Raw genomic sequence first — 230,686 nt, 5'->3', positions numbered from 1 at the left:
TTTTGCACAGTTTGATTGCTGCTTCAACTGCATCAGAGCCACTTGGGCTACAAAATTGAACTTTTGTTTTGCCATGATAAGACTGGGGTAGAGTATTTAGCAGCTCTTCCATAAAGCTATGTTTTTCTTCTGTAAGCAAGTCTAATGTATGTATTGGGACTCCTTTATCCAGAGTTTGTGATATCGCATTTGTAATTTCAGGATCATTGTGTCCAAGAGCAATAGTTCCAGCTCCTGCTAGGCAGTCTATGTAGTTCTTATTTTCAATATCTGTTAGATAAATACCTTGTGCTTTTTTTATGACTAAAGGATTTTTTCTTGGATAGCTTCTTGCGTTTGATTCCCAGATTGTTTGATTTTTTAACATGGTTTGTTGAGGTTGTAAATTCATATTTTAATCTTTGCTGTTTAATATTGATAATGATTATCATTTACATTATATTAAAAAGCAACATTAATTAGCAAAAAAATATATGAAAAATCAAATCGGTGTGGCTAAGTTTGGTGGAACTAGTGTAGGAACGGTCGCATCAATATATAAATGTGTTAATATAGTCAAAAATAATCAAGATATAAAAGTTGTTGTTGTCAGTGCTCAAGCAGGAGTTACTAACTTATTGGAAAAGCTTATAAAAAGTGATGCTTATACTTACAAAAAAATATTTGCAGACTTGTATTGTATTGTAGACCCTATTGTTCAAAGTATTATACAAACAAGAAATGAGAAGATAGCATCATTGTTTAGAGAGCTTGAAAAACTTTGTCAGGAATTATACCTTGATAATAAATCAAAGTTTCGGTTACAATCACAAATTTTGTCTTTTGGTGAGAGGATTTCCGCTTATATTTTCGATCATGCTCTAAAACAACAGGGTATAAGCTCAGCACACATCGATGCTAGAGAAATTATAAAAGCAGATGGCAGTTATATTAAGGCCAGACCTTTGTTAAAAGATATAAAGTCTCAGGCAAAGAAATATTTTTCTGATTCACGAAAGCTATACGTTATGGGTGGCTTTATAGGTTCAAATTTAGATGGTGAAACCGTAGTGCTAGGTCGTGGAGGAAGTGATTATTCTGCTGCATTGGTTGCTGAGGCGGTCAGTGCAGATATGCTTTACATTTGGACTGATGTGGCGGGTATACATCAAGCTGATCCAAGATTGATACCTAAATCACAAGTAATAAAGCAGATAAATTTTGAAGAGGCTATAGAGCTTATAGGTTTTGGAGCAAAAGTTTTGCATCCTGATACACTTTGGCCAGTTATGAGAAGTGGTACTAAAGTATTTGTAGGATCGACATTTGATCCAGCTAGTGGTGGTACTTATATTACAAACGATAATGAAGGTATTGTAACAAGGGGGGTAAGAGCTATTGCTGAGAGGCGAGGGCAGAGTCTAATCAAAGTTAATTTGGTGAGTTTAGATTTATCAGATATAGTTTATAAAGTTCTGGCTGTTTTAAGAAAGTATGACATCACACCTGATGTTATTAATCTCACAGATGTTGAATTAATTCTTGTAATTGATGACACTAATAATATTACATACCAGTCTATAAATAATGAGTTAATAGATTTGTGTGAAGATGAGTTTGAATTCGAGAAAAATCTTTCTTTGACTGCTTTGGTTGGCGATAAGTTGGACACGATACCACAATTCTTTAATGAACTATTAAATGGACTTGGTGATTTGGATGTTAAATACTCAGGATATAGCTCTAGGGGTAAAAGTTGGTGCTTGATAACAGCTGACTATGCATTTGAAAAAGTCTATAAGGCTTTGTTTTAAGATTGTGATGGTTTGTTTTTATTTTTACAGTTTTTATAGCATTTGATATAGATGTTTAAACTGTGATCCACCATTTCTGCACCCATTGATTTTACGACTTCCTTTTGTAGCTTTTCTATTTTTTCATTATAAAATTCTTGTATCTCATTGCACTCAATACATATGATATGATCGTGGTGATCTCCTTGATTTAGTTCGTACATAACTTGATCAGAGTCGAGTTTAAGTTTGTTTATTATTCCTGCTGATTCAAACTGATTTAGTACTCTGTAAACTGTAGCTATTCCCGTACTACTTCCTTGAGATTTGAGCTTAGAAAAAACATCATCAGGACTAAGGTGTCTATCTTTATTTTCTTCAAAAAGCTTAAGTATTTCAACACGTGGTTGAGTAACTTTAAAACCAAACTCTTTCAGGTTGTAACTATTTCCCGACATTTTGTTCATAATTAATTTCCTACTTTACTTAGATTTTGACATAAGTATGGCTGTTATTGCAATTTATATATTGTCTATATCAATAAAACACTATCTTTTGTGTAAATGATATATCAAGAGTTAAGGTGTTTATAAGTGTATTAATAGACAAAGTTTTAGAAAAATCTTTATCATCAGTCTATCTTGAGTCAACGTTATTTTTTAATGTGAAGATACATCTTCAGGAATTGATTTCTAATAATATTTATAATTATGATAATAGAGATAGGTTTGAAGATTCTTATTTTTGTGACTTTCATCCTTGTCTACTATGTATGTTTTAGGTTTTTGTAATTGATATGTAATTGTGATATCATTGTCAGACTGGTGATTTTAAATCAATCTTTCTTATGAATACTAATATTTACGCACAATTTGCGCCTATACTTATATTCCTCATAATAGCTTTTGGTTTGGGTGTGGCATTTGCAATGATTGGTAAGATTTTGTCAATGATTGTTGGTGCTAACAACCCAAGTGCAACAAAAGGAGAAACATTTGAGTGTGGTTTTCCTACTTTTGGTGACGCTAGGGAAAAGCTAGATGTTCGTTTTTATCTAATTGCGGTACTATTTTTAGTGTTTGATTTAGAGTTAGCGTTCATTATTCCTTGGGGTATAAATTTGAGAGCTAGCGCTGGAATGCCAGCTATTTCAGATCACGCTTTCTTTGCGATGATTATATTTTTAGTGGTACTATTTTTAGGTTTAATATATGCCTGGAAGAGAGGAGCTCTGGAGTGGGAATAGGTAACGAAAATAAAGGTTTTATAACTGCAAGTGCTGACGCGCTTATAAATTGGGTGCGTACGGGCTCGTTGTGGCCTGTAACTACAGGGTTGGCTTGCTGTGCGGTTGAGATGATGCATGCTGGTGCTGCTAGGTATGATTTGGATAGGTTTGGTATTGTTTTTAGGCCTTCTCCTAGGCAGTCGGATGTCCTTATCGTTGCTGGTACACTTTGTAATAAGATGGCTCCGGCACTACGTCAAGTGTATGATCAGATGCCGGATCCTAAGTGGGTAATCTCTATGGGTTCGTGTGCAAATGGTGGAGGGTACTATCACTATTCCTACTCTGTGGTGAGAGGGTGTGACAGGATTGTTCCTGTAGATATATATGTTCCTGGTTGTCCTCCAACTGCAGAAGCCTTAGTTTACGGGATTATACAGTTGCAGAATAAAATTATTAGAAAAGACACTATAGCGAGGAAGTGATCGTGAATGCTAAGTTACAAGATCATTTTAATAATGTAGAAAAGATATTAAACGGCTTTGGTGTTGAGTGTCGTATTTCTTATGGAGAGATTAATGTCTCTATAAAGGATCAGCGTGATATACATCTTGTCCTAAAAAAACTTAAGAAAGAGTATCATTTTAAGCAACTTACTGACATTACGGTAGTTGATTATTTAACTTATGGTCAGTCAGACTGGCAGGTAGGTAAGGTTGTCTCTCAAACAGGTTTTTCGAGAGGGCGCCAGCAAGGTTTTAAGACCGCTGATGTTAATAACAGATTCGAGATTGTTTATCAGTTGCTAAGTATGGCTAATAATGTTCGAGTTCGTGTGAAATGTAAGCTGAGAGATGCTCAAATTATTATAGTTGATTCGGTTGAGGATCTGTGGCCTTCAGCTAATTGGGCTGAGAGAGAGGTTTATGATATGTTTGGGATTTATTTTAATAATCATCCAGACTTACGTAGGGTCCTTACTGATTATGGATTTGTAGGCCACCCTCTGAGAAAAGATTTTCCTCAAACAGGTTATGTGGAGATGCGTTATGATGAAAATCTTGGTAAGGTTGTCTATGAACCTGTAGAGATCGATGATAGGGTCAATGCACCAAGAGTGATTCGCAATCAATAAAATTATGGGTTTGTAACAATGGCAGAGTATAAAAACTATACACTAAATTTTGGTCCAGTCCATCCTGCTGCGCATGGTGTTCTAAGACTTATTTTAGAGCTAGATGGAGAGACAGTCGTTAGAGCTGATCCGCATGTTGGCTTACTTCATAGAGGGACAGAGAAGCTTGCTGAGTTTAAGCCATATAATCAGAGTATTGGTTATATGGATAGGTTAGACTATGTTTCGATGATGTGTAATGAGCATGCTTACGTAATGGCGATCGAGAAGCTTTTAGAACTTGAAGTTCCTGAAAGAGCTCAGTATATCCGTGTAATGTTCGCCGAGATGACAAGAATTCTTAACCATTTGCTTTGGGTTGCTGCGTGTGGTATCGACTTGGGTGCTATGACAGTATTTCTATATGCCTTTAGGGTTAGAGAAGACTTGTTTGACTGTTATGAAGCTGTTTCTGGTGCTCGTATGCATGCTGCGTATTTTAGACCAGGAGGTGTTGCTAGAGATTTACCAACACAAATGCCACAATATAAGCAAACTAGATTTACAAGCAAAAGAAAAACCAAAAAAATCAATGCTAACAGACAAGGTAGTATGTTGGACTTTCTAGATTCTTTTGTTGTTGATTTTGATAAATCTCTAGATGAGATAGACACGCTTTTAACAGATAACAGGCTTTGGAAACAAAGAACTGTTGATATTGGTGTTGTTACAGCAGAAAGAGCGGTTGAGCTTGGTTTCACTGGACCTATGTTGAGGGGGAGTGGTGTTGTTTGGGATCTTAGAAAATCTCAGCCTTATGAAGTATATGACAAGCTTGATTTTGATATTCCTGTTGGCGCTAATGGTGATTGTTATGATAGATATCTTGTTAGAATGGCAGAGATGCGTGAATCTAATAAGTTAATCAAACAATGTGTTGATTGGTTGCGAGCTAATCCAGGATCAGTTCTTTCAGATAACCACAAAGTTGCGCCTCCGAAAAGAAATGCAATGAAAAATAATATGGAAGAGCTTATTCATCATTTTAAGCTTTTTTCTGAAGGTTATTGCACTCCCGAGGGAGAGGTTTATGTTGGTACTGAGCATCCTAAAGGCGAGTTCGGTGTGTATATTAAGTCTGATGGAGCGAATAAGCCTTATAGGCTTAAGATGAAAGCGCCAGGATTTACTCACATAAGTGCTATGGATGAATTGTTGTCAGGGCATATGTTGGCAGATACTCCAGCGATTATCTCTACAATAGATGTTGTGTTTGGTGATGTAGATAGATAGAGGAAAAAGATGTCTTTAGTAGATTTGATATCGCCACAAGCGAAAGAAGATATAGATAGAGTTTTGAGTAAGTTCCCGGCAGATCAGCGTAGATCTGCAATTTTAGAAGGGTTGCATATTTTACAAGACCAAAATGGTGGCTATTTAACTGATGACTTGCAAACTGCTCTTGCTGAATACTTGCAAGTTAGTAAAGTTGATGTTTATGAAGTCGCTACATTTTACTGTATGTATGAACTAAAGCCTGTGGGTAGACATAAATTGAATTTATGTACGAATGTTTCGTGCATGTTAAATGGTGCGTATGATATTTTAACGCATATTGAGAAAAAGCTTGGAATTAAGCCTGGAGAGACTACCAAAGATGGTCGTATAACTCTGAAAGAAGTAGAGTGTCAAGGAGCATGTTGTGGCTCACCTATGCTTGAGGTTGATAAAGTTTTTTATGAAAATCTAACTATAGAAAAAGTGAATCAAATAATTGATTCGTTGGAGTAGTTATATATGGCAAATGAAGTTTGTTTTCGTACCCTGCATCTAGATAAGCCGTACAGCTTAGAGTCTTACTTATCGGTGGGTGGGTATTCTTATTGGAATAAGATTTTGACAGAAAAGATCCCACCTGAGCAAATTATTGAAGAGCTCAAGATATCAGGTCTTAGAGGTCGTGGTGGTGCCGGTTTTCCTACTGGTCTTAAGTGGAGCTTTATGCCACGCAATACACCGGGGCAGAAATATGTTGTATGTAATTCTGATGAAGGTGAGCCTGGGACTTGTAAGGATAGGGAAATAATGCGTAATAATCCACATCAGTTAATAGAGGGTATGGCAATTGCTGGATATGTAGTTGGCGCTACTGCAGGTTATAACTATACGCGAGGAGAATTTTACGAGCCTATTGCAAGGTTTGAGGATGCCTTGATAGAGGCTTATCAAGCAGGATTGCTAGGTTCAAATATTAAGTCTTCTGGCATTTCATTTGATTTATACTCAGCAGTTGGTGCTGGAGCTTATATATGTGGCGAAGAGACGGCGTTGCTTAATTCTTTGGAGGGCAAAAAAGGCCGTCCAAGATTTAAGCCACCATTTCCTGCATTCAAAGGTCTTTATGGCAGACCTACAAATATAAACAACACAGAGACTTATGCGTCTGCACCAGCAATTTTACAGCATGGTGGAGAATGGTTCAAAAGTCTTGGGACTGAAAAAAGTGGTGGTACTAAACTTTTTTGTATTTCTGGTCATGTTAAGCATCAAAAAGTCATGGAAATAGGTCTAGGCACTCCATTCAAAGATGTCTTAGAGATGTGCGGTGGTGTTCGTAATGGACATAAGCTAAAGGCTGTGATACCGGGCGGAAGCTCTTCTAAAATTCTTACAGGTGAAGAGATGCTTAATGTTACTATGGATTATGAATCCATTGCTGAGGCTGGTTCGATGCTTGGATCCGGTGCAGTTGTTGTTTTGGATGAAACGACCTGTATGGTCAAGACATTGGCTAGGCTAGCAGATTTTTATTATGAAGAGTCATGTGGTCAGTGTACACCGTGTAGAGAAGGTACTGGCTGGTTGGCTCGTACGCTACACAGGATTGTTGCTGGTGAAGGAAAGCCTGAAGATATTGATACTTTAGTGAGAGTAGCAACAAACATAGAAGGTAACACTATTTGTGGTCTTGGAGATGCTGCAGCATGGCCAGTCCAAAGTTATATACATAAGTTTAGAGATGAGTTTGTGTATATGATTGAGAATGGTGGTAAGAGTATAGTGGATCAATAGTTGATTGAGGTATTTCAGTGTCAGACAATAAAGAATCCAAAAAAATAAATGTAGAGATTGATGGTAAAAACTACGAAGCTTTGCCAAATCAGTCAATAATAGAAGTAGCAGATGCTAATGGTATCTATATTCCTAGGTTTTGCTATCATAAAAAGCTATCTGTAGCTGCTAACTGTAGAATGTGTTTGGTCGATGTAGAGGGTGCTAGACGTGCCTCCCCTGCATGTGCTACTCCAATTATGGATGGGATGAAGGTCAAGACTCGCTCTGAGAAAGCTTTGCAGATGCAAAAAGATGTGATGGAATTTCTACTGATAAACCATCCATTAGATTGCCCAATCTGCGATCAGGGTGGGGAGTGTGAACTTCAAGATATTGCTATGGGATACGGCAATACGACTTCTGAATATTTAGAATCAAAAAGAGCTGTTGAGGATCCTGAGTTGGGTCCTTTGGTCGCTACGGATATGACTAGATGTATTTTATGTACGCGCTGTGTTCGTTTTGGTGAAGAAGTAGCTGGAGTTAAAGAATTGGGTGTGATGGGTAGAGGAGATCACTCTGCCATTAGCACATATATTTCAGGAGATATGGTCGATTCAGAAGTCTCTGGAAACGTGATTGATCTTTGTCCTGTTGGTGCGTTGACGTCTAAGCCATTTAGGTTTAAAGCTAGAGCATGGGAGCTAAAACAGCTCCCTACAGTATCTTCAGGAGATGCTTTAGTCACAGAGATTAACGCACATATCTATCAAAATCGAATTGTCAGAACTGTTCCTAGAGAGAATGAGATAACTGGAACGTGGATAGCAGATAGAGATAGATTTGAATATACAGGATTATATAGTCCAGAAAGAATTGAAAAACCAATGATCAAGAAATCTGGTGGTTGGGTTGAAGTGTCTTGGGAAGAGGCGCTAGACTTTGTTAAAGTAGCTATTGAAAAAACTAAAGAAAAAGATGGTGTCGATGCAATATCGGCAATCGTGTCTGAGTCTGCTACTTCTGAAGAAATGTATCTGATGAAAAAGCTATTGGCAAGTGTTGGATCTACTAACATTGATGGTAGAGTAAGGCAGTATGCCGATATACCAGGGATTAGTGCTGGTAAAGGCTTTAATTGTTCGTTAGAAGATATTCGTGAAAGTGATTTTATCTTGGTTTTTGGGTCAAACATTAGAAAAGAGTATCCACTAGTTAATATTGCGGTTAAAGATGCTGTAGAAAAAAACAATGCCAAGGTAGTTGCTTGGAATGTTTGTGATTATGATTTTAACTATGATGTTAAACAGGTTAGGTTGGCAGCTGATAATATTCAATATATTGCACTATCACTATTAAAAGCTATTTTTGTAAGGGCAAATCTACCATACGGCGACTTGGATGTGATTCTAAGAAAGGTTGATCCAGCAGCGGAGGTTAGAGAGACCGCCGATAGAATTGTTGCAGCGGAAAATCCGAAAATTATAGTTGGCCAAGATATCGTTAATAGTAGTGGCTTTGAAACAGTATTTAGTATTTTAGAAATATTAGAAAAAGTTATTGGGGTGAAAGGCGGTGTTTTAGCTAGTGATGTTAACTCGGTAGCTGCAGAGAGAATATTTAGTTCTTCTAAATCTAAATTCAGTACGTATAAGTGTCTAAATGGACAAACAAACACCAAGCTTTTATTTACTGCTCATACTGAGCTATCGAAGGATAGCTTGTATGGTGAGCAAAAATTGAGAGAAGCATTTGAAGGTATTGATATAACTGTTAGTTTCTCAGCGTTTGCCGATAAGTTTACAAAAGATATTTCAGATATTATTTTGCCTGTGGCGACTCACTATGAAACAAGCGGAAGTTTTGTTGATTTATTTGGCAATACTAAAGAGTTCAAGCAAGTAGTAAAACCATATGCTGATAATAAAGAGCTATGGCGTGTCTTGAGAGTTATTGGTAATTTACTTGAGTTAGATGGTTTTGAATATGATTCTATATCAGAAGTGACTACTGACGCTTATGCTCATAGAGCTAGAGTTGGTGTTAATCATGTGGCTCAGATTCTTAATGCAAATTTAGATTATCAGAAAGAAATTGCACTTGTAGCATCAAATTCTATGTATGGTACGAGTAGCTTACTTAGAAGAGCAGAACCTTTACAAAAAACCTATGATGCCAAGCGTTTCGCTGGTGTTAGAATATCACAGGAACTAGCAGATGAAATAGGTTTGAATGCTGAGTCTGGTGTTGTAAAAGTTTATGATATTGACAATGAGATAACTCCAGAGGTTACGGTTGACTCTAGTTTACAAGCTAAGAATATCATGATACCAAGATCATTGTATAAGCCATTTTTATCAGGTGATAATGTAAGTATTAAGCTTGTGAAGGAGGGAAAGTAGTATGCTAGCATATATATTATGGACAGTACTTTATGTATTGCTAATAGTTATTCCTCTTATACTTGTGGTTGCTTACTATACTTATGCTGAGCGTAAAGTTATAGGATATATGCAAGATAGATTGGGCCCAAATAGAGTAGGGTCATTTGGATTATTGCAACCGATATTTGATGCTTTGAAACTTTTTCTTAAAGAGATTGTTGTTCCGACTAATTCAAATAGATATTTGTTTTTTGTAGCACCAATTTTAGCATTTGCACCTGCTTATGCGGCATGGGCAGTTATTCCTTTTTCTAAAGGTGTAGTGTTGTCCGATATGAATCTTGGATTGTTATATATATTGGCAATGACATCTTTCTCAGTATATGGGATTGTAATAGCAGGATGGGCATCCAATAGTAAATACTCTTTGTTTGGTGCCCTCAGAGCAGGTGCTCAAGTTGTGTCTTATGAATTAGCTATGGGATTTGCAATAGTTGGTGTTGTAATTGCGGCTGGCTCTATGGGCATAACAGGCATTATTGAGTCTCAAGCCGGAGGTCTGTGGCATTGGTACTTTATACCTTTGTTCCCATTATTCGTAGTGTACTTTATCGCAGGTATTGCTGAGACTAATAGGGCACCTTTCGATGTGGTTGAGGGTGAGTCGGAAATTATTGCTGGTCATCATATTGAGTATACAGGATCTAGATTTGCACTATTCTTTTTAGCAGAGTATGCAAATATGATTTTGATTAGTATTTTAACTTCAATCATGTTTCTGGGAGGTTGGTGTTCACCATTTGAGGCTACTCCTTTAGAAGCTATATTTAACTTTGTGCCAGGAGTTGTATGGTTGTTTGCTAAGACGGGTATATTTATGTTTATGTTCTTGTGGGTGCGTGCGACATTCCCTAGATATAGATACGACCAAATTATGCGCTTAGGCTGGAAGATATTTATACCTTTAACATTTGTTTGGGTTGTAGTAGTGGCTTGTATGGTTAGGTTTGGTGTAGGACCTTGGTGGTAAAAAGGATAATATTATGAGAAATATAACAAGTTTTTTTAAAACCTTTCTACTTTGGGAACTTCTAAAAGGGATGAAGGTCACAGGTAAGCACTTTTTTACACGTAAGGTTACTGTGCAATATCCTGATGAGAAAACTCCTATCTCTAATAGGTTTAGAGGGTTGCATGCTTTAAGACGTTATGAGAACGGTGAAGAAAGATGTATTGCTTGTAAGTTGTGTGAGGTTGTATGTCCAGCATTAGCAATTACAATCAACTCTACTGAGAGAGAGGATGGATCACGTAGAACATCTAGTTATGAAATAGATTTATTTAAGTGTATTTTTTGTGGTTATTGTGAAGAATCATGCCCTGTGGATTCTATTGTTGAGACTAATATTCTTGAGTATCACTTTGAAGAACGTGGTGAAAATATTATGACAAAGGCTAAGCTTTTAGCTATTGGTGATAAATATGAAGCGCAGATAGCAGCTGATAGATTACAAGATAAGGATTTTAGGTAGAGAAATGGTAGTAACAGATATTTTATTTTACATATTTGCATCACTGGCTATTATTTCTGCTTTAGTGCTGGTTTTGGCAAATAATCCAGTAAACTCTGTAATAGCAATGATTTTTACATTCATCTTTACAGCAGCTGTATGGATAATTTTTCAGCAAGTATACTTGGCATTATTGTTGATAGTCGTATACGTAGGTGCGGTTCTAGTAATGTTTTTGTTCGTGGTATTCATGTTGGATCTACACGTAGAGAAACAAGGTAGAGTAGGGAGATTCTTCTATGCTTTTGCAGCTATTATAGTTTGTGCAGTATTTGCTACAGTTATTAGCTATGCCGCTACTAAAGTATTCGCGGGAGACTCTATGCAAGGTGGTGTTGGTGGACTTAAGGTTATAGGATTAACTATGTTTGATAATAGCAATCTATATGTATTTGAGTTGGTTGATTTTATTTTATTAGCAGCAATGACAGCAGCAATTACACTAACATTGAGATCTAAGCGTAAAGGTAACAAGTCTGTAAATCCTGCACAGCAGGTCAAAGTTAGAGCAAAAGATCGTCTAACTATGGTTAAGATACCAAGTAATAGAGAGGGCGCTAGAGATGAATAGTATTTCAGTTTCGGTTACGAATGGTTTGATTTTTAGTACATTGCTATTCGTAATAAGTGTTGCGGGCATAATTATTAACAGAAGAAATATTCTTATACTTTTAATGTCTATAGAATTAATGCTTCTAGCAGTTAATACTAATTTTCTGATATTTGCTAATATGCACCATCAAGCGATGGGTGGCGTTTTTGTTTTCTTTATAATGGCTGTGGCAGCAGCTGAGACAGCAATTGGTTTGGCAATTGTTGTGGCAATATTTAGGAAACGTAAAACTATTGATTTAAGTAAACTCAATACACTAAGAGGTTAAGAGCAAGCTATGATAATAAATACTCAAGTAGCAGCTGTACTAATAGCAGTCATAGTGTTATCACCATTGCTTGGTGCTCTGATTGCTGGATTTGGTGGCAAGTCTGTAAAGAATGCAGGTGTTAACTTTTTTACAATTTCTTTATGTGGTCTTTCTTTTGTCCTTAGTGTAATTTTAGCCTATGGTGTTTTTGCTGGATCAGAAGTTTATTCTGTAAGTTATTATCAGTGGGCTCCGATTTCAGATAAGTTTACATTTGATGTTGGTTTTACTGTAAATAAAATAACTGTATACATGATGTTGATAGTAACTTTTGTATCAACATTAGTACATGTTTACTCTATTGGTTACATGAAAGGTGAAGAAGGCTATGCAAGATTTTTTGCATATATTTCAGGATTTACCTTTGCAATGCTCTGCCTAGTTATGGGCAATAACTTCTTATTGCTATTTTTTGGATGGGAAGGTGTTGGTTTATTTTCATACCTATTAATTGGCTTTTATTTTAATAGAGATAAGGCTAACGTTGCTAGCTTGAGAGCGTTCATCGTAAATAGGATTGGTGACTTAGGATTTTTGCTAGGTATTGGGGCGGTTATTTTATATACTGGATCTGTTGACTATACAACGGTATTTGCAGCTTTATCAAATATTGATAATACTCAAACTATTCACTTCTTAGGTTTGAGCTTCAGCCCTGTTACATTGATGTGCTCGCTTCTTTTTATTGGTGCTATGGGTAAATCTGCTCAATTTCCGCTACATTCATGGTTAGAGGGTTCAATGGAAGGTCCGACACCAATTTCAGCACTAATCCATGCTGCTACAATGGTTACAGCTGGTGTATTTATGGTTGCTAGACTTTCTCCAATGTTTGTACTATCACCTGCTGCACTAAGTTTTGTGCTTATTATTGGTGCGATTACATGTTTGTTTATGGGCTTAATTGCGATAGTACAGACAGATATAAAAAGAGTAATTGCATATTGTACACTTTCTCAGCTTGGATATATGATGGTAGCTCAGGGCGCAGGAGCATTTTCTATTGGGATGTTCCATCTGATGACGCATGCTATGTTTAAAGCATTATTATTCTTGGCGGCTGGTTCTGTAATAGTTGCGATGCATCACGAGCAAGATATTCGTAGAATGGGTGGCTTAAGAAAGTATATGCCTGTTACATATTTATGTATGCTTATAGGTGCTTGGGCACTTGCAGCATTACCGCCATTCTCAGGTTTCTTTTCAAAGGATTTAATTATTGAAGCGGCGCAGTCTACGACTGTATACGGTCACCAGTTTGCGTACTACATGGTATTAGCATGTGCATTTGTGACATCTTTCTATATTTTTAGAATGTTTTTCTTGGTATTCCATGGTAAAGAGAGAATGTCAGAAGAAGAGAAGTCTCATATCAAAGAGTCGCCGTTTAGTATACTAATTCCATTGGTATTATTGGCTATACCTTCAGTATTCGTTGGCGAGTATTTCTTCACAAGTGTTTTATCGCAAAATCATGGTTTATTTGGTGATACTATAACTTCATATATTCAGGCAGGACTAGGTGGAGAGTCTGTTACAGCTCATCTTGCTAGTGAACCTGCTACAGCTAGTTCTATAGCATTTATAAAACATTCAATATCAACGGTACCATTCTGGTTAGCTTTTAGTGCTTTGGCTTTGGCTTATATTTTGTATATATGGTTGCCAGTTATACCAAGAGTGCTTGCAAACGCTAAGTCTGGGTTTGGTATTGTTTATCATATTTTAGTTAAGAAATACTTTATTGATACTCTTTATGATGTTGTATTTGTTAATATCTTCTTGGCTATTAGTACTTTCCTATGGAAAGCAGTAGATATCTTTATCATAGATAAAACAATTGTACATGGCACATCTAGTCTAATCTATCATACTGGTGATAGTTTTAGAAAAATTCAGCGTGGGTATCTGTTTGACTATGCTTTTGTAATGATGGTCGGTGTGTTGTTATTTATGATTTTGCTAATATCAGTATAGGTAGAGGGTAAACTAGTATTATGAATTTAGGTAATTACTTATTAAGTTTAATAATTTGGCTTCCAATAGTTGGTGGCTTTGTTGTATTAGCGACAAGAACAAAAGAGTTGCATGGTGATGCTGCACGTTGGGTAGCTTTGGTATTTAGCTGTTTAACTCTGGCTTTATGCATACCTTTGGTAGCATCTTTTGATTATAGTAGTTCTGCAATGCAGTTCCAAGAATCAGCAAAATGGTTCAAAGTATTTGGCATGCATGATATTTATTATGGTCTAGGTGTTGATGGGTTTTCAGTTTTATTTATTGTTTTAACAAGTTTTGCTACTTTAGTTATTGTTCTAGCAGCTTGGACTTCTATCAAAACAAAAGTTAGACAATACATGGCGATATTTTTGATTACTTGTGGTCTGACAAATGGTGTTTTCTGTGCAACAGACTCTATACTTTACTATGTTTTTTGGGAAGCGTTATTGATTCCAACTTGTTTAGGTATAGGTATTTGGGGTGGTAAGAACAAAGCATATGCAGCTGTTAAATATTTTATGTATACTTTCTTTGGTTCGGTATTTTTACTAGCTGCGATTTTATATATTCAAACAAGAGTAGCGGCATCTCCAGCTGACTTATTGGTAAGTGCAGACACCTATTCAATCCAAAACTTTATTGCATGGGCTGCTCAGTCAAATGGGTTGGCAGACTCTGTTAAGTTTACACTTACTGCTCAATGGTTAATATTTGGTGCTTTCTTCTTAGCCTTTGCTGTTAAAATTCCGATGTGGCCGTTCCATTCATGGTTACCAGATGCTCACTCAGAGGCTCCAGCTGGAGGTTCTGTCATACTTGCAGCACTTATGCTTAAGCTAGGTGCTTATGGTTTCTTAAGATTCGCAATACCAATGCTACCTGAAGTTACAGCATCATTAGAGTACGTACTGATAATTATGTCTTTGATAGCTATTGTCTATGTTGGTGTGGTTGCAGTTGCTCAGACTGATGTCAAAAGACTGATAGCATATTCATCAATTTCGCATATGGGTCTTGTTACATTAGGTTTGTTCTCTATTTTCATACTTAAGAGTGCCGATCCTGTACTTGGTACAACTAATGCGCAATTAGCACTACAGGGTGCTGTATTTCAGATGATTGCTCATGCGTTTTCTTCTGGTGGCATGTTTATTGGTATTGGTTATCTATACTTAAGAATGCATACAAGAGAAATATCAGACTTCTCAGGTGTAGCTAAGACTATGCCAATATTCGCAATGTTTTTCTTACTTTTCTGTATGGCTAATGTAGGTTTACCAGGCACTAGTGGCTTTGTCGGCGAGTTTATGATTTTGTTGGCTGTATTCCAGTACTCTCCATTAATAGCATTAATTGCTGGTTTAACTTTGGTTATAGCGCCAATTTATACTCTATGGATGTATAAGAGGGTGTTTTTTGGAGAAGTGGTATCTACGCAAGTAGCGAACCTGACTGATTTGAATAAGATGGAGCTATTTGTATTTATATTGTTAGCGGTACCAACTTTATTGTTTGGTTTTTATCCAGAGCCGATACTGCATCTTTCAGAAGCTGCTTCGGCTAATATTGTTGGTTTATCTCTATAGGGTGGTGTTTTGATTATGAGTTTATCAATTCTTTATATATTGCCAGAAATACTATTAGCACTAGGTGTGATAGTTGTAATGTTTTCTGGGCTTTTTTTACACGGTAAAATTAGGAATATTAACTACATATTCTTTCAAGTATTTACGCTACTTGCTCTTGTTGCTACTTTTGCTAAAGAATACTTAATCCAAAATAGTAGCTCTGTTTTTGAGGGGCAAGTTGTATTCAGTGGTTTTGCTTATACGTTACAGTTAGTGATACTTGTATTGGCAGTATTCGTGGCGCTATATTCAAGAGAGTATGTGAAAGATAGAAAAATATCAGATGGTGATTTTTATACACTTTTGATGCTGTGTGTCTTAGGTGCGATGGTTCTTACAGCTGCACATAGTTTGGTTACAATCTATATTGGTTTAGAGTTATTGTCATTACCAATGTATGCACTAATAGCAATTTATAGAGATTCTAGTACAGGCCTTGAAGCTGCTATTAAATATTTCGTATTAGGGGCTATTGCTTCAGCTTTATTGTTATTTGGTATGTCATTTGTATATGGTATGACAGGTCAACTTGATATTACTGATATTGCAACTGCACTTTCACAAGGAAATTTCACAGGCTTAGAGCAGCAGTTCTTACTTGTATGTTTAGTTATGATGATAGCAACTTTCTTATTCAAGTTAGGAGCTTTCCCATTTCATATGTGGTTGCCGGATGTTTATCAGGGGGCGCCAAATGCCGTTGCCAATATTGTTGCGACTATTCCAAAAGTAGCAGCATTTGCTATGCTTGTTAATATTTTATTTGTAGGCTTTCCATCGCTTAAAGATTCTTGGATATACTTATTCAGAGTTATAGGTATATTGTCGATATTCTTTGGTAGTTTAGTGGCTTTATCGCAAACAAACGTTAAAAGACTTTTGGGTTATTCTACAGTATCACAAATAGGTTTTGTTTTATTAGCTACTACGCTTAATCCGCAAGGTTATGCCTTAACAGCAGCTAGTTTCTATGTAATAGTTTATGTTTTTACTACTCTAGCCGCGTTTGGGGTATTAACTACAATCTCTGTTGGCGGTTATGAAGTTCAAGATCTTAAAGATCTAAAAGGTTTCAATACAAAAGACTCTTGGTTAGCATTTATACTGCTGATAGTTTTGTTCTCTATGGCGGGGATTCCTCCATTCGGTGGTTTCATAGCAAAATTATTTGTTATTATGGGCTTAATTAATGATGGCAGTTATGTATTGGCATGTTTTGTGCTATTTATGGCTGTTGTGGCATCATTCTATTATGTAAGAGTTATTAGGACTATGTATTTTGATGAGCCAGAGAATAATGAGACAGTTAAGCCTCCAATGACATCTCTTATAGCACTAAGTATCAATGGTTTAGTTCTTTTATTCTTAGGTATTATGCCAATGCTTCTTCTTGGTGTTCTTACTCAAGTTACTAACGTTATTTAAGTTTCAATAGTTTATTGCCTATTCTTGTCATAACTTTTATACTTTTATGTAAAGATAATTTAATGCTGTTTTTCTATGAAAGAAATTTTAGGTCCAATCAATGATGTAATCAAAAACTCGAAAGATAATATTATTAATAAAAGTTTAAAAAAACTTGATGTGGTGAGTAGAGAAGAGTTTGAAATACAGAAAAAAATTCTTTTGAAAACACGTCAAAAATTAGAGCAGATCGAAGCTAAGCTGGATAAATTAATAGCTGAGAAAGAGTGAGATGTCTTTAGCAATTCTAAAAAGTCGAGCTCAATTGGGTATTGAAGCACCGCTTGTCTCGATAGAAGTTCATTTGTCAAATGGTCTGCCTGGCTTATCAATAGTAGGCTTACCAGAAGCAGCTGTCAAAGAGAGCAAAGATCGTGTTAGAAGTGCTATCATAAACTCGGGATTTAATTTTCCAAATAAACGTATCACAATTAATCTTGCCCCTGCAGACTTACCTAAGAGTAGTGGAAGATTTGATTTGCCTATAGCATTAGGTATTTTATATGCATCAGGCCAAATAAATATTGTTAGAAATGTTGAAGATTTCGAGTTTGCTGGAGAGTTGTCTCTAGGTGGTGAGCTTAGGAAAATTTCTAGTGCGATACCGATGGCTATTAAGTGTGTTGCGAATAACAAAAAACTTGTGATACCTATTCATAATGAAAAAGAGATTGCTTTAGTTGAAGATGTTTGTGCTTACTCTTTTGAGACTCTAAAAGAAATCGTAGGTTTTTTGTCTGGTGAAGATAAAGCTTTGGTAGAACAATTACAAGAAATTGACTTTGAGAGACTGTATTCTGATTTAGAAGATGTCAAAGGACAATATCAGGCTAGACGCGCTTTGGAAATTGCAGCAGCAGGTGGTCATAATATTCTTTTAGTTGGTCCACCGGGAACTGGTAAGACTATGCTTGCTAGTAGGCTTAATTCTATTTTGCCACCATTAGACAAGAAAGAAGCCCTTTCATCAGCGATGATTGCTTCAATTAAAGGTGAATCAGGGATAGCAGAAAGTTTTTATAAAAGACCATTTCGTCATCCTCATCATACTTCTTCAGGTGTTTCTTTGGTTGGAGGTGGTAGCAACCCTATGCCTGGTGAAATATCTTTAGCTCATAATGGCGTGTTATTCCTTGATGAGTTGCCAGAGTTTGACCGTAAGGTTCTAGAGGTTTTAAGAGAACCTCTAGAGACGGGAGTTGTAAATATTTCTAGAGCAAAGTGTCAGGTAGAGTATCCAGCGAATTTCCAATTGATAGCTGCTATGAATCCTTGTCCGTGTGGGTATTTAGGATCGCAGTATAAAGAGTGCTCAGATTCAATTCAATCAATTAGAAGATATCAAAGTAAGCTTTCGGGACCTCTTTTGGATAGAATTGATTTGCAGGTTGAGGTTCTTGAGCTAGCAAAAGAGGATCTAACAAATCAAGAGTTAAGAGGCGAAAAAAGTAGTATAATTAGGGAGCGAGTTAAAAAGGCGAGAGATATCCAGATCACTAGGCAAGGTAAAATAAATTCAATGCTAACAAGTAAAGAGTTAGACGAGATTTGTGACCTTGATGAAGAAAGTAAAAAAATGCTAACGCTAGCTATAGAAAAGCTTGGACTATCTGCCAGAGGGTACTATAAAATACTCAAAGTTGCTCGAACAATAGCAGATTTAAGCGGATGCAAGAAAATTGAAAAACTAGCAATCCAAGAAGCTATAGGTTACAGAAAAATGGACAAGTTTTTTAAATAGTCCTTCACAATAAATTTAAAGGTATATTTTAAATATGAGAAAGTTGTTTTTGGATGCTTTTAAGCATGAGAAATTAGAAAAACCACCGATATGGATAATGCGTCAAGCTGGTAGATATTTACCAGAATATCGTGCAGTAAGATCAAAGTTTGAGAACTTTATGGATATGTGTCGCAATGCAGATGCTTGTTGTGAGGTGGCACTACACCCGCTAGAAAGATATGATCTTGATGCTGCAATTGTATTTTCAGATATTTTAACTATTCCTGAAGCAATGGGTATGGATCTGAAATTTATCAAGGGAGTTGGTCCTGTATTTTCTGATCCTATTGAGTCAGAAAAGGATTTAAATAGGTTAAAGTCAGCAGAAGATAGTGTTGGTGATTTGGAATATGTTTACAATGCTGTTAGAACTACGAAGGCTGCTATAAATGTACCTCTTATAGGTTTTACTGGAAGTCCATGGACACTTGCTGCATATATGATTGAGGGCTCTGGCTCAAAACAGTTTAATAAACTAAGAAAAATGATGTATGCAAATCCTCAATTGATGCACGCACTTCTTCAAAGGTTAGCGGATATAACAGTGATTTACCTGCTTGAGCAAGTCAAAGCCGGTGCTAGTTCTTTAATGATTTTTGACACTTGGGGAGGGATTCTACCTTTAGAACAATATAAAGAATTTTCATTAAAGTATATGGAGTATATTGCTAAAAATGTGAAGCAGAAATCTAATGTTCCTGTAGTTTTCTTCACAAAAGGAGGGGCAAACTTTTTTGAGGAGTTTAAAGATAAGTCATGTGATGGGGTTGGTGTTGATTGGAGTGTAACTCTAGATCAAGCACGCCATAGGATAGGTGTAGGTAAGGTTCTGCAAGGCAATTTTGATCCGGCATTCTTGTATGGCACACCTGATAGTATCAGAAGTACGGTTAAGAAAAGTATGGAGTTTATCCAGTTAGATAAGCTGAATAATTATATTGTAAATTTAGGTCATGGGATATATCCTGATATTGACCCTGACAATGTAAAAGTTATGATAGATGCTATAAGAGAGTTTAGTATTTAAAAAAAGAGATTATTATAAGGCTTGACATCCACTGAAATGTTGTTATTATATATTCTCATAGACGCGGGGTGGAGCAGCTTGGTAGCTCGTCGGGCTCATAACCCGAAGGTCGTAGGTTCAAATCCTGCCCCCGCTACCAAAAGTTTTTATTTTATAAAGGCCCTTCAAGGGCCTTTTTGCTATCTAGAGGGTATGCAAAATCTAAGGGGTGAAAATGTTACTAGATGATTTGTATGAAATAGTAGAACCCATCACAGCTGATTTAGGCTATATTTTATGGGGAATAGAGGTTGTAGGTACTGGTAAGCTTACAATACGTATCTTTATTGATCATGAGAATGGTGTTTCAGTTGATGACTGTCAGGTTGTAAGTAAAGAGGTGAGTGCAATTTTTGATGTGGAAGATCCTATCTCAGATAAGTATGTTCTAGAAGTATCTTCTCCGGGTATGAATCGCCAAATTTTTAATATTATTCAAGCACAAGCTTTGATAGGATTTAATGTTAAGGCAGTTACTTTAACACCAGTTGAGTCTCAAACAAAATTTAAAGGTGTGCTTGAGAGAGTTGAAGGCAATGATGTTACTCTAAAGCTTGATGATGGTAAAGAAGTCAGTTTTGATTTTGATGAGCTTAAGAAGTTTAGAGTTTCGCCAGATTTTAGTTAGATAGAGGGATTAGGTATGAGCAAAGAATTATTGTTAGTATTAGAGACTGTAGCAAATGAAAAAGATATTTCAAAAGATCTTTTGTTCGAGGCTATGGAAGAAGCATTGGCTATTATAACTAAAAAAGAGCTTGATGAGCACATGAATATCGAAGTTAAAATCGATAGAGTTACAGGAGATTTTAAGGCAGATCGAGTTTGGCATATCGTCTCTGAAGATGAGGATTTGATTGATTATTCAAAAGAGCTTTATGAAGACGTGGCACAAGAAAAGGGCTATGATGTTAAAGCTGGTGACGTAATACGTGAGTCTGTCGAGGTCAAAGAATATGGGCGTATTGCTGCTACTATGGCAAAACAGATTTTAATGAAAAAAATCAAAAATTTTGAAAGAGAGAAAACAGCTAAATTTTATCAAAGTAAAATTGGTGATATTGTTTACGGAGAGGTTAAAAGAGCAACCTATGAGATCCTTGTTATCGATCTTGGTAATAACGCAGAAGGTATCCTACCTAAAAAAGACTTGATTTCGAGAGAAAGATTCCGTGTTGGTGATAAAATTAGAGCATGTGTTGAGAATGTCGAGGTTGATGAGTTTGGCAAACCAAGCACAGTCATGCTTAGTCGTGCTAGCAATATGATGCTTAAGGCATTGTTTAAGCTTGAGGTTCCTGAAGTAGAAGAAGAGCTGATAAACGTAGTAAATGTTGTTCGTGAACCAGGTTTTAGATCAAAGGTAACAGTTAAAAGTAATGATCAGAGAATAGATCCATGTGGTGCTTGTGTTGGTGTTAGAGGATCTAGAATACACTCTATTATGAGTGAGCTAAATGGTGAAAAGGTAGATGTTATTCTATGGGATGAGGATATGGTTCAATATGCAATCAACTCTTTGTCACCAGTTGACTCTGAAGATATCTTGGAAGTAAATGTTGATGAAGAAACTAGCTCAATGGATATCGTAGTTAAGCAAGAAAGCCTATCAAAAGCTATTGGTAAGAATGGGGTTAATGTTAGATTGGCGAGTGCTCTTATTGGTTGGAAGATAAATGTTTTATCTGATACTGAGCAAGAAGAGAAACAAATGACGATAGTTGAAAAGTTTGTGGATGCATTGGATATTGATCATGACTTTGCACTAGTGTTAATCGAAGAAGGTATCGAAACATTGGAAGATTTAGCGTATCTTGATAGAGATGAGTTGCTAGAGATTGAAGGTTTTGATGAAGAGATAGTAGATGAACTTCAAGAGAGAGCAAAAGCTGTAATATTATCTCAGGCGTTGGGTGGTAAGAAGCCTGCTGAAGACTTGCTTAATATGCAAGGTATGGATTCGGAGCTGGCTAATAAGTTAGCTCAAAATAATGTAGTAACAATGGAAAATCTAGCAGAGCTATCTGTAGATGAGTTGCTTGATATTGTTGCTATTGATGAAAAACAAGCAACAGATTTGATAATGCAAGCAAGAGCCCCTTGGTTTGAATAGGAAGTACGAATCAAAATAGTACAAAGGAGAGGGAAATGGCAGAAATTACAGTTGGGCAGTTGGCACAACAAACAAATAAAGATGTAAGCACTTTGCTGAATCAGCTTAAATCTTTTGGTATTGAAAAGAATAGTGAAAAAGATACTTTAAGTCCAGAAGAGATGAAGACTCTTTTAGAGAAGATTAATAGTACAAAGAATTCAGTTGCTAGGAAGAAAGTGACTTCACTTAAGCTTGATGGTAAACATAAGATAAATGTATCAGTTAAGAAAAAGAGACGAGTTGCAAAGAAGGTAGAAGAACAACCTAATATAAAAGTAGAGAAGTCTAATACTGAAGAGTCTAAGCCAATAGTTGATAGTAAAGAAAATCAAGTAGCTGATAGTGTGAATGCTCAAGAGCAACATGTTAATGCTGAACAGCAAAAGCAGGAAAAACCTGTCTCAAAACCTGTTGTCAAAGATAGTGGCTTTAAAATCACATCAATGCCTGAAGTTAAGGTACAAGAAGCTAAGTCTCAAGACGATGAAAAGTCTGCCGCTGCTAAACAAGCTAAGAAAAAAGCTACAAAGAAAGTTTTCTCTGAACCTGCTAATAGTAATACTAAGTACAAGAGGGAAGAGGAAGAGAGAAAATCAAAGGCTAAAAAAGCTGGTGGTAAAGGCTTCAAAAAGGCTAATCCAAGACAACTGTCGCAGCTTGCAGGTGATATGGATTCATTTGATGAGTTCGGCAGTAAAAAAGGTAAACTAAAAGCTCCTAAAGTTAAAAAACAAGAGTTTACAAAACCTGTTGAAAATACAGTGAAGACAGTTGAAATACATGAAGGTATTACAGTTAGTGATTTAGCTAATAAAATGGCTGTAAAAGGTGCTGAAATTGTTAAAGTATTGTTTAATATGGGTGTGATGGCTACGATTAATCAGTCATTAGATCAGGAGACAGCTGTTCTGATTGTTGAAGAAATGGGTCATAAGTATACATTACATAATGAAAATGCTCTTGAAGAAGCCGTTACTACAGTTGATAGAAGTTTGCATAAAAAGATTTCTCGTGCACCAGTTGTGACTATTATGGGTCATGTGGATCACGGTAAGACCTCATTGTTGGACTATATACGTAAAGCAAGGGTTGTAGCAGGAGAAGCAGGTGGTATAACACAGCATATTGGTGCATACTCTGTTGAAACGAGTAAAGGATCGATTACATTCTTAGATACTCCGGGACATGAGGCATTTACATCAATGCGTGCTCGTGGTGCTAAAAGTACAGATATTGTGATTCTAGTTGTTGCCGCAGATGATGGGGTTATGCCTCAAACTGAAGAGGCTATTCAGCATGCTAAAGCAGCAGGTGTTCCAATTGTTGTAGCTGTAAATAAGATTGATAAACCAGAAGCTGATCCAGATAGGGTTATTGGTGAGTTAGCTCAGCGTAATGTGATTCCAGAATCTTGGGGAGGAGATGTTATGTTTGCTAATGTTTCCGCTAAAACTGGTGAGGGTGTTGCTGAACTATTAGATGCTGTATTATTACAATCAGAAGTTCTGGAATTAGAGGCGTTTGCTGAGGGCTTGGCTGAAGGTGTTGTTATTGAATCTCGCTTAGAGAAAGGGCGTGGTCCAGTCGCGACTGTACTGGTTCAAAATGGTAGTCTTAAGCAAGGCGATAATATCTTGTGTGGTACTGAGTACGGTAGAGTCAGAGCTATGCATGATGATCTAGGTAAGAAGATTAAAACAGCAGGTCCAGCTACTCCTGTAGAAATACTTGGTCTGTCTGGTGTTCCAGCAGCTGGTGATGATGTAGTCGTTATTGATAATGAGAAGAAGGCTAAAGAGCTTGCAGCACAAAGATCTCAAAGACAGAAAGAAGCTAAAATAGCTCAAGAGCAAGCACTTAAGTTGTCCAATATGTTTAGCAATATGGGCAAAGAAGGTGAACAACAAGTTCTTAAAATTATTCTTAAAGGTGATGTGCAGGGTTCAGTTGAAGCAATTAGAGAGTCTTTACTTAAACTTTCGACAGATGAGGTTAAGGTTGATATTATCGCAAGTGGAATTGGAGCTATTACTTCTTCTGATGTGACACTAGCAGTTGCGTCTATGGCTGTGATTGTTGGTTTCAATGTGCGTGCTGATGGTGCTGCGAAAAAGCTTGCTGAAACAGATGGTGTAGAGCTTCGTTATTATAATATTATCTATGATTTGATAGATGATGTTAAAAAAGCAATGACTGGTCTTCTATCTCCAGAAATGAAAGAGCAAATTATTGGTATTGCGGAAGTTAGGGAAGTCTATAGATCTTCTAAATTTGGCTCAATTGCTGGTTGTATGGTAGTTGAAGGTACTGTTAAACGTACAAATCCTATTCGTGTCTTGAGAGATAACGTGGTTATTTATGAAGGTAGTCTTGAGTCACTTAAGAGATTTAAGGATGATGCTAATGAAGTTAAAAAAGGTATGGAGTGCGGTATCGGTGTCAAGAACTATAATGACGTCCGTGAAGGTGACCAGATAGAAGTATTTGAAGTTATTGAGGTTGCTAAGGAGTTATAGTTATGGCTGCAGAAGGTAGAGTGCAACGAGTGGCGAGTGAGTTACAAAAAGTAATATCTTTACTATTGCGTACAAAAATTAAAGATCCCAAGCTTGCTACTGCAACTATTACAGAGATAGAGCTTTCTAAGGATTTATCTTATGCAAAGGTATACTATACCTGCTTAGACACTCAGGAAGCTCAATATATATCTAAAGCTTTTGATAAGTCAAAGGGCTTTTTTAGATCATCTATAGCTAAATCACTAAATCTTAGAATAGTTCCAAATCTTAAATTTATTTATGATAAATCTCTTGATTACGGAATGGAGATGGAAGGAAAAATCCAACAAGCATTAGATGCTGATTCAAAGATAATTAAACAAGATGATAAGTCATTACAAGAAAACTATAAAGATAGTGTTACAGAAACTAAAGTTGAAAAATTAAGGTAGGTAGCTTATGAGCAAACTTACTATTATCCGTGGCTTTAATGATATTCTTCCTTCTGATAGCTTTAAGTGGCAATTTCTAGAGTCAAAAATAAAATCAATTCTTGGTAGATATAATTATGATGAAGTTAGGCTACCTGTCTTAGAGAAAAGTGAGCTATTTCATAGAAGTGTCGGAGAAACTTCAGATATAGTTTCAAAAGAAACATATGACTTTTTAGATAGAAGTGGAGAAAGTCTAACGCTCAGACCTGAAGGTACGGCCGGTTGTGTGCGTATGGTAATTGAGAATAGTTTGGCTAATAGGGGGCAAACACAAAAGCTTTGGTATTCTGGGCCTATGTTTCGCTATGAGAGACCTCAAAAAGGTCGGTATAGACAATTTTATCAACTTGGTGTTGAAGCTTATGGTTATGATAATATTGCGATAGATTTGGAAATTCTTACTATTGGCTGGAACTTATTTAGAGAGCTGGGTATTTCTGGATGTGTAAAGTTGGAGTTAAATAGTCTGGGATCTAGTTCTGATAGACAAGAATATACTAAAGCACTGTTAGAGTATCTAAAACCATATCATGCTCAACTGGATGAAGATTCTATCAAGAGGTTGGATAAGAATCCTCTGAGAATACTCGACTCTAAGAATGAGCAAACTCAACAGATATTGCTGAATGCTCCTAAGCTTATTGATTTTATTGACAAAGACTCGTTGCTTAAGCTTAAACAAACATGTGAGTACCTTGATAATCTAGGGGTTGGATATAAAGTTAATCAGAAGCTAGTCAGAGGTCTAGATTATTATAGCGGATTGGTTTTTGAATGGACTACAGATCAGTTGGGTGCTCAAGCAGCAGTATGCGCTGGTGGTCGTTATGATAATTTAGTAGAAAACTTAGGTGGTCAAAAAACTGGTGCTATCGGCTTTGCTATTGGTCTAGAGCGATTAATACTTTTACTTGAAAGTGAAGGTAAGCTTCCTCTAGATAATGATGCTTGTGATGTTTTTTTCGTGCTAGATAGTAGTCAGTTGCATAGATCGTTGCTGACGGTTGAGAGTATACGCCAAGAGTTACCTATGCTAAAGGTAGGTATGGATTTGAAATTCGGTAGCTTTAAGTCGCAGTTTAAGAAGGCAGATAAGTCTGGTGCTAAAATTGCTGTGATAATTGGTCAGGATGAACTGTTGCAACAAGCTGTTGGTGTGAAATATTTACAACAAGATAAGCCGCAAGAGCAAATTCATTTGAATGAATTAATAAATTTTCTAGAAAAAATAGTTATATGAAGTTACATAATATAAAAGGTTATGCTTGGATAGTTGTGGGTCTGAGCTCATTTTTACTGATTGATAAATACATAATGAATGTATCTCCTAGTCTTATAGCAAATGAGCTGATGACTAGTTTTTCGATAAATGCTACAGAAATGAGTGCTATGGTATCGCTATTTTTGTGGTCAGTAGTATTTTGTCAGTTTTTTGTAGCCGGCCCAATTATAGACAAGTTAGGGTTTAGAAAAGTCAGTTTTTTTTCACTGATTCTTTCTGCAATTGGACTAATATTATTTGTTCTTTCGGCAGATATTCATAGTTTTGCGCTTGGCTGTGTTTCTCGATTAATGATTGGAATAGGAGCATCTTTTGCTACTGTTGGTTATATTAAAGCAGCAGCAGTTTGGTTCGATCCACGTAAATTCGCCTTTGTTTGTAGTTTTTTGATGACTGCTGCAATGCTGGGAGCTTTGCTAGGACAAGTTCCGCTTGTTTATCTTATTGAAATTACAGGGTCATGGCATAGGGCCTTAATTGGTTATGCATGCTTTAGTATAGTTATGGCTTTGCTATATCTTGCCTTGGTAAGAGACTATAACCCTGAAGCATCATTTGCTAATGATACTAGAGGGAATACAGGAACTCTCGCTGGTATAAAAAAGGTACTTATGAACAAGAATAATTGGTACCTTACACTATATACGGGATTAACATTTACAACGATAGATGTTTTTGGTGGTATTTGGGGTAATAACTACTTCAGGGAGTTATATGGAATTCCTGCTAAAGAAGCTTCATTTATTGTATCTATGATGTTTCTTGGACTTGCTATAGGCTCTCCTGTTATTGGTAAGCTTTCTGAGAAATTTGATAGTAGAGTTAAGATTATGGTCATTTTCCATATAATTGCAACAATTTGTTTGGCTTTGGTTTTACAATTTAAGCTCACTCCCGGAATTTCAGGAGCATTATTGTTTGTATTTGGATTTTGCCTGGGGGTATATATGCTAGCTTTTGCTATAGGTAATCGCATAAACCCAATAGTTGTGGCCGCTACTGTAGCTGCTTTAATTAATACAGGTGAGCCATTACTAGGTGCGTTATTCGATCCTCTTATAGGGCATCTACTTGATCTGACATGGACTGGTCAATATATAGATATTCATAATCAAATTACAAATGTTGCTACGGAAGGCGCTCATAGGTATTTTCATATAAGTGCTTATCATAATGCTTTTTTGATTTTGGTTTTTAGCATGTTTGTGTCTTTTTTTCTATTAGTTTTAGTTAAAGATAAAGAAGTCAAATAATGAAATTAGAGAACGCTTATCTCCAAAAAGTTCGAGAACTTAATCTAAAAGTGGATTCTTTGCAGCTTGAGGCTATAAAGAATTTGCAGGAAATAATGAATCAGATATCAGTAGATAAGAAAAAGAAGTTCGGTTTTCTCAAGAGGTCATTATATTCTCATATCAAAGGACTTTATATGTGGGGAGGTGTAGGTAGAGGTAAAACCTTCATCATGGATATTTTTTTTGATAATTTACCTATTAAGCAAAAAAGAAGACAGCACTTCTCTCATTTTATGAAGGAGATTCATTCAGAATTAAGGAAATATCAAGGTTATAAGAACCCCATATCGAAGGTTGCATATGATATGGCTAAGGATATGCGAATTATTTGTTTTGATGAGTTCTTTGTAGAAGATATTGCTGATGCTATGATTTTGGGAAGTGTTTTTACAGAACTATTTAAGCTTGGTGTGATACTTGTAGCTACCTCGAATATCGAGCCTGAAAATTTATATAAGAGAGGTTTGCAAAGAGAGCTATTTTTACCAGCTATAGATATTCTTATTAAAAACGTTAATGTTTTGAATTTAGATTCAGGTGTTGATTATAGGTTTCGTTTGCCTACGGAATACTTAAATTACCTCTACCCATATAACGAGCAAAATCGTAAAAACTTTTTTGATAAGTTTTTCCTTAGAAATGAGCACTTTGATAAAGATCTAAGTATAGATGTTTTGGGTAGGAGAGTTGCTGCGCTACTTATAAGCCATAAGGATATCTGTTTTGACTTTAAGGTTATTTGTGGTGATGGTAGAAGCTCTTATGATTATATTGATATTTGTAGTAAGTATGAACAAGTTTTTATTTATAAGCTGACTGGTTTTGATCAGTATAATGAGGATATGGCGCGACGTTTTATTGCCCTTATTGATGAGTTTTATGATCAAAACAAAAAAGTTGTTATATTGGCGAATAGTGATTTTACTCAGCTTTATAAAGGTGAGCGTTTAAGATTCGAGTTTCAAAGAACGATAAGTAGACTGAATGATATGCAGAATAATAATTTTGGTATCTCAAATGAATAAGGTTCAGCTTATTAAAGTTGCTGAAGATATTGTAGAGCAAAGGATTGATAATTTTTTAATAGGTAGATATTCTCGCTTGCCAAAACCGCTTATTTATCGATGGATTCGCAAGGGTGAATTACGTGTAAATAAAAAAAGAGTTAAGCAAACAACTCGTGTAAATGCGGGGGATATCGTTAGGATACCGCCATTCAATTTAGATCAAAAAGTAGAAAATATAAAGGTTCCTAGGTCACATTTAGATTTTTTAGAACAACGAATTTTATATGAGACAGATGATTATATTATTGTAAATAAACCATCTGGTATGGCTGTTCATGGTGGGTCCGGTGTCAATTCTGGCTTAGTGGAAAGGTTGAGACAGTTGCGCCCCAAAGCAAGACGTTTAGATTTGGTGCATAGACTCGATAAAGAAACTTCTGGTTGTGTACTGTTGGCTAAAAAACATAGCTCACTAGTATATTTCTTTGATATCTTCAAAGAACGTAAAGTGAAAAAAATTTATTATGCTTTAGTTCATGGCTACTGGGATAAAAAGATTTTAATGATTGACCTACCTTTGAGTCGTAGAGAGACAAAAGATGGTCAAAGAATAGTCAAAGTTGATAAACGAGAAGGTAAAAAAGCCCTTACAAGAATATTATCGGTGCAAAAAGTTGGCGATTATAGTCTTTTAGAGATTAAGTTGGAAACCGGCCGTACTCATCAGATCAGGGTTCATACTAAAGCTATGGGACATCCTATTGTGGCTGACAAAAAATATGGCTACATAGATAAAGATAAAAAACTACTAGCAAGGGGTGTGGATAAATTGTTACTTCATGCTGGAAAGCTAGAGTTTTATGATGAGAAACAACAGAAGCTTGTAACAGTCGAGGCTAAATTAGATTCAAGATTTGACATGTTGCTTAAGTAAGATACCTTTTAGTCTTTACTATCTTTTATTAATAATAGGACTATCAAGGATGCTGCCATACTTATCACAAGAGTTGTAAAAGCAAAATGGTATGAACTTAAATCAAAATATTTAATATCATCTGGACTTGTGTGTTGTGAAATAACCTCTCCTGCTTTGTTTAGGTATTTTCCAGTCCACGACCAGTCTAGGAAATAGCCAATTAAAGGGTCAAAGATAGCTCCTAATATTGGTTCCCCTGTATTGATGAATGCCGCTACTGTGGCTGTGATAACGATAGGGTTTATACGATTTCCTATTGCAAACGACAGCATGTATATGCCTAGGCATAAGCCAAATACGAAAAGTAGTACTGCTGATAGCGTTGCACTAGTTTTGGTTAGTAGTACAAAGCTTAAGGCGATAGATCCTATAATGTGAAAGAAAATCATGACCCCTTTTCGGCTATCAAGAATTTCAGATAGCTTTCCTATGATTGGAGACCCTATTGCCATACCTATGAATATCATTGATATGATACTAGCAGCTTCTTCACGAGATATGTGGTAGGCTTCTCTAAAATAAGCATTGCCCCAAAATCCAGCAAATGCATCAACAGCTGTAAAGCTTAATCCTACATAAAAAGTTAAAAGCCAGTTATTTTTATTTTTGACAACCTCTTTTAGTGCATCTAATGTTTTTAATTGATTACTTGGTGAGCTAGCTTCAGGCTGTTTTGGGTTAAAGTCACGTACAACTATATAGTAAAGAACACCGATAAATAAACTAGCAACAGCGAATAGAAGCATAGCCATTTTCCAGTCGCCACATAGTGTTATTAGGTATGCTAGAGGTGCTTGTGCGCAGAGTGCGCCAATCATTGCTGCAGTTGCTAAAAAACTAGCAGCGAATGCGAATTTACGGGGCTCAAACCAAACGGAAACAGCTTTTAAGTAAGATATGGTGGCAAATGAAACTCCTAGCCCTGTAATAATTCTAGCAATATATGCCATGCTTAAGCTACCTAGATTTGAGGCTACAACAAAAAGTATGACCCCTATTGCAGAGATGGTTATTGATATTGGGCTTATTAGTCTAAATCCAAATTTGTCTATGATTGGGCCAGCAAGAAATAGCTGACAGATAATTATCGACCAAAAAAAAGCTGAGCCTAACGCCCCTGTTTGAGTGGCGTTGGTATGAAAGCTGGACATCATATCATCAGTAATTAGGCTTGGAAATACTTGCATAATATATTTGTCAAAGAGCAAGAAAGAACTAAGTGCAATTATTATCCATGCATATCCGCGAATGTTGTGAATTTTTTGTTCCATACCGTGTCTATTTTAGGTAGTTTAAGGATATAATTTTAAGTTCCAGTAATATATAAATCAAGCCTAAAGCTTTTCTTTGTTAAATATATGCTTTTTTGATATCATAGCTTTAATATTTTTTATTAACAGTGATAGTTGAGTTGTGTTGTCAAATATTAGGATAAATGAGAAAAGATTTATTTTAATTCAATTTTGTTTGGGTATTGTTGGATATCTTGTTATTTTGTCAATATATGGCTATGTATACGCTAATTCTTTTGCTTTTGGTGCTGCAACAATGTTTTTAGCCAATTTTGTTTTTTTCTTCAGATTGTTTGTTGAAAAGCAGTTCAGTCCAGGAGTTGAGATAGTCATTTTTTATATGAGCGAGCTTCTAAAATTGGGCATTGTAGCATTGATTACAATACTGTTGGCAGTTTATGTCAAACCCAAATTATTTTCTTACATTTTTGGATTACTTTTGTTACAATTGGTCGTATGTTTTGTGCCTATCTTGTTTAGAAGGGTAAGATAAGCACGTTTTAGGGTTGTTAAATACAAAAAATATTTAAAAATTATTGGTGGATATGTAATGGCAAATACAGAGGCAGGTTCTCAAGTAGCTACTGAGTACGTTCAGCATCACTTACATCATTGGCAAATAAGCCTTGGCGAAGGTTCTTTCTGGCAATTAAATGTCGACTCTTTGCTAGTTAGTGGGGTTTTGGGAGTTGTATTCATCTTAGCTATGTTTATGGCGGCAAGAAAGGCTAATGCGGGAGTTCCCGGAAAGTTTCAAAATATGATTGAAGCAGTATGGGAATGGATGGATGGTATGGTTGCTGAAAACTATCACCACAAAAGAGATTTTGTTACGCCATTAGCCTTAACAATCTTTGTCTGGGTTGTTCTTATGAATTTGATGGATTTACTCCCTGTTGATCTTTTTGGTTGGATTATTAGCTTTTTCACAAGTAGTCATGATGTGTATTTTAGGGTGGTGCCTACGGCAGATCCTAACGTTACTTTTGCGATGTCTATCGCGGTATTTTTCTTGGTGGTTTTTTATAATCTTAAAGCTAAAGGATTTGGTTTACTGAAAGAGATTTTAAGTTCTCCTTTCGGGATATGGTTATTCCCTTTAAACATATTCTTTAGGCTTGTAGATGAGATAGTTAAGCCAGTTTCGCTGTCGCTACGTTTATTTGGTAATATTTTTGCAGGAGAGTTAATATTTATCTTGATTGCGCTGTTACCGTGGTGGTTCCAGTGGACGCTTGGCGGAATATGGGCTATTTTCCACATATTGATAGTTTTAATACAAGCATTTGTATTTATGATGCTAACTGTGGTTTATCTAAATATGGCGCAGGAAGCTCACTAAGTTTAAATCAACCTAAATAAAATTAAATAAAAACAGGAGAAATAAGAAATGGATATGTCTTTACAGGTTTTAGGTAACTTAAATGGTTTGACTGCTATAGCGGTTGCTTTACTAATCTCTTTACCAGCATTAGGTACTGCGATAGGTTTTGGTGTGTTGGGTGGTAAGTATCTAGAGGGTGTGGCACGTCAGCCAGAGCTAGGTGGTATGCTACTTGGCCGTATGTTTATTGTTGCTGCTTTCGTAGATGCATTCGCTGCTATCTCAATCGCTATTGGTTTCTTAGTGTTGTATGCTAACCCATTAGCTATCCCTGGCTTAGCAGAAGCTGCTCAAAAAGTTGTTGGTGCATAGTAAAAAGAATATAAAATCATAAATTTGTTATCTAAAGGATAAGTAGATGGATATTAATATAACTCTAATTGGGCAGATGATAACATTTGCAATCTTCGTTGGCTTTACAATGAAGTTTGTATGGCCTCCACTGCGCAAGGCTTTAGATGAGCGTAGAGAAAAGATTGCTGAAGGTTTGGCATCTGCTGATAGAGCATCTAGAGAGTTAGAAGTTGCCAAAAGACAGTCTGCTGAAGTATTGCGTGAAGCTAAAGCAAAGGCTACTGAAATAGTTGAGAATGCTTATGTTAGAGCTCATAAAGTAGATGAGCAAGCTAAAGAAGAGGCTATTGCAGCAGCTGATAAAATCAAAAGCATGGCTATGGCTGAAATCGAGCAAGAAAAAATCAAAGCTAAAGAAGAACTTAAACATGAAGTTGTTAGCTTGGCTATGGCGGCTGCTAGTAAGATTATATCAGCAAATGTTGATGAGCAATCTAGTAAAAAGATTCTGAAAGACTTCGTAGAGAAAGTATAACTTTTGGGTATAAAAGGTAGGTACATGACAAATCTAAGTGTAATTGCTAAACCATATGCAAAGGCTGCGTTTGAGTTTGCAAATGAGTATAATCTTCTGCAAGAATGGTCAAAGCATCTTCAGTCTTTTTCTGAATTAGTACAAGATGATTCTGTCGCAGCTATTATTGCTAATCCTGAAATTTCTCAGGATGAGGTTGTAAGCGCTGTAAAAGGCCAGTTAGATGTGAAGTTTTATAACTTTGTTGCACTAATAGCAGAAAATAAAAAGTTATCTATACTGCCTGAAATAGCATTCCAGTTTGAAACTATCAAAAACACACATAATAATATAAAAGTAGCAGATGTTACCTTGGCTTATAAAGCTGATAAGAGCACGCTTACTAAGCTAAAAGCTAAACTTGAAGAGAAGTTTAACTGCACTATTGAAATGAATGTGAGTGTTGACCCTGTTATAGTGGGTGGAACAGTAATTAAGGTTGGTGATACAGTAATAGATGATTCTGTATCAGGTCGTATAGAGACATTAAAAAGTATTTTGTTATCATAAATTATAGGAAGTGAGCTTATGCAATTAAGTCCATCAGAAATAAGTGGTTTAATAAAGAAAAGAATTGAAAAGTTTGACAATTCAGTTGAACTTAAATCAGAAGGTACTATTGTCAGTGTTGCTGATGGTATTGTTACTATTTATGGTTTGGATGATGTAACTGCTGGTGAGATGATTAAGCTACCAGGAGACGTATATGGTTTAGCGCTAAACCTAAATACTGACTCAGTTGGGGCTGTTGTCTTAGGTGAGTATGAACATATTAGAGAAGGCGATAAAGCATATTGTACAGGTAGAATATTAGAGGTGCCTGTTGGAGAAGCTCTTTTAGGTAGAGTGGTTGACGCTTTGGGCAACCCTATCGATGGTAAGGGTGAGATTGAAACTGATCACTCTTCACCAATTGAAAAAATTGCACCTGGTGTGATTTGGAGAAAATCAGTAGATCAGGCATTACAGACTGGCGTTAAGTCAATTGACTCGATGGTTCCAATCGGTAGAGGCCAAAGAGAGTTAATTATCGGTGATAGACAGATTGGTAAAACTGCCATTGCTATCGACGCGATTATCAACCAAAAAGGTACTGGTGTAAAATGTATTTATGTGGCGATTGGCCAAAAAGCATCATCGATTGCAAATATTGTTAGACAGCTTGAGGAGCATGGGGCTATGGAGCATACAATTATTGTAGCTGCTACAGCTTCTGATTCTGCTGCATTGCAATATATTGCACCTTATGCTGGGTGTTCTATGGGTGAATACTTTAGAGATCGTGGTGAAGACGCTTTGGTTGTGTACGATGATTTGACTAAGCAGGCATGGGCCTATAGACAGATTTCTTTGCTTCTAAGAAGACCACCTGGACGTGAGGCGTATCCTGGTGATGTGTTCTATCTTCACTCAAGGCTTCTAGAAAGAGCAGCTAGGGTAAATGAAGAGTATGTGGAAAAATTCACAAACGGCGAAGTAAAAGGTAAAACTGGTTCTTTAACTGCATTACCTATTATTGAAACACAAGCTGGTGATATTTCTGCATTTGTACCTACGAACGTAATTTCAATTACAGACGGTCAGATATTTTTAGAGACAGACTTATTTAACTCTGGATTAAGACCAGCAATCAACCCAGGTAACTCGGTATCTCGTGTTGGTGGTGCTGCGCAAACAAAGATTATTAAAAAGCTTGGTGGCGGTATCCGTTTAGCACTAGCTCAGTTTAGAGAATTAGAAGCATTCTCACAGTTTGCATCAGATCTTGATGAAGCAACTAGAGCACAGCTTAACAGAGGTCAAAGAGTAACTGAATTACTTAAACAGAAGCAATTTTCAACATTATCAATTGCATTGATGGCGCTATCTTTGTATGCGGCTGATAATGGTTATCTAGATAGTCTAGAAGTTTCTGAAGTGATTCCATTTGAATCTGCGCTACATGCTCTTGCAGAAAGTAATTATGCAGAAGTGGTTGCAGAAATTAATGAGACAGGCAAATATGATGCTGAGATAGCTGACAAGTTAAAAACAATTGTTGAAGATTGTAAAGCAAATCAAGCTTGGTAATAGGAGTATAGACTATGTCTAACGCTAGAGAAATAAAATCCAAGGTATCGAGTGTTAAAAATACACAAAAGATCACTGGTGCTATGGAATTAGTTGCGGCTAGTAAGATGAGAGGAGCTATTGTTAAGATGAACAATGTTCGCCCTTATGTTGAAAGTGCAAATACTATTATCAAAAATGTTACATCTGCAAGTATAGATTATCCGAACCCTTATCTATTCGATAGAGAAGTTAAGAGGGTTGGCTATATAGTTACATCTACTGATAGAGGCCTATGTGGTGGGCTTAATATTAACTTGTTTAAGCATGTTCTTAAAAATATCAAAAAGAATGTTGAAGATAGAGTTGAGATTGATGTCTGCGTAATTGGTTCAAAAGCAGCAAGCTTTTTTGCAAAGCTAAAAGATGTAAATGTAGTGGCTACAGCTCATTATAACGATAAAGATAAAGAAGGCAGTATTAGGGCTATTAGCGGAGCTGTTAAAGTGATGTTAGACAAGTTTACTGCTGGTGAGATAGATAGACTATATATGAGTAGTAACGAGTTTGTTAGTACAATTAAGCAAAAGCCAAGATTGCAAACGCTATTACCTATACAAGATATCTTCACAGAAGAAGAGCTAAAAGAAAACAAAAAAAATGCTTCTAAAGGTCATTGGGACTATATCTATGAGAGGGATATAGAAGAAGTATTAAATGCTCTGTGTATTAGGTATATCGAAGCTCAAGTTAGAGGCGCAATATTGGAAAATGCAGCATGTGAGCAAGCAGCTCGTATGATGGCTATGAAAAATGCAACTGATAATGCTAGTGATATTATTGATCAGTTAAAATTAGATTACAACAAGGTAAGACAAGCTATGATTACCCAAGAGCTTGCGGAAATTTGTTCAGGTGCGGCAGCAGTTTAGGAGAGGTAAATGAGTACAGGTAAAATTATTCAAGTAATTGGTGCTGTTATTGATGTAGAGTTTTCTCGAGATAACACTCCAAAAGTATATGATGCTTTAAATGTAAATGAAACAGGTTTAGTGCTAGAAGTACAACAACAGATTGGTGATGGCGTAGTACGTACTATCGCTATGGGTTCTAGTGATGGTTTAAGACGCGGAATGGTTGTGGAAAACACAAATGCTCCAATCTCTGTGCCAGTAGGTCAAGGTACTTTAGGTCGTATTATGAACGTATTAGGTGAGCCTATCGATGAGGCTGGACCTGTTCAATACACAGAGACAAGATCTATACACCAAGCTCCTCCTGCTTATGATGAGCTTGCACTAAGTACTGAAATATTAGAAACAGGTATCAAAGTAGTTGATCTTATTTGTCCATTTGCAAAAGGTGGTAAAGTAGGCCTCTTCGGTGGTGCTGGTGTTGGTAAGACAGTTACAATGATGGAGCTTATCAACAACATTGCTAAAGAGCATAGTGGATATTCTGTATTTGCTGGTGTTGGTGAAAGAACTCGTGAAGGTAACGACTTCTACTATGAAATGAAAGACTCTAATGTATTAGATAAAGTTGCCTTGGTATATGGTCAGATGAATGAGCCACCAGGAAACAGATTAAGAGTGGCTCTTAGTGGTCTAACAATTGCTGAAGGTTTCCGTGACGAGAAGCGCGATGTCTTGATGTTTATTGATAACATTTATAGATATACTCTTGCCGGCACAGAAGTATCAGCACTACTAGGACGTATGCCATCAGCAGTTGGTTACCAGCCAACACTTGCTGCTGAGATGGGTGCTTTACAAGAGCGTATTACATCTACTAAGACAGGTTCTATTACATCAGTTCAGGCTGTATATGTACCAGCAGATGACTTAACGGATCCATCACCAGCTACAACATTCTCACACTTAGATGCGACTATTGTATTATCGCGTCAAATTGCAGAGTTAGGTATTTATCCAGCTGTAGATCCACTAGACTCAACTTCTAGACAGTTAGATCCACTAGTAGTTGGACAGGAGCATTATGAAACTGCTCGTGCTGTACAGAAAGTACTTCAAAGGTATAAAGAGCTGAAAGATATCATTGCTATTCTTGGTATGGATGAATTATCTGACGAAGATAAGAAAACAGTTGATAGAGCTCGTAAGATTCAAAGATTCTTATCCCAGCCATTCCATGTTGCTGAAGTATTTACTGGTAACCCTGGTAAGTTTGTGTCACTTAAAGATACTGTAGCGAGTTTTAAAGCTATAGTTAATGGTGAGTATGATCACTTACCTGAGCAAGCTTTCTATATGGTTGGTTCAATTCAAGAAGCAATTGAGAAGGCAAAAACTCTATAATAGGGTGTAGATATGACAAAAAAATACCTAAAAGTTGATGTTGTTAGTCCTCAAGGTTCAGTATTTAAAGGTGAGGCTGATATTGTAAGTCTTCGCGGATCTGCTGGAGAGATGGGTATAGCGTATGGACATACTGAACTTTTATCTACTCTCCCTGCGGGTGTTGTAAATATAAGAAAAGATGAACATACTGATGTGCTATATGTTTCAGGTGGCATTGTTGAAGTTACTCCTACTCGCGTTACAATTATGGTTGACGATATGGAAAGGGCTGAAAATTTAAATCAAGCAGAAGCAGAGAAAGCTAGGAAGCGAGCACAAGAAGCTCTTAAGAAGCCAGATGCTTCTAAGCTTGATATTGAAGCTGCGACAAAAAGGCTTCAAGAGGCTGATGCTCGTCTTAAGGCGCTTAATTCTTCTAAAGGATTATATTACTCAAAAGACGACTAAAAAGTTCTACTAGTTATCTAATTTTCTTCTACATCTTGTTCCATTTTAGTCAAAGTATTAAATCAGTTATTTGATTTATATGATAATAGTGTAATTAAAAAATGACTATTGTTAACATATTTATATAGAATTATTTATAATTATGTAATTAGTATTTATATTTATATAGTAATGAAAAGATTTTTTACTCTGGTTGTATTTTGCTTTTTGACTATACCTTTTTATGTAGCTGCAGAGTCTATTGCAGGAACACAAAAAAATATTTCTAAAACGAATCTGCTTCCAGATAGAATCATAGCAGGATTTTTGGATGTTAGAACACCTGGCTCTACCTCTAGAGTCGATATTCAGAAGGCAAAGAGTGATGGGTATAATGTTGTTGTTATTGCTTATGGTGAGGTATATGGTACTGACATAGGTCTTTATACTTCTAGTCCTACATCGATACAGACTATCATAGATAAAGTTAGACAAGCTAAAAAATCTGGAATGAAAGTGTTACTAGCAGTGGGAGGTGTTCCAAATACATTTCATCCTGGCGTAAGTAAAACAGATATTGAGCCAAAAGTTTTTGGTAAAAAAATGACAGAAGCTCAAATTAACACTTTAGCAAATAATATTGTTAATTTTTTACATAAAAATAATATTGATGGAATTGTTTATAGTTTTAGAAAGTTTACTTCAGCAGATTTTATTAATCAGCTTTCTCTTGACATCAAGAAACTGGATTCAAAAATTGTAATTGTTGCAGAGCCTCAAGTAAATGACTATAAGCTAGTGACAACGGGTAAGAGTAATGACTATGATAAAGTCATCCAGAATGGATATATAGATTATTTATTTATTCAAGAGTATGATACATATCCTGAATATGAACCTGGCTTTATAGCTGATAGCTATTCAAGAATTGTCAATAGCCTGCATATCCCAATTCATACTAAAATTTTGATAGGTGAGCCAACAAATGCAGTTTCAGGAGGAACAAATACAGTATATCATCCTGAAGGAAATGCTACTTTGTCATTAACAACTGAGCAGGCTGTTAAACTCATGTTGCCCCAGTTTGAGAAGCTTAAGTTTAAACCAAGGTTCGCAGGGGTAACAGGCTGGTCTCTAAATACTGACTATGCCGCTGATTTATATGGAGATTCTGAGCATAGTTCAGGAGCATTTGCTAAGAGTCTTAGAGAGTGTATTTATAATAATGCTTGTGCACAAGTCGATAAAACAATAAAAGGTCCAGTTATCGCAGGAATTTTACCCTTATGGGCTAAAAGTAGCTCTTATGATACTGTTGGTAAGCAGATTAATACAACCCCTGTAGATATAGCTATGCCAAAAACTAAAGAGTATTGTGAGCAAAACCCCGAAGTATGTGAGTATAATGTGATAATAGCAGCATATGCAACATATATACACGGGAAAGGGTTTGAGCTTTCATTTGGTGAAAAAAATAGGGGCTCAGATAGATTGTATAGCCCAGAAGAGCTTAAAGAGTTTATTGGCTATATGGAGTCAAAAGGAAAGCATGTTATTGTTTCGATTGGCGGAGAATCTTCTCATATTGATTGGCAAGCTGTGAATTTTGATAATTTAGCTAGTGTTGTTAAAGAATATGGTTTTGATGGTGTAAACTTCAATTTACCACATTCAGCTATTCCAAAGAATGACAAAACAGTTGAAATTGCAGCTATGAAAATAAGTAGCTTAATATCAAGTCTTAGGAAAAATAATAAGCAGTTTTGGTTAACTTTCTCACCTGAGTGGGAATATATTGTTGCGCCATTAGCAAAAAATGGTGAAGATAACTTGTATAGAGAGAGTGGTTATGTTGAGTTATTAGATGCTATTGGTATGGATAAAATAAATTACCTGTTTGTAAGTACTTTCTCAGGGAAGCCATCTGAGGGAATTATAGGGTTTGATAAAAATGTTAATAATGATTATGGTAAGATTTCACCAATTGATGGTTATGATAAGTTTATAGCTTCGCTTGCTTGGGCACTGACGACTCAAGATGGTTTCAAAGTAAATAAGCCTAAATATAGTAAAATAGATAAACCTATTGTTATATCTCCCGAAAAGCTTGTTTTTGTTATTCCTGCTACACAGGGTGCTGTTCATGGAGGAAAGATATATGTGTTATCAGAATCTAAAATAAATCGAGCAGTCACATTGATGAAAGAAAATAAGGCATCATTTGCAGGATTCGCTATTTGGAGTATGGACTTTGATGCAAGTAATATTAAATTAGAAGATTTGAGTGATGATTATAAACATAAGCCTTGGAGTACTACTAATATAATAGCTAGTATTAAATTGCCAGCAGTACTTTCGAATATTTATATGGATAGTCAGGATGATAGTGTAAATAAACGCTCTATACAGCCACAAAAGTATATTGGAGATACACATATTATTAGGTATCCATATAACATCGGAACTTATGATGCTGATACTATAGTAAGTTTTGCGGGTAAGATGTATAAATGTAAGTCTATGCTAGAAATTAAGCTTTGTAATGATGATGCTTATATTCCTAATGGTTTATATGGCGATCTTGCATGGCAAGAGCTTAAGTCGAATAATACTAAAAAGTCTTCAAAAAACAAGAAATATAAATTAAAAGCAGGTGAGGTAGCTAATTATCCAAAGGGAATGGGAAGTTATAAGGTTGGGCAAATAGTGCTAGCTGAAGGAAGAGAGTTTGAATGTCAGAAAGAAAGGTACTGTAATGACTTATCCTATAGTCCCATGAATAAGAAAGGATTTTTGGCATGGAGTAATATTACAAATGATATCACTCATGTTGCAGCAGATAGACAGGAGATTAAACCTAGCGGTGCTGAGTATATTTATCCATATAGTATTGAAGACTATAAGGGAGGCACCGTAGTCGCTGTAGGTAATGATTTATACAGATGTAATATCGGTCCTGAGTCAAGCTTGTGTACCATGAGTGCATATAAGCCAACAGGTAAATATGGCACAGATGCTTGGACAAAGATAAGTGATAGATGATTAGATTGATTCTATAAGCTCTTTTAATTCGCCAGATTCATTCATTTCCATGATTATGTCGCATCCACCCACTAATTCACCTTTTACCCATAGTTGAGGAAAGGTTGGCCAGTCTGCATATTTTGGTAGAATAGCTCTGATGTCAGGGTTTTCTAAGATATTGACAAAAGCGAATGGTTTTCCGCATGATCTAACAGCTGTGGCAGCATGAGCAGAGAAGCCGCATTGAGGAAGGTTTGGAGAGCCTTTCATGTATAGTATAATGTCATTTTCTTTAAGTTGTTTTTCTATTCTATCAACAACTTTTTGCTCTTCAGGTGTATACATATTTATTTCCTTTTTATTTGATTAAACAACTAAGCTTAGAAATTTTATCTAAAAAATGATAGCATATTATACTAAACGGGTATAGTACTAAGATGCTATAATAATTAACTTCAATTAGTTCGAGGAGAATGATTAAATGAAATTTGAATTACCAAAACTACCTTATGCATTAGATGCACTAGAGCCTACTATTTCAAAAGAAACGATTGAGTATCACTACGGTAAGCATCATCAAACGTACGTGACAAACCTAAACAATTTGGTTGAAGGTACAGAACATACTGGTAAAAATTTGGAAGAAATAGTAAAAACTTCTTCCGGTGGTATATTTAATAATGCTGCTCAAGTATATAATCACACATTTTACTGGAACTGTCTAACACCTAATAAGACTGAGGCATCTAGTCAATTGAAAGCAGCTATAATTGAGACTTTTGGGTCAATAGATGGTTTTAAAGAGCAGTTTTCAAAAGCTGCAGTGACTACATTTGGATCTGGTTGGGCATGGCTAGTTAAAAATACTGATGGTAAACTTGAAATTGTGACTACTAGTAATGCAGGTTGTCCTCTAACAGAGAGTAAAAAGCCATTACTAACATTTGATGTTTGGGAGCATGCATACTATATCGATTACCGCAATGCTAGACCTAAGTATGTTGAGTCTCTGTGGGATATTGTAAATTGGGAGTTTGTTTCTGAGCAGTTTGCAAAATAGGCTGTTATAAATGATTAAGAATAATCTACCACTTTTCTCTTTTATAGCAGGTGTGCTTTCTATAGTTCTTGTTTTGGTGGTAATTATATTATTCCCAAGTCTTCAGATAACTGCTATTACAAAAAATGTTGTGTTAGCGATTCTTTTGCTACCATGGATAGTTTTTATTATTTCTTTATTGTTTTTCAGAAAAGATAAGTGAGTTAACCTATTCAATATTTGCCATTAATTTGATTCTGTTTCTGAAGATATAAATGATTGTAGATATTAGTATGCCGATTATGAAACTAGCAATGAAGAGTCCTTCCCAGTTATAGTGGCTTTGAACATATCCGGCAAATGGTCCTACAAGAACTCTTCCTAGTGAGTCAATCGAACTAAGTACGGCAAATTGGGTTGCTGAAAACTTTATATTTACAAGGCTCATTATCATTGCAACAAGTATTGCTGTGCCCATTGCTCCACAAAAGTATTCGACAGCAACAGAGCTTACCATTAAGTAGTAGTTCTTACCAACGATTGCGAGTAGTACGTACATTAGATTTGCTGACGCCATAATAATGCTAAAGAAAAGAAAACTTTTAAAAATTCCTATCTTGTTAGCGATTAATCCACCAGTAATAAGTCCTATTAGTGTGGCTGCTAATGAGAAGGCTTTGTATGAAACAGCTATCGTGGTTTTATCAAAGCCTAAGTCGGCGAAAAAGACCGTATTGAGTGAGAACGCAATCGCATCTGCAAGCTTATAACCAATTATTATTAACAGTATTATGATTGCTGTTTTAATTCCTTGTCGTTTAAAGAATTCGATAAAGGGTTCTGTAAAGGCTTCTTTAAAATTTTTTGGAGCAATAGTTGATGCGGATTCTCTTAAGAATATGCAATATAGTGGGCAAATTATAAAAAATGCAAGTATTGTTACTAAAGCTAAGCTCCAGCCATTGGATATAAGGTTCTGAGTTGAAACTATATCAATATTGGTAAATAAGGTACTTGCACCGTAGTATTCGGTAAGTTTTGGGGCGCATATTTTTATAGGCTCGGCACCTCCACTATAGTAGTCAGCAAATATTAACACTAATGAGCCTGTAACAAGCATGGCGATGCGGTAACCCATCACTGCTATAGCGTTACCTAAAGCCTTCTCTCTTTCGTTTAGGACTTCTGTTTGGTATGCGTTGATAGCAATATCTTGTGTCGCAGATGTAAAGCATATCATAAAGCCAATGAATGCAATCAAAAGAGGTTGATTTGCAGGGGATAATTGACTCATGAGCGCGATCAGTATTATTAGAGTTACTTGTGTTGTAAGTATCCATCCTTTGCGCCTACCTATGTTTAAGATATTGATTTTATCAAGAAATGGGGCCCATAAATATTTGAAAGTATATGGTATAGCTATTAGTGTTAGAAAGCTTATATTTTGAATGTTGATGCCGCTATCTCGATACCAAAGTAGTAATGATGATGCTGTAAGCATCAAAGGTAATCCTGATGCATAGCCAAGGATTAGCATTGTAAGCATTTTAGGCTGTTTAAATGGTGCGACTAACTTTTCACCAAATGTTGGAGAGCTATTCATTATACATAAGGTAGAAATTTACTGATAAAGGAATCGTAGTTTAATTGGATAGAAAAGTAAATAAAATAAGAATGTAGTTTTGATTAAATTAAAGATCTCTACTAGTTGCACCAGTGTATAACTGTCTTGGACGCCCAATTTTTTGTGCAGGATCATTAACCATTTCGATCCATTGAGATATCCAGCCAGAAGTTCTTGCAAGAGCAAATATCGCTGTAAACATGCTTTCTGGGATACCCATAGCTTTTAAGATAATTCCTGAGTAGAAATCTACATTCGGGAAAAGTTTTCTATCGATAAAATAGCTATCTTGTAGGGCAATTTCTTCTAATTTTTTAGCTATGGCAAGAAGCGGGTTGTCACTGTTACCTAGCTTAGCTAGAATTTCTTCGCAGTTAGCTTTCATAGCTGTGGCTCTCGGATCAGTGTTTTTGTATACTCTATGCCCGAAGCCCATTAGTCTAAATGGATCATTTTTATCTTTCGCTTTCTCGATGAATTTGTCGATATTATCAACGCTACCAATTTTTGATAGCATCTTTAATACAGCTTCATTAGCACCGCCATGAGCAGGACCCCATAGAGCAGTAATACCAGCAATGATAGCAGCATAAGGAGAGTTACCAGTGGAACCAGAAAGTCTAACGGTTGATGTTGAAGCGTTTTGTTCATGATCAGCATGAAGCATGAAGATAGTATCCATAGCCTTAACATGTAGCTCGTCAGGTTTAAAGTTTTCATCTTCACCAAACATCATATAGATAAAGTTTTCTGCGTAGCCATACTCTTTCTTAGGTTCTAAGAACTTTTTGCCTTGGTTATGTCTGTAAGCCATTGCTGCAATAGTAGCAATTTTAGCAACAATATTTTTAGCAACATCATCTTGAGCTTCTATTTGACCATTGTGTATATGCTCAGCAGCTAATACATTAACACCAGCAATTAACCCAGACATTGGGTGTGTATGCTGTGGCATAGACGATATAGCAGCTTTGACATGCTCACATACTGGCATTTTTGAAATGATTTCGCTTCTAAAATCGTTGATTTGAGTATCATTGCCAAGCTCTCCATATATTAAAGCATAGCAAAGACTTCTGTAGTTTGATTTTTGTGTCCATTCTTCTATTGGATAGCCCCTGTGAAGAAGAACACCTTTGCCACCGTCGATATATGTGATTGTAGACTCACACGCAGCAGTTGACATAAATCCAGGATCGTAAGTAAAGACACCATGCTTTACCAGAGATGATACATCGATGCAGTCATTACCAAGGCTAGGAGTGTAGACTGGTAATTCTATTTCAATATTTTTTTCTGCATACTTAAGAGTTGCATATTTACTCATTAATAGGCCTCCAAGTGAGTTGATCAAAAAATACAATGCAAGTGGTTTGCAATAAAAAGATACCTTTTAAAAATATGCTTATTAGGTATCGTTACAGGGGAATAATAAGCTAAAGATTTCTCTTTTGCAAATAAAAAAAATATAAGCCTAAAGTGTTCTCGCTATATGTGATAATGTTTTGTAGCTTGTGTTGTTGTAATTTAAACTAAATAAGGATTAAAAAACTGTTTAAGTATTTGAATTTGTTTTAGTAAAAATATATTATTTAAGGGTTGTGGTATGACATTGGTTTACATCCAATTTACTGATATACATATAAAAATTGCTTCGGAGGAATGTCGAGCATGAAAAGAATTACAAATGTTGATTTAATGTCAATTAAATCTTATAAGTTTCCTATCACCGCCATTAGTTCTATACTACACCGTATCTCTGGTGTGGTGTTGATTTTTGCAATCCCTTTGGCAGTGGTTGGTATGAACTATACTCTAGCGGGTCCTGATGGCTACCAGCAAACAGTTGCTATATTAACCAAAGGTTGGTGTAGCGTGTTTTTTTGGCTTTTTTTGTCATCTATTACATATCATGTTTACGCAGGTGTTAGACACATGATCATGGATTTGGGCTTTGGTGAAAGTATGAAGGTTGCTAAATTTACTTCGCTATTAGTTATTGTATTAGGTGTTTTATCGGCTATTTTATGGGGGTGCTACTTATGGCTGTAATTTCATTAACTTCATCGGGTATTAAAGACTTTTTTGTACAAAGAGTTACTGCAGTAATTATTGCGGCTTATTTTGGTTATCTTATCGTTGAGGCTTTATGTTTGTCCTACTCAGGAACTCTTAATTACGATAGCTGGAGAGGTTTGTTTACTGATGGTATGTTCTTCAGAGTTGCTACATTGATGGCTTATTTGGCAATGTTTTTTCATGCTTGGGTAGGTATTTGGATTATCTGTGGTGACTATATTAAGTGTGCTTGGGCATCAGCTCTTGTTATGCTGAGTTTTGTTTTAGTTTATGTATTCTGCTTTTTTTGGTTGTTTGCAGTTTTATTTTTTTACTAAGAGGTTATTTTTATGAGTATAGCTACGCAAGAATTTGACGCTATTGTAATAGGAGCAGGTGGTGCTGGTATGAGAGCATCTTTCCAGCTTTCGCAGTCAGGTTTTAAAACAGCTGTTGTTTCTAAAGTTTTCCCTACTAGATCGCACACGGTTGCGGCTCAGGGTGGTATCGCAGCAGCTTTGGGGAATATAGATTTTGATGATGATCTTCCTTCAGATGATTGGAAGTGGCACATGTATGATACTGTTAAGGGTTCTGATTATATTGGTGATCAGGACGCTATAGAGTATATGTGTGAGCATGCTCCACAATCAATTATTGAGCTAGAGCATATGGGTATGCCTTTCTCAAGACTCAAAAATGGTAAGATATATCAGCGAGCGTTTGGTGGTATGTCAAGAAACTATGACCCAGCTAATCAAGCTGAGAGAACCTGCGCGGCAGCCGATAGAACAGGTCATGCTCTTTTACATACTTTATACCAAGGTAATTTGGCTCATAAAACAGATTTTTATACAGAGTGGTTTGCTGTTGATTTAGTTAAAGCTGATGATGGAAGTGTCGCAGGTGTCATAGCTTTAAGTATCGAAACAGGAGAAACTGTTTTCTTAAAGGCTAAGATCACAATTTTGGCTACTGGTGGAGCTGGGCGCATATATGAGTCTAGTACTAACGCTTATATTAATACTGGCGATGGTATGGGTCTGGCACTAAGAGCTGACCTTCCTCTTCAGGATATGGAGTTTTGGCAGTTTCATCCAACTGGTATTGCAGGAGCTGGAGTTCTTGTTACTGAAGGATGCCGTGGCGAAGGTGGTGTGTTGCGTAATAAAGATGGTGAAAGATTCATGGAGAGATATGCTCCAAATGCTAAGGATCTTGCTTGTCGTGATGTTGTATCTCGTGCGTCGCAGCAAGAAATTATGGAAGGTCGAGGCGATACTTTCTCCGGTACAAGCTGTGTTTGGTTAGACTTAACACACTTGGGTGAAGATGTCATTGATGAAAGGCTTCCTACAGTTAGAGAATTGGGTAGAACTTTTGCTGGAATTGATCCTGTAGAAAAACCGATACCTGTTGTACCTACTTGTCATTATCAGATGGGAGGTATACCGACTAATAAGCATGGCCAAGTGATTACTCAAGTTGATGGTGAAGATAAAGTTATTGGTGGCTTATATGCTGTTGGAGAATGTGCTTCTGTATCAGTCCATGGTGCTAATAGGCTTGGTAGTAACTCGTTGTTAGATTTGGTAGTATTTGGTAGAGCTGCGGGTATGCACGCTGAACAAAGCCTTAAAGAAGGTATGCCTATGAAGGAAGTTTCGCAAGAGAATATTGAGAAAGCAACTGCTAGAATCACAAAGTGGGATACTTCTGAGCAGAGAGGTTGTCAAGAAAAGATCGCAGTGCTTAGAAAAGAGTTGCAACAAACAATGCAGCAGTATTTTTCTGTATTTAGACAGGAAAGCACAATGAAAGAAGGTCTCGATAAGCTATTTAAGATTAGAGAAAGGCTGGATAATGCAGTTCTTGAAGATAATTCTAGAATTTTCAATATGATGAGAATAGAAGCGCTAGAGCTAGATAACCTAGTATTAACTGCGATAGCAACTGCGAAGTTGGCTCTTGAAAGAAAAGAGTCTAGAGGGGCGCACTCAAGAGTAGACTATCCTGATAGAGATGATAAAAACTGGATGAAGCATACGCTATATTTCTTAGATGGTGATAAAACATCACAGCGTGATGTGAATATGTCACCTACTAAGGTTAAAGCTTTCCAACCAGCAGAACGTAAGTATTAATTACGAGGATTTAGTGTAATGGACGTAAGATTTAAAATTTATAGATATAATCCAGAAGTAGATAAAAAGCCATATTATGATGAATATACTATTACGGTAGAAAATGAGGGTGTTAAAGTTTTAACAGCTCTTGAGCTCATTAAGGAGCAAGACCCTACATTAGCTATGAGAAGATCTTGTAGAGAAGGTGTTTGTGGTTCTGATGGTATGAATATTAATGGTAAAAACCGCTTGGCTTGTATTACTTCAGTTGGCGAGTTGAAGCAGCCAATCAAGGTTAATCCTTTGCCGGGTTTACCTGTGGTTAGAGATTTGATTGTTGATATGAAGCAGTTTTATAAAAACTATGAAAAAGTAAAACCATATCTTATTAATGATGAAGAGCCACCAGTTAAGGAAAGATTACAATCTCCTGAAGATAGAGCTAAGCTTGATGGTCTTTATGAGTGTATTTTATGTGCATGTTGTACTGCTTCATGCCCATCATTCTGGTGGAATCCAGATAAGTTTATAGGTCCGTCAGGCTTATTGCAGGCATATAGGTTTATCGCAGACTCAAGAGATACAGCTACAGAGCAGAGATTAGATGATTTGAAAGATCCTTTTAGTCTCTTTAGATGTAGAACAATTATGAACTGTGTATCTGTGTGTCCTAAAGGTCTTAATCCTACAGAAGCAATTGGTAAGATTAGGTCAGCACTACTAAGTAAAAATGTGTAAAATTTAAAACCTGTTATTTAGGTATTTATATGAAAAAACAACAACCGGATTTTAGTCAATGGTTGGAAACAACCCAGCTCTTCGGAGGTAATCTAGAGTATCTTGAATCAATATATGATGACTATGTAATGGGCAACTATGAGGATATTGATCCAAAATGGTTGTCCTTTTTTGATTCTATAGCTAGCTCAACTGATACTGTACATCGTGATTTGGTAGATGAGTTTAAGTTTCTGGCTAAAAATAAAGCTACATCCACAGCTATCGTTAATGGCGAAGGAGATGTTGGGCTAAAGGCTAAGGCTCTTGTCAAAGCCTATCGTTCACATGGCTATAAATCAGCAAATATTGATCCATTAGGACTAATGAAATACCAGAGAGATTCTGATTTGGAATTGTCTGCTCATGGACTTTCTGAAAAAGACTTGTCTGAAAAGGTTAATCTTGGTGATTTTACTGATAATAAAGCTATTAGTCTGAAAGAAGTGGTAGAAAAAGCTAAATCAATTTATGAGTCTAGTGTCGGCTATGAGTATAGATACATAGGAAATAAAGAAGAAAAATTATGGCTTCAAGACAAGATTGAAAAAAACTTGTCTACATCTCAATCAGATAAGAAATGGATTTTACAGCAGTTAGTCGCAGCTGAGGGGTTAGAGAAATATTTAGCTCTAAGGTATGTTGGTCAGAAAAGATTTGGCTTAGAGGGTGGTGAATCCCTAATCCCTTCACTTCAGCATGTTATTGAAAAAGCAGTTTCTAGACACTCAACAAGATTCATTCAGCTAGGTATGGCTCATAGAGGACGTTTAAATGTTCTTGTAAATGTGATGGGTAAAAATCCTAAGGATTTGTTTGAAGAGTTTGAAGGTAAGCAAAGTGAAAAAAGTTTATCTGGTGACGTTAAGTACCATATGGGATACTCGAATTATAGGTGTGTTGATGGTAAAGAGGCAAAAATTGCACTAGCATTTAACCCCTCACATCTTGAAACTGTTGATCCTGTGGTTGAAGGTGCAGCTAAAGCTATACAAGATAAGCTAGATGGTAATGTTCATAACAAGGTTTTACCTATATTGATACATGGTGATTCGGCTTTCTGTGGACAAGGTATTGTTATGGAAACTTTTGGTTTTTCACTCACAGAAGCATATGGAACTGGTGGTACGGTTCATCTTGTAGTTAACAACCAGGTTGGGTTTACAACTAGTAGTACATTTGGTGTAAATAGAAGTAGTAATTATTCTACTGATATTGCTAAGATGGTTGATGCACCAATATTTCATGTAAACTGTGATGATCCTGAAGCTGTTCTTAAGGTTGCTGATATAGCTCTTGAGTATCGTATGAAATTCAATAAGGATGTGGTTATTGATTTGGTTTGTTATCGTAGGAATGGACATAATGAAACTGATGAGCCATCAGGAACTCAGCCACAAATGTACGAGGTAATTAAGAAGCTTCCTACAACATTAAAGTTATATAGTGAAAAACTTATCAACGAAGGTGCTATTGATGCAGGCCTTCTTGCACAGTTGAATGCTAATTATCGTAGTAAGCTTGATAATGGTAAAGTTACGATAGATATTCTTGATAGAAAAACAGTGAAAGACAAACTTAATGTTTGTGATTGGCTTCCTTATATAGGTAAGCAAGAAACTAAATATAGCTATAACGCAATAGCAGAAGAAGGTCTTAAAGAGCTAGCATTAAGAATGAGTGAAGTGCCTGAAGAAGTTAAGGCGCAGATGCAAGTTAAAAAGGCATTAACAGATAGAGTGAAGATGGCAAACGGAGAGCTTCCTTTAAATTGGGGATTTGCAGAATCTCTTGCTTATGCAACACTACTTGATGAAGGTTATTCAGTAAGAATATCTGGAGAAGATAGTGGTAGAGGTACTTTCTCTCATCGACATGCTGTTGTTAAAAACATGAACACTAGTTCTCAGCTAAAAGAATATGTACCACTGAAGCATATTAATGAAAATGTTAGGTTTGATATTATTGATTCTACACTTTCAGAGTATGGAGTATTAGGCTTTGAATATGGTTATAGTTGCTATAGTCCCGACTCTCTAGTAATTTGGGAGGCGCAGTTTGGTGACTTCGTAAATACTGCTCAGGTTGTAATAGATCAATTCTTAGTGGCAGCAGAAGAAAAATGGGGTATTTTGTCTGGCTTGACATTATTTTTGCCTCATGGTCAAGAAGGTGCTGGTGCTGAGCACTCTTCAGCGCGTTTAGAACGATTCTTGAGTTCATGTGCCAATAAAAATATGCAAGTGTGTACACCTACAACACCAGCACAAATTTATCATTTATTAAGACGTCAAGTAATTAGACCGCTTAGAAAGCCATTGATCGTAATGACACCTAAGAGTTTATTAAGAAATCCTATGGCTGTGTCTACACTAGAAGAGCTTTCAAAAGGTAAGTTTGAGCCTATTATAGATGATGCAAATGCTAGTGAAAATAAAGTTAAGAAATTAATACTTTGTAATGGTAAAGTTTATTATGATTTGATTGCTAAAAAGCAAGATACTCATAAGGATATTGCTGTAGTAAGACTCGAAGAGCTATATCCATTCCCACAAGAGGAATTAGCAAATATCTTTGCAAAATATAAGCAAGTTGACAAAGTTGTATGGTTGCAAGAAGAACCGCAGAATAAAGGAGCTTGGTACAATATTAGACACTTTATAGAGAAGCTTGTATCTAAAAACCAAGAGTTGCTGTGTGTAGCAAGGGAAAGATCATCTACTCCTGCAGTCGGTTACCACGCTTTGTATGTTAAGCAGCAAGAAGAAATTATTAATAGAGCTTTAGAAATATAAAATTTGAATTATTACTAGGAGTAAGAAATGGTTGAATTAAAAGTACCTATGTTTCCGGAGTCCGTTGCAGATGGCACATTAGCTCAATGGAATAAGAATGAAGGCGACTTTGTTGAAGAAGGTGATATTATCGCTGAAATTGAAACTGATAAAGTAGTTATGGAAGTTCCAGCGACAGCGAGCGGAGTCCTTAAAGGCATTAAAAAGCATGAAGGAGATACTGTGCTTTCTGAAGAATCTTTAGCAAGTATTGATACAGATGCTGTGGCTGCTGACTCTGCTCAAGAAGTGGTTGCTACTGAAGAAACAGCTCAGGCTACACAATCATCAGGCAAGGAGATCGATGTTAAAGCGCCTGTTTTCCCAGAGTCTGTTGCAGATGGTACAGTTTCTGAGTGGCATAAGCAAGAAGGTGAAGCTGTTGCCGAAGGTGATATTTTAGCTGAGATAGAGACTGATAAAGTAGTTATGGAAGTTCCAGCGACATCAAATGGTGTATTGTCTAAAATATTGAAACCTGCTGGTGAAACAGTTCTTTCATCAGAATTAATTGCAAAAATTTCAGAAGGTGCGGCTATTGCTACAGTAGCCAAAGAAGAAGTGAAATCTCAAGCTGATAGCACAGGTAATGATCCGCATCTAGTCCCTTCTGCGCGTAAGGCATTTAATTCAAGTGGATTAGAATCTGCTGCTAGTATCGAAGGTACTGGTAAAAAGGGACGTATAACATCTGAAGATATTAAAAAGGCAGCATCTAGTAGTAAACCACAACAGCCGACTGTAGTTGCTAATCAAGGTCCAAGATATGAAAAAAGAGTTAAAATGACTCGTCTGCGTCAAACAATTGCAAACAGGTTAGTTGAAGTTCAACATACTAATGCGATTTTGACTACTTTTAATGAAGTGGATATGACAGCAGTTATGGAGCTTAGAAAAAAATATAAAGACATGTTTGTCAAAGAGCATGATACTAAGCTTGGATTTATGTCATTCTTTATAAAAGCTGCGACTGAAGCTCTTAAGAAGTTTCCGGATGTTAATGCTTCAATTGATGGTGATGAAATTGTTTATCATAACTTCTTTGATATCGGTATTGCTGTTGGTACAGATAGAGGTTTAGTAGTACCAGTTTTAAGAGATACTGACAGTAAATCCTTAGCGGAGCTAGAGGCTGATGTGCTTGATAAAGCAATTAAAGGTCGTGATGGCAAGTTAAGCTTAGAAGATATGCAAGGCGGTACGTTCACTATCACTAATGGTGGTACCTATGGATCTATGCTATCTACACCAATCATTAACTCACCACAGAGTGCAATCTTAGGTATGCATAACATTGTCGAAAGACCTATGGTAGTTAATGGTGAGATCAAAATACGTCCAATCATGTACTTGGCATTATCTTATGATCATAGAATTATTGATGGTGGAACATCTGTAAGATTTTTAAAGATGATCAAAGAATTGCTTGAAGATCCTAATAGAATTCTTTTACAAGTTTAATTATTCTATTCAAACTTATTCTAAAGGTATTATATTTCCATGAGTTTAGATTTTATAAAAGATAGAATTGTAGCCGTGCCTGATTTTCCAAAGCCGGGTATAATTTTTAGAGATATTACTCCATTACTAGCAGATCCTGAAGGTCTGAAGATAACTGCTTTGGCTATGGCTAAAGAACTTAAAGCAAAGGGTATAAACCCAACAATTATTGCAGGTACTGAAAGTAGAGGTTTTATTTTTGGGGTTGCACTTGCGGAAGTCTTAGGTTTAGGATTTGTGCCTGTTAGAAAGCCAGGCAAACTTCCTAGAGAAACTTATAGTGTAAGCTATGAGCTAGAGTATGGTAGTGATAGTTTAGAAATTCATAAAGATGCTTTTAAGCCGTCAGATAGTGTGCTAGTTGTTGATGATTTGTTGGCAACTGGTGGTACGGCAAAAGCCACAGTACAGCTTATCGAGAAAACTCAAGCAAATGTTGCAGGCCTTATATTTGTAATAGAGCTTGATGGCTTAAATGGTGGAAAAGTTCTTGAAGGGTATAATGTTTCGTCGTTGGTAAAATACTAAAGGAAGATTATGGCTAAGTATTTTGGTACAGATGGTATTCGTGGAGAGGTTGGTAACTCTGTCATACAGGCAGAGTTTATGCAAAAACTTGGGAATGCGGTTGGTACATTCATAATTGATAAAGGTTATCCTAAAATTGCTATTGTTGGGCAAGATACGCGTAGCTCTGGAAAGTTCTTAAAATTTGCCTTAGTCTCAGGTTTAAATGCGGCAGGGATTGATGTTATTGATTTAGAAGTGGTTCCTACTCCTGTTGTAGCATTCATAACAGTAAAGCATAAAGCCGCTGCTGGGTTTGTAATTACTGCATCACATAATAAATTTACTGATAACGGAGTTAAGCTTTTTTCATCAGAAGGTTTTAAGTTGGATGATGCGTTAGAAGAAGAGATTGAAGCCAAAATAGATTCAGACTTTATTTATCAACCAGAATATAGATTTGGTAGTTATAAAGTTGCTGATGGTTTTATGCGTGAGTATATCGAAAACCTATTTGATAGATTTGGCTCTTTAGTTAAATATAAAGGAAAGGTTGTTATCGATTGTGCACACGGAGCTGCCTCAAAGCATTTTGAAGTTTTGCTTGATAGGTTTGGTATTGATTACATTTCTATAGCATCTAATCCTGATGGGTTAAACATAAATGTTGATTGTGGAGCGACTTGTATTTCTAATATTCAAAAAGCTGTAAAAGAGTATAATGCTGATTTAGGAATATCATTAGATGGAGATGCTGATAGAATTATTATCGTTGATGAAAATGCTCAAGAGATTGATGGTGACGGAATACTAAATATTATCGCGCAGTATAGTGATATTTGTGGAGGTACGGCTGGTATAGTAGGTACACAGATGACAAATATGAGTTATGAAAATCACTATAAGTCAAACAACATCTCATTTATTCGTTCTAAAGTTGGCGATAGATATGTTTTAGAAGATTTAGTCAAGCATGGTTATAAGATAGGTGGTGAGTCATCAGGTCATGTTATTAATCTAAACTTTGGAACTACAGGTGATGGTTTGTCCACAGCTATACAGTTACTAGCTATTTTTTCACAAAATGATAAACCAGTATCGGCATTTAAGCTAGATGGTGAGTTGATGCAACAAACGATGATCAATGTCCCACTGAATTTTAAAGTAACATCTGATCACTTAGCTAAGCTAGCTAGTGATGTTGCAGAAGTTGAAGAGCGCTTGAGTAATCGTGGACGTGTATTGTTAAGGCCTTCAGGGACTGAGCCTGTCTTGAGAGTTATGGTCGAAGCAGACAATAAGAATTTAGCTACAAAAGAAGCAGAATATTTGGTTGAAAAAGTAAAACAAAAGTTGGTATAGATATGCAAAAATTAATAATGGGCAATTGGAAGATGAATGGTAACTCTGCAAGCATAGAAGAGCTTTGTAGAGGTATTTCACAAGCGGAGTACAATAGTAACAAAGTCGCTGTAGCTGTGTTTCCATCAAGTGTATATATCAAAGAGGTGCTTGCACAACTTCCTAAAGAAATTGGAGTAGGTCTACAAAATATTACTTTTTATGATAATGGAGCATATACTGGAGAGCTATCAGCTGATATGCTTCATGACATTGGATGTAATTATCTACTTATAGGACATTCTGAAAGAAGATCTTTGTTTGGTGAGACTGATCAAGATGTTTTCAAAAAAGTTAATAAGATTATAGATACATCAGTTGTGCCAGTTGTTTGTATAGGTGAGTCGCTAGAAGATAGACAAGCTGGAAGGTTAGAAAGAGTATTATCAACACAATTAAGTCTAATACTAGAAAATTTGTCTATTGAGCAACTTGCTAAGGTTGTAATAGCGTATGAACCAGTTTGGGCTATAGGTACAGGAGTTGTAGCATCATTAGAACAGGTGCAAGAAACACATCAGTTTATTCGTTCGCTAGTGGCCAAAGTAGATGAAAATCTTGCTAAAAATATGAAAATAGTGTATGGTGGTAGCCTAAAAGCTGAAAATGCTAAAGATATATTAAGCCTACCAGATGTTGATGGTGGTTTGATTGGAGGAGCATCATTGAAAGCTTCTGAGTTTAACGAAATAATAAATCAAGCAAATAAAATATGTACGGAATAATTTTAACTATAGATATTATCGCTGCTATTGCTATTGTGGCACTTGTGTTGTTGCAACAAGGTAAAGGAGCTAATATGGGTGTTTCTTTCGGTGGTGGAGCGTCTAATACTGTTTTTGGTAGTAAAGGTGCGGCTTCATTTCTATTTAAAATGACAGTGTTTTTTACAGCGGTATTTTTTGTATGTTGCCTTACTTTAGGATACCTAGGAAAGTCGCACACTACAATGACTAGTGTAAGTACTGCGAACACTGATAGCTCAATAGCTAGTCAGTATGACCAATATCAAAAAGAGGTTGCAAAAACTTCTACGACTAAAGAAACAGCATCTAAGTAAAGTTTAATTGCACCGGTGGTGGAATTGGTAGACACGCCATCTTGAGGGGGTGGTGTCCGAAGGACGTGCGAGTTCAAATCTCGCTCGGTGCACCAAATATGATTTCTAACAAGTATCGAAAAATCTTTAAAATCAATATTCTTAGCTAGCTTGATAGTTTTATATAGTCCCAAATCATATCAATGAAGTTCTTGATAAAGTTTTGCTTATAAAAATGGAATTAGAGCAGGCATATTATTAGATTTAATTATCCTTAAATTTCCAAATCTAATATAGTGACTTTAGATCATTATTGCAAGAAAGGCTTTTCATGAAAAAGTTATTGTAATAGTTTCAAAATATACCCACAAATAAAGAAAAATTATTAAACTTCTTTGAGGGTAAGTAGATAAATATGTAAAAACTATTTTGAGAATGTAAATTTTGTGACTTTGTTAGAAATAATTTTTAAAATACCTGTATTGAGAGCTGTTTAAGTAAATATATCGATAGCATCTATAAAATATTTTTTATTATTGATAACATAGCTATAGTGTATTAGGTATATCTAATTAAATTAGCTATCTATGAGTAGACAAGTCAAAGAAGTTGTAGACAAAAATATAATAGAAGGTACAAGGTATTTTATATCATTGGTAGAGCTGGGATCTTATGCAGCGGTAAAGAGTTATTATTCGGTCGAAGTTAATACTATTAGAAATAAGTTAGAGCTGTTGGAAAGTTATCTAGGAGTTAAATTAATTCAATCAGGTAGCAATAAAGTCGAAATAACAAAATATGGTAAAAAATACTATGCATCTTGTCATAAGCTATATATAGATTTAGAGAATAGTATTCTTTCCAGTAAATATAAAGGTGTTGATAAATTAAAATATATAAGAATTTTTGGCACTAGAACATTTGTTAATTATATTTCTCCAGCTATCCATGAGGTAGACCCTAAGAATGAGTATACTTTTACATTTGATAGCTATCTTTTATCTCAAGCAAATAGTTATATTTATCAGTTGAATAACTATGATATAGCATTTATAGCGTTTAAAGATTTGGATAAAATAGATCAAGATCATTGGATGGTCTGTGCAACTATAGATTCAGTAAATTTGCCATCTAAGATTTATGTTAACCAAGAGCTATTAGATAAGTACGATTTAAAATCAAATCCTCTGAATGTTTTTGAACTTCCTTTTATTATGCGGAGAGATCAGCCTTCATTTAGCTTAAATATTACGGTAGATGGTAAATCTGTAAATCAACAGATTAAAAATATAAAGTATTTGGTTGAGGATGATGGCCATAAAGTATCTCTTATTGATAAAGGTTTAGGAGCAGGGGTTCTTTTGGATAACTATGCCAAAATATCAAATTCATCTATAATTAGTATAGACAGTATTACAACGGAAACTTTTTATGATATGCAGGCAGTAATAGTGTCAAAGCACCTTAGAAATAGAACAAGGATAATAGAGTTTCTTCGTAAACAAATGAATAATTATGTCAGTACTGTTTTAGGACAGTAGCTATTGCTTTATATGCCATTGATATTATAAGTTCGTAATGGTAATTTAAAGTCATCTTTCAAAAAAAATAAGTTAAAAAATGAGAAAAGTTCTAATAGCTTCTAAGATGATTTTACTGATAGTAATATCTACGTCAGTTATGTACGCAGATGATATTCCACCAGCTAATTCTATACCTATGAATAAAGTTATTTCTAATATTTATGCCAAGGGATATGATGGAATTAACAAAATAGAATACGATGATGGAGCTTATAAAGCGAAAGTTATCAATAATGCCGGTAAAGAAGAATATATATACATAGATCCAAATACAGGTGAAGTTCCCTTGCCAAAAAAAGGCTCAAAAGAAATCAATATGAGCGAAGCTATAAGGGCGGTTCCTGGTGATAGGTGTAAAACTATTACTAGTGTTGAAAGTAAGAGTGGTGTATATGAGATTGAATGTGTAGATAATAGCCAGCAGGAAGTTAAGGCGTATGTTGATGCAATTAGTGGTAAGTTATCTCAGATTAGATATGATGATTAGATAAAAAGGTTAATACAATCATTTAGAAATAAATAACCTTTGTCTGTTGGCTCGATCTTGTTATTAGAGAAACTTAGTAACCCTTTTTCTACCCCTTGCGATAATCTTTGGATAATTTCATTCTTAGATAAAAAAGTTTGTTGCTCAAAAGTGCTGATACTAAAGCCATTTTTTAATCTTAAAGCATTTAACATAAACTCATATATTAGTTCATTTTTACCAACAGTATTAAAATCTTTTATAAAGTTATTTGCTTGTGAATATATTTTGGGATGTTTGTGTTTCCAGGTTCTTTTAATCTCTTTGGTTTGAAGATTTGTAATCTTGCTATGAGCTCCAGCACCAATACCTATATAGTCACCGAAATTCCAATAGTTTGAGTTATGAATAGATCTTAAATTATCTTTTGCATAAGCGGATATCTCATATTGATAGTATTCAGCTTGTTGGAGTAGTTTTTTACCAGTTATTTCAATTTGCTCTAAAGTTTCTTCGTCTGGTAGTTTTGGAGGCTTTGCTGCAAAAAGAGTATTTGGTTCTATAGTTAGTTGGTACCAAGATATATGAGTTGGCTTCATTGTAATTGCTTGAGAAATGTCAAAAATACCATCTTCAAAGCTTTGATTGGGAAGCCCATGCATGATATCAATATTAAAATTCGAAATTGTTGAATTCTTAATCTCTTCAATAGTTGTATAAACATTGTCGCAATTATGGATTCTACCCAATGACTGCAGCTTTTCATTTTGAAAGCTTTGTACACCAACTGAGATACGGTTTATACCAATATTTGCATACTCTGAAATAGAGCCACGTTCGACAGTACCAGGATTCATTTCTAGAGTTATTTCACAATTGGGATTAAGCTTTGAATTATCTTTTATGTGTTGTAAAACTTTACCAAGATAATCCGCTTTGAAAAGTGAAGGTGTGCCACCCCCTATAAAAATACTTATAACTTCTCTATCTTGTAGGTCAGTTAGATGAGTATCAAAGTCGGCAATTAGCTTTTTGTAATAATCTTGTGAAAGATATGTATCATCTTTGATTGCATGAGAGTTAAAATCACAGTAAGGGCATTTACGGACACACCAGGGAAAATGTATGTATATTCCTATTTGCTTGTTTATATTAAACATCTTATGCCTTGAAGATGAGGAATTTACTAACAACAAAAGTATATACTGCGACTAACCCCATTGTTATAAACAGTGCAATTAGATATTGTATATGCAGAAGATGAAGTAATACGTAATATATGCCTTCATTGAGCGCTAAACCAATCATTACATTGATGAAAAACTGTGTAGCAGCCTTTTTATGTGATTGAGTTGTTGTGGAGAATGTCAAAAATCTATGTCCAAAATAGCTGACATTAAAAGCAATAAGAAATGCAAAGAAATTTGCAACCATAGGTTTAAAGATATCAAGTTCAACAAGCAACCATACAATAACAAAGTTAGTTATTGATGCTAATATACCTATAATTATGAAATAAGATAGTTGTTTTTTTAACATTAGTTTGTGGAGTTTTATAGTAGTTGTTTATATTATAACTATTAAAGAGAATTTTATAAGGGAAAGTTAGATGGAAATAATTAAATATCAATTGGGAATTACTGAGGGTTTACCATCATCTGCTTTATATATGATGTTTAGTATCAATAAAGATAATGATGTCAAGTTTGGATTGAAGGTGTTACAAAAGTTTGTCGATGGTAAGAGTGTGGTTGCTGGATTTGGTAAAGATCTTTTGCAAATGTTTGATCTTCCTAGTGATGATAATTTCAAAAGAGCTAAATTCAATAATGATAGAATGCCTGATAATGATGGTTATGGCTTGGTACTTTGGTTAAGAGGTGATGATCGAGGAGAGCTATTTCATAACGCATTAAACATCAGAAAAGCATTGCAAGATTTCTTTACTGTAGAAAAAATAGTTTCTAGCTATACCTATCATGGAAAATATGATTTATCAGGGTTTGAAGATGGTATTGAGAATCCTAAGGGTGAAGAGGTTGTTCCAGCATCGGTAATACCAGAAGGCAAGTTAGAGGGGTCGAGCTTTTGGGTTCTTCAGCAATGGTTACATGACTTTGATTGGTTAAATAGTGCAAGCCAATCAGCGAAAGAAGAGTGTATTGGTAGATCTTTGGATGATTCTCATCAATTTAAGGATTTGAAAGACTTCGCTCATGTTAAGAGATCTGCTAAAGAAAACTTTGATCCAGAAGCAGAGTTGCTAAGAAGATCAATGCCTTGGTCAGATGATAATCTAAATGGAGGCTTCATGTTCTCTGCGTTTGCATTATCATTTAGATCATTCAATTTACAGATGGGCAATATGCTCGGTGGTAGTGATGGTATTGTTGATGGAGTATTTAAATTTTCAAAAATTATTGAGACAAGCTACTTATGGTGTCCACCTTTCAAAAAAGGCAAGCTTGATATTTCACTATTAAAGTGATGCAAAATAGCTGAAAGATTATATTTTATATACAAATAGTCATTAACAGGTTAAAATATACGCGTGTTATGCAAAAATTAATTAGTATCTACGGAGGTTAAAGCATGTCTGATATTAAAAATATCACTAAGCTACAGATAGAGGAAAAAGGAAAGAAATACTCTCTGTATAGCTTAAAGAAACTTTCTCAAGAGCTTGGTAAAGATGTAACTCGTCTTCCTTACTCTATCAGAGTATTACTTGAAAACCAACTAAGAAATATAGATGGCTACAAAGTAAAAGAAGATGATATGCATAAGGTTTTAGATTGGGACGCTAAAGCTAGCTCAAGACCTGAAATTCCACATATGCCAGCTAGAGTGGTGATGCAAGACTTTACAGGTGTACCAGCGGTTGTTGATTTAGCTGCTATGAGAAAGGCTATCAAAGACGCCGGTGGTGATGCTGATAAGATTAATCCTCTTGTAGATACAGCTATGGTAATTGACCACTCTGTACAAGTTGATTTCTATGGTACAAAAACAGCTCTAGCACAAAACGTGGCTAAAGAGTTTGAAAGAAATGGCGAAAGATATAGTCTACTTAAGTGGGCACAAAAGGCATTTGATGATTTCACTGTAGTACCACCTGGGATGGGTATTATTCACCAAGTTAACTTAGAGTACCTTGCAAAAGGAGCACTAGTTAAAAATATTGATGGTGAAGATGTAATTTATCCAGACACATTAGTAGGTACAGATTCTCATACTACCATGATCAATGGTGTTGGTGTAGTAGGCTGGGGTGTAGGTGGTATCGAAGCTGAGGCTGTAATGCTGGGTCAGCCGTACTACATGGTACTTCCAGATGTGGTTGGTGTTAAACTAACTGGTAAGTTAAAAACTGGTGTAACGGCAACTGACTTAGTACTTGAGATTACAGAAGCACTTAGAAAGCATGGTGTTGTAGGTAAGTTTGTTGAGTACTATGGAGAAGGCCTCGAGAGCTTATCTCTACCAGATAGAGCTACTATCGCTAACATGGCTCCAGAGTACGGTGCTACGATAGGTTTCTTCCCAGTTGATGAAGTAACATTAGACTTCTTTAACAATACAAACCGTAGTGAGCTTGTTGATGCAGCTCGTGATATGTATAAAGAGCAATTACTATTTAGAGAAAATCCATCAGAAGAGCCTGAATACTCTAGTATTGTAGAGATAAACTTATCTGATATCGAGTCTAACCTTGCTGGCCCTAAGCGTCCACAAGATAGAGTTGCTTTCCATGATATGAAAAAAGCATTTGCAGAGGCTTTGGTTCATGAGCAGGGCCTACATGGTTTTGGTTTGACAGAAGAGCAACTTAAGAAATCTGCAGAGGTAAAAGGTTTAGGTGAGAAAATCACTCATGGTTCTCTTGCTATTGCCGCAATTACTTCATGTACAAATACATCAAACCCATCACTACTTTTAGGTGCTGGTTTATTAGCTAAAAAAGCTAATGAAAAAGGTCTTAAAGTTAAGCCTTTTGTTAAAACATCTCTAGCACCTGGATCTCAAGTAGTAACTCAATATCTTGAGAAAGCTAATTTGTTGCCAGAGCTAGAGAATTTAGGCTTCAACTTAGTAGGTTATGGTTGTACTACTTGTATTGGTAACTCAGGACCTTTAGATGAGCCTGTTGTTGATGCAATCAATGAGGCTGATCTTGTAGTATCTTCTGTAAGTTCAGGTAACCGTAATTTTGAAGGTCGTATTAACCCTCATGTTAAAGCAAACTATCTAGCATCTCCTATCCATGTGGTTGCTTATGCTCTAGCTGGTACTGTTGATTTTGATCCTGTTGAAGATGCAATTGGAACTGATGCGGAAGGTAATGCTGTATACTTGGCAGATATTTGGCCTACTACAGAAGAAATTGCTGCAATCCAATCAGATGTAATCAATTCTGCAATGTTTGAAAAAGCATATGCTACAGTTCTTGATGGTACAGAAGATTGGAAGAAACTTGATGCTCCTGAAGGTAAGCTTTATGAGTTTGACAGTTCTTCTACTTATATCCAATGCCCAAGCTTCTTTGAGAAGTTCGCAGAGGGTAATGATGACTTAGATATCAAAGGTGCTAGAACTCTACTTATGTTGGGTGACTCTGTAACTACAGACCATATTTCACCTGCTGGAGCTATTCCAGAAGAGTATCCTGCTGGACAATATTTGAAGTCTCACGGTGTAGAGAAAAAAGATTTCAACTCTTATGGTTCTCGTCGTGGTAACCATGAAGTTATGATGAGAGGTACATTTGCTAATATCCGTATTCGTAACTTACTTCTTGATGGCGTAGAAGGAGGATATACTAAGTATCATCTTGATGGCTCTCAACAGTATGTATTTGACGCTGCTATGAAGTATAAAGAGAAAGATATTCCTCTAGTTATTTTGGCTGGTAAAGAATATGGTACTGGCTCATCACGTGACTGGGCTGCAAAAGGTACTTTCCTATTAGGTGTTAAAGCAGTTATAGCTGAGAGCTATGAGAGAATTCATAGATCTAATCTTGTAGGTATGGGTGTGTTACCTCTTCAATATCTTGATGGTCAAAGTGCTAAGACTCTTGGTCTAGATGGTACTGAAATGTTCAATATCAAAAACTTGAATAATATTCAGCCTCGTCAAACAGTTGTTGTTGAAGCTGTACATCCTAAGACTGCTCATACTACAACGTTTGAAGCATTAGCTCGTTTAGATGCAGATGTTGATGTTGATTATCTGAAGAACGGCGGTATCTTGCAAACAGTTCTTAAAGATATGATGGATCAAAAAAAAAAATCTAGTTCAGTAAACACTGATAATAATTCTTGCTCTAAAGACTCTGAAGAGTCTTCTTGTCCATTTGCAAGAATAGCTAATTTCTTTAAAAAATTATTCAAATAATTTATCTCTAAAAATAATTTAATTCTTTGTTTTTTTTGTTTCTTAATAGTGATAAAGTTTTACTATAACTATTAATTTTATTTTTTATATATGATAAGAAAATTATTAACTCTGTGTGTGCAAAAAAAAGCGTCAGACTTACATTTATCATCTGGTTGTAAAGCTAAGTATAGAATTGATGGGGACTTGATTGATATCGAAACATCTCCTGTATTAAATGATAAGATGATCTCTCAAATGCTCTTGGAGATTATGACAGATGATCAGAAGGATGAGCTTGTAGAGACCTATGAATGTGATTTTTCAATTGATGATAAAGATAATGATGCAAGATTTAGGGTTAATGCATTTTTTCATAATCGTGGGTATGGTGCTGTATTTCGTCGTTTAGAGAATACTATCCCCACTCTAGATCAGTTCGGGGCTCCTAAGATTCTGAAAACAGTTCAAGCTAAAAAGGGTGGTTTGATACTTGTTACCGGACCTACAGGTTCTGGTAAAAGTAGTACATTAGCAGCTTTAGTAAACGAGATAAACCAAAAAGAAGATTCTCATATCCTAACGATTGAAGACCCTGTTGAATTTGTACATACAAGCCAAAGAGCTTTAGTTAACCAACGTGAGGTCAAAAGAGATACAAGAAGCTTTAACGCAGCTCTAAAATCAGCACTAAGGGAAGATCCTGATTGTATTCTTGTTGGGGAGATGCGTGATTTAGAAACTATACGTTTGGCTCTTGAGGCAGCTGAAACTGGTCACTTGGTACTAGGGACATTACATACAATGTCAGCAATCAAAACAGTGGATAGGGTAATATCGGTATTTCCACCAGCTGAGCAGGAATTAGTCCGTAATATGTTAGCAGAATCTTTACAGATTGTAATATCTCAGCGTCTTCTTAAGCGTAAAGGTGGTGGGCGTGTTGCTGGGTATGAGGTTCTTATTTCTAATACTGGTATCAGAAATATGATAAAAGAGAATAAGCTTTCTCAAATATACACGGCTCTTCAGACTGGTACGGCAAAAGGTATGGCAACTATGGAGCAAAGTATAGAAAACCTTCTTAAAGCGGGAACAATAACTCCTGAAGAGGCAGCTAAGTATATAATAATAAGATAGGGTATGTTTCGATAATATTTGATTCTGTTTTTGATATTATAATAAATTTTTAATCTGATTGGCCAATATTGAAGCACTTGTAAATGCAGATTCAACACGCCCCTTTATACACCAGTCACCACATGCGGATATATTTTGGTTTGTATCAATAAAGTAACCAGGTGTATTTTGTTTACCTATATTTGCATAACGCCAGGCATGTAGTGTTCTATAATCTGGCTGATTTAGATTTATAGCTAATATCTCTTTGACTCTTTCAAAAATTGTTTCTAGGATTTGTTCACGATCGTAATCAATATATTGATTAGCCCATTTATTTGCAGAGTGTATAATTAAGCAGCTAGGGGTATTACGATCTGGTTTTGAGCTGTTGAGAGATATCCAACTAATTATCTCGTCATGTACTAGAGCAGCATCAAAATTCAGATTAATCTCTTTATTATAACCAAGCATTAGTGAAAAGCAGCTATCCATTTTTATCGAGCTAATTTGGTTATAGAAAGAAGTGTTTTGAGGTAGTAAATCTTTAAGTTGGTCTGATGGGATTGCAAAAATAATCCAGTCAAAATATCCTAAAAATTGGTTGTTATCATCCTTAACAATCCAAAGTCTATCTTCTTTGGTGATAGAGCTAACACGTGTGTTCAGAGATATATCTAGATCTTGAGCTAAGTATTGCGCTACGGCATTCATTTTAGGAGAGCCAACATAATGTTTATATTCATTACCCCAAGGTTTTTGATTTATTATCTCAGAGTTTTTGATTTCAACAAAATTTGCTTGCCAGTTTTTGATTATGCCTTGATCTATCATTGGTTTAAGGAACTCTTTAAACTCAAGGGATTTAGCAGTGAAGTATTGAGCTCCATGATCAAAGTAGTAAGGGTCAGCATATCTTGTTGACATTCTGCCACTAACTCCACGAGATTTCTCAAAAATAGTTATTTGTGCCAAATCTTTTAGAATATTTGCAGCGGTCAATCCAGCAAGACCAGCACCTATTATTGCCACTTTCATACAAGACTCCAAGAAACTGCTAGTGAAATAACAACACATAGTGTTATTGGTAGTCTTATACATTTGAAATATTTTGAACTAATAAGGTTTAATTTAAAGAAGTAGTAATCGACTTTGAGTAGTATTAAAAATTCTGCTATGAGTAATAATATAAAATCTTGTGGATCTAAGTTTAGATATCCAAGCCAAATTATTATGGCAATTAAATTACTAGCAACTTGTATCAATGTCTTTGTGAAGCTAGGTTCTAAATTAATTTGTCTGCCCCAATGGGTTCCAGCCATAAAACATGTAATAACTAATCCATATACGGATAGAGCTTTTACTATATTTTCAAATATTAGAAAGCTGTTGTGGCCTAGTAGTATACATGATGAAAAGAATATGAAAGGAACTAAACCTAGATAGGCAAGATATATGTCTAAGCTCTTGTAGCTTTTCAAATTATTTCTCCTAGTAACTTAATTTTTCTTTGGTTTTTCCTCTAAAGATATAATAAGCATAGCTGGTGTATAGCAACAGTAATGGGATCATAATTACAGCTGGAATTAGCGTAAATAGTAGCGTGGTATCACTAGCTTGTGCTTGGGTGTATGTAATGTGATAAGGGATAATATATGGAAATATTAATGCCAGCATACTTGTATACGTAAAGACAAATATTGCTACAGCCGACCAATATGGTAAAGCATGATTTTTAGCATCTATCACTTTGATAAGGACTAAGAAACTTATAATGGTAAGTACAAAAAGTGCGCCAAGGATAGTCATCTTATAGAAGCTATCTAAAGGTAATTTAGTATATATAGGAGTAATTGCTCCAATAATTAACATTAATATCGCAAGTACTATACTACATGATTTAGCTAGTCTTTTAGCTTTATCATAAAGCTCTCCTTCAGTTTTAAGTATAAGACGAGTTGCGCCAAGTATGCTATAACCAAATACTAGAGCTATACCCGTAAGTATGGAAAAGCCAGCACCATAAAAAGTACTATGTGGGAAACCTACTATCAATTCGCCAACTATGTAGCCTTGCAGAAAAGTTGCCGTTAATGAAGATATGAAGAAAAGCTTATCCCAGTTTTTGATACCTTTATGAGATTTTAGTCTAAACTCAAAGCAAATACCTCTGAAGAGTATCATAACTACTAAAAGTATCGCGGATAAGTAAATCTTAGGGAATATGTAGGCAAATGCGATAGGAAACATCCCATAAAAGCACGCTAAAGCAAAAACTAGCCATGTTTGGTTACCATCCCAAGTTGGTAGTAATATACTCACTGCAATATCTTTTTGATGATCATCAAAAAATGGAAATAGTGACCCCATGCCTAGAGCAAATCCATCTAATACAATATACAGTAGTAGAGCAAAAGCAATTATAAATAACCAAATTAATCCTAAGTCCATAATTATTCCTCCTCGCCTGTAGTCTTCTCAACTGATTGGAAGTATGAGTAAGGCATTCTTTCTTCTCCACCAGTACTTGGACCACCATTTATAATTCTAAATAAGTATCTGAAGTAGAAGAACCCAAATATAATGAAGTAAACAATGATTATTGCTGCTAATGAGCTAAACACTTGCCAGAAGTTAATATCACTGACGGAATACTCAGTCCTTAGTATGTTATATACAGTCCAAGGTTGTCTACCAAATTCTGCTGTGAACCATCCTGTGATGATGGCAACAAAACCAAGTGGTGTAGTTAGTGTACAGAGTCTTAGGAACCATTTTGAAGTTTGTAGTTTTTTTCTCGCTAAGAGTATAGTTCCTACAACACCCATAAGTATCATTAGCGTACCAATACCTACCATTATTCTAAAGCTATAGAATACGACAGCAACCACTGGTCTATCTTTTTCCGGAACAGATTTAAGACCTATTAATTCTCCGTCTAACTCATGAGTGTTTATTAGAGAAGCAAGCTTAGGAATCTCTATAGCGAATAAGTTCTTTTCTTGTGATTCGCTTGGGTATGCAAATATTACAAAAGGAGCGCCTTTCTGAGTATCCCAAACACCTTCCATTGCCGCTGTTTTAAGTGGCTGATGTTCATGTACTTCTCTACCTACATCGTCACCCACACCAAGTTGACCTATACTTAAAATTAGAATGGAAACTATCGAAAATTTGATGCATGTTTTTGCAAAGGTGTGATGTTTATCCTTGATAATGTAATATGCACTAACACCTAGTATAACCATTAGAGTACTCAAGTATGCAGCCATAAGCATATGGATATACCTTGGAATCACAGAAGGGTTAAAGATTACATGATACCAGCTGTATACTTCAAACTTACCATTGATATAGTTCACACCATCAGGTGTTTGCATCCATGAGTTAGCTGATAATATCCAGAAGGCTGATAATGTCACACCAACAAATATTGTGAAGTTAGCCAAAAAATGAACATATTTGTTTATTCTACCCCAACCGAAAATCATAATACCTAATGCTCCAGCCTCTATGAAGAAAGCTGTAAGGACTTCATATGTGAACAGAGAGCCAAGTACAGGACCAACTTTTTCGGCAAAGCCTGCCCAGTTAGCACCAAATTGGAACTCCATAACAATTCCAGACACAACGCCCATACCAAACGTAAGAGCAAATATCTTTGTCCAGAATTTTACTATAGCAAGGTATTTATCATTTTTGGTAATTAGCCATAAAGCCTCGAAGATCATCAAAAATGTTGATAACCCAATACTGAAGGCTGGAAACAAAATATGAAAACTTACCGTAAAGGCAAACTGTATTCTTGATAGTATTTCGACCCAGTACATAGAAAGAACCTCTATTTTTTGTTGTTATTAAAACTAACCTACTTATAGATCAGGCTAGTAACTTTTATTATGATTTTCAGCTGGGAGGCTACTACAGATAGAATCTCACAATAGTTTATTATTCTCAAGTAACCACAAACTAGATTAATAAATTGTAATGTTACTTAGTCAAACTTTACAAATATAATAGTAGTATAAGTTAAGATTTTAGGAGATCTTATGAAAATACTAGTAGCAGGCGGATCAGGATTTGTAGGTAGGGAGTTATCAAAATATATAAGTCCTAAGTATAGATTGACATTACTCACTAGATCGCAAAAATCTAAAATTGGATACTATGATGATTTATTAACTTGGTCTGAACTTGATGAGGTTAAGATATCTGATTTTGATATTGTCATAAATTTATGTGGTTATAACATTGGTCAGAAGCGTTGGAGTAACTCTGTTAAGAATAAGATTATATCTAGTCGTATAGAACCAACTACTAGGTTGGTTGAATTAATAGGTAATAAAAATATTTGGCTAATTAATGCTAGTGCTATTGGCTATTATAATTTTTCTGATATTCCTCAGGATGAAGAAAAGCATGATAGAAAGTTTGATAACTTAACTTTTGGTCAGCAAGTTGTTGATAGTTGGGAGAAATGTTTAGTGGATTCTCCGCTAGCTAGGTACACAATCATGCGTTTTGGGGTTGTTATCGGTAACGGTGGTGTTCTTGAAAAAGTGATTATGCCTGCTAAATTTGGCTTTTTGACAATGTTTGGTAATGGACATAATTATATGACTTGGATAAGTGTCTTTGACTTATCGAGAGCGGTTGAGTTTATTATAGACAACAAGTTGGACAAGAAAGAAGTATATAATCTGACATCGCCCGAAGCTAGCCAGCATAGGCACTTAATAGAGCTTTTGGGTAAATATCTAGCCAAAAAACGTATAATTAAGATTCCAAGTGCAATGATTAAGCTAATGTTTGGACAGATGGGGGAGGAGCTTTTGTTATCTAGCCAAAACATAAAACCAACTAAATTACAAAGAGAGGGTTTTGAGTTTGAGGATCCTGAGATTTCAAAGGCTCTAGAAAGATATATTTAGTCTTCTTGTTTATGCTCAATAGGAATTTTGACAGTAACAGTGATACCATTCCCATCAGTATTGTTTTGTGCAAATATCTTACCGTCATGGAGCCTTACGATTTCTGAAACTATTGCTAGTCCAAGTCCGCTTCCTTCTTCACCGGTGCCTGTCTCCCTATAGAATCTATCAAAAATACGTTCGATATTTTCAGGAGGGACACCTATACCATTATCTTTAATTTCAACAATGATATTATCATCCTTTTGGAAAGAGTGTATCTCAACGAGTCCACCATCTGGAGTATATTTTATAGCATTTGATATTAGGTTTTTAAACATTATTCCTAATAGGTATTCGTTACTATAGCAATATAAATTTTCTTGTGATGGATAGAAGGCAATTTCTATATTTTTTTCGATAGCTTTAATAGCATTATCAGCAATGAATGTTTCAAGTACAGTATTGATCATAAGTTTTTTACCAAATGTGATTTGCTCATTCGGCTGGATTCTACTTAATGTTAATAACTGGTCAATAATATGAGAGTATCTATTGGTGGAGTTTTTGATTCGTTCGAGTTTTTGTTTAATTTCATTTATGTCATCAGATGCAAGCGCAATCTCAACCAAAGTTTTTACTCCTGCTATAGGAGTCTTAAGTTCGTGTGCAGCATCGCCTGAGAATCGCTTTTCCCTCTCTAATGTTGCATGAAACTTTTCTATTAATGAATTAATCTGTTCAACAATAGATTTTATTTCAAAGGGAATAATATCCTCATTAAGTTTCTCATTTCTACGAGGATTAATTTTTGCTACACGCTTATTTATTCTTTCTAGAGGATAAAGAGCAGTTTTTAGTATGTAATAGATAAATCCAATAAGGATTATATATATTGATGCTAAAAGTATTGCAAACTTAAAAATTATTTGTCGAGATAGTTTATCTTTATCAGAATTATTTACGAATACTGTTACTACATCTCCACCGTCTGTTTTTAGAGTATATGTATACCAGTGTTTATGAATACCATCAGTATCTGTATAAATCCATTCAAACCCTGTAGTAGATGTAATTCCATCATAATTCTTATGAAATGATGGCAAGTTTGATGTTTTTAATAGTAGCTTTTTGTGTTTTCTATCATATACGATAAAGCCAACGCTTTCATTATAATTCTTGATATTCAAAAAAGAAGAGGATATTTTGTTAACAATCATATCGGTAGTATTTTCATCATCTTCTAATGGGTATATTTTTAGAACAGTTTCAATAACTTGCGCTGCGGTTTTTAATTGATAGTTAAAAAGAGAGTTGTTTTGGTGCTTAACCTGATAAAAGCTAAAAATAGAGATAACAAGCATAAAAATAGCAAAAAAGCTTGCAAAAGAAACAACTAGAAAGCTTAAGATGGAGCTTTCTTTTTTATTCTTAAAAAACATACCGATACAGGATTAAATATTTAGTAAAAATAATTATAATCAATTTTGAATTTTATTATTAGTTTTATAATTGCTATAATCGAATATTATCATAAATAATAATTATATAATTTTGTTAGATAGCATGAATAAAGTAGTTGAGCCTTTCTACGTAAAATACTATGAAGCGGCTACTCTATACTTCTATACCCAGGAAGATTTAAAGTTTGACTTAGTCATTACATGCCCTCATGCAGAATTAGGTAAAGATTTTGTTGAGTTTGATTTTCCTGCTATTGGACAGCTTGTCAAACTTAGTAAAGAAGAGTTTGATGATTTTTTATCAATAGAATATGATTTCGGTACACATTCGCTCTCTCATGCAATAGCTCAGAGGCTCTATTTAGAATATGGGTTATACACACTTATTGCAGAGCCTTCTTTCCCTCGCTCCATATTAGATGCGGGAAGATTATATCCAAACTGTATAAGAGATATCATCGACTATGATCAGCATATAGAACTTAAACAAGAGCTTATGAAGTTATTTGATAAGTATATGCAGAAATTATGTCATATTGTTGCTGTGGCCAAAACTTATAATGCAGTTGCCATAGATTTACATACTATGTCTACTTACTCTCCAAATGTTGTACAAGAAAGATATTCAGAAGCTATTATAGAAACTCCTGATACGTTGAGAAAATATATTGAGCTGTATAGAAATGCTCATAAAGAGGGTGAAAAAAGAGTTACTGAACTCTTTACGGGAGATGCTCGTAACGGGATATTTGCCTCCAAAGATTTGATTGAATCTCTATCTCATGAACTTAAACAGATTGATATTGATATAGAGTATGATAAACCGTATATCCTAGCGGAACATTTGGTGGCTCACTATCTTGTGTGCGAGCTTGAGGCAGTTTGTATTGATATACCGAAAGACTTGCTGTCTAAAACAACAACTGCGGATGAACATTATGATATAGCTAATTTAGAAGTTGATCCGGATAAGTTAGCATCAATGGCTGACGCATTTGCTAAAGCTGTAGCGTATAAGCGGCAGAAACAACTAATAGGAGCTTAAAATATGGCAATAAAAAAGACAAATGCTGTCTCTGAAAGAATATGGGGTAAAAAAGCTATTCATGTGCCTAATACAACAGATATATATGGTGCAGATCTTGTTAGCTCTTTTGTAAATAAATATGTTACACGTACTTTGTGCTTACTTGCCAAAGATCACAAAATTATCCTGCCAAAAAAGACACAGAGTGAAGTTGAAGAAATTGTTAGTTATTTTAATAGGATTGGTCTTACGTATATAACCATGGATAACTTTATATTTTTAGACAAGCTGATGGAGCACTATAGGCTGTCTACAATAGTTATGAATTATGCTGATCAAATTCCTGAGTTTAGTAATCCTGAGTATACTCATATTGTGCCATTTACAGCTGCTACAGCAATTGAACTAATCGGAATCAAACATAATAAAAACTATGGGCTATCAGAAGCATTATCACAGTTTTTAAATGATAAATCATTCCTTAGGCAAATGTTGTATGATAGGGGTGTGTTAGTTCCGAGTGTTAATATTATATCGACAATTAGTGATGAAGATTATGTTAAAAAAGCTCTACAGATTTATCGTGACTATGAGAATAAAGGTATTTATGAATGTGCTGTAATTATGCCTCGAGCTTGTTCTGGATACGGTATTCATAGGTTTGAGAGCGAAAAGGAATTAAGAGATATTCTAAAGCTTATGCATAGGGTTGAGGTATTTATGATTGACCCTTGGCTTGATAATTTAGGTTCACCTGCTTTTCAAGTAAGTATTGGTGATAAAAAAGAAGACGATGTCTGTCTTGGTTTAAGTGATCAAATGCTTGATGGTCAGACACACTTAGGCAATAAGTATAAGTCTAAATTTAGTGAAGAGCCTGCAGTAATAGAAATTTGTGATCAAATGACAGAAATTCTTCGTGACATGGGTGTTAGAGGTGTCGTGGGTGTTGATCTTCTTATCCGTGAGATTAATGGTAAGATTGTACCTTACGTACTTGAAGTTAATGCACGACAAACAGGCGCTATTTATGCAGGCTTTTTAGCACACGAATTGCGCAATGGTGAGCATAAGCCTTGGGTGGGCCATAATAATGTGTTAGTCCCTAAAGGATCAACTATAGATGACTATTATCAGTATCTTAAAGATAATGGAGTTGATTATACATATGGTGATACTGAGGGCGTAATTATAACATGTATAGGCAATCTTGACCTAAATAACAAAGTTATGATTTTAGTGCTTGCAGATACAGATGATCGACTTGAAGAGATTCTTAATATAGCTACTTCTTTTGAATAAATATCTTTATTATCTTGATATCTAATCTATAATTTAATTAATATTAGTTAAATTAGGTGTAAGTTTTGAACAAAATACCAATAGGTGTCAGTAGTTGTCTAGTAGGAAATAATGTTCGATATAATGGCGGCAATTGCCATAAATCATACATAACTGGTACGTATGCTGAATATTTTGATTACAAAATAGTTTGTCCGGAAGTTGCTGCTGGTCTTGGAGTTCCTAGGCCTACTTTATTTCTAGTTGAAGATATTCAGACAAATGTTTTGTCAGTTAAAACCAATAAAACTCATGATGATGTAACAGATAAGATTCAGAAAGCTGTCGCTATGCTTATATCGAAAATTGATACTGTATATGGTTTTATATTAAAGGCGAAATCGCCAAGCTGTGGTGTTAATACAGCGAGAGTTTTTGATGAGAATCATGGCTATACAGGTGAAAAAGCAGATGGTTTGTTTGTAAGAGCATTAAAAGAATATGACCCTCTTTTGCCTATAGAAGATGATGGTAAGCTTACTGATAAAACATTACGTGATCATTTTCTGCGTAAAGTTTTTTGCTACCATAGTCTTAGAACAGAGTTTATGCGGTGTTCTAATATTACTGAAATGATGGAATATCACTCAAAGCATAAAATTTTATTACGAATGCACAACAATAAGACTAAGAAAATTCTTGGGAATATGTTGTCAGAAGCTGGTAATAAGGTAGATGTCGAAGCTATAAAGCATAAATACATCGAGCTTTTTATGCAAGCAATAGCTAAGCCTGCTAAGAGAGGGGCTCATTATATGGCACTTCAAAATGTTCTCAGAGAAATAAATAAAAAAGTTTCAAAAGCTCAGAGACAATATCTACAAGAGCTACTTAATAAGTATCGTGATTGTAAAATATCTTGGGAAGTTCCTGTCAGTGTAATTAGAATGTATCTTATTGAGCTGGATTTGCCGTATTTAGAGAAGCAGAGTTATTTAAATCCTTATCCAGAGAATTTAAATTATATATAAAGCTAAAATATCTGATTAGTGATCAAGATCCGCATCTACTTCTTTGGGAATTATCATAGCGATAGGAAGGCAAATTAATAGAAATACTATTACCATATCAAGAGCGTTTTGGTAACTAGAGATAGTATAGATGGTGGTTGAATTATCTATTAGTGAGCCAAAATGAGTAAGTATATACCCTACAAGTGGCAATAATATAATTGGAATAAAGTTGTTTATCATATTCACACCAGCTGTGGCAGAGCCCGCAGTTCCTTTAGGTGAGATTATCTTGGCTATACCAAAAGTGACAGCTTGAGGTCCAGCTGCGGCACCAAGCAAGAAGTATAGTAAGGTGAATAGCGATAAATTAACGGGAACATATAAAATAATAGCTAAAATTACAGCAAGTGATATTATGCTCAAAATTAACATACGACGATATCTGTTTGTTAATGAGGCAATAATTGCTGCAATTGTGAAGCCTACTGCAGCACCAATAAATAAAACACCATTTATATGTGATGCAGTTTCTTGGCTAAGGCCAAATTTAGCTTGGATTAAGCCAACCCCCCAAAGCGAACCTAGGACATTAATAGGTATAAATAGTACTGCACCAATAATGCTTGCTGACCAAAATCTTATATTACAAAAGATTTTTAAAACTTTAATGATAGTTTCTTTGAAGTTGGCTTCACTTAGATGAGTGAACTTCTGAACATGTTTTGGATTATCACGAATAAATAAAACTATTAGTAGTAATATTCCGACACCAATATATGTAAATACAGCATTACCTTCTTTCCAACCTAATTCAGAAACTAAGCTAGATAGCATTGTGTCAGTAACTAGACCACCCAGTATTCCTACAACAGTTGCAAATCCTATAAATGTTGAAAAAAGTCTTTCAGGTAGCCACATAGCGGCCATTTTAGCAGCGCCAATAAATCCAAAAGCAGAGCCTATACCCATAAAGATTCTGCCAATATAGGCGATTTCATAATTATCTGTAGCAGAAAATAAATAGTTACCAAGAACACAAAATGCTGTAGCAATACTGATTACTACCTTACGATTATACTTATCTAGTATTACACCAGCCGGAATTTGCATTATTGTATACGATATAAAATATGCTGAAGATAACATTCCAAGTTGAGTATGACTAATACCAAAGTCACGAATTAAATTATCTCCCATTACACCAGGGGCAGCCCTGATAAAGAAGTCGTAACTATAGTTAAGAGTAGCGATTAAGCATATTACCCACGCTAAAGTCGCCAATAGCTTGGTCTGAGGAAGGTGAGAATTATTCATTCATTAAGATATATTAGACTAGAGTAATTTTCATTTTAGCAAAAAAAAAATAAATTTACTAATAACAAAAGGCTCTATAAATACTTATTCTTCAAGATTATCGATGATTTTTTGTTGCTCTGAATCGGTTTTTACAGCACTTGATTTATCACTAGCAATATACATATATACCACAGGTAAAACAAATAGTGAGAAGATCGCTCCTATCACAAGTCCGCTAGATATGACCACACCTATACAGTTTCTACTAATAGCACCAGCTCCTGATGAAGTTACCAGGGGTATGACACCAACTACCATTGCTGAAACTGTCATCAAAATAGGTCTTAGACGTTGTGATGATGATGTTACAATAGCATCATACTTATTCATTCCTTCATGTTTTTGTAAGTGATTAGCAAATTCAACAACCATGATACCTTGTTTGGATATTAGACCAATCAAGGTTACGAGACCTAGTTGAGTGTAGATGTTTAGTGATGCCCATCCAGCACCCATATATTGACCAACATATAACGGTATTAGTGCACCAGATATAGCCATTGGTATAGTAACTAAGATCACCAAAGAATCTCTAAAGCTCTCAAACTGAGCAGATAGTGCTAAGAAGATAAGTACAATTGCAAATGCAAAAGCTACCATCATAGTGCTACCGTTTTCAATATATTGACGAGCAGAGCCAGAGAAGTTAAATGAGAACCCTTCCGGCAACTCACTTCTAACTACACTTTTAACATAATCAATAGCTTGGCCTTGAGTTATTCCTGGAGCCATAACAGCAGAAATCGTTGATGAATTTAATTGCTGGAAAGTGTTTAAGGTAAGAGGTTGCCCCTCTGTTTTAAAGGATACTAATGCCGACAGAGGCAATTCTGAGTTGAACAAGTCACTAACCTCATCCGAACGAATGTATATGTTACCTAATTGCTCTTGAGTTAACATTTCATTACGAGCTAATTGGGGAATTACTTGGAAACTGTATCCTTTTAGGAAGAAATAGTTAATATATCCTCCTGCATAAGAGTAACCTAATGTTTTAGCAATATCTGACATAGTGATGCCTAATATACCAGCTTTTTCACGATCAATACTAATATCAACAACTGGGTTATCAAATTTAAGATCACTTTGAGCGAATACAAATAATCCGCTTTTCATCATTTTATCAATTACTTTATTAGTAATTTCATCAATAGCCTCATAATCATTAACACTTTGAATAACTAATGATAGTGGGGCACCTCTTGGTATTCCTGGTAGTGCAGGAGTTTGATATGTATATGTTTGTATTCCTGGTAGTTCTGTAACCTTTGCCTGAGCTATCTGAGCAGCTTTTTGTTGAGAGATTTCTCTCTTATCCCATGGTTGCATAATAAAGCCGCCAAAAATCACATTTGACCCCATTACTCCATTAAGAATAAAGGTGTCTTGCTTGCCAGGTACTTCATCTAGTGTACTAGCTAATTTTGTACCAAAAGTTTCTAGGTAATTAATATTTGCAGAAGATGGAGCTTGTCCCATAATTCCTAGGAAGCCCATATCTTCATTAGGAGCTAATTCGGACTTAATTCCTTTACCCATTATGAAACAGCTAGCTAGTACAATCAGTCCTACAACAGCTATTGCAGGTTTGATATCTAAGACAAACTCTAAGATCGCTTTATATTTCGCAGTTAATGCTGTAAAGAGTTTATCAATGAATTTAACAAGTTTTGTGCTCATCATTTCTCTATTTAAGATTTTTGAGCATAACATTGGTGAGAGCGTATACGCAACTATACCAGATATTACTACAGCTCCAGCAAGTGAATATGCAAACTCTGTGAATAGTTGTCCTGTGAAGCCTCCCATCATACCAATTGGAGCATATACTACGACTAGGGTTAGAGTCATTAATATAACAGGGTTAGCTATTTCTCTAGCTCCTTTGATGGCGGCTGCAAAAGGTTCCATTCCTTCTTCGATATGCCTATAAATATTCTCTAGTACAACGATAGCGTCATCAACAACAAGACCGATTGCAAGAATCATGGCAAGAAGAGTCAGAAGGTTGATTGAGAAGCCCATAAGCGACATCAAAAAGAATGATCCAATAATTGAAAGAGGAATTGCAACAACTGGAACTATAATGGCTCTAAATGATCCTAAGAATAAAAACATAACTACAGATACAATTATCACGGCTTCAAATAATGTGTGAAGAACTTCTTCAATAGAAACTTCGATATATGTAGTACTATTGTATGCAATGTTAACATCTAGGCCATTTGGAAGAGCTGCTTTGATATTTGGTAGCTCTTCAACTAGTTTATCAACTACTTCAAGGGGGTTTTCTTCAGGGGATACTACAGCACCTGCTAGTACAGCATTTTTGCCATCAAAATACACAGATGAGTTGTAGTCTTGAGCACCAAGCTCAACTTTCGCAACATCCTTGAGTCGTACTACCTGTTTATCACTTTTTTTGATAATTAAGTTTCTATACTCTTGAGCTGTAGACATACTTGTTTCGGGGTTAAGTGTATAGTTTAGGTATGGCCCCTGTATTTGGCCTCCGGCCGAAACTAAACTGTTCGAGCCAATTGCTGTGGCTAGTTCAGTTGGTGTGATACCATACTCTGCCATGCGCGTTTTATTTGGATATATACGCATTGCATAAGGCTTGTTGCCCCATACATCTATTGAAGATAATCCACCTTGGGCTAGTAGTTTAGGTGTAAGTTCAGAGTTAATATATGCTGATATCTCTGAAGTATTCATGGTCTTACTTGTAAACGCTAAGATTAAAGATGGGAAGTTATCTGCAGGATTTAGCTTAATAGCCGGAGAATAAGCATCTTGAGGGAGTTGGTTAAGTACAGAGTTAACATTTTGTACAACCTCAGATAAGACATCGTTAGTATTATAGCCTAGTTTAACATAGACAGTAATTGTACTTGTACCTAGTGCGGATGATGATGTCATATAATCAATACCTTTGGAAGAGCCAACCGCAGCCTCTAAGGGTCTAGTTACAAAAGCTTGGATCGTGGCAGGGTTTGCACCTGGATATGCTGTTGTAACTGTAATAGTGGCACTATCTATGTATGGGTATTGTCTAACTTGTAATTGAAAAAATGAGCCAACTCCTACAACAATAATCATAAAGCTTATTGAAAGAGATAGAACAGGTCTTCGAATAAAGAGATCAATTAAACGCATTACTGGATTCCCTGATTATATATATTATTGTCAATCTTTACACTATTGTTCAGTATTGCATCCATTCCTTTATGCACTTTATTTTGTCCTGACGTAATAATCGTAGTGCCAGGCTCTAAGCCTTTAACAAGGGCTAAGTTATTTCTAGTTTCTAAGACTTCAACATTAGCTTGTCCCACCTTGTATAAAGTCTTGTCGGTATCAACAGTTTTCATTCCTCCATCAGCGGTGGATGTGTAAGACGCTGTGACAGGTTTGCCATCTTTCATTACCGGGTTGAGTGTAAATACTGATTGACCATAAAGGCTATATGAAACAGCATTTCTAGGAATCACAATAGAGTTTTTCTTAACTGGTAAGCTAACATGAACAGTTAAAAACATTCCTGGGACAATTTTATGATGTGGGTTTTGGTATGTTGCTTGAACAGTTATAGATCTATTTGAATCATTAATAAAAGAGTTTATTGCCGTAATTTTAGCCGTAAAAGTTTCACCAGGATATGAGTCAGAATAGAAGTTAATTTCTTGACCAACATCAATCATGCTCACTTTGTTTTGTGGCACTGGGAATGTAATAAATATAGGATCAATCTTTGTAAGTGTAGCAGCATTATCACCGTTGTTGAAATATTGTCCTAAACTTATGTTTCTGATACCTATCTTACCGTCAAATGGAGCTCTAATTTCTTTGAAGCCTATTTGTGACTCTATATTTTGAACTTGAGCTAATTTAGAAAGGTAGTCAGCATTAGCTTTATCAGCGGACTCTTTTGAAGTTGCTCTTTGTTCAACAAGTTTGTTGTAACGATCTTTTGTGATCTTGGCAAGTTTAAGGTTTGATAATGCTTCTTCTAAACTAGCTTTTAGTTGACTAGTGTCTAGTTTAAATAAAAGATCGCCTTCTTTAACTTCTTGTCCACTCTTAAAATTAATTTCACTTACAATACCACCAGATTGAGAAGATATCTCTGTGGATTGAATAGCTTGCGCTTCACCAATAGTGTTTATTACCTGTTTCCAGTCTGTTTTTTCTACAACTGAAGATGTTACAGCTACAGGCTGAGGCACGTATGAAGCCATACCTTTTTTAATCATACTTTGAATAAGTTCGGCAAATCCAAAAATACTTCCAAAGAGTATTAGTGTTGCTACTACAACAGCTATTGAGGCGGTACGCTTGTTTTTGAGGAGAGAAAGTTTTGTTTTTATATAGTTGATTTGGAAAATAAAGTAGACAATTGCTAGAGATATTCCAAGTTTGCCTAGTATGAGCCATGCTATGATAATGGTTGCTAGTACAAAAATCAGATAGTTTCTCTTACTAGAATTAATTTTTTCTTTAAGGTCTAAAAAAGTTTTTTTAAAATCCACTGTTATATCCCACTATTTTTTAAATATTCTTATAAATAAACTAATACAATTTATGCCTAATAGGCAAATGAAAAATATCAAGCTATATACTGCCAAACTAACACCAGAGATCTCTTCGGAAATACTAGTACAGCTACTAACAGTTCCTGTTAATGATTTTGTAGCATCAATTAACAATGGGTTGCTAATAGCACCACAGTCTGTTGGATCATTGGATATTGTTGATGAGAAGTATTGTAAATAAGCTTGATCGGCAGCGATATAGCAACCAACAATAGTGATTAATACAATTACTATCAGTACTATTGAACTAAATCCTTTTGAGCTGTTTTTGATTAACCCTAGGATACTAAATATCATAATGCATATAACACATAGTTGTTGAATTAGGCACATTGGGCAGGGCTTCCAGTTTAAACCGAAAATGGTAATCATAACTACAGCCAATGCGATTAAGCAAATAAAAGTATTAAATAAAAAAATATTTCTAAATATGAATCTCATCATTAAATTTTTCTAAAAACAAAGAAATTTTTGTAATTGTATCATAGATTTAATTGCTTTTTTATATTATCAATATAAAGCGATTCTATAGCGTTCGAGAGATCTTCTTTTGATACTGTTATGGTCAGGTCTTTAATATTAGAGGTATTTATGGCATGGAAAGTGTTTTTTAGCTGTTCAATAGTTCTGTTTGAAGTATTGGAATTATTTATTGTTAGATATTTTCTGTAAGTATTTGTGCTAACTTGTTGTAGCTCTTTATTTCTTATTAAATTTGCTTTTTTTAATAGTCTAAGAACATCTCTGGCACTTATGTTTTTAAGTTCAAAAATTTTTCTTATAGTTATGACTGCATTTAAGAGTTTGTATTGTTTGTTTGATAGAAGTAATTCCAGCTTTATATGTTTAACAAACTCATCTTTAATGTCTAGAAGACATAGGCATATTTTCTCATCATTTGAAGATTTTAAGTAAATTTTGCTCTCAAAGAAACTTGTGTTTGGTATTGTGTCTAAAGATTTTTTTATATATGGGAATGTCACCTCCAAGGCTTCAAGATTGTCTAATGTCTCAAAAAAAATCCTTGGGTTTTTAAGTGCCTTGATAAACTCTATATGCAAGCGCTCCTTAGTTAGGTAGTTTAGCTCTCCTGACTTGATAACAGAATCGACTATATTTATAGTTTCGTCAGCAACTGAGAAGTTAAAAGCGCTAAGTTGGGCTTTGAAGCGAGCTAGTCTAACCACGCGTAAAGGATCTTCGATAAAGGCTTCTGAAGTATGTCGAAGTATCCTCTTCTTAATATCAATCTGACCGTTAAAGGGATCGATTATCTTGTTATTTTTATCTATGGCTATAGAGTTGATAGTTAGGTCTCTGCGTTTTAAATCTTCTTCTAAAGAGATGTTGCTTGAAAAATTAACTTCAAAACCATGATAGCCTTTAGCTATTTTTTTTTCTGATCTAGCTAAAGCATACTCTTGTTTTGTTTTCGGGTGAATGAAAATAGGGAAGCTTGAAAGTACTTTTATAAACCCAGATTCAATCATTTGATTTTCTGTTGCACCAATCACCACCCAGTCTTTGTCTTTGGGGGTTATCCCGAGTAGCAAGTCTCTAACAGCACCACCAACTAAGTAAAACTCCATCGCTTAATAAACATCTTTCTGTTTGCTTTATGTTAACAGAAAAAAGTGTATAATTATCTGTTATTCGCGTTGGTTTTTTAACGGCTTTTTGTATTCTATGGCAAATTTGATTGATAAAATTGATCTTAAATCTCAGGGTTCGGGTAACCTAAGTGGTGAAATGACAAGTAAGCAAAGGGTGGGAACCCTTTATAAAAGGTTGTTGTCGCAGGTTAAACATTTGTGGCACTTTCTTGTTATTGCAGCTGTGGGTAGTGTGTTTTTCTCTGCTGCTGATGCTTCAATGATATATCTTATTAACCCTATATTGAATTATGGGTTTGGTCCTGGTGGCGATATTACTAAGCAAAGTGCTAGTATACTTATGCTTATGGGTGTTGGTATGGTAGGGCTTTTGACTTTGAGATCAGTAGGATCATTTTTGTCACAATACTTTATAGGGTCTTTAGGGCAGAAGGTTGTTTATAAATTTAGAAAAGATATTTATAAGAGATTTATGAATCTACCTGCTAGCTTTTTTGATAAGCATTCTTCAGGTCAGATTATATCAAGACTATTATATAATGTTGATCAAGTTACTGAGGCTACATCAACAGCTATTATCACAGTTGTGCAAGATGGTACTTTTGTTATTGGTCTTATAATAGTTATGGTGGTTTCAAGTTGGCAATTATCATTGTTTTTAATAATTATTGGGCCATTTCTAGGTTTGTTTATTTCTATAATAAATAAGAAATTCAGATCATTAAGTAGAAACACTCAGTCATCAATGGGTAATGTCACTCATACGGCAGAAGAAACGATAAGAAACTACAAAGAAATTAGAATCTTTGGTGCGCAACATAAACAACAGAATAAATTTTTTAGAAATCTTGATTATACTTACTCTCAGCAGATTAGAACAATTGCGTTAGATGCTCTTACATCACCTGTTATTCAGATTATTGCTTCACTAGTTCTTGCTTTTTCACTATTCACAATCGCAATCTTTGGGACTAATGAAGGAGGAGGTTCGTCTTGGTTAACAGCTGGTTCTTTTGCGTCATTCTTCGCTGCTGCTGCTGCCATTCTAAAACCAATTAAGAATCTTACCAAGGTTAATGTCGTTATTCAAAAAGCTGTAGCAGCTACAGAAGATATATTCTATATTTTAGACTACCCGGCAGAGAAAGAAACAGGTAATAAAGAGCTTGATAAGGTCCGTGGTAAAGTAACAATCAAAGATGTTAGTTTTGCATTTGGAGAGCAAAAAGTTCTTAATGGTGTAAGTACAGAGATTGAAGCAGGAGAAACCGTAGCTTTTGTTGGTAAATCAGGGAGTGGTAAGACAACGCTTACGAGCATTATTTCAAGATTTTATACCCAGCAGAAAGGTGAAATATTATTAGATAATGTTGATATACGAGATTTGACTTTAGAAAACTTAAGATCGCATCTATCTATGGTTTCACAAAATGTTCATTTATTTGATGATACTGTATTTAATAATATAGCATTTGGACTTTCAAGAGATGTTTCTGAAGAAGAAGTAGTTGATGCTCTTAAAAGAGCTAATGCTTATGAGTTTGTTCAAGAGCTTTCTGATGGTATTCATACTAATATTGGTAATAATGGTTCTAAATTGTCAGGCGGTCAACGTCAGAGATTATCTATTGCTAGAGCTCTATTGAAAAATGCTCCAGTGCTAATATTTGATGAGGCAACAAGTGCGCTTGATAATGAGTCCGAAAGAGTGGTTCAACAAGCATTAGAAAGCTTAACTAAATCTTGTACTACTATAGTTATTGCACATAGGTTGAGTACGGTTGAAAATGCCGACAAAATTGTAGTGATGGATGACGGTAAAATGGTTGAAAGTGGTAAGCATGAAGAGCTTCTGGCGAAAGGTGGACTTTATACTAGGCTATATCAATCAGGACTTCAGTAATACTAATGATAGGTAACATTTGGTATAAACCTCAGCTAGGGATACTTAGTTATATTTTAAGTCCTATCGCTTTTATTTTCTCAAAAATTGCTCATAATCGTAAAATTAGGCTACAGAATAATCAATATAAGTCAAAAATTCCTGTAATTATAGTGGGAAATATCTCCGTTGGTGGAACTGGTAAAACTCCTGTAGTGAGGATGTTTGCTAATCAATACCTAGAGCAAGGTAAAAAGCCAGTTGTAATCAGTCGTGGCTATGGCGCTAAGGCAGAAAAATATCCTTTTGAAGTCGACTCAAAGACACCTGCAAGTGTATGTGGTGATGAACCGGCAATGTTATTTGATGCATTAGATGGTAAGGTGCCAATAGTAATATCTCCACACAGGGTTGATTCTGTTAAATATATTGAAAAGAATTATCCTGATGCCGATGTTATTATATCCGATGATGGTTTACAGCATTATAAACTAGCTAGAACTAAAGAGGTGGTAGTAATCGATGCCAGTAGGATGTTTGGCAATGGATTATGTCTACCAGCTGGACCTCTCAGAGAACCGGTAGAAAGACTAAAATCAGTGGATCAAATAATCGCCATAGGTAATCTTGATAACCAAAACTATAGTGAGTTATTAAATTATAATTCTAATATTGTCAGAGCTAAAATCAAGGCGACAAAATTTGTAAATCTTGTAACAAAACAAAGCATACCTATAGATAGTTTCTATGGTAAATCAATAGATGCTGTTGCTGGTATTGGTAACCCTGATAAATTTTTTAGCTCGCTGGATGAGCTTGGAGTGAATATCTACCATGAGCATATCTTCAGAGATCATCATAAATATACGCACAAGGATTTTGAACATTTTGATCCTGAACAGATAGTTATTATGACTTATAAGGATGCAATTAAGTGTAAAGATTTTGCCAAGAGTAATTGGTGGTATCTTGATATAGCCTTAGAGCCTTATTGATTATTCGGTTAAGCTGAAAATTTGTCACTAGAATGGAAGTCTAGAGTATAAATCAGTTTGATATACCAAAGCATATATATTACTATTAACCTGATAAAAAAGTAGCTACAAAATCTATGAAAAAAATTGTTTTAGTTGATGGATCATCATATCTTTTTAGGGCATATCATGCTTTACCAAACCTTACTAATAGTCAAGGTGAGCCAACAGGGGCTATTATAGGCGTGATTAATATGCTTAAGAAACTGCCTGCCATGTATGATACCGAGTACATCACAGTAGTCTTTGACCCTAAGGGTAAGAACTTTCGTCATGAGATGTATCCTGAATACAAAGCAAATCGTAAAGCGATGGATGATGAGCTTAGAGTACAAATCCAACCATTACATCAAATTATCGAGAATATGGGATTTCCATTGATAATAAAAGATGGCGTTGAAGCAGATGATGTAATAGGAACATTGGCAAGAGATCTTGAGCAACAAGGCTATGATGTCATTATATCAACCGGTGATAAGGATATGGCACAGTTAGTCACGGATAATGTGACTCTTTATGATTCTATGAAAAATGTAACTACTGATGTGGTGGGAGTTATAGAAAAATATCAAATTAGACCAGATCAAATTATAGATTATTTAGCTTTGATGGGTGATTCTTCAGATAATATCCCAGGAGTACCAAAAGTAGGTCCTAAAACAGCAATTAAATGGCTACAAGAATATGATGATATTGATGGTGTTATTGCCAATCAAGATAATATCAAAGGTAAAGTTGGAGAAAATTTACGCAATAATATCGAGTTACTCAAATTATCCTATAAATTAGCAACTATAAAGTGCGATGTGGAGCTTAATCTATCTATAGAAGATTTAAAATGTAAAAATGCAAATAAAGAATACTTATATGAGGTGTTTACACGTTATGAATTTAAATCTTTACTTAAAGATTTAAGTATTCCATCTTCACTAAAGTTAACAAAACCGCAACCTAAAAATATAGAGGTTGACTATAAGATAGTTGCAACACTAGAGCAACTTAATGATTTGGTCAAAGAATTGGAAAGTAGCAGTAGTTTTGCATTTGATACGGAGACAGATTCTCTTAATACTTATGAAGCGAACCTTGTTGGTCTATCATTTTGTGCAAAAGAGGGTCGAGCTTACTACATTCCTTTACAACATAGATATCTTGGAGTTCCACAACAGTTAGAACTAGAAGTGGTTTTAGATAGTTTAAAACCTATTTTCGTAGATTCTCAAAAGTCTAAAGTTGCCCACAATTTTAAATTTGATGAAAAAGTTTTGTCAAAATATGGAGTTAAGATAGTTAATCAAGTTAATGATACTATGATTATGGCATATGTGCTAAAAAGTAGTGGTAAACATGATATGGATAGCTTATCAAAAGAGCATTTGGGTATTGAGCCAATCGCGTATACGACATTAGCTGGAGCTGGTCGTAATCAGTTGACATTAGATCAAATAGATATAGAAAAAGTAGCTAAATATGCTGCTGAAGATGCTGATATTACATTTAGACTTTATAATCATTTCTTGAAAATGCTAAAAGATGATGAAGTGTTATATAGTCTATATTCTAAGGTTGAAATGCCGTTGACTATTATCCTTAATAATATGGAAAAAACTGGTGTTAAGATAGATGCTGATAAACTTATACAACAAAGTGCTAATCTTGAGGACTCTATAAAGGAGCTTGAAGTTAAGTGCTATGATCTTGCTGGTCAGGAGTTTAATTTAGCTTCACCTGTACAGTTAAGAGAGATTTTGTTTGAAAAGATGAGGCTTCCCCCAGTCAAAAAGACAGCAAAGGGTCAGGCTTCGACATCTGAAGAAGTTTTGGTGCAACTAGCCGAAGAGTATGAAATAGCAGCATTAATAATGAAGTATCGTCATCTATCAAAGCTTAAAAATACTTATACAGATAAGTTGCCAAAAATGCTTGATATAAATGGTCGCGTTCATACTTCGTATAATCAGACAGGTACTGTGACTGGAAGACTTTCTTCATCAGATCCGAATTTACAAAATATTCCTATTAAGAGTCCTGAGGGGCGTAAAATTAGACAGGCATTTATTGCTGAAAATGATTTTTGTGTAGTTGCAGCGGATTACTCTCAGATTGAACTGAGAATTATGGCGCATTTATCAAAGGATAAAAACCTTTTAAAAGCTTTTAATCAAGGCTTAGATATTCATAGTGCTACTGCGGCTGAGGTTTTAGGTATAGGTCTTGATGAGGTTACTAGTGAGCAACGAAGAAGGGCTAAAGCAATAAACTTTGGACTTATTTATGGTATGAGTGCTTTTGGATTGGCTAAACAGTTGGAAATACCAAGAGCAGAAGCTCAAGAATATATAGATGTGTATTTTAATCGTTATCCAAGTGTAAAAGAGTATATGACTACAGCTAAAGAATTTGCAAAGCAAAATGGTTATGTTGAGACTATACTTGGAAGAAGATTGTACCTACCAGAAATTAGTGCTAAAAATGCAATCCAGAGAAATGCTGCTGAAAGAGCTGCTGTTAATGCTCCTATGCAAGGTACAGCAGCAGATATTATTAAAAAAGCTATGATAGATGTTAACACTGTTATTTTACAAGAGTATAATGATGACATTAAAATGGTCATGCAAGTGCATGATGAATTAGTATTTGAAGTTAGAAAGCTCAATCTTGATGAAGTAACTGCGAAAATAAAAAGTATAATGGAATCGTCTATTAAGTTAAGTGTTCCCCTAGAGGTAAATGTTGATTCTGGTGAGAGTTGGGATCAAGCACATTAAATTATAGTTATAGGATGTTTTATGTTATTAGTAATGGATGTGGGGAACTCTCATATACATATAGGTGTTTTTGAGGGAGAAAATATAGTTTCTCAAATAAGATATGCTACTTCATCAGTCGATTCCACATCGGATCAGATAGGTGTATTTCTAAGACAGGCATTAAGAGAGAACTCAGTAGATTTAGCTCAGATAGAAGGTTGTGCTATATCATCAGTTGTTCCTCACTTAAATTATTCTTTAGGCTCTGCTGTCATAAAATACTTTGATATGAAGCCATTTTTTATTAGTATGGAGACTACTGATCTTGATATGTCTTCTGTTGAAGCTCATCAAGTAGGAGCAGACAGAATAGCTAGCTGCATTGGAGCTATAGCTGATTATCCTAATAAAAATTTACTAATTATTGATTTAGGTACAGCAACTACTTTTGATTTAGTAACTAAGGATAAAAAGTACTTAAGTGGCTCAATTATGCCGGGTGTTAAGCTTTCACTGAATGCTTTGTGTCAAGGAGCTTCGCAGTTGTCTTCAATAACTATTGTCAAACCAGAGGTTGCCATTGGTTATGATACTAAGACTAATATTCGTTCAGGGTTGTATTATGGTCATTTAGGAGCATTAAGAGAGCTTAAAGCCAGAAGTTTAGAAGAATTTGGAGCCCCTGTTTATACTATAGCAACAGGTGGATTTGCAGGATTGTTTAAAGATGAAGGAATCTTTGATGAGATATCTCCTGATTTGATTTTGCGAGGGATTAGAATTGCATTCCTAGAGAATAACAAAAAAGGTGTTTAGTGATTATGTTAAAGAATAAAAAAGCGGTCATTTTATTATTTGATTCATTTGGTATAGGACAAGCACCTGATGCTGCTGATTTTGGTGATGAAGGATCAGATACTTTAGGTCATATTGTTGACTATTTTACTAACAATGGCATGAGTATCAAACTCCCAAACTTAGCAACAAAAGGTTTGTTGAAGGCTGCTGAATACAATAGGTGTAAAGAATTTAGTCAACAAGTTGGTCATATAGATGTTATTGAAAATGCAAAGTATGGCTATTGTGCTGAGGTTAGCAAAGGTAAGGATACACCGAGTGGTCACTGGGAGCTAGCTGGCGTGCCTGTTATGTTTGATTGGTACTACTTTACCAATAAAGGTGATCAAGGTTATTTTGATAAAGAGTTTATTGATGAATGGGTTGAACGAGCTGGACTTACCGATGGTTTTATAGATGCTGGCCATGCATCAGGAACAGAAGTTCTAAAAGAGCATGGTTGCGAGAGTTGTGTTACTAAGAAGCCAATTGTTTATACATCTGCAGATAGCGTTTTTCAGGTTGCTGCTCATGAAGATTATTATGGTTTAGATAAATTATTGAATATCTGCAAAATAGCTAGAGAAATTCTTGATGAGATGGGAATGAAAGTTGGTAGGGTTATTGCTCGTCCATTTATTGGGGAGTCTGCCGATGAATATACTCGTACTGGTAATCGTAAGGATTTTTCGATATTGCCACCGGCACCAACATTACTTGATAAGTTAACTAATCAAGGTGGTAAAGTTGTTTCAATAGGTAAAATTGCTGATATTTATGCTAATCAAGGTATATCTAAAAAAGTAAAAGCTACAGGACTAGAAGAGTTATTTGATAATACGATTAGAGAGTATGAATCAGCAAAAGAAAATACATTGGTGTTTACAAACTTTGTTGACTTGGATTCAAGTTATGGTCATCGTAGAGATCCTAAAGGGTATGGTAAAGCATTAGAGTATTTAGACTCAAGAATTCCAGACTTAGATGCTAAGCTAGATGAAGATACTATTGTTATACTGGCAGCAGACCATGGTTGTGATCCAACTGCACCAGGCTCAGATCATACAAGAGAATGTGTACCGTTTTTATTATGGGGCAGGAATATCGAAGCAGAGTTCATTGGGGCAAGGGATACATTTGCGGATATTGGTCAAACAATTGCTGATTATATGGGTGTAGAGCCTCTGAGATATGGTAAGTCAATCTTTGGAGCTAATAATGACAACTAGACAGAAGATAGTATCATTAATGGACTTGACTCAGCTAGGTGAGAGTGACACTGATGCTGATATCGTTAAGCTATGCGCAAAAGCTAAAAATTCTTTAGGTGAAGTTGCTGCAATATGCGTTTATAAACAATTCGTCCCTGTAGTTAAAAAAACTTTAGGTAGTGATTTTAAAGTTGCAACTGTGATTAATTTCCCTAAGGGGAATAGCTCAGTTGAAGATATTGTCTTAGAAGCTAAAGAAGCAGTATCATTAGGAGCAGATGAGATTGATTTAGTAATTGATTATAATGAATATATCCAAAAAGGTCATTCACAAAAATCATGTGATATGATCGAGAAAGTCAAAAATGTATGCCAAGATCGTGTCTTGAAAGTCATAATTGAATCAGGCGAATTAAATGAAGATAACTTAATCAGTAAAGCAAGCCATGATGCGATAGTAAATGGAGCTGATTTTGTTAAAACATCTACAGGTAAAACACCAAATGGCGCAAGCTTAGGAGCCGCTAAAGTGATTTTAGAGACTATAAAAAACTCTGGATATGAGGTTGGTTTTAAAGCTTCTGGTGGTATTAGAGAAGAAGCTCAGGCCTTAGGATATATTAAACTAGCGGAAGAAATTATGTCAAAAAAATATGTAGTAGCAGATAGCTTTAGATTCGGAGTTAGTGGTTTACTCGATAACCTTTTAAATGGAGAAGTTAGTAGTGGCTACTAGGATATTGTTTTTTATACTCGGTATTGTTGTTGTTTTTGTTTTAGCTTATATATGGAGTAGTGACAGGAAAAAAATCAGGTATAAAAACCTAGTGGTTATTTTGGTTGTACAAATAGCTCTTGGCTTTTTCATGCTTGAGTCTGAAGTAGGTATAAAGGTTGTTGGTTTTATTGCCGAAGGTTTTGAGCATTTGCTTAACTATGCACATCAAGGATCAGCATTTATTTTTGGTGATCTTACTGATATGTCTAAAAATGGCTTCATTTTCTTTTTCAATGTGGGAATGCCTATTGTTCTAGTATCTTCACTGATTGGTATCTTACAGTACTTCAAAATACTACCTCTTGTAATTAAGGGCATAGGTTGGATTCTATCAAAAGTTACGGGTATGGGTAAGTTAGAATCATTTAATGCTGTTAGTTCACTTGCTGTCGGACAATCAGAAAACTTTATTAATTACAAAAAAATTATTGGCCATCTTCCTTCAAATGTATTGTATACAATGTCTGCAACGGCAATGTCTACAGTATCTTTAGCAGTTGCAGGTGCTTATATGTCATTATTAGATCCTAAGTATGTATGTGTTGCTCTAGTGATGAATATGTTTGGGACTTTCTTTGTGTTAAATATTATTAACCCTTATGAAGCTTCCGAAGAGTTTAGTTATGATAAGTTACATGAAGAGTTTGAAGAAGAGAAGCAAGGCTTCTTTGAGATGCTTGCCGAGTACATACTAGATGGTTTTAAAGTTGCTGTTATTGTTTCTGCAATGCTTATTGGATTTATTGCTCTAATTGCAATGTTAAATGCGATATTTAGTAGTCTATTTGGTCTAAGTTTTCAGGATTTGTTGGGTTATCTATTTTATCCTATGGCTTGGATACTTAATATTAATGGCGATGAGTTGCACGCAGCAGGACAGCTTATGGGTACTAAAATGGTAACTAATGAGTTTGTGGCGATGCAGATGATGAGTACACAGTCACAGCAATTTACAGAGCACACTAAAGCGGTTATATCAGTATTTTTGGTTTCCTTTGCAAACTTTAGTTCAATTGGGATAATCATAGGAGCGATTCAGGCTTTGAGTAAAGAAGCATCTGTTAAAGTTTCTAAATTTAGTTTGAAAATTCTTTATGGTGCAGTGTTGGTTAGTTTTTTATCAGCATGTGTAGTCGGATTAATAGTTTAAAGGTAAAGTTGTGATCTCAAGACTTTTGTTCTTTATTCTTGGAGTTGTAGTTGTTTTTTTATTAGCTTTTATTTGTAGCTCAGATAGAAAAGCTATCAAATACCGCTCTTTATTTATAATAATGACTGTGCAACTAGTGATGTGTGTGGTTCTACTAGAAACACGTTTTGGTGTTGTTATTATGAATGGTTTTGCTAATGTTTTTGATTTTTTGATTGATAAGTCTCAAGTTGGCGTAAGATTTGTTTTTGGTAATATTGATACTAATGAAAATAATGGTTTTGTTTTATTTTTAAATGTTTTGATGCCAATAGTCTTTATTTCTGCACTCATTGGTATCCTACAGTACCTTAAGATTCTACCTTTAGTTATTAGAAGTGTTGGATTTTTATTATCCAAGGTTAGTGGTATGGGTAAGTTAGAATCATTTAATGCTGTAAGTTCAATATCACTTGGGCAAGCAGAGAATTTTTTAGCATATAAAAATATTATTGGACATTTATCTCCGAATGTTTTGTATACAATGGCGGCTACGGCAATGTCAACAGTATCTTTGTCGATATTAGGATCATATATGACTATGATTGATGCAAAATATGTATGTGTGGCAATTATTATGAATATGCTAAGTACTTTTTTTGTACTACATATAATAAACCCCTATGATTATAAAAAAGAGTCTAGTTATGAAGAGTTAGAGGTTGATTATGATACAGACAGTAAAAGAGCTTTTTTTGTAGTATTAGGAGAATACATCCTCGATGGTTTTAAAATAGCTGTTGTAGTTGCGGCAATTTTAATTGGCTTTATGGCTCTAATAGCTACACTAAATTCAGTTTTTGAAAGTATATTAGGTATTTCATTTCAAAACTTATTAGGTTATTTGTTTTATCCATTTGCGTGGGTTCTACATATTCCTGCAAGTGAGCTTTTATTTGCTGGAAAAGTGATGGGTACAAAATTAGTATCAAATGAGTTTGTGGCGATGTTGATGGTTAAAGATAATATGGCTAATTTATCATTACATACTCAGGCGGTTATTTCTGTGTTTCTAGTGTCTTTTGCAAATTTTAGCTCAATTGGGATTGTGGTTGGTACAATATACTCGTTAAGTAAAAGGTCTGGGGAGATAGTGGGTGCTTTTGGTTTAAAAATGCTGTTTGGAGCCACCTTGGTTAGTTTTCTATCAGCAGTAATTGTAGGATTATTTATATAAAAAGATATGTCAAAATTTATAGTTATAGAAGGTCTTGATGGTGCTGGCAAAAGTACAGCTATTGGTTTTATTAAGAAATATTTAGATTCTAAATCTTTAGCAGCAGTATATACACGTGAACCAGGTGGTACTAAAGTGGCTGAAGAATTAAGAAGTATAGTTCTACATAATGATTATGATGAAGAGATTCATCCGGATAGTGAACTACTGATGATTTATGCAGGAAGAATACAGCATTATAGAAATCTTATAGCCCCAGCTCTAACTAAGGGAGTTAATGTTGTATCAGATAGGTTCTATTGGTCTAGCATGGCTTATCAAGGTGGTGGCCGAGAGCTTGGTTTTGATAAGTTAAATGCTCTAAATGAGACATTCTTAAAAGATTGTCAGCCTGATTTAACAATATATTTAGATATTGATCCTGCTGTTGGATTGGCTAGAGCAGGTAAAGTAGGTTCTCCTGATAGAATTGAGAAAGCAGGTTTAGCATTTTTTGATAGAACAAGAGCTGTTTTCAAGAGTTTAGTGACAAAAAATAACAATGCCTATGAAATTGATGCTTCTCAGTCTATAGATGCCATCGAAAAAGAAATCTACACCATTTTGGATAAATATTTTTAGTTTTAAATAAAAATATTTCTAGTAAAATCTTTGTTAGTTGATTTATATAAGAAGATAAAAATTATGAGTAATATTTTAAAAGAAATTGCTAAAAGAAGAACTTTTGCAATTATTTCTCACCCTGATGCGGGTAAGACAACAATTACTGAGAAGATGCTTTTGTTTGGAAATGCTATTAAAACAGCAGGAACAGTAAAAGCTAAAAAAAGTGGTGTGCATGCGACATCTGATTGGATGGAAATGGAAAAAGAAAGAGGGATATCTATCACAACCTCTGTAATGCAGTTTCCTTATAATAATAAAATTGTAAATCTACTTGACACTCCAGGACATGAGGATTTTTCCGAGGATACTTATCGTACATTAACGGCAGTAGATTCAGCATTGATGGTTGTTGATGCTGTTAAGGGTGTAGAAGATCGTACAATTAAGCTTATGAATGTTTGTCGTCTTAGGGATACACCTATTTTGACTTTTATGAATAAATTTGACCGAGATACAAGAGATCCATTAGAGCTTCTGGACGAGGTTGAAGACATTATGAAAATCAAGTGTGCTCCTATGAATTGGCCAATAGGCATGGGTAAATTCTTCAAAGGAGTTTATGATTTGTATGAAGATGAAGTTACTCTTTTTGAAGGAGGGCATGGTCATGAAATTCATCCTTATAAAAAAATTAAAGGTTTAGTTAATGCTAAAAATGAAATTGGTACAGAGCTATTTGATGACTTGGAGATGGAAATAGAACTAGTACGTGGAGCTAGTCACGAGTTTGATCAAGAAGCATTCTTAAAAGGAGAGCTAACACCTGTATATTTTGGAACAGCGTTATCTAACTTTGGTGTAAAAGAGATGATGGATGGTTTTACAGCTTATGCACCTGATCCGCAGCCACGCGAGACAAATGAAAGGCTTGTAAATACAGATGAAGGTAAGCTAACAGGCTTTGTGTTTAAAATACAGGCTAATATGGATGATAAGCATCGCGATAGAATTGCCTTTTTTAGGATATGTTCAGGTAAATATGAGAAAGGAATGAAAATTTATCATGAACGAACAGGCAAAATGATGCAAATATCAAAAGCTTTAACATTCATGGCAGGTGAGCGCGAGCAAGTTGAAGAGGGTTATGCTGGAGATATAATTGGTTTGCATAATCACGGTAGTATTCAGATAGGTGATAGTTTTACTCAAGGCGAGAAGCTTAAGTTTAAAGGTATTCCAAATTTTGCGCCAGAGATTTTTAAGAGAGTTAAGCTGAATGATCCACTCAAGATGAAGGCTTTACAAAAAGGACTGGTGCAACTATCGGAAGAGGGTGCAACTCAAGTCTTTAAGCCAGTGATTTCTAATGATCTTGTACTTGGAGCTGTTGGTATACTTCAGTTTGATGTGGTTGCTCAACGTCTTGCCTCAGAGTATAACGTTAAGTGTTCTTATGAAGGGGTCAATGTATCATTGGCTCGCTGGATTTTTTGTGATGATGAGAAAAAGCTTAATGATTTTAAGAAAAAATATGAGGCTAATCTATCATATGATGGTGCTGGCTATCTTACATATCTTGCGCCAACAGGAGTAAACTTGCACTTAGCGCAGGATAAAAATCCTGATATTATATTTAGTGCTACAAGAGAGCATTAAAATCATATACTTTTTAAGTAAAAAAAATATGCTATAATTTTCAAGTATTTGTTTATAAATTTATATTAGGGTGCTAGATGTTTAAGGGTATCAATAAGATTCTTGCCGCTGGATGTGCGTTGGTTATGGTAGCGCCTGCATTCGCGATGGAGATATATACAGTTAAGTCGAATGACTATTTGTATAAAATAGCAAAAAGCCATTCAGTGAGTGGTGTAAGTACTTCTGAATTAACTGATGCAATAAAAGGCATAAATAAATCTGAGATTCCAGGAATCGTTGATAATAGAATCAAAATTGGTGATAAACTTGCCATTCCTACTACTAAAGGTGAAGTTGAAGATGGTCTAACCTTGACAAGAAATCGGATGATTCAAGGTTCGTATAATCAGCCTTCTTCTAGTAATGATTCATCAAGTACACCTAAGCTTGGCGATCAAACAATGGTTTCAACAGATTCTGAATCTGATAGTTCATCATCCCCCAATGTATTAAGTGAGGATAAGATTCCAACCTTAATACCTGGAGAAGAAAATGCTCACGAAGCATATAAAAGTAATCTAGATAGCCAAATAAGTTCAGCAAATATTCAAGAAAATGAATCATATGAAGAAAGCTCATTTTCATTTTTAGGCTCACTATTTAAGTTTATTGTTTATATCGTAGTTTTAGCCGTGGCTGTTATTGTCGGTAGGAGATTTTGGGAAACAAGAAACTCGAAGAAAGAACAGGAGTTAGAAATAATCTCAAGAAAGAAAAGAGATCACCTAATGTCACGTATTTCTCCTGTTGTTTCGGGAAATGAGTTTTATAGTTCTCGAAAGTCTAATAGTGGCCCTCAAGAAGAGTTTGATTTTTTTGATAATGCTAATAAAGTTAATTCTAATAGCCAAAACAAGGCTAGTTCAGAAGACTTTGAGCATGAGCTAAATGAAGATATTTCTGAGAACAATGAATCTGCTGAAATAACTAATAATATATACTCTGAGAGAGATAATGTTGTAGTTAAAACAGAACGAGGAGTTGTATTTGAAACTAATACTGATGAAGCACTTTTAAATGCTGATGATGAATCTAAAATTCAAGAATTAGATTCTCAAGAGCAGGCCGAGCAGGAGCTTCAATATGTAAATGAGCTTGTTGAGCAATTTTTGGATAGTGAAAAGTATGTTGAAGCAAGTATTACTATTCAAGATTCATTAGAGAAGAATCCTAATAATATTGATTTACGTTATAAGCTTTTAGAAGTTTATGCTCAGGCAGGGGACGAAATTGCTTTTGAAGGAGAAGTTCACTTTATAAAGTCTAAAAACATTGTAAGCATGTTTGATCCTTTGCATCAAAAGATAGCAAAGCTTAGAGATAAATATTTTGAGTAGTCGATTTTTATAATAATTTTTCTAGAGTATAACTAAATGTTTTTTAAAAAGAAGAAAGAAGTTCAGTCATCACCTGAAATAGAAAGAGTTCACGAACAAGATAATAAAAAAGGACTATTTTCAAGGCTTCAGTCAGGTCTATCAAAGACAGCTAGTAAGTTTGGAAGTGGCTTAAGCACCATTCTTATGGGGCAAAAAGTAGTTGATGAAGAGCTGCTAGAAGATATTGAAATGCAACTTTTAACATCTGATGTTGGTGTTGAAGCTACTGACGAAATAGTTGAGTATTTACGTGGGAAAGTAGCAAGAAATGAGCTTCAGACGGCAGATAAGCTTAATGAAATTATTCAGGATAAACTGACAGAAATTATTTTGCCGTGTCAGCAACCATTGCAGATTAATCATGAAAATACTCCTTATGTAATACTTATTGTCGGTGTAAATGGTGTAGGTAAAACAACAACTATAGGTAAGCTTACCAAAAAACTACAGTCTGAAGGTAAATCAGTAATATTAGCAGCTGGAGATACTTTCCGTGCAGCAGCAGTTGAGCAGCTTCGAGAATGGGGTGATAGAAATAATACGCAAGTTGTCTATCAAAAAGAAGGAGCTGATAGCGCGTCAGTTATTTATGATGCTATAAGCTCTGCAAAATCTAGAGGTATCGATGTAGTAATAGCAGATACTGCAGGACGTTTGCATAATAAAGATAATCTGATGCAAGAACTAAAAAAAGTTGTTAAGGTAATTAAAAAAGTCGATGATTCTGCACCTCATGAAACAATGCTTGTTGTAGATGCTACAACTGGTGGTAATGCTCTTAGTCAAGCTGAGGCATTTAATGAGATTGTTAACCTAACAGGTATAACAATCACTAAACTTGATGGTACTGCAAAAGGTGGAATAGTCTTCTCAATTGCTAAGAAAATGGGACTACCACTTAGATTTATCGGTGTTGGTGAGAAGATTGACGATCTGCAAGTATTTAATGCAAAAAACTTCACAAGCGCATTGTTTAGCTCTAATTCACAACAGTAATAAGTTTAGTTATTGAAACTTCACATTAGTAGAATATTTTTTGTTAAAATATTGTCTATCTAGTTATATAAAATATTGATTCTAATGTCTAATAAAGACTTTCTTTCAGGGTTAAATCCCCAACAAAAAAAAGCGACCTTGCTAGAGGATCGTAATTCTTTGATACTTGCTGGAGCCGGTAGTGGCAAAACAAAAGTTTTAACTTCTCGTATAGCCTATCTTTGTCGTGATAAAGGAGTATCTGTTGAAAATATTCTAGCTGTAACATTTACAAACAAAGCCGCTAAAGAAATCCAGCATCGAGTTGAGAAAATGCTTGGTATTTCAACTTTTGGTATGTGGATAGGTACTTTTCACGGTATTGCTCATAGATTATTACGTAAGCATGCTCATGAGTTGGGCTTAGATAAGAACTTTAGGATTCTTGATCAAGATGAGCAAGCTCAATTAATCAAAAAAGTAATTAAGAGTTTGGATCTTGATGACAAAAAATATCCACCAAAATTATTGCAAAACTTTATTAATAAACAAAAAGATAAGGCTGTTCGTAGTAACAAATTAACAAAGCAGTATGATATTAATTATGCTCATATTTATACAGCTTATGAAGAGAGATTGCTGTTAGATAATGCTTTAGATTTTGCCGACTTACTTTTGTATTTATATGAATTGTTTTCTCTTAACCAACAGCTTAGAGAATACTATCAGAGTTTATTCAAGTATATTTTGATAGACGAGTTTCAGGATACTAACCAAGTCCAATATGTGTGGTTGAAGTTACTTGTTACAGATAATAACTACATGATGGCTGTTGGTGATGATGATCAGTCAATATATGGTTGGCGCGGAGCCGTTGTTGATAATATTCACAAATATGTCGCAGATCTAAATGATGTTGAAATCATAAAGTTAGAGCAAAATTATCGTTCAACGAAGAATATTCTTAAAGTAGCCAATTCTGTAATCAAAAATAATGATAATAGAATGTCAAAAGAACTATGGTCTGCTGCTGAAGATGGCGAAAAAGTTGAAGTATATTGTGCAGTTAATGAGCGGGATGAAGCGAAGTATATTATAGATAAAATTCGCCAGTTACATGATGTTGGAGTCGATTACTCTGATATAGCAATTTTATATCGCTCAAACTACTTGTCGCGTGTCCTTGAGGAGAGTTGTATTTATGCAAGTATACCTTATAGGATTTATGGAGGTTTTCGTTTCTTTGATCGAGCTGAAGTTAAGGATGCCCTAGCATATTTAAGATTAGCTGTTACAAGTAATGATAACTTAGCATTTGAGAGAATTATTAATACTCCAACACGAGGAATTGGCAACAAAACTTTAGATACAATTCGTAATTTCTCACAGATTAATAATGTGTCATATTGGCAAGCCACTATAGATATTATCCAGAAAGAAATTGTAACAAAAAGAACCGCATCTCTTCTGTTAAAGTTTATAGAAATTATAAATGCTATTTCATCACAAATAAAAGACTTAAGTCTAGATAAGCTTCTTGAAACTGTAATCAATGAAAGTGGTTTGTTGGCATCATATCAAGAAAAAGATACTGAAAAAGATCGTCAAAAAATTGATAACTTAAAAGAGTTAATAAGTGCAGCTAAAGATTTTGAACCGCAGATAGAGTTACTTGATGATAATACTGATATACTACAAGATTTTTTGTCTTTTGCAGTGCTAGAAGCTGGTGAGATGCAGGCTGATGAAAATACAGATAGTGTTCAGCTAATGACAATACATGCGTCAAAAGGTTTAGAATTTCGCTATGTTTTCTTAGTAGCAGCAGAAGAAGGGGTATTTCCTCCTAGCTCGATTATTAATGCTGAAGAGGCATATACTAGTTCAGAATCTAAAAAAATCCAAGAAAAGCTAGCTGAAGAGAGACGTTTATTTTATGTTGCTGTTACAAGAGCTATGAAGGCTCTAACCATTAGCTATGCTCAAGTGCGTAATATCTTTGGTAGAAGTAGTTTCCAAGTCAAATCACGCTTTCTGATGGAAATAGACTCTGAACATATTAATGAAGGTAAACTAACTGTAGGATCTCAAAATAAACCAAAGTTAAAGCAAAAATCAAATTTTGGTGTATCTCCTTTTGACTTTCTTAAGTCAAATGATACAAAAGGTAATAAGTTCAAAAAGGGAGATAAGGTGTTCCATAAAGTCTTTGGTAAGGGGATTTTTGTCAAAGCACAATCTCAAGGTTCAAAAGAGTTTTATACTGTGGACTTTGGTACAGATGTTGGTCAGAAAATACTGTTAGCAGATATTGCAAATCTAGTTAAGCTTTAATACTTTTGATCATGTTTCTCATGATAATAAATGCTAAAGTCAAAACAGTAATAAATGCGATCGTTATACTTGTACTTGCGTTTATATTAAAGTGATCACCACCATCAATCGCTAGTCCAGCACTGAGTTGTCCAATCTCTATTACTAATGTTATAAGCATATTTGTGATTGCAATCCCAACCGCAGCAAAACTTGGAGGGCATATCTTATTAAAGTAATACCACACTAAGACTTGTGATGCTGAAAAAGTGCCAAATAAGAACGCAATACTAATAGCATAATTCTTAAATAAATGAGCATTTACTAGTACGGATATTAGAATAATTCCAACTATTGAAATGGTTATGATTTTTTTGCCACTGAATTTGTTACACATATGTGTCATTATTGGTGAAAAAATAATCCAACCAATGAAAATCGCAGTTATCATGGTTGTTGAATATATACTGTCAAAACCGTAAGACTGCTTGAAATACAATACACCATATTGTGATGTTAAAATTACTGTTGGTGTATATAGAAGTCCTGCCCACATTGCGTTTTTCCAGATTAAACTATTTTTTATTAGCTGTTTACCTCGTTTTAGTATTTCACTAAATTTTGGCATAAGTGTCGAAGAATATCTTTCTTGTGGGATTATGATTTGAAAAAGCAGTGCTAGGGGCAGGGCTATAACCCCAGAATAGATAAAGATATTTATCCAAGAAGTATCATAGTGAGATATGATGACACTTATGTTTTGAGAAAATGCTGCAGCGAGTGTTCCGAGTGATATAACTAAACTTGTTATTATCGGGAAATATTTTGATTCAAAATTTTCTAAAGTAAGTTTTAGAACACCAATAAAAGCAAATGAAGATCCTAGTCCTACTAGTAATCTACCGAATAGTGCTAATTCGTAACCACCTGAGACAAAAATGATGTTACCAACTCCACAGAGTATAGTGGCACTGATAAGTACTTTCTTACTACCGTATCTATCAAGTAGTATTCCAGCAGGTATTTGCATTAGGAGGTATGTAATATTGTAACTAGATACTAAAAAAGAAAATCCAATATGTGTTGAAAGATTAAAGTGTTCAACTATTTGTTCTTGATAAGCACCTGTCAGTATTCTCAGAAAAAATTCATAGCAATAAAAACTAATTCCTACTACTAATACTAACGATAGTTTAAATTTTTGCATTACTAAATACCCAAAATGAATATTTCTTTAATTTATCTTTTCATTAGCTAAAAGTCTAATTAACTTTTTTTAACATGATCTAATTAGTATTAAATTATGATAATATTGGTTTTAAATATGGAGGTGTCAATTATGAAGAATGTAGTAGCTTTTTCTGTGTTATTTTTATGTTCTTTTTTTGCTTATTCTGATAATAAACTTGATCTAAAAACAGGTAAGTATTACATAACAGCAAATGATGCTTTTTATCGTCCAAGTACAGAGCGTGGAAATGAAGTGATAGATAGGGAAAATGCTTCTGATTTTTTGGTTAATGTTTCTGATAGTGCTATTGATATTACTGATAGCCTTACTTTTGATGCATATACTAGCTCTACTAACCTAATAGCTGAAGGATCTATGGGAGATCTCAAAGATACAAAGTTTTATACCCAGGAAACAAAGTTAGTTAAAAAATTGTGGAATGATAAGTTTGAGCTCTATGGTGGTACTGTGTTAGGAGCTAATCCATATCAGTTAAATAATGTTAATTCTGCATATGATACAGGGTCTCGTATAGCAGCGTTTGCTAGTGGAAGAACAGGCGCTAAGTATAATCTATCAGATAACTTTGGGCTTCTCTTGGAAGGGCAGTATAACTTAACTGGTGAAATGGCAGATAATACAGATATGTTTACAGGATTCGATGGAGCACAATATAAAGGCTCAAGGATGTTGAAAACAGGATTTGAATGGAATTTCTAAACTAGTTTTTAATGCTATCTAGATAGAGTAGCTAGTTTGGGCTCAAGAGAGATTATTTTATTTACATGTAGAGGGTTTTCTAGCATAATTTTTTAAATACTAAATCTCTATATTTCAAACTATGCAAAAAATTACCAGAGTTGGATTTACGATATGGTTTATATGTGCATTTTTTTATGCACTTGAATTCATAATACGAGCTTCAGGAAATTCACTTTATAATGACTTTTCTACAGCACCATATAACCTAACGCCAGAGCAAATTAGTGTTTTAAGCTCAGCATTTTATTGGGCGTATGTTGCTTCACAACTTCCAGCAGGTATTTTATTAGATAAGTTTGGTGTCAAAAGAATCATGGCAGTCAGCACCTTGATATTTTCTATAGGGGTTTTTATCGCAACTAGAGCGACATCTCCAGAATATCTTATTTTATATAGAGTATTAGCAGGTATTGGTGGAGGATTTGCTTTCTTATCTGCACTAAAAGCGATAGCTATATGGCTTCCTAAAAGAACTTTCCCTTTATTCACAGGGGCGACTCAGATGCTCATGTATGGCGCGGGAACTCTGACTGGATTGCCACTAGTTATTTTGGCCAATAATTTTAGTATCCAAGTTATAATGTCTGGAATTCTTATTGTCTCAGTAGTGTTATTTTTAAGTGTATTGTTTTTTATACCGTTTAAGGAGCCGCATAACCAGACAGATACAGATGAGTTGGCTGATACTCATACAAAGATTGAAGATATTCCAATAGTTTTTAAAATTAAACAAATATTATTAAATGGTTTTTTCTGTTTTACAATTTATGGAACTACAGCTATATTTGCTGATTTGTGGAGCTATAGGTTCTTAAGTTTGGATGGATATCCTGAGCACTATGCTGGTTTAGCATCATCTATGATATTTATTGGGATTGCAATTTTTAGTCCTTTATGGGGAGTTGTAGCAACGTTGTTAAACAAGCAAAAAGCCTTACTTACATGGGCTTCAATTTTTGGTTTGTTTATCGTTGTGGCTGTTGTATATCTACATGTTAATCCAATAATTATGTGTATATTGTGCGTGCTATGGGGTGGGATGCAAGCAGCTCACGTGCTTAATTTTACAATTTTGCGCCAACACATCAGTCCAATGTATATAGCTACTGGTATCGCGGCAGTCAATTTATTTATACCTTTAAGTGGTGCTGTGCTTCAGCCATTTGTTGGATATATGGTTTCATCTTTGGAGAATTATGGTTTTGCGCAACTAGAGGCGTTTAAATATTCATTATTCATTTTACCAGTATTAATGTTTTTATCTGTGTTGCTGTCTCTTTTTATTAAAGAGAAAAAAGCATAAAATATTTATTTAGAAATTTGTAGTTTTTTTACTTATGGAGTTTTTTATGTCAAAAGAATTTATATTAGCAGTAGACCAGGGGACCACTAGTTCTCGTGCTATTATCTTTGATAAGCAAGGTAATATTAAAAAGATAGCGCAAAAAGAATTTACTCAAATTTACCCAAAGAATGGTTGGGTAGAGCATGACCCTATGGAAATTTGGGCATCGCAAAGTAGTATTGTTAGAGAAGCTTTAGAGTATGCTAGAGTTTCTCCGCGAGATATAGCTGCAATAGGTATTACTAACCAAAGGGAAACCACAGTAGTTTGGGATAAGAATACAGGCCAGCCAGTTTATAATGCTATAGTTTGGCAGTGCCGAAGAACATCGCATATCTGCGATGAAATCAATAAAGATAAAGAATTTACTAATTATATTCGTAAAAATACAGGTCTTGTGGTCGACGCATATTTCTCCGGTACAAAAGTTAAGTGGATACTTGATAACGTGGATGGTGCTAGGGAGAAGGCAGAAAAAGGAGATTTACTTTTTGGAACAATCGATACTTGGTTAATCTGGAATTTAACTAAAGGTGAAGTTCACGCTACTGACTTTTCAAATGCTTCAAGAACAATGTTGTTCAATATCAATACACTTGAATGGGACAAAAAAATTCTAGAGTATTTAGATATTCCTGTATCAATGCTACCAGAGGTTAGATCTTCAAGTGGCGATTTTGGGCACACTCATCCAAGTACTTTGGGCGGCGCTAGAATTCCAATAGCTGGTGTGGCAGGTGACCAGCAGTCAGCTTTATTTGGTCATTGCTGTTTTGAGGAAGGTATGGCGAAAAACACTTATGGTACAGGGTGCTTTGCTTTAATGAATGTTGGTGATAAACCTGTGTTTTCTGATGCAGGGCTCCTTACGACTATTGCTTGGGCTGAGAATGGTAAGCCAACTTATGCTCTTGAAGGTAGTGTATTTATCGCGGGAGCAGTTATTCAATGGATTCGTGATGGTCTAGGTCTTGTACGCTCTGCTGAAGATAGTGAGTACTATGCTACAAAAATTGATTCAACGGATGGTGTTTATTTGGTGCCAGCTTTTGTTGGTCTCGGCACACCATACTGGGATATGTATGCTCGAGGGACTATTGTTGGTATTACTCGTGATACTAGGCGTGAGCATATCATAAGGGCAGCACTTGAGGCTATAGCTTACCAGGCAAAAGATGTTTTGGATTGTATGAAAGAAGGTACGGGTCTTGATTTAGCAGGGCTTCGAGTAGATGGTGGAGCGGTTCAAAATAATTTTCTAATGCAGTTCCAATCAGATATACTACAATCAAAGATTTCCAAGCCTAAAATTAATGAGATTACGGGTTTGGGGGCTGTGTTCTTAGCGGGTCTATCTGTAGGTTTTTGGAAAGATAAAGAAGAATTGAAATCTATTCTCACAACAGAGAAGACTTTTGAGCCACAAAAAGACCCTCAAACAGTGGCCCATGATTATAAGGGTTGGAAAAAAGCAGTAGATAGAAGTAAGGCTTGGGCTGAGTAATATTAGCAAATTTTGTGGTTGCTCTGTAAGAGTGGCGATTTTTTAGATATAAAGATTTGAAAAAAATAAATGAAAAACGAATACGACATAATAGTTATAGGTGGTGGTGCAACTGGGTTTGGTTGTGCTGTAGAGGCGGTTTCTAGAGGCTACAAAACTTTGCTTTTAGAAGCCTATGATTTTGGTAAAGGAACATCTTCAAAGTCGACTAAGCTGATACATGGTGGCCTGAGATACCTTGAGAATTTTGATTTTGCTTTGGTGAAAGAGGGGCTTGAGGAAAGATACTCATTCTTACATAACGCACCACACTTGACTCATAAGCAGTCTTATCTTATTCCAACTCGCAGTTATTTTGAGACTATTAAATATACAATTGGTGTGAAGCTATATGAGTTTTTGTCGGGTAAGTATAAAATTGGCAAAAGCTATAATCTAAATAAACAGCAAACATTGGCAGAGCTACCAAATATTGATGATTCGAAATTGCTGAAAAGTTTAGTTTATTATGATGGTCAGTTTGATGATACTAGATTACTGATCTCATTGATGAAGACTTTTGAAGCAAAAGGTGGTACAGCCCTTAACTATCATAAGGTTGAGAAGGTTTTTAGCTCTACAAATTCAAAATTAGATACTGTAAAAGTGGTTGATACCCTGTCAGGCGAGCAAAAAGAATTTACAGCTAAGCATATAGTGAATGCTACAGGGACATTTACAGATAAGACTATAGATATTGCAAATCAGCAAGACTCTCATAAATATGTATCAGTTGCTCAAGGTACACATATTGTTTTTGATAGAGAGAAATTCCCAACAGAGCATGCAATTTTAATTCCAGAAACAGAAGATGGTCGAGTGTTATTTATATTGCCTTGGCATAATCATTTAATCGTTGGTACTACAGATATCAAAAAAGAAGCTCCAAGTATTGAGCCAAGAGCTGAGAAGTCTGAGATTGATTTTATCCTAGAGACATTTAACCAGTATGCTAAAACTAAAGCTACAGTAGCAGATATCAAGTCTGTCTATTGTGGCCAAAGACCATTGGTGTCGCCAAAGAATGCTAAAAATACAGCAAAAATTTCGCGTAAGCATGAGGTTATAGAGTCAAAAAATGGCTTAATCACAGTTGTTGGTGGTAAGTGGACAATCTTTAGAAGGATGGGGCAGGATGTTATAGATTTTATCGAGACTAAAAAAATTGCTCAAAAGACTTCCAAGACTTCTAATGAGTTACTTGTTGACGCTATTGAACCAAAAGATGCTTATCCACTAAAGGTTTATGGTAAAAATGCTGAAGATATTAAATCAATCCAGACAGAGCTTGATAATTTTGAGTTGTTACATGATGATTTACCATATTATCAGGCAGAGGTTGTTTATCATGTTAGAGCTGAGAAGGCTCAAACTGTTGAGGATGTTTTAGCTCGCCGAACTAGAGCAGCCTTTTTAGATATTAAGGCTAGTATCGATGCAGCCCCAGTTGTTGCTAAACTTATGGCAAAAGAGTTGGATAAAGATGAAGCTTGGCAAAATCAGCAAATTGATAGCTTTATGGAATTTTCTAAGAACTTTAATGTTGATGAGTTGTATAATTAAGGGTTATTTATGTTAGAAGCGTGCATAGCTGAATTTATCGGCACAATGATTTTGATACTGCTGGGAAATGGTGTGGTTGCCGGAGTTGTTTTAAAAGGCACTAAGTCAGAGAATGGTGGTTGGATTGTTATCACATTCGCTTGGGGTTTGGCGGTGTTTTTGGGCGTGTTGGTTGCTGGCCCTATTAGTGGAGCTCACTTAAATCCTGCTGTTACATTAGCACTTGCTATTGCCGGTAAGTTCTCATGGGGGTGGGTTGTACCATTTGTTATTTCACAGATATTAGGTGCTATGGTTGGTCAGCTTCTAGTGTGGACTATGTATTATCCACACTACTCAGCTACTGATAATACTGACTTGAAATTAGCTACTCATTGTACATCACCAGCTATTAAGCATTTACCCTCAAACTTTGCTAGTGAGGTTATTGGTACTTTTGTACTTATTTTTGCAATTTTAACAATGCATGGTGTGGTTGCTCATGCTGGTGAGGCTAGTGTGACTACGGCTTATCCGATAGATATGGGAGCTTTAGGGGGAATTCCTGTAGCCTTTGTAGTTATTGCAATTGGTTTGTCACTTGGTGGTACAACTGGTTATGCTATAAATCCTGCTAGGGATTTTGGACCTAGATTGTTTCATGCTATCATGCCAATACAGGGCAAGGGCTCTTCACAGTGGAGTTATGCGTGGGTACCAATAGTTGGCCCGGTGCTGGGAAGTGTCATTGCTACAGGTTTATACTTATTTCTGAGAACAAAAGGAGTTTTCTAATAAAATGTGTGAGATGATTTATTTACCATTGTTAGCTGATGATATTCTGAGGTTATTTATTTCACTTATGCTATTTTTATGCTGTGCAATTTTAAGTTATATTTTTGCAAAGAAAAAGCCTTGGGATGCAGCCTTTTGGATTTGCTTTTCAATATCTTTGTTAGCTATGGGTGGTTTTGGATATGTTGCGCATCGTATATATTTAGAGAATACTTTTTCTTATGATGGATTTATTTCTGGTGCTGCTTTTATTACGGTATGTGGACTCTTGTTTTCAAAAAAAAGATATCATGAGTTTAATGATAGTGTTTTTAGTAGAGATGCTCTAATACTATTTGCAACATTTTTTGTTTTTGCACTTATATACATATCTACAATTAAATATAATTTTGAGTGTGTAGAAACATTCGAGTATTTCTTTATAGATGCTTTGCAGATAGTTATGTATCCATTATTGCTGTTGTTTGCAATATCAGCTTTTTTATATAGATTTTCTATATGCTTATCTGTTTTTGCTATAAGTATGGCATTATTTGTTGTGGAGAATGTGATTTTTATATTGAACACTTTGATGGGGAGAGTAAATCATCTCGAAGCTTTTGAGGAGGTTTTGTTTGCCTCAATATCAATAGTCCTTAGTTGCGCTGCTATTTTTATGCTTGCCAGTGCTAAAAAAACATATATGGAGAATAAAAAGAAATGTTTGATCAGATAGGTGTTGGAGGATCATTTTGGATGAACCTAATTATTTCAGTTTTAATTTTAGGTATAGGTTTTTGGATATCTAAATATATAAAAAAAGTAGTTTACCACTTACTTGAGGAGTATGATAAGACGGTATCACAATTTTTATCAAGCGTTGTGTATACCATTTTCTTAGTTTTAGTGGTGGTTATTGCACTAGCGAAGCTTGGAGTGCCTATATCGCCTGTTACAGGAGTTTTAACGGGGATCGTTTTTGGTATTTCTATGTCTCTTAAGACATCTTATAATATTGTGGCATCCGGGATTATGCTGGCGTTTAGTAAGCCTTTTGAGATAGGTGAGAAGGTGGACTTGGGTGGTGTAAAAGGTCAAGTTAAGTCGATCGGTTTCCTGTATACAAAACTAAATGATGAAGCTGGTAATGAAATTGTTATGCCAAATAATCTAATTCTTTCTAGGGTTATTACGAGGTTTTCCGAGTTAGAAAATAAATAATGCAAAAAAACTTTCTCAATTCTGAAAATTATTTATATTTGCCGAATGGGCAGAAAATAATTCTTAATCAACAACAAATAGAAGCTATTCGCCTTATAAAAGAATTTATTGCGAGTAGGGAGTCTTATTTTTTACTCTCAGGTTTTGCAGGTACAGGCAAGACTACTGTGGTCAAAAAGATTTTGGATGAATATCCCAAAAGAGCGATAGTTTCTGCACCAACTCGTAAGGCAAATGCTGTTATTTCACAATCAACTACTAGGCAGGGTTATACTATTCATTCTTTACTTGGTTTGCAGCCTGATATAAATCTTGCTGACTTCAATCCGAATGAACCTGTCTTTGGACAAATTAATAAGGCGAGTATCAAAAATTATGACTTAATAATAATTGATGAAGCTAGTATGATAAATAAATCACTATTTGAGCTTATTGATTCAGAAATTACTAAATCATTATCATCTAAGGTTATATTTTTGGGCGATAAAGCACAAATACCACCAGTTGGCGATCAGGTTAGTCCAATTTTTCAATTAGAGAATAGATGTGAACTTACTCAACTTATGCGACAAGCAGATAGCAACCCACTAGTAGAGTTAAGTCAGCAAATAAGAGACGTTAGTGAAGAGCTACCTTATTTTTTGAATAAAAAAGAAACTGTCTTGAATAAAGAGAATGAGGGTGTACTATTTGTTAAGTCAAATGATGAGTTTAGAGAGCAAATAAAAAAAGTTTTTGGGTCATCTTATGCAAGGACTGATTTGAACTATGCTAAGTTAATAGCTTGGCGCAATAAGACAGTCATGTTGGCGAATAGGATAATCAGGGACTTGGTGTTTGGAGAAGGCGCTGACTTAATTGAGAAAGGTGATGTTTTAATTGGCTATCGAGCCATAAAAGCCAATTCTAAAGAATCTTTCTTGATAAATAATTGTGTTGATTATAAGGTGGTTGAGGTATCAAAAAAGCAAAAAAATATGAATGGCCTTATGGGATATAGTGTAAAGGTGCATGAAAAAGCAAAAATTTATAAGGGTTTTGATGAAAAAAGTATTTTCATAATAGATTCAGATGATACTTGTAATTTAAATCAGTATGCTGAGATACATGATAACTTACTAGAGATTGCTAGAAGCGATAGAATGTGGTCAACGTATTATGAGTTTCGTAAAAATAACTTATTAATGATTGATGTTGAAAGATATTCTGATGGTAGTTTAAGGCCCAAGAATAGTATAATAAAAAAAGACTTGGATTATGGCTTTGCTGTTACGGCTCATAAAGCACAAGGGTCGACTTATAAAAAGGTATTTGTGCTTTTAAAAGATATTTCATTAAATAAGAATTTTATAGAAAGAAATCAAATACTTTATGTGGCGATGACAAGAGCGCAAAAAATGTGTGTGGTTTTATAAAAAACGATATAATAACTTTACATTTACACCTACGCATAGTAATATAACCTTAGTTTTTTGTTAGATGAGTTGTTGGCGTAAAGCAAAATGCAAATTATCATAAAAAAGCTTGATTTTTAGTCAAATAAACTTTATAGTTATCTAAAAGTTTTAGGGGAGGGATTCCCGAGCGGCCAAAGGGATCAGACTGTAAATCTGACGGCTCAGCCTTCGCAGGTTCGAATCCTGCTCCCTCCACCATGCGGGTGTAGTTCAATGGTAGAACTTCGGCCTTCCAAGCCGATAGTGTGGGTTCGATTCCCATCACCCGCTCCACCTAAATCTAATTTATAATAAAATATTAATAAGCTCGCATGGCTCAGTTGGTAGAGCACTCCCTTGGTAAGGGAGAGGTCACCAGTTCAAGTCTGGTTGTGAGCACCATATTTAAACTATTGTTTTTTGTTGAAAAAAAATGGAGCATGAAAATGGCTAAAGAAAAATTTGAACGTTTGAAGCCGCACGTAAACGTAGGTACTATTGGTCACGTTGACCATGGTAAAACTACTCTTACTGCTGCGATCACTAAAGTTATGGCTGAGAAAAATGGTTCTGCAGCTAAGAACTTTGATGAAATTGATAACGCACCAGAAGAGAAAGCGCGTGGTATAACTATTAATACTTCTCACGTTGAGTATGAGTCTCCAAATAGACACTATGCTCACGTTGACTGTCCAGGACACGCGGACTACGTTAAGAATATGATTACTGGTGCTGCTCAGATGGACGGCGCTATCCTAGTATGTTCTGCAGCTGATGGTCCTATGCCACAGACTCGTGAGCACATTCTACTTTCACGTCAGGTTGGCGTACCAAAAATCGTTGTTTTCTTAAACAAGTGTGACATGGTAGATGACGAAGAATTGTTGGAGCTAGTTGAAATGGAAGTACGTGAGCTTCTAGATCAGTACGAGTTCCCTGGTGATGATACTCCAGTTGTTATGGGTTCTGCTCTTAAAGCTATCGAAGGTGAAGAGCAGTACGTTGAGAAAATTGTTGAGCTTGTACAGGCTATGGATGACTACATTCCTGCACCTGAGCGTGATACAGAGAAGCCGTTCATTCTTCCAATTGAAGATGTGTTCTCAATCTCAGGTCGTGGTACAGTTGTAACTGGCCGTGTTGAGCGTGGTGTTATTAACGTTGGTGATGAAGTTGAAGTTGTTGGTATTCGTCCAACTCAAAAGACTACAGTAACAGGTGTTGAAATGTTCCGTAAGCTTCTTGATAGAGGAGAGGCTGGTGATAACGTTGGTATCCTAGTTCGTGGTCTTAAGAGAGACGACGTTGAGCGTGGTCAAGTATTGTGTAAGCCAGGTTCAATTAAGCCTCATACTAAGTTTGAAGCTGAAGTATATGTTCTTTCTAAAGAAGAAGGTGGTAGACATACTCCATTCTTCAAAGGATATAGACCACAGTTCTACTTCCGTACTACAGACATTACTGGTGCTGTTGAGTTACCAGAAGGTGTTGAAATGGTAATGCCTGGTGATAATGTTAAGATGACTATCACTTTAATCAACCCAATCGCTATGGACGAAGGTCTACGTTTTGCTATCCGTGAAGGTGGTAGAACAGTTGGTGCTGGTGTTGTTGCTAAAATTATCGAATAATAGGTAATTTAACAAAAATATAGGTCAGTAGTTCAATTGGTAGAGCAGCGGTCTCCAAAACCGCAAGTTGGGGGTTCGAGTCCCTCCTGGCCTGCCACATAATTAAGGCGGTGTTGTATAAATTGCAACTCCGCCTTTTTTATTTCTTGATATTGTCTGTTTGCTATGGTATTTTATTGCCTACGTTTATAATCTCTCTAATTAAAAATACTCTTTTTAAGAAAAAGGATGTCTTGTGAAAAAGAATCAAGGTTTTAATAATAAGGTTTGGATAAGTGGTGCCACGAAGACCACAGAAGTTAAGAAGATTTCTAAGTCTAGTAGTGCGTTGTTGTGGTTGGTGGCTGTAGCGATAGTAGTTGCTGGTGTTGCTGTTACTATGTATTCTGATGTTTTAGGTTCAAGCTACAGTTCGTATAACACTTCTTTAGCTGTAGTGGTGGTTCTGGCTGCATTAGTGGTCGCAAGATTTACAAATCAGGGTCGTCGTTTCTGGGCTTTTTTCCAAGCATCTAAGCTTGAGTTAGCGAAAGTCGTATGGCCTACGCGAAAAGAAACTATGACAATATCAGCTATGGTTATAGTTGTAGTTATAATTTTTGCACTAATTATATCTTTATTTGGTGTTATATTTGAGAATTTTATTCAGTATTTTCTGGGTTAATAAAAGGATATTGGTATGCTTTGGTATGTTGTGCAGGTGCACTCAGGTTATGAAAAAAGAGTTAAAACTCAGCTAGAAGAAAATATAGAAATAGCAGGCTTGAAAGAGAATTTTGGTAGAATACTTGTGCCGACTGAAAATGTTGTTGAGATGAGAGGCGGGCAGAAACGTAAAAGTGAAAGAAAATATTTTCCCGGATATGTTTTGATTGAAGCTAATTTGACAACAGAAGCTTGGGATGTTATTAAAGCAGTTCCTAGAGTTTTAACAGTTGTTGGTTCAAGAGGGAAGCCTATTCCTCTTAGTAAGCCTGAGGTTGAAAGAATACTAGGTTTTGTGGAAGGAAATGCTTCTGCAGTTGAGCCAAGATTGAGAAAAACGTACCATGTTGGTGAGGTTGTTAGGGTTTTAGAAGGACCGTTTAATGACTTTACGGGTGTTATTGAAGAAGTTAACTATGAAAAGTCAAGATTGAGGGTTGCGGTATCTATTTTTGGTAGATCTACTCCTGTTGAGCTTGAGTTTTCACAAGTTGAAAAAGAGTCTTAGTGGTATTTACTAAGATGATAGGGAGCTTATATTTTCATATAAGTGCTATTAACCTAAATTTGGAGAATAAAAATGGCTAAGAAAAAAATAGAAGCTATTATTAAGTTGCAAGTTGCAGCTGGCAAGGCAAACCCTAGTCCACCAATTGGTCCTGCGTTGGGTCAGCATGGTGTTAATATTATGGGTTTTTGTAAAGAGTTTAATGCTAAGACACAAGGTATGGAACCTGGTATGCCAATACCTGTAGAAATATCTGTATATAGTGATCGTAGCTTTACATTTGAGATGAAGACGCCACCAGCTTCTTATCTGATCAAGAAAGCTATTAAAGTTAAGTCTGGTTCATCAAACCCTTCAAAAGATTTTATTGGTACTATTACTCGTGAGCAGTTAGAAGAAATTGCTAAGGTTAAGGATCCTGATTTAACAGCTGCAGATGTTGATGCTGCTGTAAGAATTATTGCAGGTTCTGCACGTAGTATGGGTGTAAAAGTAGAAGGGGTTGAATAATGGCTAAAATTTCAAAAAGAATGAAAGAGATCTCGGCTAAAGTCGACGCTGAGAAAAAATATCCTGTATCAGAGGCTTTTGATATCTTAAGAGATGTTTCTTCTGTTAAGTTTGTTGAGTCAGTTGATGTTTCTGTGGCTTTAGGGGTGGATCCTCGTAAATCTGATCAGGTTGTCAGAGGTGCTTCAGTTCTTCCTAATGGTACTGGTAAAACTGTGAGAGTAGCGGTTTTTGCTAAAGGTCCTGCGGCAGATGCTGCGAAAGCTGCTGGCGCTGATATTGTTGGTATGGAAGATTTGGCTGATGAAGTTAAAAAAGGTAATATGGACTTTGATGTTGTTATTGCTTCTCCTGATTCTATGAGAGTTGTGGGTCAGTTAGGTCAAATACTTGGTCCAAAAGGACTTATGCCTAACCCTAAGGTTGGTACTGTAACTATGGATGTTGCCAAAGCTGTAACAGATGCTAAAGCAGGTCAGGTTAGATATAGAGTTGATAAAGCTGGTATAATTCATACTACGATTGGGAAAGTAAACTTTACTACTGATGCTTTAACACAAAACTTAGAGCAGCTTTTAGCTGATCTTAAAAAAGCAAAACCAGCAGTATCAAAGGGTATTTATCTGAAGAAAGTTTCTGTATCTAGTACAATGGGTCCAGGAATAAGTGTTGACTTTTCGGATTTAAATATATAATATACTGCTTTGCAATTTCTTTGGGTTGTATGAAAATACAACGATCAAAGACCGTAGGAGCTGAGCTTGCTTGGCTTAATAATTTATCCTACGCAGACGATGTTGACAACCTTTTCGGTCTAAATATCGTGTTAATTAAATAAAGTGTAGACAATAAAATAAGGAGTCGATATGGCACTTAGAATAGAAGACAAAAAAGCAATTGTCGCTGAAGTTGCTGAAAATGTCTCTACAGCATTGTCTGCAGCAGTTGCAGATTACCGTGGCTTGACGGTTAATGAAATGACTTCATTAAGAAAGCAGGCTCGTGAGTCTGGAGTTTATTTAAGAGTTGTGCGTAACAACTTAGCACGTTTAGCAATTAAAGGAACTGATTTTGAGTGTCTTGGTGATGCTCTTAAAGGTCCTCTTGTTCTTGCTCTTTCTAAGGATGAGCCAGGTGCAGCAGCTAAGCTATTCAAGAACTTCCAAAAAGAGCACAATGCTTTTGAAGTTAAGAATTTAGCTATGTCTGGTGAACTGTTTGGTCCTGAAAAGTTAGATGACTTTGCTAAGCTTCCTACTAGGGAAGAGGCACTTGCTACATTACTTAATGTTATGCAAGCACCAGTTACTAAGTTTGTTCGTACTCTTAATGAGATTCCGTCTCAAGCGGTACGAGTATTTGCTGCTGTTGGAGATAGTAAATAATTGCACTGGCTTATGAAAAAGCTGAAAAAGAATTAATTGTTAAATAAATAGGAGTTATAAAAATGTCTATAACAAAAGAAGATATCCTAAATGCTGTTGCTGAAATGAGTGTAATGGATGTATGTGATCTAGTTAAAATGATGGAAGAAAAATTTGGTGTATCTGCTGCTGCTGCTGTTGCTGTTGCTGGCCCTGCTGCTGGTGGCGAAGCTGCTGCTGCTGAAGAGAAAACTGAATTTGACGTTGTTTTAGTTGAAGCTGGTTCAAACAAAATTGCTGCTATTAAAGCAGTAAGAGGCGCAACTGGCCTTGGTCTTAAAGAAGCTAAAGAAGCTGTAGAAGGTACTCCTTTCACAGTTAAAGAAGCTGCATCTAAAGATGAAGCAGAAGCTCTTAAAAAGCAACTTGAAGAAGCTGGCGCTAAAGTTGAGCTTAAATAATAAAATTCTAAACTATAGTTTTTAGAAATTTACGACTAGTGGTCAGTTTTGGCCTCTAGTCTTTCTAGTATTGAAAGATACATAGATATTGGTGCAAATATAATCATATTTGCTTTTTATTTTGTGTAAACAAAATCTTAGGGATGTTTTTGATGTCTTACTCATACGCTGAGAAAAAAAGAATTCGCAAAGAGTTTGGGGTTCTTCCTCATATCTTAGATGTGCCATATTTACTTTCCGTTCAAACAGAGTCTTATAAGAAATTTTTAAATGCAGATGATGCAAAAGGTAGACTTCACTCTGGTCTTGAATTAGTGTTAAAGCAATCTTTTCCTGTCGAAAGTAAAAATGGTCAATATGAACTTCATTATGTTGATTATCAAATTGGGGAACCTACTTTTGATGAAACAGAGTGTCAAGTCCGCGGTGCTACATATGATGCGCCATTAAATGTAAAGTTAAGGTTGGTTGTATATAATAAAGAAGCTCTTCCTAACGAAAAGGTTGTAGAAGATATTAGAGAAGAATATGTCTACATGGGAGATATTCCTCTTATGACAATTAACGGTACTTTTATAATTAACGGTACTGAAAGAGTTGTTGTTTCACAATTACATAGATCTCCTGGTGTATTCTTTAGCAAGGATGATTCAGAAGATGGAGCGTTTTCGGCGCGCATTATCCCATACAGAGGTTCATGGCTTGACTTTGAGTTTGACTCCAAAGGTATTGTATGGGCTAGAATTGATAGAAAGAGAAAGTTTTGCGCTACAGTGATTTTAAAAGCTCTTGGATATACACAAGAGGAGATACTAAGTAATTTCTCTGATAGTAAGACAATTAGTTTTGATAATAAAGGTTTTGCACTTAAGCTTGATAATTTATCAGGAATGAAAGGTGAAGTGCTTAAATTTGATATTGTTGATGAAAATGATAAGACAATAGTCAAGAAAAATAAGAAATTAACATCTAGAGATATCAAGAAAATCAAAGACGCAGGCGTTGACTCTGTAGCAATTGATTTTGATTTGGTTAGTACTCTTAGAGTAGCAAAAGACATTGTTAATGAGGTAACAGGTGAAGTTATAGCTTACGCTAATGACGATGTTACAGAAAGTTTATTAGAAGCGTGTGTAGAAGTTGGCATGCTTGAATTAGAAGTTATTGATTTTATAACTACTGAAAGAGGTAGATATATATCAGATACTCTTAAATACGATCTTACTAAAAATACAGATGAAGCACTTGTAGAAATATATAAAGTTCTTAGACCAGGTGATCCTCCAGCAGCAGCTTCTGTGAAAGCTCTTTTTGAAGGACTGTTCTTCATCGAGAGTAGATATAGCTTATCTGATATCGGTAGGATGAAGCTGAATGCAAGATTAGGTTCTGATAAAGTATCCGGAGATATTTATACTCTGGAGAATAGTGATATTGTAGGGGTTATAGAAGAGCTTATTAATATTCGTGATGGTAAAGGAAAGGTTGACGACATTGATCACTTAGGGAATAGACGTGTGCGTTCTGTTGGTGAAATGGTTGAGAACCAATTTAGAATAGGTCTTTACCGTGTCGAGAAAGGTATTCGTGAAAGTATGTCGTTAGTTCATAAAGATAAGCTTATGCCTAAAGATATCGTGAATTCTAAGCCTATTACAGCAGCAATTAAAGAATTCTTTACATCAGGTGCTTTATCGCAGTTTATGGATCAGGATAACCCTCTATCTGAAGTAACTCACAAGAGAAGAATCTCTGCACTAGGTCCAGGTGGTTTATCCCGTGACAGAGCAGGCTTCGAAGTTCGTGACGTTCACGCAACTCACTATGGTAGACTATGTCCTATTGAGACTCCCGAAGGTCCAAATATTGGTCTTATTAACTCATTGGCAAGCTATGCAAGAGTTAATGATTATGGCTTCTTAGAAGCACCATATAGAAAAGTCGTAAATGGTAAAGTAACTAATGAAATTGAGTATTTGTCAGCTATAGATGAAGATCATTATGTAATTGCGCAGGCATCGACTAAGCTTGATAAAAATAACCACTTTGTAGAAGATCTTATTCAGTGTCGTTCTGGTGGTGAAGCTATATTTACTGAGTCAAGTAGGGTTCAGTATATGGATGTTTCTGCCAAGCAGATGGTTTCGGCGGCGGCGGCATTGATACCATTTTTGGAACATGATGATGCTAACAGGGTATTGATGGGTGCAAACATGCAACGCCAAGCTGTACCAACTCTAAAATCTGAAAAACCTTTAGTGGGTACAGGTATGGAGAAGATAGTCGCTAGAGATTCAGGTAACTGTATTGTTGCAAGAAATGCTGGAGAGATAGCTGAAGTAGATTCTAATAGAATAGTTATTAAAGTTGATACTGAAAAATCACAAACAAGTAAGTTAGTTGATATTTATAGTTTGACAAAGTTCAAACGCTCAAACAAAAATACTTGTATTAATCAGCGTCCAATAGTTAATGTTGGTGATAAAGTTGAAGCAGGAGATATTCTAGCAGATGGTTTTGCAACAGATTTTGGCGAGTTGTCGCTTGGTCATAATCTTATGGTTGCATTCATGCCGTGGAATGGTTACAACTTTGAGGATTCAATTTTACTTTCTGAAAGAATAGTAAAAGATGATAAGTATACTAGTATCCATATCGAAGAATTTACTTGTGTGGCTCGTGATACTAAATTAGGTCCAGAAGAAGTAACAGCAGATATTCCAAATGTGAGTGAATCAAGTCTTGCTAAGCTTGATGAGTCAGGTATTGTTCATATTGGTGCTAATGTTGAAGCGGGTGATATCTTAGTTGCTAAGATTACACCTAAGGCTGAGCAACAATTAACTCCAGAAGAAAGACTTCTAAGAGCTATCTTTAATGAAAAAGCTTCAAATGTTGCTGATAGTTCATTAAGAATGCCAAGTGGTACTTCTGGTACTGTAATCAATGTTCAAGTCTTCGAAAATGATAAAGGCGGTAAAAGCAAAAGAGCCCTTAAAATTGAGAAAGAGTTAATTGACAAGGCGCGCAAGGATTTTGATGAGGAATTTGCTGTAATAGAATCTGTAGTTAAATCATCAATTGAAGCAGATGTTATAGGCGCTAAGATTCAAAAGGCAAAAGGTCTTAAGAAAGGAGCTGTTCTTACAAAAGAGTTCTTAGAAAAGCTACCTTTTGCTAAGTGGTTGGAAATATCTTTTGAAGATGAAAAACTTGAGCAAAAAGTACAGAATGCTAGAGAATACTATGAAGAAGCTAAGATAGCTGTAGACGCCAGATTCGAAACTAAGAAGAAATCAATCACTCAAAGTAATGAGCTATCTCCTGGTGTGCTTAAGACTGTTAAAGTTTTTGTTGCTATTAAGAAGCGTATTCAACCTGGTGATAAAATGGCTGGACGTCACGGTAACAAGGGTGTGGTTTCAAGAGTACTTCCTATTGAAGATATGCCGTATATGGAAGATGGTACTCCGGTAGATGTTTGTTTGAATCCTTTAGGTATACCGTCGCGTATGAATATAGGACAGATTCTTGAAGCGCATTTAGGTCTAGCATCTTATGGTTTAGGTAAGAGGGTAGAGCAAACACTTGAAAAGACAAGAAAAGCAGCTGAGTTAAGAAAAACTTTAGAAGAAGTCTATAATAGTGTGGGCGATAAAAAAGTTAATCTTAAAACTTTAAGTGATGAAGAAGTACTTAATCTTTGTGAAAATCTAAAAGGAGGGGTGCCGATTGCAACTCCTGTATTCGATGGTGCAAAAGAAGAAGATATTAAATCATTACTTAAAATAGGTGGTTTTGCGGCAAATGGTCAGATGAAACTATTTGATGGTCGTACTGGTAAAGCATTTGATAGGAATGTAACGGTTGGATACATGTATATGCTTAAACTAGACCATTTGGTAGATGATAAAATGCATGCTAGATCAACTGGATCTTATAGCCTAGTTACGCAGCAACCACTAGGTGGTAAAGCGCAATTTGGTGGTCAAAGATTTGGTGAGATGGAAGTTTGGGCATTACAAGCATATGGTGCTGCTTATACATTAAGAGAAATGTTAACGGTTAAATCGGATGATATAGCTGGTAGATCTAAGATGTATAAGAACATAGTTGATGGTAAGTTAACTATGAATGTAGATGTTCCAGAGTCATTCAATGTTTTAAGAAATGAAGTTAGAGCGTTGGGTATAGACATGGATTTTGACTATTCATCTGAGGAAGAATAAGCATCTTAATTTAAAGCTACTTATTTTTTGTTATTTAAAATAAAAGTATAGGAGAATTACCTGTGAATAACGGTATCCTACATCAAAATTACAATAGTAAAAAGTTTGATATTATTAAAATATCTTTAGCATCTCCTGAGGTCATTCGTTCATGGTCTCACGGTGAAGTTAAAAAACCAGAAACTATAAATTATAGAACATTTAAGCCTGAAAGAGATGGATTATTCTGTGCAAAAATCTTCGGCCCAATTAAAGATTATGAGTGTCTATGCGGTAAGTATAAGAGACTTAAGCACCGAGGCGTAGTATGTGAGCGTTGTGGTGTTGAGGTAGAAAAAGCTTCTGTCCGTAGAGAAAGAATGGGACATATAGATTTGGTATGTCCTGTAGTACATATTTGGTATTTGAAATCTTTACCTTCTAGAATTGGCTTATTCCTTGATATGCCATTGAAGAATGTTGAGAAAGTTTTATATTTCGAGTCTTATATAGTTACAGATCCCGGTATGACTCCGTTAGAGAAGAAGCAGCTTCTTACGGATGATGAGTACGCAGAAGCTTTAGAGAACTATGGTTATGAGTTTGAAGCATCTATGGGTGCAGAGGCTATCAGAGATTTATTAGCAGATACGGATCTTGAAACTGAAATAGAGTCTTTACAAGCTGAATATGAAGAAAGTAAGTCTACAGCCAAAAGAGAAAAAGCAATCAAGAGATTGAGACTTCTTGAAACTTTCCAAGCATCTGGAAATAAACCTGAGTGGATGGTAATGACTGTATTACCAGTTTTACCGCCAGATTTAAGACCATTAGTTCCAATTGAAGGTGGTAGATTTGCAACTTCTGATCTTAATGATTTGTATCGTAGAGTAATTAATAGAAACAATAGACTTAAAAAACTATTGGATTTAAATGCTCCAGATATTATTGTTAGAAATGAAAAGAGAATGTTACAGGAAGCTGTAGATGCGTTACTAGATAACGGTAGACGTGGTAGGGCTGTAACAGGTTCAAATAAACGTCCACTTAAGTCTCTTGCTGATATGATAAAAGGTAAGCAAGGACGTTTCCGTCAGAACTTACTTGGTAAACGTGTAGACTATTCTGGTCGTTCTGTAATTACGGTTGGTCCATCTCTAAGATTGCATGAGTGTGGTTTACCTAAGAAGATGGCATTAGAGCTATTTAAGCCTTTTGTATACTCTAAGTTAAGGTTAGGTGGTTACGCAACAACCATCAAACAAGCTAAGAGAATGGTTGAGCTTGAAGAAGCTGTTGTATGGGATATTTTAGAAGTTGTTATTAATGAGCATCCTGTATTACTTAACCGTGCTCCAACACTTCATAGACTTGGTATTCAGGCATTTGAACCTAAGCTAATCGAAGGTAAAGCGATACAGCTACATCCTTTGGTTTGTGCAGCATTTAACGCTGATTTTGATGGCGACCAAATGGCTGTACACGTACCATTAACTGTAGAGTCTCAATTAGAAGCTAGAGTATTAATGATGTCTACAAACAACATCTTATCTCCAGCATCTGGTCAGCCAATCATTACTCCTACTCAAGATATTGTACTAGGTTTGTACTATATCACTAGAGAGAAAGAGGGCGCTCAAGGTGAAGGTAAATTATTCTCAAACTATGATGACGTTAGTAGAGCATATAACTCTGGCACTATAGATATCCATGCTAAAATCAAGCTTAGAATAGATAGACAAGTTTTTGATACTAAAGGTAATACTTATAACGAGAAAGGAGTTGTGAATACTACTGTTGGTAGAGCATTACTTCTTAATATATTACCTGAAGGATTATCATTCTCGCTATTAAATAAAGTGCTTGTCAAGAAAGAAATTTCTAAAATCATTAACCAGGCATTTAGAGTGCTAGGTGGCAAAGCAACTGTGGTTTTAGCTGATAAACTAATGTATGCAGGTTTCAAATACTCAACATTATCAGGTGTTTCTGTAGGTGTTGATGATATGACAATACCTGAAACTAAAGAAGCTAAAGTAGAAGAAGCAGAAAAAGAAATTAAGCATATTACAGAGCAATATCAGTCATCATTAATTACAGAAAATGAGAGATACAACAATATCATTAATATTTGGAGCAAAACTTCTGATGAGGTTGGTGCTTCAATGATGGATGCTATATCTAAAGATACTGTAATGGTGAATGGTGAGAATAAAGAAATTGAATCGTTTAACTCTGTATATATGATGGCAAAATCAGGTGCAAGGGGTTCTTATAACCAGATGAGACAGCTTGCAGGTATGCGTGGTCTAATGGCTAAGCCAGATGGAACGATGATTGAAACTGCTATTACGGCGAACTTTAGAGAAGGTTTGTCAGTATTGCAGTACTTTACATCTACCCACGGTGCTCGTAAAGGTTTGGCCGATACAGCATTGAAGACGGCTAACGCTGGTTACTTAACTCGTAGACTTGTGGATGTTGCTCAAGATTTAGTTGTTATCGAAGAAGATTGTGGTACTGATGATGGTTTAATGTTTTCAGCTATCGTTGAAGATGGTGAAGTTAAAGTTCCTTTAGTAGAGAGAGCTTTAGGTAGAACATTGGCTGCTGATGTTGTGACTGAAAAAGGAGTAGTGCTATTAGAAGCGGGTACTCTACTGGATGAAAATCTTGTTGAGATACTTGATGATAATGGTATTGACATGATCAAGGTTAGATCTCCAATTACATGTAAAACTCGTAGAGGCTTATGTGCTAAATGTTATGGTCGTGATCTTGCTCGTGAGAGAAAGGTGAATGTCGGTGAATCTGTCGGTGTAATTGCTGCTCAGTCAATTGGTGAGCCAGGTACACAGCTTACGATGAGAACGTTCCATACTGGTGGTGCAGCATCATTGGGTATTACAGTATCTGATATCAAAGTTAAAACTGCTGGTAAGATTAAGTTCAAAAACATCAGAACAGTTACAAATAAAGATGGCCAAAATATAGTTATATCAAGAGCTGGTGAAATTATAGTTTCTGATACTATGGGCCGTGTTAGAGAGCAACATAAAATCCCTATGGGTGCGGTTGTTCCTTTAGCAAGTGGCAAGGGTGTTGAGATTGGCGATGTTATTGCTACTTGGGATCCGCATGCTCAACCATTGATTACAGATGTTGCTGGTAAAGTAGTTTTAGAGGATGTTATTGATGGTATCACATCAAAGCATACGTATGATGATCTAACAGGTCAGCAAACTATTGAGATAACTTCAATATCTCAAAGAACAACATCTAAGAACTTAAAACCTGTTGTTAAGATTGTTGATGAAAAAGGTAATGAGCTTAAATCAATTTCATTAGCTGTAGGTGCTGTATTGAATGTTGCTGATGATTCGGTTCTAGAGGTTGGTGATGTGGTTGCTAAGATTCCTTTAGAAGGGTCTAAGAACAAGGATATTACAGGTGGTCTTCCGCGTGTTGCTGAACTTTTCGAAGCTAGACGTCCAAAAGATGCTGCTATATTATCACCTTGTGATGGTGTGGTTAGATTGGGTAATAGAGATACTAAAGAGAAGCAAAGAATTGAAATCTTAGATAAGAATGGTCATATTACAGAAGAAATACTGTTACCTAAGTCTAGACATTTGGTTGTTTTTGATGGTGAACCAGTATCAAAAGGTGATGTTCTGGCGGATGGACCTACTGATCCACATGACCTTCTAAAGTATAAGGGGCTTGAGGCGTTTGCTGATTATATCTTAATTGAGGCTCAGTCTGTATATCGTATGCAAGGTGTTGTAATTAATGATAAACATATTGAGACTATTGTCAGACAAATGTTAAGAAAAGCGACAATACTTGAGGAAGGTGATAGTAAGTTTGTCAAAAATGAAAGTATTGAACTAGTAAGAATACTTGAAGAAAATGACAGATTATCTAAAGAGGATAAATCATTGGTTGAGTATGAACTTACTTTAATGGGTATTACTCGATCATCTTTATCTACAGAGTCGTTCTTGTCTGCTGCATCATTCCAAGAAACGACTAGAGTATTAACAGAGGCTTCAATACATTCTCAAGTCGATCAATTAAGAGGACTTAAAGAAAATGTTCTTATTGGTAGGTTGATTCCGACGGGTACTGGCTTAGCAGTTAGAAAAGAGTCTAATAAGATTGAGAAGATGAGAGAAGAGCTTGGTGTCGAAGATAATACACTGTTTACAGATGCATCATCATTTGACACTGAAGAGTCTTCTTCGTTTGAGAATCAAATTGAAAAAGAAGACAAGGATATCAATGAAGATATTGAAGAGTCATTGAGAAACGCCTTGGAATCTTTAGACTTCTAATAATTTTCAATAAATCCATATCACATATCTTATATATGTGATATTAAATAGTTTTTCTAATTTATCTATCAAATTAAGTTTTATAATTTCAAAAAAATTAACTATAATATTGTCAATATATTTTTTTAAGAATGTAATTTATGTTTAGTACAGTTAAAAAGTTATTTTGGCAAATATTGTTTGGTTTGGCAATTATTGTAATTGTGTTTTTGTCTATATTAAATACTGATAATGTTAGCTTTGATTATATATTTGGTAGTACAACATTGCCCCTAATGGTACTTTTGTCTATAGCTTTTGTTATCGGCTTAGTTGTTGGTTCTTTTATAACCAAGTTTATTCAGATTACAAAAACTAATGGTGGTGCAGGGACTGCTAAGAAGTAATGCTTGTTCTCGGTATAGAAAGCTCTTGTGATGAAACTGGCGTATCTGTTTATGACTATAAGTCTAAGACTATTATTGCAGATACTTTATATAGTCAAATTGAATTGCACAAGAAGTATGGTGGTGTCGTTCCAGAACTTGCATCTCGAGAGCATATAGCTAAGCTTAATGTGTTGACTAAACAAGTCCTCGAAGAGGCTGATTTAAGCTTTGATCAAATAGGTTGCATTGCATATACAGCAATGCCGGGACTGGTCGGCGCTTTGATGGTGGGGGCAACTTTTGCTAAAACTTTAGGGATGATTCATAATATTGATACTGTTGCTGTGCATCATCTCGAGGGACACCTACTATCTCCTCTTCTAGATCAAAATAGTGTTATAGAGTACCCATTTGTAGCACTATTAGTGTCTGGAGGTCATACACAGTTATTTGAAGTCAGAGGTTTTGGTAACTATTCTCTGCTGGGTGAGTCTATTGATGATGCTGCCGGGGAGGCATTCGATAAAACTGCCAAACTTTTAGGAATGCCATACCCTGGTGGAGTCGAAGTGGCTAATCTTGCTGATAAAGCTGCAGATAAAAATAGGTATGATTTACCTAGGCCAATGAAAAACAAGCCTAACTTAGATTTTAGTTTTAGTGGTTTAAAGACTGCGGTGCTAAATACTTGGTATTCAGAAGAGGATAAATCTCAAGAAAATAAGGCAAATCTTTGTTATGCTTTTCAAGATGCAGCTGTAGATGTCTTAGTATCAAAATGTAGCAAGGCTTTGAAGCAAACAAAAAATAGAAGATTAGTGATTTCTGGTGGTGTTAGTGCAAATAAATTGCTACGTTCTAAGTTGGATATACTATCCAAGAATAAGGGTTATGAGATATTTTTCCCTCCAATGAAATATTGCACAGATAATGGTGCTATGATAGCCCTTGCTGGTGCCTATAGATATGCTAATGGCTATAAGGATTCTGACTTAAGTATTAACGTCAAAGCAAGAGCTCAAATTTAGGGCTACCATAAATAACTATCAAAAATATTAGTTTCATGATATTATAATATCGTAAATAATAAATTCCATACTCACATCATGTGGGTTAAATTCAAAAAAAGGTTAAAGGTTCTAAATGAATAATAATGAAATAATACATCAGACCATTGAAAAAGAAGGTAGTATAGTCTGGAAGAGTGTCTTTGGACTTCTGCTTTTGCCGTTGGTTACAATTATCGCTGTCCCATGGTATGCAATGACTATTGGGTTCACTACTGCTGATTATGTATGTCTTGTAGTTTTCTATGCACTTACGGGTGTGGGTATTACAATGGGATACCATAGGTTATGGTCTCATAAGACATACAAAGCTAATAAGATTGTAAGTTATGCACTTTTGCTTTTTGGTACTGCAGCATTACAGAATAGTGTAATTCAATGGTCATCAGATCATAGAAAACATCATAAAGATGTTGACGATCCTGTCAAAGATCCTTACGCTGCGACAAGAGGATTCTGGTTTTCACACTTTGGTTGGTTGCTAAGACATAGTAGCCCAGATGTTCAAGAAATTAGAGGTATTAATGATTTATTGAAAGATAAGGCATTGGTATATCAGCACAATAACTACACTGTGCTAGCTATTCTAGCATGTTTTGGTTTACCTGCGCTGCTTGGATTTGTTTTTGGTTTCTTATCTGGCGGTACATTAACTGCTGCTTGGCATAGTGCTTTGGGCTTCTTAGTTTTGGGAGGCCTATTGAGAGTTGTATTAGTTCATCATGCGACTTTTTGTATTAACTCTTTAGCACATACTATAGGAAGAAGACCATACTCTACAAAAAACACAGCTAGAGATAGTTGGATAACAGCTATTGTAACTGGTGGAGAAGGTTATCATAATTATCATCATGCTTTTGCCGGAGACTATAGAAATGGTATAAGATGGTTTGATCTTGATCCTTCTAAATGGTTCATTGCTGGATTAGCAAAGATAGGTTGGTGCTATGATCTTAAAACTACGCCTAAGCATTTGATTGAAATTGCAAAAGCAAAGGTTAAACTTGATGAGGCATTAACTAAAAAGAATAAAACATTCCACTTAGGTATTGAAGAAATGTACGCTAAGTTAGTTACAAATGTCAAAAATATGTATAGTGCTAAGCAAGAATACTTAAAAGCTAAGAAAGAGAATGTATTATCTAAGGCTGATATAAGAGAAATTAAATCAAAGTATAAAGATTTAAAAATTGAATTTATTCAAGCAAAGAAAAAATATAATAAAGCTAGTACGACAGCATAATCTAAATAAATATTTCTTAAGTATTCTCTTTCAAAAACTTTCCCTCTAATCTTTTATAAATATAAGTCTTAAAACTATGTATCAAACGTTGTAGGTTATTTAGTAAATTTGTTCTTAATGCACATAATAATTTAAGTGATAATTGACTAGATGGTTCATATCTAAGCTATTTACTAGATTCTGTAGTCAAGCTCTAACAGAATGTAATATTGCCTTGATACTATATCCAAAAAGGTGTGTCTATAATCTTTTAACGAGCTTTATAACCAAAATATGCTATAACTTTATAGAAAGTAAGGGGTATTTAGACTTGTTGCTTTCAGGAACTACTCTTAAGATATAAATATTTAGTGATTAACGAACTATTAAATTATCTAATTTAGTTAGAGTCGTCTAACTCAGAAGTTTTATGAGCACCTCTAAAAGTTTATCTTAAAAGTCTCTAATTGAGCCAATTATATTTCCTAATATAAGTCTTTTTGCTATTATTTTGTATTTTCGATTAGATTGAAAAATAGATACTAGAAATGCTGGAGTATAGTGGCATACGAGTTTATATAATTATTCTCAATATTATATAAATAATATATAAATAATATATAAGGTTAGTTATAAACTCTTAATAAAAAGATAATCATTTTCATATTCACAAAGTGTTGTCATATTATTGTAATAGATTCTAATAATATAGGTGGTTGATTTTATTGAAATATAGAGAGTATAAAGAATAAATTAGATTTTAGCGGCAGACTTAAGATTATCTGCCTTATCTATTTTTTCCCAAGAGAATTCTGGTAATTCACGACCAAAATGGCCATAGTTAGATGTTTTACGATAAATTGGTCTAAGTAGATCAAGATTTTCGATAATCTTACCGACTCTAAGATCAAAAGTTTCTGAAACTAGTTGTTCAATTTTGCTATCAGCAATTTTGCCTGTACCAAATGTATTAATCATAAGTGATACTGGCTTTGCCACACCAATCGCGTATGCTACTTGAACCTCGCATTTATCTGCTAGGCCAGCTGCAACAACATTTTTAGCGATGTATCTACCCATATATGCACCAGAACGATCTACCTTAGATGGATCTTTACCAGAGAATGCACCACCACCATGATGAGCTGCTCCACCGTAAGTATCAACAATAATTTTTCTACCCGTAAGACCGCAATCTCCTTGAGGACCACCTATTAAGAATACACCTGTTGGATTGATGTGATACTTCGTATCTTTTGTGATTAGCTCAGCAGGAATTACCTCTTTTACAATTTCTTCTATTACAGCATCATGAAGATCTTTTTGTGAGATTGATTCATTGTGCTGAGTGGAAAGTACGATTGTATCAATAAATTTAGGTTTATCATTTTCGTAAGCAAGTGTAACCTGAGCTTTTGCATCTGGTCTTAACCAAGCAAGTTTTCCTGATTTTCTTAACTCAGCTTGCTTTTTCATTAGTAGATGAGAGTAGTAAATAGCAGAAGGCATAAGAGTAGGAGTTTCATTTGTCGCAAAACCAAACATGAGCCCTTGATCTCCGGCACCAAGGTCTTCTAGTGATCCACGATCAACACCTTGGGCAATATCGCCTGATTGTTTACCAATAGCATTTATAACTGAGCAAGTCCTTCCATCGATACCTTTGTTTGCGTCATCGTAACCTGTTTCAACAATTACTTTTCTAACTAACTCTTCAATATCTATCCATGCAGAAGTTGTGATTTCACCAGCAACTAGAGCCATGCCTGTTTTTACAAGAGTTTCACACGCCACACGAGCATTTTTATCTTGTTTTAGGATTTCATCTAAGATGGCATCTGAAATTTGATCAGCTAGTTTGTCTGGATGTCCTTCTGAAACTGATTCGGATGTGAATAAATAATTTTTTGACATTTCGTTCTCCCTTTTAGTTTTGCTAAAAGGTTTCTAGAAAATCTTTTATAAAATTTAGTAGAAACGCTTTAGCTTATTATTTAGTGTCGCAAGCAAGTTGTTTGTTAAATTCAGCGACTTCGGGTATTATATATTATGTTTATGTAAAGTCAACTATTGACATTTTGGTTAAGAGACTTTAAAGTATTGCTATTAAATTTTTGCATAATTTTTGCTAGGTTTATGGCTGCTAAGCTTAGCTAAGAAAAGTTTGAAATATAAAAAGATAAAACCGGAGAATAATAAATGGTAGTAATTCGTATGGCTCGTGGTGGAGCTAAAAAGCGTCCTTTCTATAGAATCGTAGTTGCTGATAAAAGAAGCCCAAGAGATGGTAGATTTATCGAGAAGCTAGGTTTCTTTAATCCTTTAGCTAAAGGTGGTGAAGAAAGATTAAAGCTTGATGTAGCTAAAGCTGAAGCTTGGCTTGCTAAAGGTGCTCAGCCTTCAGATAGAGTAGCTAGCTTAATCAAAGAAGCAAAAAAAGTTGCTTAATAGCATCATTTTCATAATAATTTTTCTTTTATGTCACAGGACTTCGTAGAAATAGCTAAGATTGGTGCTACATATAAGCTTGATGGTGAGCTTAATTTATATCCTTTGGCGAATTCAATTGAAACTCTTTTAAGCTATGGTGACTGGTATATTCAATTGCCAGCTAATAATATTTGGCAACCCCTCAAAGAAGAAAGTGTTTTTAGAAGAGGGGATAAGTTGTATATTAAACTTGCTAGTGTTGATAGTGCAGAAGTAGCTAAGAAATATGTAAATTCCCTAATTGGTGTACCAAAAGAAGCCTTACCTAAGGTTGAAGAAGATGAAGCCTATTTCAAGGATTTGATAGGTTGCTCAGTAGTTAATATGGTGAATGATTCATTTGGTAATGTCATTGATATTATTGAAACTGGAGCCAACGAGGTTCTTGTTTGTAAGAATGATTCTGGTGAATATTTAATTCCTTATGTTAAGCAATATATAGTTAGCCAAGATCTTGAGTCTAAAAAAATAGTCGTTGATTGGGAATATGATTATTAGTCAATAATTCTTTCCTAATAATATGTTGTTACCTACTGCTAAGCATTAGCGACATATTCTTTTTATGTTGGAAAAAGTATGTGAAATCACTTAGCACTGCGCTATCGTATTTTATAAAATACTAATCGTCAATGTGCATTCATTGCTACAAAGTGTATTTTATCTCTCAAATATTTGTGTTTGTTTGTTGTAGGTAATACAATTAGGGAAGATTTAGAATAGGTGTTCAAAATGAAATTCGGAATAATATCTATATTTCCAGAAATGTTTAGGGCAATAAGTGATTTCGGGATTACTGCTAGAGCAGTTAAAGACTCTAAAATATCTATAAATTATTTTAACCCTCGTAGTTATGCAACAGATAAGCATGCTACTGTAGATGACACTAGTTTTGGTGGTGGCGCTGGTATGGTTATGAAATATGGACCTTTATCTGAAGCTATTAAAGAAGCAAAAAGTACTTTAGGTTATAATGCAAAAGTAGTATACTTGTCACCTCAGGGTGGTGTTTTTAATCATGAGAAGGCTCTTGAGCTTTTGCAAAATGATTCACTGATACTACTTTGTGGCAGATATGAAGGGGTTGATGAGCGCCTTGTACAAGATCATGTCGATGAGGAAATCTCTGTAGGTGATTTTGTATTAAGTGGTGGTGAGCTCCCTGCTATGCTAGTTATGGATAGTCTGATAAGGCTATTGCCAGAGGTGTTGGGTAACAAGGATTCCATGATTGAGGATTCTTTTTATGATGGTCTTTTGGACTACCCACACTATACAAAGCCAGCTGTTTTGCCTGATGGTAACTCAGTACCTGGTGTTTTGTTATCTGGTAATCATAAGGAAATAGCGAAATGGAGGCGTAAACAGAAGTTGATAAGGACTTATGAGCGTCGTAAAGATTTAATCGAGTGCCTATGCCTATCTGAAGAAGATAAGCAAATTATAAATGATTATAAAATGGATATGGTAAGCACAAAAGGAGAAAATAATGAAAAATAAATTTGTTGAATTAGTAGAAAAGTCACAAATCAGAACAGATCTTCCAGAATTTAATCCAGGTGATTCAATCACTGTTAATCTATGGATTAGAGAAGGTGATAAGCAAAGAATTCAGGCTTTTAAAGGTTTTGTTCTTAGAAAAAGAAACAGAGGTCTTCACTCTGCTTTCACAGTGAGAAAAATGTCTTCAGGTATGGGTGTAGAAAGAACTTTTCAAACGCATTCACCTTTGATTGACAGTATCACTGTTGAGAAGAGAGCAGATGTACGTAGAGCTAAGCTATACTACATGAGAGGTCTTACCGGTAAGGCTGCTAGAATTAAAGAAAAAGTATAATTCTAGGAAAATCAAAAAGTGTCTACAGCTGTTGATGCTTTTCTTGATAATCTTTGGCTTGAGCACGGTTTAAGCCAAAACACTATTTCATCTTATCGTACAGATCTAAAGTTTTTACAAAATTATTTCTCGCAAGCAGAATTAATTAGTCTTGATTTTGAGCAATTATATGCTTTTATATCTTATCGTTCTAAGAATGGCTATAGTAGCCGATCTAATGCGCGTATGATATCTACATTACGTAAGTTCTATAATTGGCTTATATCGACAGGACAAGCTACTACTAATCCGACTACAAAATTAACTTTACCGAAGTTAGCTAAAAGGTTGCCTAAAGATATGACAGAAGTTGATGTCGAAAGGCTACTTCAAGCGCCTGATTTAACAGATGATATTGGTATTCGTGATAAGGCAATGCTAGAGCTTATGTATGCTACAGGTTTGAGAGTTAGTGAGTTGGTTGGGCTAAATACTCATGATATTGATTTGAATGTCGGGGTAATACAAGTCATGGGTAAAGGCTCGAAAGAGCGAATTGTGCCGATAGGAGAGTATGCACTTGAATATTTACACAAGTATTTTGAAGAGTCGCGTGAGTCGTTAGCAAAGAATTTTAAAGAGAAAGCAGTCTTTATTAGCAAACATTCAAAGAGAATAACTCGTCAATCTTTTTGGCATCGTATTAAGAGCTATGCGCTTATTGCGGGTATAAACACAGATATATCACCACATACTCTAAGACATGCTTTTGCAACACATTTGCTCAATCATGGTGCCGATCTTAGATCGGTTCAGTTATTGTTAGGTCATAGTAATGTATCAACAACAACTATTTATACACATATATCTCAAAATCGCTTACAAGAAATATACCAAAAACATCATCCAAGAGGTTAAAATTATTAGAGCCAGTGTTATTTGCTTAACTTAGAAGGTATGTTTAAAAGTGATACTGAAACTTAAAAGTATAGTAAAAGCTAAACCAGGAAAAAGGTTTTATTTATTGCATAGATATTCTCGTAAAAAATTATCTAATCCTCTAGTTTTATTAATGTTTTTAATAATTTCAATTGTGGCTTTGATACTTGGTCTAATTATGCTATTTACTCCTGGACCAGGATTATTTTTTATAGGATTAGCTTTATTACCATTTATTGCAATAAGTAAAAAACTTGCAAGATCACTTGATAAGTTAGAGATATATTTGCGTAGAAAAATAAAGAAGAAGCTATAGAAGTTTATTTGATTAAGTTTTCCTATCTAAGATATCATCAAGTTAATGAAACATAAAAGTATTATTGATATAATTAAAGGCAGTCCTTGAATTGTTTCCCTCTAAAAATATGGAGTAAAAATGAATATTCGTAGCGTTGATTACTATGCAGATAATGCAGCCGAAGAGTTTACAAAGTCTTTGAAAGAAACTGGTTTTGCGGTTTTAAAGACTCATCCTATTGATTGGAATCTTATCCAAGCTGTATATAATGAATGGCAAGATTTCTTAAAGTCAGGTGATGCTGATAAATACTTATTTGATGTTGAAAATCAAGATGGATATTTTCCAAAAGATGTCTCTGAGGTTGCAAAGGGTGAAACAGTAAAAGACATTAAGCACTTCTATCATTTATATTTTCCTAATGGGCGATATCCTGAGGAAGTAAGTGGTGCAGCTAGAGAAATGTTTGAAAAAATGATGAAGCTTGGCGAGACACTTCTTGAATGGATAGATGAGCATATGGATCCAGCTGTTGCTAGTAAGCTACCACAACGATTAAGAGATACTGTTTCTTATGAAAGTACGTTGTTAAGAATATTACATTATCCTGCTATGAAAGGTGATGAAGAGCCAGGTGCAGTAAGAGCTGCAGCACATGAAGATATTAACTTAATTACATTGTTGCCAATAGCTTCTTCACCAGGTTTACAAGTTTTGTCACCAGTAACTAATCAATGGTATGATGTGCCATGTGATAGTGAGTCTCTAGTTATAAATATTGGTGACATGCTTCAAGAAATGACTAATGGTGAGTATATTGCAACTAAGCATAGAGTTGTAAAGCCAGAAGGTGAAATAGAAAATCTTGATCGAGTTTCAACACCATGCTTTATACACCCTAAACCAGAAGTATATTTATCTGAAAAATACCCTCAAGCTGGAATATTTCTAGAAGAAAGATTGAAAGAATTAGGTCTAAAATAAGCGTATATATGACACAAGAACAAGTTGTTTCTTATTATGAGAGTCAAGCTCATGAAGATGAGGTAAGCAGTATTCTTGAAAAAGCTAAGCAAATAATAGATGCTCAATCCTCATTAAAAAATCATGCCATAGTTCTTGATATTGATGAAACTTCATTGAATCATTATTATCCTTTTAAAGAAGTAGGCTTTCCTCAACAGGAGAATCATCAAATTTGGGATGAACTACTTGCAAAAACTAGTGCTTATCCAATCAAGGCTACTTTAGACTTCTATCTTTACTGTCTTGCTAAAGGACTTAAAATATTTTTCATAAGTGCGCGTATTGCTAAGCATCTAGAAGCGACAAAACAGGCATTACATAATGCTGGTTATGTGGGTTTTGAAGATGTATTTGTTTTTCCAAATAACTTGACAAAATATGATTCTAAGGGCTTTAAAAATTTTAAGGCAGAGAGAAGGGCTTATATTGAATCTCTAGGGTATAAGATACTTATCTCGATAGGAGATCAATCATCTGATCTAGTCGGAGGTTATGCTCTTTATACCTTTCAGTTACCTAATTATTTATATGGAGAAAATTCAGTTTTTTAGTAAACTGATTTTGATTTAAATATTAGATAATTGCCTATGAATATTAAAATCGCACAAGCTATAAGAAGTAGGATACTTATACTTTGATCGAATAATATAAATGCAAATAAAGGCCCCCAAATAATATAAGTAATATTTAGTGACATTGCTAAAGTTACATTTGAGTACTTAAATGCTTGCATATATGCTAGATCTGCAATATAACCAACAACACCAATAGCGGCTATAAGTAATAGCACATAAATACTAACTGTATCGATTATAATCCAAGTGAATGGTAAGAATATTATAATTGTAGAGATCTTACGTAGAAAAAGTAATGTATTTGCCGAGACATCAGCATTCAACACCATTTTGTAGATAACTCCTTCTAGTCCCCAAAAAATAGCTGCTAAAATTGCAAAGCTAAGACCTATAATGCTATTTGCCTGATCAAATAATTCATTATATGCTGTTAGGGTAATACCAATTAAAACAATTATAAATCCTAATATTTTCAGAGGAGTTAAGCTTTCTTTAAGAAAGATTCTCGCGCCTATCATTCCTACAGCAGGATAGCATGATGATATTATGATTGCCGTCCCAGTAGAGATATCTCTTGTCGAAAGCATGTACATAGTCATTGCAAGTCCACCTAGAAGCGGGATACAGCATATACTTATAATTTGCCAAAGCTTTAGATCTTTAACTTTTTTTACAGATGATTTTGATACGACACTAACAGTTGCTGCAACTCCCAAATCATGTATGGATGTAAGCCACATTGAAACTAAAAAAGTCATTGTGAGAAGTGTGTGAACTTGTCCTGCTAATGTATAGTCAAGCCCCCAAAATATTCCAGACAGCGAGCCAAATAGAAAAGCTCGTTTTTTAAAATTCAAACTAAAAAACCTGAGAATAAGAATAATTTATCTATACATTAGCTAATTGAATGAAATATTACAAGTATAGATGTTTATATAGTTTGAAGTTATCCGCTGATAGGCTCTTTTTGAGGTTCTATTAGTATTTCATTTATGGCAACATTTTTAGGTTGATTCATCGCAAAAATTATTGTCTCAGCTATTTGTTGTGGCTGTATGAAATTATCTGAATCATCGCTAGCATATTTTTTGACAGCCTCACTATCTGTAGACATGTTTTGCAGTGGAGTAGCAACATTACCAGGCTGGATGTTGATAATTCTGACATTTTTATCAATTAACTCCAAACGAATTGCTCTAAGTGTATATTCCATAAAAGCCTTTGAACCTGAGTAAATTGCTAGACCTGGAAAGGCTTGCCTAGCAGCATCAGATGTTATGTTGATTAGCATGCCTTTATTTTTGATTAGTGATGGTAGTACAGAGTATAAAAGATTAGCGAATCCTATGACATTAGTATTTATTGTAGTCATCCATTCTTGGTAATTTCTATTCTCTATACATTGATAATACATAACACCTGCGCAGTTAATGACATAATCAAATTCACCAAAGTTATCTATACTTTGGTTTATAAAACTTTCTACTTGAATTAAATTCTGGATATCTACTGATTGAAAAAATACATTATCACCTTGAATATCAATTTCACGACGCGAGCATAAAGATATTTTCATTTGCTTTTCTCTGCATGCATTAGCAATAGCTTTACCCATACCACTAGAGGCACCGACTATTAATACATGTTTATTTGTAAGTAAGCTCATCTTTACCTCCTAGAAAAATATTATTTATATATTCAGCAGTTATTTCTGGATAATTGATATTGATTTCTTTCATGATTCTTTGGTAATTAGTTCTATCATAGTTACATATTGATGAGTCGATGTTTAGCTTATCATTTGCTAAGAACTTTGTTGAATCATCTATAATAGTATCAAGCCAATTATTATATTCGATAGTTTCATAATTGAAACATTTAGCTAATATGTTTGCGTTAAGAAAAATTTTGTTAGTAATATTAAGGATATTGTAGTCTGGTTTAGTCAATATAAGATGTTCTACAATCTTAGTTACATTATCTACTGGAGTCATTTCTAAGTTTATATTTTGAGGTATTTTCTTCTGGGTAATTATTTCTTTTAGTAGTAACCAGTTCGTATCGGATTTGTTTATATAGCTAGGTGTTTGAGGTGAGAGATTTCCTAGTCTTAAAACACTTGCATTAAGACCTTTTTCAATCATTTTATGAACGAGTTTTTCTGCTGCCCACTTTGTTTGTGAGTAGCCAGACTCTAGTGATTCAATCCAATCAATGGAGTTAGATTCATCAAAAATTTTATTCAGATGTAATGGGAATATTCCATTAGTGGATATGTATATTAAATGTTTACTTTTATTCGTAAGACAAAAATCAATACAATGTGCTGTTCCATCAAGATTGCTTGGTTTCAAAGCATTATAAGGTAATAGTAGGTTAACAGACGCTGCTGTATGAATAACAGTATTTATCTCTTTAGATAGTTCTAACCATTTTTTACTATCTAAACCAAAGTTTGTTTTAGTAATATCTCCATTTAAATATACTATTTTTGAGTTTGTTTTAACGTTAAGTTTTTCAAGAGTTTTTTCGACTCTTTGTCTCGCTTGATTTTCATCTGTAGCTCTTACCAAGCAGTAAATTGTTTGTATTTCATCATTTGATATTAAGTGAGCTAGAAGGTGAGAACCTAAAAATCCTGTTGTGCCTGTCAATAAGATATTTCCAGTATTTGTAGAGGGTAAATCTTCGCAAATATTTGATTTTATTGTGGTTGTAAATTTATTAATGTCATCTAAGATCTCTTGGGTTATCTTTTGTTTTGTTGAGGATTGATTATTTGTTACTAGATTATAACTATCTTGCAAAGAACTTTTTTCAACAAAATTGCTGATACTAATATCAAAGCCAAACTCTTTTAGATTACTTATAAGTAACATTGCAGATAAGGATGATCCACCAAGCTCAAAAAAACAGCTTGTTAGAGATATATCATCTTCAGATATATTTAAGATATTTGACCATAATCTTTTATATTCTTGCAAATTATTGATTGCTTGAACTTCTTGAGTTTCAATGATTAAATCGTCATATTTGATACTATTTCTATCAAGCTTGTTTGAATATCTATTAAGAGGTATTTCATCGAGTAGAACAATATATTTAGGGAGCATGTAGTGAGCTAGATGAGGAGCAATTTTGTCTAGTAGCTTTTTAGAAGGCTTATTGTTATCTTTTAGATTCCACTGTTGGCGAAAAGTATCTTGATTCTCTTTGGGGATCTCTAAATATGCAATCAGTGATTCTGACATTCTTGTAGCACCAGTTTTATCGACTATACAGTGCATTATGTCGAGTTTATCTTTTATAACTGATTCAATAAATGGTAGTGAAAGGGTATAGCCTCTTAGTTTGATAATATAATCACATCGACCATATATTGTTATTAATTGTCCATCATCTGAGAGCTTACCAAAATCTCCAGTTTTATAAAGTCGCTTTTTGATAGGGCTATTTGCTGCAGAGATAAATCTTTCTGCATTCAGATCAGGCCTGTTAATATATTCATTAGCTAATCCTATAGAATGGATATATACTTCTCCTTTTTGACCATTCTTAACTATTTCTTTATTCTCATTAAGTACGACAGCATCAACCTTTGGTAGTACATGACCAACAGGTACAATGCCATCTTCTTCTAAATATTTATCATTTGGGTGTAATTTGTATACTGCAACATCGTGACATTCAGATATGGAATACAGATTATATATATTTGTGGAGCTCATGAATTTTTCTAGTTTGTATTGTAACCAGCTAGAAACTACTTCACCATTTAACCAGCAGGTATCAATATCATGAAATATTTCTATAGCAGTATCTTCAGAGGTTGATAATAAAGTTTCAAGATACGAAGGTGTAAAAAGAATCTCATTAATCTTCTTGTTTTTGATATATTTTGCAAGAGCTTTAAAATCATAAAGAACTGTATCTGGAATTATATTAGTTCTTCCACCTTTTAATAAAGGTCTAAAAGCTTCCCAGAGATAGTAAATATTACAACCAATCGAACTACTATTATCATATGGTTTGATAGTTTCTCTAATCTTATATGATTCTAGGATTGCTCTATGAGATATTGAAATTCCTTTATTTTTACCTGTAGTACCCGATGAGTATACTAGCCAAAAATCTTTTTCTGGATCTATGTTTATATCAGTAGGTACTTGAATCTTAGAGTCATCACATTTTGAGATGATACTTATATAATTTATACATTTAACTGATTTAATATCTGGTATCTCATCACATAGGATTAGGTCTGGGTTTGTATCGTTAATAATATCTTTAAGCAAAGGTAAAGGAAATGATTTATCTAACTGTACGCAACTTGCTCCTATACTTGATACTGCTAAAAAGGCAATGATAATTTCATATCGTTTTGAACTATATATAGAGATTATACTATTATGATTATAGCCATTTTCTGACAAGTATCTCGCTAGATTTATAATTTGGTTAGCTGTTTGCTGATATGTAAGCTCAATGTTTTCATCAGTAATAGCTATATTATTAGGTGTTTGTTTAGCTTGTATAAAAAAGCAATTACTAAGAGTGTTCGGAATCACTATTTTAAGAGTGTTTATCTGAGTATTAATAACTATGTTAAATGATTTGACTGATGAAGATAAGTAAAGAATCAAAAAATGCTCATTTTATTAATATTTATGGAAGCTATTGTTATGAACTAAATATAATTATAAATTATCAAACTTACAAAAATTAGTTTACAATAAGGTTAGGAAGAAGATAGTTTTCTTTGAATAATGATAGATAAAAGTGGGTATCGAGCAAATGTAGCGATAGTTTTACTAAATAGACAAAATAGAGTGTTTTGGGGTCAAAGAAAGAGTAGAACTTCATGGCAATTTCCTCAAGGTGGAGTCGCAGTAGGTGAGACGCCTTTACAAGCGATGTATAGGGAATTGTATGAAGAGATAGGTTTACGTCCTCATGATGTTGAAGTGATTGCATCTACTAGAGACTGGTTTAAATATGACATTCCTGATTCGTTGGTAAGAAGTCGTGAGCCAGTATGTATAGGGCAGAAGCAAAAATGGTTTTTACTAAGGTTAAAAACTTCAGAAAATAATATTAACTTGGAGGCTAACGACTCGCCTGAGTTTGATAATTGGCGATGGGTAAGTTATTGGTATCCAATAAATCATGTGGTTTACTTTAAGCAAGAGGTTTATAGAAAAGCTTTGACCTATTTCAAAGAATATATAAATTGATTATTTGTTCAATCTTTTGTTTTCAACAAATGCTTTTGACCATAAGTAGGTAAAAATACCTATGTATCCAGCAAGAATTACGTCAGAAATGAAATGGTCTAATATAATAATTCTACTAGCAGCAACAAAACAGCATATTACCAAAGCTATGACAGTGATAAATTTTTTATCAAAAAAGTTGGCTATCGCAAGTAAGCCAGCAAAAGTTAATGCTGTATGACCAGATGGCATAGAATTATAAGCTTTTTTAAAAGAGAAAAAGTGAAAACCATATCTGTTGTCAAAGAGTAACATTTCTGGTCTATACCTTGCTAATATGACTTTGACTATAGTGGTGATTAAAATAGTCATTATCAAGGTTAATGACATAATATAAAGCTTCTCTGAAGGGTTTTTGGTTATATGCTTATATATGCAAATTAGAGTTATTATAATTGCAAGTATAGCCCAAACCTTAGGCGAGAATACTTTAGATGTCATAGCAGCTATTGTACTAATTCCAGTGCCAAAAAAGTCACTAGTATGTATAAAGTTTGCTACTTTTATATCTAAGAAGCTATAACTGAGTGATACAACGATTAATGTTACGATACCGTATAAAAAAGTTCTTTTTGCAAGCTTACAATCAAGACATTTCATAGCTAAATTTATTCAAAATTACCAAATTAGTTGATAAAGTATAATACTATTGTAAGTAATTTTAAATACTAAGATGTTTGATCAGGGCTGGTATAAAAAGGCTAAGTGTATAAAAAGCTCAAATTTCAATCAAAGGCCTAATAGTAGTATCATCAGTCTAGTAGTTATACATTGTATAAGTTTACCAGAAGGTGAGTATGATAATACTAATGTTGAGAAGCTTTTTACCAACAAGCTTGATTGTAAGCAACATGAGAGCTTCTTGAGTTTGCAAGGTGTTGAGGTATCAGCACATTTTTATATTAGAAGAGATGGTGATGTAATACAGTTTGTATCCGTGGCTGATAGGGCTTGGCATGCTGGAGTAAGTCAATTCAATGGTCAAGAAGGATGTAATGATTTTTCGATAGGGATAGAGCTGCAAGGCACTGATGGTAGTTTGTATAGTCAACAGCAATATGAGTCGCTCAATATTTTATTAAAAGATTTACAACAAAGTTATCCAAGCTTGATTGATATCGCAGCTCATAGTGATATTGCTCCTGGTAGAAAAACAGATCCAGGTAGTTTTTTTGAATGGGAAAAAGTAGATTTTAAGTCTAAAGGAGGTCGCAGAGATGAGTAGAGAACAACAGTTAATAGATTTGTTGTACAAAGAAGTTGTGCCAGCAGAAGGCTGTACGGAGCCAGTTGCTTTGGCGTATTGTGCTGCAAAAACAAGAGATGTGCTAGGGCATATACCTGATAGGATAGATGTTTTTGCCTCTGGTAATATGATTAAAAATGTAAAAAGCGTAACTGTACCGAATAGTGGTGGAATGATTGGTATAGAAGCCTCTGTTGCAATGGGTACAATCGCAGGCAATGCAGCTAAAGAGCTTATGGTTATTTCTGGAGTGACTGATGCAGAGTTACCAAAAGTACAAAAATATCTAGATAAAGATTGCATTAAAGTGTTTAATGCATCTGTACCTGTAAAACTATATATACGTATAGAAGCATATCACAACGAAGATAAGGTTGTGGTTGAGTTTAAATATACACATACAAATATTACTTTAATCAAAAAGAATGATGAAGTTATTTATGAAGTTAATGATGAAGATAATAAGAGTAATCTTGTTGATGAAATAATTTCTAAATTTTCAATTAAAGAGATTTATGGAATCGCATTACAATTAGATACATCTAAAATTAGTGATATGTTAGATAAAATTGTTAAAGATAATTCTAATATATCTAATGAAGGCTTAGCTCATCAGTACGGTATCCAAACAGGTAGAAATATTCGTTCAGGAATTGATAACGGTTTCTATGGTGATGATATCCGTAATCGTGCGGCAGCTGCAGCATCGGCTGGAAGTGATGCTAGGATGGGCGGTTCGGCTTTGCCTGTGATGACAGCTGCGGGTAGTGGTAATATAGGTTTAACATTATCTTTACCATTGATCGAATTTGCTAAGTCAAGAGGTAAGTCTCAAGATAAGCTTTATCAAGCTTTATTTTTTGCAATTGTATCAACGGTTTATATAAAGTCACGTATCGGTAGACTATCTGCGTTATGTGGTCCTACGTGCGCATCAGCAGGAATTGCTGGTGGTCTTGCAATGATGCTAGAACTATCGGAAGAAAAAGTTGAGAAATCTATTATTAATGCCTTAGCAGGAATTATTGGTATTATGTGTGATGGCGCTAATTCATCATGCTCTATTAAGATAGCAAACTCCGTATATGCAGCGTTTGATGCTGTAAATGCTGCAATGCTTGGTAATACGGTAACTCCACATGACGGTATTGTTGGTGATGATGTAGAAGATACTATCAAAAATATTGCAATATTGGCTACGGGCAAAGGAATGAATGAAACAGATGATGCTATCTTAGGGGTGATGACAGGAAGATTAGCTGAAGTTTGTAAATAAATTACAAAATTTATTCAATTTCAGCTTTATCACCATGATTTTCAAGCCAATCACGACGGTCTTTGGCTCTTTTTTTCGCCAAAAGCATATCTAAAATTTCAGCATCATCAAAAGTATTAGAAACTGTAAGCTGTAAAAGTCTTCTCGATGAAACATCCATTGCAGATTCACGTAATTGGATAGGATTCATCTCGCCAAGACCTTTGAAACGCATGATATTTATTTTGCCAGTTAGTTTAGAATTTTCAGCTAAGATTTTTTCTTTTTCATTTTCATCAAGAGCATAAAAGGTATTCTTACCAATATCAACTCTAAATAGTGGTGGTTGGGCTATATAAATGTGTCCACATTCAATAAGTTTTCTAAAATGTTTAAGAAACATGGCACATAAAAGAGTGGCAATATGCAGACCGTCAGAGTCAGCATCGGCGAGTATACAGATTTTATTATATCTTAAACCCGAAATGTCATCGCTATCTGGGTCAACACCAATTGCTGTAGCGATGTTATGAACTTCTTGAGAGTTCATAATGGTATCTGCATCAAGTTCCCAGCTGTTTAGGATTTTACCTTTAAGAGGTAGGACGGCTTGAAAGTTTTTATCACGAGCTTGTTTAGCAGAGCCTCCAGCAGAGTCACCCTCTACTATAAAAAGTTCAGTAGAACTAACATCAGAGCTAATACAGTCTGTAAGCTTGCCGGGTAACCGAATTGAAGTATTCATAATACGCTTACGAGCTGTTTTTTTATCAGCGTTGATTCTTTTTTGAGCAACACTATTAATATTTTCAATAATTTGACGCGCTTCTTCAGGATTTTGGTTTAGCCATATTGTTAGTAAGTCTTTGACAGCAGTGGCTACAAATGATGTTACATCCTTATTGGAAAGTTTCTCTTTTGTTTGTCCTGCAAATTGAGGATTTGTTATTTTTACTGATATTACGTAGTTTAATTTAGCAAAGGAATCATTAGCTGTAACTTTGATGTTCTTTGCTCCAAGAGAGTTTTTTTCAATATACGCCTTAATTGCATCATAAACTCCATTTTTCAGACCTGTAACATGTGTACCATCTTGCGGTGTTGGAATTAGGTTAACATAACTGTTTTTGATACTTTCTAAAGGGTCTTCACACCAGCAAAATACAGCATCTAAATAAGAATCACCATTTGAAAAATTATCTATCATAAAAGGCTCAAGAGGAAGTGTTTCAGCTTCTAATTTATGATCAAGATAACCTTTTAACCCTGTTTCAAAATGCCACGTGATTCTTTCTTTTTTTATTTCATTTAAATATTTAATTGTAAGTGCTTTACATAGTATTGCTTTGGCTTCCAAGAGATTTTTAAGAGCTTTGATATTAACTTTGATATCATCAAAATATTTTTTGTTAGGCCAAAATCTAATTTTAGTACCAGTATTCTTTTTACCAACGCTATCAATGATCTCTAAATCTTTAGTTTTTAGGCCATCTTCAAAAGTTATTTGATAAACATTACCATCACGTTTGATTTCTGCTTCAAGTTTGCTTGACAGAGCATTGACAACGGACACCCCAACTCCATGAAGACCGCCTGAGTGAGTATAGTTTTTGTTACTAAATTTACCACCTGAATGTAGTTTGGTCATAATAAGCTCAATCCCAGACATTTTATGCTCAGGATGAATATCTACAGGCATACCTCGACCATCATCAGCAACTTCTATACTGTTATCATTATATAGAGTGATATTTATTTTACTGGCATGTCCCGCTAGAACCTCATCAACACTGTTATCAACAATCTCTTGTATAAGGTGATTCGGGTTTTCAGTATTTGTATACATACCAGGTCTTTTTTTTACAGGATCTAATCCTGTGAGGACCTCGATAGATTTAGCATTATAATTTTGCATTTATAAATTATTAAATATTTGAAATATATTACTTAGAGTAGATTCTATCATATAATTATTTTAATTCGTAAGCCTAAGACTATAAAGGCTTTGGATATTTACTTCTTAAGGAAGTAACAACTATAAGGGAAGAATATTATTAGTCCAATAAGTGGTAGCAATACAAAAGCAAAAGCTAAAGTAAATTCACTACCAAAATGGATTTGACTAATTACAGCAGTTGTGATTGAGGCGATGCCCATCTGCATAAACCCCATAACTGAAGATGCAGCACCAGCAGTAGTAGTAAAGTTTTCTAATGCTATTGGTGTTAATAAGGGTACACTGAATGATACACCTATGAATGTGAGAGAAAGAACACCGGTTAAAGCTATAGAAAGAGTTAGTCCTGTTAATTTTTGGAAGGCATAAATAAAGAGTATTCCTGATATCAAAGTACAAAGCATACCAAAATTAACTAGATGCTTGTATGCTATTACGCGACTTAATTTTGAGCAAATAATTGATCCTAATACTACTGCTGTAACCATAATTGTAAGTAAGTATAGGAAATTAGCTTTTTCAAGTTTCAATATATTGATAAATATATCTGGAGCTGTAACTAAACATGCGTATATCACACTAATATTTATTCCTAATACAAAGGTTGCAAAGAAGAATTGATGATCCTTAAAAAGAGAGAAGTAGTTCTGAAAGAATGATTTGATAGTCAGTGCATCCATGTTTTTTTCCTTGACAGTTTCTGGGAAAAAAAGTGCTACTTTGATAAATAATAATGTAGCTGCGACTAGTAGGATCCAAAAAATTAAGTTAGGACTAAGAAATACTCCTAAGACAGCACCAAAAGCAGGAGCTAAAGCAAAAGCGATATTCATAATAGCAAATATAGCACCCTGTTCATTAACTTTGAAAGCATCTTTAACAGCGACTGTTGCTATAACCCCTCCAGCTGCGGCACCAAACCCTTGTAGTAATCTTGCATAAATTAGAGTATCAATATTTGTACTAAGTAAACATATTATTGAGCTAATGATAAAAAAGCTTGAGCCTACTAGCATTACAGGCTTACGTCCAAATCTATCTGAAAATGGACCATATAGAAGTTGGCTAACTGAGTAACCAAGTAAATAAGAAGTGATGGTTAGTTGTACGTGTGGATAATCAGTACCTAAAATAGTTTTGATCTCTGGTAACGCAGGAGCATAAATAGTATCGCCAAAAGGTCCTAGTGAAACCATTAGTATTAGAATAAAAATTGATGGTCTTATACCTTTATACATTAGTCAGAGTCGCCTTTACTAAAATCACCAATAATTATAGTAGCATTTTTACCTTTTGGTGTAGGTTGTACTTTGTTAGATGTAACAACTCCTTCAGCTATTGAAGAGTCAGTATTTTCATTTTTCTCAGCCTTTGTTGAGGTATTTAATACCGGGGTTGAGTTTATCATTTCTTGATTTGCTGGGTTTTGTATATCTTTAGTGTTTGTAGCAGTAGCAGTAGCAGTAGCAGTAGCAGTAGCAGTAGCAGTAGCAGTAGCAGTAGCAGTAGCAGTAGCAGTAGCAGTAGCAGTAGCAGTAGCAGTAGCAGTAGCAGACTTTGAGCTAGTGTCGTTTTTGCTGGTTTTATTAGAGTCTACCTTTTTATTTGGTAGAGCTTTTGGAGAGCTTTCAATAGAGCCTGATTTTGGTTGCTCTAGAGGATATATGACTTTGACATTTTTGCCTCTGTTGACTTTGTAGTCGCCAAGGATATTTTCATAAATAACTCTATCACTATGAGCATCGACTAAGTATGTTGTTCCACTGTCAGCTTCTATCAGTATACCTTTTTCAGTTGGAACTAGCTGTCCTGAAATTCCATAATCAAAAAAGTCACTTTTAGGTGTAAGTTTGTATCTACCTAAGTAATCTCCATTCAATGAGTTAAAGAAATGTAGGAAGCCTTGATAGTCAGCAACTACTATTAAACCTTTGTAATAAATGGGAGCAGTTATTTTACGCCATTCTAGTGTACTTTGGGTCCAGACAGTATCTCCTGTTTGGATATCATAAGCCTTGAGTTCGCTATTGGCTTGTGCTGTGAAAATCACACCGTTGTTGATAGCCATATTATTGATTATAGAGGCTTTCTTTGCCCAAAGCATTTTGCCAGTATCTTTATCTAGAGCTACAATAGCTCCTTGAAAAGCAGCGAAAATTAGGTAGTTACCGTATAGCATTGGATTAGCTGTAATATCAACCATTTTGTCAGCTGGGGACGAGCCATGTGCTATGGCAACAGGTAGGTTAATAGTTCTATCGCCACTTTCTAAAGTGAAGCCTAATACTGTACCAAAAGCAGACCCCACCATCACGGTGTCATTAAGTATGATGGGCGATGAGTCACTTGGTAGAGTTATCTCTGGTATGTTATTCGTTACATTCCATACTTTGGATCCATTTGTGGCATCAAAAGATGTTACGGAACCATCATGAGTATGAGTATATAAATGATTACTATATATTGTTGGTTGAGAAAAAATGCTACTTGGAGCATCAGTACGCCATAGTATTTTTCCATCTTTTTGATCAACAGCAGTTAATACACCTTTTACAGACCCAAAAATTACTGCATTTGCTATCGTGTTTGGTTGTGACGATAGTATGGTACCAGTATCATGTTTCCAAATTATTTTACCGTCTGTAATTGATAAACCATAGGCTACACCGTTTTGGTTGGGGACAAATACTGTATTATTTGCATAAGTAGGGGATACATTATAAATGGGTAGTCCACCGTTGCCATTACCTGTTTTTCTACTCCATTTAACTTTTACTTTTGCTTCCTTAGGAGGTTTTTCAGCAAGCGGGGTTGGTGGAGGAACATTACTTGTAGAACAGCTAGTAGCTAATAATGATAGTAGCAATGGAACTATTACTAGAAATAATTTTTTCATGATTAATTGGCGTTATTTAGAAGTTGAGTAATTATTTGCTTGAATTCAGGTGAACTGTTAGGATCTTTTAGAGCTTTGTTCCAAGCTTCTGATGCTTTAGCTTTATCTTTTTTCTCACTATAAGCTTCGCCTAATAACATTAACGGGTATGCATTGCTATCTAGAGAGTTAATGCTTTGAAGCGTACTGATAGCTTTATCTGGGTCATTACTGGATATGTATAGTTTAGCAAGTCTAACTTTTGTAATATCAGTTAAGCTATCATCAGGGTTGCTTTGGACACTCTGTTGTAATACATCAATAGCTTTAGGAAGGTTGGATATATTAATATTGAAACTCTTAGTATCTAGATCTGTTGGAGCCATATATAAATCTGCTAATTGCCAACTAGCAAATATTCCAAAGCTAGTATTTGAATAGTTTTTTGTTACCTCTTCAAATTTTGATATCTTTATACTTGTCGGAGATTTTGGATTTTCGTTTGCAATCAGAGCTCTTTGGTACATATCAGATGCAGCAAACATCTTTTTTTCATTATTCGAGTTATAAAATTGTAAAATTATAGCGCAGATGATAGCTACAATTATTATACCCGCTATAGTATAGAGAGCTTGACTTTGTTTTTTAGATAGATTTTTCATAATTAATTAGCGTCTACAAATTAAGTTTGTTTATAGTAAACTTACAACATCTTAACATAAAAGTTGCCAACGTTCTAAGTTTATTGATTAGATTGGAATGTAATGTTCGAGTCTTTTATGTTAGAATATTGATTTATTTTTCTAAGTTTAATTACTAGTTATTTACATTTAAAAATTATTTGAACATGGCATTAATATCTTTAGCAATTGATTATAAAAAATCCCCAATAGAAGTTCGTAGTGAGTTTGCACTTTCAGGGCTTGATGTATCGATGTTATATAAATCAATATTAGCAATAGATAATGTCATCCATGCGGTTATTCTATCAACATGTAATCGTACTGAAGTATATCTTGAAATAACAGATCTAAGAGTCGTTGATGATGTCTTGGTTTGGTGGCAAGGATATGTTAGAAATCCAGATTTCAAAATAAGAGATTATTTTAAATTACGTCAAGGTACAGAAGTAATTATGCACTTGATGAAACTAGCTTGTGGCTTGGAATCTATGGTTTTAGGAGAGCCACAGATATTAGGACAAGTTAAGGATTCATATACTCTTAGTAAAAAAAATCATGCTATAGGTAAAGAATTAGATAGAGTTTTTCAGAAAGTTTTTGCAACTGCTAAAAAAGTTCGTAGTGAAACTAGAATAGGGCATTGTCCAGTATCTGTAGCATTCTCAGCAATTAGCTTAGCTAAAAAGCAATTGGATAATATTTCTGCTAAAAATGTGCTCATAATAGGTGCTGGTCAAACAGGAGAGCTTTTATTTCGACACGTAACAGCTCTTAATCCTAGGCATATTATGCTAGCTAATAGAACTATAGAGAAGGCCGAAAAAATTACATCTAATTTTAGTAATGCTAGTGCCTATTATTTATCAGATTTGTCTAAACTAATTAAAAAAGCGGATATTATAATTGCAGCAGTTAATGTTACTGAGTACATAGTTAAATGTGAAGATGTAGGAGAAAAGCCAAGAGTTTTTATTGATATTTCTATACCGCAGGCATTAGATCCTAAACTTGGAGATCTAGAGCAGAATGCGTATTACTGCGTCGATGATATTAATAGTGTTATAGAAGGTAATAAAGATAAAAGAAAGCATGAGAGTTCAAGAGCTCAAAAAATTATCGTAAAATCATTAGAAGATTATTTAGAAAAAGAAAAGGCAATTATTTCTAATAGTGCTATTAAGGAACTGTTTCAGAAAGCTGATGGTTTAGTGGATTTATCATTAGAAAAAAGCTTAGCAAAAATAAGAAATGGTAAAGATCCTGAAGAAGTACTAAAGAGGTTTGCTTATGAAATTAAAAAGAAAGTATTACACTATCCTGTTGTTGGCATGAAAGAGGCTTCTAAGCAGGGTAGAAGTGATTGTCTAGTATGTATGAAACGAATGTTTGGTTTAAATGTGGAAAAGTAAATGAAAGATTCTATTAAAGTAAAACTACAGAGTTTGATAGAAAGACATGAAGAGGTTAGTGTTCTTTTGGGTGAGGCTGACGTTATTTCAGATCAGAATAAGTTTAGAGATTTATCGAAAGAGTATTCTCATCTTGAACCTATTGTAAAGGCATTTAAGGAATATACGCAAGCTCTTGAAGATAAAGAAGCTGCTTATGAAATGTTAAATGAGAAAGATGCCGAACTTGTTGAAATGGCAAAAGAAGAGTTAAAGTCAGCTAATGAGGCTATCGAAAGACTTGAGGACGAATTGCAGATACTTCTTTTACCTCGTGATCCAAATGATGACGCTAATATATTCTTGGAAATTAGAGCTGGAACAGGTGGAGATGAAGCATCGATATTCTCTGGAGATTTGTTTAAGATGTATTCAAAATATGCTGAGCAAAGAGGTTGGAAAATAGAAGTTATTTCAGCTAGTGAAGGAGAGCATGGCGGCTATAAAGAAATTATCTCAAAGATAAATGGTGATGGTGTATATTCTCAGTTGAAGTTTGAATCTGGTGCCCATAGAGTGCAAAGGGTTCCAGCTACAGAGTCTCAAGGTAGAATCCATACCTCAGCATGTACTGTTGCAGTTATGCCTGAAGCAGATGAGGTTGAGGGAATTGATATAAATCCTGCTGATATTAAAGTTGATACTTTTAGAGCATCTGGAGCAGGGGGACAGCACGTCAACAAGACTGATTCAGCAATTAGAATTACGCATATCCCAACAGGTGTAGTTGTCGAGTGTCAAGATCAAAGATCACAACATAAAAACCGTGCTGCTGCAATGTCTATGCTTAAGTCAAAACTTCTACAAGCAGAGATTGATAAGCAACAAAAAGAGCAGTCTGATGCGCGTAAAAGTTTAGTTGGTAGTGGTGATAGATCTGAGCGAATTAGAACGTATAACTATCCTCAAGGTAGAGTTACTGACCATCGTATTAACTTAACTCTTTATAAACTTGATGAGGTTATGGAAGGAAGTTTAGATAGTATTATCCAGCCACTAATTTTAGAGCATCAAGCTGATCTTCTAGCAACTATGTCAGATGAGTAATATCTCAATATCTCAACTGTTAGCTTCAGCTGTAGCTAAATTTCCTCAAAGTGACTCATCAATAAAATATGATCTACAAATGATTATTTGCGATGTTTTGGGTGTTGATAAGACTTATCTTTATCTAAATTCTGATAAGCAGTTAGATAATGCCATACTTACAAAAATAAATGGGAAAATTTTACGTCTTTTAGCGGGCGAGCCATTAGCTTATATTCTTGGTTATAAATATTTTTGGAATCAAAAGCTATATGTAACTAAAGATACTCTTATACCCCGAGCAGATACTGAAGTTATAGTTGCTGCAGTGTTAGATGATATACAAGATAATAATGCTCAACTAAAAATATTAGATCTTGGTACGGGCTCTGGCGCGATTGCTTTAGCTTTGGCCGATGAGCTGCCTAAGAGTCAAGTTGTGGCTGTTGATTTATACTCTAAGACTCTAGATGTGGCTAAAAAAAATGCTCATGCCAATAGTATTACCAATGTTAAATTTATGCTAAGTAGTTGGTATGAAAGTCTAGATGGTACTAAGTTTGACATCATAGTATCAAATCCACCATATATAGATATTGACGATGCTAATGTTGATGATAGTGTTAGGAAATATGAACCTTCAAGAGCTTTATTTGCAGGAAGTGATGGCTTAGCAGATATTAGAACAATAATATCCCAAGCAGATGCTTTTCTAAAGCAAGGAGGATATTTATATATAGAGCATGGCTTCACGCAAGCGGATGATATAGCAAGTATATTTTCTCAGTATAGTTTTTGTGACATTCAGACTATTAAAGATTTAAATCATAAAGATAGGTGTACAAAAGCTAGGTTTTGTGGTTATTTATGATACGGATGACCTTCTAATATTGTATAAGCCCTATACAATTGTTCAGCAATAATGATACGTACTAGAGGATGAGGGAAAGTCATTTTTGATATGGATATTTTTTCTTTAGCAATATTCTTGATACTTTGATCTATACCATCTGGACCACCAATTAAAATCACAACATTTGGATTGTTAAATTTCCAATTTTGCATTTTTTCAGCTAATTCTTCCGTTGAAATTATTTTAGAGTTAACATCAAGAATTACTAAGTGATCAGAATCACTAAGTTTAGTAAGGATAGTTTTTGCTTCTTGTTCCATCCAAAGTTTGGGATTACCAGTTTTAGTTCGTTTAGCTATTGGTAATTCAATCAGTTCAAGCGGGATTGATTTGCTTAGGCGTTTTTTGTATTCATCGTAACCGTCACTAACCCATTTGGGTGGTTTTTCTCCTAAAGAGAGTATTCTAATTTTCATAAACTATCTCGTAAAGCACATAAGATTTTCATTTGAAAGTTCTAAGTTAAATTTGTAGTCAGCTACATTGAACTTTTTAATATCACTGATATTTTCTATCCTATTTTCAAGAATGTATCTTGTCATTAAACCACGCGCTTTTTTCGCATGAATCCCTATAGTCTTATATGTACCATTTTTATTTTCCTTAAAATCAATATTTAACCACTTTGCATCTAAAGATTTTTTATCTATTGCTTGTGAGTATTCATTAGAAGCAAGGTTTATCAAAACTTTATTCTGTTGCTGGCTGAAGTATTCATCTAATTGAGCAGTAATCTTATCTTGCCAATACTTATATAGAATTTCTCCATCAATTTTAATTTTTGTACCCATTTCTAATCTATAAGCTTGCATTAAATCAAGAGGGCGTATCAGTCCATACAGTCCAGATAACATCAAAAGATGATTTTGAGCATATTCGATAGTCTCTTTATCTAGTGTATCTGCCTCAAGACCTTTATAAACGTCTCCACTAAATGTGAAAATAGCAGCTTTTGAATTTGACTCGTTATAACTCTTAGGGTCAAAGCTATTATGTTTAGTAAATACTTCTTCAGCTAGTTTGGGACTAATTTTCATTAGCTTTTCAATCTCATCAACTTCATAGTGTTTAAGGGTATTTATAAGCTTAGTTATCTGATCTTTGAATATTGGCTGTGTAAATTGATATTTTGCCGTTGCAGTTTCAAAATTTTGACTTTTAGCAGGTGATATAACTATTATCATGATATTTGTTAACTTTAACTATTTTTGATAATAATACCAATTTATCTTAGATAATGGAATTTGCTTTGTTAGCTTGTAATTTTAGGATATATCTAGTAATATACCTAACGCTGACTTGGTTTCCACGCAATGATAGATTGTGAACCCCGCCAGGTCCGGAAGGAAGCAACGGTAACTTTTGATTCATGTGCCGTGTCAAGGCTAAGTCAGCACTTTTTAGAAAAAGTCAGTATTTTTGATCAGAAATTATATATAATAGTTTTCTATTATGTAAATTGTTTAAACTTTATAGATGTTCAGTACAAAATCAAATATAAAATATCAGATATTTGTTTACCTTTTGATATTCACTTACTTTTTAATTATTAATCTGTGTCAACCTTTGATGATGGATGATCTTTGGCGATCAAATGTAAATGCTCTTCATGATGGAACAGTATGGTTTCACATTAGAAGTGACTATTTCTATTGGACTGGTAGAGTTTCGGCACAATTACCAGTTTATATTCTTTTTAACAAAAGTTACCCTTCTTTGATTTATGTTGTAGATATGCTAAATGCACTTGCACTAACAGTGTTGTTTGTTTACTTATATAAATTAATATTTAGAGATCAAGTTAGTATTCTATCTAGAAAATTCATTATATATGCTTGTCTATTTATGGGTTACTTCATAGAAAATACTTTTTTAGGCAATGCAATGTGGAAGACCATAGGCATTCAATATCTTTGGGGCATTAGCTTGCTTGTATGGGGTTTTTATTTTCTTTTCGTAAAGAACAAGCACTCAAAAGTATTAAGTATTATTTTGGGTATTTTTCTTGGTTTATATAATGAAGCATTTTTCATGGTAATTTTTACCATTTGTTTTTACTATATAATTCATCAAATTGTCAAAAAAGATAAACTAAATAAGAATACTTTATATTTTGTTATACCATTTATAATTGCGGGTATTGTGATGATGATAGCACCTGGAAATTTTGCCAGAACTAGTGGTATGCTTGCTGGGCAATCTCTTTTAGGGTATATATTTCATAATTTATTTGATATAACTATAAAGTTTTTTTCAAAATTTGAACTTTCACTACCATTTATTCTTTCTATATTTATGGTTTTTGCTTTTGAAAAGGATATAAAAACTAAGGTTCTTACAATTTTATGCTTAGTATCGATTTCTCTGACAACATTTCTTATTATGTTTGGTTTAGAAATACGAGTTGAAATGCTATACATGCTTATATATTTTTATATCATATGCAAATACTTATTTCGTTCAGGTTTTTCATATTTATTTGATAAGTTATATTTATTTTTTGTTGTCGCTTTATTATTTTTTGTAGTTAAGTTTTTTTATGCTTATCTTCAATTGGGTTATTACAATCATCTTAGAATGGTTGATGTAAGGCATTATCAACAGATGCATGAGAAAAATATACTTCTACCAAGTTTTCATCTGATGAGACACACGGGTGTAGTTTATTTTGAGCTTATGGAATATTCAGATGATCCAGAATATGTTAAAAGTCAAGGCTGGAACAATGAGCAGTTTGCACAATATTATGGCTTTGATAGTGTCTTTACAAAATAGGATATATCAAAAAAATTATTGATCTAAATCTGTTATGTTAATAATATAGTTGTAGTGATAGTTGTGAATAGTTATTTTTTTATTATTATCACTGTATTTTATTGTTAGAATTTTTTTGCCGTCTTTAGAAGTTAAAATCCTTTTATTTGCTTTTTCTGATACACTAATATTTGTATTAGCAAACATCTCTTTGACAATATTGACAGTTGCCTGGCTTATAATAAACTCTGTGAGGCTTTGTTTAACACCAATATTTTGGTTTGGCATTGGCAGGCTACTACTTTGGATATCTTTACCATTATAGTCAAGCTTAAATAAAGATCCACCCCAGGCTGATAATGCTACCATTATGATATGTTTTGAGTTGGCTTCAATAATCATATTTGTTGTTAGATTTTTTTGTTTGCCATCTTTATCATAATAAGTAGCAGAGACTATTTGCGATATTGTTTTATCAATACCTAGTTGTTGTGGCTGGGGTAGTGTTACAGTTGTATCTGGTGTTATAGCTACCTTTACATCGATTTGCTGTTTTGTTTGCAACAATGAGCAACTGCTTAAAAAGATAAGTATAAAAATAGTTGAAAGAGTTTTACTTTTCATAACCTTGTATCTTAATTGCTATAGGAGCTAATAAAAATGCTACCGAAATACCTATTAGTACAGTTAGACCAAAATATTCAATAGCTGGAGTATTACTTAATGCTAAAAGCCCAAATGATAGTATAGTAGTAATAGCTGATAGTGCTAATGCTAGCATAGTACTACTGAATCTATTATGACTCTCAGCTAAGAATAAAACATAATCCATACTTATTCCTAAAACAAGTATTATCGCAAGGATGCTAAATAATGTCAGAGGAATATTGAGTAATCCAAGGAGTGCTATAGATGTGAAGCATGATAATAATGGTACTACAATATAAACTATAGATTTTCTAAAAGAATATCTAATAGTTAATCCTAACCATAGTAAGACAAATACAATCGCCATTATGTAAGAAATCATATTACGATAATGACCAAAAATATCACTTATCTGACTTACCTTATCAACAATATAAACATTATCGATAGAGCTAAGCAAATTTTGTAGTTTAGCAATATCAATATCTTTTGAAAGTGCTATTGCCACAGCTTTATAATCATTTGGCTGGTCTCCTAACCACAAAAATCTCATCTGTGCTGAAACAGGTTTATCTAACCATGCAGATAGTTCCAGAGGCTTAAATTTTGTGTTTTTAATTTCATCTATAACTTTTACTTGTTGAGCCCCTGAGAAACCTATTTGTTTAAGGTACTCTTGTGGATATTTGGTATTAATAAAGTTTTGTATAAGATTATAGTTTTGTTGCTGCTGCTCTAAGCCTGGTACATAGTCACTTATGCTAATTAGTGGATTTTTAATATTAGCAAAGTTACTACGAATAATGCTTGTTACATGATTCGCTTTTGACAGAAGGGTATTATCATTTTTAGCTAATACGATAATATAGCTGAGACCTATATCACTGCCAATTATGTTTTTAAGCTGTTGTTCTTCATCCTTGAGCTCTTTAGGAGTTGATTGTAATATATGAATATCATCATTTGGCTTTATTTTATATATTCCTGCAATAATTATTATCACTAGAGCTAGTAAGATAAGAATAATTTTTTTTGTACTAATATTTTTCCATAGATTTAGATATTTATCCGTAAGCCTTAATAGAGGAATACTCTTATGGCTTTTTGATTTGATATTGATAATATATGGGAAAAAGCATATCACTGTTAGATATGACACAGCTAAGCCAATAATACCAAAAACTGCTAGTTGATGTAGTCCAGGAAAAGGTGCAATTGCTATAACTAAAAAAGCTATAATAACATTTAAAAGTCCTAATGTTATGCCTTTGGAAATACGATTTAGTCCTGTTTTTGGAGTCCAATTAGCATCAGCTAAAAGCTTTTCAGAATAGTAAAAGAAAGCATAGTCGACAGATATACCAATCAAACTTGCACCGAAAACTAGCGTAAATAAGAAGACACTACCAAATATATAGTGTGTAACAACAAACGCAGCAATAAATCCACAAAGTATTGAAAATAGTGTAAAAAAAAGTGGAATAATTGATCTAAATGTTAGAATTATCAAAATCAAGACGCCTATCATAGAGCCAATACCAATAGTATTTATCTCATGATGAGCATCTTCGGCTCCAGCATTTGCATAAAAGAGCATTCCAGTTTTTAGAACACTAATATGATTTGATTTAATCTGTTTGATAGCATTATTAATGCTTTTGATAATTTCAGTTTGAGTAGTTAATGAAAAGCTTTGTCCTTTAATTTCGGCTTTAATAAGAACATAATAAGTATTGTTTTTTTCGGCTACTAGAAAGCCATTTCTAAGCTTAAGGTTGGAGCTTGGTTTAGGTAAGTTTAAAAGAAAGTTTTGATATGTAAAGAAAGGATCATTATTAAGTAAGTTACGATTAACCACTCCTGTTGGGTTATATATATTTGCTAGAGCATTTTGGTATAGTCTTTCGTAGTTTTTATCAACTAATAGTTGTTGGTCTTTATCGTTAAGTAATTGTAGTCTGTATGGGAAATAAAATTTTGCCCAAGATAATTGCTGGTCTTGGTTTATTCCAGTATTTACCGTTGTGAAGTTATTACTTTGTTCTAGTAAATGGCTAAACTTTGCTGCAGCATTTGTAGCTTTAGTTTGATCTTTAGAACTTATTAAAAATACAACATCATTACTTATACGGTCAGAAAACTTATTTGATGCTGAGGTAAGTTCAGGCGAGGTCTCTTGGTTTGGTAACAAAGATAGAATGTTTGTATTTAAGTTTAGTCCTTTTGTAATGATGGCTATAAATAGGGTTATGCTACTTAGAACAATGACACTCCAAATAATAAGACGGATAAGATATTTATTAATCATAATATTTAGTTTGTTGTAATATCAAAAAGTTGTATTTTGATTATATTATCTTGGGTATCAGCGACGTCAATATTTGTAATATATCTATTACCTTTTAGAGTTATCTCTTTTATAGCTTTATTAAGAGGGCTAGATTTCGGTGTGAGGGTGATAGTCCAGTTTTGAGTATTACCCTCAAAATTAATATTAAAAAATTCTGATATGGTTTTTGTATCACCTTTAAATACAGACATAAAAACACTAGTGAATGTGAACACTACAGGTTGGTCTTCGCGTGTTAGAACCGTAGGAGGATTATCCATAATAGTTTGTGTAAGCTTATTTTTAGACATTTGCATTGTGGTTTTGATTGGTTGTTGCTGTTGCCATAGCAGAGATCCATCATCGGTTAGTTTAAATGTTCCTGAAGATTTTAAACTTGAGTTTAAACCTGCAATTTGTCGGATTTGTATAAATTTACCCGAGATATTAGTATCTTTGGTTAATTGCTTTTCAACTGCTTGGAAGTCTGAATTATTTGTAAGGTCTGAAGCATACAAAGGAGCCACAATAGTTAAAAAAATGCTAATAAAAGTAAATAGTCTCTTCATCTTCTAATAATCTCTTTTATTTTTTGTTGCCATTGCTGAGGTGTTACGAAACAAGTTTCTTTTTTGTTAATATCAACAGCAAGCTGAGTAGTATAACCTTGACATAACTTTATTTTAGTTAAGCTATCTAAAATAGTATAGTTTATTTTTAATCTGTTCTCGAACTCTATTAGATCGCAATAAATATCAATATCTTGTCCAAATCTTGCAGATTTAATAAATTTGGCTTTTATATCAACTATAGGCCAAGCGAAACCATCTTTCTTCATAGCTATATAATCATAGCCAATTTCTTTGAGCATACTACATCTAGCCATTTCAAAGTACTTGATATAATTACCATGCCAAACAATTTCGAGCATATCAACATCAAAAAATGGGATAGCCATTTTGTAAACATGTGTGAATAAACTATCTTTAAGCATTTACTTATTCTCCTTGATGCCAAAAATCAAAAAAATTAAACCATTGTTTTGGATATTTTTTACAATATGATTCAAGCATTTGTGCGTATTTTTGTGCATACTTTTCTAAATCTTGTTGTTTTGTTTTTCTATTTAAAATAATGCTATTTTGATCAAACTCTTTGAAAATAAAATCAAAGTTATTACGATCTTTTTTTGGACATAGCATAAAGTATGTAGGGCATTTTAGAATGCTTGCTAATATAAATGCACCTTGCGGGAAAAATGCCATATCATCTAAAAATGATAATCTAAGATTTCTCTCTGGTTTAGTTACAGAAGTTCTATCTGCAGGTATAACGATAAATTCACCATTAGCAACACGCTCATATAACTCAATTGCTAGATCTGGAGTAACATCTTGTATACATATCATATTGATCGAGTATTTAGGATTAATCTTTGTCAAAAGTTTGTTAAATGTAGGAGCTTGCTTGCTAAATACTAGAGCATTTATCTTCATACTATTATCAAAGTCTGCCAATGATCTTGCAACATCAAGATTACCAAGATGAGCAGTAAAAATAACACCACCTTTTTGTGATTTGATAGCTTGGTTCATGATTTTGCGATCTTGTACTGAGAAGTCTACATTATCTATAGTGATCTTATTACTCCAAACAGCTATTTTATCTATAACCATTTCACCAAATGCTAAAAAATGTCTGAAACTATAAAACCATAATTTTGAAGTTTTAATATTTTTATCGAGGTGTTTAATATATTTAAAAGAATATTTACGTGCACTTTTGTACAATAAAAAATAATAGATCATAACTACTGACATGATTGAGTAGGTGAGTCTACGACCTAACAAACGAAATAAAATAAAAGTAGTTCTAAGCCCGAATATACCACCGGCTTCTTTTATCTTAGTCCAATGTTTCACCTGATTTTTCTCCATAATAGTAATGGTAATCTAATAATCATACCAGTAACTAATTTTGTATGAGTCAAAGATATCCTGACATTATCTCGAAACATTCTAAAATTGGAGTAACCATCTTGAGGGTAAATTACTTTGGTATTTATATAGACTATAGGAAGACCTAGCCAGTACATTCTCACGATTACATCTATATCGAAATCCATCTTCACTGAGAAAGTTTTTTTCTGCATAAGCTTTGTATAAGCCTCTAGTGGATAGATACGAAAACCACACATTGATTCTTTGAGATCAAACGACAGAGTTTCTATTGCTACCCAAAAATTTGTAATTTTTCTACCATGAAGTCTACTTTTGGGAATACTATCATCATAGATAGGCATACCAGATATTAGTGCCTGAGGGTTTTGCTGCATTGCTTGTATAAATTTAGGGATATCGGTCGAATCATGCTGACCATCAGCATCTATTTGAAGCATATGTGTATAACCCATTTTAAAAGCTAAATTGGCACCATAACTTACAGCAACACCTTTACCTTGATTTTTATCAAGTGATTCTGTCAAAACAATATTATTAAATTCATCAGCAACTTCTCTCATAATTTGTTTAGTGTTATCTTGGCTACCATCATTTATAAGTATGATAGGTAAGTCATATCTGGCGATATTTTTGATGGTGTTACGTAGTTGCTTTCCATGGTTATAGATTGGTACTACAATACATAAATTACAATCACTACTACTCATATTTTATTTTACCCTGAGATGCTACTTGATTATTGACAGAAATTTCAAAAGTAATTGTATTGTTGTTATTTGCGATTTTTATTTCTATATCATCATTAGGTAATATAACTTTTTTGAATTTTACTTGTGGAATATTACCAAAAGAGAGTTTATTAATACCGAATATCTGGCTTGCCAAATTTATAACAAAATCAACTTGAGCAATACCCGGTAAAATGGCCTGCTCTTGGAAATGACCTTTAAAAAAATCGCACTCGTGGAGTACTTGCGCCGATACTAAAACACAGCAATCATCAATATTTTGTATATTATTTATCTTAAGATGTTTGTTCATAGTTTATTTCGCCATAAATTTTAAATAAAGTCTCCTTAATAAGCTTAAATCTTATCAAACTTATAAGCTCTAACCTATTTAATTATCATCTAATAATTCAACTAATAGCTCTAGAGTTCTTTTTCCTTGAGAGTTGGTTGGTATTTCAGTTACAAAGCGCCATTTTTTAGGTATAACTACATTTGAGTAATAGTTTAATAGATAGCTCTTTATTTGTTTAATTAAATTTTGTTTACCAAAATTTTGTAATAAGTCTTGTCCATCTTGATTTAGACATATTATTGCTGCTATATATTCACGATAGCTTTGACGCTTGATACATACACAGTCTTTTATTAAGTCATGAGCGATTAATATATTTTGCATTTGTGATATTGATAAACGATTACCAGCAATTTTGACAATCTTATCGACCCTACCTTTTAGCTCAAATTTATCGTTGTATAATGTAACGATATCTGCCATTAGTTGTTTTTCTTGCTTAAAAAAGGGAGATCTAACAACTAGTTGATCAGACTCTGTAGTAATACAAACATTATCAAAAGGTTTCCATAGTTTATCGATTAACTGTTGTCTATACGCAATAACTCCAGTTTCACTACTACCATAAGCTTCGAGAATAGGGATGTTGTAACTATTTTGAAATTTAATCGCGATATCGGCACTTAATGCACTAGCTGATGAAATGAGCAAAGAGTTAGTGATAGGACTACTGATACTACCATCAAGGTGAGAAATAATTACAGGAGTTGTTATCAAAATATTATTATCTTGAAGTAGCTTTTTGTGGATAAGTTCGGGTACAAATAGCCTTTCTGTGTGAATGATTTTTTGGTATAGCAGTGGCCATACTATAGCCCAGCTAAAGCCATACAGGTGCTGATGTGATACTGTTGTAAGCACATTGATATTCTTAAGATTAAAGCTTTGTATGACACTGTTGATCGCGAAAGACTCTTGTTCAAGATTGTCTATGGTTTTGCTATAGCTTTTATATTCACCAGTAGATCCAGATGTGAAAAATATAGTTTCACAATCTTTTAATGTATATTCATTGATGATTTTTGCTGATAAATCAAGATCATTATTAGTTATTAAAGAGTCGTAATGTTTTGCAAGCTTGGCAATTGTGCCAGGTTTGTCATTTGGTATCATTATAGTAGTTTTACCTAAAAACTGACATGCTATCCATGTGCAACAAAATAAGTACATATCATCAACTGATAATGCAACTTTGCAACTATTGCTTAGAATGATATCAAGATGATTAGCTAAAGTTTTTATATCATTTAAAAACTCTTTTGCGATAATATTATTTGAATCTTTGATAAATATGATTTCAGAAGGATTTTGTGCATAAAATTCTAGTATTGATTTAAGTGTGCTTTTCAAAATATCTCCTAACAACAATTCTAATTATAATCTCACTAAGCATCATTAATCCTATAAGGATATAACTGATAAAACCGTTATAAAGTGTCCAAAATTGTATCGAACCTAATATAATAGTGTATGTTGAAATACTGGCATTTATAGCAAAAATCACACACCAAGCTAATGTTACATACCATGTGTATTTTATTGCATAGTCTGGTAGAGGCTCTCTGCTCATACGAATTGCAAGTTTGGTAATCAGACTTTTGTCTTGGAATAATGAATAACAAAAAACACAGAAGAGGCTAATACTTACAAAGACAGGGTATAGTAGCATAACGGTGATATTATCTACAATGATGGCTATACCTGCAAGAAGTATCCCCACAATAGTAATAAGTTTCCAAGTGATGCTAGGATCTTTTTTTAAAATTAGTAATCTTAGTATAAATATTAAGGCGACAATTAAGCCAAGATACTTTATCGAGAGTGAATTTAAGCCAATATAGACTATAAATGGATATAGTATAATAATTATCAATACAAAGAATTTAAGTAGAGATTTCATTAAGTGTGTATTTAGTCTTGTGCTAGAGCTGCAATTATAGTGTCAACAACATCCCCAACAGTACGAACAGATTTAAATTCCTCAGGTTTAAACTTGCGACCTGTGAAGTTTTGCAGTTGTACTACTAAATCAACAGCATCAATACTATCTAAATCAAGATCTTCGTATAGTGTTGAATCTAGAGTGACATCATCCTTATCTATTTCAAAAAGATTATTAAGAATATCCTGTAATTGTGCGAAAATTTGTTCTTTAGAAAAGCTCATCAGTATATCCTTAAGATTTATTTTCTTCTACAAATTTAGCCAAAGATGCCACAGATTCAAAGTGTTTTTTGACATCTTCATCAGCAACTTCAAGACTTATATTATAGCGTTTTTTTAACGCAACCCCTATCTCTAAAGCATCTATTGAATCTAGTCCTAAACCCTCTCCAAAAAGTGCTTCATCAGCATCTATTTCATCAGCTGTAATATCTTCAAGATTTAAGACCTCGATGATCATTTCTTTTATTTCTTGTTGCATGTTTTTAAAGTACCTATTTTATAAAAAATCTAATTTAGTAGAGAGATTATACTGTAAAAATTTAGTTAGCCTACGAGCAGCTAGAGATGGTATCCCATCTGCCTCATCAATAAAATCTTGAGGATTAACCTTATCTCCAACAACTACTCTAAACAACGGCGTTGTTTCGGCAATGTTATACCATTTGGTATTTTTTGTCAAAGTAACAGGAGAGCATGAAATATGTATCATTCTTATAGGAGCATTTGTTCTAATTGCTAGTTGCGCGGCACCTCGTTTTAGTTTTGGTAACTGGTTGGGACTAGTTCTGGTACCTTCTGGAAACATTAACAAATTTCTACCTTCTGCAAATATTTCATTTAAGCGTGAGAATGTTTGGTCAGGATTGATATTTGGAATATATCCAGCTGTTTCTATTACATGCTTATAATATGGGTTTTCCCATAAGCTTTGTTTGACAATATTATCGCAAAGCTTGAGTCTAGACACTATTGCAACATAGTCGATTAAAGTAGGATGATTAGCTATGAAAATACAACCTTTATCTTGATATAGTTTTTCAATACCTTCAAACTCAAATCGAATAATTCTAAAATGATGAATAATTCCAATAAAAATCTTAAAACCAATGTTTATAGTGTGTTGAGCATGTACTGTGCGAGCACTTTTATCTTTTATAAATATTCTAACTAGAGGGAAGTATATATAGCCTAATATAGCTCCAAAAAAGCTAAATAAAAAGAAACATATTCCTGTAGCAATTCTGCGATAAAACCTATTTAAGTATTTATACATAATTACATCTTCTCTATAGATATACTCTTCAAAAATAATGGATTAAGTTCATTACAAGCATACCAGTTTGCAAAAATAATTGCAGATGGGAGTCGATTAAATTTTTGTAATAATGTTATGTTGTTATTAATCTCTAATTTTAAGCCTATACTTGACTGTGATAGTGGTTCTCTTGATATGACAAAACTAATTCCATAAGCAAGATTATCTGAGATATTGAGTTTATCAAAGATTTCTGGCACATTATCATCATAACAAGTAAACAAAACATTATCATAGTCTTGTAACTGTGTGATAGCGTCAATTAAACCCATTTCAAAAGTCTCGGTACCAGCAGCTATTGAGTTAAAAGGTATTTTTAGTTTTTGTTGGATTGATAGAAGTCCAGAAGGAGTGTTATGCACAGATTGAGAAAATGCGTTTGGTGAAAGGATTTCTTGATTAGAAATATCTTTAAATATAGATAATGTATTTGCTAGTTCACCATGTTGAGATCCAAATACTACGGCATCTATTTTATATTTATGGAGTTGAGGTATGGATACTGAAAGAGCGATTTTGCTAGATTTACTACATCTTCTTCTCATAGCGGCAGCTATGAGGCTAGTATCGATGTTGACGTCCTGTTTTATCATTTCAAGGTATGATATATCTTTAAAACTTGATATGTCGTTTTTTCCTTGAGCTATGGCTAAAACCGAATCTATATAAAATCTCATCCAATATGCTATTTTATTGTCTTTACTAGAATCTATCATATTGAAGTAAAAAAATGTATATCTATAACATTTTTAAGTATTAAATACAGTTAACATACACTTAATTGTATTTAAACTAATCGTAATTGTATTTATACTTACAGGAAGTTATTAAAAATTATACAGAATATGAGTGGCAATGAAATTTATCTGAATTCACTAGGTATAATCAATTGTTTAGGTGATTCTAAACAAGCTGTTTTGCAATCATTGCTTAGTAATCAAACTGGCTTGGTAACTGATAAGAATCTATTGTCGGGTCGCAAGACAATGGTAGGGCAAGTAAATGATAATATACTTCCAGAAATTCCTCACCGATTAAAAGAATTTGATTGTCGTAATAACCAAATGGCTCTTCATGCCTGTATGCAAATAAATCATGATATAAGTCGAGTTATAGATAAATATGGAGCTGATAGAGTGGCTGTGGTTTGCGGTACTAGTACATCAGGTATAGATAATGGTGAACGAGCTTTAACTAAAAAGTTTATATCAGGTCAATTCCCCAAAGAATTTAGCTACAAGCAAGAAGAAACCGCAGGTCTTAGTGAATTTTTGAGGGAGTATTATAATCTTGAAAATATTGCTTATACTATATCAACAGCTTGTTCATCAAGTGGTAAAGCATTTGCCTCAGCTGCTAGATTATTAAAACAGAATTTGTGTGATGCAGTTATTGTTGTAGGTTGCGATACTCTTTGTGAATTAACATTAAATGGCTTTGATTGTTTAGATGCGATATCTCAGAACTTGTGTTTACCTTTTCATAATCAAAGAGATGGTATAAATATCGGTGAAGGCGCTGCAGCATTTATTATGTCTAGAGATTGCTCAGAAATAGTACTTTTAGGTGTTGGGGAATCATCAGATGGTTATCATATTACAGCACCAGATCCTAGTGGTGAAGGTGCTAAATTAGCTATGATACAGGCATTGAGCTCTGCAAATCTAGCTCCTGATGATATCGGTTATCTAAATTTGCATGGTACAGCAACTATACTGAATGATAATATGGAAAGTAATGCAGTAAAAGATATATTTAAAGCACCTGTTGCGTGCAGCTCTACTAAATCATTGACAGGTCATACTCTAGGTGCAGCGGCAGCTACAGAGGTAGGGATGTGTTGGCTATTATTATCAGATAATTACAATCCTAACAAAAAACTACCAATGCAATACGATTCAGATAAGGATATTATTTCTGATATTGGTATAATAACTAGTGATATTCGATACCACAAGCCAAATTTCATGAGTAACTCGTTTGCTTTTGGCGGTAATAACGTAAGTGTAATTATAGGAAAGAAATAGATGCATAATATTGGCGATTTGATACCGCATGAACTACCTATGAGACTCGTTGATGAGTTTATCGCTTTTGAAGACAATACAGTACACTGTAGAACCATTGTGACTGATGGCAATATATTCTTCGATAAGCAATTAGATGGTATACCACACTGGGTAGCGGTTGAAATCATGGCTCAAACGGCTGCTTCCTATGGTAGAGCTAGTAAGCTTGCTACATCTGACGCTAGTACCAATGAACCTCCAGTAGCATTTTTACTCAGTGTGAGAGGTTACAAGACAGATGTTAAAAGATATAAAACTGGTAGTGTTTTAGATATATTTGCTGAATGTATTATTCTTGATAAAGGGACAGGGGTATTTAGTTGCAAAGTATTGTTGGGTCAACAAGAAGTTGCATCACTTACGATCAATGCCTATCAGCCACAAAGTTTTGGAGATGTAAAAAAAGTTATTAGTAGAGAAATATAAAATATGAAAAGAATATTAGTCACAGGTGCGAGTAAAGGAATCGGTAAGGCTATAGCACTAAAACTTGCGGCTGAAAATAGGCATATAACTATACACTATAATACGGACAAAGTTGGTGCTGAAAACGTTCGTGATAGTATTCTTGATAAGGGTTTTCAAGCAGATATTATAAGTTTTGATATCTCTAATAATCAGCAGACAGAACAAGCTATTGGCGAGTATATCGAAAATCATGGTGCATTTTATGGAGTGATTAATAATGCCGGTCTTTGTAGGGATACTGCATTTCCAGCAATGACAAAAGATGATTGGTCAAGAGTTATAGATACTAATCTGGATGGTTTTTATAATGTTTTAAAGCCTTGTATTATGCCAATGATACAGCTTAGAAAAGGTGGCAGGATTATTACTATGGCTTCTGTATCTGGTATCGTGGGTAATAGAGGACAGGTCAACTATAGTGCTGCAAAAGCTGGTATTATTGGAGCCACAAAAGCTTTGGCTGTAGAGTTAGCGAAAAGAAAAATTACAGTTAATTGCATAGCACCAGGTTTGATAGATACAGAAATGACTGATGATATTGAGCATTATGATGAGATCATTAAGCATATACCAATGAAAAGGGCAGGTAGTGTGGATGAGGTAGCAAGCTTAGCAGAGTATCTGATGTCGGATGCTGCAGCTTATATAACAAGACAAGTAATTTCTATTAATGGAGGACTTGCTTAATGCATAGAGTTGTTGTTACTGGTATGTCAGGCGTTACAGCTCTTGGTAGTGATGCTGATACTATTTTTGAGTCACTATTAGCTGGAAAAGTCGCAACTAAGAGAATGCCTTGGGATGATATTCAAGGTCTTAACACTAAGCTTGCTGCTCCTGTAACAGATTTTAAAATGCCAAATTATCCTCGTAAAAAAATACGTGGTATGGGTATGGTGTCAAAGTTAGCAACCGTAGCAACCTCGCAAGCATTAGCGGATGCTGGTTTACTTGATAAGACAGATATATTAACTAGTGGTAGAACAGGTGTTGCTTATGGATCATGCTCTGGCAGTCCACAACCATTAGCTGATCTTTTGATGATTCTTACTGACAAAAAAATTGGCAATGTTAATGCAACAACTTATATCAAGGGTATGAGTCATACTTGTGCAGTTAATGTAGCTTTGTTTTTTGGGTTGACTGGTAGATTGATTCCGACATCTAGTGCATGTACCTCAAGTAGTCAAGCTATAGGATATGCTTATGAAGCTATTAAATATGGTATGCAGGATGTGATGGTTGCTGGTGGCGCAGAAGAGCTTTGTGTAAGTCAGGTTGCAATATTTGACACATTATTCGCGACAAGTCAGATGAATGATACGCCAAGTCTTGCACCTAAACCTTTTGATAGAGATAGAGATGGCTTAGTTATAGGAGAGGGAAGTGCTACTTTGATATTAGAGTCATTAGAGCATGCTCAACAGCGTGGAGCAAAAATTTATGCAGAAGTTATTGGGTATGGTACGAACTGTGATGCTGAGCATGTTACGCAGCCAACAGCCGAAAAAATGCAGATTGCTCTCAAACTTGCTTTAGAAGATGCACAGATAACACCAGATATGATAGGTTATGTCAATGCTCATGGTACATCAACAGAGGTTGGCGATATAGCCGAGAGTATTGCCACGCGTGAGGTTTTTGCTAGGGATATTAGCATCAGTTCATTAAAGGGCTATTTTGGTCATACATTAGGTGCTAGTGGCTCGCTTGAAGCATGGCTAACTATAGAGATGATGAATAGAGGTGTATTTATCCCAAATATAAATTTACAAAATGTAGATCCAAGGTGTGCTAGCTTAGACTACCTTGTAGATAAACAAAATATAGAGACTGAGTATGTGATGACTAATAACTTTGCTTTTGGTGGGGTTAATACATCTTTGATTTTTAAAAAATTTTAGAATAAAGATTATACTTTAGTCACAAAATTGATATGATATTTAACACAATTTTCTGAAAAGTTATAGGATACATAATATGAAAAAGATGTTACTTTCATTGGTTGCTGCAGGCTGTTTTGTTTTACCTTTATCTGTTTATGCTTCGGATGATATTCATGATGTGAGTATCAAGAATGCTATGGAAGTAATGCCTGAAAAAGTCAAAAATAAACTTGGCGATTTTAAGTTTTATTTTGGTAAAGATTCTAAGCCATTTGATTATTCAGCTGAAGGAACAATATATACTAGCAAAAGGACTAATGGTGTCTTTAAAAATTATCAGAAGTCTTGTAATTGGGCTTTTTATTCAGCATTAATTGATCTAAAAGAGCAATCACAAGCTGCCGGTGGCAAAGGTATTGCAGATATCGAATCTAACTGGAAAAATAATCCTACATCAAGTAAAGATACTTATGTTTGTGGCGAGGGTCTCTTAATGTCTGGAGTTGCATTAAAAGGAGTTGTTATCAAATAGTATTTTAACAGCATAACCTTGATAATGCTTTAATTCCTTGTCTAGGATTTCTCACAAAGGGGTTATTTTTATCCCAAGCATATCCCGCTAAGATTGATACGATTTGTTCTTTTATGTTTTTGGTGCTATTTTTATGAAATATTATATCCTGCAAGCTACCTTCATACCAAGCGCTAACAAATTCTCTAAAAGTATTTATACCTATATATAACTCATCAACAAATTCTTTTTGCCAATCTACATCTATACCCCTTAGATGTCTATCAAGAGCATTTGCTGCTAAGGATGCTGATTTAACAGCAATGGTTATACCTGATGAAAATACAGGGTCTAAAAATTCAGCGGCATTACCAAGCAATGCAAATCTTTCGCCATAAAGTTTAGAAACATTTGATGAGTAACCTTTGATAGTTTGAACATCAGATCTAAGTATTGAGGCAGATGTTAAGTTTGCTAAATATGGCATTTGCTTTATAAAGCAATCTAGATTCTGCATATTGGTATTGTTATCAATGAAGTTCTCTGGCTTTGCAACTACTCCAATGGATGATGTTCCATCAGCAAAAGGTATTAGCCAGTACCAAATATCTCTATGTTCTGGATGAACGCTTATAAGAATTTTATCGCGATCAAAACTTCCAGCAACAATATTATCCTCTATATGACAAAAATATGATTGTCGCATTGGAAAGCTAGAAGGTTTCTCAAGATTAAGTAATTTTGGTAGCACTCTCCCAAAACCACTAGCGTCAAGTACAAAATTAGCTTCTAATTTATACTGTTTTTGAGTTTCAAGATTTCTGACAGTCAGAGTGATACTATCTCTCTCTTCAGCTACATGGATAACTTCAGTATTATAAAATATTTTTGCACCTAGACCTTGAGCCTTATCAGCCAAAGCTTTGTCGAAGATCCCTCGTTTAACCTGAAAAGTATCACCATAACCAGCGGTGAACTTTTGATTAAAATCTATAGAAATAGAGTCAATATTATTATTAAAAGCAGCTCCATTTTTATGCTGAAATATTGCTTGTTGTTTAATTACATCAAGCATATCAGCTTCTTCAAAATACTGCATTGATTGAGGTAAGAGACTTTCACCTATTGAAAATCTTGGGAATATTTGTCTTTCAATGATAATTACATCATAACCTTTTTTGACTAGTATTGCTGCTGCAACCGAGCCGGATGGACCAGCGCCAATTATTGCAACCGTAGCCTTCAAATTATTATTGAGCATGCAAGCCTTAAACTTAGATTTACATCTGAATTTTAGCACTATTGATTATTATTAGATACTTTCATTGTACATTTTAGTCATAGTTTATGTACAAGATAAATACTGAGAAGGATGAGATATTTTTATTTTCTGACCTGACAACTTGAGCAGCCAGTTAAGTTTGCTACAAATTTGATTCTGGTTGATAAATATCTCATTATGGCAATTACAATACCTAACCCAACTATGGCAATTGCTGTATACACGATAGATTTAACTGGTGTATTAAGTATATTGCCTAGCTGATATACTACAACTGCAGAAGTATATGCCATTGCCGAGCTCCATATAATAGATAAAATAGCCCATCCTCTGGTAGATTCTCTAACTGTGGCACCAATTACAGATATACAAGGTATATATAATAGTACGAATAGTAAATATGAAAATGCAGCTAGCCCAGAACTAAATTTACTTGTCATATTACCCATAGCAGAGCTACTCATATTAGCATCTGCCTCGTTACTTGTGATTGGGTTAAGATCCATATTGAAAAGGTTATCCCAAGTACTATATATAGCGTCTTTAAAGTTATCTGTAATACTGTAACTATCTGGAATACCCTGACTATCATCTTGTGTATAAAGAGTATTTAAAGTACCTACAACAACCTCTTTTGCAAGCACCCCAGTCATTAAACCAACAGTAGCTTGCCAGTTATCATTATTAACTCCCATAGGTGCAAATATTGGAGTTATCTCTTTACCTGCATAGCTAAGAGCAGATTCGTTTTTAGTTACATTGATGCTATTTAGGCTTCCGATGATAACTGCTATTGGTACTATAACTTTACCTGCTTTAAGTAGGAATGATTTTAGACGATTCCAACTGTAGAGCATAATTGTACTAAAGTGAGGTAAGTGATATTTTGGTATATCTAATACAAAAGGAGTTGCTTCATTTTTTAGGAATGTAAATTTAATAACATATCCTGTCAAAATTGCTGCAATAATTCCTAGTAAATAAAGTAAAAATATTACTGAAGCACCGTGGTCAGGAAAAAATGCTGTTGCAAATACTGAGAAGATAGCAAGTCTAGCGCCACATGACATAAATGGTGACATCATGATTGTCATTAAACGATCTTCTCGAGTTTCTAGAGTTCTTGAGGCCATAATTGAAGCAACATTGCATCCAAAGCCAACAATCATAGGTACAAAAGCTTTACCAGAAAGTCCTATAGATTGCATAAATCTATCAATGACAAAAGCAGCTCTTGACATATATCCAGAGTCTTCAAGTAGAGATAAGAATATAAATAGGAAGCCAATTTGAGGGATGAATGCAAGTACTGTGTTAATACCTGTACCAAAGCCTTGGGATAATATCATAGTCAATTGTTCAGGTAGACCAATCATATTCGAGTAATATGCAACACCATCAATAAATACTGAAGCTGTAAAATCATCAAACAAAGGCTGTACTGCAGAACCAAATGTTATTGAGAAAAAGAACATTAGGTACATCATCATTAGGAACACAGGTATCCCTAAAAAACGGTTCATACATACAGAGTCCAATACTTGTGTTATGCTTCTACTGGATTTTGAAGCTGTATAGCTAACCGTGTTTTTAAGGATATCATCTACTATGCCATAGCGAGTTTCTGGTATTTTGTGTCCAGATTTAGCTATTAATTCTGAGTGCTCTGAAAGTAGTGCTTCAATATCAATATCTTGATTATCCTGTTCAAGTTGGATAGTTCGACCCTCATAAAGCTCTCCAGCTAGCCATAAGTTTGCTGTATCTGATTGACGTAGTTCTTGAAGTTGATTATCTAATCTCAATATCTCTTTAGGATAGTGAGATTTTAAGTCATAGTGTGAGGCCGACTGTGGTTTAGTGAGAGCGTTTTTAAGTTCATTTATTCCAACACCTTTTGAACCAATTACTGGAAAAACATTTATTCCCAAGAGTTTAGATAATTTGTCAAAATCAATTATAGTTCCACTTTTATTAGCGACATCTACCATGTTTACAGCTAGTATTATTGGAACATTTAGCTCTAGTAGTTGTATGGTTAGATACATACTTCTTTCAAGATTAGATGCATCTAAAACATTTATTATTGCATCCGGTTTCTCTTGTATAACATAGTTGAAAGCTATTTGTTCATCAATAGAGCTACTATCGGATGCTGATAGGCTGTATATACCGGGTATATCAACTATTTCAACTTGTTGATCATCAACTTTAAAATAACCAACTTTTTTATCTACTGTAACGCCAGACCAGTTACCTACCTTTTGATTAAGTCCTGTCAGTACATTGAAGATTGTTGTTTTACCACAGTTTGGATTACCAACTAAGGCATATCTCATGATTTGATCTCCTCTAGATCTAATAGGTCTAGTTCTTTTACACGTATGGAAATATCAGCATTTCTTACACTGACTTGGCATGGACCACCAAAAATAGCTTTACGTTTTATTTCTAGAGTTTTACCAGGTAATAAACCTAAGGATAAAAGTCTGTTTTTATAGGCGACTGGACAGCTCTGGAGGTACCCTTTGATTAAATATTTAGTATTAGTCTTATATTTTGACATTTACCTATTCCATAAATGATAATTATTATCAGTATCGGTGAATTGTAATTCATATCCCATTTTTTTTCAATATTTTTTGATTATTACTTAGGTGCTACCACTATTTCCATCTCAAAAGTTTTTATAAGAGTAGTAATTATTATTTGTGCTGAAATTTTAGTAGTAATATATGTTTTAAGTAGGATTGTGTAATGTATAACTCAAATTGTTGTCCTGATTTGGCACACCCAGAGGGACTCGAACCCCCGCATTCGCCTCCGGAGGGCGACGCTCTATCCAGTTAAGCTATGGGTGCTATATCTAATTATGTATAAAACCGAAGTAAATCTTATCGAAAATATAATTATACACAAAAGCATATACAAGATAAAAAATAACAAAGCCAATATCAACAATAACTGCTTCTATTAGCCCCATATCTAGCATATATGCAACAAGAGGGATAGTAACAATTAAAAGACCAGCTTCAAAGAGAATGGCATGCAACACTCTTATAATAACTCCTCTTTTTGAGCGACACCCGCCTGTTTTATTCTCGACGATGTCAAAAATATAGTTATATACAAGATTCCATAGCATGGCTATTATTGATACTATGATAGCTAGTCCTGCGATATGAAACATATCTTTGTGTAGGACAAACATGGCAAATGGGGTGAAAATCACTATTCCAAAAAATTCAAAGCCTATTGTGTGAACTAAACGGGCAGTGAAGCTCATACTTTTATTGTTCAAAGTTATACCTCATGTTTTGTTGTTAATACTATATATTTAATTATGCTAAGTTATTTATGATATTTGCTAATTTGAGAGATTGATCCCAATCAATAGCATGTCCGGATTTATTTAGATAAATTGTACTTACTATAGATTTATTTTTTACTAAAGATATGGTTTTTTGAATACTATCAATATGCTCTATTTGATCATTATTTGATAAGAATATTACAGTAGGTATATCAATATTAACAAAATTATTAATAGCATCCTTATTTGAAACCCATTCGTTTCGAGCTATTTTCTGTTTCGCATAAACTTCTGGAGTAGGAAATAAAGTGCTTATATCAGAGTTTATGAATCTAGATTTTTCAGTGGTTAGATCTTTAGGAGAGTATTTATATAAATTATTGTTAAATACATAATTATAGATATCGTCATTACTATTGAATTTAGGAGTTTTTTTAAACTTTGTAGAGTTGTCATTAGCATTTGTTGGCAAAGGTGGAGATATTAAAAAGATTTTTTTAAATGATTTATTTTTATCAAAAGCTGTTTGTAGGGCAATTGTAGTTCCCATTGACCAACCTAATAGATACGTATTTTTCAAATTTAGTTTCTTGATGAAGGAGTTAGTATCATTTGCTAGATCATAGATGGAATAGTTTACATTTGAATTATCTTGACTTGTATTTACACCACGATAATCAAGAATATATAAGTTATACTTTTGCGAGAGTATATCTATAAAATCTTTTGGCCAAAAGTTAGCAGTAGTACCAATACCAGTTAACATAATAAGATTTAAGTTGCTCTTGGAATTGTTAACTTGATAATAATGAACCTTATTTTTGTTTATCATTATTTCTTTACTTTGGATATCTAAAGCAAAAATACTTGTTGTAATAGTAATAAGGAATATGGCCAGTACTATTTTCTTCATCTTTTTGGTGTATTTGATTTTTATCAAGGAGATTCTAACAAAAAAAATACAAAAAAATCTTGAAAATGACTTTTTTGGCTCAATATCTAGTCATGCAAGAACTTAGAATAGGAAAATTTCTAAGCTGCACAAAAATTAAAAAATTTTTGAAAACACAAAATAGCAATAATTAACAAAGGAGTAAGATTGTTATGAACATTCGTCCATTACAAGACAGAGTATTAGTACGTCGTGCAGAAGAAGAAACAAAGTCTGCAGGTGGGATTATCTTAACTGGTAGTGCTCAAGAAAAGCCAAGTGAGGGTGAAGTTGTAGCTGTTGGGAATGGTAAGAAATTAGACAATGGTTCTACTCAACCTATGGATGTGAAAGTAGGCGATAAAGTACTATTTGGTAAATACTCAGGTAGTGAGGTAAAAGTAAATGATGAGACTCTTCTTATGATGAGAGAAGACGACATTATGGGTATTATCGGATAATTAAAAAGAATCTTAGAAATTTCAAAGGAGAAATAAAAATGGCTGCAAAAGAAGTTTTATTTTCAGATGACGCTCGTGCAAAAATGCTAGATGGTGTTAACACTTTAGCTAATGCTGTAAAAGTTACTTTAGGTCCTAAAGGTCGTAATGTCGTATTAGACAAATCATATGGTGCTCCAGCAATTACTAAAGATGGTGTATCTGTTGCTAAAGAAATCGAACTAGAAGATAAATTTGAGAATATGGGTGCTCAGATTGTTAAAGAAGTAGCATCTAAAACTGCTGATGTGGCGGGTGATGGTACTACTACTGCCACTGTATTAGCTCAAGCGCTACTTACAGAAGGTCTAAAAGCTGTTGCTGCAGGTATGAATCCTATGGATCTAAAAAGAGGGATTGATAAGGCTGCTACTAAATTAGTAGAAGAGCTAAAAGTACTTTCTAAGCCGTGTTCTGACTCTAAATCAATCGAGCAAGTGGGCACAATCTCTGCTAACTCTGACTCTACTGTAGGTAAGCTTATCGCTGAAGCTATGGCAAAAGTTGGCAAAGAAGGTGTGATCACTGTAGAAGAAGGAAAAGGTTTTGAAGATGAGCTTGATGTCGTTGAAGGTATGCAGTTTGATAGAGGTTATTTATCTCCATATTTCGCGACAAACCAAGAGAACATGACTACTGATCTAGAGAGCCCATATATATTACTAGTTGATAAGAAAATCTCTAATATCCGTGAATTACTTCCTGTATTAGAAGGTGTTTCTAAGTCTGGTAAAGCTCTATTGATCATCGCTGAAGATGTTGAGAGCGAAGCTTTAGCTACTTTAGTTGTTAACAATATGCGTGGTGTAGTTAAAGTATGTGCAGTTAAAGCTCCTGGCTTTGGCGATAGAAGAAAAGCTATGTTAGAAGACATTGCAATCTTAACAGGTGCTACAGTTATATCTGAAGAGCTTGGCATGAAGCTAGAAGAAGCTAATATGGAGCACTTAGGTACTGCAAATAGAGTACAAGTGACTAAAGATGATACTACAATCATTGATGGTGCTGGAGATAAAGATGCTATTGCAAATAGAGTTTCTCAAATCAAAGCAAATGTTGCAGAAGCTACTTCTGACTATGATAAAGAGAAGCTACAAGAAAGATTAGCTAAGCTATCTGGCGGTGTTGCTGTAATTAGAGTTGGTGCTATTACAGAAGCTGAGATGAAAGAGAAGAAAGACCGTGTTGATGATGCTTTACATGCTACTCGTGCAGCTGTAGAAGAAGGTATCGTCGCTGGCGGCGGTGTTGCACTTATTAGAGCGCAAAAAGCTCTTGATGGCTTGACTGGTGATAATGATGATCAGAACCACGGTATTGCTTTACTTAGAAAAGCAATCGAAGCTCCTCTAAGACAAATTGTACAAAATGCTGGTGGCGAAGCTTCTGTAGTTGTAAACGAAGTTAAAGCTAAAGAAGGAAGCCATGGCTACAATGCAGCTAATGATACTTATGGTGATATGGTTGAAATGGGTATCTTAGATCCTACTAAAGTTACTCGTTCAGCTCTACAACATGCTGCTTCAATTGCTGGTCTAATGATCACAACAGAAGCTATGGTTGGTGAGATCAAAGAAGATGCTCCAGCTATGCCTCCTATGGGTGGTGGCATGGGCGGTATGCCAGGCATGATGTAATAAAGTCTTAATATCCAAAAGTATCTCTTGTTAGATATGTTTTGGATATCATCTAAAGACTACATTTCAAATTCTCATATATCTTTTATCTAAAAATTAAATTCATCATTAAAAAAATAAGCTTCTAGAATATTTATTCTTAATTATGATGTATATAATCATTCTATGAATTATTAACGAGTAATATATTTTATGGGTTCAATCTCAACAGATAATAAAGTTCTTGGATTAAAAGATGTCACTATAATGGCAGTCACTGCTAACTTTGGTATTCGTTGGATACCTGTTGCCGCAGGCTTGGGGGCATCTGCAATATTCTTTTGGGTACTTGGAGCTTTGGTATTTTTCCTACCATTGGTTGTTATAGCTACTCAGTTGTCACGTAAGTATCCGGATGAGGGCGGTATGTATGCTTGGACTACTAGAGCTTTGGGTGAAAAATCAGGCTTTATGGTTGCATGGCTTTACTGGATTAATACAATATTTTACTATCCAGCAGTTCTAATATTCTTGGCTACAAATTTTGCTTACTTCATCGGTAAGCCTGAGTTAGTCGAGAATCATTATTATATTACTGTGGTGGTATTAATAGCTTTTTGGTTGATTACGGTAATTAGCTTTTATGGTCTAAGGGCAAATAAATATCTAGTAGATATTGGAGGTATTTTAGGCTCATTTATACCTGCTATTGTGATAATCATTTTAGGGGTGGCAGCATATATAGCCGTAGGGCATAGTGCTACTGATTTTTCTATGGCTAATATAGCTCCTCATGGTAGTTCGTGGGACAATCTTTCTACTTTGACTATTATTATGTTTGCTATGGCGGGTATCGAGATAATTCCTACTTTTGCCAACTCTGTTAGAGATGCTAAGAAAAACCTCTATTATGGCTTGATTTTATCTGCTTTTATATTACTTGGACTATATATACTAGGTACCGTAGCTCTGAATCTGGTAGCATCACCTGATGATATCGGTAAAGCATCTGGTTTGATGACTGCATTTGAGATTATAGGTCATCAATTTCATTGGGCATGGTTTCCTAAACTCATGGCATTTTTATTAACATTTGCTGAATTTGCCGCAGTTAGTATTTGGTTATTAGCACCTGTTATTATGTTTTTTAAATGTACTCCTAAAGGAATTTTGCCGGACTGGTTGCATAAAACTAACAAGCACGATTCTCCAAGAAATGCTTTGATATTTATGGGAGTGTTGGTCACCTTTATAGTCGTACTTACAAACTTGTTGCCGTCAGTTGATGCGATGTATCAAATCTTGATCCTTATGGCTACTGTACTTTATTTTATCCCTTATTTATATCTTGTAATCGCTTATATCAAGCTTATGAATCATAAGATAAAATATCTGTTTGCAGTACTAGTTTTTGTATCGACATCATTAGGTATAATATTTAGCTTTCAACCACCAAGCGATATGAATGATGCTTATGAGATTGCAATATATGAATCAGAACTAATTTTAGGGCCAATGATTTTTATATTTGTAGGATGGTTTTTGTATAAGTTTAGAAAATAATGGTTAATACTTTCCTACAACCTTGTCGAAAGCTTTTGTTGTCAAAAATCTTTTGAGAGTTGTCATAATCCAAGTTGCTTTTGTTATAAAGTATCTAGGTCTTGGTTTTTTTGCTACAAGAATTTTTTCAACAACTTTGGCTACTTCAATTGCAGGTAGGTTGAAAGGGATAGGTTTGTGATTACCAAGCATTATTCTATAGTATTCTTTATTGTGAGGTGAATTTTCTACTTCAACATTATCTATAGTCTTTAGAGCATTCTCTCTAAATTTGCTTGTTACAGGTCCAGTATTTAATAGGCTAATGAAAATATTAGTATCCCTAAGCTCAAGTCGCATAGTATCAGTCATACCTTCTAGTGCATATTTACTAGCTACGTATGATCCGCGAAACCTCATACCAATAAGCCCTAATATTGAACTATGCTGTATTATTTTCCCATAACCTTGTTTACGCATGATTTTTATAGCTTTGTTAGTTAGATTATGTACGGCAAATACATTGGTTTCAAACTGCTTTTTGATAAATTGCGTATCTATATCTTCTAATGCGCCCACTTGTCCAAATCCAGCATTATTAAATACAGCATCTAATTTGCCACCAGTTTTAGCTAAAATAGACTCTAAAGCCTGATCAACTTGTTGATAATTAGTGACATCTATCAAGTAAGTATCAAAGCCTTCGGCTTTGAGCTTATCTACATCTTCTTGCTTTCTAGTAGAAGCAAAAACTTGATATCCTTTATCTCGAAGATAGATGGCTGTAGCGTAGCCAATACCACCATGAGAGCAACCTGTTATTAGAATATTTTTTTTGTTATCCATATTTATAAAATCTAAAGTATCCTACTAAGTTAGTTTATTTTAAGTCTATCGAATAGTCAAAATAACGGAAAATTAAATTCTAAGCTGCTGTAAAAATATTTAAAAAGATTTGCTTTTATATAATGATATTGTAAACCATTAAAATAATTAATGGTTTGCAATTTGTGAAATATACAACTTAAGGACAAACTATATGTTTAAAAAAATATTTTTAATAGGAGCTTCTTTGTATGCCTCAGCGTATGCAAACGATATTGAGTTAATCGTTAAGTATAAAGATAATCAAAATAAAATAGGGACTGTTAGTGCTAATTCTGTAGCTACTATGAGTACAGTTCAAAACTATCAAGTCCTTGAAGATATAGATTCGAGAACAAAAGTTGTAAAAGTAAGTGATGGCCAGGCTTTACGGCCAACTACTACTAGTTTAAAAACTCAGTCAAGTAGTGCAGCCCAAAAGGTATCAAACAATAATGCTTATGCCGCTGCCAAAAATTTTATGGATAGTAATCCAAATGTTGAATATGCTATCCCAAAAAATTCAAAAATGTATGCTTATGATTTAAACAATACACAAACAACCAATACGACTAACTTTCAAAATAACATCATAAGCTGGGGACAACAGTGGGATATGCAGAGTCCGAAAGAGGTCACAGGTGGGATTGATGCTTATGGTGCATGGGACTTAGTTTTAGATAACCCAAAGAGAGTTGATGTCGCTGTAATTGATTCAGGATTAGCTTATGCTGCTCCTGAAGATATATCAAAAAAAATAGATAGAGATCATAGCCATTACTATTTTTTTATGAAGAATAGAGAGCTTAGAGTATCTAGCAATATCTATGATAATGGTAGTTTTCATGGTACACATGTAGCAGGGACAGTGGCTGCAAATGGTCCTAAAGTCAAAGGTGTTGCAGGGCCAATAGATAGTATTAAGATTTTGCCTATTAGAGCTTTAGGAGATGATGGCAGTGGTGATACTTATGCTATTTTAGAATCTGTCAAATGGGCAGCAGGAGCGCAAGTATATGCAAAAAATAGTAGTGGGCAATATTTAGAGGACAACAAAGCTCCAGTTAAAGTTATCAATCTTAGCCTTGGGATGTCTAGAATTGATCCATACACTGGACAGCCTATAGTCAGTCGAGATGAGTGGAGAGAAAACTATATGGGCACATTATGCCCAGCATGGAAAGAGGCCATTCAAGCTGCACATGAAAGAGGTGTGACAGTAGTTATTGCCGCAGGTAATGATGGTAAAAATTTATTTAATGACATACCATCAGGCTGTAGAGATATTAATGCTATAGTTGTTGAATCTACAGGGCCGGAAGGATTGTTAGCGCCTTACTCGACATACTATGCTCCTGATGGGATACTAAAGTGGGTAGTAAACAGTCTAGTTGTTAGAGCTCCAGGTGGAGATAGTTATAATTATGGCAAAACAGCTCAAATATACTCTACTTTAAATAACTATGAATATGGTTATATGCAGGGTACATCTATGGCTACTCCTCATGTTGCTGGTATCATTGCATTATTGTACGCTAATTTACAAGAGTCTCAGTCTTCAGGGCAAGATGTAAGTGTAGTAAGAAAAGCATTGCAAGATTCTAAAGATATTTATAGCCCTAATATTGTTAATGCGAAGAATTCATTGAATAATTTGAAGAGTACTACACAATCAATAGCAGCATAGAGATGACTTTGAAGACAAAAATTATTTAAGATTTTTAAGGGCTTCTTTTATTTCTAGATTTCTAATATTAGCATCAAAAATACATTCTGTTTTCTCTAAAATAAATTTTTGGATTTTCTCAACATCATTAGTAAAGTGAGCAATTAACTCTTTTACAGTTTCTTCTGATATATGGTTTTTGTGTGCAAATTCTGAAATGTCTTCAATAATTTTTGTCATGTTCTTTCCTTAAATTATCTTTTTTATTTTGCCAAAGACTTTGTTTAGAAACCCTTTTTTAGTTCGCGATTTATTGGCTCTCTTTAGTTCGTTAAGCTTATGCATTTGATCTACGGAGTTTTGAATAGATTCTATATTTTCTGAATCGTTACTTTGCAGACAGTCCTCATTAGGAGAAGTCTCTTCTTCAGTTAGCTGTATTTCTTCAGAATAAATATTTGGGTCATTTAAATCAGTATATTTTAAATCAAGGCTAGCAGTTTTTGGGGCTTCGGGCTTCATAGAGAATTTATTCTCAGTTATAACATAAACATCATTTTCATTTTTTTTGATGAAACCCTGGTCTCTGAGTGCCCTACGATATTTGTATATTAAACTTCTAGAAACTCCAAAACCATCTGCTAATTGGGCAACGCTATAGCCCTGTTCAATAGCTTTTAGAATAGCTTTTTTTATAGCAAATTCTTTCTCATTAGGTATTTTCATATTAAAATATTTGACCCGAAAAATATTTATTTAATTATAGCTTAGCGATTAGATTTATACAACTTGTCCCGAGGCCCAACCAGAAGCCCAAGCCCATTGAAAATTATATCCACCTAGCCATCCAGTTACATCAATAACTTCGCCAATAAAGTATAAACCTTTGACTTTATTTGCTTCAAGAGTTTTTGATGATATTTCATCACAACTGATACCACCCAAGGTAACTTCTGCAGTTCGGTAGCCCTCTGTTGTTTGAGGGTATATTACCCACTCATGGAGCTGTTGATGAATCTTATTTATTTGTTCAGTAGACAAATCACAAATTCTTTTTTCAAGTAGAAAGTTCTCAAAAAATGTACTAATAAGATTTTTTGGTAGTAGCTCCGATAGAGTATTTTTTAAAGTGACTTTTGAACCTTGTTCTTTTTTCGAAATCAAAAAATCAGCAATATTTATATTTGGAGAAAGATTAATTTCAACACTTTCTCCTGAATGCCAATAAGATGATATTTGTAAAATTGCTGGACCACTTAATCCCTTATGTGTAAAAAGAATGTTTTCGTCGAAGCTTGCTCGATTGTTTGAAACTCTACAATAAGTTGATACTCCACGTAATTGTCCAAACTTTTGTTGATCTTCTGAGCTGAAAATAAAAGGCACAAGACCAGCTCTTTGAGGATTAACCTTTAATCCAAATTTTTTAGCGATTTTATAACCAAATCCAGTTGCACCCATAGTAGGTATAGATAAGCCACCGGTAGCAATCACCAGTGACTGGCATGCATATTCGCCAGAATTAGATTTTAGATAAAATAAGTCTTCTTTTTTTATGGCGCTATCAATAGTTGTATGTAGTTGTATCTTAGCTTGATATTTTTGGCACTCATCTAGAAGCATATTAACGATATCTTTAGCTTTGTTATCACAAAAAAGCTGGCCTAGAGTCTTCTCATGATAAGGAATGTTGTATTCACTAACCAAGCTGATGAAATCCCATTGGGTATATCTTGATAGTGCGGATTTCATGAAGTGTTGATTATCTGCTAAGTATCTATCAGTGGCTATGTTATAATTTGTGAAATTACACCTTCCACCACCAGACATTAGAATCTTTTTGCCTACTTTATTGGCATGGTCTAATACTAGTACACTACGCCCTCTTTTAGCAGCTTCTATAGCACACATAAGTCCAGCAGCGCCTGCACCAATTATTATTACATCATAGCTTTTTATAGACATAAGACTTTAAAGATCCTTTAGTTTATACCAGTATAACCCAACAATTATAAACATTAAAACCAAGTAAATGCTTATAATATTTGTAATACTGTGAGCATGAACGTAGCTTTGTAAAAATGATGTTAGACTAGTCATTGAGATATTCACAAAATACATAATTGCTGCTGCAGTTCCAGGGATATGGCGAAACATTGATATACCTTTACCCATCGATAATGGAAAAATTGATCCACATGTGAAATAAACAGCCATAGTAGCAATAATGATCAAAGATATATTATTGCTTATTAAGCTAATTATAAAGAAAATACTAGTCAATACTATAAATAGATGTATAACTACAAAAAATATTTTACCAACAGGATAGTGATCTAATAATCTACGCCCAAGTATCGGTGCTGGTAGGAAAGCGCAGCCTAAAAATATAGCTAATTTACCAAAGTAAGCGGCTGAATATCCCATTACATCTTGAATTAAAAAAGGTCCCAAAGTATTGAAACTAATGATAAGTGAATAAGCTATCCCCATAGCTACACAGAGAGTCATGAATTCTCTATTAGTTACAACCTCTATTATATCTTGTTTGATTTTAGTTATGCTTAGTTTTGATTTTTTGCTAAGCGTTTCTGGGATATAGATAAAAACTAATATTGTCAGCAATGCTACTACTATGCTAAAGAAGTAAAATCCAGATTTCCAACCAAAAGCATCTTGTAAGAAGCCGCCGATTATAGGTCCTGCAATAGGTCCTAATCCCCATAAAAATCCCATTGTTGGCCCAAGTTTTAGTAGCTTCTCAGGTGGCAGAATATCTGAAAAAACTCCTCGAGTAACAACTCCCATTGACCCCATAAGGAACCCTTGAGAAAATCTTGAACCTAGCAATACATATTCGTTTGGTATTAGAGTAGGTAGTAAGCTAACTATCACAAATAGTACGCATGATGATCTAAGTAGAACTTTGCGACCTATACCATCAGTAATGATACCTATTAGCAGATTACCAATAGCATATCCTATCAGATATATTGAGATCACCATCTTTGAAATAGATGCTGTAGTATTTAATGAAATACTTATACCTGGTAAAGATGGTGCAAATAAATCTATACTCATGCCCATCAATATGGGGAATGACAGTAATATAAGCATTCTTACCCTATGCTTATAGTTATTGGACGTAAAATTATTTTGTTTAATCAATTTGTTTTAAGAAAGAACTTTAAGAGAAAGTGATTTTAGCAGATTTTGCTAGTGATTGAATAGTCACTAGCAGTATATATGTAATATAAATTTTAGATACTAATATCTACCTTGTTGAATCATAGCTTCTGCAACTTTCTCAAAGCCGGCCAAGTTTGCACCAGCAACCAAGTTGTATCCTAGGTTGTATTTGCTACTAGCAAACTTACAAGCGTGGAATATGTTAGCCATAATTTGTTGTAACTTAGCTTCAACTTCTTCTGCTGTCCATGCCAATCTAGCAGAGTTTTGACTCATTTCTAAACCAGAAACCGCAACACCACCAGCATTGGCAGCTTTACCTGGAGCTAGGCATACGCCTTTTTTCATTAAGAATTCGATTGCTTCGTTAGTTGTAGGCATGTTAGATGCTTCAACAACATATTTAACACCAGCATCAATAAGCTTTTGAGCTTCTTCAACATCAATTTCATTTTGAGTAGCTGCAGGGATAGCGATATCTGCTTTGACTCCCCAAGGCTTCTCACCTGGATGCCAGCTAGCATTGAATTCTTTAGCATAGTCTTGCATAGAAGCTTTACCTTCGCGAATTTTAAGTAAGAATTCAATCTTCTCATCTGTTGTGATACCTTCAGGATCATGTACGAATCCTTTTGAGCCAGAAATAGTAACAACTTTACCACCAAGTTGTGCAACTTTTTTACATACACCCCAAGCAACGTTACCATAGCCAGATGTCACAATAGTTTTACCTTCCATAGTTTCACCATCATGCTTGAGCATTTCATCTAAGAAGAAAACAGCACCGTAACCAGTAGCTTCTGGACGAATCAAGCTTCCACCAGACTCTAACGACTTACCAGTTAATACACCATTTTCAAAAGAATTTCTTACTCTTCTGTATTGGCCATACATATAGCCAATTTCTCTACCACCAACACCAATATCTCCAGCAGGAACGTCTCTGTCTGGGCCAATATGACGCTGTAATTCCATCATAAAACTTTGACAGAAGTTCATGATTTCTTGCTCTGTTTTGCCTTTAGGGTCAAAGTCAGCACCACCTTTACCACCGCCCATTGGAAGTGTAGTTAAGCTATTTTTGAAAACCTGCTCAAAACCTAAGAATTTGATGATTCCAGAATATACGCTAGGATGGAATCTAATACCACCTTTGAAAGGACCGATAGCTCCGTTAAACTGGTATCTGAAACCTCTGTTAACTTGTACGTCACCATTTCTATCAACCCATGGTACTCTAAAAGAGATGCCTCTTTCAGGTTCAACAATACGTCCTAAGATATTTTCTTCGATATACTTAGGGTTTTGTTCTAGAGCTGGTTTAAGAGTAGAAAATACTTCTTTAACGGCTTGGATGAATTCCTTTTCATGTCCGTCTCTTTTTTCAACATCAGCAATTACGCTATCAATATATTTCTGAGCATTCATTTATGCATCTCCTTTGTGATTTGAAAATTTATTTAGAATATTTCTCATATACCAAGTAAACTCAGTCATGATCTTTCATGATGAATAAAATATAAGAGAATATCCTACATATACAAGTTTGCATTTTACCAAATCAGTTTACAACGAACTTGGTTTAATTAACATGATTTTATAATAATATTTTATTAATAAAAACCAAATAATCTAATTTAATATACAAAATATTTTACAACTTATTGATTATTGTTTAGTCTAATGAGATAAATAATATTTTTCGTTAAATTAAACCAAAAGGAATAGAGCATGAGTATGTCATTTGGTTATAACTTTATGAGTCGCATTTGGAACCTCTAACATTAGGAGAATAGTGTATGTATATTTCAAACTTTTATATCAAAATAAATTATTCATTAATACCCAAAAACCATAAAACATACACTAAGCGAAAACCTCTTATCCTTTAAATTTATTTTATTGATTGAAGTTTAGGAGGACAAAATGGTTAGTCAAAATCTAAGTATACAAAAAATATCAAAGGCTAAGCAATTAATTGTAGTAACCACATCAAATTGGCAGAGTGTATCGGGGAAGCTTTGGTTTTTTGAAAAAGACAATAAAAATAATTGGTTGGCTAAGAAATTAGCAACTGCTGTAGTAGTTGGTAAAAATGGCTTAGCTTGGGCAGATAGCATATATCAAAATCTAGCAGATACTGACTTAAAAAAAGAAGGTGATAGTAAGTCACCAGCAGGTATTTTCGATATTGGTAAAACTTTTGGATTTGCTAATATCTCAGTAGTTGAATATATACAGCTAAAAACTGGAATCGAATGTGTAGATGATAGTAATTCAAAATACTATAACCAAATAGTTAATAGTAATCTTATTGATGATAAAGATTGGCTATCAGCTGAAAATATGTCAGAGATTGCTATCTATAAATATGGTGTAGAGATTTTGTACAATACTAATCCAGCGATAGCCAAAAAAGGCTCTTGTATTTTTATGCATATCTGGAAGTCTTCGACGACAGGTACAGAAGGATGTACTGCTATGGCAGAGGATGATATTAGAGATATTCAATCTTATTTGGATATGAATAAAAATCCTATGTTGGTGCAATTAACTCAAGATGTTTATAAACAAGTACAAAATGATTGGCATTTGCCGATTTTATATTAAAAAGGATAATTAAATGAGTAACTATATAGTTTTTGATAAAGCTAGACTAGCTAATTATATAAAAGAGCATAAACTCACAACACCATGTTATATATATGATAGTAGACTTTTAGAAGATACATTTGCTAGTGCAAAAAAAGCATTAGATAAAAATTTCAAAAATGCTGAGATTCATTATGCAATTAAGGCAAATCATCATCCAAAGATAGTAAGTATTGCTAAGAAATATGGTATGGGGATTGATTGTGTAAGTGGCGGTGAGATTAAAAGGGCACTTGAGCAGAATGTAGATCCTCAGAATATTGTTTTTGCAGGAGTTGGCAAAGCTGATTGGGAGATTGAATTGGCTATTGATAATGATATTTTTGCTTTTAACAGCGAGTCCTTAGAAGAGATAGAGGTTATTAGCCAAATAGCATCTTCGAAGAATAAACATGTAAATATTTGTCTGAGAGTTAATCCAAATATAGATGCACAGACTCATCATTATATAAGTACAGGGCAATTTGATGATAAGTTTGGCATTGCTTTTGCTAATATTCTTAATTGGTTAAAAAATGATTTTCAAAACTTTGACAACATAAATATTATAGGGTTACATTACCATGTCGGTTCACAGATATTGAATTATCAGGTTTTTCAATCACTAGCTATAACCACAAATGAGCATATAAAACTTCTCAAGCAAAATGATATTGATATTGAACATATTAATTTTGGTGGTGGTTTGGGGATTGATTATCAAAATCCACATCAGAATCCTATAGTGGACTTTGATAACTATTTTGCTAGATTTAGAGAGTTTTTTGAGTATTGTGATGATGTTAAGCTACATTTTGAGCTTGGTAGATCATTAGTAGGGCAGTCAGGCGTGCTTGTATCACAGGTATTATTTAATAAGGTGACTCAAGATACTCATTTTGCGATTATAGATGCAGGTATGACAGAGCTTATTAGACCAGCATTGTATCAAGCGCAACACAAGATTGAGGCTTTGATTGATGAAAGTGTCGATGAAAAGCAACATTATCATATAGTTGGGCCTATCTGTGAATCTAGTGATGTATTTGCAAAATATTATCAGCTTCCTAAAATAAAGCGTGGTGACTTATTAGCTATATATTCAGCAGGAGCTTATGGTAAGGTTTTAGCTAGTGAATATAATCTAAGACCAACTGTTCAAGAGTATTTTATATAAGGTTTATTTAAATTATGCATATATCTAACAAAAAAATTTCGACACTATCGCTAACAATGCTAAATATCTCAGCGATAATTAGTTTAAGTTCGATAGCTTATATGGCAACAATTGGTTTACAAAGTGTTTTCTTTTATCTAATTGCTGCAGTTACATTTTTGTTACCAACATCGCTTATTTGTGCTGAGCTTAGTAGTATGATAACGCAAAATAATGGCGGTGTATTTAGCTGGGTCAAAGCAGGTCTTGGTGAAAAAGCCGGTGTACTTGCAATGTGGTTGGAGTGGTTTAATAATGTGGTAGGCTTCCCAAGTTCTGTGACAGCATTAATCGCGACATTTTCATATATTGGTTTTAGAGGTTTTGCTGAGAATACTCAAACAAGTGTTACTTTTTGGTTAATAATGGTTGCTGTATTTATCGCTATAAGTTTATTTAACTGCTTACCATTACGAAAAGTTGTTGTGCTAAATATTATTGGTGCAGTATTTGGTATGATAATTCCAGGAATACTATTAATTTCTGGTGCAGTATATTTCTTAGTTACTGGGCAAAGTAATTTGGAATATCATGGTTTTAGTGATCTTTTACCAGTGTTTTCTGTAGGTACTTATGCTCTTTTAGTTAAGACTTTATCTTCATACTCAGGTATTCAGTCAGTAGCTTTCCATATGACAAATATCGAAAATCCTCAGAAAAATATTCCCAAATCAATACTTATAGCTACTTTGATAATAGTATCATTAACTATTTTAACAACGGTTGGTTTAACTATTATTATTCCTGTACAAGATGTTAATGTTTTAAATGGTCTGATACAGGGCATCTCACAAGTATTAAACATAATAGGCTTAGGTAATGTTAAGCCAGTAGTTGTGGTAATGATAAGTTTGGGTATGTTAGCGGCTCTTAGTACATGGGTGTTAGGGCCTGCTCGTGGTATGCAGACAGCAGCAGAACAGGAGCTTTTCCCAAAAATCATGGCAGGTAAAAATAGATTTGGTATGCCAGTAAATATGCTAATTATTCAGATTTTGATAGTTTTGGTTCTATCTTCGGTATTCTTAGTGATGCCATCAGTATATGCAGCATTCGCATTATTAATTGCTATTACATCACAGTTTACGGTAGTTATGTGGATAATGGTTTTTGCTGCAGCGATTAGACTTAGATTTACGCAACCAGATACTCATAGAGTATTTCATGTGGGTAGGAGAAATTCTAACTGGTTACTTGTAACTATGTCTTTAGTTGCAATATTTATGTGTATGTTAGGCTTTATACTTGGGTTATTTCCACCAAGCTTCTCACATGTTAAAAATGTCTTCCAATATACAATGATTTTGGTTGTAGCGGATATTATAATTATAGCAATTCCACTGATATGGATTTGGTTGCATAGAAAAAGAATTTTATAATAAACCTTATATGCAAGAGTTACTTTCAAGCACTAATTAGTTTCTAGATTTAACAAAAACTCTTTTTTATATAATCCACCAGTATAGCCACCAAGTTTACCGTTGGAGTTGATTACTCGATGACAAGGGATAATTATAGGTAGTAGATTTTTACCGTTAGCATTAGCTACAGCTCTAAAAGCAGTTGGTTTACCAATATTTGTAGCTTCTTTACGATAGCTGATTGTTTCTCCATAAGGGATCTTTATCAGCTCATGCCAAACTTGTTTTTGAAAGTCAGTACCAGTTAGTTGTAGAGGGATAGAGAATGTTTTTAACTCTTTGTCAAAGTATTTATCAAGTTGATTTCTAGCTTTGCTAGTTATTTCATTTGTTTTGAATAATATCTTTGCATTATAAGTTTTTAATAATTTCTCTATAGCATAAATATTTGAATCATTAATAAAAAAGCAAGCATATAGGTAATTATCATCAGCAATAGCAATCAGATTGCCAATAGGGGTTTTAATTTCTTCGGTATAAAATACTGTTTTATAATTTTCTTTGTTAATTACAGCTAAATAAATTTGATGAGTTTCTTTGAGCATAAGTATATTATGTAATTTAGATACATTAGATAATAGCGAAGTAATGGCAAATAGTAAATTTTATAAATTTTTTCCGATAGCAATACTAATCATTGGCATAATCTCTTTCTTTAGTTTTGGTGGACAGCAGTATTTATCTCTTGAAGCACTCAAAAATAACTATCAAACAATATTGGACTTTGCTAATCAGCATTTTTTAGCTTGTATGTTAGTGTTTTCGGTTGCATACATAGTTGTTGTAGCATTATCTATACCAGGGGCTACTATTATGACTTTGTTAGGTGGTTTACTATTTGGTTTGGTATTAGGTTCAATTATTGTTGTATTAGCTGCAACATTAGGAGCAAGTGTAGTTTTCATTGCTGTTAGAACAGCGTTGGGAGATTCACTAAAGAGCAAGGCTAAAGGCAGTATCGAAAAAATGCGACGAGGTTTTGAAAAAGATGTCTTTAATTATTTATTAATACTTAGATTGATACCTATATTTCCATTTTTTATTATAAATATCGCAGCTGGTATGTTTGGTGTGAAATTCAGAGATTTTTTCTGGGCAACACTACTGGGGATAATTCCTGGTAGTGTTGTTTATGTATGGGTTGGTACAAGCTTTGCTTATGTAATTCAGCAAGGAGCAGATATTAACTTAGGCATCATATTAGAGCCTCAATTTATTTTGCCATTAATAGCCTTGGCTGTACTGTCAATTGTTCCAGTAATTATTAAAAAGAGAAAGTAGCTATGATTAAAACAGATATTTGTATTATAGGTGGTGGTTCAGGTGGACTTTCTGTAGCAGCTGGTGTAGTACAAATGGGTGCAAGCGTAGTTCTCTGTGAAGGTGGTAAGATGGGAGGTGATTGTCTTAATTATGGTTGTGTGCCATCTAAGGCAATTATAGAAGCTTCAAGAGTTATTACAAAACTAAATAAGGCTCCTGAGTTTGGTATAAATGTAGATAGCATAGATATTGATTACGCCAAGGTACAAGCACATATCAAAGCTACTATAGCAAAAATAGAGCCACATGACTCAGTCGAGCGTTTTGAGAAATTAGGCGTCAAAGTTATCCAAGAATATGCGGAGATAGTTGATCGATATACAGTCAAAGCTGGTGATAATATTATCAGGGCTAAATATATTGTTATAGCTACTGGTTCAAGAGCAAGTATTCCTAATATCAAAGGTTTGGATACGGTTGACTATCTAACTAATGAAACAATTTTTGAGCTTAAAGAAAAGCCAGAACATTTGATGATTATCGGAGGTGGACCTATAGGTGTAGAGCTAGCACAGGCTTATGCTTTGTTGGGTAGCCAAGTTACAATTTTTGAAGCTTCCGATACTATCTTAGGTATGCTTGATAGTGAATGTCGCAAAGTTGTGATTAAGGAGTTTGATCGTTTAGGTATCAATATAATTACAAATGTAAATATCACAGAGATTGAACAGCAAAATCAACAGATAAATGTTTGTTGTGGCGATAAGTACTACGAAGGCTCGCATCTATTAGTTGCAGCTGGGAGACAGCCAAATTTAGCTAAGTTAAATCTAGATAATGTGGGTGTTAGATATACTTCTAGAGGTATAAATGTTGATAAGCGCTTGAGAACAAACTATAAAAATATCTATGCTATAGGCGATGTCACTGGAGGATATCAGTTCACTCATGTGGCAGGCTATCATGCTGGTATAGTGATCCAAAATATCTTATTCAAGTTACCAGCAAAAGTTGATTATAGTAGCTTACCATGGTCTATATATACTAGCCCTGAAATCGCACATGTTGGTCAAGATATCTCACAGGCTCAAGATCAAGGTGCAAAAATTCTGAAATTGTCATATCAGAATAATGATAGAGCAGTCGCAAGTCTAGCAACTAATGGCTTAGTCAAAGTGGCTGTTAGCCGAAAAGGATATATATTAGGGGTTACTATTGTTGGTGAAAGCGCTAGTGAGCTAATTGTACAATGGACTTTAGCAATTAAAAACAAGCTAAAGATAAAAGATATAGCCTCTCATATTGTGGCATATCCAACTTTAAGTGAGCTAAACAAAAGAATTGCTGGAAGTTATTTCACACCGAAGCTATATAGTAACAAAGTTAGACGCTTAGTTAGACTGTTAATGAAAGTATTTGGTAAAAGGTTATGATAGAACAAAAAATCAGACCAACTTTTCAGAAAATCTTCGTTGATAATGTTGCTAAGCTTGTAGCGCCAATAATAGCTCCTAACATGGTTACAATACTATCTTTAATCTGTGGTTTAGTTGCTGCAGTATCATTTTTTATGAATCAATACTTGTGTGTGTTTTTGCTACTGTTATCAGGATATCTAGATATTTTAGATGGCTCAGTTGCGCGTCTACAAAATAGCTCATCATCATTTGGAACTATGTTAGATATATTAAGTGATCGTTTTGTAGAGAGTTTTATTATTATCGTTATTTTTATCAATCAACTTGATATTGCATGGGTTGGTTTATTAATGATGATGTCTATTATTGTTTGTATTAGTAGTTTTTTGCTAGTAGGGATATTCAGTCAAAAAGAGTCTTCTAAAAGTTTTTACTACAGCCCAGGTTTGATTGAAAGAGCCGAAACATTTATCTTTTTTATAGTTATGATTTTATTACCGAGCACAGTATTTGTACTAGGGTTGATTTATACACTGTTAGTTTTATGGACTACGCTGTATCGTTGTTATGAATTTTATTGTCACGAAAAAAAATAAGGAGCAATTATAATGAGAAATTTTTTAAACAAAACTTTTGTGGGCTTTATGGCGGGATTAATTAGTGCCTGTGTTTTATATTTTTTGTTTATTTTTATTCGTCAGCATGGAGTTGAGCTTAATGATGAATTTAAATACACGCTTTATCGCTTAATGGTGTGGGGTGGTGTTTGGGCTATATTATTTGCATTACCGATATCCAAAAATATTCTTATCAAAAGCATAGTTATTGGCTTAGCTGTTATATTGTTTAACTTTTTGGTTAAAATGCCATTAGCTGGTCAGGGTTTCTTTGCTATAAATGCTGGCACAGCAGTATTTGTTATGAATATTGTTTTTAATTCTTTATGGGCATTACTTGCTGGTGTTATTTATAGTATTGCGACAATTCAGCAATAGGGTTGGAGAAATTGTTATGAATAGCATTAGAGATTTGTTAAGTAAAGTATTTACTGCCTATATGGCAGGATTAATCAGTGGACTGGTTATAGAGATTATTTGGATTTTAGTTACAACTCATAATTTAAACCTAAATGAAGATCTAAAGCTAGAGTTATACCGTATGATGATATGGGGCGGTGTATGGGCATTAATTCTTGTTTCACCATTCCCAAAGAATATTTGGGTAAGAAGTGCTGCTATGGCTTTGATAGTTATACTTTTTAACTATATGATAAGAATGCCTTATTCCGGCGATGGCTTCTTCGCATCAAATGCTGGAAATGATGTGTTTTACGCTAATCTTATATTTAATTGTCCATGGGCTTTGTTGGCTGGATTTATATATACACTTGCTAGTAATAAGTAATATATAAAACTTTTAATAATTTTTAGATAATTTAACCATATCACTTGTTTTTCGCTAATTAATCCCTATATCTAATAGCAGGAAATTTTATAACATTAACTATGTATCCATATTATCTACTTGTTGGATATGTTTGAAAGTATTTGGGAGTTTAAAATATGGCAGATTATTATTCTTTACTAGGAGTTAGTAGAGATGCTTCAGAAGCTGAGTTAAAAAAAGCATATAGAAGATTAGCAAAAAAATACCATCCAGATGTCAACAAAGAAAAAGGGGCTGAGGATAAGTTTAAAGAAATTCAAACAGCTTATGATGTCTTAGGAGATAAAGAAAAGAGAAAACTCTATGATGCTTATGGAGAAAACTGGGACAAAGTTCAGCAAGGCGGTTTTGGCGGAGCTGGAGGTGGTTTTGGTGGCTTCTCTCAAGGCGGAGGAAGCTCTCAAAGTTTCAACTTCGAGGATTTAGGAGATATTTTGGGTGATCTTTTTGGTGGTGGCGGAGCTGGAGCAAGAGGCTTTGGTGGAGGTCAACCAAGAGCTAGAAAAGGTGAAGATATAAACATCTCTTTACGTTTGAGTGTTGAAGATGCTATCAAAGGTGGCTCTAGAACAGTTTCATATAGCTATCAAGAAGCAGGTGCTAACGGTATGCCAACTATGCAACACAAAAGTGTAGATGTCAAAATACCACCTGCTATGGCTAATGGCAAAAAACTACGTGTCAAAGGTAAAGGTAGTGCAGGTATTGGAGCAAATGCTCCGGCTGGGGATTTGTATATCAAAGTTGAAGTTGTCGATCATAAAAACTATAAGATTGATGGCAATGATATTTATGAGCATATTAATATAGCACCTTGGGAGGCGGCTCTTGGTACATCATTAGAGATAGATACTCCATATGGTAAGAAGAAAATGAAAGTACCAGAGGGTAGTCAATCGGGGCGTAAAATGCGTATCAAAGGTAAAGGTCTTGGGGATGGAGATTTTTATATTGTCTATGATGTCAAATTACCAGCTGCTGATACTGATGAGAAAAAAGAGTTCTATAAACAAATGCAAGAAAAAATGAATTTTGATCCAAGAGTTTAAAGAATATTCTAATAAAACTGTGGTTTTGTAATACATTATGAAAAAAGTAATATCTTTGATGTCATTAATCGTTTTGTCGATTAATTGCTCACAAGCTATAGATAAAAAAATCTTTCTAGTTGGTGGAAATCTCGATGACACATATCCTGCGATATACGATGATATGGCAAACTCAATAGGGTTTCAGTTACATAGAGAAGTATCTTGTGGTAGCTGGAATACAACAAAATGCCCTAAAGTAGCGGTTGTAACATCAGCTGCGGATAATACAAATGCAGCAGAAAGTATAGTATACCCATACTATAAAAAAATATTTGAAGACAATGGCTTTGTGACAGCACATATCAACGCACAGATTGATAATTATAAAACTAACACAGACATTAATACCGAACAAGGTGGGTATAATGCCAAAATCATAGAGCAGGCAGATATTATATTTTTTAATGGTGGTAATCAGACATATCATTCAAGAACATGGTTAAAAGATGATGGATCATATAATTCATTAATGAATGTTTTAGCTCAACGTTATGATGAAGGCGCTTTAATTGTTGGAACATCTGCTGGTATGGCAGTTATGGGGAATATGACTTTTGGTGGAGTCGATGATTCTGCAAAAGATTCTTTTGGTATTTTATATTTTAATCAAAGTCAGGGTCTTGCACAGAAACAAGTAAAAGATGGTGAATTAGATGGTACCAGTTTTGCAGACCAAAGGACTAACTCAAATCCTCAATTAGTTGAAATACAGCATCAGGAAAATGGCGGTAAAATGTTTGGTTTGAATATGTTGCCTTATGAAGTTATTACTGATACTCATTTTGGAGATAGGGGGCGTCTTGGTAGACTTATATCAGCTATGAGAGATACTAATAAGCATATAGGTTTAGGAGTTGATCAAGATAATACAGCTTTATTGATATCTATGACAAATAATAATCATTTTAAGGTATCTGCTTTTGGAAAAAACGGTGTCTATATGGTTTCAACTTTTGATGCTGCTTTTGAAGATTCTAAAAGCTTTACTTCTGCAAAAAATATTAGATTAGATTATTTAAGTGATGGAGATGATGCGGTTTTTATTAATAATGACATAAGCATTATTCCTTCAAAAAATAAAAAAAGGATAATAGTTAATATTAAAGATAATATTTATTCTGATGATATATTATCCTCGTACGGAGTATTTGATATTATTTCATCACTGGTTAAATCAAATCTTAAGTCAGCTATAGGCAGCACTAAAATACCTAAAGAATATCCGGTTAATACACCAGTGTTTGAATTTTTATTTACGAAAGCAGCAAAAAAGTCATATTGTATTATGAGTAATAATAGTTGTTTAAATAATCTAGATGGTTATACTATTGTGAATATGCGCATGGATCTAATACCTAGATTTAATTAAAATGAAATTGGGGATATAATCTGTTTTATTTTTGTCTTTTTCTATTTCCTATCTCAATTATAAAGTAGCTTGCAAGTATTAATGAGCCTCCAATAATAGTTGATAAATATATTTTTTCATCGTTGATAAGCTTCCCAAAAATTGTCGCAAAAATAGGCTCAAAAGAGAAGATAACAGCAACTTGAGACATACTTAGATGTTTTTGATAAGTGTTCTGTAAGTAGTAGCAAGTAATTGTTGAAATTGAGCAAAAAACTATAGCGATTACTAATATATAGTTAAAGTGAAGATACATAAACGATGATACATCTGTTATCAAAGGCATAGGTATACCAAAAGCTACTTGCAGTATTATTAGTAGACGCAAGTCTTTAAAAGCTTCGCTGCGATAATCTTTTCTAGTTTCATAGCTAAGATATACCACTGATACAGCATACATCAGAGCGCATAATACTGACCAAAGATAACCTATAGTAAAGTTATCAAAACTTGCCCCAGATAGTGCATATATCCCTAATAATGAAACACCAGAAGCAACTATTCCATAAATTGTTAATCGATCTACCTTAAAAAGACTTCCTATGAAAGGAATCATAATTACACTCAAAGCTGTCAAAAATGCAGAAACACTTGATGAAACGGTGTATAGTCCTTGAGTCTGAAAATAAAAACTCATACCTTCAAGTGAGCCAAATATAGCCCCCACTTTTAGTAAGTAGAGCTTATTATTAAACCTAGCTCTTAAAATTAAAGGTAAGAATAATAAGCATGATAACCCTAGTCTAAAAGCTACAAAAAGCCCAGGTGAGACATACTCAAGAGAGATCTTAACTAGAGGAAATGTTGTTCCCCAAAGAATGGTGACTATAAAAAGGGCAAATACGGCCTTTCTTTGTATATTCATGATATTTTTAAATATGATTTAGAAATTTAATTAGCAAGTTTGTCTTTATCTGCTATCAAAATCAACAAAGAAATTATGAAATTTAGGTTATCAGCTCAAGTTATGAATTAAATATAAATTTGAGCAAAAAGACAAAGTGTTATATGTAGATTAGATTTTTATTGGAGTAGTACTAATTATGATAATAAAGTTGTTAATTACTACTCTTATATTTTATAGGCTAGTAACTTCTCATATTTCTACAACCCAAGTTATCACCAGTAGATGTTCCGATGATATCAGCTAAACGGGTGTAGAAGTTATTTCTATTACTAACTTGATAAGATTCGGTATTTCCACTTTTATTACACTCGATTCCCCCGTTTATAATATTTGCAGTCATGCCGAAACCCGGCACACGATTAGCATTTAAGTCATCATTACTTGGTCTCCAAATACCCAGTAAAGCATCATGAGCTGATGGTTTAGGAGGCTGTGGAGTCATCCAAAACCATAATGCAGAAGTCCATGCTATTTTGTAGTCCCTAAGTACTAAGCCTGGGTTAGCAAGTAGGTTGATAGGGTTGTTACCTGCAAATTTCTCATTATAGAAATCTTGGAATAGACCGTAGTTATAGTTCCACGATAGTTGGATCATACCTCTACCATGGTAAAATTGTCCTGGAACTCCCTTGTGGGCTGGGTTTCTAGGATTTTGGTCAGTATATTGTGAGCAACCACCGTTTTGACATCCGACCTCTTCTATAAAACATAGTCCCCAAGCATATTTACCGCCCGGGGCTGTAGCCCAGCCACCATTTGTTTCTTGCGATACATTTGCCAAAAATGCTGCAATTTCTCGTTTAGCTAGCTCTATTTTTTGTTGCTGGCTTTGGGCAACTCTATCAGGAATGGCTTCTGGGTTAGCAAAGCTAGGGAAGTTGGCAGCAGCAGCTATTAGACCATCATATAAACCTTTTAGGCCATTATTTTTGGCTGTACATGCTCCGTTTGTGGCATATGGAAATGCTTTTTCAAAATCACTGAAAGGCAATAGCTTTTCTAGTTCAGAATTAGTTACCTCTGAATGGTCTTCATCTGATGTATAATTCTCATATGCTAGAGTTATTTGAGCATCCTTAGTCACTGCTACAATTTCTCCATCAAGTTTTAGTAATTTACTACTTTCAGGAGATGCATCGATGATGCTGTAATTACCCACTGGTAGGTTTATTTCGTTAGTACCATCTTTAAATTCATAAGATTTTACGAGCGTGGAGTCTTGTATTGAGGTGAAGATTACAGTTTCTGTATTTTGTCCTAAACCAGTTACTGTTACAGCAGCTTTTACAACATTGTTGGTATCTTCTGTATTATTGCTATTGTCATCACTATCTGGAGCAGGGCCAATTTTTTTCCATACTTGAGCATTACCAGGAGTATCACCCTTTGTCCACCATTGATTTTCGTACAATATACCTTTATATTCTACAACATCGCCTTTTTGGGAATATGTTTTATTACTATCCCAACTTTGGTTATCACTATTATTGACACTATCTTGAGTATTGTTATTATTTGTAGAGTCATCAGTATTGGGTGATTCAATTAGTTCCCATACATTTGCGGAGCCCGGAGTGTCACCTTTTGTCCACCATTTAGCCTTATATGCTTTACCATTGTATGTAACATGATCTCCACCAACAAAGACTTTATTGGCCTGCCAAGAACCGCTAGTGTTAGAGCTGCTTGAGTTTCCAGGATTGCTGTTATTTGTGCTAGTGTTGGTATTATCTGTAGGAGTCTGGTTGTTATCTGATGTGTTGGCCTTACTTATTTCTGTCCAAGCATCTTGCCAATGGCTACCACTACCAGGAGCATAATGTGACGCAGACATTCCACACCATCCACTAGCAGGGAATGGTTTACATTGATATTGATTGCCATCTGTACCTACTACAATTTGTCCAGCTGTATAGGATTTTCCTTGTTGATATGTCGTCGCTGAGTTTGCGGGTACTACATAACAGAATATTGCAGCCAAGATACTGCTTATTAATATTTTTTTCTTTGATCTCATAATTGATCTCCTTCTTCATAAAAATTAAAATAATTCTATTTCGTGAGTATTTTGTAAATACTCACACTTATACTTTAGCATATTTTTTATTAAATTAAGGTATCAAAAAATAATCTCTACAGTGTATTTTTGATGGTGATATCTGTTCTGACAAAGCAGTCTGGGTTGCCTTTTTTTAATTAAAATTGCTATAATTTAGTGTTTTGTAATTACCAAGTGAGAAGAAAGTCGGTGAAGGATGTTTCGAAGGTTAAACAGATAGGCGCAGTAGCTATCATAGCTGGTACAGCAATAGGTGCTGGCATGCTTGGTATTCCGTTTGCAGTAGCAGCTGTTGGGTTTAACTATGCGCTTATGGCGCTCTTTCTAGTTTGGATTATAATGTATGCAACAGCTTTATTGATTGTCGAAGCAAATGTTTCACAGCCACTAGGTACTGATATGGATTCAATTGCTCATAATATACTAGGTAAGTCTGGTAGAGTAATGAATTTATTGTTTTATTTGTTATTGCTCTATTCGTTGCTTACAGCTTATATCTTTATGGGGGGACAGCTTTTTAAGACATATATCACTAGTTGGTTTAATTTTGAAAGTGATAGTTTTGCAAAGCTTCTATTTACATTTATTTTTGGATTTTTCATTTATAAAGGAATCAAGGTTGTATTTAGAGTTAATGAACTATTCTTGAGTCTTAAAGTTTTGGCTTTTGTATTGTTTATATCTTTTGTTGCTCCACAAATACGCCCAGCTATATTAGAGAGTAGAGCATTAGGTGTTGAATATGTTTGGTTTTCTATCCCAATACTTGTAACATCTTTTGGATTTCATATTGTGATTCCTGCGATTAGGAACTATTTTGAAAATGATATTGTATTTAAAAGAACGGTAGCTGTTGGGGCATTAGCTCCACTAGTTGTCTACTTGGTTTGGGTTATGGCAACTCTAGGGACTATAAATTTATATGGTGGCAATGGTTTTATTGATCTAAGTCATTCAGGTAAAACATTAGCAGAAGCCTATGTAAGTTTAGGGCAAAGGGCTCCATTAGTTTTTATTAGACTTTTTGAGAATTTTGCAATTATTACATCTTTTCTCGGCGTGGCATTAGCATTATTCTCATTTAATCAAGATTTGTATGCTCTAAATTCTAGAAAAAAGCTGATTACTCTGGTCGTTACGCTATTGCCTCCATTATTCTTTGCGATATATTTTGTTAATAGTTTTATAGCAGCTCTGGGATATGCAAGTATTTTTGTGTCTGTGCTTTTGATTGTGCAACCTGCATTAATGGTTTGGGTTATAAGGTCTAAGCAGGGGCAAAATAGTATTATTAGTAAGTTTTATTTATCTTTGATATTATTCTGTGGTGTAGGTATTATTGCGTTGCAATTATTAGTAGCCTTTGGTAGATTACCTCATATATAATTTTATTAACTTTCAAATCTTTTATATTTCTATGAAAAAACCTACTTTTGATTACAAAAAAAGATCACATGTTAGTGGTAGTTATCAATTTGCAAATAACCATAATAACAGAAAACCTGATGTAGCTGAGTTTAGTGTACAAAAACTTCAGCAGTTTCCAGATGAACTAGTTGAAATATTTAATCTAATACAGGCTGTTCGCTGTGATAGGATAAGTCTACAAGAGGAATATAATAAATACAGACTAAAACTAAGTAACGATAGAATGAATCTTGAATCTGAAGTTATAAGAATAAAAAAGCAGTATAATGCTAAGATATCTGCTTTGCAGGAAGAATATAATTCGGTAAAATCTAATTACAACATTGAGTTAGCAAAAATTAGAGAAAGCTAATAATACAAAGTCAGTCGGACAGTCGCGCTTTTTATAAGTGAGGAAAGTCCGGGCTTTATAGAGCAAGATGCCAGATAACGTCTGGGGGGCGTGAGCCTACGGAAAGTGCAACAGAAAGTATACCGCCTTTGTTTAAAAGGTAAGGGTGAAAAGGTGCGGTAAGAGCGCACCGCATTGGTGGCAACACTCAATGGCATTGTAAACCCCATCTAAAGCAAGACCAAATAGCGCTACTAAGATGTTGCTCGCATTGTAGCAGGGTAGGTCGCTTGAGCTTGTTGGCAACAGCAAGTCTAGATAAATGACTGTCTATTACAGAACCCGGCTTATAGACTGACTTTGTATTTTTTTAAAAAAGTGGGAAATTATGCAAGTTATTGACTCTAAACTTTTGGATAGTGATGGTCAGATAAAAGATGATCTTTTAATATCCGAGCTTAAAAGTTTTTATACTAGCGATAAGTTTGGAATTATAGCAGCGTCATTAGAGCTTCTGAAAAGCAAGAGTGCCAAATCAGTACGTCATCCAACCGGTATTAGTTCATTTTTATATGCTATCGAGATGGCATATATGCTTTTTAAAATCAAAGCAGATGAAGAATCAGTATCAGCAGGTATTTTATATGAACTATATAATTTTGGTGATATATCTGATGAAGATGTTGAGCAAGCGACTAATCAGACAGTAGTTAAAATTTTGCAAGGTACTCGCAAAATGTCAGCTATTAGAATGTATCGTTCAGATAATATTTCATTAGAGCAAATAGATACTTTTAGAAAAATGCTTTTGACAATCATAGAAGATGTCAGAATCGTTTTAATTAAGATAGTTGATAAATTATGTACTATAAGGCATCTAAAGTCATTAAATAGTAATACACAAAGAGTTATAGCTAGAGAAACTCTAGATATCTATGCACCATTAGCAAATAGGCTTGGATTAGGGGCTGTTAAGTGGGAGTTAGAAGATAGAGCTTTTTTCTTTTTGAAGCAAGAAGAATATAAAAAGATAGCTAAGAGTCTAGGTTTTACACGTAAAGAAAGAGAAGAGTTTCTTAATCATGTTATCGATGAGTTAAAGCAAATACTTAAGAAATATGGTTTGGATGCGGGCATTCAGGGTAGAGTTAAACATATATATAGTATATATAAAAAGTTTAAAAACAAAGGTTATCAAAATATCAATGAGCTGTACGACATTACAGCGGTTAGGGTTATAACAAATAATGTTGACGAGTGTTATAAGGTACTAGCTGAAGTTAACAATCTATACTCGCCCATTCCTGAAGAATTTAGTGACTATATCGCGAATCCTAAATCTAATGGCTATAAATCTATACATACTGTTGTCAAAGCAGGTCAGCAGAATATTGAGGTTCAAATTAGAACGCACAAAATGCATGAGGAGTCAGAACTTGGCTTTGCTGCGCATTGGCGTTATAAAGAGGGTGTTAAGTTTGATGCATCTTATGAAGCTAGAGTGGCATGGTTAAGATCTCTTCTAGAATGGGAAAAAGAAATCAACGAAGATGATAGTCAAATTACAAAAGAGCTTAATAAGAGGCTTTATGTATTCACACCTGCTAATGAGTTAATTGATTTGGCTGAAGACTCTACAGTTCTTGATTTTGCATATTCAGTACATACAATGGTTGGTCACCGTACTAAAGGTATTAAACTAAATGGTAAGATAGTTCCATTAACAACAAAGTTAAAAACTGGTGACAAAGTTGAGGTTCTGACAGGAAAGGAGCCAAATCCAAGTAAGGATTGGGCCTCAGAGAGTCTAGGATATTTATCTTCTGCTAGGAACAGATCTAGAGTAACTAAATGGTTTAATGAGCAAAACAAAGAAGATAATATAGTTCTGGGCAAAGATAGGCTACTTAAAGAGCTAAAAGGCTATGATCTTAAAGAAATTGATTTTGTAGAAGTAGCAAATAAGTTTAATATGAAAAGTGGCGATAGTTTATTTGTTGCTGTTGAGAGCGGTACTGTTAGAATCAATAGTATTGTTAATCATATAATTGATACGTATTCAGCAGAAGAAAAGCTTGTCAAGAAGCAAAATAGAGCAAATACAGCCAAAACTAAAATATCTAAAGTTCTAGTATCAGGATTTAATGGTATGAAGTATGAAATGGCAAAATGTTGTCAACCAATTTATCCAGATGAAATTGAGGGCTATATGAGTGTCTCAAAGGGAGTCGTTATACATACATCAAGCTGTCCTAACCTAAAACATTTAAAGGAAAAAAGTCCTGAGAAATTTATAGAAGTTAACTGGGATGAAGAGTAGTAATAAAAAAAGAATGAATTATTATTTTCCTCTGTAGTTTCCAGTGTTTTTTGCTTGTTGTAACCAACCATTTTTGATGTAGAAAGTTACTTCATTTGTTGATTTAATTTCGCTACCGTTAGCTGTTTGCCCAGCTATGCTAAGTCTGTTTTCTCCAGGTGTTGGTCTAGCAATTTTCCACTGACCATCTTCGAATGTTGCTGGCATAACAGTTCCATTAATTATAAAAGTTGGCTTGTCATCAGCAGCTATGGCAGGATTTGTCGATATAGCTAGCTTATCTTCTTTGGTGAAAATATTAGCATCATTAGCTGGAGAAGTTATTTGTACGCTTAGATTCCCAGATTGTTGATTCTCTTCTAATACTTCCTTATTTTTTTCAGCTAAACTAGAATTATTCAGTTTAGATATATCATTTTGATTGATTTTTACAGGCTTGCTAGAATTGATATCTTTAGTGGCTTTGGTATCAACAACTGTAGGTTGGCCAACCTCAATAATTTTGTAATCAGTACCATCACTAGGCTTTTCTTCCGAAAATACGACAGTACCACTTTCAGAGCGCCATGAATAAATAGTAGTGTCGTCAGCGGCTTGTGCAAGAAATATAAAGCTAAATCCTGACATAAGAGCAGTTAAAATAATTTTATGAAAGTTAGACATTATTGAAATCTCAAATTTTTGGCTATCTTAAAGTATATATAAAATTGATAATAATCAAAAGCCTAGACAGATTAATTTATCGACCTAGAACTTGACGTCTGAAGAATTCCGAGTCATTGGAAGTAATGATTTTATGATCTTTAGTACTTCCTCTAACAGAGATTGTAACAGGTCCTGGGTTTGGTCTGTTGATTTTCCATACTCCATTTTCAAAGTGAGCTGGATAAGGTATGCCATTCACTACAAATATCGGATGATCTTCCGCAGTTAATGTTGGTTCTAAAACTATAGGTAATTTTTCATTATGCACAAATCTGTTTTCGCCATTTGCAGGAGAAATTACTTTTACTTTTACTGCACCTGATTTATTTGTTTGGGCTTGGCTATCAGTTTGAGTATCATCGGAGTTTAAATATAAGTTGTTTTGTTTTAATGATGCAAGTTGTTGCTCTACGGGTGATTTTTGATGAATTTGGTTCTTGTGTGTTACTCCAACTTTTTCATATTCCTGATCAAAGACAGGGGTAGCTTGAGAGAATACTACTGTACCATTGGGCGCTTTCCATGTGTAGACGAAATCATCTTCACTTGCATATAAAATACTATTAGTGAGAGCTAATAATATTAGTGGATATAAGTATTTTAAATAAATCATAAAACAAATAAATTTTAAAACTTTATATTTACAATTATATATGTTTATACTACATCAATTAAGAAAAAGTTTTACTAATAGTATGATTACATTAAATTATGTTATTTATGATTGTATAGCTAATGCATGTTTACTTGGGTTTGCAGTTTTACTTTATAAGAAAAATAAGTATGCATGGATGTTTGTGTTAGCTAGCCTTATTATAAAGGTCTTTATTTATGGTAAATATGGGATTACAACCTCATTTATCTACTTATCAGCACAGATATTAACAACTGTGGTAGCTGGATATATTTGGCTCAAACAATCTAACTATACTAAACCGACTCAAAAAGTAAGATTGCTAGCGATAGTTGCTAGTTTGATTGTCCTATTATTATGGGTTGGTGTGATGTATAAATATGTTAATCCATATATACTCGATTACGAGTTATTATTTGGATTTGATTATCTATGCTATATGCTAATTGTAATAGGAGCTATATTTGTTGCGTTTAGGTTAGCTATAGGGTTATTATTTTTTTCTGTAGTATTTATTAGCTATGCTGTTAATTATGCAAATTCTGCGATGGTTATTAGTAATGCGCCTCAAAATATAAGAGGTTTTATTCCATATTACTGGGTATCAGCTGTACTTTTGTTCATTGCTGGAGTTACCATTGTAGCAGCATATACAAACGCTAAGAGAAATGTTTAATACAGTTATAGACTGTATACATCAAATCTATTTGTTTTACCTTTAAGTTGAGATGTTGGTTTTTTACCAAAAAGAAAATCAGCATTAATAGGTCTCTTTACAACAGCTTTTTTGGTTTTTTTCGATAAGATAATATTTTTGAGTAAATTTGTGTTAGATTCATCGTTATTAAAGGCAATATCGTGTAAGACTTGCATTCCTTGTTTGACTTTGGCGCTTTTGTTGCGTGGCGGAAACATTGGGTCTATATATATACAGTCAAAAGAAATACTAGTAGTACTTATATATTCATTAGCATCTATATTAATTAGTTCTATTTGATTGGCAGTATCTTTTAAGTTAGGAGTTTGTCTTGCTCTATTGAGTGCATCTGCGAGTAATACGAAAATATAAGAATCTTTCTCTAGTGAAGTTAATCTATGTCCTCTAGCTGCCAGTGTAAATGTATCTCTGCCTAGACCAGTTGTTGTATCTAGAATATTTAGTTTGTCTTTTGAGCGACCCTCAACTGCTTGGACAATACTGCATTTTTTAGTTTTAGGATTTATCCTATTTAGAATTTCGTTACTATTAAAATCTATAAATAACTCTTTATCTTTGTAATGTAGTTTTAGGATATTATCCTCGACATATAAGTACTTATTGTCTTGGTTTGATAAAATATATTCAAATTTAATATCTATAATATTTTCAATATGAGATTTTACTGCTAAATCGTAAACATTCATGATTTCTTTTTCGCTCGTGGATGTGCTTTATCAAAAACACTTGCTAACTGCTGGAAGTTTAAATGTGTGTATATCTGTGTACTAGAAATATCAGCATGACCAAGTAAATCTTTTACAGCAAGTAAGTCTTTGGATGAGTCTAAAACATGGGTAGCAAAAGAGTGGCGTAACATATGAGGATGTATATGTTTAGTTGCATATTTTTGTGCAAAGATCTCAATACGTTTTTGGATTGATCTATTTGTTAAATGCTCACCATTTTGTGAGATAAAGAGATAGTTACATTTTGGATTATAAGCATCTCTGATATTGAGCCATCTGTCTAAATTTGTTAATGTTTTGTTACCAAAGTATGCAATTCGTTCTTTATTGCCTTTACCAATTACACGTATACTTTTTTGATCTATATTGATGTCTTTTAACTCTATTGAAGCTAGCTCACTAAGTCTTATCCCACAACTATATAAAAGATCAAATGATGCAATATCTCGAGCTTCTATATTATTGGTTGGTTTGATATCTAGTAAATATGCTAACTCATCTGTATTTATAGCTTTTGGCAGTTTTTTGCTATTTTTAGGTGCTTTGATACCTGTTGTAGGATTGTTTTGTATAATTTCATTATTTACTAGGAAATTATAAAAGCTTCTAAGAGAACTTAGTTTGCGTTGCAAGGTTGAAGATGAGTTACCTTGAGCGTGAAGCTTCTTAATCCATGCTAGAATATCATTATTTTTTAATTGACTTATATCTTTGTTATTATCAATTGAGTCATTTAATTGTACCAAATCTCTGCGATAATTATCGATGGTTTGTTGTGAATAATTTTTTAGGTAAAGTAAATTGTCAAGAAAACTATTAATGTGTTCAATATTCGTCATTATTTAACTAGATAACTACACATAGTATTACTATTACACCAGAAAGTAAAGAAATTAGCCATAGGCTTTTATGAGTTGATATCTTATAGTTAAAGCTCTCTCCAAGGCTATTTATCTTAAACGCCATAAGAGCGGGCATAATCATCAACAAAACAGCTATTGATAGGCCAACGCAGGTCATAGCATAAATAAATATATCAGGATCCATTTGATTTATTATCAGTGGTATAGCAAAAGTCAAAATTGTTGCTATAGAATATCCAATGACCTTTTTTGTTTTATATAACTTATATGTGTCTAAGTTAAAGTGGAATAAAGATAGATTAACACTTAAGAAGGATGTCATAATAGCGACATAAGTGAAAATATGAAGTACTGCATCAGTTGTAGGGGTTTTTACTTTATCTCCTAAAGTTTTAAGGATGTCACCGATATTGGCTTTATCAACAGGTATATGGTTAAATATCGAGTCCATAAAGCTTACGGGACCATGTAAGGGTAAGACACCTAAGATAGTAAATACCCAAATTATATATAATATAAGAGGGATAATGCTACCAATTATAACTATGCGTTTCATATCTTCGGCATTTTTGCCAAGATAGTCAGAAAGCGCAGGGACTATAATGTGTGATGTAAAAGAGGTTGTAAAAACTGGAATTGCAATAATTAGAGAAACTCCCAAATCAACTGGAGCAACAAAAAGATTAGGGACTTCAATGTAACTATTAAATACTACACATAAAATAACTAGAACTAGTATTTTTAGTATTATAAAAAACCTATTGGCATAATCAACAAACCTTGTTCCTAATACTACAATGCTTCCAAAAATAACTACAAAGATTAAGGATGATATTTTTTCATCAAGATTTGGAAATGATGATGATAATGATGAAGCAGCAGCTGATATATATGCCGTACTAATAAAATACATTAATACTAGGAAGGCTATACTAGCTACAATACCTCCAGCTTTACCAAGATATTTTTCAGCAATAGTTTTAAAGCTACTACCATAAGGCATTGAGCAAGAAATATCTGAGATAACGACAGCAGTATAAGTCATTATACTCCAGATAAGAATTATAAGAATAGATCCAATCACAAAACCAAGTTTAGCAGTTATAATAGGTAGTGCGAGTATTCCTCCTCCTATCATAGTACCTACTATGATCATTATTGATCCTAAAATTTTGATGAAACTATTCTCGGGGTTATTCATATACTACTCTTAACTTAGTGTGCTGGTTGTTGAGATTGATTTGCTTTTTTTTGCATGTATATAGCATCAAAGTTGATTGGTGCTAGATTAAGAGGTAAAAAACCACCTTTAATTATAGACGAATCAATAACTCTTTTTGCGTAAGGGAAAAGAGTATTGGCACAGTATGTATTAAGTACTGATTCAACCTGTTCCTCACCCATACCAGTGATTGTGAATATGCCAGACTGAGTAACTTCAGCTATATAAGCGTTAGATTGCTTATTTTTGGTTGTTACTGTAATTGTTAGGTCAAGTTCAAAAGTCTCATCATTGATTTTCTTTGTGTTTATATCAATATTAAAATCTGAACTAGGATCCCACTGATCTTTAAAACAAGCTGGAGAATTAACTGTTTCTAGTGAAACATCTTTTGTGTACACTTTTTGAATTAAGAAAGAAGGTTGATTTTCATTGTCTTGCATAGTTTTTCCTAAGACTTTACAAATTTATATTTAAGAAATTATAGCAAATTGAAAAAGTTTATATAACTAAATTAGAGTTTTTTTAATTCAAAGAGAATATTTAATGCTTCTATAGGAGTTATAGTATTGACATCTATGTTTTTAAGCTTGGTTTTGAGTGTGTTTTCATCGTCTGCTATTCGTTCAAGTTTGAGATTTTTCTGAGGTTGCTTCGGTGAGCTTGGTTTTGATTGGTTTTTTTCTAAGTCACGTAGATTTTTCTTTGCTGACTCTAAAACATCTGCTGAAATACCTGCTAGCTTAGCTACTTGGATTCCGTAAGATTTTTTAGCAGCACCGGCTATTGCCTTATGCATAAAAAAGATATCATCCTTATATTCTTTTGCTTCAAAGTGTATGTTTTTTATATTTTGATACTGGTTAACTAATTCTGTAAGTTCAAAATAGTGAGTGGCAAAAAGAGTGAATGAGCTTATTTTTGCAAATTTTTCAGCACAAGCTTTCGCAAGAGACAAACCATCAAACGTACTTGTACCTCTACCAATCTCATCCATGATCACTAGTGATTTTTCAGTTGCGTTATTTAGGATATAAGCAGTCTCTGTCATCTCTACCATAAAAGTTGATCTACCACTAGAGATGTCATCTGAAGCACCAATTCTGGTATATATGGTATCTATGTCACAAATGTCTGCATAATTAGCTGGTACAAATGAACCGATATATGCCAGAAAAACAAGCTGAGCAACTTGGCGCATATATGTGGATTTGCCGCCCATGTTGGGTCCAGTTATTATTTCTAGTGTATGAGTGTCTGCAGTTAATAGCGTGTCATTAGGTATAAAAGGTTCATCGATATTTTGCTCAATTGCTAAATGACGAACTTCTTTTATGTCGAGTTTACCAAGTTTATTAAACTTAGGTTGATTTAAGTTTAGTTTGATAGCTCTTTCTGCAAAGTTTGCTAACACATCTATTTTTGCAATACTTACTGCAGTTTCTTGGATTTGACAGTAGTACTCTAGAACTTTATTTAATAGAGTATCGTAGATAAGTTTCTCTCTAGCCAAAGCCTTTTCTTTTGCTGAGAGAATTTTATCTTCAAATGTTTTAAGTTCATCAGTGATGTAGCGTTCACTTGCTTTAAGAGTCTGGCGTCTAATATACTCGGTTGGAACTCTATCTGCGTACTGTTTTGATAGCTCTATGTAATAACCATGTACACGATTGTAGCCAACTTTTAAGGTGTTTATACCTGTTTTTTGTTTTTCTTGTGCTTCAAAGTTAAGTAAAAAACCGTAAGAATTATCTTTTAACCCTTTTAGTTCATCGAGCTCTTGATCAAAGCCTTGTTTGATAACACCTCCATCACGAATGGTCGCCGGAGGATTATCTATAATAGCTTTATCTAATAAGTCTGTGAGTTCATCGATTTGATGAATATGATTATTTATATTTATAATTTCATCTGTATTTTTTTGATTAAGTAAATCTTTAAGTTTAGGTAGTTGTTCAAGGGATGTGTGAAGCGAGACTAAATCTTTGGGTTTTACTGTTCCTAGAGCAACACGTGAAATTATTCTTTCAATATCATTTATGTAAGAGAGGACTTCTTGGATTTTTAGGAAATAATGCTGTTCTTTAAAGGCTTTTATAATATTGTGACGAGAAGATATTTTATTTAGATCTCTAGTAGGATTTTTAAAGTATCTTCTTAAAAGTCGACTTCCTAGACTGGTTTTACATTTATCTATTATGTTTAAGAGACTACTTTTTGAGTTGTTGTCTAATTCTAAGTTAGTTCTACTATTAGCATCTATTTTTAGTGTGTTTTGGTCTTCATCTAAGCAAATATCTGTTATATGTTTGGGTGTGTTTTTTAGTGTACTTGTCAAATAAGCAAGTATTGATCCGATTGCTATTAACTGCTCTTTTTTATAAAGACTTAAAATGTTGTTTGTAAAACTTTTATCAAAGGAATTAGTTATATGTTTTTTTGTTTCAAAATCACTAAAGTACCATTCTTCTAAAACTTTTGTTGGTTTGTCAAAAATATTTTGTTCAGCAAGATCTTGGGAATTGGTTACTATTTCTTGTGGCGAGAGTTTCAAAATTTGGTTTTTTAGTTCAGAGAGGTCTTTTATAGTATTTGTTAAGTATATTTTACCTTGAGTATAGCTTGTGTATGCTATGTGATATTTATCACTTTTTTTATAGATGCTTACTAAGATACTATCTTGATTACTATCTAAAAAAGCTTCTTCTGAAACTGTTGCTGGAGTTATTATTCGTGTTACTTGCCTGTCAACGGGACCTTTCGACGTGTTTGGATCACCTACCTGTTCACATATAGCGATCGAAAGTCCTTTTTTGACAATCTTAGCTATATAGTTTTCAGCAGCATGATAGGGAACTCCAGCCATAGGTATCGATTCACCATTAGACTTACCACGTGCTGTAAGAGTAATATCCAACAGATTTGCAGCCTTTTTCGCATCATCAAAAAAAAGCTCATAAAAGTCACCCATCCTATAAAATAGTAATATATCTGGATATTGAGATTTAATTTTTAGATATTGTTGTATCATAGGTGTGTGATTAGAAGTTTTTTGCATAGCTGTTAATATTCAGATTTCAAAATTTTATGTTTGAGATTATATTATAATTAACTACTATAACAAACCTTCAAAATGATTCGTTGTAGCTTTTTTATTTTGTTAAAATGCTTTAGAATATAATCTAGCTATTTTTACGAATTGATTTGTATTTAGAAAGGAGAAAGTAATGAATTATTTAGACTTTGAGTCAAAGATAAAGGAAATCGAAGATAAAATTACGTCATTATCTCATGTGTATGAAGATGATAAAACAGAAGCTGAAATTAAGAAGCTTGGTAAAAAAAGACTTGAGCTTATGGAGTCAACTTACTCTAAGCTTACAGACTGGCAGGTAGTTCAGCTATCTCGTCATCCAGATAGACCATATTTCAAAGATTTACTATCACTAGTTTTTACGGATTTTCAAGAACTACATGGCGATAGAGCATTTGGTGATGACTTAGCTGTGATTGGTGGTTTAGCAAAATTAAATAATAAGCCTGTCATGGTTATAGGCCAAGAGAAGGGCCGTGATACTAAAAGTAAGATTAAGCATAACTTTGGTATGATGCATCCGGAAGGTTATCGTAAAGCGCTAAGACTTATGAAATTGGCTGAGAAATTCAACATGCCAATCGTTACTTTTATTGATACTCCAGGTGCGTACCCAGGTATCAAAGCCGAAGAGCGTGGTCAGAGTGAAGCAATCGCAAGAAACTTATTAGAGATGAGTGCGCTTAAAGTTCCTGTGGTTTGTATCGTGATTGGCGAAGGTTGTTCTGGTGGGGCGTTAGGTATAGGTGTTGGTGATAGATTACTTATGCTTCAATATAGTTACTTCGCTACTATCTCTCCTGAAGGATGTGCGTCAATTCTACATAAGACAGCTGAAAAGGCGTCTGAAGTTACGCAAATGATGAATATAACTTCAGGTCGTCTTAAAGAGTTAGAAATAGTTGATGCAGTTATTCCAGAGCCGTTAGGTGGAGCGCATAGAGACTATGATACAACAGCTGCTAATATCAGAAAAGCAGTTGCTGCAGAGTTGAAAGTATTGTCAGAAATGACTGTAGAAGAAAGAAATGCTAAAAGATATGATAAATTAATGTCTTTTGGAAGATTCAAAGAAGCTTAATTTTCTCAATTTTAATCTAATTTATTTCAATGCTTCTGAAAAATATAAGATCGCAGGCAGGATTTGGTATTGTAGAATCAATGATTGCTGCTCTGATTTTATTATTTGTTTTATCATCAGGATTTATCTTATTAAACAGTATTCTTGTGAATATAACTCTTGAAAATAGGAAAGATGAGATAGCAACTCTTCTTGATGAAAGAGTGAGTATATATCGTCTTACAGGAGTATTTGATGATTCTAAGACAGATGATGGCATAGAGTTTATAAAAACTGTTGTTTTAGAGAAAGAAAATGATATAAGGCCGGAAGAAAAAAAACAGCCTGTGAATAGATTTAAATCACTAAGTGTATCTGATATCAAAAAAATGGCAGCAAAAGCTGATAAGAAAGCAAAAAAAGACGCTGCTAATAGTGTCGATATTGTATACAAGGTAGTAAATATTGCGGCAATAGATGATCAGATGGGAGTGGCTGATAGGGTCAAAATTATTGAGCGAGATATAAAGGCTGATGGTGTTGAAGAGAGTTAGAAAGTGTGCAGGCTTTAGTTTGCCAGAGCTAATGGTTGCAATGGTTATAGCTGCTATAGTGATGGGTATGGCTGTTGGAATATATATTGATATGAAAAAGCAATATATAAGGCTCAGTGATAAACATAGAATAAACTCTGATCAACTATTGATTAAGCAAATTTTCTATAATGCAATCGGACAAGCAGGCTTTACAACTAAATATGGAGACATATATCAACAGCTTGTGGATAACTCAGGGGATAACTTTGGAGATATCTTTGGGAAAATGGGTATAGTTACAATTGGTAAGTCACCTGCGCAAAGTTTTGAAAGCCTTCCTAAAGGATTAAGTATGCCTGTTGAGCTATGTAAGGAACGAATGCTAAATGATGAAGCTCTCAGAGATATGAATATTGACGAGGACATTCACTGTGTACAGCCTGAGAGTGATTTTTTAATGATTCAAAGAAGTAGCTTAGATTCCACTTTAAAGTCAAATTCATCAAATAATATTTTTAAAGTAAATGAATTTCAAAAGGATACATTGCCTGAAAAAGACCTTTCTATGAATGATTACTTAGTATTATGTAACTCATATGAATGTGATCTTGTTAAAGTTGGTGCTGTTACGTATGATTTTGTTTCTACGACTAAGCGTGTAGAAAGTAAATTTAAAATTGGTGATTACGTTGGTAAGTATATATTAGAGGTATTCTTTGTTGCATCTACTAATAAAAAAGACAAAGATGGTAATGAAATATACTCACTGTATGAATATGTGAAGCAAAATGCAGACGATTCACAAATATATGAATTAATAAGTGATGTGACTGATTTAAAGATTGAGTATGTTTTAAATTCAGATATTCAACAAGGAAATGCTAAAATAGACTGGAAGTCATTGAAAAAAGAGCTTGTGAATATAAAAAGTGACTCGACTGCTGCACTTAAAATCTCTTTTAAAGTGGCCGGTCAAGAAACAAGTAAAATTTATCTATTAGGCCAAGATTAGGTGGGTATATGAGAAATAGATTAAGCCCAAATATGAATGGTTCAGCATTGTTAATGGCCTTAATACTTTCATTTGTGATTATGATAATGCTTGGAGGTCTTTTATACACATTCAAGATGGGGATGTTAACTACCAAGAGTATTATCAGAAATAGTAGTGATAAAGTTCTAGGAGAGACATATCTTTCTAAGGCAAAGGATGATATTAATTTCACAAAATCTAGTGAGTTTGAAATTGGCAAGAGTAAATTTGAAATAACTGTCGATGACGATGATATATCATCATTCTATCCAGCTATGACAAATGCTGAATTATTTCAGTCACAGGAATACAAAAGTTATGATGTTATATATAAAGCTTTTAATCAAGGAACGAAAGTAGATTTAACAGAGAGAATTATTTATAACGCGCTTGCAGCTAATACGTATCAAAACTTTGATGGTGATTATACCCCAATAAATGTTCCAATGATAAATCCAGACTCAGTGACTAATTATCAAGCTAGAAGTTATCGTCTAAAGAGTGATGGTAGTATTGAAGATTCACCAAAAGGGTTTATTGGGTTTGTAGAAAAGCAAAATAAGCAATTGAATATCTTTACAGATAAGGCAAAAATAGGAGTGCCAATTCCAGATAGTATGGGGACTGACTATAAAGTTAGGATAGGTTGGAACCTTGAAAAAGGGAAATGGACTTTATATTTGTTGTTATATGATACTGATAAATTGTTTACATCAAATATAGAATTAGAAAAATTGCTTAGTGACGATGTGAAAGGGCTTGAGAAAGACAATAAAGCAATAGGTGAAGAAATTGGAAATTGGCAAGCAGTTTTGGTTGGTAATGGAAAGGGTCGATCCTCATCAGGAGCACAATTTGTAAAAGATAATATACTTGGGGTAGTTTGGTATTTTGACAATAATGATGGTGCTCCAGAAATAATGTTGGTAAGAAAAGATAGTCAGAAAAAAGGTAATAGACAGGTCTTAGAGGTTTATTATTCAGAATATTCTACAACAAATAAGAGTTATATACTTAAGTTAGCAGAGAAAATTAACTTTAAAGGCGATTTGGATGAGGATAATATAAAGCTTCTAGTACCTGATATGTCAAATAATTTAGAAGCTAATATGGTTTTAATATTTCATCCTAATAACCAAAGTAAAACTCTTATGGGAATAAGTGATTTTAATTTTAATGGAGATCATAGGGTCGGTAAAAGTCTAGATACATATATAGATGGTGAAAGCTTTGGCAAACCTGTTATAGTTTCTAAATCTGATGAGTCGATGTATATCATAACGTATGAACCAAATAAACTTCATAGATATGAATATCAAAAAGGTTTTGGTAGTTTTGTTAGTTTAGATTTTGGTTCTAATGGTTTGGAAAAAGAGTTTAATTTTGAAGATAATGATAATCTAAATGTTGTAGTAGGGCTTCCTAAGAAAAAAAAGAATAAGCCTAAAAGGCTTGGTGGAGACAAAAGTAAGAATACGGAAGATCAGGATGATAATGGTATCCAGCTAGTTATACCTAAGTTTGGTTATCTGTTTGTATTTACACCAGATAAAGTTATGCAACTTAATTATGATTTTGATGTACTTCAAGAGGTTGATTTAGGACCTCAATCTCCTCAGATTCTTGCTGATTTTGATGCTGTCAAAAATACTGTTAACAAAATATATATTCAATCAGAAGCTTTGGACTTTAAAGCACAAGAAATGAAAGATGAAATAGGTGATGAAGCACAACCTGAAGATAAGTCAGAAGTTAATGATAAGTCAAATAAATCTAGGAGTAGGTCAAAATCTATTTCTGAAAGAAAAAAAGAGCAAGCAAACAGAGGTAAGAAAGCTGAAGATGAGGTAGAACCTGCCGCTCCAGTTTATTTGGAGAGTAAATATCTTTATCCGTTAGGAATTGTTAAGGAAGTTAAAATATGAGCATGCTAGAAAATATAAATACAGAAAAAAGGAATCCAAGGAGCTTTAATCTTGATTCGATGTCAGTCCAGGAATCTGTGAATTTAATGATAGATGAAGAGTATGGTGTGATTGAAGCATTAAAAGAGCAAAGTTTAAACATTGCTAGGATAGTCGAGGTTACATCACAAGCTTTGAAAAAAGGTGGTAGGATAATATATATAGGCGCCGGAACAAGTGGTCGATTAGGAATACTCGACGCTGTTGAGTGTCCACCAACATTTAGTGTTGATTATAACACTATTATTGGATTAATCGCAGGTGGCGAAAAAGCTTTTATTCAAGCTCAAGAGGGTGCAGAGGATAATCCTGATTTTGGTAAAGCAGATTTACTAAAAATAGATTTGACAGATAAAGATGTTGTAATAGGTATCGCAGCTAGTGGAAGAACACCTTATGTTATAGGGGCTCTTGAATACGCAAATTCTATCGATGCTACTACTATTGCGATTAGCTGTACTAAGCAAGCTAAGATATCTAGTTATACTGATTATAATGTCGAGGCAGTACCTGGTCCTGAAGTTTTGACTGGATCAACTAGGCTTAAGGCGGGAACAACACAAAAACTTATTTTAAACATAATATCAACGTTATCTATGGTATCGGTTGGCAAGGTGTATCAAAATTTGATGGTTGATGTTAAACCAACCAACGAAAAGTTAGTTGAGCGCTCTAAGAATATTATTTGTGAGGCAACAGGAGTTGATTATGTGACAGCCCAAGATTTTTATATGAAAGCTAATAAGTCTGTAAAAGTCGCGATTGCAATGATATTAAATGATTGTGATTATGAACAAGCTTTGGCAATATTAAAGAAGAATAATAACTTTATAAAGAGTTAATATGAGATTGTTTATATTATTTGTTTTAGCATTAGTAAGTTTAGATGGATACTCTGCTGTTTATGAGTTGCATAAAAATGGGGTGCCTGAGTTTACCAATACTCCATCAAAAGGAGCAACTAAATTAGACTTAGCTAATGACAATGTTACTGTGGTAAATGCAGACGACATTCCAAAGCAAATTGTGTGGCGTAATAGCCAGCAACAGCAGGGTTATGCAAACTATTCACAACCTTATCAAGATACACTGCAGTCTGCTTTTCCTGAAGAATTTACGGATAATTATTTTGATTTTTACGGCAGAGATTATCAATATCATAGTCTAATGGCATCAAATATGGGCCAAAGTATGTATTCTGAAAATGGAGCTAATAATAGACGTTTGCGGAGTAGCTACTAAATACCATGAAACTCTAAAGTTTAGATATTAAAAAATTATTTTAATTGTTCCAGAGATGTATTTGCTGCTTGCTTAGTTGGATTGTGAGGATAAATCATATTTAAAACTATCTTCAACGTTGAGCCCTGAGCTAATATTGATAATATCACGACAGTATAAGTCATACTGACTATAACATGACCCTCATCAGGTAGTGATAATGCTAGAGCTAGGGATATTCCACCCCGGACTCCAGACCATGCAACAAGTATATTATCCCTAGCAGATGCTCTGGAGAGTTTTTTATCTATAACGGTTATAGGGATTGAAATGCTGATTAATCTAGCAAATGTAACTATAAATATACCTGCAGCACCCACCCAGAAAGCACCATGATCAAAAGGTATACTAGTCAGTTCAAGACCTATCAGTATGAATAGAAATGAGTTCAGCATATTGTCAATAATCATCCAAAACTTATCAATTTTTTCTACCTGGTTTGGGTGAGTTTTCTTGCGATCAGAAAGGCTGTTACCTATAACTAGGCCAGCAACAACCATGGCAATTGGTCCTGATACATGCAGGCTATGAGCTATTACATAGCCCATACTAGCTATTGCTAGTGTTACAAATATGGAAGTTTCTGAGTCATCATTTGTTTTTAGGAAGATTAAAGCTACTTTTGCAAATATATAACCAAGTAGTATTCCTCCACCTGCTTCAATACCAATCTGTTTGGTAATAACCCAAATATAGTTAACACCAGGGCTAGTTATTCCTTGACCGAAGTCTCCTCCACTACCAAAAAATACAATGTTTGAAAGTATTACAAATAATACAATACCAGTAGCATCATTAAATAATGATTCACCTACCACACGCGTTTTGAGATGTTTAGGAATTGACTTATTGCCGGCAAGGGTACTAATGACTGCTATTGGGTCCGTAGGTGAAATAAGTGCGCCAAACACCAAACAGTATCCAAAGCTTATATCAAATCCAACTAACAAGCAGAATCCATAGATTAGAATGGCTGTTGTTAGAGCAGACAAAATTAAACCAATACTGGCAAGTCCAAATATAGCTTTCAGCTCTTTTTTTAGATCAATCATATTGAAATGCAAAGCATTTGCGAACAACAGGAAAGACAGCATTCCATCTAAGACTGTTTTTTTGAAGTCAAAACTAGATAGAGCAACTACTAAAAAGTTCGATGGACTAAGAAAAGATGCACATAGTGCCGAAAAGGTTATTGATAGTATAGTTAGTCCTATTGCTTTTGGTAGTTTCAGAAATTTTGTATTGATGTAACTCATCAATGCAGCTACAACAGTAAGCAAACTAAATAAAAAAAACTCACTCATATTATTCCCCTACAGTCCACAGCTATATTCCCAGCTACAGGCCTTTGATAATTCTTCTAAAATATTGCCATGAATAAAAGCATGGCGATCTAATTTGTCGAAAGGTACATTATTAAACATAAAGCTGTTTGTTTCATTTTCTAGTGCTGAAACTTTTTTTTCATCAGCTTTTGTCATTTTTTCAAACTCTTGCTGTGTTAAGTGTATACAAGGTTGGCACTCAAGACTATGATAAAACGTTTTAAAAGGCAGGTTTTTAGTTAATTCTAAAATATTATCATGATTTAGATCCAATAAAGGGTATTCTAGTGATCTATAGTCATATTTTTCCTCTTCTTCTAGGTTTCTCAAAAGCTGTGAAACCTTTGATAAGTCTTTTCGGTGACTCAGAAGTATAGTAGCTTCAGCATCAGGATCAATTTCATCAATTTTGTTTAACAATGTGATACCTTTTAGGAAGCCGGCACACCAACTGAACTGTTGTGAAGGAAACTGTTTACGTGCTTCGACTAGTTCTTGAAAAGTATTTTCTGATTTTAGGTGATAAAATTCTATAGCTTCATTTTTGAGCCATGTGAATACATTCTCTAAATATTTATCCCAATTATCAGCAGCAAAACCAGTATCTACGGATAGTACACAAAAGTTATTGTGTAAATTTTTCTTTGCCCAACATATAAGAGCCAAAGAATGGATGCTATAGTTAGCTATAATTACATTATCTAACCTTTGCATTTTTACATTCCTATTAAATCTTTAATTTCTCTAAGTTTACTCATAGCTAAAGGACGCATTTTCTCTGCGCCTCGATTGAGAATATCATCTACAACTTTCGAGTTATTGATATAGTAATCATATTTCTCTCTAGCGTCTGTCAAATATTCATTTATTTTTTCAAAGAGTATTTGTTTGGCATCTCCCCAACCTAACCCACCAGCTAAATATTTTTCTTCTAGAGAAGAGACTTCAGCTGTGTTAGCGATACTTTTATATATTGCAAAGACAGTACAGTTTTTTGGATCTTTTCTTTCTTCAGGTGTTTGGGAGTTTGTGATGATTTTCATAACCTGTTTTCTAAGCTTTTTCTCTGTGGAGAATATAGGTATGGTATTATCATAACTCTTTGACATTTTGCGACCATCTAAACCAAGTATTGTTTGACTGTCTTCATTCGTTAGAGCTTGAGGTGCTTTTAATATTTGTTTTTTGTATATATGGTTAAATCTATTTGCAATATCACGGGCTATTTCTATATGTTGGATTTGATCTTTTCCTACTGGAACTAAATCTGCATCAAACATCATAATATCTGCAGCCATAAGTACAGGGTAGTTAAACAGCCCCATAGTTATGCCTTTATCAGGATCAGCATTTTCTTCTTGAATATTTTGGTCTACTAATGCTTTGTATGCATGAGCACGATTCAATAAGCCTTTAGCAGTAGTTGTACTGATAATCCATGTTAGCTCCATTATTTCGGGTATGTCTGATTGACGATAAAAAGAAGCTTTTGTAGGATCAAGTCCTAGAGCTAACCATGAAGAAGCTATTTCATATATATATTGTTGGCGTAGTTTTTTATCCCAAAGCTTTATTAATGAGTGTTGATCAGCTATGAAATACATACAATTGTATTCATCACTTTGAGACATTTCTATTGCAGGCTTAATGGCGCCTATATAATTTCCTAGATGTGGTGTGCCAGAAGGAGTTATGCCTGTAAGAACTATTTTTTTAGACATTATAGATATTTAATTACTTGGTATAATAGTCTGTTAATTTTATCATATAAGAAGTTTATTTACTCTATCGCTATAAAATAAAGTTAACTAAACTAAAGGCATTAAAACTGATGAAATATAATAGAAACAGATTTAAGAATAAACTTTTTAGTTACCATACTCACAGTTAGCAATATAAGTTCCATTTTGCTCAGCTACATATATTTCAGCACGAGTATATTTAGTAGTATCCATTTTTGTAGGACAAGTTACAGGAGCTTTACCTGATTCTTCATACCATGTTATTTTTGGTGATACAGTTATACTTGTTCCAATAGGAGCTTTAGCAGAAGTAGTACCCGGTCTCTTATCAGTAGTTGGAGCTATATAGCCTTGTGTATATACGCTACCTTCAGGACCTGAGAAAGTTATGCCATCAAAACCTGTCGCTGGGCTGTTATTATGTACTAAAACAGTTGCTTCTTTAGGAAGTTCTCTTTCATTAGGAATCTTATCACATTTGTTACTATCTAAAGCACAAGGAGACATGTAGTAACCAAAGTCTCCTATGCCGTGAGCCGGATATTTGATCGAACCTATGTTGTATGCTTCTGGGTCATAATCAACATTTAAAGACCAACCCATAAAACCAGCGAATTTAGTATCTTTAGGAATGTTTCCTAGATTATCATATACTGACTTCATAGCATCATAAGTTTGTAAGGCCGAAGACTCTGGAGGAGTTTTACCACCATCAAAATGAGGGAAGTATACTGTAGCGGCTCCGCCACCCTGAGCAGCTGTAGGATAGCCTATAACTATTTTAGCTGTTTTCGCTCCAATATAATCTTTAGTAAGTGTGTATGCATCTTGAATAAAATCAGGATTTTGCTCAGGTGCAGTGTTGTAGTTCTGTACATATATATAATCAACTAAGTTTAAGACTTTATTGGTGGCATTAAATAATGGAGCATAAAATTCATCATTACCGGTTGAGACTAGTTTATCATTATTAATCTGAGGAGCTATTACTACTAACTTTGAACTATCGATATCTTTTATATTTGTAATTACATCTTTTAGGTATGTACCATTGTTTGTTGCTGTTTCTGGTATTTCAATATCAAAATCGATACCATCTAATCCATATTTATTTAGGAAGTTAACTATATTTTGAGCAAGTCCTTTAGCATCAGAACCATTGGGGTTATAAGTATTAACATTACTTTGTCCACCAACTGATACTACAACTTTTAATCCGGCATCTTTTGCTTCTTGGATTTTTTTAGCTGCAAGAGCTTCATAGTCACTTTTAAACGATATATTATTGTTCGCATCTATTGTGGCAAATGCTACAACAGCCTCGTTATAACCATCTTTAGCAACTTGAGATAAGTCCACACTATCAGCAGAGCTCATGGCGGTAATATCTAAATACCCAGCCATTACTCTATCATCAGAATTTGCAGAACTAGCAGTTGCTGGAGTAGAAGTATTAGCAAAAGCTATAGCTGATGATGCTATAAGTATACTTGTTATAATTGTTTTTTTTATCATTGTGATCTTTCCCTTTTGTTATGTATATTAAAAAAAAGCTTTATACATCACAATTATAATTACGAGGATATCTATTTTTATATAGACAATAATGCATAGCTGTTATGCATATTTGCTAGAGATTGATATCTTTGTTTTATAGTATTAAAAAAAAATGAATATTAATACATAGTCAATATTGGAAAGAAATAGATAAAACTTCTATAAAAAATATAACAATTTGAAAGCGTGTAGAGAAAAAATGGAGCGGGAAACGAGGCTCGAACTCGCGACCCCAACCTTGGCAAGGTTGTGCTCTACCACTGAGCTATTCCCGCTTGAAACTATGGCACACCCAAAGGGATTCGAACCCCTAACCGCTCGGTTCGTAGCCGAGTACTCTATCCAGTTGAGCTATGGGTGCAAAAGTTGAAGAATATTATATGCAAAAAATATTAGTTAGTCAAGTTTGTGATGTTATTAATTGTCTCAATTAATTTATCTTCTAACTCTTGATCGCTCAGGCTAGTATTGTCTATTACGAAGTTGGCAATTTTTTCTCTTTCATTATCAGATATCTGTAGATTAATGAAAGCAACCGCTTGTTGTCTGCTTTTGCCATCACGCTCCATTAGTCTTCTGATTCTGGTTTCAAGATCGGCCTTAATTACAATTACATTTTTCAAGTAATCGTAGTGACGAAAGTTATATGGACCAAGTAGGGGGATGTCGACAATAGTCATAACAGTATCGGATTCTTTTACTTGTTTCTTGATTTCTCTGTTAATAACAGGGTGAAGATAATCTTCAAGCCATTTTTTAGCTTCTTTGGATTCTGTAATAATTGCTCTGAGCATAGCTCTGTTTATTTGCTTATTCATTACAATATCACTGCCAAATTTTTCGGCTATTTTTTTAATTACAGAAGGTTTTTTGGTAATTTCTCTGCTTATTGTGTCTGCACATACAACATTTAAATTCATTTTTTCTTTTAAAATTTTTGTTGCTGTTGATTTGCCACTAGCTATACCACCAGTTATACCAATTGGATAAGTTTGTATCACGCTCATCTACGCCTTCATTATAAAAAATTATTTGAGCACAGATTTTAATATTTTTTTCTAAGAAAGTCATACATTTTTTTGATTAAAATCCATTTTAAACTTAAAATAACTATATTTTTACTGAAAATAATTATGATTTTGTGTCTATTGAAAATATAATTCTAAAAAAAATAAAGTCTAGCAGCAATCCATTTTTATTTAGAGATTTTATGCAGCTGGCTTTATATTATCCTGAGCTTGGTTATTATTCGGGTTCGAAAGAAAAAATATCTTCATCTGGAGATTTTATCACTGCGACATCTCAAACATCTTTATTTGCGCGTACATTAGCAAGACAATTTGCATTAGTTCTGTCTGAATTGGGTAGTGATTGTAATATTATAGAGTTTGGTGCTGGTAATGGTAAATTTGCTACTGACTGTATGCGAGAGCTTAGTGATTTAGGGGTTCTGCCTCAAAAATATATAATAATTGAATTAAGTAATGACTTGAAGTCCAGACAGCAAGAGAGCATAAGGAAAAATATTCCAGAACTATATGACAGATTTGAGTGGTTTGCAGAGCTTCCTCAATATAAGCTTAAAGCTGTAATTTTTGCCAATGAGGTTTTAGATGCAATGCCAGTGGATATTTTTAGAGTCCAGGATAGTCAATTAATACAGCAAGGTGTGGATTTTGTTAATGGTAAATTTGAACTTGTTGATGTACCCGAAAATGATGCTCGGTTTAACTATGAACTAAATAAGATTAAAAGTGATGGAGTGATTTTTGAGGATGGTTATGTAAGTGAAATTAATACTTGGATACGTCCATGGGTCAAATCTTTGTGCGCTACTTTAGATAGAGGGATGGTGTTCTTATGTGATTATGGCTATCACAGAGATTTATACTATTCAAAAGAAAGAAGCATGGGGACTTTGGCTTGTTACTATCAGCATAAAGTTAATTTTGATCCATTTATAAATATAGGACAACAAGATATTACTGCGCATGTTGACTTTACAGCTGTTGCTGAGGCAGCTGTGGAGAGCGGTTTTCAACTTGATGGTTATATGACACAAGCAAACTTTTTAAAAAGAGCTAGTGTTGTTGATGTTTTTGAAGATGTCTTTAAGAACCTTAATTCCAAAGATCAATTAAGATATGCTAATGATATTAAAGAACTTCTACTCAATGACAAGCTTGCAGAAGTATTTAAGGTGATTGGCTTTTCTGTCAATTTTGATTATGTATTAGATTCGTTTGATAATGAGGATAATATTGACTTTCTGCTTTAAAATCGAAAGGTTTGAAGTAAATATTAGATGAGTTAAAAGGTTGACTACGAGTTTTTGGAGTTCTGTATCTGTAAGGGGTGGCTATTAAACACCCAACTGTTCTGTTATATGGTTGATGTTATTTATAGATTAACTTATAATCGAGTGGTTAAGTTTTATTTTCGTTAATATTCGATTAATTCGGAGGATAAAGGATGTCGGATTTCACTAAAGATATTGATGTTTTAGAAACCCAAGAGTGGCTTGAGGCTTTTGAAGATGTCATTAAAAGAGAGGGTGCTGATAGAGCTAAGTTTTTATTTGAACAACTACTTAGTAAGGGTACTGAACTTGGAATAGAGAGTGCTTACTCAACAGCAAAAGTTAAGAGATATATAAACTCTATAGATGTTTCTGAACAACCAAGTTATCCTGGTGATATGGAAATTGAGCAAAGAATCGAAGCTATCAATAGATGGAACTCTGCTGTAATAGTTGCATCCGCTAACAAGAGAGAGGGTTCTATTGGAGGTCATATTGGTACTGGTGCTGGTGCTATGACTTTATATGAAGTTGGTTTCAATCATTTTTGGAAAGCTCCAAATGAGAATCATGCTGGTGATTTGATTTTCTACCAAGGACACCTTTCTCCAATTGTATATGCTCGTTCGTATCTGGAAGGTAGAATTACTAAACAGCAACTAGAGAATTTTAGAAGACAAGCTTTTGATAAAGAGAATGCTGTTTCTTCTTATCCGCACCCATATTTACAGCCTACGTATTGGCAGTTCCCAACAGTATCAATGGGTCTCGGTCCACTGCAAGCTATTTATCAGGCTAGATTTATGAAGTATCTTGAGGCTAGAGGTTTGGCTGAAACTTCTGATCGTCGTGTTTGGGCATTCTGTGGCGATGGTGAGATGGATGAGCCGGAGTCAATTGGTTCTATCACTAGAGCAGGGCGCGAAGGTTTAGATAACTTAATTTTTGTAGTTAACTGTAACTTACAAAGATTAGATGGTCTTGTAAATGGTAATGGCAATATCGTTGAAGAACTAGCAGATGTATTCGCTGGCGCTGGCTGGAATGTTATCAAAGTATTGTGGAGTAGTGATTGGGATAGGTTACTACAAGATCAAAAAGGCGGCAAAAAGCTTGCTCAAAGGTTGAGTGAACTAAATGATGGTCAATTCCATACAATCAAGGCTCATGGTGGTGCTGAGTGTCGTCGAGTAGTATTTAGTGGTGACGAAGATCTTGAAGCCTTGGCTAAGGATATGACAGACGATGATATCCAGGCATTGCGTCGAGGAGGACATGATCCTGTCAAGATATATGCAGCATATAAAAAAGCTGTTGAGCAATCAAATGGTAAACCAACACTTATCTTACCTATGACTGTTAAAGGTTATGGCTTAGGAGAGTGGGGCGAGTCTAAGAATATTGCTCATAATGTTAAAAAACTTGATACAGATGCTCTTGAGCATATCAAGAATAGATTTGATGTCCCTGCAACTAAAGAAGATGTAGAGAATTATAAGCTTGTTTCATTGCCAGAAGATTCTCCAGAAATGAAATATCTTCACTCTAAGAGAAAAGATTTGGGTGGATATATTCCTAAGAGATTAGAAAATAATGAAGCGCTAGAAATTCCAAGTGTTCAAGACTTTGCTAAAAACTTATTAGATGATAGTGGCGATAGAGAGTTCTCTACTACTACTGCTTTCGTGAGAATATTATCTCATTTAGCAAAAGATAAGAAGTTAGGTAAGCATATTGTCCCAATCACTGTGGATGAGTCGCGTACTTTTGGTATGGAAGGTTTGTTTAGACAATTAGGTATCTATAATCCTAAAGGTCAACAATATGTACCAGAAGATAAGCAACAGGTAATGTTCTATAAAGAAGCCAAAGATGGTCAGATCCTACAAGAAGGTATCAACGAGCAAGGTGGATTCTGTTCGTGGATAGCAGCAGCTACTTCTTATAGTGTACATAAAGTGCCAATGATTCCTTTCATGATTTACTACTCTATGTTTGGTTTCCAAAGATTTGGAGATCTTGCATGGGCAGCTGGTGACTCTATGGCAAAAGGTTTTGTGATAGGTGGTACATCTGGTCGTACAACTCTAAATGGTGAAGGTTTACAACATGAAGATGGTCACAGCCATATCCAAGCTGGTCTTATTCCTAACTGTATCTCTTATGACCCTACTTATGCTTATGAGTTAGCTGTGATTCTTGGCGAAGGGATGAATAGAATGTATGTTAGAGGTGAGCATGTTTACTACTATATTACTGTGATGAATGAGAATTATTCTCACAGAGCTATGCCAGAAGGTTGTGAAGAAGGTATCATTAAGGGCTTATATAAGCTTGAAGATACTAAGCCAGCTGATAAGCATGTACAGTTGCTAGGCTCAGGCTCTATATTGAGAGAAGTTGAAGCAGCTGCTAAGATGCTGAAAGATGAGTATGGTATTACTTCAAATGTATGGAGTATGACTTCTGCTAATGAACTTCATAGAGAAGCTAAAAAAGTAGCAAGAGAAAATATGCTTCATCCAGATGCTGAGAGAAAAGAAAGTTATATTGAGAAATGCTTGAAGAATGAGCAAGGTCCTGTGATCGCTTCTACTGATTATATCAAGCTATACACAGATCAGCTAAGAGAATTTATACCACAGACTTATGTTAACTTAGGTACTGATGGTTTTGGTAGATCTGATACTCGCGAAGCTCTAAGAAGCTTCTTTGAGGTTGATAGATATCACGTGGTTGTTGCATCTTTATATGCTTTATCACTTGATGGTAAAGTTAAAGCTAGTGAAGTTAAAGAAGCAATTAAAAAATACAATATAGACCCAGAGCGCGTAGCTCCATTATATAGCTAATCGGTAAGGAGATATAAATGTCTGTAGAGATAGTTAAGGTTCCTGATATTGGGGATTATGATAGTGTTGATGTGATTGAAGTGAATGTTGCTGAAGGTGATGTTATCGCTGAAGAAGATTCTTTAATCACATTAGAAACTGATAAAGCTAGTATGGAGGTTCCGTCTCCAGTAGCTGGAAAAATTGTTAAACTAACTGTAAAAGTTGGTGATAAGGTGGCTGAGGGTTCGGCAATTATGGAAGTCGAAGTTGAAGGTCAAGCGTCAGCAGAAAAGCTTAAGCAAGAAGCAGCTGCACCTGCAGCGCCTGTAAGCCAACAATCTTCACAAACTGTAGATGTCAAAGTCCCAGATATTGGTGACTATGATGCTGCTGAAATTATTGAGATAGCTGTTAAAGTTGGTGATGAGATTGCTGAAGAAGACTCTTTAATTACTTTAGAAACAGATAAAGCTAGTATGGAAGTACCATCATCTGCTGCCGGTAAGATTACTGAAATAGCTGTTAAAGTTGGCGATAAAGTCGGTGAGGGTGATCTAATACTTAAGGTTGCTAGTGCATCTGACTCAGCATCTGCTCAAGAACAGGCTCCTCAAGAAGCACCTGTGTCAGCATCAGGACAGATTGTAGATGTTGAAGTTCCAGATATCGGTGATTATGATAGTGTTGATGTGATTGAAGTGGCTGTAGCTGTTGGTGATAAGGTGGAAGAAGAAGACTCTTTAATTACTTTAGAGACAGACAAAGCTAGTATGGAAGTTCCATCTCCTGTGGCTGGAGAAGTTACAGAAGTTATCACAAAAGTAGGTGATAAAGTTGCTCAAGGTACTCTAATTCTTAAAGTCAAAACACAAGGTTCAGCTCCTGCTGCAGCTCCTAGTCAAGCGGCTAAATCTGAAGCGCCTAAGCAAGAATCGGTAAAACCAGCTCCTGCACCAGTAGCGCAAAGTAGCGTAAATGAGTATGCGGTAGATAACTCTAATGCTCACGCTTCACCAGCTGTTAGAAAACTAGCCAGAATCTTGAATGTTGATTTAAGTAAGGTCAAAGCAACTGGTCGTAAGGGTCGTGTAACGAAAGAAGACTGTTATAATTATATCAAGCATGCTGTAACACAGGTCCAGACTGGTAAAGTTGCTGCAAGTGGAAGTGGTTTGGATCTTTTAGATGATCCAGTTGTTGATTTCTCTAAATTTGGTGAGATTGAAACTCAGCCTCTAACTCGCATCAATAAAATCAGTGCGAAAAACTTACATAGAAACTGGGTAAAAATCCCTCATGTAACTTTCTACGATGATGCGGATGTTACAGATCTTGAAGAGTTTAGAAAAGCTAAAAAAGGTTTTGCTGAGAAAATGGGTGTTAAGATTACTCCATTATCATTCTTGGTAAAAGCTGCTGCTGTGGCTCTACAAGAGTTCCCAAGAATGAACAGCTCATTATCAAATGATGGTGAGAATTTAATATTGAAGAAATATTACAATATTGGTTTTGCTGCAGATACTCCAGCTGGTCTTATGGTTCCAGTTATCAAGGATGCTGATAAGAAAGGTATTATAGAAATATCAAAAGATATTATGGAACTAGCTGGTAAGGCTCGTGATGGTAAATTGGGATCTAAGGATATGTCTGGTGCTACATTTACTATTTCAAGTATCGGAGTGTTAGGTACTACAGCATTTACACCAATTATAAATATGCCTGAAGTTGCTATTATGGGTGTATCTAAGACAGCTGTTAAGCCAATTTGGAATGGTAAAGAATTTGAACCTAGAACTATGTTGCCACTATCTATGTCAGCAGATCATAGGGTTATTGATGGTGCACTAGCTGCTAAGTTCTTGACAAGATATAGTCAGATTTTATCTGATTTACGTGAAATCATAATGTAAATACGGAGTTTTAAAATGAGTGATATTAAAACACAATTAGTAGTGCTAGGTAGTGGTCCTGGTGGGTATAGTGCGGCATTTAGGGCTGCAGATTTAGGTCTAGAAGTGGTTTTGGTTGAGAGATATGCTGAGATTGGAGGTGTGTGCCTAAATGTTGGGTGTATCCCTTCAAAAGCTATGTTGCATATTGCTAAAGTTATCAATGAAGCTCGCCACTTAGAGTCTCTAGGTATAATCGAGATGGGTGGTCTTAATATTAATAGAGAAAATCTATTGAAATATAAAGATGGTGTGATCGGTAAGCTTACTGGTGGTCTAAAAGGCATGGCTCAGATGCGTAAAGTAAAAATCGTACAGGGTTATGGTAAATTTACTTCTGATAAAGAGTTGGCTGTAGAAGCTGCAGATGGTAAGGTTACAAAAATTGCATTTGATAATTGTATTATCGCTGCTGGGTCAAGTGTTATAAACTTACCGTTTGTGCCTGAAGATGACAGAATTATCGACTCTACTGGTGCTCTTGAGATGAAAGAGATCCCTGAAACTATGCTTGTAGTGGGTGGTGGTATCATCGGTCTTGAGATGGCGCAAGTTTACTCTGAACTTGGTACAAAGATCACTGTAGTGGAATTTGCTGATCAACTTATGAATGGTGTGGATAAGGACTTGGTTAAAGCATACCAAAAAGTGAATAGTCAGTATGATGTTCGCTTGAAAACAGGTGTTACAGCTATGGAAGCTAAAAAAGATGGTATCTATGTAACTATGGAAGGTGATCATCCAGCAAAAGATGAGCGTTATGATAGGGTTCTTATGGCTATAGGTCGTAAGCCTAACGGTAAGCTTATCGATGCTGAGAAAGCTGGTGTAAATGTTGATGAAAGAGGTTTCATTGCAGTGGATAAACAGCTTCGTACAAATGTACCACATATCTACGCAATTGGAGATATTGTTGGTCAGCCTATGCTTGCTCATAAAGCTGTGCCAGAGGGAAGAACAGCTGCAGAAGTTATTTCTGGTCTGAACCATAGTTTTGATCCGTTAGTGATTCCTTCAGTTGCTTATACTGACCCTGAAGTTGCTTGGGTTGGTGAGACAGAGACTTCTGCAAAAACTAAGGGTATTAAATACGAAAAAGGTGTATTCCCGTGGGCAGCGAGTGGTAGATCGCTAAGTATCGATAGAACAGAAGGTATGACTAAGGTTCTATTTGATGAGAATCATAAGATTATCGGTGCTTCTATCGTTGGTACTAATGCTGGTGAGCTTATTTCTGAAGCTGCTCTTGCTATTGAAATGGGCTGTGATGCTGAAGATATAGCTCTTACAGTACATCCACATCCAACCCTATCTGAGAGCTTGATGATGGCTACGGAAGTGTTTGAAGGTACTGCAACAGATCTTCCTCCTCAAAAGAAGAAAAAATAAACCTCTCTAATTAAATATTAATCTTATATTTTTATCTTACTGTATTTTCATTTTGTTATAATTTTATAAGTTATAGGATTTATAGAATATAAAAAGTGAATTGGTCAGATATCTTAGCAGAAGAAAAGCAGAAACCTTATTTTAAGAAAATATTAGAGTTTTTGGCTAGTGAAACATCTGTTGGTAAAATTATTTTTCCTACAAAAGAAAATGTTTTTAGTGCTTTTAAGTATACCGAGCTAGATGATTTAAAGGTCGTAATTTTGGGGCAAGATCCTTATCATAATTATAATCAAGCCCATGGACTTGCTTTTTCTGTGCAGAAAGGAATTGATGTTCCACCATCACTACGTAATATTTACAAAGAATTAGAGCGCAGTATCGCAGAATTTAAGATTCCTGAGCATGGTTGTCTGATAAATTGGGCAAAGCAAGGAGTATTTCTGCTAAACACGACACTTACGGTAGAAGCTCATAAGGCTAATTCACATAAAGATATTGGTTGGGAGATTTTTACAGATGCTGTAATTCAAAAGATATCTAACAATAAGCTAAATGTTGTGTTTATGCTGTGGGGCTCACATGCTCGTAAGAAAAAAAATCTTATTGATGATACTAAGCACTTAATTCTTGAATCATCACATCCATCGCCTCTATCTGTATATAGAGGATTTGAAGGTTGTAATCATTTTGTGAAAGCTAATCAATATTTGACTTCAAAAGGTCTCAATCCTGTAGATTGGAAATTATAAGGGGAAAATTAGTCGACTATTGCGGTTGTTGAAAGTGTGCTACCATCTTCTAAGATTAGCATTACAGGTATTTTTTGACCTTTTGTGATTTTTTGTTTAAGGCCTATTAGCATTACATGTAACTCTTGATATGACAGATCAACACTATTATGAGGATATATTTCAATTGTCTTGATTTGCTTCATTACACGTTTATTGCCGACTGTTACAAAATGGTGAAGTTGTGTTTGGGTGTCCACTGGCGAATATGCTGCGATAATATCAACAGTTTCATTACCGCTATTCTTAATGTGCATTTTTATAGCTGTATTATTGCCTTTGGTTTCTTTTACTTCTGCATGAGTTATGCTAAGTTCGCATGATTCGATTTTACATTTTTGTTTTACATCGTCGCAAAATCCGTATGATATTAGGGTTATTATAGCTGTTAATGCTACTAGTATCTTTTTCATAAAAGTCATTTCCCTTAAATTTAAGTTTATTTGTTAATAAGCTTTCTCAAAGTATATCATTTTAGTGCTGTGTGTTGCTAGTAATGAAAGTTATTTGGGTGTTAAAGCGTTTTATGTTTAAGAGATATTTTGAGTTTTAAAGTTACTGTTTTGTCCAAGGGCAACCGTACTCACAGTTATTATCTTCTGGATTTTTATTTTTATTCCAAAAATTAGATTTGTAATTTATTCCATTCACTTTTGCAAAATCACCTTCAACATATGTTTTCTTAGGATCCCAGTCACCTTCTGGAACTGGAGGAGTTGGTTGAGGATTTAGATTTTGCCATGCTGAGTCAGAGTAATCACCCACTGGAGAATATGTGGAATCGTTGCACCAGTTTGCGACTTTACATTGGTATGTGCTATCACCTGCGCTAACAACTGTACCAGCTACATATTCACCAATACCATCAGGATACTTATACTGTGGCTTTGGTGTTGGGCCAGGTTGTGGTCCAGGACCAGGCTGCTTGTCATATATTGCTGTGAAATCTATGTTGTCATTTTTTGCTAAATTGGCAATGGCTTTGTTGATGATTTTATAGATTACTAGTCTCTGTTGATTTTTTGTCTTAGGAGTATTTGAGAAGCTTAGTTCAGTTTCTGTTATTTTTAGTTGTTTTATGGCTTGATCAAAAGCTGTATTAGCATCTGAAATATTAATATACTTAAGTTCATCATTGCTATTTCTATAGGATAGTTTGTGCATTACCATTCCAAATACTGCTTTAAGCCTTTCAATTTTGAATATTACTTCATTGTTGACTTGAAGTTCAGTTTTTTCTAGCTTTGCATTGTTGTTATTAAATATCTGATTGATATAGAAAGATACTTGTCTAGGATAGCGATAGTATGTTGCTTCACCATCATTAGGCTTTTCAGCACCTACTTTAGTTTGATAAGTGATTGTGTCTAACATCCAGTTGTTCATATTTTTGTATTCTTTTGAATCTGTAGACCCGTTTGCACAAATATCTAGGTATGTTTTAAGTACTGGACTGTATGAACCAGCATTGTATACAACATTCATAACAAATGGGAAGTTTAAGCCACTAGCATCACTTTTTTGAGAGTTAGCTAAACAGTCTTTCCATTGTTGGTGATACACAAACCAGTCATTAGAAGCATTAACATTCATCCTGTTGATATCATTGAAATGATAGAATGTCGTAATCATTGGTCCTGCATATATATTGTCTAAAGCTTTAGGTCCTTGGCTGTCAGTTTGCTTACCACTATCCTGATCTTCGATAGAGTAGCCTAAAACCTTTGCAATAGAGTTGTAGTTTACTAGACCAAGTGATCCTTCTTGTCCTACTCCTGGTAACCTTTTTGAATAGTCATTGATTTGATAAGGACCACCTTGTCCTTTTGATAAAAGAATATTGGCATAAGTTTCGTTCTGGATTAACTGATCAGAATCATTTGGTTTAAAATCTTTGTTAATCTGAGTCGTCATGTCTGACTCTTGCATTAGTTGCCCGATTAATGAGCCATATAAGTAATCTTTGTTGAATTTCATGTCAGGATATTTTTGTTTAATTAAATATCCGTACATAACACCAGCAATGGTATTAGACATTATTACAGTATTTGCGTATTCAGTATTTGTAGTAAAAATATCGTAAGTTGCTGATTTGCTGAAGGGGAATGTGTTGTGATAAGCAACTTCGCCTTCTTTGAGCGATGTGTTTGCTAGTGATGCTACTGGTAGTGCCAGTGATGCTAATATTGAGCTTATGATAATTTTTTTCATATTTAGTAATCTCCTCAAAATAATGTAATATTTCATGTTTGGAATTTTGTGGACATATTATATATTAAAATTAGAGTTGCTAATTTATCATATATTGATAGTCCTTATCAAAATTTGATAGATGTTGTTTGGATAATGTTACTACGTAAGTGTTTGGTTCTTGCTTAGGCTTAGTGCGGTCTCTAAAGAGTGCTTTTTGCTATTGAATGTGTTAGAATGTCAGCTATATGTTTTATCTTTGTAATAAGCGATAAGTAATGTCTATACCTACTAAAGAATCATCATCTATAA

General features: G+C 34.5%; 210 protein-coding genes, 9 tRNA genes, 2 other RNA genes and 2 pseudogenes (2 of these 223 cut by a window edge). 149 read left to right on the top strand and 74 right to left on the bottom strand.

Features of this window, described 5'->3' with window-relative positions; translation table 11 throughout:
* Positions 1–391, bottom strand: the 5' end (the start) of a protein-coding gene (locus tag FQ699_RS02195; RefSeq protein ID WP_146420924.1) for a diaminobutyrate--2-oxoglutarate transaminase family protein. The gene continues 944 nt to the left of window position 1, outside the view; the window shows 391 of its 1,335 coding nt (coding positions 1–391); it begins with the start codon at positions 389–391; its stop codon lies off the left edge, out of view.
* A gap of 82 nt (positions 392–473) precedes the next feature.
* Here FQ699_RS02195 and FQ699_RS02190 point away from each other — a divergent pair, with 82 nt between their 5' ends.
* Positions 474–1,793 carry an aspartate kinase gene (locus FQ699_RS02190; RefSeq protein WP_146420923.1) on the top strand — a complete coding sequence of 440 codons (1,320 nt, stop codon included), beginning with the start codon at positions 474–476 and terminating at the stop codon, positions 1,791–1,793.
* On the opposite strand, the gene FQ699_RS02185 is transcribed toward FQ699_RS02190, so the two are convergent.
* A complete protein-coding gene (locus FQ699_RS02185; RefSeq protein ID WP_146420975.1) occupies positions 1,790–2,230 on the bottom strand; it encodes a Fur family transcriptional regulator in 441 nt (146 codons plus the stop codon). The two genes, FQ699_RS02190 and FQ699_RS02185, sit on opposite strands and share 4 nt — an antisense overlap.
* 389 nt (positions 2,231–2,619) lie before the next feature.
* Here FQ699_RS02185 and ndhC point away from each other — a divergent pair, with 389 nt between their 5' ends.
* The 26 genes from ndhC to FQ699_RS02055 all read left to right on the top strand — a co-directional run bounded on the left by ndhC (position 2,620) and on the right by FQ699_RS02055 (position 29,653).
* The gene (gene ndhC / locus FQ699_RS02180) at positions 2,620–3,018 is read left to right on the top strand and encodes an NADH-quinone oxidoreductase subunit A (protein WP_013922306.1); all 399 of its coding nucleotides are present in this window, start codon (positions 2,620–2,622) and stop codon (positions 3,016–3,018) included.
* Complete coding sequence (locus tag FQ699_RS02175; protein ID WP_003017394.1) at positions 3,009–3,485, top strand: NuoB/complex I 20 kDa subunit family protein; 477 nt, start codon at positions 3,009–3,011, stop codon at positions 3,483–3,485. The genes ndhC and FQ699_RS02175 overlap by 10 nt, the downstream gene beginning before the upstream one ends.
* A gap of 2 nt (positions 3,486–3,487) precedes the next feature.
* A complete protein-coding gene (locus tag FQ699_RS02170) occupies positions 3,488–4,135 on the top strand; it encodes an NADH-quinone oxidoreductase subunit C (protein ID WP_179951649.1) in 648 nt (215 codons plus the stop codon).
* 18 nt (positions 4,136–4,153) lie between these two features.
* Entirely contained in the window at positions 4,154–5,407 is a 1,254-nt protein-coding gene (locus FQ699_RS02165; RefSeq protein ID WP_146420921.1) for an NADH-quinone oxidoreductase subunit D, read from the top strand.
* 9 nt (positions 5,408–5,416) lie between these two features.
* The gene (locus FQ699_RS02160) at positions 5,417–5,905 is read left to right on the top strand and encodes an NADH-quinone oxidoreductase subunit NuoE family protein (RefSeq protein WP_146420920.1); all 489 of its coding nucleotides are present in this window, start codon (positions 5,417–5,419) and stop codon (positions 5,903–5,905) included.
* 6 nt (positions 5,906–5,911) lie between these two features.
* Positions 5,912–7,186 (top strand): NADH-quinone oxidoreductase subunit NuoF, encoded by a 1,275-nt coding sequence (gene nuoF, locus FQ699_RS02155; RefSeq protein ID WP_013922310.1) that lies wholly within the window; start codon positions 5,912–5,914, stop codon positions 7,184–7,186.
* A gap of 17 nt (positions 7,187–7,203) precedes the next feature.
* Positions 7,204–9,570, top strand: coding sequence for an NADH-quinone oxidoreductase subunit NuoG (gene nuoG / locus FQ699_RS02150; protein WP_146420919.1), 2,367 nt, complete (start codon positions 7,204–7,206; stop codon positions 9,568–9,570).
* Between the two features lies 1 nt (position 9,571).
* Positions 9,572–10,582, top strand: a complete 1,011-nt coding sequence (nuoH, locus tag FQ699_RS02145; RefSeq protein ID WP_146420918.1) for an NADH-quinone oxidoreductase subunit NuoH — start codon at positions 9,572–9,574, stop codon at positions 10,580–10,582.
* Positions 10,583–10,595: 13 nt separating this feature from the next.
* Positions 10,596–11,084 carry an NADH-quinone oxidoreductase subunit NuoI gene (gene nuoI, locus FQ699_RS02140; RefSeq protein WP_012280348.1) on the top strand — a complete coding sequence of 163 codons (489 nt, stop codon included), beginning with the start codon at positions 10,596–10,598 and terminating at the stop codon, positions 11,082–11,084.
* Between the two features lie 4 nt (positions 11,085–11,088).
* Positions 11,089–11,694: an NADH-quinone oxidoreductase subunit J gene (locus FQ699_RS02135; RefSeq protein ID WP_146420917.1), complete on the top strand. Its 606-nt coding sequence runs from the start codon at positions 11,089–11,091 to the stop codon at positions 11,692–11,694.
* Positions 11,687–12,004 carry an NADH-quinone oxidoreductase subunit NuoK gene (gene nuoK, locus FQ699_RS02130; protein WP_004286961.1) on the top strand — a complete coding sequence of 106 codons (318 nt, stop codon included), beginning with the start codon at positions 11,687–11,689 and terminating at the stop codon, positions 12,002–12,004. Before FQ699_RS02135 ends, nuoK begins: the two co-directional genes overlap by 8 nt.
* A 9-nt stretch (positions 12,005–12,013) precedes the next feature.
* Positions 12,014–14,023, top strand: coding sequence for an NADH-quinone oxidoreductase subunit L (gene nuoL, locus FQ699_RS02125; RefSeq protein WP_146420916.1), 2,010 nt, complete (start codon positions 12,014–12,016; stop codon positions 14,021–14,023).
* 20 nt (positions 14,024–14,043) lie between these two features.
* Positions 14,044–15,633, top strand: a complete 1,590-nt coding sequence (locus tag FQ699_RS02120; protein ID WP_004286963.1) for a complex I subunit 4 family protein — start codon at positions 14,044–14,046, stop codon at positions 15,631–15,633.
* Between the two features lie 15 nt (positions 15,634–15,648).
* Positions 15,649–17,100, top strand: coding sequence for an NADH-quinone oxidoreductase subunit N (locus FQ699_RS02115; RefSeq protein WP_004286964.1), 1,452 nt, complete (start codon positions 15,649–15,651; stop codon positions 17,098–17,100).
* A 75-nt stretch (positions 17,101–17,175) separates the two neighbouring features.
* Positions 17,176–17,370 (top strand): accessory factor UbiK family protein, encoded by a 195-nt coding sequence (locus FQ699_RS02110; protein WP_012280351.1) that lies wholly within the window; start codon positions 17,176–17,178, stop codon positions 17,368–17,370.
* A gap of 1 nt (position 17,371) precedes the next feature.
* Positions 17,372–18,880 carry a YifB family Mg chelatase-like AAA ATPase gene (locus tag FQ699_RS02105; RefSeq protein WP_146420915.1) on the top strand — a complete coding sequence of 503 codons (1,509 nt, stop codon included), beginning with the start codon at positions 17,372–17,374 and terminating at the stop codon, positions 18,878–18,880.
* A 34-nt stretch (positions 18,881–18,914) separates the two neighbouring features.
* Positions 18,915–19,949: a uroporphyrinogen decarboxylase gene (gene hemE / locus FQ699_RS02100; RefSeq protein ID WP_146420914.1), complete on the top strand. Its 1,035-nt coding sequence runs from the start codon at positions 18,915–18,917 to the stop codon at positions 19,947–19,949.
* A 62-nt stretch (positions 19,950–20,011) separates the two neighbouring features.
* Positions 20,012–20,088 (top strand) — tRNA-Met (locus tag FQ699_RS02095).
* A gap of 75 nt (positions 20,089–20,163) precedes the next feature.
* Positions 20,164–20,616: a ribosome maturation factor RimP gene (rimP, locus tag FQ699_RS02090; protein WP_013922318.1), complete on the top strand. Its 453-nt coding sequence runs from the start codon at positions 20,164–20,166 to the stop codon at positions 20,614–20,616.
* Positions 20,617–20,631: 15 nt separating this feature from the next.
* Positions 20,632–22,101: a transcription termination factor NusA gene (nusA, locus tag FQ699_RS02085; protein WP_146420913.1), complete on the top strand. Its 1,470-nt coding sequence runs from the start codon at positions 20,632–20,634 to the stop codon at positions 22,099–22,101.
* Between the two features lie 35 nt (positions 22,102–22,136).
* Entirely contained in the window at positions 22,137–24,659 is a 2,523-nt protein-coding gene (gene infB / locus FQ699_RS02080; RefSeq protein WP_146420912.1) for a translation initiation factor IF-2, read from the top strand.
* A gap of 2 nt (positions 24,660–24,661) precedes the next feature.
* Positions 24,662–25,093, top strand: coding sequence for a 30S ribosome-binding factor RbfA (gene rbfA / locus FQ699_RS02075; protein ID WP_146420911.1), 432 nt, complete (start codon positions 24,662–24,664; stop codon positions 25,091–25,093).
* 7 nt (positions 25,094–25,100) lie between these two features.
* On the top strand, positions 25,101–26,375 hold the full coding sequence (gene hisS / locus FQ699_RS02070; RefSeq protein WP_146420910.1) for a histidine--tRNA ligase: 1,275 nt from the start codon (positions 25,101–25,103) through the stop codon (positions 26,373–26,375).
* Positions 26,372–27,670 (top strand): MFS transporter, encoded by a 1,299-nt coding sequence (locus tag FQ699_RS02065; RefSeq protein ID WP_146420909.1) that lies wholly within the window; start codon positions 26,372–26,374, stop codon positions 27,668–27,670. The genes hisS and FQ699_RS02065 overlap by 4 nt, the downstream gene beginning before the upstream one ends.
* On the top strand, positions 27,670–28,737 hold the full coding sequence (gene zapE, locus FQ699_RS02060) for a cell division protein ZapE (protein WP_146420908.1): 1,068 nt from the start codon (positions 27,670–27,672) through the stop codon (positions 28,735–28,737). Before FQ699_RS02065 ends, zapE begins: the two co-directional genes overlap by 1 nt.
* On the top strand, positions 28,730–29,653 hold the full coding sequence (locus FQ699_RS02055; protein WP_146420907.1) for an RluA family pseudouridine synthase: 924 nt from the start codon (positions 28,730–28,732) through the stop codon (positions 29,651–29,653). Before zapE ends, FQ699_RS02055 begins: the two co-directional genes overlap by 8 nt.
* 8 nt (positions 29,654–29,661) lie before the next feature.
* Here FQ699_RS02055 and FQ699_RS02050 read toward each other — a convergent pair whose 3' ends face one another.
* On the bottom strand, positions 29,662–30,966 hold the full coding sequence (locus FQ699_RS02050; RefSeq protein WP_146420906.1) for an MFS transporter: 1,305 nt from the start codon (positions 30,964–30,966) through the stop codon (positions 29,662–29,664).
* 142 nt (positions 30,967–31,108) lie between these two features.
* On the opposite strand from FQ699_RS02050, the gene FQ699_RS09875 reads away from it, so the two are divergent.
* The 10 genes from FQ699_RS09875 to FQ699_RS02000 all read left to right on the top strand — a co-directional run bounded on the left by FQ699_RS09875 (position 31,109) and on the right by FQ699_RS02000 (position 41,077).
* Complete coding sequence (locus FQ699_RS09875; RefSeq protein ID WP_146420905.1) at positions 31,109–31,480, top strand: ATP synthase subunit I; 372 nt, start codon at positions 31,109–31,111, stop codon at positions 31,478–31,480.
* A gap of 57 nt (positions 31,481–31,537) precedes the next feature.
* Positions 31,538–32,329: a F0F1 ATP synthase subunit A gene (atpB, locus tag FQ699_RS02040; protein WP_146420904.1), complete on the top strand. Its 792-nt coding sequence runs from the start codon at positions 31,538–31,540 to the stop codon at positions 32,327–32,329.
* A 48-nt stretch (positions 32,330–32,377) separates the two neighbouring features.
* Positions 32,378–32,683, top strand: coding sequence for a F0F1 ATP synthase subunit B (locus FQ699_RS02035; RefSeq protein ID WP_013922329.1), 306 nt, complete (start codon positions 32,378–32,380; stop codon positions 32,681–32,683).
* 46 nt (positions 32,684–32,729) lie between these two features.
* Positions 32,730–33,200 (top strand): F0F1 ATP synthase subunit B, encoded by a 471-nt coding sequence (locus tag FQ699_RS02030; protein WP_013922330.1) that lies wholly within the window; start codon positions 32,730–32,732, stop codon positions 33,198–33,200.
* A gap of 24 nt (positions 33,201–33,224) precedes the next feature.
* Positions 33,225–33,749, top strand: a complete 525-nt coding sequence (locus FQ699_RS02025; RefSeq protein ID WP_146420903.1) for a F0F1 ATP synthase subunit delta — start codon at positions 33,225–33,227, stop codon at positions 33,747–33,749.
* 18 nt (positions 33,750–33,767) lie between these two features.
* Complete coding sequence (atpA, locus tag FQ699_RS02020) at positions 33,768–35,309, top strand: F0F1 ATP synthase subunit alpha (protein ID WP_013922332.1); 1,542 nt, start codon at positions 33,768–33,770, stop codon at positions 35,307–35,309.
* A gap of 14 nt (positions 35,310–35,323) precedes the next feature.
* Entirely contained in the window at positions 35,324–36,220 is an 897-nt protein-coding gene (locus tag FQ699_RS02015) for a F0F1 ATP synthase subunit gamma (protein WP_013922333.1), read from the top strand.
* 9 nt (positions 36,221–36,229) lie between these two features.
* The gene (gene atpD, locus FQ699_RS02010; protein WP_146420902.1) at positions 36,230–37,606 is read left to right on the top strand and encodes a F0F1 ATP synthase subunit beta; all 1,377 of its coding nucleotides are present in this window, start codon (positions 36,230–36,232) and stop codon (positions 37,604–37,606) included.
* Positions 37,607–37,618: 12 nt separating this feature from the next.
* The gene (locus FQ699_RS02005; RefSeq protein WP_013922335.1) at positions 37,619–38,056 is read left to right on the top strand and encodes a F0F1 ATP synthase subunit epsilon; all 438 of its coding nucleotides are present in this window, start codon (positions 37,619–37,621) and stop codon (positions 38,054–38,056) included.
* 171 nt (positions 38,057–38,227) lie between these two features.
* Complete coding sequence (locus FQ699_RS02000) at positions 38,228–41,077, top strand: glycosyl hydrolase family 18 protein (protein ID WP_146420901.1); 2,850 nt, start codon at positions 38,228–38,230, stop codon at positions 41,075–41,077.
* Here the strand turns inward: FQ699_RS02000 and grxD are convergent, their stop codons facing one another.
* Complete coding sequence (grxD, locus tag FQ699_RS01995; RefSeq protein WP_013922337.1) at positions 41,078–41,404, bottom strand: Grx4 family monothiol glutaredoxin; 327 nt, start codon at positions 41,402–41,404, stop codon at positions 41,078–41,080. It lies immediately after the preceding gene.
* 136 nt (positions 41,405–41,540) lie between these two features.
* Here grxD and FQ699_RS01990 point away from each other — a divergent pair, with 136 nt between their 5' ends.
* Together FQ699_RS01990 and FQ699_RS01985 are read left to right on the top strand one after the other, a co-directional pair.
* Positions 41,541–42,119, top strand: coding sequence for a superoxide dismutase (locus tag FQ699_RS01990; protein WP_146420900.1), 579 nt, complete (start codon positions 41,541–41,543; stop codon positions 42,117–42,119).
* A 10-nt stretch (positions 42,120–42,129) separates the two neighbouring features.
* The gene (locus FQ699_RS01985; RefSeq protein WP_013922339.1) at positions 42,130–42,321 is read left to right on the top strand and encodes a hypothetical protein; all 192 of its coding nucleotides are present in this window, start codon (positions 42,130–42,132) and stop codon (positions 42,319–42,321) included.
* Positions 42,322–42,327: 6 nt separating this feature from the next.
* Here the strand turns inward: FQ699_RS01985 and FQ699_RS01980 are convergent, their stop codons facing one another.
* Together FQ699_RS01980 and FQ699_RS01975 are read right to left on the bottom strand one after the other, a co-directional pair.
* A complete protein-coding gene (locus FQ699_RS01980) occupies positions 42,328–43,701 on the bottom strand; it encodes an AmpG family muropeptide MFS transporter (protein ID WP_146420899.1) in 1,374 nt (457 codons plus the stop codon).
* 88 nt (positions 43,702–43,789) lie between these two features.
* On the bottom strand, positions 43,790–45,049 hold the full coding sequence (locus FQ699_RS01975; RefSeq protein WP_013922341.1) for a citrate synthase: 1,260 nt from the start codon (positions 45,047–45,049) through the stop codon (positions 43,790–43,792).
* Between the two features lie 344 nt (positions 45,050–45,393).
* Between FQ699_RS01975 and sdhC the strand changes: the two genes are divergently transcribed.
* The 14 genes and pseudogenes from sdhC (at position 45,394) to FQ699_RS01910 (ending at position 58,034) form a co-directional block, all read left to right on the top strand.
* Complete coding sequence (gene sdhC, locus FQ699_RS01970) at positions 45,394–45,774, top strand: succinate dehydrogenase, cytochrome b556 subunit (protein ID WP_146420898.1); 381 nt, start codon at positions 45,394–45,396, stop codon at positions 45,772–45,774.
* The gene (gene sdhD, locus FQ699_RS01965; protein ID WP_146420897.1) at positions 45,750–46,118 is read left to right on the top strand and encodes a succinate dehydrogenase, hydrophobic membrane anchor protein; all 369 of its coding nucleotides are present in this window, start codon (positions 45,750–45,752) and stop codon (positions 46,116–46,118) included. Before sdhC ends, sdhD begins: the two co-directional genes overlap by 25 nt.
* Before the next feature lie 12 nt (positions 46,119–46,130).
* Positions 46,131–47,924 carry a succinate dehydrogenase flavoprotein subunit gene (gene sdhA, locus FQ699_RS01960; protein ID WP_146420896.1) on the top strand — a complete coding sequence of 598 codons (1,794 nt, stop codon included), beginning with the start codon at positions 46,131–46,133 and terminating at the stop codon, positions 47,922–47,924.
* Between the two features lie 18 nt (positions 47,925–47,942).
* Positions 47,943–48,644 (top strand): succinate dehydrogenase iron-sulfur subunit, encoded by a 702-nt coding sequence (locus FQ699_RS01955; protein WP_146420895.1) that lies wholly within the window; start codon positions 47,943–47,945, stop codon positions 48,642–48,644.
* 29 nt (positions 48,645–48,673) lie between these two features.
* Complete coding sequence (locus FQ699_RS01950; RefSeq protein ID WP_146420894.1) at positions 48,674–51,478, top strand: 2-oxoglutarate dehydrogenase E1 component; 2,805 nt, start codon at positions 48,674–48,676, stop codon at positions 51,476–51,478.
* A gap of 27 nt (positions 51,479–51,505) precedes the next feature.
* Positions 51,506–51,670, top strand: a pseudogene (locus FQ699_RS09935) (biotin/lipoyl-containing protein); the annotation flags it as partial.
* A 96-nt stretch (positions 51,671–51,766) separates the two neighbouring features.
* Entirely contained in the window at positions 51,767–52,978 is a 1,212-nt protein-coding gene (gene odhB, locus FQ699_RS01945) for a 2-oxoglutarate dehydrogenase complex dihydrolipoyllysine-residue succinyltransferase (protein WP_369852990.1), read from the top strand.
* 39 nt (positions 52,979–53,017) lie between these two features.
* On the top strand, positions 53,018–53,545 hold the full coding sequence (locus FQ699_RS01940; protein WP_146420892.1) for an adenine phosphoribosyltransferase: 528 nt from the start codon (positions 53,018–53,020) through the stop codon (positions 53,543–53,545).
* 9 nt (positions 53,546–53,554) lie between these two features.
* On the top strand, positions 53,555–54,886 hold the full coding sequence (gene glmM, locus FQ699_RS01935; RefSeq protein ID WP_146420891.1) for a phosphoglucosamine mutase: 1,332 nt from the start codon (positions 53,555–53,557) through the stop codon (positions 54,884–54,886).
* Positions 54,887–54,888: 2 nt separating this feature from the next.
* A complete protein-coding gene (gene tpiA, locus FQ699_RS01930; RefSeq protein WP_146420890.1) occupies positions 54,889–55,650 on the top strand; it encodes a triose-phosphate isomerase in 762 nt (253 codons plus the stop codon).
* Complete coding sequence (gene secG / locus FQ699_RS01925; RefSeq protein WP_146420889.1) at positions 55,638–55,985, top strand: preprotein translocase subunit SecG; 348 nt, start codon at positions 55,638–55,640, stop codon at positions 55,983–55,985. The genes tpiA and secG overlap by 13 nt, the downstream gene beginning before the upstream one ends.
* Positions 55,986–55,994: 9 nt before the next feature.
* A tRNA-Leu gene (locus FQ699_RS01920) sits at positions 55,995–56,080 on the top strand.
* 471 nt (positions 56,081–56,551) lie between these two features.
* Positions 56,552–57,505, top strand: coding sequence for a LysR family transcriptional regulator domain-containing protein (locus FQ699_RS01915; protein WP_013922362.1), 954 nt, complete (start codon positions 56,552–56,554; stop codon positions 57,503–57,505).
* A 79-nt stretch (positions 57,506–57,584) separates the two neighbouring features.
* Positions 57,585–58,034, top strand: coding sequence for a PepSY domain-containing protein (locus tag FQ699_RS01910; RefSeq protein WP_146420888.1), 450 nt, complete (start codon positions 57,585–57,587; stop codon positions 58,032–58,034).
* Here FQ699_RS01910 and hemW read toward each other — a convergent pair.
* Entirely contained in the window at positions 58,031–59,173 is a 1,143-nt protein-coding gene (gene hemW / locus FQ699_RS01905) for a radical SAM family heme chaperone HemW (RefSeq protein ID WP_146420887.1), read from the bottom strand. The genes FQ699_RS01910 and hemW overlap by 4 nt on opposite strands.
* A 1-nt stretch (position 59,174) precedes the next feature.
* Positions 59,175–59,552 (bottom strand): GtrA family protein, encoded by a 378-nt coding sequence (locus FQ699_RS01900; protein WP_146420886.1) that lies wholly within the window; start codon positions 59,550–59,552, stop codon positions 59,175–59,177.
* 70 nt (positions 59,553–59,622) lie between these two features.
* On the opposite strand from FQ699_RS01900, the gene FQ699_RS01895 reads away from it, so the two are divergent.
* The 3 genes from FQ699_RS01895 (at position 59,623) to FQ699_RS01885 (ending at position 64,529) form a co-directional block, all read left to right on the top strand.
* Positions 59,623–60,501, top strand: coding sequence for a Dyp-type peroxidase (locus FQ699_RS01895; protein ID WP_146420885.1), 879 nt, complete (start codon positions 59,623–59,625; stop codon positions 60,499–60,501).
* A 104-nt stretch (positions 60,502–60,605) separates the two neighbouring features.
* Positions 60,606–63,410, top strand: a complete 2,805-nt coding sequence (acnA, locus tag FQ699_RS01890; protein ID WP_146420884.1) for an aconitate hydratase AcnA — start codon at positions 60,606–60,608, stop codon at positions 63,408–63,410.
* A 90-nt stretch (positions 63,411–63,500) separates the two neighbouring features.
* Positions 63,501–64,529, top strand: a complete 1,029-nt coding sequence (locus FQ699_RS01885) for a type IV pilus twitching motility protein PilT (RefSeq protein WP_146420883.1) — start codon at positions 63,501–63,503, stop codon at positions 64,527–64,529.
* 36 nt (positions 64,530–64,565) lie between these two features.
* On the opposite strand, the gene FQ699_RS01880 is transcribed toward FQ699_RS01885, so the two are convergent.
* From FQ699_RS01880 to FQ699_RS01865, 4 genes are read right to left on the bottom strand one after another with little or no spacing between them, the layout of a single operon-like run.
* Positions 64,566–65,546 carry an NAD(P)/FAD-dependent oxidoreductase gene (locus tag FQ699_RS01880; protein WP_146420882.1) on the bottom strand — a complete coding sequence of 327 codons (981 nt, stop codon included), beginning with the start codon at positions 65,544–65,546 and terminating at the stop codon, positions 64,566–64,568.
* Positions 65,543–65,989 (bottom strand): DUF3429 domain-containing protein, encoded by a 447-nt coding sequence (locus tag FQ699_RS01875; RefSeq protein ID WP_146420881.1) that lies wholly within the window; start codon positions 65,987–65,989, stop codon positions 65,543–65,545. The genes FQ699_RS01880 and FQ699_RS01875 overlap by 4 nt, the downstream gene beginning before the upstream one ends.
* 10 nt (positions 65,990–65,999) lie before the next feature.
* Positions 66,000–66,959: a cytochrome d ubiquinol oxidase subunit II gene (locus tag FQ699_RS01870; protein WP_146420880.1), complete on the bottom strand. Its 960-nt coding sequence runs from the start codon at positions 66,957–66,959 to the stop codon at positions 66,000–66,002.
* Positions 66,960–66,961: 2 nt separating this feature from the next.
* On the bottom strand, positions 66,962–68,338 hold the full coding sequence (locus tag FQ699_RS01865; protein WP_146420879.1) for a cytochrome ubiquinol oxidase subunit I: 1,377 nt from the start codon (positions 68,336–68,338) through the stop codon (positions 66,962–66,964).
* A gap of 219 nt (positions 68,339–68,557) precedes the next feature.
* On the opposite strand from FQ699_RS01865, the gene FQ699_RS01860 reads away from it, so the two are divergent.
* Positions 68,558–69,439, top strand: a complete 882-nt coding sequence (locus FQ699_RS01860) for a TIGR01777 family oxidoreductase (RefSeq protein ID WP_146420878.1) — start codon at positions 68,558–68,560, stop codon at positions 69,437–69,439.
* Here the strand turns inward: FQ699_RS01860 and FQ699_RS01855 are convergent.
* Entirely contained in the window at positions 69,436–70,860 is a 1,425-nt protein-coding gene (locus FQ699_RS01855; RefSeq protein ID WP_146420877.1) for a sensor histidine kinase, read from the bottom strand. The two genes, FQ699_RS01860 and FQ699_RS01855, sit on opposite strands and share 4 nt — an antisense overlap.
* A gap of 112 nt (positions 70,861–70,972) precedes the next feature.
* On the opposite strand from FQ699_RS01855, the gene FQ699_RS01850 reads away from it, so the two are divergent.
* The 3 genes from FQ699_RS01850 (at position 70,973) to FQ699_RS01835 (ending at position 74,220) form a co-directional block, all read left to right on the top strand.
* Positions 70,973–71,926, top strand: a complete 954-nt coding sequence (locus FQ699_RS01850; RefSeq protein ID WP_146420876.1) for a hypothetical protein — start codon at positions 70,973–70,975, stop codon at positions 71,924–71,926.
* Between the two features lie 3 nt (positions 71,927–71,929).
* Positions 71,930–73,210 (top strand): ATP-grasp domain-containing protein, encoded by a 1,281-nt coding sequence (locus FQ699_RS01840; protein ID WP_179951648.1) that lies wholly within the window; start codon positions 71,930–71,932, stop codon positions 73,208–73,210.
* A 65-nt stretch (positions 73,211–73,275) separates the two neighbouring features.
* Complete coding sequence (locus tag FQ699_RS01835) at positions 73,276–74,220, top strand: YbgA family protein (RefSeq protein ID WP_146420874.1); 945 nt, start codon at positions 73,276–73,278, stop codon at positions 74,218–74,220.
* Positions 74,221–74,235: 15 nt separating this feature from the next.
* Here the strand turns inward: FQ699_RS01835 and FQ699_RS01830 are convergent, their stop codons facing one another.
* From FQ699_RS01830 to FQ699_RS01810, 5 genes are all read right to left on the bottom strand, one after another.
* Positions 74,236–75,516 carry an MFS transporter gene (locus tag FQ699_RS01830; RefSeq protein WP_146420873.1) on the bottom strand — a complete coding sequence of 427 codons (1,281 nt, stop codon included), beginning with the start codon at positions 75,514–75,516 and terminating at the stop codon, positions 74,236–74,238.
* Positions 75,517–75,600: 84 nt separating this feature from the next.
* Positions 75,601–78,717 (bottom strand): efflux RND transporter permease subunit, encoded by a 3,117-nt coding sequence (locus FQ699_RS01825; RefSeq protein WP_146420872.1) that lies wholly within the window; start codon positions 78,715–78,717, stop codon positions 75,601–75,603.
* The gene (locus FQ699_RS01820) at positions 78,717–80,090 is read right to left on the bottom strand and encodes an efflux RND transporter periplasmic adaptor subunit (protein ID WP_146420871.1); all 1,374 of its coding nucleotides are present in this window, start codon (positions 80,088–80,090) and stop codon (positions 78,717–78,719) included. Before FQ699_RS01820 ends, FQ699_RS01825 begins: the two co-directional genes overlap by 1 nt.
* A gap of 12 nt (positions 80,091–80,102) precedes the next feature.
* Positions 80,103–80,594, bottom strand: coding sequence for a disulfide bond formation protein B (locus FQ699_RS01815; protein ID WP_146420974.1), 492 nt, complete (start codon positions 80,592–80,594; stop codon positions 80,103–80,105).
* A gap of 41 nt (positions 80,595–80,635) precedes the next feature.
* Positions 80,636–81,742, bottom strand: coding sequence for a CCA tRNA nucleotidyltransferase (locus FQ699_RS01810; protein WP_146420870.1), 1,107 nt, complete (start codon positions 81,740–81,742; stop codon positions 80,636–80,638).
* A gap of 97 nt (positions 81,743–81,839) precedes the next feature.
* Between FQ699_RS01810 and msbA the strand changes: the two genes are divergently transcribed.
* From msbA to FQ699_RS01745, 13 genes are all read left to right on the top strand, one after another.
* The gene (msbA, locus tag FQ699_RS01805; protein ID WP_146420869.1) at positions 81,840–83,669 is read left to right on the top strand and encodes a lipid A export permease/ATP-binding protein MsbA; all 1,830 of its coding nucleotides are present in this window, start codon (positions 81,840–81,842) and stop codon (positions 83,667–83,669) included.
* Positions 83,670–83,674: 5 nt separating this feature from the next.
* On the top strand, positions 83,675–84,643 hold the full coding sequence (gene lpxK, locus FQ699_RS01800) for a tetraacyldisaccharide 4'-kinase (protein WP_146420868.1): 969 nt from the start codon (positions 83,675–83,677) through the stop codon (positions 84,641–84,643).
* A gap of 116 nt (positions 84,644–84,759) precedes the next feature.
* Entirely contained in the window at positions 84,760–87,450 is a 2,691-nt protein-coding gene (gene polA, locus FQ699_RS01795) for a DNA polymerase I (RefSeq protein WP_146420867.1), read from the top strand.
* A 21-nt stretch (positions 87,451–87,471) separates the two neighbouring features.
* The gene (locus FQ699_RS01790) at positions 87,472–88,248 is read left to right on the top strand and encodes a type III pantothenate kinase (protein ID WP_146420866.1); all 777 of its coding nucleotides are present in this window, start codon (positions 87,472–87,474) and stop codon (positions 88,246–88,248) included.
* A 5-nt stretch (positions 88,249–88,253) separates the two neighbouring features.
* Positions 88,254–89,498 (top strand): phosphopentomutase, encoded by a 1,245-nt coding sequence (locus tag FQ699_RS01785; protein WP_013922388.1) that lies wholly within the window; start codon positions 88,254–88,256, stop codon positions 89,496–89,498.
* On the top strand, positions 89,461–90,216 hold the full coding sequence (gene deoC / locus FQ699_RS01780) for a deoxyribose-phosphate aldolase (RefSeq protein ID WP_179951647.1): 756 nt from the start codon (positions 89,461–89,463) through the stop codon (positions 90,214–90,216). The genes FQ699_RS01785 and deoC overlap by 38 nt, the downstream gene beginning before the upstream one ends.
* A complete protein-coding gene (locus tag FQ699_RS01775) occupies positions 90,206–91,408 on the top strand; it encodes a NupC/NupG family nucleoside CNT transporter (RefSeq protein WP_146420973.1) in 1,203 nt (400 codons plus the stop codon). Before deoC ends, FQ699_RS01775 begins: the two co-directional genes overlap by 11 nt.
* Before the next feature lie 10 nt (positions 91,409–91,418).
* Complete coding sequence (locus FQ699_RS01770) at positions 91,419–92,624, top strand: NupC/NupG family nucleoside CNT transporter (RefSeq protein ID WP_146420864.1); 1,206 nt, start codon at positions 91,419–91,421, stop codon at positions 92,622–92,624.
* 6 nt (positions 92,625–92,630) lie between these two features.
* Positions 92,631–93,245 (top strand): dTMP kinase, encoded by a 615-nt coding sequence (tmk, locus tag FQ699_RS01765; RefSeq protein ID WP_146420863.1) that lies wholly within the window; start codon positions 92,631–92,633, stop codon positions 93,243–93,245.
* A 63-nt stretch (positions 93,246–93,308) separates the two neighbouring features.
* Positions 93,309–94,886: a peptide chain release factor 3 gene (locus tag FQ699_RS01760; protein ID WP_146420862.1), complete on the top strand. Its 1,578-nt coding sequence runs from the start codon at positions 93,309–93,311 to the stop codon at positions 94,884–94,886.
* Between the two features lie 77 nt (positions 94,887–94,963).
* Positions 94,964–96,265 carry a LysM peptidoglycan-binding domain-containing protein gene (locus FQ699_RS01755; protein WP_146420861.1) on the top strand — a complete coding sequence of 434 codons (1,302 nt, stop codon included), beginning with the start codon at positions 94,964–94,966 and terminating at the stop codon, positions 96,263–96,265.
* Between the two features lie 36 nt (positions 96,266–96,301).
* Positions 96,302–97,303 (top strand): signal recognition particle-docking protein FtsY, encoded by a 1,002-nt coding sequence (ftsY, locus tag FQ699_RS01750; protein ID WP_146420860.1) that lies wholly within the window; start codon positions 96,302–96,304, stop codon positions 97,301–97,303.
* Positions 97,304–97,387: 84 nt separating this feature from the next.
* Complete coding sequence (locus FQ699_RS01745; protein WP_146420859.1) at positions 97,388–99,616, top strand: UvrD-helicase domain-containing protein; 2,229 nt, start codon at positions 97,388–97,390, stop codon at positions 99,614–99,616.
* Here the strand turns inward: FQ699_RS01745 and FQ699_RS01740 are convergent.
* The gene (locus FQ699_RS01740) at positions 99,606–100,802 is read right to left on the bottom strand and encodes an MFS transporter (RefSeq protein ID WP_146420858.1); all 1,197 of its coding nucleotides are present in this window, start codon (positions 100,800–100,802) and stop codon (positions 99,606–99,608) included. The genes FQ699_RS01745 and FQ699_RS01740 overlap by 11 nt on opposite strands.
* Before the next feature lie 132 nt (positions 100,803–100,934).
* Between FQ699_RS01740 and FQ699_RS01735 the strand changes: the two genes are divergently transcribed.
* The 24 genes from FQ699_RS01735 to FQ699_RS01620 all read left to right on the top strand — a co-directional run bounded on the left by FQ699_RS01735 (position 100,935) and on the right by FQ699_RS01620 (position 125,851).
* Positions 100,935–101,546: a hypothetical protein gene (locus FQ699_RS01735; RefSeq protein ID WP_013922398.1), complete on the top strand. Its 612-nt coding sequence runs from the start codon at positions 100,935–100,937 to the stop codon at positions 101,544–101,546.
* Between the two features lie 121 nt (positions 101,547–101,667).
* Positions 101,668–102,891, top strand: a complete 1,224-nt coding sequence (locus FQ699_RS01730) for an MFS transporter (RefSeq protein WP_146420857.1) — start codon at positions 101,668–101,670, stop codon at positions 102,889–102,891.
* Positions 102,892–102,937: 46 nt separating this feature from the next.
* Positions 102,938–104,437, top strand: coding sequence for a glycerol kinase GlpK (glpK, locus tag FQ699_RS01725; protein WP_146420856.1), 1,500 nt, complete (start codon positions 102,938–102,940; stop codon positions 104,435–104,437).
* A 69-nt stretch (positions 104,438–104,506) separates the two neighbouring features.
* Positions 104,507–106,039: a glycerol-3-phosphate dehydrogenase/oxidase gene (locus tag FQ699_RS01720; protein ID WP_146420855.1), complete on the top strand. Its 1,533-nt coding sequence runs from the start codon at positions 104,507–104,509 to the stop codon at positions 106,037–106,039.
* Positions 106,040–106,048: 9 nt separating this feature from the next.
* Complete coding sequence (locus FQ699_RS01715) at positions 106,049–106,813, top strand: MIP/aquaporin family protein (RefSeq protein WP_146420854.1); 765 nt, start codon at positions 106,049–106,051, stop codon at positions 106,811–106,813.
* A 4-nt stretch (positions 106,814–106,817) separates the two neighbouring features.
* A complete protein-coding gene (locus FQ699_RS01710) occupies positions 106,818–107,528 on the top strand; it encodes a hypothetical protein (RefSeq protein WP_146420853.1) in 711 nt (236 codons plus the stop codon).
* Positions 107,513–108,013, top strand: a complete 501-nt coding sequence (locus FQ699_RS01705; RefSeq protein ID WP_146420852.1) for a mechanosensitive ion channel family protein — start codon at positions 107,513–107,515, stop codon at positions 108,011–108,013. The genes FQ699_RS01710 and FQ699_RS01705 overlap by 16 nt, the downstream gene beginning before the upstream one ends.
* On the top strand, positions 108,013–109,428 hold the full coding sequence (locus tag FQ699_RS01700) for an ATP-dependent DNA helicase (RefSeq protein WP_146420851.1): 1,416 nt from the start codon (positions 108,013–108,015) through the stop codon (positions 109,426–109,428). Before FQ699_RS01705 ends, FQ699_RS01700 begins: the two co-directional genes overlap by 1 nt.
* A gap of 155 nt (positions 109,429–109,583) precedes the next feature.
* Positions 109,584–109,668: transfer RNA gene (locus FQ699_RS01695), tRNA-Tyr, on the top strand.
* A gap of 1 nt (position 109,669) precedes the next feature.
* A tRNA-Gly gene (locus FQ699_RS01690) sits at positions 109,670–109,743 on the top strand.
* 32 nt (positions 109,744–109,775) lie between these two features.
* A tRNA-Thr gene (locus FQ699_RS01685) sits at positions 109,776–109,851 on the top strand.
* A 44-nt stretch (positions 109,852–109,895) separates the two neighbouring features.
* Complete coding sequence (gene tuf, locus FQ699_RS01680) at positions 109,896–111,080, top strand: elongation factor Tu (protein ID WP_013922406.1); 1,185 nt, start codon at positions 109,896–109,898, stop codon at positions 111,078–111,080.
* A 21-nt stretch (positions 111,081–111,101) separates the two neighbouring features.
* A tRNA-Trp gene (locus FQ699_RS01675) sits at positions 111,102–111,177 on the top strand.
* Positions 111,178–111,315: 138 nt separating this feature from the next.
* Complete coding sequence (gene secE, locus FQ699_RS01670) at positions 111,316–111,744, top strand: preprotein translocase subunit SecE (protein WP_146420850.1); 429 nt, start codon at positions 111,316–111,318, stop codon at positions 111,742–111,744.
* A gap of 15 nt (positions 111,745–111,759) precedes the next feature.
* Positions 111,760–112,293, top strand: coding sequence for a transcription termination/antitermination protein NusG (nusG, locus tag FQ699_RS01665; protein ID WP_146420849.1), 534 nt, complete (start codon positions 111,760–111,762; stop codon positions 112,291–112,293).
* Positions 112,294–112,365: 72 nt separating this feature from the next.
* Entirely contained in the window at positions 112,366–112,803 is a 438-nt protein-coding gene (gene rplK, locus FQ699_RS01660) for a 50S ribosomal protein L11 (protein ID WP_013922409.1), read from the top strand.
* Entirely contained in the window at positions 112,803–113,498 is a 696-nt protein-coding gene (gene rplA / locus FQ699_RS01655; RefSeq protein ID WP_013922410.1) for a 50S ribosomal protein L1, read from the top strand. Before rplK ends, rplA begins: the two co-directional genes overlap by 1 nt.
* Before the next feature lie 171 nt (positions 113,499–113,669).
* Positions 113,670–114,188, top strand: coding sequence for a 50S ribosomal protein L10 (gene rplJ / locus FQ699_RS01650; RefSeq protein WP_013922411.1), 519 nt, complete (start codon positions 113,670–113,672; stop codon positions 114,186–114,188).
* Between the two features lie 62 nt (positions 114,189–114,250).
* Positions 114,251–114,628 carry a 50S ribosomal protein L7/L12 gene (gene rplL, locus FQ699_RS01645; protein WP_013922412.1) on the top strand — a complete coding sequence of 126 codons (378 nt, stop codon included), beginning with the start codon at positions 114,251–114,253 and terminating at the stop codon, positions 114,626–114,628.
* 152 nt (positions 114,629–114,780) lie between these two features.
* Positions 114,781–118,857, top strand: a complete 4,077-nt coding sequence (gene rpoB / locus FQ699_RS01640; protein WP_146420848.1) for a DNA-directed RNA polymerase subunit beta — start codon at positions 114,781–114,783, stop codon at positions 118,855–118,857.
* 62 nt (positions 118,858–118,919) lie between these two features.
* Positions 118,920–123,173: a DNA-directed RNA polymerase subunit beta' gene (gene rpoC / locus FQ699_RS01635; RefSeq protein ID WP_146420847.1), complete on the top strand. Its 4,254-nt coding sequence runs from the start codon at positions 118,920–118,922 to the stop codon at positions 123,171–123,173.
* 140 nt (positions 123,174–123,313) lie between these two features.
* Complete coding sequence (locus FQ699_RS01630; protein WP_013922415.1) at positions 123,314–123,559, top strand: lipopolysaccharide assembly protein LapA domain-containing protein; 246 nt, start codon at positions 123,314–123,316, stop codon at positions 123,557–123,559.
* Entirely contained in the window at positions 123,559–124,569 is a 1,011-nt protein-coding gene (gene tsaD, locus FQ699_RS01625; RefSeq protein WP_146420846.1) for a tRNA (adenosine(37)-N6)-threonylcarbamoyltransferase complex transferase subunit TsaD, read from the top strand. The genes FQ699_RS01630 and tsaD overlap by 1 nt, the downstream gene beginning before the upstream one ends.
* Before the next feature lie 115 nt (positions 124,570–124,684).
* Positions 124,685–125,851: an acyl-CoA desaturase gene (locus FQ699_RS01620; protein WP_146420845.1), complete on the top strand. Its 1,167-nt coding sequence runs from the start codon at positions 124,685–124,687 to the stop codon at positions 125,849–125,851.
* A gap of 732 nt (positions 125,852–126,583) precedes the next feature.
* On the opposite strand, the gene metK is transcribed toward FQ699_RS01620, so the two are convergent.
* Positions 126,584–127,744 (bottom strand): methionine adenosyltransferase, encoded by a 1,161-nt coding sequence (gene metK, locus FQ699_RS01615; protein ID WP_146420844.1) that lies wholly within the window; start codon positions 127,742–127,744, stop codon positions 126,584–126,586.
* Positions 127,745–128,029: 285 nt separating this feature from the next.
* Here metK and rpsP point away from each other — a divergent pair, with 285 nt between their 5' ends.
* From rpsP to FQ699_RS01575, 8 genes are all read left to right on the top strand, one after another.
* Positions 128,030–128,278: a 30S ribosomal protein S16 gene (gene rpsP / locus FQ699_RS01610; protein ID WP_004287066.1), complete on the top strand. Its 249-nt coding sequence runs from the start codon at positions 128,030–128,032 to the stop codon at positions 128,276–128,278.
* A gap of 30 nt (positions 128,279–128,308) precedes the next feature.
* Positions 128,309–128,818 (top strand): ribosome maturation factor RimM, encoded by a 510-nt coding sequence (rimM, locus tag FQ699_RS01605; protein ID WP_146420843.1) that lies wholly within the window; start codon positions 128,309–128,311, stop codon positions 128,816–128,818.
* A gap of 231 nt (positions 128,819–129,049) precedes the next feature.
* Positions 129,050–129,817: a tRNA (guanosine(37)-N1)-methyltransferase TrmD gene (gene trmD, locus FQ699_RS01600; protein WP_146420842.1), complete on the top strand. Its 768-nt coding sequence runs from the start codon at positions 129,050–129,052 to the stop codon at positions 129,815–129,817.
* Positions 129,807–130,154 (top strand): 50S ribosomal protein L19, encoded by a 348-nt coding sequence (rplS, locus tag FQ699_RS01595; protein WP_013922421.1) that lies wholly within the window; start codon positions 129,807–129,809, stop codon positions 130,152–130,154. Before trmD ends, rplS begins: the two co-directional genes overlap by 11 nt.
* An 18-nt stretch (positions 130,155–130,172) precedes the next feature.
* Complete coding sequence (gene xerD, locus FQ699_RS01590; RefSeq protein WP_146420841.1) at positions 130,173–131,051, top strand: site-specific tyrosine recombinase XerD; 879 nt, start codon at positions 130,173–130,175, stop codon at positions 131,049–131,051.
* Between the two features lie 154 nt (positions 131,052–131,205).
* Positions 131,206–131,388: a PGPGW domain-containing protein gene (locus FQ699_RS09770; protein ID WP_224728109.1), complete on the top strand. Its 183-nt coding sequence runs from the start codon at positions 131,206–131,208 to the stop codon at positions 131,386–131,388.
* 120 nt (positions 131,389–131,508) lie between these two features.
* Entirely contained in the window at positions 131,509–132,354 is an 846-nt protein-coding gene (locus FQ699_RS01580) for a 2OG-Fe(II) oxygenase family protein (RefSeq protein WP_146420840.1), read from the top strand.
* An 8-nt stretch (positions 132,355–132,362) separates the two neighbouring features.
* Positions 132,363–132,947 (top strand): HAD family acid phosphatase, encoded by a 585-nt coding sequence (locus FQ699_RS01575; RefSeq protein ID WP_146420839.1) that lies wholly within the window; start codon positions 132,363–132,365, stop codon positions 132,945–132,947.
* On the opposite strand, the gene FQ699_RS01570 is transcribed toward FQ699_RS01575, so the two are convergent.
* The 3 genes from FQ699_RS01570 to FQ699_RS01560 all read right to left on the bottom strand — a co-directional run bounded on the left by FQ699_RS01570 (position 132,944) and on the right by FQ699_RS01560 (position 137,614).
* Positions 132,944–133,828 carry a DMT family transporter gene (locus tag FQ699_RS01570; protein ID WP_146420838.1) on the bottom strand — a complete coding sequence of 295 codons (885 nt, stop codon included), beginning with the start codon at positions 133,826–133,828 and terminating at the stop codon, positions 132,944–132,946. The genes FQ699_RS01575 and FQ699_RS01570 overlap by 4 nt on opposite strands.
* An 89-nt stretch (positions 133,829–133,917) precedes the next feature.
* Positions 133,918–134,637, bottom strand: coding sequence for an SDR family oxidoreductase (locus FQ699_RS01565; protein WP_146420837.1), 720 nt, complete (start codon positions 134,635–134,637; stop codon positions 133,918–133,920).
* The gene (locus FQ699_RS01560; RefSeq protein ID WP_146420836.1) at positions 134,618–137,614 is read right to left on the bottom strand and encodes an SDR family oxidoreductase; all 2,997 of its coding nucleotides are present in this window, start codon (positions 137,612–137,614) and stop codon (positions 134,618–134,620) included. Before FQ699_RS01560 ends, FQ699_RS01565 begins: the two co-directional genes overlap by 20 nt.
* Positions 137,615–137,737: 123 nt before the next feature.
* Between FQ699_RS01560 and FQ699_RS01555 the strand changes: the two genes are divergently transcribed.
* The gene (locus tag FQ699_RS01555; RefSeq protein ID WP_013922429.1) at positions 137,738–138,205 is read left to right on the top strand and encodes an RNA pyrophosphohydrolase; all 468 of its coding nucleotides are present in this window, start codon (positions 137,738–137,740) and stop codon (positions 138,203–138,205) included.
* On the opposite strand, the gene FQ699_RS01550 is transcribed toward FQ699_RS01555, so the two are convergent.
* Positions 138,206–138,844: a phosphatase PAP2 family protein gene (locus tag FQ699_RS01550; protein ID WP_146420835.1), complete on the bottom strand. Its 639-nt coding sequence runs from the start codon at positions 138,842–138,844 to the stop codon at positions 138,206–138,208. It abuts the gene before it with no gap.
* A 73-nt stretch (positions 138,845–138,917) separates the two neighbouring features.
* Between FQ699_RS01550 and ampD the strand changes: the two genes are divergently transcribed.
* Together ampD and FQ699_RS01540 are read left to right on the top strand one after the other, a co-directional pair.
* Positions 138,918–139,469 carry a 1,6-anhydro-N-acetylmuramyl-L-alanine amidase AmpD gene (ampD, locus tag FQ699_RS01545; RefSeq protein ID WP_146420834.1) on the top strand — a complete coding sequence of 184 codons (552 nt, stop codon included), beginning with the start codon at positions 138,918–138,920 and terminating at the stop codon, positions 139,467–139,469.
* Positions 139,462–140,766, top strand: coding sequence for an L-cysteine desulfidase family protein (locus FQ699_RS01540; protein WP_013922432.1), 1,305 nt, complete (start codon positions 139,462–139,464; stop codon positions 140,764–140,766). The genes ampD and FQ699_RS01540 overlap by 8 nt, the downstream gene beginning before the upstream one ends.
* 10 nt (positions 140,767–140,776) lie before the next feature.
* Here the strand turns inward: FQ699_RS01540 and parE are convergent, their stop codons facing one another.
* From parE to FQ699_RS01520, 4 genes and pseudogenes are all read right to left on the bottom strand, one after another.
* Positions 140,777–142,660 carry a DNA topoisomerase IV subunit B gene (parE, locus tag FQ699_RS01535; protein WP_146420833.1) on the bottom strand — a complete coding sequence of 628 codons (1,884 nt, stop codon included), beginning with the start codon at positions 142,658–142,660 and terminating at the stop codon, positions 140,777–140,779.
* 98 nt (positions 142,661–142,758) lie between these two features.
* Entirely contained in the window at positions 142,759–143,940 is a 1,182-nt protein-coding gene (locus FQ699_RS01530) for a multidrug effflux MFS transporter (protein ID WP_146420832.1), read from the bottom strand.
* Positions 143,941–144,343: 403 nt separating this feature from the next.
* Positions 144,344–145,598, bottom strand: a pseudogene (gene bamB / locus FQ699_RS01525) (outer membrane protein assembly factor BamB); the annotation flags it as partial.
* Between the two features lie 2 nt (positions 145,599–145,600).
* On the bottom strand, positions 145,601–146,239 hold the full coding sequence (locus FQ699_RS01520; protein ID WP_146420830.1) for a YfgM family protein: 639 nt from the start codon (positions 146,237–146,239) through the stop codon (positions 145,601–145,603).
* 185 nt (positions 146,240–146,424) lie between these two features.
* On the opposite strand from FQ699_RS01520, the gene FQ699_RS01515 reads away from it, so the two are divergent.
* Genes FQ699_RS01515 through prmC form a run of 3 tightly spaced genes read left to right on the top strand, consistent with a single transcriptional unit; the run spans position 146,425 to position 149,605 of the window.
* Entirely contained in the window at positions 146,425–147,669 is a 1,245-nt protein-coding gene (locus tag FQ699_RS01515) for a glutamyl-tRNA reductase (protein ID WP_146420829.1), read from the top strand.
* Positions 147,670–148,755: a peptide chain release factor 1 gene (gene prfA, locus FQ699_RS01510; protein WP_146420828.1), complete on the top strand. Its 1,086-nt coding sequence runs from the start codon at positions 147,670–147,672 to the stop codon at positions 148,753–148,755.
* Positions 148,748–149,605 (top strand): peptide chain release factor N(5)-glutamine methyltransferase, encoded by an 858-nt coding sequence (gene prmC, locus FQ699_RS01505; protein WP_146420827.1) that lies wholly within the window; start codon positions 148,748–148,750, stop codon positions 149,603–149,605. Before prfA ends, prmC begins: the two co-directional genes overlap by 8 nt.
* On the opposite strand, the gene rlmH is transcribed toward prmC, so the two are convergent.
* Together rlmH and yaaA are read right to left on the bottom strand one after the other, a co-directional pair.
* The gene (rlmH, locus tag FQ699_RS01500; RefSeq protein ID WP_146420826.1) at positions 149,596–150,063 is read right to left on the bottom strand and encodes a 23S rRNA (pseudouridine(1915)-N(3))-methyltransferase RlmH; all 468 of its coding nucleotides are present in this window, start codon (positions 150,061–150,063) and stop codon (positions 149,596–149,598) included. The two genes, prmC and rlmH, sit on opposite strands and share 10 nt — an antisense overlap.
* A gap of 3 nt (positions 150,064–150,066) precedes the next feature.
* A complete protein-coding gene (gene yaaA, locus FQ699_RS01495) occupies positions 150,067–150,831 on the bottom strand; it encodes a peroxide stress protein YaaA (RefSeq protein WP_146420825.1) in 765 nt (254 codons plus the stop codon).
* A gap of 113 nt (positions 150,832–150,944) precedes the next feature.
* On the opposite strand from yaaA, the gene ffs reads away from it, so the two are divergent.
* Positions 150,945–151,041: signal recognition particle sRNA small type (gene ffs, locus FQ699_RS01490), an RNA gene on the top strand.
* Between the two features lie 82 nt (positions 151,042–151,123).
* The gene (locus tag FQ699_RS01485; protein WP_146420824.1) at positions 151,124–152,422 is read left to right on the top strand and encodes a DUF6056 family protein; all 1,299 of its coding nucleotides are present in this window, start codon (positions 151,124–151,126) and stop codon (positions 152,420–152,422) included.
* A gap of 15 nt (positions 152,423–152,437) precedes the next feature.
* On the opposite strand, the gene FQ699_RS01480 is transcribed toward FQ699_RS01485, so the two are convergent.
* The 13 genes from FQ699_RS01480 to FQ699_RS01420 form a co-directional block, all read right to left on the bottom strand.
* Positions 152,438–153,025 (bottom strand): DUF3261 domain-containing protein, encoded by a 588-nt coding sequence (locus tag FQ699_RS01480; protein WP_146420823.1) that lies wholly within the window; start codon positions 153,023–153,025, stop codon positions 152,438–152,440.
* On the bottom strand, positions 153,015–155,357 hold the full coding sequence (locus tag FQ699_RS01475; RefSeq protein ID WP_146420822.1) for an MMPL family transporter: 2,343 nt from the start codon (positions 155,355–155,357) through the stop codon (positions 153,015–153,017). Before FQ699_RS01475 ends, FQ699_RS01480 begins: the two co-directional genes overlap by 11 nt.
* A gap of 5 nt (positions 155,358–155,362) precedes the next feature.
* Positions 155,363–155,947 (bottom strand): LolA family protein, encoded by a 585-nt coding sequence (locus tag FQ699_RS01470; protein WP_146420821.1) that lies wholly within the window; start codon positions 155,945–155,947, stop codon positions 155,363–155,365.
* Positions 155,944–156,372, bottom strand: coding sequence for an acyl-CoA thioesterase (locus tag FQ699_RS01465; protein ID WP_146420820.1), 429 nt, complete (start codon positions 156,370–156,372; stop codon positions 155,944–155,946). The genes FQ699_RS01470 and FQ699_RS01465 overlap by 4 nt, the downstream gene beginning before the upstream one ends.
* Positions 156,373–156,376: 4 nt before the next feature.
* Positions 156,377–157,300, bottom strand: a complete 924-nt coding sequence (locus tag FQ699_RS01460) for a lysophospholipid acyltransferase family protein (protein WP_224728111.1) — start codon at positions 157,298–157,300, stop codon at positions 156,377–156,379.
* Complete coding sequence (locus FQ699_RS01455) at positions 157,297–158,046, bottom strand: glycosyltransferase family 2 protein (RefSeq protein ID WP_146420819.1); 750 nt, start codon at positions 158,044–158,046, stop codon at positions 157,297–157,299. Before FQ699_RS01455 ends, FQ699_RS01460 begins: the two co-directional genes overlap by 4 nt.
* On the bottom strand, positions 158,039–158,380 hold the full coding sequence (locus FQ699_RS01450; protein WP_042523998.1) for an ApeI family dehydratase: 342 nt from the start codon (positions 158,378–158,380) through the stop codon (positions 158,039–158,041). The genes FQ699_RS01455 and FQ699_RS01450 overlap by 8 nt, the downstream gene beginning before the upstream one ends.
* Before the next feature lie 78 nt (positions 158,381–158,458).
* A complete protein-coding gene (locus FQ699_RS01445) occupies positions 158,459–159,772 on the bottom strand; it encodes an AMP-binding protein (RefSeq protein WP_146420818.1) in 1,314 nt (437 codons plus the stop codon).
* On the bottom strand, positions 159,756–160,322 hold the full coding sequence (locus FQ699_RS01440) for a COG4648 family protein (protein WP_146420817.1): 567 nt from the start codon (positions 160,320–160,322) through the stop codon (positions 159,756–159,758). The genes FQ699_RS01445 and FQ699_RS01440 overlap by 17 nt, the downstream gene beginning before the upstream one ends.
* An 11-nt stretch (positions 160,323–160,333) precedes the next feature.
* The gene (locus FQ699_RS01435) at positions 160,334–160,588 is read right to left on the bottom strand and encodes an acyl carrier protein (protein ID WP_012280472.1); all 255 of its coding nucleotides are present in this window, start codon (positions 160,586–160,588) and stop codon (positions 160,334–160,336) included.
* 10 nt (positions 160,589–160,598) lie between these two features.
* On the bottom strand, positions 160,599–160,847 hold the full coding sequence (locus tag FQ699_RS01430) for a phosphopantetheine-binding protein (protein ID WP_013922452.1): 249 nt from the start codon (positions 160,845–160,847) through the stop codon (positions 160,599–160,601).
* Positions 160,848–160,865: 18 nt separating this feature from the next.
* Positions 160,866–161,642, bottom strand: coding sequence for a lysophospholipid acyltransferase family protein (locus FQ699_RS01425; protein WP_146420816.1), 777 nt, complete (start codon positions 161,640–161,642; stop codon positions 160,866–160,868).
* Between the two features lie 2 nt (positions 161,643–161,644).
* The gene (locus FQ699_RS01420; protein ID WP_146420815.1) at positions 161,645–162,361 is read right to left on the bottom strand and encodes a beta-ketoacyl synthase chain length factor; all 717 of its coding nucleotides are present in this window, start codon (positions 162,359–162,361) and stop codon (positions 161,645–161,647) included.
* A gap of 168 nt (positions 162,362–162,529) precedes the next feature.
* On the opposite strand from FQ699_RS01420, the gene FQ699_RS01415 reads away from it, so the two are divergent.
* The 5 genes from FQ699_RS01415 (at position 162,530) to FQ699_RS01395 (ending at position 166,639) form a co-directional block, all read left to right on the top strand.
* Entirely contained in the window at positions 162,530–163,711 is a 1,182-nt protein-coding gene (locus FQ699_RS01415) for a beta-ketoacyl-ACP synthase (RefSeq protein ID WP_146420814.1), read from the top strand.
* Positions 163,712–164,179 carry an ApeP family dehydratase gene (locus tag FQ699_RS01410; RefSeq protein WP_146420813.1) on the top strand — a complete coding sequence of 156 codons (468 nt, stop codon included), beginning with the start codon at positions 163,712–163,714 and terminating at the stop codon, positions 164,177–164,179.
* Between the two features lie 3 nt (positions 164,180–164,182).
* Positions 164,183–164,908 carry a 3-oxoacyl-ACP reductase FabG gene (fabG, locus tag FQ699_RS01405; protein WP_012280477.1) on the top strand — a complete coding sequence of 242 codons (726 nt, stop codon included), beginning with the start codon at positions 164,183–164,185 and terminating at the stop codon, positions 164,906–164,908.
* Positions 164,908–166,125: a beta-ketoacyl-ACP synthase gene (locus tag FQ699_RS01400; protein WP_146420812.1), complete on the top strand. Its 1,218-nt coding sequence runs from the start codon at positions 164,908–164,910 to the stop codon at positions 166,123–166,125. Before fabG ends, FQ699_RS01400 begins: the two co-directional genes overlap by 1 nt.
* A gap of 76 nt (positions 166,126–166,201) precedes the next feature.
* Positions 166,202–166,639, top strand: coding sequence for an excinuclease (locus FQ699_RS01395; protein WP_146420811.1), 438 nt, complete (start codon positions 166,202–166,204; stop codon positions 166,637–166,639).
* Between the two features lie 4 nt (positions 166,640–166,643).
* Here the strand turns inward: FQ699_RS01395 and FQ699_RS01390 are convergent, their stop codons facing one another.
* From FQ699_RS01390 to FQ699_RS01365, 6 genes are all read right to left on the bottom strand, one after another.
* Positions 166,644–167,879: an NAD(P)/FAD-dependent oxidoreductase gene (locus tag FQ699_RS01390; RefSeq protein WP_146420810.1), complete on the bottom strand. Its 1,236-nt coding sequence runs from the start codon at positions 167,877–167,879 to the stop codon at positions 166,644–166,646.
* A gap of 122 nt (positions 167,880–168,001) precedes the next feature.
* Positions 168,002–170,239: a Fe(2+) transporter permease subunit FeoB gene (gene feoB, locus FQ699_RS01385; protein WP_146420809.1), complete on the bottom strand. Its 2,238-nt coding sequence runs from the start codon at positions 170,237–170,239 to the stop codon at positions 168,002–168,004.
* Positions 170,236–170,466, bottom strand: a complete 231-nt coding sequence (locus tag FQ699_RS01380; protein ID WP_041263635.1) for a FeoA domain-containing protein — start codon at positions 170,464–170,466, stop codon at positions 170,236–170,238. Before FQ699_RS01380 ends, feoB begins: the two co-directional genes overlap by 4 nt.
* A gap of 219 nt (positions 170,467–170,685) precedes the next feature.
* Positions 170,686–170,761 (bottom strand) — tRNA-Arg (locus FQ699_RS01375).
* Positions 170,762–170,766: 5 nt separating this feature from the next.
* Positions 170,767–171,201, bottom strand: a complete 435-nt coding sequence (locus FQ699_RS01370) for a PACE efflux transporter (protein ID WP_041263637.1) — start codon at positions 171,199–171,201, stop codon at positions 170,767–170,769.
* 40 nt (positions 171,202–171,241) lie between these two features.
* Positions 171,242–172,126: an alpha/beta fold hydrolase gene (locus tag FQ699_RS01365; RefSeq protein WP_146420808.1), complete on the bottom strand. Its 885-nt coding sequence runs from the start codon at positions 172,124–172,126 to the stop codon at positions 171,242–171,244.
* A 191-nt stretch (positions 172,127–172,317) separates the two neighbouring features.
* On the opposite strand from FQ699_RS01365, the gene FQ699_RS01360 reads away from it, so the two are divergent.
* The 3 genes from FQ699_RS01360 to FQ699_RS01350 all read left to right on the top strand — a co-directional run bounded on the left by FQ699_RS01360 (position 172,318) and on the right by FQ699_RS01350 (position 175,823).
* Positions 172,318–172,605: a co-chaperone GroES gene (locus tag FQ699_RS01360; RefSeq protein WP_013922465.1), complete on the top strand. Its 288-nt coding sequence runs from the start codon at positions 172,318–172,320 to the stop codon at positions 172,603–172,605.
* Between the two features lie 38 nt (positions 172,606–172,643).
* The gene (gene groL / locus FQ699_RS01355; RefSeq protein ID WP_146420807.1) at positions 172,644–174,281 is read left to right on the top strand and encodes a chaperonin GroEL; all 1,638 of its coding nucleotides are present in this window, start codon (positions 172,644–172,646) and stop codon (positions 174,279–174,281) included.
* A 192-nt stretch (positions 174,282–174,473) separates the two neighbouring features.
* Positions 174,474–175,823 (top strand): APC family permease, encoded by a 1,350-nt coding sequence (locus FQ699_RS01350; RefSeq protein WP_146420806.1) that lies wholly within the window; start codon positions 174,474–174,476, stop codon positions 175,821–175,823.
* Positions 175,824–175,826: 3 nt separating this feature from the next.
* On the opposite strand, the gene FQ699_RS01345 is transcribed toward FQ699_RS01350, so the two are convergent.
* A complete protein-coding gene (locus FQ699_RS01345) occupies positions 175,827–176,648 on the bottom strand; it encodes an SDR family NAD(P)-dependent oxidoreductase (protein WP_146420805.1) in 822 nt (273 codons plus the stop codon).
* A 193-nt stretch (positions 176,649–176,841) separates the two neighbouring features.
* On the opposite strand from FQ699_RS01345, the gene FQ699_RS01340 reads away from it, so the two are divergent.
* Positions 176,842–178,353 (top strand): S8 family serine peptidase, encoded by a 1,512-nt coding sequence (locus FQ699_RS01340; RefSeq protein ID WP_146420804.1) that lies wholly within the window; start codon positions 176,842–176,844, stop codon positions 178,351–178,353.
* Between the two features lie 21 nt (positions 178,354–178,374).
* Here FQ699_RS01340 and FQ699_RS01335 read toward each other — a convergent pair whose 3' ends face one another.
* The 5 genes from FQ699_RS01335 to gdhA all read right to left on the bottom strand — a co-directional run bounded on the left by FQ699_RS01335 (position 178,375) and on the right by gdhA (position 182,949).
* The gene (locus FQ699_RS01335) at positions 178,375–178,572 is read right to left on the bottom strand and encodes a hypothetical protein (protein ID WP_146420803.1); all 198 of its coding nucleotides are present in this window, start codon (positions 178,570–178,572) and stop codon (positions 178,375–178,377) included.
* Between the two features lie 9 nt (positions 178,573–178,581).
* The gene (locus tag FQ699_RS01330) at positions 178,582–179,058 is read right to left on the bottom strand and encodes an FTL_1293 family small RNA FtrC-regulated protein (protein WP_013922471.1); all 477 of its coding nucleotides are present in this window, start codon (positions 179,056–179,058) and stop codon (positions 178,582–178,584) included.
* A 54-nt stretch (positions 179,059–179,112) separates the two neighbouring features.
* Positions 179,113–180,297, bottom strand: coding sequence for a BaiN/RdsA family NAD(P)/FAD-dependent oxidoreductase (locus tag FQ699_RS01325; RefSeq protein WP_146420802.1), 1,185 nt, complete (start codon positions 180,295–180,297; stop codon positions 179,113–179,115).
* A 6-nt stretch (positions 180,298–180,303) separates the two neighbouring features.
* Positions 180,304–181,449: an MFS transporter gene (locus FQ699_RS01320; RefSeq protein ID WP_146420801.1), complete on the bottom strand. Its 1,146-nt coding sequence runs from the start codon at positions 181,447–181,449 to the stop codon at positions 180,304–180,306.
* 150 nt (positions 181,450–181,599) lie between these two features.
* Positions 181,600–182,949, bottom strand: a complete 1,350-nt coding sequence (gene gdhA, locus FQ699_RS01315) for an NADP-specific glutamate dehydrogenase (protein WP_146420800.1) — start codon at positions 182,947–182,949, stop codon at positions 181,600–181,602.
* 498 nt (positions 182,950–183,447) lie between these two features.
* Between gdhA and FQ699_RS01310 the strand changes: the two genes are divergently transcribed.
* The 3 genes from FQ699_RS01310 to FQ699_RS01300 are packed head-to-tail and all read left to right on the top strand — an operon-like array spanning position 183,448 to position 186,747.
* Positions 183,448–184,131 carry a L,D-transpeptidase family protein gene (locus FQ699_RS01310; protein WP_146420799.1) on the top strand — a complete coding sequence of 228 codons (684 nt, stop codon included), beginning with the start codon at positions 183,448–183,450 and terminating at the stop codon, positions 184,129–184,131.
* Positions 184,132–184,144: 13 nt separating this feature from the next.
* On the top strand, positions 184,145–185,329 hold the full coding sequence (gene lysA, locus FQ699_RS01305) for a diaminopimelate decarboxylase (RefSeq protein WP_146420798.1): 1,185 nt from the start codon (positions 184,145–184,147) through the stop codon (positions 185,327–185,329).
* Between the two features lie 14 nt (positions 185,330–185,343).
* Complete coding sequence (locus FQ699_RS01300) at positions 185,344–186,747, top strand: APC family permease (protein WP_146420797.1); 1,404 nt, start codon at positions 185,344–185,346, stop codon at positions 186,745–186,747.
* 32 nt (positions 186,748–186,779) lie between these two features.
* Here FQ699_RS01300 and FQ699_RS01295 read toward each other — a convergent pair whose 3' ends face one another.
* On the bottom strand, positions 186,780–187,334 hold the full coding sequence (locus FQ699_RS01295; protein WP_146420796.1) for a methylated-DNA--[protein]-cysteine S-methyltransferase: 555 nt from the start codon (positions 187,332–187,334) through the stop codon (positions 186,780–186,782).
* 43 nt (positions 187,335–187,377) lie between these two features.
* Here FQ699_RS01295 and FQ699_RS01290 point away from each other — a divergent pair, with 43 nt between their 5' ends.
* From FQ699_RS01290 to FQ699_RS01260, 7 genes are all read left to right on the top strand, one after another.
* Entirely contained in the window at positions 187,378–188,070 is a 693-nt protein-coding gene (locus FQ699_RS01290) for a TVP38/TMEM64 family protein (protein WP_146420795.1), read from the top strand.
* A gap of 2 nt (positions 188,071–188,072) precedes the next feature.
* Positions 188,073–189,485 carry a dihydrolipoyl dehydrogenase family protein gene (locus FQ699_RS01285; RefSeq protein ID WP_146420794.1) on the top strand — a complete coding sequence of 471 codons (1,413 nt, stop codon included), beginning with the start codon at positions 188,073–188,075 and terminating at the stop codon, positions 189,483–189,485.
* A complete protein-coding gene (locus tag FQ699_RS01280; RefSeq protein ID WP_146420793.1) occupies positions 189,482–190,066 on the top strand; it encodes a CDP-alcohol phosphatidyltransferase family protein in 585 nt (194 codons plus the stop codon). Before FQ699_RS01285 ends, FQ699_RS01280 begins: the two co-directional genes overlap by 4 nt.
* A gap of 12 nt (positions 190,067–190,078) precedes the next feature.
* Entirely contained in the window at positions 190,079–190,465 is a 387-nt protein-coding gene (locus tag FQ699_RS01275; RefSeq protein ID WP_004287132.1) for a hypothetical protein, read from the top strand.
* Positions 190,466–190,481: 16 nt separating this feature from the next.
* On the top strand, positions 190,482–190,874 hold the full coding sequence (locus FQ699_RS01270; protein ID WP_146420792.1) for a membrane lipoprotein: 393 nt from the start codon (positions 190,482–190,484) through the stop codon (positions 190,872–190,874).
* Positions 190,875–191,032: 158 nt separating this feature from the next.
* Positions 191,033–191,965: a DnaJ C-terminal domain-containing protein gene (locus FQ699_RS01265; RefSeq protein ID WP_146420791.1), complete on the top strand. Its 933-nt coding sequence runs from the start codon at positions 191,033–191,035 to the stop codon at positions 191,963–191,965.
* A gap of 37 nt (positions 191,966–192,002) precedes the next feature.
* On the top strand, positions 192,003–193,376 hold the full coding sequence (locus FQ699_RS01260) for a cyanophycinase (RefSeq protein WP_146420790.1): 1,374 nt from the start codon (positions 192,003–192,005) through the stop codon (positions 193,374–193,376).
* 25 nt (positions 193,377–193,401) lie between these two features.
* On the opposite strand, the gene FQ699_RS01255 is transcribed toward FQ699_RS01260, so the two are convergent.
* Together FQ699_RS01255 and FQ699_RS01250 are read right to left on the bottom strand one after the other, a co-directional pair.
* Positions 193,402–194,280 carry a DMT family transporter gene (locus FQ699_RS01255; RefSeq protein WP_146420789.1) on the bottom strand — a complete coding sequence of 293 codons (879 nt, stop codon included), beginning with the start codon at positions 194,278–194,280 and terminating at the stop codon, positions 193,402–193,404.
* A gap of 220 nt (positions 194,281–194,500) precedes the next feature.
* Positions 194,501–196,339, bottom strand: coding sequence for a glycoside hydrolase family 19 protein (locus FQ699_RS01250; RefSeq protein WP_146420788.1), 1,839 nt, complete (start codon positions 196,337–196,339; stop codon positions 194,501–194,503).
* A gap of 231 nt (positions 196,340–196,570) precedes the next feature.
* Between FQ699_RS01250 and FQ699_RS01245 the strand changes: the two genes are divergently transcribed.
* From FQ699_RS01245 to FQ699_RS01230, 4 genes are all read left to right on the top strand, one after another.
* Positions 196,571–197,767 (top strand): amino acid permease, encoded by a 1,197-nt coding sequence (locus FQ699_RS01245; RefSeq protein ID WP_146420971.1) that lies wholly within the window; start codon positions 196,571–196,573, stop codon positions 197,765–197,767.
* Positions 197,768–197,798: 31 nt separating this feature from the next.
* Positions 197,799–198,161: a hypothetical protein gene (locus tag FQ699_RS01240; protein ID WP_013922488.1), complete on the top strand. Its 363-nt coding sequence runs from the start codon at positions 197,799–197,801 to the stop codon at positions 198,159–198,161.
* Positions 198,162–198,167: 6 nt separating this feature from the next.
* Positions 198,168–198,506, top strand: an RNA gene (gene rnpB / locus FQ699_RS01235) — RNase P RNA component class A.
* A gap of 22 nt (positions 198,507–198,528) precedes the next feature.
* Positions 198,529–200,460 carry a RelA/SpoT family protein gene (locus tag FQ699_RS01230; RefSeq protein ID WP_146420787.1) on the top strand — a complete coding sequence of 644 codons (1,932 nt, stop codon included), beginning with the start codon at positions 198,529–198,531 and terminating at the stop codon, positions 200,458–200,460.
* Between the two features lie 21 nt (positions 200,461–200,481).
* Here the strand turns inward: FQ699_RS01230 and FQ699_RS01225 are convergent, their stop codons facing one another.
* Positions 200,482–201,123: a DUF4124 domain-containing protein gene (locus tag FQ699_RS01225; RefSeq protein ID WP_013922490.1), complete on the bottom strand. Its 642-nt coding sequence runs from the start codon at positions 201,121–201,123 to the stop codon at positions 200,482–200,484.
* Positions 201,124–201,199: 76 nt separating this feature from the next.
* The gene (locus tag FQ699_RS01220; RefSeq protein WP_146420786.1) at positions 201,200–201,778 is read right to left on the bottom strand and encodes a DUF4124 domain-containing protein; all 579 of its coding nucleotides are present in this window, start codon (positions 201,776–201,778) and stop codon (positions 201,200–201,202) included.
* Positions 201,779–201,860: 82 nt separating this feature from the next.
* Here FQ699_RS01220 and FQ699_RS01215 point away from each other — a divergent pair, with 82 nt between their 5' ends.
* On the top strand, positions 201,861–202,475 hold the full coding sequence (locus FQ699_RS01215; RefSeq protein ID WP_146420785.1) for a hypothetical protein: 615 nt from the start codon (positions 201,861–201,863) through the stop codon (positions 202,473–202,475).
* Positions 202,476–202,480: 5 nt separating this feature from the next.
* Here the strand turns inward: FQ699_RS01215 and FQ699_RS01210 are convergent, their stop codons facing one another.
* The 5 genes from FQ699_RS01210 to mutS form a co-directional block, all read right to left on the bottom strand.
* The gene (locus FQ699_RS01210) at positions 202,481–203,203 is read right to left on the bottom strand and encodes a class I SAM-dependent methyltransferase (RefSeq protein ID WP_146420784.1); all 723 of its coding nucleotides are present in this window, start codon (positions 203,201–203,203) and stop codon (positions 202,481–202,483) included.
* Positions 203,200–204,084 (bottom strand): site-specific tyrosine recombinase/integron integrase, encoded by an 885-nt coding sequence (xerA, locus tag FQ699_RS01205; protein WP_146420783.1) that lies wholly within the window; start codon positions 204,082–204,084, stop codon positions 203,200–203,202. Before xerA ends, FQ699_RS01210 begins: the two co-directional genes overlap by 4 nt.
* Positions 204,085–204,091: 7 nt before the next feature.
* A complete protein-coding gene (locus tag FQ699_RS01200; protein WP_146420782.1) occupies positions 204,092–205,309 on the bottom strand; it encodes an amino acid permease in 1,218 nt (405 codons plus the stop codon).
* Positions 205,310–205,323: 14 nt separating this feature from the next.
* On the bottom strand, positions 205,324–205,773 hold the full coding sequence (gene secB, locus FQ699_RS01195; protein WP_013922496.1) for a protein-export chaperone SecB: 450 nt from the start codon (positions 205,771–205,773) through the stop codon (positions 205,324–205,326).
* A gap of 71 nt (positions 205,774–205,844) precedes the next feature.
* Positions 205,845–208,388 (bottom strand): DNA mismatch repair protein MutS, encoded by a 2,544-nt coding sequence (gene mutS, locus FQ699_RS01190; protein ID WP_146420781.1) that lies wholly within the window; start codon positions 208,386–208,388, stop codon positions 205,845–205,847.
* A gap of 169 nt (positions 208,389–208,557) precedes the next feature.
* Between mutS and FQ699_RS01185 the strand changes: the two genes are divergently transcribed.
* The 6 genes from FQ699_RS01185 to FQ699_RS01160 are packed head-to-tail and all read left to right on the top strand — an operon-like array spanning position 208,558 to position 214,259.
* Positions 208,558–209,505: an acetyl-CoA carboxylase carboxyltransferase subunit alpha gene (locus FQ699_RS01185; protein WP_013922498.1), complete on the top strand. Its 948-nt coding sequence runs from the start codon at positions 208,558–208,560 to the stop codon at positions 209,503–209,505.
* Positions 209,506–209,534: 29 nt separating this feature from the next.
* Positions 209,535–210,038, top strand: a complete 504-nt coding sequence (locus FQ699_RS01180) for a type IV pilus modification PilV family protein (protein WP_146420780.1) — start codon at positions 209,535–209,537, stop codon at positions 210,036–210,038.
* Positions 210,019–211,032, top strand: coding sequence for a PilW family protein (locus FQ699_RS01175; RefSeq protein WP_146420779.1), 1,014 nt, complete (start codon positions 210,019–210,021; stop codon positions 211,030–211,032). The genes FQ699_RS01180 and FQ699_RS01175 overlap by 20 nt, the downstream gene beginning before the upstream one ends.
* A gap of 8 nt (positions 211,033–211,040) precedes the next feature.
* A complete protein-coding gene (locus FQ699_RS01170) occupies positions 211,041–212,978 on the top strand; it encodes a hypothetical protein (RefSeq protein ID WP_146420778.1) in 1,938 nt (645 codons plus the stop codon).
* Positions 212,975–213,859: an N-acetylmuramic acid 6-phosphate etherase gene (gene murQ / locus FQ699_RS01165; protein ID WP_146420777.1), complete on the top strand. Its 885-nt coding sequence runs from the start codon at positions 212,975–212,977 to the stop codon at positions 213,857–213,859. The genes FQ699_RS01170 and murQ overlap by 4 nt, the downstream gene beginning before the upstream one ends.
* 1 nt (position 213,860) lies before the next feature.
* Positions 213,861–214,259: a hypothetical protein gene (locus tag FQ699_RS01160; protein ID WP_146420776.1), complete on the top strand. Its 399-nt coding sequence runs from the start codon at positions 213,861–213,863 to the stop codon at positions 214,257–214,259.
* A gap of 35 nt (positions 214,260–214,294) precedes the next feature.
* Here the strand turns inward: FQ699_RS01160 and FQ699_RS01155 are convergent, their stop codons facing one another.
* The 7 genes from FQ699_RS01155 to coaE form a co-directional block, all read right to left on the bottom strand.
* Positions 214,295–215,602, bottom strand: a complete 1,308-nt coding sequence (locus tag FQ699_RS01155; RefSeq protein WP_013922504.1) for a cation:proton antiporter — start codon at positions 215,600–215,602, stop codon at positions 214,295–214,297.
* Between the two features lie 9 nt (positions 215,603–215,611).
* Positions 215,612–216,337, bottom strand: coding sequence for a hypothetical protein (locus FQ699_RS01150; protein WP_146420775.1), 726 nt, complete (start codon positions 216,335–216,337; stop codon positions 215,612–215,614).
* Positions 216,338–216,339: 2 nt separating this feature from the next.
* A complete protein-coding gene (gene trpS / locus FQ699_RS01145; protein ID WP_146420774.1) occupies positions 216,340–217,344 on the bottom strand; it encodes a tryptophan--tRNA ligase in 1,005 nt (334 codons plus the stop codon).
* A gap of 147 nt (positions 217,345–217,491) precedes the next feature.
* Complete coding sequence (locus FQ699_RS01140; protein WP_224728112.1) at positions 217,492–218,880, bottom strand: glycoside hydrolase family 18 protein; 1,389 nt, start codon at positions 218,878–218,880, stop codon at positions 217,492–217,494.
* 242 nt (positions 218,881–219,122) lie between these two features.
* Positions 219,123–219,197: transfer RNA gene (locus FQ699_RS01135), tRNA-Gly, on the bottom strand.
* A gap of 9 nt (positions 219,198–219,206) precedes the next feature.
* A tRNA-Arg gene (locus tag FQ699_RS01130) sits at positions 219,207–219,283 on the bottom strand.
* Between the two features lie 31 nt (positions 219,284–219,314).
* Positions 219,315–219,929, bottom strand: coding sequence for a dephospho-CoA kinase (gene coaE / locus FQ699_RS01125; RefSeq protein ID WP_146420773.1), 615 nt, complete (start codon positions 219,927–219,929; stop codon positions 219,315–219,317).
* 134 nt (positions 219,930–220,063) lie between these two features.
* Here coaE and FQ699_RS01120 point away from each other — a divergent pair, with 134 nt between their 5' ends.
* The 5 genes from FQ699_RS01120 to ung all read left to right on the top strand — a co-directional run bounded on the left by FQ699_RS01120 (position 220,064) and on the right by ung (position 228,145).
* Positions 220,064–221,200, top strand: a complete 1,137-nt coding sequence (locus tag FQ699_RS01120) for a class I SAM-dependent methyltransferase (protein ID WP_146420772.1) — start codon at positions 220,064–220,066, stop codon at positions 221,198–221,200.
* A gap of 194 nt (positions 221,201–221,394) precedes the next feature.
* Positions 221,395–224,073 carry a pyruvate dehydrogenase (acetyl-transferring), homodimeric type gene (gene aceE / locus FQ699_RS01115; protein WP_146420771.1) on the top strand — a complete coding sequence of 893 codons (2,679 nt, stop codon included), beginning with the start codon at positions 221,395–221,397 and terminating at the stop codon, positions 224,071–224,073.
* A 17-nt stretch (positions 224,074–224,090) separates the two neighbouring features.
* A complete protein-coding gene (aceF, locus tag FQ699_RS01110; RefSeq protein ID WP_146420770.1) occupies positions 224,091–225,965 on the top strand; it encodes a pyruvate dehydrogenase complex dihydrolipoyllysine-residue acetyltransferase in 1,875 nt (624 codons plus the stop codon).
* A 15-nt stretch (positions 225,966–225,980) separates the two neighbouring features.
* Positions 225,981–227,393 carry a dihydrolipoyl dehydrogenase gene (gene lpdA / locus FQ699_RS01105; protein WP_146420769.1) on the top strand — a complete coding sequence of 471 codons (1,413 nt, stop codon included), beginning with the start codon at positions 225,981–225,983 and terminating at the stop codon, positions 227,391–227,393.
* Between the two features lie 95 nt (positions 227,394–227,488).
* The gene (gene ung / locus FQ699_RS01100) at positions 227,489–228,145 is read left to right on the top strand and encodes a uracil-DNA glycosylase (RefSeq protein ID WP_146420768.1); all 657 of its coding nucleotides are present in this window, start codon (positions 227,489–227,491) and stop codon (positions 228,143–228,145) included.
* Positions 228,146–228,153: 8 nt separating this feature from the next.
* Here ung and FQ699_RS01095 read toward each other — a convergent pair whose 3' ends face one another.
* Positions 228,154–228,597, bottom strand: coding sequence for a copper chaperone PCu(A)C (locus tag FQ699_RS01095; RefSeq protein WP_013922554.1), 444 nt, complete (start codon positions 228,595–228,597; stop codon positions 228,154–228,156).
* Between the two features lie 142 nt (positions 228,598–228,739).
* Entirely contained in the window at positions 228,740–230,395 is a 1,656-nt protein-coding gene (locus FQ699_RS01090) for a chitin-binding protein (protein WP_146420767.1), read from the bottom strand.
* 257 nt (positions 230,396–230,652) lie between these two features.
* Here FQ699_RS01090 and gyrA point away from each other — a divergent pair, with 257 nt between their 5' ends.
* Positions 230,653–230,686, top strand: partial view of a DNA gyrase subunit A gene (gyrA, locus tag FQ699_RS01085; RefSeq protein WP_146420766.1) — the 5' portion only. It continues 2,555 nt past the right edge of the window; 34 of the gene's 2,589 nt are visible here — the first part of the coding sequence; the start codon lies at positions 230,653–230,655; its stop codon lies beyond the right edge, outside the window.

The organism is Francisella salimarina (assembly GCF_007923265.1).
In the GTDB taxonomy this organism is placed as follows: Bacteria; Pseudomonadota; Gammaproteobacteria; order Francisellales; family Francisellaceae; genus Francisella; species Francisella salimarina.
The sequence above is the reverse complement of the archived record's forward strand: the minus strand, read 5'-3'. Positions and strand labels throughout refer to the sequence as shown.

Excerpts from the sequence above, each read along its gene's own strand:
- rplS (WP_013922421.1), top strand. The coding sequence starts at position 129,807 with ATGAAAAATAAATTTGTTGAATTAGTAGAAAAGTCACAAATCAGAACA.
- FQ699_RS02035 (WP_013922329.1), top strand. The coding sequence starts at position 32,378 with ATGGATATGTCTTTACAGGTTTTAGGTAACTTAAATGGTTTGACTGCT.
- FQ699_RS01700 (WP_146420851.1), top strand. The coding sequence starts at position 108,013 with ATGCAAAAAAACTTTCTCAATTCTGAAAATTATTTATATTTGCCGAAT.
- FQ699_RS01830 (WP_146420873.1), bottom strand. The coding sequence starts at position 75,516 with ATGAATAATTCTCACCTTCCTCAGACCAAGCTATTGGCGACTTTAGCG.
- FQ699_RS01975 (WP_013922341.1), bottom strand. The coding sequence starts at position 45,049 with ATGAGTAAATATGCAACTCTTAAGTATGCAGAAAAAAATATTGAAATA.
- FQ699_RS01265 (WP_146420791.1), top strand. The coding sequence starts at position 191,033 with ATGGCAGATTATTATTCTTTACTAGGAGTTAGTAGAGATGCTTCAGAA.
- FQ699_RS01815 (WP_146420974.1), bottom strand. The coding sequence starts at position 80,594 with ATGAGATTCATATTTAGAAATATTTTTTTATTTAATACTTTTATTTGC.
- FQ699_RS01470 (WP_146420821.1), bottom strand. The coding sequence starts at position 155,947 with ATGAAGAGACTATTTACTTTTATTAGCATTTTTTTAACTATTGTGGCT.
- FQ699_RS01550 (WP_146420835.1), bottom strand. The coding sequence starts at position 138,844 with ATGAAATGTCTTGATTGTAAGCTTGCAAAAAGAACTTTTTTATACGGT.
- trmD (WP_146420842.1), top strand. The coding sequence starts at position 129,050 with ATGAAATTCGGAATAATATCTATATTTCCAGAAATGTTTAGGGCAATA.
- FQ699_RS01300 (WP_146420797.1), top strand. The coding sequence starts at position 185,344 with ATGCATATATCTAACAAAAAAATTTCGACACTATCGCTAACAATGCTA.
- FQ699_RS01290 (WP_146420795.1), top strand. The coding sequence starts at position 187,378 with ATGGCAAATAGTAAATTTTATAAATTTTTTCCGATAGCAATACTAATC.
- FQ699_RS01415 (WP_146420814.1), top strand. The coding sequence starts at position 162,530 with ATGAGTGGCAATGAAATTTATCTGAATTCACTAGGTATAATCAATTGT.
- FQ699_RS01480 (WP_146420823.1), bottom strand. The coding sequence starts at position 153,025 with ATGAAAAGTAAAACTCTTTCAACTATTTTTATACTTATCTTTTTAAGC.
- FQ699_RS01955 (WP_146420895.1), top strand. The coding sequence starts at position 47,943 with ATGGACGTAAGATTTAAAATTTATAGATATAATCCAGAAGTAGATAAA.
- polA (WP_146420867.1), top strand. The coding sequence starts at position 84,760 with ATGAAAAAAATTGTTTTAGTTGATGGATCATCATATCTTTTTAGGGCA.
- secG (WP_146420889.1), top strand. The coding sequence starts at position 55,638 with ATGTACGGAATAATTTTAACTATAGATATTATCGCTGCTATTGCTATT.
- FQ699_RS02160 (WP_146420920.1), top strand. The coding sequence starts at position 5,417 with ATGTCTTTAGTAGATTTGATATCGCCACAAGCGAAAGAAGATATAGAT.
- atpD (WP_146420902.1), top strand. The coding sequence starts at position 36,230 with ATGAGTACAGGTAAAATTATTCAAGTAATTGGTGCTGTTATTGATGTA.
- FQ699_RS02120 (WP_004286963.1), top strand. The coding sequence starts at position 14,044 with ATGAATTTAGGTAATTACTTATTAAGTTTAATAATTTGGCTTCCAATA.
- rbfA (WP_146420911.1), top strand. The coding sequence starts at position 24,662 with ATGGCTGCAGAAGGTAGAGTGCAACGAGTGGCGAGTGAGTTACAAAAA.
- FQ699_RS01210 (WP_146420784.1), bottom strand. The coding sequence starts at position 203,203 with ATGAATGTTTACGATTTAGCAGTAAAATCTCATATTGAAAATATTATA.
- yaaA (WP_146420825.1), bottom strand. The coding sequence starts at position 150,831 with ATGATAATAGTTATATCACCTGCTAAAAGTCAAAATTTTGAAACTGCA.
- lpxK (WP_146420868.1), top strand. The coding sequence starts at position 83,675 with ATGATAGGTAACATTTGGTATAAACCTCAGCTAGGGATACTTAGTTAT.
- FQ699_RS01275 (WP_004287132.1), top strand. The coding sequence starts at position 190,079 with ATGAGAAATTTTTTAAACAAAACTTTTGTGGGCTTTATGGCGGGATTA.
- FQ699_RS01485 (WP_146420824.1), top strand. The coding sequence starts at position 151,124 with ATGTTCAGTACAAAATCAAATATAAAATATCAGATATTTGTTTACCTT.
- FQ699_RS02030 (WP_013922330.1), top strand. The coding sequence starts at position 32,730 with ATGGATATTAATATAACTCTAATTGGGCAGATGATAACATTTGCAATC.
- FQ699_RS01520 (WP_146420830.1), bottom strand. The coding sequence starts at position 146,239 with ATGAAAAATCTATCTAAAAAACAAAGTCAAGCTCTCTATACTATAGCG.
- FQ699_RS01870 (WP_146420880.1), bottom strand. The coding sequence starts at position 66,959 with ATGGACTTAGGATTAATTTGGTTATTTATAATTGCTTTTGCTCTACTA.
- FQ699_RS01985 (WP_013922339.1), top strand. The coding sequence starts at position 42,130 with ATGATTAAGAATAATCTACCACTTTTCTCTTTTATAGCAGGTGTGCTT.
- grxD (WP_013922337.1), bottom strand. The coding sequence starts at position 41,404 with ATGTATACACCTGAAGAGCAAAAAGTTGTTGATAGAATAGAAAAACAA.
- nusA (WP_146420913.1), top strand. The coding sequence starts at position 20,632 with ATGAGCAAAGAATTATTGTTAGTATTAGAGACTGTAGCAAATGAAAAA.
- FQ699_RS02050 (WP_146420906.1), bottom strand. The coding sequence starts at position 30,966 with ATGGAACAAAAAATTCACAACATTCGCGGATATGCATGGATAATAATT.
- FQ699_RS01150 (WP_146420775.1), bottom strand. The coding sequence starts at position 216,337 with ATGCAAAGGTTAGATAATGTAATTATAGCTAACTATAGCATCCATTCT.
- FQ699_RS01330 (WP_013922471.1), bottom strand. The coding sequence starts at position 179,058 with ATGAAAATACCTAATGAGAAAGAATTTGCTATAAAAAAAGCTATTCTA.
- FQ699_RS01730 (WP_146420857.1), top strand. The coding sequence starts at position 101,668 with ATGCAAAAAATTACCAGAGTTGGATTTACGATATGGTTTATATGTGCA.
- sdhC (WP_146420898.1), top strand. The coding sequence starts at position 45,394 with ATGAAAAGAATTACAAATGTTGATTTAATGTCAATTAAATCTTATAAG.
- FQ699_RS01380 (WP_041263635.1), bottom strand. The coding sequence starts at position 170,466 with ATGTCAAAATATAAGACTAATACTAAATATTTAATCAAAGGGTACCTC.
- FQ699_RS01760 (WP_146420862.1), top strand. The coding sequence starts at position 93,309 with ATGAGTAATATTTTAAAAGAAATTGCTAAAAGAAGAACTTTTGCAATT.
- FQ699_RS01285 (WP_146420794.1), top strand. The coding sequence starts at position 188,073 with ATGATTAAAACAGATATTTGTATTATAGGTGGTGGTTCAGGTGGACTT.
- lysA (WP_146420798.1), top strand. The coding sequence starts at position 184,145 with ATGAGTAACTATATAGTTTTTGATAAAGCTAGACTAGCTAATTATATA.
- FQ699_RS01410 (WP_146420813.1), top strand. The coding sequence starts at position 163,712 with ATGCATAATATTGGCGATTTGATACCGCATGAACTACCTATGAGACTC.
- FQ699_RS01090 (WP_146420767.1), bottom strand. The coding sequence starts at position 230,395 with ATGAAAAAAATTATCATAAGCTCAATATTAGCATCACTGGCACTACCA.
- tmk (WP_146420863.1), top strand. The coding sequence starts at position 92,631 with ATGTCAAAATTTATAGTTATAGAAGGTCTTGATGGTGCTGGCAAAAGT.
- FQ699_RS01455 (WP_146420819.1), bottom strand. The coding sequence starts at position 158,046 with ATGAGTAGTAGTGATTGTAATTTATGTATTGTAGTACCAATCTATAAC.
- FQ699_RS01185 (WP_013922498.1), top strand. The coding sequence starts at position 208,558 with ATGAATTATTTAGACTTTGAGTCAAAGATAAAGGAAATCGAAGATAAA.
- FQ699_RS01340 (WP_146420804.1), top strand. The coding sequence starts at position 176,842 with ATGTTTAAAAAAATATTTTTAATAGGAGCTTCTTTGTATGCCTCAGCG.
- FQ699_RS01295 (WP_146420796.1), bottom strand. The coding sequence starts at position 187,334 with ATGCTCAAAGAAACTCATCAAATTTATTTAGCTGTAATTAACAAAGAA.
- nuoF (WP_013922310.1), top strand. The coding sequence starts at position 5,912 with ATGGCAAATGAAGTTTGTTTTCGTACCCTGCATCTAGATAAGCCGTAC.
- FQ699_RS01790 (WP_146420866.1), top strand. The coding sequence starts at position 87,472 with ATGTTATTAGTAATGGATGTGGGGAACTCTCATATACATATAGGTGTT.
- FQ699_RS01475 (WP_146420822.1), bottom strand. The coding sequence starts at position 155,357 with ATGATTAATAAATATCTTATCCGTCTTATTATTTGGAGTGTCATTGTT.
- FQ699_RS01745 (WP_146420859.1), top strand. The coding sequence starts at position 97,388 with ATGTCTAATAAAGACTTTCTTTCAGGGTTAAATCCCCAACAAAAAAAA.
- FQ699_RS01515 (WP_146420829.1), top strand. The coding sequence starts at position 146,425 with ATGGCATTAATATCTTTAGCAATTGATTATAAAAAATCCCCAATAGAA.
- glpK (WP_146420856.1), top strand. The coding sequence starts at position 102,938 with ATGTCAAAAGAATTTATATTAGCAGTAGACCAGGGGACCACTAGTTCT.
- aceF (WP_146420770.1), top strand. The coding sequence starts at position 224,091 with ATGTCTGTAGAGATAGTTAAGGTTCCTGATATTGGGGATTATGATAGT.
- FQ699_RS01465 (WP_146420820.1), bottom strand. The coding sequence starts at position 156,372 with ATGCTTAAAGATAGTTTATTCACACATGTTTACAAAATGGCTATCCCA.
- FQ699_RS01395 (WP_146420811.1), top strand. The coding sequence starts at position 166,202 with ATGAAAAAGATGTTACTTTCATTGGTTGCTGCAGGCTGTTTTGTTTTA.
- FQ699_RS01310 (WP_146420799.1), top strand. The coding sequence starts at position 183,448 with ATGGTTAGTCAAAATCTAAGTATACAAAAAATATCAAAGGCTAAGCAA.
- FQ699_RS01360 (WP_013922465.1), top strand. The coding sequence starts at position 172,318 with ATGAACATTCGTCCATTACAAGACAGAGTATTAGTACGTCGTGCAGAA.
- FQ699_RS01095 (WP_013922554.1), bottom strand. The coding sequence starts at position 228,597 with ATGAAAAAGATACTAGTAGCATTAACAGCTATAATAACCCTAATATCA.
- FQ699_RS01250 (WP_146420788.1), bottom strand. The coding sequence starts at position 196,339 with ATGAGATCAAAGAAAAAAATATTAATAAGCAGTATCTTGGCTGCAATA.
- FQ699_RS02000 (WP_146420901.1), top strand. The coding sequence starts at position 38,228 with ATGAAAAGATTTTTTACTCTGGTTGTATTTTGCTTTTTGACTATACCT.
- nuoK (WP_004286961.1), top strand. The coding sequence starts at position 11,687 with ATGAATAGTATTTCAGTTTCGGTTACGAATGGTTTGATTTTTAGTACA.
- tpiA (WP_146420890.1), top strand. The coding sequence starts at position 54,889 with ATGCAAAAATTAATAATGGGCAATTGGAAGATGAATGGTAACTCTGCA.
- FQ699_RS01320 (WP_146420801.1), bottom strand. The coding sequence starts at position 181,449 with ATGCTTATATTACTGTCATTCCCCATATTGATGGGCATGAGTATAGAT.
- FQ699_RS01365 (WP_146420808.1), bottom strand. The coding sequence starts at position 172,126 with ATGAAGAAAATAGTACTGGCCATATTCCTTATTACTATTACAACAAGT.
- rplL (WP_013922412.1), top strand. The coding sequence starts at position 114,251 with ATGTCTATAACAAAAGAAGATATCCTAAATGCTGTTGCTGAAATGAGT.
- FQ699_RS01180 (WP_146420780.1), top strand. The coding sequence starts at position 209,535 with ATGCTTCTGAAAAATATAAGATCGCAGGCAGGATTTGGTATTGTAGAA.
- FQ699_RS01990 (WP_146420900.1), top strand. The coding sequence starts at position 41,541 with ATGAAATTTGAATTACCAAAACTACCTTATGCATTAGATGCACTAGAG.
- nuoL (WP_146420916.1), top strand. The coding sequence starts at position 12,014 with ATGATAATAAATACTCAAGTAGCAGCTGTACTAATAGCAGTCATAGTG.
- FQ699_RS01175 (WP_146420779.1), top strand. The coding sequence starts at position 210,019 with ATGGTGTTGAAGAGAGTTAGAAAGTGTGCAGGCTTTAGTTTGCCAGAG.
- FQ699_RS01895 (WP_146420885.1), top strand. The coding sequence starts at position 59,623 with ATGGAAATAATTAAATATCAATTGGGAATTACTGAGGGTTTACCATCA.
- rpsP (WP_004287066.1), top strand. The coding sequence starts at position 128,030 with ATGGTAGTAATTCGTATGGCTCGTGGTGGAGCTAAAAAGCGTCCTTTC.
- nuoI (WP_012280348.1), top strand. The coding sequence starts at position 10,596 with ATGAGAAATATAACAAGTTTTTTTAAAACCTTTCTACTTTGGGAACTT.
- hisS (WP_146420910.1), top strand. The coding sequence starts at position 25,101 with ATGAGCAAACTTACTATTATCCGTGGCTTTAATGATATTCTTCCTTCT.
- FQ699_RS01170 (WP_146420778.1), top strand. The coding sequence starts at position 211,041 with ATGAGAAATAGATTAAGCCCAAATATGAATGGTTCAGCATTGTTAATG.
- FQ699_RS01735 (WP_013922398.1), top strand. The coding sequence starts at position 100,935 with ATGAAGAATGTAGTAGCTTTTTCTGTGTTATTTTTATGTTCTTTTTTT.
- FQ699_RS01865 (WP_146420879.1), bottom strand. The coding sequence starts at position 68,338 with ATGTACTGGGTCGAAATACTATCAAGAATACAGTTTGCCTTTACGGTA.
- mutS (WP_146420781.1), bottom strand. The coding sequence starts at position 208,388 with ATGCAAAAAACTTCTAATCACACACCTATGATACAACAATATCTAAAA.
- FQ699_RS01530 (WP_146420832.1), bottom strand. The coding sequence starts at position 143,940 with ATGTATAAAGGTATAAGACCATCAATTTTTATTCTAATACTAATGGTT.
- FQ699_RS01160 (WP_146420776.1), top strand. The coding sequence starts at position 213,861 with ATGAGATTGTTTATATTATTTGTTTTAGCATTAGTAAGTTTAGATGGA.
- sdhD (WP_146420897.1), top strand. The coding sequence starts at position 45,750 with ATGGGGGTGCTACTTATGGCTGTAATTTCATTAACTTCATCGGGTATT.
- nusG (WP_146420849.1), top strand. The coding sequence starts at position 111,760 with ATGCTTTGGTATGTTGTGCAGGTGCACTCAGGTTATGAAAAAAGAGTT.
- coaE (WP_146420773.1), bottom strand. The coding sequence starts at position 219,929 with ATGAGCGTGATACAAACTTATCCAATTGGTATAACTGGTGGTATAGCT.
- rimM (WP_146420843.1), top strand. The coding sequence starts at position 128,309 with ATGTCACAGGACTTCGTAGAAATAGCTAAGATTGGTGCTACATATAAG.
- FQ699_RS01325 (WP_146420802.1), bottom strand. The coding sequence starts at position 180,297 with ATGTCTATAAAAAGCTATGATGTAATAATAATTGGTGCAGGCGCTGCT.
- FQ699_RS01785 (WP_013922388.1), top strand. The coding sequence starts at position 88,254 with ATGTTAAAGAATAAAAAAGCGGTCATTTTATTATTTGATTCATTTGGT.
- atpA (WP_013922332.1), top strand. The coding sequence starts at position 33,768 with ATGCAATTAAGTCCATCAGAAATAAGTGGTTTAATAAAGAAAAGAATT.
- FQ699_RS01810 (WP_146420870.1), bottom strand. The coding sequence starts at position 81,742 with ATGGAGTTTTACTTAGTTGGTGGTGCTGTTAGAGACTTGCTACTCGGG.
- trpS (WP_146420774.1), bottom strand. The coding sequence starts at position 217,344 with ATGTCTAAAAAAATAGTTCTTACAGGCATAACTCCTTCTGGCACACCA.
- FQ699_RS01335 (WP_146420803.1), bottom strand. The coding sequence starts at position 178,572 with ATGACAAAAATTATTGAAGACATTTCAGAATTTGCACACAAAAACCAT.
- FQ699_RS01575 (WP_146420839.1), top strand. The coding sequence starts at position 132,363 with ATGACACAAGAACAAGTTGTTTCTTATTATGAGAGTCAAGCTCATGAA.
- FQ699_RS01450 (WP_042523998.1), bottom strand. The coding sequence starts at position 158,380 with ATGAACAAACATCTTAAGATAAATAATATACAAAATATTGATGATTGC.
- FQ699_RS09770 (WP_224728109.1), top strand. The coding sequence starts at position 131,206 with ATGTTTTTAATAATTTCAATTGTGGCTTTGATACTTGGTCTAATTATG.
- FQ699_RS01425 (WP_146420816.1), bottom strand. The coding sequence starts at position 161,642 with ATGTATAAATACTTAAATAGGTTTTATCGCAGAATTGCTACAGGAATA.
- FQ699_RS01230 (WP_146420787.1), top strand. The coding sequence starts at position 198,529 with ATGCAAGTTATTGACTCTAAACTTTTGGATAGTGATGGTCAGATAAAA.
- FQ699_RS01885 (WP_146420883.1), top strand. The coding sequence starts at position 63,501 with ATGATAAGAAAATTATTAACTCTGTGTGTGCAAAAAAAAGCGTCAGAC.
- FQ699_RS01860 (WP_146420878.1), top strand. The coding sequence starts at position 68,558 with ATGAAAATACTAGTAGCAGGCGGATCAGGATTTGTAGGTAGGGAGTTA.
- FQ699_RS01270 (WP_146420792.1), top strand. The coding sequence starts at position 190,482 with ATGAATAGCATTAGAGATTTGTTAAGTAAAGTATTTACTGCCTATATG.
- FQ699_RS01825 (WP_146420872.1), bottom strand. The coding sequence starts at position 78,717 with ATGCGTTTAATTGATCTCTTTATTCGAAGACCTGTTCTATCTCTTTCA.
- ftsY (WP_146420860.1), top strand. The coding sequence starts at position 96,302 with ATGTTTTTTAAAAAGAAGAAAGAAGTTCAGTCATCACCTGAAATAGAA.
- FQ699_RS01840 (WP_179951648.1), top strand. The coding sequence starts at position 71,930 with ATGGCAATAAAAAAGACAAATGCTGTCTCTGAAAGAATATGGGGTAAA.
- FQ699_RS01620 (WP_146420845.1), top strand. The coding sequence starts at position 124,685 with ATGAATAATAATGAAATAATACATCAGACCATTGAAAAAGAAGGTAGT.
- rplK (WP_013922409.1), top strand. The coding sequence starts at position 112,366 with ATGGCTAAGAAAAAAATAGAAGCTATTATTAAGTTGCAAGTTGCAGCT.
- FQ699_RS01215 (WP_146420785.1), top strand. The coding sequence starts at position 201,861 with ATGATTACATTAAATTATGTTATTTATGATTGTATAGCTAATGCATGT.
- deoC (WP_179951647.1), top strand. The coding sequence starts at position 89,461 with ATGGTAAGTCAATCTTTGGAGCTAATAATGACAACTAGACAGAAGATA.
- secB (WP_013922496.1), bottom strand. The coding sequence starts at position 205,773 with ATGCAAGACAATGAAAATCAACCTTCTTTCTTAATTCAAAAAGTGTAC.
- FQ699_RS02115 (WP_004286964.1), top strand. The coding sequence starts at position 15,649 with ATGAGTTTATCAATTCTTTATATATTGCCAGAAATACTATTAGCACTA.
- zapE (WP_146420908.1), top strand. The coding sequence starts at position 27,670 with ATGAAATTAGAGAACGCTTATCTCCAAAAAGTTCGAGAACTTAATCTA.
- FQ699_RS01155 (WP_013922504.1), bottom strand. The coding sequence starts at position 215,602 with ATGAGTGAGTTTTTTTTATTTAGTTTGCTTACTGTTGTAGCTGCATTG.
- FQ699_RS01740 (WP_146420858.1), bottom strand. The coding sequence starts at position 100,802 with ATGCAAAAATTTAAACTATCGTTAGTATTAGTAGTAGGAATTAGTTTT.
- metK (WP_146420844.1), bottom strand. The coding sequence starts at position 127,744 with ATGTCAAAAAATTATTTATTCACATCCGAATCAGTTTCAGAAGGACAT.
- lpdA (WP_146420769.1), top strand. The coding sequence starts at position 225,981 with ATGAGTGATATTAAAACACAATTAGTAGTGCTAGGTAGTGGTCCTGGT.
- groL (WP_146420807.1), top strand. The coding sequence starts at position 172,644 with ATGGCTGCAAAAGAAGTTTTATTTTCAGATGACGCTCGTGCAAAAATG.
- hemE (WP_146420914.1), top strand. The coding sequence starts at position 18,915 with ATGAGAAAGTTGTTTTTGGATGCTTTTAAGCATGAGAAATTAGAAAAA.
- rpoB (WP_146420848.1), top strand. The coding sequence starts at position 114,781 with ATGTCTTACTCATACGCTGAGAAAAAAAGAATTCGCAAAGAGTTTGGG.
- FQ699_RS01350 (WP_146420806.1), top strand. The coding sequence starts at position 174,474 with ATGGGTTCAATCTCAACAGATAATAAAGTTCTTGGATTAAAAGATGTC.
- rimP (WP_013922318.1), top strand. The coding sequence starts at position 20,164 with ATGTTACTAGATGATTTGTATGAAATAGTAGAACCCATCACAGCTGAT.
- murQ (WP_146420777.1), top strand. The coding sequence starts at position 212,975 with ATGAGCATGCTAGAAAATATAAATACAGAAAAAAGGAATCCAAGGAGC.
- FQ699_RS01710 (WP_146420853.1), top strand. The coding sequence starts at position 106,818 with ATGTGTGAGATGATTTATTTACCATTGTTAGCTGATGATATTCTGAGG.
- FQ699_RS01705 (WP_146420852.1), top strand. The coding sequence starts at position 107,513 with ATGTTTGATCAGATAGGTGTTGGAGGATCATTTTGGATGAACCTAATT.
- aceE (WP_146420771.1), top strand. The coding sequence starts at position 221,395 with ATGTCGGATTTCACTAAAGATATTGATGTTTTAGAAACCCAAGAGTGG.
- infB (WP_146420912.1), top strand. The coding sequence starts at position 22,137 with ATGGCAGAAATTACAGTTGGGCAGTTGGCACAACAAACAAATAAAGAT.
- tuf (WP_013922406.1), top strand. The coding sequence starts at position 109,896 with ATGGCTAAAGAAAAATTTGAACGTTTGAAGCCGCACGTAAACGTAGGT.
- FQ699_RS01440 (WP_146420817.1), bottom strand. The coding sequence starts at position 160,322 with ATGAAATCTCTACTTAAATTCTTTGTATTGATAATTATTATACTATAT.
- FQ699_RS01220 (WP_146420786.1), bottom strand. The coding sequence starts at position 201,778 with ATGATTTATTTAAAATACTTATATCCACTAATATTATTAGCTCTCACT.
- nuoH (WP_146420918.1), top strand. The coding sequence starts at position 9,572 with ATGCTAGCATATATATTATGGACAGTACTTTATGTATTGCTAATAGTT.
- FQ699_RS01435 (WP_012280472.1), bottom strand. The coding sequence starts at position 160,588 with ATGAGCTTTTCTAAAGAACAAATTTTCGCACAATTACAGGATATTCTT.
- FQ699_RS01980 (WP_146420899.1), bottom strand. The coding sequence starts at position 43,701 with ATGAATAGCTCTCCAACATTTGGTGAAAAGTTAGTCGCACCATTTAAA.
- atpB (WP_146420904.1), top strand. The coding sequence starts at position 31,538 with ATGGCAAATACAGAGGCAGGTTCTCAAGTAGCTACTGAGTACGTTCAG.
- tsaD (WP_146420846.1), top strand. The coding sequence starts at position 123,559 with ATGCTTGTTCTCGGTATAGAAAGCTCTTGTGATGAAACTGGCGTATCT.
- FQ699_RS01225 (WP_013922490.1), bottom strand. The coding sequence starts at position 201,123 with ATGTCTAACTTTCATAAAATTATTTTAACTGCTCTTATGTCAGGATTT.
- FQ699_RS01565 (WP_146420837.1), bottom strand. The coding sequence starts at position 134,637 with ATGAGCTTACTTACAAATAAACATGTATTAATAGTCGGTGCCTCTAGT.
- feoB (WP_146420809.1), bottom strand. The coding sequence starts at position 170,239 with ATGAGATATGCCTTAGTTGGTAATCCAAACTGTGGTAAAACAACAATC.
- fabG (WP_012280477.1), top strand. The coding sequence starts at position 164,183 with ATGAAAAGAATATTAGTCACAGGTGCGAGTAAAGGAATCGGTAAGGCT.
- FQ699_RS02190 (WP_146420923.1), top strand. The coding sequence starts at position 474 with ATGAAAAATCAAATCGGTGTGGCTAAGTTTGGTGGAACTAGTGTAGGA.
- acnA (WP_146420884.1), top strand. The coding sequence starts at position 60,606 with ATGTCTGATATTAAAAATATCACTAAGCTACAGATAGAGGAAAAAGGA.
- FQ699_RS02185 (WP_146420975.1), bottom strand. The coding sequence starts at position 2,230 with ATGTCGGGAAATAGTTACAACCTGAAAGAGTTTGGTTTTAAAGTTACT.
- FQ699_RS02005 (WP_013922335.1), top strand. The coding sequence starts at position 37,619 with ATGACAAAAAAATACCTAAAAGTTGATGTTGTTAGTCCTCAAGGTTCA.
- FQ699_RS01630 (WP_013922415.1), top strand. The coding sequence starts at position 123,314 with ATGTTTAGTACAGTTAAAAAGTTATTTTGGCAAATATTGTTTGGTTTG.
- ampD (WP_146420834.1), top strand. The coding sequence starts at position 138,918 with ATGTTTGATCAGGGCTGGTATAAAAAGGCTAAGTGTATAAAAAGCTCA.
- rlmH (WP_146420826.1), bottom strand. The coding sequence starts at position 150,063 with ATGAAAATTAGAATACTCTCTTTAGGAGAAAAACCACCCAAATGGGTT.
- FQ699_RS02055 (WP_146420907.1), top strand. The coding sequence starts at position 28,730 with ATGAATAAGGTTCAGCTTATTAAAGTTGCTGAAGATATTGTAGAGCAA.
- FQ699_RS01755 (WP_146420861.1), top strand. The coding sequence starts at position 94,964 with ATGTTTAAGGGTATCAATAAGATTCTTGCCGCTGGATGTGCGTTGGTT.
- FQ699_RS01880 (WP_146420882.1), bottom strand. The coding sequence starts at position 65,546 with ATGAAAGTGGCAATAATAGGTGCTGGTCTTGCTGGATTGACCGCTGCA.
- FQ699_RS01950 (WP_146420894.1), top strand. The coding sequence starts at position 48,674 with ATGAAAAAACAACAACCGGATTTTAGTCAATGGTTGGAAACAACCCAG.
- msbA (WP_146420869.1), top strand. The coding sequence starts at position 81,840 with ATGGCAAATTTGATTGATAAAATTGATCTTAAATCTCAGGGTTCGGGT.
- FQ699_RS01200 (WP_146420782.1), bottom strand. The coding sequence starts at position 205,309 with ATGAATAACCCCGAGAATAGTTTCATCAAAATTTTAGGATCAATAATG.
- FQ699_RS01400 (WP_146420812.1), top strand. The coding sequence starts at position 164,908 with ATGCATAGAGTTGTTGTTACTGGTATGTCAGGCGTTACAGCTCTTGGT.
- FQ699_RS01910 (WP_146420888.1), top strand. The coding sequence starts at position 57,585 with ATGAGAAAAGTTCTAATAGCTTCTAAGATGATTTTACTGATAGTAATA.
- FQ699_RS02105 (WP_146420915.1), top strand. The coding sequence starts at position 17,372 with ATGTCTTTAGCAATTCTAAAAAGTCGAGCTCAATTGGGTATTGAAGCA.
- FQ699_RS02135 (WP_146420917.1), top strand. The coding sequence starts at position 11,089 with ATGGTAGTAACAGATATTTTATTTTACATATTTGCATCACTGGCTATT.
- FQ699_RS02025 (WP_146420903.1), top strand. The coding sequence starts at position 33,225 with ATGACAAATCTAAGTGTAATTGCTAAACCATATGCAAAGGCTGCGTTT.
- FQ699_RS01940 (WP_146420892.1), top strand. The coding sequence starts at position 53,018 with ATGAGTTTAGATTTTATAAAAGATAGAATTGTAGCCGTGCCTGATTTT.
- FQ699_RS01915 (WP_013922362.1), top strand. The coding sequence starts at position 56,552 with ATGAGTAGACAAGTCAAAGAAGTTGTAGACAAAAATATAATAGAAGGT.
- glmM (WP_146420891.1), top strand. The coding sequence starts at position 53,555 with ATGGCTAAGTATTTTGGTACAGATGGTATTCGTGGAGAGGTTGGTAAC.
- FQ699_RS01260 (WP_146420790.1), top strand. The coding sequence starts at position 192,003 with ATGAAAAAAGTAATATCTTTGATGTCATTAATCGTTTTGTCGATTAAT.
- FQ699_RS01345 (WP_146420805.1), bottom strand. The coding sequence starts at position 176,648 with ATGGATAACAAAAAAAATATTCTAATAACAGGTTGCTCTCATGGTGGT.
- FQ699_RS01720 (WP_146420855.1), top strand. The coding sequence starts at position 104,507 with ATGAAAAACGAATACGACATAATAGTTATAGGTGGTGGTGCAACTGGG.
- FQ699_RS01715 (WP_146420854.1), top strand. The coding sequence starts at position 106,049 with ATGTTAGAAGCGTGCATAGCTGAATTTATCGGCACAATGATTTTGATA.
- FQ699_RS02110 (WP_012280351.1), top strand. The coding sequence starts at position 17,176 with ATGAAAGAAATTTTAGGTCCAATCAATGATGTAATCAAAAACTCGAAA.
- xerA (WP_146420783.1), bottom strand. The coding sequence starts at position 204,084 with ATGACGAATATTGAACACATTAATAGTTTTCTTGACAATTTACTTTAC.
- FQ699_RS01390 (WP_146420810.1), bottom strand. The coding sequence starts at position 167,879 with ATGCTCAATAATAATTTGAAGGCTACGGTTGCAATAATTGGCGCTGGT.
- FQ699_RS01855 (WP_146420877.1), bottom strand. The coding sequence starts at position 70,860 with ATGTTTTTTAAGAATAAAAAAGAAAGCTCCATCTTAAGCTTTCTAGTT.
- prmC (WP_146420827.1), top strand. The coding sequence starts at position 148,748 with ATGAGTAATATCTCAATATCTCAACTGTTAGCTTCAGCTGTAGCTAAA.
- FQ699_RS02065 (WP_146420909.1), top strand. The coding sequence starts at position 26,372 with ATGAAGTTACATAATATAAAAGGTTATGCTTGGATAGTTGTGGGTCTG.
- parE (WP_146420833.1), bottom strand. The coding sequence starts at position 142,660 with ATGCAAAATTATAATGCTAAATCTATCGAGGTCCTCACAGGATTAGAT.
- FQ699_RS02015 (WP_013922333.1), top strand. The coding sequence starts at position 35,324 with ATGTCTAACGCTAGAGAAATAAAATCCAAGGTATCGAGTGTTAAAAAT.
- FQ699_RS02165 (WP_146420921.1), top strand. The coding sequence starts at position 4,154 with ATGGCAGAGTATAAAAACTATACACTAAATTTTGGTCCAGTCCATCCT.
- sdhA (WP_146420896.1), top strand. The coding sequence starts at position 46,131 with ATGAGTATAGCTACGCAAGAATTTGACGCTATTGTAATAGGAGCAGGT.
- ndhC (WP_013922306.1), top strand. The coding sequence starts at position 2,620 with ATGAATACTAATATTTACGCACAATTTGCGCCTATACTTATATTCCTC.
- FQ699_RS01255 (WP_146420789.1), bottom strand. The coding sequence starts at position 194,280 with ATGAATATACAAAGAAAGGCCGTATTTGCCCTTTTTATAGTCACCATT.
- FQ699_RS01280 (WP_146420793.1), top strand. The coding sequence starts at position 189,482 with ATGATAGAACAAAAAATCAGACCAACTTTTCAGAAAATCTTCGTTGAT.
- prfA (WP_146420828.1), top strand. The coding sequence starts at position 147,670 with ATGAAAGATTCTATTAAAGTAAAACTACAGAGTTTGATAGAAAGACAT.
- rplA (WP_013922410.1), top strand. The coding sequence starts at position 112,803 with ATGGCTAAAATTTCAAAAAGAATGAAAGAGATCTCGGCTAAAGTCGAC.
- FQ699_RS01540 (WP_013922432.1), top strand. The coding sequence starts at position 139,462 with ATGAGTAGAGAACAACAGTTAATAGATTTGTTGTACAAAGAAGTTGTG.
- rplJ (WP_013922411.1), top strand. The coding sequence starts at position 113,670 with ATGGCACTTAGAATAGAAGACAAAAAAGCAATTGTCGCTGAAGTTGCT.
- FQ699_RS01900 (WP_146420886.1), bottom strand. The coding sequence starts at position 59,552 with ATGTTAAAAAAACAACTATCTTATTTCATAATTATAGGTATATTAGCA.
- FQ699_RS01240 (WP_013922488.1), top strand. The coding sequence starts at position 197,799 with ATGAAAAAACCTACTTTTGATTACAAAAAAAGATCACATGTTAGTGGT.
- hemW (WP_146420887.1), bottom strand. The coding sequence starts at position 59,173 with ATGTTTAATATAAACAAGCAAATAGGAATATACATACATTTTCCCTGG.
- FQ699_RS01430 (WP_013922452.1), bottom strand. The coding sequence starts at position 160,847 with ATGCAACAAGAAATAAAAGAAATGATCATCGAGGTCTTAAATCTTGAA.
- FQ699_RS01420 (WP_146420815.1), bottom strand. The coding sequence starts at position 162,361 with ATGAGATTTTATATAGATTCGGTTTTAGCCATAGCTCAAGGAAAAAAC.
- FQ699_RS01555 (WP_013922429.1), top strand. The coding sequence starts at position 137,738 with ATGATAGATAAAAGTGGGTATCGAGCAAATGTAGCGATAGTTTTACTA.
- gdhA (WP_146420800.1), bottom strand. The coding sequence starts at position 182,949 with ATGAATGCTCAGAAATATATTGATAGCGTAATTGCTGATGTTGAAAAA.
- FQ699_RS01140 (WP_224728112.1), bottom strand. The coding sequence starts at position 218,880 with ATGATAAAAAAAACAATTATAACAAGTATACTTATAGCATCATCAGCT.
- FQ699_RS01580 (WP_146420840.1), top strand. The coding sequence starts at position 131,509 with ATGAATATTCGTAGCGTTGATTACTATGCAGATAATGCAGCCGAAGAG.